General features: G+C 35.1%; 203 protein-coding genes, 17 pseudogenes, 5 riboswitches and 1 other annotated feature (2 of these 226 running past the window's edge). Of the genes and pseudogenes, 59 read left to right on the forward strand and 161 right to left on the reverse strand.

Features of this window, described 5'->3' with window-relative positions:
- Positions 1-156 precede the first annotated feature (156 nt).
- Positions 157-687 (reverse strand): hypothetical protein, encoded by a 531-nt coding sequence (locus JFL43_RS01925; RefSeq protein WP_100797249.1) that lies wholly within the window; start codon positions 685-687, stop codon positions 157-159.
- Positions 688-1,045: 358 nt separating this feature from the next.
- Between JFL43_RS01925 and JFL43_RS01930 the strand changes: the two are divergent.
- A pseudogene (locus tag JFL43_RS01930) lies at positions 1,046-1,588 on the forward strand (Tn3 family transposase); the annotation flags it as partial.
- A 291-nt stretch (positions 1,589-1,879) separates the two neighbouring features.
- Here the strand turns inward: JFL43_RS01930 and JFL43_RS01935 are convergent.
- The 12 genes from JFL43_RS01935 to JFL43_RS01990 all read right to left on the reverse strand — a co-directional run bounded on the left by JFL43_RS01935 (position 1,880) and on the right by JFL43_RS01990 (position 14,152).
- Positions 1,880-2,470 carry a DUF4097 family beta strand repeat-containing protein gene (locus JFL43_RS01935; protein ID WP_200747702.1) on the reverse strand — a complete coding sequence of 197 codons (591 nt, stop codon included), beginning with the start codon at positions 2,468-2,470 and terminating at the stop codon, positions 1,880-1,882.
- Between the two features lie 131 nt (positions 2,471-2,601).
- Positions 2,602-3,330, reverse strand: a complete 729-nt coding sequence (locus JFL43_RS01940; RefSeq protein WP_200747703.1) for an ECF transporter S component — start codon at positions 3,328-3,330, stop codon at positions 2,602-2,604.
- Positions 3,279-4,979, reverse strand: coding sequence for an ABC transporter ATP-binding protein (locus JFL43_RS01945; protein WP_200747704.1), 1,701 nt, complete (start codon positions 4,977-4,979; stop codon positions 3,279-3,281). The genes JFL43_RS01940 and JFL43_RS01945 overlap by 52 nt, the downstream gene beginning before the upstream one ends.
- Entirely contained in the window at positions 4,952-5,833 is an 882-nt protein-coding gene (locus tag JFL43_RS01950) for an energy-coupling factor transporter transmembrane component T (protein WP_200747705.1), read from the reverse strand. The genes JFL43_RS01945 and JFL43_RS01950 overlap by 28 nt, the downstream gene beginning before the upstream one ends.
- Positions 5,834-5,852: 19 nt before the next feature.
- The gene (locus JFL43_RS01955) at positions 5,853-6,761 is read right to left on the reverse strand and encodes a DUF4430 domain-containing protein (RefSeq protein ID WP_200747706.1); all 909 of its coding nucleotides are present in this window, start codon (positions 6,759-6,761) and stop codon (positions 5,853-5,855) included.
- A gap of 75 nt (positions 6,762-6,836) precedes the next feature.
- On the reverse strand, positions 6,837-8,408 hold the full coding sequence (locus tag JFL43_RS01960) for an Ig-like domain-containing protein (protein WP_200747707.1): 1,572 nt from the start codon (positions 8,406-8,408) through the stop codon (positions 6,837-6,839).
- A 193-nt stretch (positions 8,409-8,601) separates the two neighbouring features.
- Positions 8,602-8,794: riboswitch (cobalamin riboswitch) on the reverse strand.
- Positions 8,795-8,927: 133 nt separating this feature from the next.
- Complete coding sequence (locus JFL43_RS01965; RefSeq protein WP_200747708.1) at positions 8,928-9,086, reverse strand: transcriptional regulator; 159 nt, start codon at positions 9,084-9,086, stop codon at positions 8,928-8,930.
- A gap of 156 nt (positions 9,087-9,242) precedes the next feature.
- Positions 9,243-10,688, reverse strand: a complete 1,446-nt coding sequence (gene panF / locus JFL43_RS01970; protein WP_200747980.1) for a sodium/pantothenate symporter — start codon at positions 10,686-10,688, stop codon at positions 9,243-9,245.
- Positions 10,688-10,954, reverse strand: a complete 267-nt coding sequence (locus JFL43_RS01975; RefSeq protein WP_200747709.1) for a YhdT family protein — start codon at positions 10,952-10,954, stop codon at positions 10,688-10,690. The genes panF and JFL43_RS01975 overlap by 1 nt, the downstream gene beginning before the upstream one ends.
- A 388-nt stretch (positions 10,955-11,342) precedes the next feature.
- Positions 11,343-12,134 (reverse strand): putative hydro-lyase, encoded by a 792-nt coding sequence (locus JFL43_RS01980; protein ID WP_200747981.1) that lies wholly within the window; start codon positions 12,132-12,134, stop codon positions 11,343-11,345.
- Between the two features lie 18 nt (positions 12,135-12,152).
- A complete protein-coding gene (locus JFL43_RS01985; RefSeq protein ID WP_200747710.1) occupies positions 12,153-13,376 on the reverse strand; it encodes an NRAMP family divalent metal transporter in 1,224 nt (407 codons plus the stop codon).
- A gap of 14 nt (positions 13,377-13,390) precedes the next feature.
- Positions 13,391-14,152 (reverse strand): LamB/YcsF family protein, encoded by a 762-nt coding sequence (locus tag JFL43_RS01990; protein WP_200747711.1) that lies wholly within the window; start codon positions 14,150-14,152, stop codon positions 13,391-13,393.
- Positions 14,153-14,339: 187 nt separating this feature from the next.
- Here JFL43_RS01990 and pxpB point away from each other — a divergent pair, with 187 nt between their 5' ends.
- Positions 14,340-15,089, forward strand: a complete 750-nt coding sequence (gene pxpB / locus JFL43_RS01995; RefSeq protein ID WP_200747982.1) for a 5-oxoprolinase subunit PxpB — start codon at positions 14,340-14,342, stop codon at positions 15,087-15,089.
- The gene (locus JFL43_RS02000; protein ID WP_200747712.1) at positions 15,086-16,084 is read left to right on the forward strand and encodes a 5-oxoprolinase subunit C family protein; all 999 of its coding nucleotides are present in this window, start codon (positions 15,086-15,088) and stop codon (positions 16,082-16,084) included. Before pxpB ends, JFL43_RS02000 begins: the two co-directional genes overlap by 4 nt.
- Before the next feature lie 543 nt (positions 16,085-16,627).
- On the opposite strand, the gene JFL43_RS02005 is transcribed toward JFL43_RS02000, so the two are convergent.
- Together JFL43_RS02005 and JFL43_RS02010 are read right to left on the reverse strand one after the other, a co-directional pair.
- Positions 16,628-17,365, reverse strand: a complete 738-nt coding sequence (locus JFL43_RS02005; protein ID WP_200747713.1) for a cyclase family protein — start codon at positions 17,363-17,365, stop codon at positions 16,628-16,630.
- 78 nt (positions 17,366-17,443) lie between these two features.
- Positions 17,444-17,539, reverse strand: a riboswitch (SAM riboswitch).
- A gap of 91 nt (positions 17,540-17,630) precedes the next feature.
- Positions 17,631-18,248 carry an AAA family ATPase gene (locus tag JFL43_RS02010; RefSeq protein ID WP_200747714.1) on the reverse strand — a complete coding sequence of 206 codons (618 nt, stop codon included), beginning with the start codon at positions 18,246-18,248 and terminating at the stop codon, positions 17,631-17,633.
- Positions 18,249-18,756: 508 nt separating this feature from the next.
- Between JFL43_RS02010 and JFL43_RS02015 the strand changes: the two genes are divergently transcribed.
- Positions 18,757-19,794, forward strand: coding sequence for a PTS transporter subunit IIC (locus tag JFL43_RS02015; protein WP_200747715.1), 1,038 nt, complete (start codon positions 18,757-18,759; stop codon positions 19,792-19,794).
- Between the two features lie 42 nt (positions 19,795-19,836).
- On the opposite strand, the gene JFL43_RS02020 is transcribed toward JFL43_RS02015, so the two are convergent.
- The 8 genes from JFL43_RS02020 to JFL43_RS02055 all read right to left on the reverse strand — a co-directional run bounded on the left by JFL43_RS02020 (position 19,837) and on the right by JFL43_RS02055 (position 28,303).
- Complete coding sequence (locus JFL43_RS02020; RefSeq protein WP_200747716.1) at positions 19,837-21,567, reverse strand: putative bifunctional diguanylate cyclase/phosphodiesterase; 1,731 nt, start codon at positions 21,565-21,567, stop codon at positions 19,837-19,839.
- 537 nt (positions 21,568-22,104) lie between these two features.
- Positions 22,105-22,647 carry a GNAT family N-acetyltransferase gene (locus tag JFL43_RS02025; protein WP_200747717.1) on the reverse strand — a complete coding sequence of 181 codons (543 nt, stop codon included), beginning with the start codon at positions 22,645-22,647 and terminating at the stop codon, positions 22,105-22,107.
- A 122-nt stretch (positions 22,648-22,769) separates the two neighbouring features.
- Entirely contained in the window at positions 22,770-23,726 is a 957-nt protein-coding gene (locus JFL43_RS02030) for a tyrosine recombinase XerC (RefSeq protein WP_325166623.1), read from the reverse strand.
- A 689-nt stretch (positions 23,727-24,415) separates the two neighbouring features.
- A complete protein-coding gene (locus JFL43_RS02035) occupies positions 24,416-25,393 on the reverse strand; it encodes an MBL fold metallo-hydrolase (protein ID WP_200747718.1) in 978 nt (325 codons plus the stop codon).
- A gap of 164 nt (positions 25,394-25,557) precedes the next feature.
- Entirely contained in the window at positions 25,558-25,911 is a 354-nt protein-coding gene (locus JFL43_RS02040; protein WP_234447559.1) for a GNAT family N-acetyltransferase, read from the reverse strand.
- A gap of 155 nt (positions 25,912-26,066) precedes the next feature.
- Positions 26,067-26,543 carry a hypothetical protein gene (locus JFL43_RS02045; RefSeq protein ID WP_200747719.1) on the reverse strand — a complete coding sequence of 159 codons (477 nt, stop codon included), beginning with the start codon at positions 26,541-26,543 and terminating at the stop codon, positions 26,067-26,069.
- 28 nt (positions 26,544-26,571) lie between these two features.
- Complete coding sequence (locus JFL43_RS02050; RefSeq protein ID WP_200747720.1) at positions 26,572-27,444, reverse strand: hypothetical protein; 873 nt, start codon at positions 27,442-27,444, stop codon at positions 26,572-26,574.
- A 31-nt stretch (positions 27,445-27,475) separates the two neighbouring features.
- Complete coding sequence (locus JFL43_RS02055) at positions 27,476-28,303, reverse strand: MerR family transcriptional regulator (RefSeq protein ID WP_200747721.1); 828 nt, start codon at positions 28,301-28,303, stop codon at positions 27,476-27,478.
- A 108-nt stretch (positions 28,304-28,411) separates the two neighbouring features.
- On the opposite strand from JFL43_RS02055, the gene JFL43_RS02060 reads away from it, so the two are divergent.
- The 6 genes from JFL43_RS02060 to JFL43_RS02085 all read left to right on the forward strand — a co-directional run bounded on the left by JFL43_RS02060 (position 28,412) and on the right by JFL43_RS02085 (position 34,891).
- Positions 28,412-28,858: a GNAT family N-acetyltransferase gene (locus JFL43_RS02060; RefSeq protein WP_200747722.1), complete on the forward strand. Its 447-nt coding sequence runs from the start codon at positions 28,412-28,414 to the stop codon at positions 28,856-28,858.
- 56 nt (positions 28,859-28,914) lie between these two features.
- On the forward strand, positions 28,915-30,288 hold the full coding sequence (locus tag JFL43_RS02065; RefSeq protein WP_200747723.1) for an MATE family efflux transporter: 1,374 nt from the start codon (positions 28,915-28,917) through the stop codon (positions 30,286-30,288).
- A gap of 326 nt (positions 30,289-30,614) precedes the next feature.
- Positions 30,615-31,007, forward strand: coding sequence for a DUF485 domain-containing protein (locus JFL43_RS02070; protein WP_200747724.1), 393 nt, complete (start codon positions 30,615-30,617; stop codon positions 31,005-31,007).
- 5 nt (positions 31,008-31,012) lie between these two features.
- On the forward strand, positions 31,013-32,536 hold the full coding sequence (locus JFL43_RS02075) for a solute symporter family protein (RefSeq protein WP_200747983.1): 1,524 nt from the start codon (positions 31,013-31,015) through the stop codon (positions 32,534-32,536).
- A 335-nt stretch (positions 32,537-32,871) separates the two neighbouring features.
- Positions 32,872-33,942, forward strand: coding sequence for an AbrB family transcriptional regulator (locus JFL43_RS02080; protein WP_200747725.1), 1,071 nt, complete (start codon positions 32,872-32,874; stop codon positions 33,940-33,942).
- Positions 33,943-34,075: 133 nt separating this feature from the next.
- Positions 34,076-34,891, forward strand: coding sequence for a carbonic anhydrase (locus JFL43_RS02085; protein WP_200747726.1), 816 nt, complete (start codon positions 34,076-34,078; stop codon positions 34,889-34,891).
- A gap of 577 nt (positions 34,892-35,468) precedes the next feature.
- Here the strand turns inward: JFL43_RS02085 and JFL43_RS23625 are convergent.
- From JFL43_RS23625 to JFL43_RS02105, 4 genes and pseudogenes are all read right to left on the reverse strand, one after another.
- Positions 35,469-36,115, reverse strand: a pseudogene (locus JFL43_RS23625) (IS30 family transposase); the annotation flags it as partial.
- Positions 36,116-36,184: 69 nt separating this feature from the next.
- Positions 36,185-36,330, reverse strand: a pseudogene (locus JFL43_RS02095) (DUF4372 domain-containing protein); the annotation flags it as partial.
- A 224-nt stretch (positions 36,331-36,554) separates the two neighbouring features.
- A pseudogene (locus tag JFL43_RS02100) lies at positions 36,555-36,752 on the reverse strand (invasion protein); the annotation flags it as partial.
- 299 nt (positions 36,753-37,051) lie between these two features.
- Positions 37,052-37,885: a polysaccharide deacetylase family protein gene (locus tag JFL43_RS02105; RefSeq protein ID WP_200747727.1), complete on the reverse strand. Its 834-nt coding sequence runs from the start codon at positions 37,883-37,885 to the stop codon at positions 37,052-37,054.
- Between the two features lie 745 nt (positions 37,886-38,630).
- On the opposite strand from JFL43_RS02105, the gene JFL43_RS02110 reads away from it, so the two are divergent.
- Positions 38,631-39,203, forward strand: coding sequence for a DeoR family transcriptional regulator (locus JFL43_RS02110; protein WP_200747728.1), 573 nt, complete (start codon positions 38,631-38,633; stop codon positions 39,201-39,203).
- A gap of 538 nt (positions 39,204-39,741) precedes the next feature.
- Here the strand turns inward: JFL43_RS02110 and JFL43_RS22290 are convergent.
- The 3 genes and pseudogenes from JFL43_RS22290 to JFL43_RS02120 form a co-directional block, all read right to left on the reverse strand.
- A pseudogene (locus JFL43_RS22290) lies at positions 39,742-39,864 on the reverse strand (GNAT family N-acetyltransferase); the annotation flags it as partial.
- A gap of 6 nt (positions 39,865-39,870) precedes the next feature.
- A complete protein-coding gene (locus JFL43_RS02115) occupies positions 39,871-40,197 on the reverse strand; it encodes a nucleoside triphosphate pyrophosphohydrolase (protein ID WP_200747729.1) in 327 nt (108 codons plus the stop codon).
- A 1,265-nt stretch (positions 40,198-41,462) separates the two neighbouring features.
- Positions 41,463-42,107 (reverse strand): hypothetical protein, encoded by a 645-nt coding sequence (locus tag JFL43_RS02120; protein ID WP_200747730.1) that lies wholly within the window; start codon positions 42,105-42,107, stop codon positions 41,463-41,465.
- A 185-nt stretch (positions 42,108-42,292) separates the two neighbouring features.
- Between JFL43_RS02120 and JFL43_RS02125 the strand changes: the two genes are divergently transcribed.
- The 4 genes from JFL43_RS02125 (at position 42,293) to JFL43_RS02140 (ending at position 46,168) form a co-directional block, all read left to right on the forward strand.
- A complete protein-coding gene (locus JFL43_RS02125) occupies positions 42,293-42,400 on the forward strand; it encodes a YjcZ family sporulation protein (RefSeq protein ID WP_100797282.1) in 108 nt (35 codons plus the stop codon).
- A 901-nt stretch (positions 42,401-43,301) separates the two neighbouring features.
- Positions 43,302-44,519, forward strand: a complete 1,218-nt coding sequence (locus JFL43_RS02130) for an ATP-grasp domain-containing protein (protein ID WP_200747731.1) — start codon at positions 43,302-43,304, stop codon at positions 44,517-44,519.
- Positions 44,520-44,534: 15 nt separating this feature from the next.
- The gene (locus JFL43_RS02135) at positions 44,535-44,975 is read left to right on the forward strand and encodes a CotY/CotZ family spore coat protein (RefSeq protein ID WP_200747732.1); all 441 of its coding nucleotides are present in this window, start codon (positions 44,535-44,537) and stop codon (positions 44,973-44,975) included.
- A gap of 152 nt (positions 44,976-45,127) precedes the next feature.
- The gene (locus JFL43_RS02140; protein WP_200747733.1) at positions 45,128-46,168 is read left to right on the forward strand and encodes a YheC/YheD family endospore coat-associated protein; all 1,041 of its coding nucleotides are present in this window, start codon (positions 45,128-45,130) and stop codon (positions 46,166-46,168) included.
- Between the two features lie 669 nt (positions 46,169-46,837).
- On the opposite strand, the gene JFL43_RS02145 is transcribed toward JFL43_RS02140, so the two are convergent.
- Positions 46,838-47,743 (reverse strand): DMT family transporter, encoded by a 906-nt coding sequence (locus tag JFL43_RS02145; protein ID WP_200747734.1) that lies wholly within the window; start codon positions 47,741-47,743, stop codon positions 46,838-46,840.
- A gap of 267 nt (positions 47,744-48,010) precedes the next feature.
- Here JFL43_RS02145 and JFL43_RS23310 point away from each other — a divergent pair.
- Positions 48,011-48,180 (forward strand): annotated as a pseudogene (locus JFL43_RS23310) (transposase); the annotation flags it as partial.
- Between the two features lie 122 nt (positions 48,181-48,302).
- Here JFL43_RS23310 and JFL43_RS02160 read toward each other — a convergent pair.
- The 7 genes from JFL43_RS02160 to JFL43_RS02190 form a co-directional block, all read right to left on the reverse strand.
- Positions 48,303-55,904, reverse strand: a complete 7,602-nt coding sequence (locus JFL43_RS02160) for a non-ribosomal peptide synthetase (RefSeq protein WP_200747735.1) — start codon at positions 55,902-55,904, stop codon at positions 48,303-48,305.
- An 801-nt stretch (positions 55,905-56,705) separates the two neighbouring features.
- Complete coding sequence (gene trpA / locus JFL43_RS02165; protein ID WP_407701933.1) at positions 56,706-57,482, reverse strand: tryptophan synthase subunit alpha; 777 nt, start codon at positions 57,480-57,482, stop codon at positions 56,706-56,708.
- Positions 57,472-58,680 (reverse strand): tryptophan synthase subunit beta, encoded by a 1,209-nt coding sequence (gene trpB / locus JFL43_RS02170; RefSeq protein WP_200747737.1) that lies wholly within the window; start codon positions 58,678-58,680, stop codon positions 57,472-57,474. Before trpB ends, trpA begins: the two co-directional genes overlap by 11 nt.
- On the reverse strand, positions 58,680-59,297 hold the full coding sequence (locus JFL43_RS02175; protein WP_200747738.1) for a phosphoribosylanthranilate isomerase: 618 nt from the start codon (positions 59,295-59,297) through the stop codon (positions 58,680-58,682). The genes trpB and JFL43_RS02175 overlap by 1 nt, the downstream gene beginning before the upstream one ends.
- A complete protein-coding gene (trpC, locus tag JFL43_RS02180; RefSeq protein WP_200747739.1) occupies positions 59,294-60,082 on the reverse strand; it encodes an indole-3-glycerol phosphate synthase TrpC in 789 nt (262 codons plus the stop codon). Before trpC ends, JFL43_RS02175 begins: the two co-directional genes overlap by 4 nt.
- On the reverse strand, positions 60,079-61,110 hold the full coding sequence (trpD, locus tag JFL43_RS02185; protein ID WP_200747740.1) for an anthranilate phosphoribosyltransferase: 1,032 nt from the start codon (positions 61,108-61,110) through the stop codon (positions 60,079-60,081). Before trpD ends, trpC begins: the two co-directional genes overlap by 4 nt.
- Before the next feature lie 22 nt (positions 61,111-61,132).
- The gene (locus JFL43_RS02190; protein ID WP_234447561.1) at positions 61,133-62,506 is read right to left on the reverse strand and encodes an anthranilate synthase component I family protein; all 1,374 of its coding nucleotides are present in this window, start codon (positions 62,504-62,506) and stop codon (positions 61,133-61,135) included.
- Positions 62,507-62,598: 92 nt separating this feature from the next.
- Positions 62,599-62,837: a binding site (T-box leader), on the reverse strand.
- A 206-nt stretch (positions 62,838-63,043) separates the two neighbouring features.
- On the opposite strand from JFL43_RS02190, the gene JFL43_RS02195 reads away from it, so the two are divergent.
- Complete coding sequence (locus JFL43_RS02195; RefSeq protein ID WP_200747741.1) at positions 63,044-63,358, forward strand: hypothetical protein; 315 nt, start codon at positions 63,044-63,046, stop codon at positions 63,356-63,358.
- Entirely contained in the window at positions 63,336-63,548 is a 213-nt protein-coding gene (locus JFL43_RS02200; protein ID WP_100797295.1) for a helix-turn-helix transcriptional regulator, read from the forward strand. Before JFL43_RS02195 ends, JFL43_RS02200 begins: the two co-directional genes overlap by 23 nt.
- Positions 63,549-64,043: 495 nt before the next feature.
- On the opposite strand, the gene JFL43_RS02205 is transcribed toward JFL43_RS02200, so the two are convergent.
- Together JFL43_RS02205 and JFL43_RS02210 are read right to left on the reverse strand one after the other, a co-directional pair.
- Positions 64,044-65,117, reverse strand: coding sequence for a helix-turn-helix transcriptional regulator (locus JFL43_RS02205; RefSeq protein ID WP_234447562.1), 1,074 nt, complete (start codon positions 65,115-65,117; stop codon positions 64,044-64,046).
- Positions 65,118-65,466: 349 nt separating this feature from the next.
- Positions 65,467-66,855 (reverse strand): MATE family efflux transporter, encoded by a 1,389-nt coding sequence (locus JFL43_RS02210; protein WP_407701927.1) that lies wholly within the window; start codon positions 66,853-66,855, stop codon positions 65,467-65,469.
- A gap of 1,236 nt (positions 66,856-68,091) precedes the next feature.
- On the opposite strand from JFL43_RS02210, the pseudogene JFL43_RS23315 reads away from it, so the two are divergent.
- Positions 68,092-68,238, forward strand: a pseudogene (locus tag JFL43_RS23315) (tyrosine-type recombinase/integrase); the annotation flags it as partial.
- A gap of 246 nt (positions 68,239-68,484) precedes the next feature.
- On the opposite strand, the gene JFL43_RS02220 reads toward JFL43_RS23315, so the two are convergent.
- The 5 genes from JFL43_RS02220 to JFL43_RS23320 form a co-directional block, all read right to left on the reverse strand.
- Complete coding sequence (locus JFL43_RS02220; protein ID WP_200747745.1) at positions 68,485-68,766, reverse strand: iron chaperone; 282 nt, start codon at positions 68,764-68,766, stop codon at positions 68,485-68,487.
- Positions 68,767-69,251: 485 nt separating this feature from the next.
- Positions 69,252-72,422, reverse strand: a complete 3,171-nt coding sequence (locus tag JFL43_RS02225) for an ATP-binding cassette domain-containing protein (RefSeq protein ID WP_200747746.1) — start codon at positions 72,420-72,422, stop codon at positions 69,252-69,254.
- A 660-nt stretch (positions 72,423-73,082) separates the two neighbouring features.
- Positions 73,083-73,493 (reverse strand): SRPBCC family protein, encoded by a 411-nt coding sequence (locus JFL43_RS02230; RefSeq protein WP_100797298.1) that lies wholly within the window; start codon positions 73,491-73,493, stop codon positions 73,083-73,085.
- Positions 73,490-73,816 carry an ArsR/SmtB family transcription factor gene (locus JFL43_RS02235; RefSeq protein WP_100797299.1) on the reverse strand — a complete coding sequence of 109 codons (327 nt, stop codon included), beginning with the start codon at positions 73,814-73,816 and terminating at the stop codon, positions 73,490-73,492. The genes JFL43_RS02230 and JFL43_RS02235 overlap by 4 nt, the downstream gene beginning before the upstream one ends.
- Before the next feature lie 186 nt (positions 73,817-74,002).
- The gene (locus JFL43_RS23320; protein WP_407701934.1) at positions 74,003-74,086 is read right to left on the reverse strand and encodes a helix-turn-helix domain-containing protein; all 84 of its coding nucleotides are present in this window, start codon (positions 74,084-74,086) and stop codon (positions 74,003-74,005) included.
- Between JFL43_RS23320 and JFL43_RS23325 the strand changes: the two are divergent.
- A pseudogene (locus tag JFL43_RS23325) lies at positions 74,068-74,262 on the forward strand (Tn3 family transposase); the annotation flags it as partial. The gene JFL43_RS23320 and the pseudogene JFL43_RS23325 sit on opposite strands and share 19 nt — an antisense overlap.
- A 27-nt stretch (positions 74,263-74,289) precedes the next feature.
- Here JFL43_RS23325 and JFL43_RS23330 read toward each other — a convergent pair.
- Positions 74,290-74,361 (reverse strand): annotated as a pseudogene (locus JFL43_RS23330) (Tn3 family transposase); the annotation flags it as partial.
- A 3-nt stretch (positions 74,362-74,364) separates the two neighbouring features.
- Here JFL43_RS23330 and JFL43_RS23335 point away from each other — a divergent pair.
- Positions 74,365-74,907: pseudogene (locus tag JFL43_RS23335) on the forward strand (Tn3 family transposase); the annotation flags it as partial.
- Between the two features lie 190 nt (positions 74,908-75,097).
- On the opposite strand, the pseudogene JFL43_RS02250 reads toward JFL43_RS23335, so the two are convergent.
- From JFL43_RS02250 to JFL43_RS02270, 5 genes and pseudogenes are all read right to left on the reverse strand, one after another.
- A pseudogene (locus JFL43_RS02250) lies at positions 75,098-75,972 on the reverse strand (IS4 family transposase); the annotation flags it as partial.
- Between the two features lie 134 nt (positions 75,973-76,106).
- The gene (locus tag JFL43_RS23340; RefSeq protein WP_200747747.1) at positions 76,107-76,517 is read right to left on the reverse strand and encodes an S-layer homology domain-containing protein; all 411 of its coding nucleotides are present in this window, start codon (positions 76,515-76,517) and stop codon (positions 76,107-76,109) included.
- Between the two features lie 12 nt (positions 76,518-76,529).
- Positions 76,530-78,614: a serine hydrolase domain-containing protein gene (locus tag JFL43_RS02260; protein WP_200747748.1), complete on the reverse strand. Its 2,085-nt coding sequence runs from the start codon at positions 78,612-78,614 to the stop codon at positions 76,530-76,532.
- A gap of 93 nt (positions 78,615-78,707) precedes the next feature.
- Positions 78,708-79,877: a serine hydrolase domain-containing protein gene (locus JFL43_RS02265; protein WP_100797302.1), complete on the reverse strand. Its 1,170-nt coding sequence runs from the start codon at positions 79,875-79,877 to the stop codon at positions 78,708-78,710.
- Between the two features lie 730 nt (positions 79,878-80,607).
- Positions 80,608-81,771 (reverse strand): MFS transporter, encoded by a 1,164-nt coding sequence (locus JFL43_RS02270; RefSeq protein WP_200747749.1) that lies wholly within the window; start codon positions 81,769-81,771, stop codon positions 80,608-80,610.
- Positions 81,772-82,405: 634 nt separating this feature from the next.
- On the opposite strand from JFL43_RS02270, the gene JFL43_RS02275 reads away from it, so the two are divergent.
- The 4 genes from JFL43_RS02275 (at position 82,406) to JFL43_RS23345 (ending at position 84,863) form a co-directional block, all read left to right on the forward strand.
- Positions 82,406-82,549, forward strand: coding sequence for a hypothetical protein (locus JFL43_RS02275; RefSeq protein ID WP_200747750.1), 144 nt, complete (start codon positions 82,406-82,408; stop codon positions 82,547-82,549).
- Positions 82,550-83,167: 618 nt separating this feature from the next.
- Positions 83,168-83,821: a hypothetical protein gene (locus JFL43_RS02280; protein ID WP_100797304.1), complete on the forward strand. Its 654-nt coding sequence runs from the start codon at positions 83,168-83,170 to the stop codon at positions 83,819-83,821.
- Positions 83,822-84,210: 389 nt separating this feature from the next.
- Complete coding sequence (locus JFL43_RS22950; protein ID WP_200747985.1) at positions 84,211-84,564, forward strand: transposase; 354 nt, start codon at positions 84,211-84,213, stop codon at positions 84,562-84,564.
- 59 nt (positions 84,565-84,623) lie between these two features.
- Positions 84,624-84,863, forward strand: coding sequence for a transposase (locus tag JFL43_RS23345; RefSeq protein WP_407701935.1), 240 nt, complete (start codon positions 84,624-84,626; stop codon positions 84,861-84,863).
- A gap of 162 nt (positions 84,864-85,025) precedes the next feature.
- Here JFL43_RS23345 and JFL43_RS22300 read toward each other — a convergent pair whose 3' ends face one another.
- From JFL43_RS22300 to JFL43_RS02375, 18 genes are all read right to left on the reverse strand, one after another.
- On the reverse strand, positions 85,026-85,121 hold the full coding sequence (locus tag JFL43_RS22300; protein ID WP_234447563.1) for a putative holin-like toxin: 96 nt from the start codon (positions 85,119-85,121) through the stop codon (positions 85,026-85,028).
- Positions 85,122-85,287: 166 nt separating this feature from the next.
- Positions 85,288-86,061 (reverse strand): APH(3') family aminoglycoside O-phosphotransferase, encoded by a 774-nt coding sequence (locus JFL43_RS02295; RefSeq protein ID WP_200747752.1) that lies wholly within the window; start codon positions 86,059-86,061, stop codon positions 85,288-85,290.
- A gap of 537 nt (positions 86,062-86,598) precedes the next feature.
- Positions 86,599-88,110 carry a cobyric acid synthase gene (locus JFL43_RS02300; RefSeq protein ID WP_200747753.1) on the reverse strand — a complete coding sequence of 504 codons (1,512 nt, stop codon included), beginning with the start codon at positions 88,108-88,110 and terminating at the stop codon, positions 86,599-86,601.
- A 17-nt stretch (positions 88,111-88,127) separates the two neighbouring features.
- Positions 88,128-88,664: a cob(I)yrinic acid a,c-diamide adenosyltransferase gene (locus JFL43_RS02305; protein WP_100797310.1), complete on the reverse strand. Its 537-nt coding sequence runs from the start codon at positions 88,662-88,664 to the stop codon at positions 88,128-88,130.
- A gap of 69 nt (positions 88,665-88,733) precedes the next feature.
- Complete coding sequence (locus JFL43_RS02310) at positions 88,734-89,297, reverse strand: nitroreductase family protein (RefSeq protein WP_200747754.1); 564 nt, start codon at positions 89,295-89,297, stop codon at positions 88,734-88,736.
- Between the two features lie 103 nt (positions 89,298-89,400).
- Positions 89,401-90,171, reverse strand: a complete 771-nt coding sequence (gene cobA, locus JFL43_RS02315) for a uroporphyrinogen-III C-methyltransferase (RefSeq protein WP_100797312.1) — start codon at positions 90,169-90,171, stop codon at positions 89,401-89,403.
- A complete protein-coding gene (locus JFL43_RS02320) occupies positions 90,162-90,809 on the reverse strand; it encodes a precorrin-2 dehydrogenase/sirohydrochlorin ferrochelatase family protein (protein ID WP_200747755.1) in 648 nt (215 codons plus the stop codon). Before JFL43_RS02320 ends, cobA begins: the two co-directional genes overlap by 10 nt.
- Complete coding sequence (locus tag JFL43_RS02325) at positions 90,806-92,179, reverse strand: cobyrinate a,c-diamide synthase (RefSeq protein WP_407701928.1); 1,374 nt, start codon at positions 92,177-92,179, stop codon at positions 90,806-90,808. The genes JFL43_RS02320 and JFL43_RS02325 overlap by 4 nt, the downstream gene beginning before the upstream one ends.
- 62 nt (positions 92,180-92,241) lie before the next feature.
- Entirely contained in the window at positions 92,242-93,366 is a 1,125-nt protein-coding gene (locus JFL43_RS02330) for a cobalt-precorrin 5A hydrolase (protein WP_200747756.1), read from the reverse strand.
- Positions 93,363-94,145 (reverse strand): precorrin-4 C(11)-methyltransferase, encoded by a 783-nt coding sequence (gene cobM, locus JFL43_RS02335; RefSeq protein WP_100797316.1) that lies wholly within the window; start codon positions 94,143-94,145, stop codon positions 93,363-93,365. Before cobM ends, JFL43_RS02330 begins: the two co-directional genes overlap by 4 nt.
- Positions 94,145-94,852, reverse strand: a complete 708-nt coding sequence (gene cobI, locus JFL43_RS02340; protein ID WP_200747757.1) for a precorrin-2 C(20)-methyltransferase — start codon at positions 94,850-94,852, stop codon at positions 94,145-94,147. Before cobI ends, cobM begins: the two co-directional genes overlap by 1 nt.
- Complete coding sequence (gene cbiE / locus JFL43_RS02345; RefSeq protein WP_200747758.1) at positions 94,845-96,065, reverse strand: precorrin-6y C5,15-methyltransferase (decarboxylating) subunit CbiE; 1,221 nt, start codon at positions 96,063-96,065, stop codon at positions 94,845-94,847. The genes cobI and cbiE overlap by 8 nt, the downstream gene beginning before the upstream one ends.
- Positions 96,043-97,155 (reverse strand): cobalt-precorrin-5B (C(1))-methyltransferase, encoded by a 1,113-nt coding sequence (locus JFL43_RS02350; protein ID WP_200747759.1) that lies wholly within the window; start codon positions 97,153-97,155, stop codon positions 96,043-96,045. The genes cbiE and JFL43_RS02350 overlap by 23 nt, the downstream gene beginning before the upstream one ends.
- 2 nt (positions 97,156-97,157) lie before the next feature.
- Entirely contained in the window at positions 97,158-97,808 is a 651-nt protein-coding gene (locus tag JFL43_RS02355) for a precorrin-8X methylmutase (RefSeq protein WP_100797320.1), read from the reverse strand.
- A gap of 12 nt (positions 97,809-97,820) precedes the next feature.
- Positions 97,821-98,591, reverse strand: coding sequence for a precorrin-6A reductase (gene cobK / locus JFL43_RS02360; protein WP_200747760.1), 771 nt, complete (start codon positions 98,589-98,591; stop codon positions 97,821-97,823).
- Positions 98,588-99,511 (reverse strand): sirohydrochlorin chelatase, encoded by a 924-nt coding sequence (locus JFL43_RS02365; protein ID WP_200747761.1) that lies wholly within the window; start codon positions 99,509-99,511, stop codon positions 98,588-98,590. Before JFL43_RS02365 ends, cobK begins: the two co-directional genes overlap by 4 nt.
- A 24-nt stretch (positions 99,512-99,535) precedes the next feature.
- On the reverse strand, positions 99,536-101,209 hold the full coding sequence (gene cobJ / locus JFL43_RS02370) for a precorrin-3B C(17)-methyltransferase (RefSeq protein ID WP_100797323.1): 1,674 nt from the start codon (positions 101,207-101,209) through the stop codon (positions 99,536-99,538).
- Positions 101,210-101,237: 28 nt separating this feature from the next.
- The gene (locus JFL43_RS02375) at positions 101,238-101,603 is read right to left on the reverse strand and encodes a (2Fe-2S) ferredoxin domain-containing protein (protein WP_200747762.1); all 366 of its coding nucleotides are present in this window, start codon (positions 101,601-101,603) and stop codon (positions 101,238-101,240) included.
- Positions 101,604-101,805: 202 nt separating this feature from the next.
- Positions 101,806-102,002, reverse strand: a riboswitch (cobalamin riboswitch).
- A gap of 237 nt (positions 102,003-102,239) precedes the next feature.
- Positions 102,240-102,423, forward strand: a riboswitch (cobalamin riboswitch).
- 212 nt (positions 102,424-102,635) lie between these two features.
- Between JFL43_RS02375 and JFL43_RS02380 the strand changes: the two genes are divergently transcribed.
- From JFL43_RS02380 to JFL43_RS02395, 4 genes are read left to right on the forward strand one after another with little or no spacing between them, the layout of a single operon-like run.
- Positions 102,636-103,397, forward strand: coding sequence for an energy-coupling factor ABC transporter permease (locus JFL43_RS02380; protein ID WP_200747763.1), 762 nt, complete (start codon positions 102,636-102,638; stop codon positions 103,395-103,397).
- Positions 103,394-103,696, forward strand: coding sequence for an energy-coupling factor ABC transporter substrate-binding protein (locus tag JFL43_RS02385; RefSeq protein ID WP_100797326.1), 303 nt, complete (start codon positions 103,394-103,396; stop codon positions 103,694-103,696). Before JFL43_RS02380 ends, JFL43_RS02385 begins: the two co-directional genes overlap by 4 nt.
- Position 103,697: 1 nt before the next feature.
- Positions 103,698-104,492 carry a cobalt ECF transporter T component CbiQ gene (gene cbiQ / locus JFL43_RS02390; protein ID WP_200747764.1) on the forward strand — a complete coding sequence of 265 codons (795 nt, stop codon included), beginning with the start codon at positions 103,698-103,700 and terminating at the stop codon, positions 104,490-104,492.
- Positions 104,485-105,330, forward strand: coding sequence for an energy-coupling factor ABC transporter ATP-binding protein (locus JFL43_RS02395; RefSeq protein ID WP_200747765.1), 846 nt, complete (start codon positions 104,485-104,487; stop codon positions 105,328-105,330). The genes cbiQ and JFL43_RS02395 overlap by 8 nt, the downstream gene beginning before the upstream one ends.
- A 212-nt stretch (positions 105,331-105,542) precedes the next feature.
- Here the strand turns inward: JFL43_RS02395 and JFL43_RS02400 are convergent, their stop codons facing one another.
- The 6 genes from JFL43_RS02400 to JFL43_RS02425 form a co-directional block, all read right to left on the reverse strand.
- Positions 105,543-106,184: an alpha/beta hydrolase gene (locus tag JFL43_RS02400; RefSeq protein WP_200747766.1), complete on the reverse strand. Its 642-nt coding sequence runs from the start codon at positions 106,182-106,184 to the stop codon at positions 105,543-105,545.
- Between the two features lie 162 nt (positions 106,185-106,346).
- The gene (gene metA, locus JFL43_RS02405) at positions 106,347-107,255 is read right to left on the reverse strand and encodes a homoserine O-acetyltransferase MetA (protein WP_200747767.1); all 909 of its coding nucleotides are present in this window, start codon (positions 107,253-107,255) and stop codon (positions 106,347-106,349) included.
- Positions 107,256-107,352: 97 nt separating this feature from the next.
- Positions 107,353-107,460, reverse strand: a riboswitch (SAM riboswitch).
- A gap of 203 nt (positions 107,461-107,663) precedes the next feature.
- Complete coding sequence (galE, locus tag JFL43_RS02410; RefSeq protein WP_200747768.1) at positions 107,664-108,698, reverse strand: UDP-glucose 4-epimerase GalE; 1,035 nt, start codon at positions 108,696-108,698, stop codon at positions 107,664-107,666.
- A 188-nt stretch (positions 108,699-108,886) separates the two neighbouring features.
- Positions 108,887-110,023, reverse strand: coding sequence for a glycosyltransferase family 4 protein (locus tag JFL43_RS02415; RefSeq protein ID WP_200747769.1), 1,137 nt, complete (start codon positions 110,021-110,023; stop codon positions 108,887-108,889).
- Positions 110,024-111,142: 1,119 nt separating this feature from the next.
- Positions 111,143-111,778 (reverse strand): sugar transferase, encoded by a 636-nt coding sequence (locus JFL43_RS02420; protein ID WP_234447564.1) that lies wholly within the window; start codon positions 111,776-111,778, stop codon positions 111,143-111,145.
- Between the two features lie 446 nt (positions 111,779-112,224).
- A complete protein-coding gene (locus JFL43_RS02425; RefSeq protein WP_200747770.1) occupies positions 112,225-114,231 on the reverse strand; it encodes a methyl-accepting chemotaxis protein in 2,007 nt (668 codons plus the stop codon).
- A 438-nt stretch (positions 114,232-114,669) separates the two neighbouring features.
- On the opposite strand from JFL43_RS02425, the gene JFL43_RS02430 reads away from it, so the two are divergent.
- Positions 114,670-115,845, forward strand: a complete 1,176-nt coding sequence (locus JFL43_RS02430; RefSeq protein ID WP_200747771.1) for an aminotransferase class I/II-fold pyridoxal phosphate-dependent enzyme — start codon at positions 114,670-114,672, stop codon at positions 115,843-115,845.
- Between the two features lie 84 nt (positions 115,846-115,929).
- On the opposite strand, the gene JFL43_RS02435 is transcribed toward JFL43_RS02430, so the two are convergent.
- The 8 genes and pseudogenes from JFL43_RS02435 to JFL43_RS02470 all read right to left on the reverse strand — a co-directional run.
- A complete protein-coding gene (locus tag JFL43_RS02435; protein ID WP_200747772.1) occupies positions 115,930-116,418 on the reverse strand; it encodes a hypothetical protein in 489 nt (162 codons plus the stop codon).
- A 4-nt stretch (positions 116,419-116,422) separates the two neighbouring features.
- Complete coding sequence (locus tag JFL43_RS02440; RefSeq protein ID WP_200747773.1) at positions 116,423-117,361, reverse strand: nuclease-related domain-containing protein; 939 nt, start codon at positions 117,359-117,361, stop codon at positions 116,423-116,425.
- 148 nt (positions 117,362-117,509) lie between these two features.
- A complete protein-coding gene (locus JFL43_RS02445; RefSeq protein WP_200747774.1) occupies positions 117,510-118,013 on the reverse strand; it encodes a hypothetical protein in 504 nt (167 codons plus the stop codon).
- 239 nt (positions 118,014-118,252) lie between these two features.
- Entirely contained in the window at positions 118,253-119,386 is a 1,134-nt protein-coding gene (locus JFL43_RS02450; protein WP_200747775.1) for an acetylornithine transaminase, read from the reverse strand.
- Entirely contained in the window at positions 119,383-120,162 is a 780-nt protein-coding gene (gene argB, locus JFL43_RS02455; protein WP_200747776.1) for an acetylglutamate kinase, read from the reverse strand. The genes JFL43_RS02450 and argB overlap by 4 nt, the downstream gene beginning before the upstream one ends.
- Complete coding sequence (argJ, locus tag JFL43_RS02460) at positions 120,125-121,351, reverse strand: bifunctional glutamate N-acetyltransferase/amino-acid acetyltransferase ArgJ (RefSeq protein WP_200747777.1); 1,227 nt, start codon at positions 121,349-121,351, stop codon at positions 120,125-120,127. Before argJ ends, argB begins: the two co-directional genes overlap by 38 nt.
- Before the next feature lie 15 nt (positions 121,352-121,366).
- The gene (argC, locus tag JFL43_RS02465; RefSeq protein ID WP_200747778.1) at positions 121,367-122,401 is read right to left on the reverse strand and encodes an N-acetyl-gamma-glutamyl-phosphate reductase; all 1,035 of its coding nucleotides are present in this window, start codon (positions 122,399-122,401) and stop codon (positions 121,367-121,369) included.
- A 476-nt stretch (positions 122,402-122,877) separates the two neighbouring features.
- Positions 122,878-123,009 (reverse strand): annotated as a pseudogene (locus tag JFL43_RS02470) (Tn3 family transposase); the annotation flags it as partial.
- A 199-nt stretch (positions 123,010-123,208) separates the two neighbouring features.
- On the opposite strand from JFL43_RS02470, the gene JFL43_RS02475 reads away from it, so the two are divergent.
- Entirely contained in the window at positions 123,209-123,643 is a 435-nt protein-coding gene (locus JFL43_RS02475; protein WP_200747780.1) for a hypothetical protein, read from the forward strand.
- Between the two features lie 190 nt (positions 123,644-123,833).
- Here the strand turns inward: JFL43_RS02475 and JFL43_RS02480 are convergent, their stop codons facing one another.
- The 3 genes from JFL43_RS02480 to JFL43_RS02490 form a co-directional block, all read right to left on the reverse strand.
- Positions 123,834-124,016 carry a hypothetical protein gene (locus JFL43_RS02480; protein WP_200747781.1) on the reverse strand — a complete coding sequence of 61 codons (183 nt, stop codon included), beginning with the start codon at positions 124,014-124,016 and terminating at the stop codon, positions 123,834-123,836.
- A gap of 90 nt (positions 124,017-124,106) precedes the next feature.
- Complete coding sequence (locus JFL43_RS02485) at positions 124,107-125,312, reverse strand: AI-2E family transporter (protein ID WP_200747782.1); 1,206 nt, start codon at positions 125,310-125,312, stop codon at positions 124,107-124,109.
- An 88-nt stretch (positions 125,313-125,400) separates the two neighbouring features.
- Positions 125,401-126,345, reverse strand: coding sequence for an LCP family protein (locus tag JFL43_RS02490; RefSeq protein ID WP_200747783.1), 945 nt, complete (start codon positions 126,343-126,345; stop codon positions 125,401-125,403).
- Positions 126,346-126,461: 116 nt separating this feature from the next.
- On the opposite strand from JFL43_RS02490, the gene msrA reads away from it, so the two are divergent.
- The 3 genes from msrA to JFL43_RS02505 all read left to right on the forward strand — a co-directional run bounded on the left by msrA (position 126,462) and on the right by JFL43_RS02505 (position 128,860).
- Complete coding sequence (msrA, locus tag JFL43_RS02495) at positions 126,462-126,989, forward strand: peptide-methionine (S)-S-oxide reductase MsrA (RefSeq protein ID WP_200747784.1); 528 nt, start codon at positions 126,462-126,464, stop codon at positions 126,987-126,989.
- Between the two features lie 75 nt (positions 126,990-127,064).
- Entirely contained in the window at positions 127,065-127,970 is a 906-nt protein-coding gene (locus JFL43_RS02500; protein ID WP_200747785.1) for an AEC family transporter, read from the forward strand.
- 434 nt (positions 127,971-128,404) lie between these two features.
- On the forward strand, positions 128,405-128,860 hold the full coding sequence (locus JFL43_RS02505; RefSeq protein ID WP_200747786.1) for a hypothetical protein: 456 nt from the start codon (positions 128,405-128,407) through the stop codon (positions 128,858-128,860).
- A 931-nt stretch (positions 128,861-129,791) separates the two neighbouring features.
- Here JFL43_RS02505 and JFL43_RS02510 read toward each other — a convergent pair.
- From JFL43_RS02510 to JFL43_RS02530, 5 genes are all read right to left on the reverse strand, one after another.
- On the reverse strand, positions 129,792-130,175 hold the full coding sequence (locus JFL43_RS02510) for a DUF2283 domain-containing protein (RefSeq protein WP_200747787.1): 384 nt from the start codon (positions 130,173-130,175) through the stop codon (positions 129,792-129,794).
- A gap of 664 nt (positions 130,176-130,839) precedes the next feature.
- Complete coding sequence (locus JFL43_RS02515; RefSeq protein WP_200747788.1) at positions 130,840-131,406, reverse strand: hypothetical protein; 567 nt, start codon at positions 131,404-131,406, stop codon at positions 130,840-130,842.
- A gap of 160 nt (positions 131,407-131,566) precedes the next feature.
- Positions 131,567-131,872: a hypothetical protein gene (locus JFL43_RS02520; protein WP_200747789.1), complete on the reverse strand. Its 306-nt coding sequence runs from the start codon at positions 131,870-131,872 to the stop codon at positions 131,567-131,569.
- A 268-nt stretch (positions 131,873-132,140) separates the two neighbouring features.
- Positions 132,141-132,914, reverse strand: a complete 774-nt coding sequence (locus JFL43_RS02525) for an SDR family oxidoreductase (RefSeq protein ID WP_200747790.1) — start codon at positions 132,912-132,914, stop codon at positions 132,141-132,143.
- Positions 132,915-133,040: 126 nt separating this feature from the next.
- Positions 133,041-133,970: a helix-turn-helix transcriptional regulator gene (locus JFL43_RS02530; protein WP_200747791.1), complete on the reverse strand. Its 930-nt coding sequence runs from the start codon at positions 133,968-133,970 to the stop codon at positions 133,041-133,043.
- A gap of 109 nt (positions 133,971-134,079) precedes the next feature.
- On the opposite strand from JFL43_RS02530, the gene JFL43_RS02535 reads away from it, so the two are divergent.
- Positions 134,080-134,685, forward strand: a complete 606-nt coding sequence (locus JFL43_RS02535; RefSeq protein WP_200747792.1) for a DJ-1/PfpI family protein — start codon at positions 134,080-134,082, stop codon at positions 134,683-134,685.
- A 119-nt stretch (positions 134,686-134,804) separates the two neighbouring features.
- On the opposite strand, the pseudogene JFL43_RS23350 reads toward JFL43_RS02535, so the two are convergent.
- The 23 genes and pseudogenes from JFL43_RS23350 to JFL43_RS02640 form a co-directional block, all read right to left on the reverse strand.
- A pseudogene (locus tag JFL43_RS23350) lies at positions 134,805-135,039 on the reverse strand (IS1595 family transposase); the annotation flags it as partial.
- 159 nt (positions 135,040-135,198) lie between these two features.
- Positions 135,199-136,896: a M3 family oligoendopeptidase gene (locus JFL43_RS02540; RefSeq protein ID WP_234447565.1), complete on the reverse strand. Its 1,698-nt coding sequence runs from the start codon at positions 136,894-136,896 to the stop codon at positions 135,199-135,201.
- Positions 136,897-137,769: 873 nt separating this feature from the next.
- Positions 137,770-138,651 carry a metal ABC transporter permease gene (locus tag JFL43_RS02545; protein ID WP_234447566.1) on the reverse strand — a complete coding sequence of 294 codons (882 nt, stop codon included), beginning with the start codon at positions 138,649-138,651 and terminating at the stop codon, positions 137,770-137,772.
- Positions 138,648-139,538 carry a metal ABC transporter permease gene (locus JFL43_RS02550; protein ID WP_200747793.1) on the reverse strand — a complete coding sequence of 297 codons (891 nt, stop codon included), beginning with the start codon at positions 139,536-139,538 and terminating at the stop codon, positions 138,648-138,650. The genes JFL43_RS02545 and JFL43_RS02550 overlap by 4 nt, the downstream gene beginning before the upstream one ends.
- Complete coding sequence (locus JFL43_RS02555) at positions 139,525-140,298, reverse strand: metal ABC transporter ATP-binding protein (protein ID WP_100797360.1); 774 nt, start codon at positions 140,296-140,298, stop codon at positions 139,525-139,527. Before JFL43_RS02555 ends, JFL43_RS02550 begins: the two co-directional genes overlap by 14 nt.
- A 12-nt stretch (positions 140,299-140,310) precedes the next feature.
- Positions 140,311-141,225 (reverse strand): metal ABC transporter solute-binding protein, Zn/Mn family, encoded by a 915-nt coding sequence (locus JFL43_RS02560; RefSeq protein ID WP_200747794.1) that lies wholly within the window; start codon positions 141,223-141,225, stop codon positions 140,311-140,313.
- 450 nt (positions 141,226-141,675) lie between these two features.
- Entirely contained in the window at positions 141,676-142,770 is a 1,095-nt protein-coding gene (locus tag JFL43_RS02565; protein WP_200747795.1) for a GerAB/ArcD/ProY family transporter, read from the reverse strand.
- A gap of 68 nt (positions 142,771-142,838) precedes the next feature.
- On the reverse strand, positions 142,839-143,072 hold the full coding sequence (locus JFL43_RS02570; protein WP_200747796.1) for a hypothetical protein: 234 nt from the start codon (positions 143,070-143,072) through the stop codon (positions 142,839-142,841).
- Positions 143,073-143,078: 6 nt separating this feature from the next.
- Complete coding sequence (locus tag JFL43_RS02575; protein ID WP_200747797.1) at positions 143,079-144,275, reverse strand: Ger(x)C family spore germination protein; 1,197 nt, start codon at positions 144,273-144,275, stop codon at positions 143,079-143,081.
- 41 nt (positions 144,276-144,316) lie between these two features.
- On the reverse strand, positions 144,317-145,873 hold the full coding sequence (locus JFL43_RS02580) for a spore germination protein (RefSeq protein ID WP_200747798.1): 1,557 nt from the start codon (positions 145,871-145,873) through the stop codon (positions 144,317-144,319).
- Between the two features lie 160 nt (positions 145,874-146,033).
- Complete coding sequence (locus tag JFL43_RS02585) at positions 146,034-146,336, reverse strand: DUF3784 domain-containing protein (protein WP_100797366.1); 303 nt, start codon at positions 146,334-146,336, stop codon at positions 146,034-146,036.
- 302 nt (positions 146,337-146,638) lie between these two features.
- Positions 146,639-147,676 carry a hypothetical protein gene (locus JFL43_RS02590; protein WP_200747799.1) on the reverse strand — a complete coding sequence of 346 codons (1,038 nt, stop codon included), beginning with the start codon at positions 147,674-147,676 and terminating at the stop codon, positions 146,639-146,641.
- Positions 147,677-148,585: 909 nt separating this feature from the next.
- Complete coding sequence (locus tag JFL43_RS02595) at positions 148,586-149,179, reverse strand: histidine phosphatase family protein (protein WP_200747800.1); 594 nt, start codon at positions 149,177-149,179, stop codon at positions 148,586-148,588.
- Between the two features lie 383 nt (positions 149,180-149,562).
- Positions 149,563-150,234, reverse strand: coding sequence for a hypothetical protein (locus JFL43_RS02600; RefSeq protein ID WP_200747801.1), 672 nt, complete (start codon positions 150,232-150,234; stop codon positions 149,563-149,565).
- Positions 150,235-150,898: 664 nt separating this feature from the next.
- Positions 150,899-151,057: pseudogene (locus JFL43_RS22305) on the reverse strand (UDP-N-acetylglucosamine 2-epimerase (non-hydrolyzing)); the annotation flags it as partial.
- 417 nt (positions 151,058-151,474) lie between these two features.
- Positions 151,475-151,621, reverse strand: a pseudogene (locus tag JFL43_RS02605) (UDP-N-acetylglucosamine 2-epimerase (non-hydrolyzing)); the annotation flags it as partial.
- A 329-nt stretch (positions 151,622-151,950) separates the two neighbouring features.
- Positions 151,951-152,871: an ABC transporter ATP-binding protein gene (locus tag JFL43_RS02610; RefSeq protein WP_200747802.1), complete on the reverse strand. Its 921-nt coding sequence runs from the start codon at positions 152,869-152,871 to the stop codon at positions 151,951-151,953.
- A 14-nt stretch (positions 152,872-152,885) separates the two neighbouring features.
- Complete coding sequence (locus tag JFL43_RS02615) at positions 152,886-153,689, reverse strand: ABC transporter permease (RefSeq protein ID WP_200747803.1); 804 nt, start codon at positions 153,687-153,689, stop codon at positions 152,886-152,888.
- A complete protein-coding gene (locus tag JFL43_RS02620) occupies positions 153,686-154,963 on the reverse strand; it encodes a nucleotide sugar dehydrogenase (RefSeq protein ID WP_200747990.1) in 1,278 nt (425 codons plus the stop codon). Before JFL43_RS02620 ends, JFL43_RS02615 begins: the two co-directional genes overlap by 4 nt.
- A 172-nt stretch (positions 154,964-155,135) precedes the next feature.
- A complete protein-coding gene (locus JFL43_RS02625; RefSeq protein WP_200747804.1) occupies positions 155,136-157,853 on the reverse strand; it encodes a glycosyltransferase in 2,718 nt (905 codons plus the stop codon).
- A complete protein-coding gene (locus JFL43_RS02630; protein ID WP_200747805.1) occupies positions 157,840-158,097 on the reverse strand; it encodes a hypothetical protein in 258 nt (85 codons plus the stop codon). The genes JFL43_RS02625 and JFL43_RS02630 overlap by 14 nt, the downstream gene beginning before the upstream one ends.
- 18 nt (positions 158,098-158,115) lie before the next feature.
- Entirely contained in the window at positions 158,116-159,441 is a 1,326-nt protein-coding gene (locus JFL43_RS02635) for a glycosyltransferase family 4 protein (protein ID WP_200747806.1), read from the reverse strand.
- Positions 159,438-160,694: a glycosyltransferase family 4 protein gene (locus JFL43_RS02640; RefSeq protein ID WP_200747807.1), complete on the reverse strand. Its 1,257-nt coding sequence runs from the start codon at positions 160,692-160,694 to the stop codon at positions 159,438-159,440. Before JFL43_RS02640 ends, JFL43_RS02635 begins: the two co-directional genes overlap by 4 nt.
- Before the next feature lie 342 nt (positions 160,695-161,036).
- Between JFL43_RS02640 and JFL43_RS02645 the strand changes: the two genes are divergently transcribed.
- Complete coding sequence (locus JFL43_RS02645; protein ID WP_200747808.1) at positions 161,037-161,981, forward strand: LCP family glycopolymer transferase; 945 nt, start codon at positions 161,037-161,039, stop codon at positions 161,979-161,981.
- A gap of 377 nt (positions 161,982-162,358) precedes the next feature.
- Here JFL43_RS02645 and JFL43_RS22955 read toward each other — a convergent pair whose 3' ends face one another.
- The 4 genes from JFL43_RS22955 to JFL43_RS02665 all read right to left on the reverse strand — a co-directional run bounded on the left by JFL43_RS22955 (position 162,359) and on the right by JFL43_RS02665 (position 166,567).
- Positions 162,359-162,487: a response regulator transcription factor gene (locus tag JFL43_RS22955; protein ID WP_200747809.1), complete on the reverse strand. Its 129-nt coding sequence runs from the start codon at positions 162,485-162,487 to the stop codon at positions 162,359-162,361.
- A gap of 784 nt (positions 162,488-163,271) precedes the next feature.
- On the reverse strand, positions 163,272-164,759 hold the full coding sequence (gene mqo, locus JFL43_RS02655) for a malate dehydrogenase (quinone) (protein ID WP_200747810.1): 1,488 nt from the start codon (positions 164,757-164,759) through the stop codon (positions 163,272-163,274).
- A gap of 574 nt (positions 164,760-165,333) precedes the next feature.
- Entirely contained in the window at positions 165,334-165,825 is a 492-nt protein-coding gene (locus JFL43_RS02660) for a M15 family metallopeptidase (protein ID WP_200747991.1), read from the reverse strand.
- 262 nt (positions 165,826-166,087) lie between these two features.
- The gene (locus tag JFL43_RS02665; protein WP_200747811.1) at positions 166,088-166,567 is read right to left on the reverse strand and encodes a metal-dependent hydrolase; all 480 of its coding nucleotides are present in this window, start codon (positions 166,565-166,567) and stop codon (positions 166,088-166,090) included.
- A 401-nt stretch (positions 166,568-166,968) separates the two neighbouring features.
- Here JFL43_RS02665 and mutT point away from each other — a divergent pair, with 401 nt between their 5' ends.
- Complete coding sequence (gene mutT / locus JFL43_RS02670; protein ID WP_200747812.1) at positions 166,969-167,364, forward strand: 8-oxo-dGTP diphosphatase MutT; 396 nt, start codon at positions 166,969-166,971, stop codon at positions 167,362-167,364.
- A gap of 21 nt (positions 167,365-167,385) precedes the next feature.
- The gene (locus tag JFL43_RS02675) at positions 167,386-170,265 is read left to right on the forward strand and encodes a DUF3427 domain-containing protein (protein WP_200747813.1); all 2,880 of its coding nucleotides are present in this window, start codon (positions 167,386-167,388) and stop codon (positions 170,263-170,265) included.
- A gap of 126 nt (positions 170,266-170,391) precedes the next feature.
- On the opposite strand, the gene JFL43_RS02680 is transcribed toward JFL43_RS02675, so the two are convergent.
- On the reverse strand, positions 170,392-171,297 hold the full coding sequence (locus JFL43_RS02680; RefSeq protein WP_200747814.1) for an HNH endonuclease: 906 nt from the start codon (positions 171,295-171,297) through the stop codon (positions 170,392-170,394).
- A 708-nt stretch (positions 171,298-172,005) separates the two neighbouring features.
- On the opposite strand from JFL43_RS02680, the gene JFL43_RS02685 reads away from it, so the two are divergent.
- Together JFL43_RS02685 and JFL43_RS02690 are read left to right on the forward strand one after the other, a co-directional pair.
- Positions 172,006-173,394, forward strand: a complete 1,389-nt coding sequence (locus tag JFL43_RS02685) for a TldD/PmbA family protein (protein WP_200747815.1) — start codon at positions 172,006-172,008, stop codon at positions 173,392-173,394.
- A gap of 3 nt (positions 173,395-173,397) precedes the next feature.
- Positions 173,398-174,741 (forward strand): TldD/PmbA family protein, encoded by a 1,344-nt coding sequence (locus JFL43_RS02690; protein ID WP_200747816.1) that lies wholly within the window; start codon positions 173,398-173,400, stop codon positions 174,739-174,741.
- 297 nt (positions 174,742-175,038) lie between these two features.
- Here JFL43_RS02690 and JFL43_RS02695 read toward each other — a convergent pair whose 3' ends face one another.
- The 3 genes from JFL43_RS02695 to JFL43_RS02705 form a co-directional block, all read right to left on the reverse strand.
- A complete protein-coding gene (locus JFL43_RS02695) occupies positions 175,039-175,449 on the reverse strand; it encodes a GNAT family N-acetyltransferase (RefSeq protein WP_200747817.1) in 411 nt (136 codons plus the stop codon).
- A 142-nt stretch (positions 175,450-175,591) separates the two neighbouring features.
- The gene (gene resA / locus JFL43_RS02700) at positions 175,592-176,113 is read right to left on the reverse strand and encodes a thiol-disulfide oxidoreductase ResA (RefSeq protein ID WP_200747818.1); all 522 of its coding nucleotides are present in this window, start codon (positions 176,111-176,113) and stop codon (positions 175,592-175,594) included.
- A gap of 64 nt (positions 176,114-176,177) precedes the next feature.
- On the reverse strand, positions 176,178-179,192 hold the full coding sequence (locus JFL43_RS02705; RefSeq protein ID WP_200747819.1) for an efflux RND transporter permease subunit: 3,015 nt from the start codon (positions 179,190-179,192) through the stop codon (positions 176,178-176,180).
- Between the two features lie 374 nt (positions 179,193-179,566).
- Between JFL43_RS02705 and JFL43_RS23355 the strand changes: the two genes are divergently transcribed.
- Positions 179,567-179,935 (forward strand): putative glycolipid-binding domain-containing protein, encoded by a 369-nt coding sequence (locus tag JFL43_RS23355; RefSeq protein ID WP_407701936.1) that lies wholly within the window; start codon positions 179,567-179,569, stop codon positions 179,933-179,935.
- Between the two features lie 591 nt (positions 179,936-180,526).
- On the forward strand, positions 180,527-181,240 hold the full coding sequence (locus JFL43_RS02720) for a 4'-phosphopantetheinyl transferase family protein (protein ID WP_200747820.1): 714 nt from the start codon (positions 180,527-180,529) through the stop codon (positions 181,238-181,240).
- A gap of 145 nt (positions 181,241-181,385) precedes the next feature.
- Here JFL43_RS02720 and JFL43_RS02725 read toward each other — a convergent pair whose 3' ends face one another.
- The 8 genes from JFL43_RS02725 to JFL43_RS02760 all read right to left on the reverse strand — a co-directional run bounded on the left by JFL43_RS02725 (position 181,386) and on the right by JFL43_RS02760 (position 188,736).
- A complete protein-coding gene (locus tag JFL43_RS02725) occupies positions 181,386-182,681 on the reverse strand; it encodes an MFS transporter (RefSeq protein ID WP_200747821.1) in 1,296 nt (431 codons plus the stop codon).
- 805 nt (positions 182,682-183,486) lie between these two features.
- Complete coding sequence (locus JFL43_RS23360; RefSeq protein WP_200747822.1) at positions 183,487-183,657, reverse strand: hypothetical protein; 171 nt, start codon at positions 183,655-183,657, stop codon at positions 183,487-183,489.
- Positions 183,658-184,184: 527 nt separating this feature from the next.
- A complete protein-coding gene (locus JFL43_RS02735; RefSeq protein WP_200747823.1) occupies positions 184,185-185,060 on the reverse strand; it encodes a helix-turn-helix domain-containing protein in 876 nt (291 codons plus the stop codon).
- A gap of 328 nt (positions 185,061-185,388) precedes the next feature.
- The gene (locus tag JFL43_RS02740) at positions 185,389-185,814 is read right to left on the reverse strand and encodes an OsmC family protein (RefSeq protein WP_100797393.1); all 426 of its coding nucleotides are present in this window, start codon (positions 185,812-185,814) and stop codon (positions 185,389-185,391) included.
- A gap of 20 nt (positions 185,815-185,834) precedes the next feature.
- Positions 185,835-186,581, reverse strand: coding sequence for an amino acid ABC transporter ATP-binding protein (locus JFL43_RS02745; RefSeq protein WP_100797394.1), 747 nt, complete (start codon positions 186,579-186,581; stop codon positions 185,835-185,837).
- A gap of 14 nt (positions 186,582-186,595) precedes the next feature.
- A complete protein-coding gene (locus JFL43_RS02750; protein WP_100797395.1) occupies positions 186,596-187,237 on the reverse strand; it encodes an amino acid ABC transporter permease in 642 nt (213 codons plus the stop codon).
- An 18-nt stretch (positions 187,238-187,255) separates the two neighbouring features.
- Positions 187,256-188,071, reverse strand: coding sequence for a substrate-binding periplasmic protein (locus JFL43_RS02755; protein WP_100797396.1), 816 nt, complete (start codon positions 188,069-188,071; stop codon positions 187,256-187,258).
- A 17-nt stretch (positions 188,072-188,088) separates the two neighbouring features.
- A complete protein-coding gene (locus JFL43_RS02760; RefSeq protein WP_200747824.1) occupies positions 188,089-188,736 on the reverse strand; it encodes a TetR/AcrR family transcriptional regulator in 648 nt (215 codons plus the stop codon).
- A gap of 254 nt (positions 188,737-188,990) precedes the next feature.
- On the opposite strand from JFL43_RS02760, the gene JFL43_RS02765 reads away from it, so the two are divergent.
- Positions 188,991-189,392 carry a group-specific protein gene (locus JFL43_RS02765; RefSeq protein ID WP_200747825.1) on the forward strand — a complete coding sequence of 134 codons (402 nt, stop codon included), beginning with the start codon at positions 188,991-188,993 and terminating at the stop codon, positions 189,390-189,392.
- Positions 189,393-189,420: 28 nt separating this feature from the next.
- Here the strand turns inward: JFL43_RS02765 and JFL43_RS22960 are convergent, their stop codons facing one another.
- Both JFL43_RS22960 and JFL43_RS02770 read right to left on the reverse strand, forming a co-directional pair.
- Complete coding sequence (locus JFL43_RS22960; protein ID WP_267907742.1) at positions 189,421-189,543, reverse strand: hypothetical protein; 123 nt, start codon at positions 189,541-189,543, stop codon at positions 189,421-189,423.
- Positions 189,544-189,795: 252 nt separating this feature from the next.
- Positions 189,796-190,450 (reverse strand): annotated as a pseudogene (locus tag JFL43_RS02770) (transposase); the annotation flags it as partial.
- Positions 190,451-190,796: 346 nt separating this feature from the next.
- Here JFL43_RS02770 and lepB point away from each other — a divergent pair.
- Positions 190,797-191,366, forward strand: coding sequence for a signal peptidase I (gene lepB, locus JFL43_RS02775; RefSeq protein WP_200747826.1), 570 nt, complete (start codon positions 190,797-190,799; stop codon positions 191,364-191,366).
- 217 nt (positions 191,367-191,583) lie between these two features.
- Positions 191,584-192,096: a GNAT family N-acetyltransferase gene (locus tag JFL43_RS02780; protein WP_200747827.1), complete on the forward strand. Its 513-nt coding sequence runs from the start codon at positions 191,584-191,586 to the stop codon at positions 192,094-192,096.
- A gap of 192 nt (positions 192,097-192,288) precedes the next feature.
- Here the strand turns inward: JFL43_RS02780 and JFL43_RS02785 are convergent, their stop codons facing one another.
- From JFL43_RS02785 to JFL43_RS02795, 3 genes are all read right to left on the reverse strand, one after another.
- Positions 192,289-192,945: a GAP family protein gene (locus JFL43_RS02785; protein WP_200747828.1), complete on the reverse strand. Its 657-nt coding sequence runs from the start codon at positions 192,943-192,945 to the stop codon at positions 192,289-192,291.
- Between the two features lie 12 nt (positions 192,946-192,957).
- Positions 192,958-193,716: a MerR family transcriptional regulator gene (locus JFL43_RS02790; RefSeq protein ID WP_200747829.1), complete on the reverse strand. Its 759-nt coding sequence runs from the start codon at positions 193,714-193,716 to the stop codon at positions 192,958-192,960.
- 111 nt (positions 193,717-193,827) lie between these two features.
- Entirely contained in the window at positions 193,828-193,971 is a 144-nt protein-coding gene (locus JFL43_RS02795) for a hypothetical protein (protein ID WP_200747830.1), read from the reverse strand.
- A 199-nt stretch (positions 193,972-194,170) separates the two neighbouring features.
- On the opposite strand from JFL43_RS02795, the gene JFL43_RS02800 reads away from it, so the two are divergent.
- Together JFL43_RS02800 and JFL43_RS02805 are read left to right on the forward strand one after the other, a co-directional pair.
- Positions 194,171-194,839: a DUF4097 family beta strand repeat-containing protein gene (locus JFL43_RS02800; protein WP_200747831.1), complete on the forward strand. Its 669-nt coding sequence runs from the start codon at positions 194,171-194,173 to the stop codon at positions 194,837-194,839.
- Positions 194,840-195,662: 823 nt separating this feature from the next.
- Positions 195,663-195,821, forward strand: coding sequence for a DUF1540 domain-containing protein (locus tag JFL43_RS02805; protein ID WP_100797402.1), 159 nt, complete (start codon positions 195,663-195,665; stop codon positions 195,819-195,821).
- Between the two features lie 45 nt (positions 195,822-195,866).
- Here the strand turns inward: JFL43_RS02805 and JFL43_RS02810 are convergent, their stop codons facing one another.
- From JFL43_RS02810 to JFL43_RS02830, 7 genes are all read right to left on the reverse strand, one after another.
- A complete protein-coding gene (locus tag JFL43_RS02810) occupies positions 195,867-196,112 on the reverse strand; it encodes a hypothetical protein (RefSeq protein ID WP_100797403.1) in 246 nt (81 codons plus the stop codon).
- 689 nt (positions 196,113-196,801) lie between these two features.
- Complete coding sequence (locus JFL43_RS22965) at positions 196,802-196,924, reverse strand: hypothetical protein (RefSeq protein WP_267907743.1); 123 nt, start codon at positions 196,922-196,924, stop codon at positions 196,802-196,804.
- 394 nt (positions 196,925-197,318) lie between these two features.
- Positions 197,319-198,197: a patatin-like phospholipase family protein gene (locus JFL43_RS02815; protein WP_100797404.1), complete on the reverse strand. Its 879-nt coding sequence runs from the start codon at positions 198,195-198,197 to the stop codon at positions 197,319-197,321.
- A 373-nt stretch (positions 198,198-198,570) separates the two neighbouring features.
- Positions 198,571-198,747 (reverse strand): hypothetical protein, encoded by a 177-nt coding sequence (locus JFL43_RS22315; RefSeq protein WP_234447567.1) that lies wholly within the window; start codon positions 198,745-198,747, stop codon positions 198,571-198,573.
- Positions 198,748-198,771: 24 nt separating this feature from the next.
- On the reverse strand, positions 198,772-199,359 hold the full coding sequence (locus JFL43_RS02820) for a Maf family protein (RefSeq protein WP_200747832.1): 588 nt from the start codon (positions 199,357-199,359) through the stop codon (positions 198,772-198,774).
- 458 nt (positions 199,360-199,817) lie between these two features.
- Positions 199,818-201,050, reverse strand: coding sequence for a sensor histidine kinase (locus JFL43_RS02825; RefSeq protein ID WP_200747833.1), 1,233 nt, complete (start codon positions 201,048-201,050; stop codon positions 199,818-199,820).
- Between the two features lie 477 nt (positions 201,051-201,527).
- Positions 201,528-204,692: a DEAD/DEAH box helicase gene (locus JFL43_RS02830; RefSeq protein WP_200747834.1), complete on the reverse strand. Its 3,165-nt coding sequence runs from the start codon at positions 204,690-204,692 to the stop codon at positions 201,528-201,530.
- A gap of 856 nt (positions 204,693-205,548) precedes the next feature.
- On the opposite strand from JFL43_RS02830, the gene JFL43_RS02835 reads away from it, so the two are divergent.
- Positions 205,549-206,940 (forward strand): amino acid permease, encoded by a 1,392-nt coding sequence (locus tag JFL43_RS02835; RefSeq protein ID WP_200747835.1) that lies wholly within the window; start codon positions 205,549-205,551, stop codon positions 206,938-206,940.
- A gap of 125 nt (positions 206,941-207,065) precedes the next feature.
- A complete protein-coding gene (gene pgeF / locus JFL43_RS02840; RefSeq protein WP_200747836.1) occupies positions 207,066-207,827 on the forward strand; it encodes a peptidoglycan editing factor PgeF in 762 nt (253 codons plus the stop codon).
- A 340-nt stretch (positions 207,828-208,167) separates the two neighbouring features.
- Here the strand turns inward: pgeF and JFL43_RS02845 are convergent, their stop codons facing one another.
- A complete protein-coding gene (locus tag JFL43_RS02845) occupies positions 208,168-208,320 on the reverse strand; it encodes a hypothetical protein (protein ID WP_157813020.1) in 153 nt (50 codons plus the stop codon).
- A gap of 269 nt (positions 208,321-208,589) precedes the next feature.
- Here JFL43_RS02845 and JFL43_RS02850 point away from each other — a divergent pair, with 269 nt between their 5' ends.
- Both JFL43_RS02850 and JFL43_RS02855 read left to right on the forward strand, forming a co-directional pair.
- Positions 208,590-209,015, forward strand: coding sequence for a ferritin-like domain-containing protein (locus JFL43_RS02850; RefSeq protein WP_200747837.1), 426 nt, complete (start codon positions 208,590-208,592; stop codon positions 209,013-209,015).
- A gap of 124 nt (positions 209,016-209,139) precedes the next feature.
- A complete protein-coding gene (locus JFL43_RS02855; RefSeq protein WP_200747838.1) occupies positions 209,140-209,391 on the forward strand; it encodes a hypothetical protein in 252 nt (83 codons plus the stop codon).
- 621 nt (positions 209,392-210,012) lie between these two features.
- Here the strand turns inward: JFL43_RS02855 and JFL43_RS02860 are convergent.
- The 4 genes from JFL43_RS02860 to JFL43_RS02875 all read right to left on the reverse strand — a co-directional run bounded on the left by JFL43_RS02860 (position 210,013) and on the right by JFL43_RS02875 (position 213,483).
- A complete protein-coding gene (locus tag JFL43_RS02860; protein ID WP_200747839.1) occupies positions 210,013-210,219 on the reverse strand; it encodes a hypothetical protein in 207 nt (68 codons plus the stop codon).
- A gap of 329 nt (positions 210,220-210,548) precedes the next feature.
- Positions 210,549-210,695 carry a hypothetical protein gene (locus JFL43_RS02865; protein ID WP_200747840.1) on the reverse strand — a complete coding sequence of 49 codons (147 nt, stop codon included), beginning with the start codon at positions 210,693-210,695 and terminating at the stop codon, positions 210,549-210,551.
- A gap of 452 nt (positions 210,696-211,147) precedes the next feature.
- Positions 211,148-212,611, reverse strand: a complete 1,464-nt coding sequence (locus tag JFL43_RS02870) for a protein adenylyltransferase SelO (protein WP_200747841.1) — start codon at positions 212,609-212,611, stop codon at positions 211,148-211,150.
- A gap of 440 nt (positions 212,612-213,051) precedes the next feature.
- Positions 213,052-213,483: a hypothetical protein gene (locus JFL43_RS02875; protein WP_200747842.1), complete on the reverse strand. Its 432-nt coding sequence runs from the start codon at positions 213,481-213,483 to the stop codon at positions 213,052-213,054.
- A gap of 489 nt (positions 213,484-213,972) precedes the next feature.
- On the opposite strand from JFL43_RS02875, the gene JFL43_RS02880 reads away from it, so the two are divergent.
- From JFL43_RS02880 to JFL43_RS02890, 3 genes are read left to right on the forward strand one after another with little or no spacing between them, the layout of a single operon-like run.
- Positions 213,973-214,302, forward strand: coding sequence for a PadR family transcriptional regulator (locus JFL43_RS02880; protein WP_200747843.1), 330 nt, complete (start codon positions 213,973-213,975; stop codon positions 214,300-214,302).
- Positions 214,299-214,697 carry a permease prefix domain 1-containing protein gene (locus JFL43_RS02885; protein ID WP_200747844.1) on the forward strand — a complete coding sequence of 133 codons (399 nt, stop codon included), beginning with the start codon at positions 214,299-214,301 and terminating at the stop codon, positions 214,695-214,697. The genes JFL43_RS02880 and JFL43_RS02885 overlap by 4 nt, the downstream gene beginning before the upstream one ends.
- Positions 214,698-214,714: 17 nt before the next feature.
- Complete coding sequence (locus tag JFL43_RS02890) at positions 214,715-215,356, forward strand: hypothetical protein (RefSeq protein WP_200747845.1); 642 nt, start codon at positions 214,715-214,717, stop codon at positions 215,354-215,356.
- Positions 215,357-215,921: 565 nt separating this feature from the next.
- Here JFL43_RS02890 and JFL43_RS02895 read toward each other — a convergent pair.
- Both JFL43_RS02895 and JFL43_RS02900 read right to left on the reverse strand, forming a co-directional pair.
- Entirely contained in the window at positions 215,922-216,656 is a 735-nt protein-coding gene (locus JFL43_RS02895) for a hypothetical protein (protein ID WP_200747846.1), read from the reverse strand.
- Positions 216,656-217,171, reverse strand: coding sequence for an RNA polymerase sigma factor (locus tag JFL43_RS02900; RefSeq protein WP_200747847.1), 516 nt, complete (start codon positions 217,169-217,171; stop codon positions 216,656-216,658). Before JFL43_RS02900 ends, JFL43_RS02895 begins: the two co-directional genes overlap by 1 nt.
- A gap of 1,446 nt (positions 217,172-218,617) precedes the next feature.
- On the opposite strand from JFL43_RS02900, the gene JFL43_RS02905 reads away from it, so the two are divergent.
- The gene (locus JFL43_RS02905) at positions 218,618-218,962 is read left to right on the forward strand and encodes a hypothetical protein (RefSeq protein WP_200747848.1); all 345 of its coding nucleotides are present in this window, start codon (positions 218,618-218,620) and stop codon (positions 218,960-218,962) included.
- A 213-nt stretch (positions 218,963-219,175) separates the two neighbouring features.
- Here JFL43_RS02905 and JFL43_RS02910 read toward each other — a convergent pair whose 3' ends face one another.
- The 3 genes from JFL43_RS02910 to JFL43_RS02920 all read right to left on the reverse strand — a co-directional run bounded on the left by JFL43_RS02910 (position 219,176) and on the right by JFL43_RS02920 (position 220,869).
- Positions 219,176-219,685: a QueT transporter family protein gene (locus JFL43_RS02910; protein ID WP_200747849.1), complete on the reverse strand. Its 510-nt coding sequence runs from the start codon at positions 219,683-219,685 to the stop codon at positions 219,176-219,178.
- Positions 219,686-219,840: 155 nt separating this feature from the next.
- Positions 219,841-220,596: a 3-oxoacyl-ACP reductase gene (locus JFL43_RS02915; protein ID WP_200747850.1), complete on the reverse strand. Its 756-nt coding sequence runs from the start codon at positions 220,594-220,596 to the stop codon at positions 219,841-219,843.
- Positions 220,597-220,647: 51 nt separating this feature from the next.
- Entirely contained in the window at positions 220,648-220,869 is a 222-nt protein-coding gene (locus JFL43_RS02920; protein WP_200747851.1) for a DUF2829 domain-containing protein, read from the reverse strand.
- A gap of 472 nt (positions 220,870-221,341) precedes the next feature.
- Between JFL43_RS02920 and JFL43_RS02925 the strand changes: the two genes are divergently transcribed.
- Together JFL43_RS02925 and JFL43_RS02930 are read left to right on the forward strand one after the other, a co-directional pair.
- Positions 221,342-221,500: a YfhD family protein gene (locus JFL43_RS02925; RefSeq protein ID WP_200747852.1), complete on the forward strand. Its 159-nt coding sequence runs from the start codon at positions 221,342-221,344 to the stop codon at positions 221,498-221,500.
- Positions 221,501-221,511: 11 nt separating this feature from the next.
- Entirely contained in the window at positions 221,512-221,703 is a 192-nt protein-coding gene (locus JFL43_RS02930; RefSeq protein WP_200747853.1) for an H-type small acid-soluble spore protein, read from the forward strand.
- Between the two features lie 221 nt (positions 221,704-221,924).
- On the opposite strand, the gene JFL43_RS02935 is transcribed toward JFL43_RS02930, so the two are convergent.
- The 4 genes from JFL43_RS02935 to JFL43_RS02950 all read right to left on the reverse strand — a co-directional run bounded on the left by JFL43_RS02935 (position 221,925) and on the right by JFL43_RS02950 (position 225,607).
- A complete protein-coding gene (locus JFL43_RS02935; protein ID WP_200747854.1) occupies positions 221,925-222,758 on the reverse strand; it encodes an aspartyl protease family protein in 834 nt (277 codons plus the stop codon).
- A 100-nt stretch (positions 222,759-222,858) separates the two neighbouring features.
- On the reverse strand, positions 222,859-223,512 hold the full coding sequence (locus JFL43_RS02940; RefSeq protein WP_325166628.1) for a LytTR family DNA-binding domain-containing protein: 654 nt from the start codon (positions 223,510-223,512) through the stop codon (positions 222,859-222,861).
- Positions 223,513-224,268: 756 nt separating this feature from the next.
- Positions 224,269-224,724, reverse strand: a complete 456-nt coding sequence (locus tag JFL43_RS02945) for a hypothetical protein (protein ID WP_200747856.1) — start codon at positions 224,722-224,724, stop codon at positions 224,269-224,271.
- Between the two features lie 298 nt (positions 224,725-225,022).
- On the reverse strand, positions 225,023-225,607 hold the full coding sequence (locus JFL43_RS02950; RefSeq protein ID WP_200747857.1) for a DJ-1/PfpI family protein: 585 nt from the start codon (positions 225,605-225,607) through the stop codon (positions 225,023-225,025).
- Positions 225,608-225,748: 141 nt separating this feature from the next.
- Here JFL43_RS02950 and JFL43_RS02955 point away from each other — a divergent pair, with 141 nt between their 5' ends.
- Complete coding sequence (locus JFL43_RS02955; protein ID WP_200747858.1) at positions 225,749-226,186, forward strand: Lrp/AsnC family transcriptional regulator; 438 nt, start codon at positions 225,749-225,751, stop codon at positions 226,184-226,186.
- A 211-nt stretch (positions 226,187-226,397) separates the two neighbouring features.
- On the opposite strand, the gene JFL43_RS02960 is transcribed toward JFL43_RS02955, so the two are convergent.
- From JFL43_RS02960 to JFL43_RS02970, 3 genes are all read right to left on the reverse strand, one after another.
- The gene (locus JFL43_RS02960) at positions 226,398-226,607 is read right to left on the reverse strand and encodes a helix-turn-helix domain-containing protein (protein WP_200747859.1); all 210 of its coding nucleotides are present in this window, start codon (positions 226,605-226,607) and stop codon (positions 226,398-226,400) included.
- A gap of 9 nt (positions 226,608-226,616) precedes the next feature.
- Positions 226,617-227,093 carry a DUF2975 domain-containing protein gene (locus JFL43_RS02965; protein WP_200747860.1) on the reverse strand — a complete coding sequence of 159 codons (477 nt, stop codon included), beginning with the start codon at positions 227,091-227,093 and terminating at the stop codon, positions 226,617-226,619.
- A gap of 667 nt (positions 227,094-227,760) precedes the next feature.
- Positions 227,761-228,603 (reverse strand): hypothetical protein, encoded by an 843-nt coding sequence (locus JFL43_RS02970; protein ID WP_200747861.1) that lies wholly within the window; start codon positions 228,601-228,603, stop codon positions 227,761-227,763.
- 358 nt (positions 228,604-228,961) lie between these two features.
- On the opposite strand from JFL43_RS02970, the gene JFL43_RS02975 reads away from it, so the two are divergent.
- Complete coding sequence (locus JFL43_RS02975) at positions 228,962-229,918, forward strand: alpha/beta hydrolase (RefSeq protein ID WP_200747862.1); 957 nt, start codon at positions 228,962-228,964, stop codon at positions 229,916-229,918.
- Between the two features lie 244 nt (positions 229,919-230,162).
- Here JFL43_RS02975 and JFL43_RS02980 read toward each other — a convergent pair whose 3' ends face one another.
- On the reverse strand, positions 230,163-230,686 hold the 3' portion of the coding sequence (locus JFL43_RS02980) for a DinB family protein (RefSeq protein ID WP_234447579.1). It continues 10 nt past the right edge of the window; 524 of the gene's 534 nt are visible here — the last part of the coding sequence; the start codon falls outside the window, past its right edge — the gene reads right to left on this strand; the stop codon is at positions 230,163-230,165.
- A pseudogene (locus JFL43_RS02985) lies at positions 230,676-230,686 on the reverse strand (AraC family transcriptional regulator); its annotated part runs 457 nt beyond the window's last position; the annotation flags it as partial. The gene JFL43_RS02980 and the pseudogene JFL43_RS02985, both read right to left, overlap by 21 nt.

Consider the following 230,686-nt stretch of genomic DNA (forward strand, 5'->3'; position numbering starts at 1 on the left):
TGGCTGCAAAATAAGGTGTTTTCTTATTGTCTCAAAAACTCCCCATTTCTAGGGGTTTTCTATATTTATTAAGGTTTCTTAAATTGACCTTTTAAAAGCTTGTGGAAAACGAAAGTTTATTGTTGTTTTCGGCTTTTATAGTTTTTTAAAGCTCAATTAAACTGACACATCAATGGAACCGCTGGATGTACTGATATGACTTTGATTATTTTGACTTGCTGCTTTAAATGAGCGCCACGCTTCTATATAAGTCGCATCAAATTCACTTTCACGAAGATGTTCTTCTCGTGTACCAATTGCATGCCATCCATTATGGGGCGAATAGGTAGAAGTAATATTCCCCCTCGCATCCTTTACCTCTAAATAGCTCACATTTCCACGCTGCATGAATGGTAATTGTCTTAATATTTGTGCTATCGAACCTTTACGGTCAGGTGATACTACAGATACAAAGCTGTTCTTTAATGTCATATAGGACGAATTTTTATGACCACCACACTTACCATTTTCAAAATCTTTTTTAGCCTGTGCGATAATCGCGTCCTTATATTTTTCTTCACTCATCGCTGGAGCTGATTTTGTCGGCATCGCATTTATTCCTGAAAAACTTGGCATTGAAATAGGTGTTAATTTATTTTCAACACCTAACAATTTTAACGCATCGCTACTAATATTCGAAAATCTCATCTTTGTACCTCCTATTTATGAGAGAACAAATAAACTAGTTACACTATTTTTTACTAACTAATAGCTATCCTCATTGTATCCCTAGAAGTAAACGTTTTTGAAGATGATGCAGCAAGTGTTGTAGATGTTGTGAAAGAAAACATCATTACTACCACAAGCAAAAAACTAAATAGTTTCGTAAATTTCATTTCAATTATCCTCCTATATTTAAATAATTAGGGTTTCTCAAAAAATACCTTAACATTGTTATTATTAGTATTTTTTTACAACAAGTCCTTTTTTATATCGGATGTACAACCAATATTTTTAGTTATAAATTATAGAACGCTCATTAAGCCTGTGAAATAGATGTTCTTTACAAGCATTAATCAAAGCAAAAGAGGAAAAATTAAATGTTTTTGAGGTTTTAGAATCCGTGATTGAATGGAATTCCTTTGTCTTTTCAGTGGAAGAAGCTCAGGACCTTGCACGCCCTGCTGACTATGATTATTTAGACTTACTGCAAAAACGATTTTATTCACTTAGAAAATATACACCGACTCTATTAAGGGTATTGAAATTTCATTCTACAAAGGCAAATGAACCCCTTTTACATGCAGTAGAGATTATCCGAGGAATGAACGAATCTGGTAAGCGAAAAGTACCTGATGAATCACCTGTGGATTTTATTTCAAAGCGTTGGAAAAAGCACTTATATGAGAATGATGGTACAATCAACCGTCATTATTATGAAATGGCCGTCTTAACCGAACTAAGAGAACATGTACGTGCTAGTGATGTATCCATTGACGGCAGTAGACAATATAGGGATTTTGAGGAATATTTGTTTTCAAAAAATATATGGAATCAAACGAAGGGAAATATGAGGTTATCAGTTAGTTTATCAAATGAAGAGTTATTACATCATATATTACCTTTAGGCTGGGAGCATTTTAATTTACTAGGAGAATATCATTTTAATTCGGAGCAAGTGGTATCATTAGATTCTTTAAGACCACTAAAACTTTCTTAACGTTGTTAAAAATGGAGGAATCGTCAGGAAAATGGGCTTAGCGTTGTAAATCCGCATTTTCCTGACGGTACCCCTATTAGAACTATTCTCTACCGACAATTAGAGAGCATTTTAGATAGGACTTTTGAACCTATAAAAAACAAAAAACAGCAATTCCATAAGGCTATTGCTGTTCCAAAATCATCTTAATATAAAATCACCTGAAGAGGTTCTTACTTTTAGCTTAGTCTTACCAGAGCCAATTTCCCCTACAAGTAGATGCTCTGATTTTTCCGTATAAGTAACTCCTGAAGCACTGATAATGCCATCTCCGGATCCGCCTTTATAATCAATTGCAAATGGAATTGACTGTTTTGCCTTAATTTGAACTTCACCGCTCGTTGTTTCAATGTCCATATCATCAATTTGTTCAACAGAAGCTGAATTGATTTCTAATTGCTGAATTTCCTGTCCACTTACAGGCTTTTTCTCTTCCCATTCGGTTAGTTTAAACAAAGATCCTTTCGTAAAATAGAGTGTTGATGCTACTCCAACGATACCTATAAACAAAAGAATAAATGCTCCGACCACCATTTTTTTCATCTTAACTCCCCCATTAATAACTTTTACATTGAACTTAATATAACTAAGAATAATCGCATAATAGAATTCCCCTACATATATCATCGCAACACTGACTAATAATCCAATTGCACATGTAATAATCGAAACAAAAAATTGCAGCATAAAGTCATCAAATCCTATAAAAAAAGAACCTAATACAGCGATCAAGGGGAGACCCTACATTTATTGCATTTGTACACAGTATTGGTGTCATCATCGACTTATACATTGAAAATGAAACGGACTGGTAAGGCGAGGAATGATACTGTGTGTGAAACTATAAAGTGAATTCTACAACTCTAGTTATTTAACATGCCATATTTCACTTTAATCCGTTCTAATTTTTCACCAATTGGTTTCGCTAAAATAAGAAGGAATATGACATTGGATACAGCATAGACAATCGTGAATGGGATAGCTGTTGAGATGGCAATTAAATATCTCTTCCAAGAAAATAATCCGTCATAAGATATAACCGTCCAAATGTCCATACAGAAGGAATATAGGACCCCTGCTACAGTGCCAAATACAATCAATGCTATTTTACTTTTCATCCATCCTTTTTGCCCGAGTAAACCAGCAATATAACCAAGGATACCCCATGTGAACATTTGGAATGGTGTCCATGGACCTTGTCCAAAAAAAATATTCGATGCGATGGCAGATGTAGCACCCGTTAGGAAACCTGCTTCAGCTCCGAATGCGAACCCTGTAATTGCAGTAATTGCAGTTACTGGCTTAAATGCGGGAATCCAGATGAATGCTGCACGCCCCGCAACTGAGATAGCTGACATGACAGCAATCGTTAAAATTTCCCTTGGCTGAGGCTTACGTCTTTCAAACGAAATGAAGAATGGTACACATGCTAATAGAACGATGATCATTGAGATAAGATTGTATTTACGATCATTGAACATTGTCACGCCAACAATCATGACGATTGGAATGATAACGAAAATGATGATGCTCGAAAAAATTAAACGTTTACGGGCGAAGTTGTTGGCTCTAGCTGCTGATTGTGCTTGCATAACGAAATCACGTCCTCACTTGTCACTGCATGATCAAAAAAATGCCGTGACATTCGATGCGATGCAGTTGTATAAAAGTTATTGCCACTATAAAAAAGTTTCGGTTCATCCTCTGAAACGATATCACCGTCAAAGAACATCGCACAACGGTCAGAATACTGAGCCGAAAACTCAATATCATGTGTGACCATTACAACAGCAACATGACGCGTTTTAAGCGTTTGTAGAACTTCCGCGAAGATTTTCTTGGAATACGCATCAATGCCTTTTGTAGGCTCATCTAACAGGATTATTTTCGGGTGTAATAATAACACTTTGGCTAAAGCAACCTTTTGCTGCTCTCCACCGCTCAAATCATACGGATGACTGTCTAACAAATGTCCGATACCAAGTGTTGCTATAATCTCATCTAACTGTTCTTTGGCTGCCTCTTTTGAAATCTTCAAGACACTAATAATACTGTCAAATTCAAGATGTACTTTCTTCTCTACAAGCAAAGTAAGGGGATCTTGAGGTAAGACCGCTAAATTATTGCGATACAATTCCCCATTTGAAAACTTTTTAATCGATTTGCCATTGATGAAGATGTTACCGCGATACGGTTTAAATAAGCCGGACAACACACCAAGTGCCGTTGTCTTCCCTGTACCGTTCCCCCCTAGAATACTAACAATTTCCCCTGCGTGTACTTGTAAAGAGAAACCTCTTAATACATCAGGTAAATTCTTTTCGTAACGGAACCAAGCTTCTTTTACTTCCAAGACGATATCACAGGCCTTCTCACTAAGTCCGCTTTTCAAAGCTCTTACGTCATTCGAAAAATGCTTCGACAGCCATTTACGACCGTCGCGAATCGTTAACGGTACGACATCATTAACTTTCAGCGCATTATTAATACGTACGGGCGTAGGTAACCCAAGCATCATCGGGTGATTGTAATCGTATTCCTTTAACTGTTTGGCAACATTTTGAGGCGAATCATTACATATGATACGTCCCTTTTCCATGACAACTACACGATCTGCGATAGGAAATACCTCTTCTAGTCGGTGTTCTACAAGAATAATCGTTAAGCCAAGCTCTTTATTAAGCTTTTGCAACGTGCCGATAAACTCAGTTGCAGCAATTGGATCGAGTTGAGAGGTTGGTTCATCTAAAATCAGCAACTTTGGTTGCATCGCCATAATCGCTGCTAAATTGAGTAACTGCTTCTGACCACCTGATAACTCCATTGTACTTTTTCTAAACCATTGTTGAATGCCGAAGAAATTCGCCATTTCTGCCACTCTGCGTCGAATCGCCATCGTTTCAAGTCCTAAATTTTCAAGACCAAATGATAGCTCATGCCACACTTTATCTGTGACAATTTGATTTTCCGGATTTTGCATAACAAAGCCAATTTCAGAAGCAGCAACACGATCTGGTAAATCCTCTAAAGCCGTTCCAGCGTAATAAATAGTCCCTGATTTCTCGCCGTGGGGGGCTATTTCTCTTTTTAATTGTTTTAATAGCGTACTTTTACCGCAGCCAGATGTGCCACAAATAACCGCAAATTCGCCTTCTTCAATTGTTAAATTTATATCATCTAATACCCGCTCCTGTTTTTCTGGATATTGGAAATTCACATGTTGTATTTCAATGAGCGCCATTTAATTGCCTCCTGAATTTCAATCACAATAGGTATAATGAGTAAGCTAGCATAAGAAATGTACAATCCTATACTAATTGGCGTTACGGTTAATTCAGTGAACGTTGGATAAAAATAATACGTCGTTACACCAAAATAACTACCAAGTATATTCGTAAAAAGTAATGTTAGTATAATGCCAAGCATGAACCCATCCCTTTTTTCAAAGATGAATAATGAAAATGTTGAGCGGTTTTTTAATCCATAACCACGAGCTTTCATCGAATCGGCCGTCTCAATCGCATTTTCAAGTGCCCATGTAATAAGAATTGAGAGTATCCGAATCCCACTTTTCCCACGCTGCCAAGGGCTTCCAGCAGAAATATCCATACCAATGGTCTTCTGTGCATGAGCAATAACAGTGATTTGGTACTTAAAGCGTGGAACAAGACGTAGCGTTAATGAAATAACCAGCGCTAAAGCAGGAGAAAGCTTACTGAATAAATACAGAAATTTATCCGACGTCATAACGGCGTTATAACAGCCAAACCAGAAAATAACGGAGCAAATCATAATAGACATCGCAAATCCGTAAACAATAGCCTCTAAAGTAATGGCATTATAATCTATGTAGAATAGAATGATTTCTCCGTTATGGCTAATGAGTGGATTAATAATCGCGGCTATCAAAAACATTGGTACAAAAAATTTTAAGCCACTTAGAAACGACTTTCTATTCAGCAATAAGCTTAATGTGATGGCTGCGGTACAAGTTATGATTAAATAAACAGGATGCATATAAAACATGGAAAGTCCGATGACGGATGCAAAATATGCGAAAAGGACAATGGGGTGATACATTTCAAATGCTTTCATGATGCATAATACTCCTTTGCTATCTTTTTGTACCTAAGTCGCGACCTAGATCAACCGTATATTGCCACTGGATATTGTCACCATTCTTCACTGTGATTGAACTACCCCCATAATCAGGAAATACCCCGTTCACAGCAAACATCCAGCCACTAGACGAACCCGCATCTCTTTCATATAGATGATTCATCCCTTGTATATAAACAGAGCCATATTTATTGTCTCCGGCCCCTTGATATTCAAGGTGTATACCATGCTCTCTCGTTGCTCGTTTTAAAATGCTCCAAACCGTTTCATCTTCACTTAAAATTTCGTACATAGTTGACTTTAAAATAACACCATTTTTTGGCACATACTTCTCGTTTTGTAATGCCGGCTTTAACATATCCCAGTGCTTTATCAAAGTAGCTGCACTAATTGAGATGGTGACATACTCTTTTTTCTTTACTGGTTCTTCTTTTATCGCTGCACTTGGCTTTTGCGTGTTGTTATGATTAATAGGTTGTTTTGTGGTTGGTACCTTATCTTTGGCTGTTGTTGTTTCTTTATTTGAACTAGTTGACGGGTTTTTACTAGTTGTTTTCTCAGTTGATGTTGAGTTCGTTTTAGGCGTGCTAGTTGATGGTTGCTTAGTTGGTTGTTCATTTTTAGTTACTGTTTTATCTACTGCTTCATTTTGAGGTGTTTTCCTCTTTTCAACTAGTTCGTTTTTAGTCACCTTAGAATCTTTAGTTGAATCCTTTTTTACTTCATCCTTTGTTGTTCCATCTTCTTTCTTTTCTTTGACGACTACTTTTGCATCGTTTGTGTCACGGATACTTTTCTCTTGCTCAGTTTGATTGTTGTATTCTTCAACTGATTGAATTTTACAGCCAGTCATGACAAATAGTGCGAGGATCATCATGAGCCATAAAGACATACATTTCTTCATAAAGCGCACCCCTTCATATAGATGGGAATAGGGTGCTAGAGAATAGACTCTAACACCCTTCCAATGTCGTTCAAATTATTTTGTTTTAACGGTTACTGTTGTTGATTTACTGTTGTTACCGGCTTTATCTTTTGCGTAAACTGATACTTTTGTATTGGCTTTTTGTTTTTGGATTTTCACAGTAAATTGGCCTTTACTATTAACAGTTCCTTTACCGATTGAAGTTTTCCCTTTTAATACATATACTTTTGCGCCTTTTTCTGCTTTACCAGTCACTTTGCTAGATGATTTTGTTACTTTGTTAACTGATGGCGCTTTTGGAGCTGTAATATCTTTGACGATTGTTGAGCCATTGTTACTTCTTACACCGTCGCCACTTTCTGCAACTGCAATAATATTGCTACCAGCTGCCTGTTTTTTAACCGTTACAGAGAAATTACCTTTATCATCTGCTTTAGCTTGATTTAATAAATTATTGTTATTGTAAATATAAACCGTGTCACCTGCTGCAGCTTTCCCTTTTACAATAGTTGCGCTATCACTAACAACTTCCATCACTGGTGTAGCGATATTAACTGTGTAGAATTTAATAGACTTTGCAGCATCAGACATATTGTAAATACGATTTTTGCCATTTTCAAAGCGGTCATAAGCACCTAATGCGCGTAAGCCTTGTTCGGATGACATTAAATTCGGTGTTTTTTGAGATAAGCCACTTTTTAAACCGCCAGTAGTTTTATCTACAAAACTCACTAAATTTGAAACGGCCCAATTGCCATCCCCTTTAATGAAACGAGGATCTGTTTTTGCATTCGTTTGATTAGCCGCTAAATTGATAATGAATTGAGAAACCGTTTCAGAGCTGTCCCCTTTTGCCCATTCAGAGAAGAAGCCGCCTTGCTTCCCTAGTTCTTTTCCTAAATAATCATTTGCTTTTTCGACAGCTGCTTTTACCGCATCTTCCTTTGTATAAGGTGCTAATGCAGTAGCAGTCATAGACGTTGTATCTTTATCAGAACCCCATTTAAGATCCCAGGCAAAGGAACCATCCTTAAGTTGATCTTTTACTAAATCATTCACTAATTGCGTTCTTGTAATTTTTGCATATTTCGCTTCTGTTGATAAATCATAGTTTTTTGTATCAATCGCGTATAAGAAATAGAATTTGTTTCCGTTTGTTAACTTTCCTGCTTGTTCAGTAGCTAAATATGTATCATACATAAATTTAACTAAATCATAGCCCCCAACATTACGTGGATCTTTGTTAATTGCTGTTAATGCAATAATAACTTTTGAATATTTACCAACATCTTCTGAGATTTTGCCATTTTTACTTTTGACTTCTTTGACAAGATTGTTGAAGTACGTTACATAGTATTTAGATGGAACTGGAATGCCGGCACGCGCGAAATCTGTCACATAGTCTTCATCACCAAACGACGGATTCGGCACTTGTTCTAGTAAAAATGATGCAGTTGACTTTAAAACGTTTTTATAGCTGACATCTTTCGCTGGTACTTGGACTGGCGCTATCGTATTTTCTGCAGCGTTTACTGTCGACGGTTGTCCTGGTAGTTGTGATAATACTAATAAACCAGCCATAGAGATTGGTGCTACCCATTTTCTTACCCATTTACTTGTGTACATGAAAACATCTCCCATATCTTTTTAGTTTATTACTTGTAGTTTTTTCTTCGATAGATTGAAAGTTTTCTCGAAAAAGACCAAAAAAATATCCCTTTACACAATGTAAAGAGAGTTTGGACGGCGGAATGCCTGAAACTATGTATACTAATATACAAAAAGGCCTTCGATGCTCCAGATCTCCCCCTCGAAGAATTGAAACTACATTATAAAAGCAGGTATCCTGGCTCGTGTTTCCATTTACTCTTGTCCCTTCCCAATCCATTTAACATGAATCAGTGGTTCGCAACAATTTCATCCACACATACAGTAGCGGGGCTGCATCGGATTTGCACCGATTTCCCTATTAACTTATGTTTTTCATAAGCACTTTTATAAGAATATATTTAATTGTCTTTTCATCTAAAGTATTCCATAAATGAAATGGAAAGTAAATTGCTTTTTCATGTTTTTATATAAAACACAATAAAACCCTACCCGTTTTTAGTAAACTGGTAGGGTTTTTATAAAATTGTGGCGGCATCAGACTTCGTAATCATCGCACACCTGCGTATTTTGATTAAATGCGTTTAATTGCTCTACGGTTAAGTTCTTTACGTATAGATAAAAATTCATCGACTCCATACCATAATTTTCACAAGCTAGACAATACGTTTCATAACCTTCTCTATACATTTCCATATAAACAACCTCCTGTTATATAACAAATATTTTATTTTTAATTAATATATAACAGATTAAGTTATCTGTCAATTAAATCGACTGAAAATATGGGAGCAAAGTTTTCCATCCAAAATAAAACACCAAACTCCCCATTTGAAGGTTTGGTGTTTCATATTAAATAATCGATGTATTTGTCTTCACTTTATGTTTCGTAGCAAGACTTACAACAATAAATGTGATTAAGGATAAGGTAATCGGCAATGTAACAGTATGCATACCGAACACGTTTGGCATTTTTTGATCAATGATTATATATGAAGAAATACCAATAATCATTGAACTGATTGCACCGTATTTATTCCCCGTTTTCCAATAAAGACCAAATACTACCGGCCATAAGAAAACAGATTCTAATCCACCAAAGGCAAATAAGTTCAACCAAACAAGTAAATCTGGCGGACGTAGAGCAACTAGTACAACTGCAATCCCAATAATAGTTGTTACATAGAAGCTCGCCTTTTTAATCTGTGCATCTGTTGCAGTTGGCTTAATATAATTTAAATAAATATCTTTCACAACAGTTGAACTAACTAAAATGAGTAAAGCATTAACAGTTGACATAATGGCTGCCATTGGTGCAGCAAGAACAATGCCAGCTAAAAATGGTGGCAAAACTTTTAAAGTAAGTAAAGGCATCACTTTATCGCCGATTTCAACACCAGGTAATACGGGACGTGCTAATACACCGATTAAATGCATGCCAAACATAACTGTAGCAAGTGCAACCGTTCCGATGATAATAGCAGAATGCATACCTTTTGAGTTTTTATACGACATCGCACGTACCGCAATTTGTGGTAAACCAATAACACCAATTCCTATTAAAATCCAAAATGTCGAGACATATAATGGCGTTAAACTACGATCTGCTCCATATGGTGAGACAAGGTTCGGATTTTCTGCCACCAGATCACTCATAATATTAGAAATACCACCACCCGCTATAACCGTTGCAACGAGTAAAATGATTGTCCCAATGACCATTACAGAGCCTTGTACAGCATCCGTTAATGCAACTGCACGGAAACCGCCAATAATAACATAAATTAAAACCGCTCCCGCAAAGATAAATAGTGCAGATGAATAACTTAAGCCCGTTAATGATTCAATTAAACGCGCACCACCTATCCACTGAGCAGCCATTGAGGCAAAAAGGAATGCAATTATACTAATAGCGGATACAATGACAACCGTTTTACTTTGATAACGCTCACGTAAAAAGTCAATTAATGTAATAGCTTGATATTTTCTTGCAATAATCGCAAACTTCTTACCGAGAATCATTAGGACAAAATAACCTGCAGGCAACTGAGCCATCGCAAGTAGCACCCAGCCAAGTCCTGTGTTATAAGCAACACCAGGTCCCCCGATAAAACTTCCGGCACTACCATAAGTCGCCATCATCGTCATTGCCAGCAAGAAGCCGCCCATTTCACGACCACCAAGGAAATACTCTTGCAAAAACGAATTCGATTGCATGACATGACGGTTTGCCCAAATACCAATCGAGAAAATAATAATAAGAAAAATAGCTAATGGAATAATGACTTGCCAATGCATCATGATTGGTCGCCCTCCTCATCGTCAAAAGGTACATCTGTGAACAAGAATTTTATGACGAATACAATGAGGATGACCATAAAAATGGTACCTGCAATACAGCTATAGAAAAACCAAGCTGGAAATCCAAACACATATGTATATGATAACGGGTCGCCTGAACCCATGCCATATGCAAAGCCAAACCAAATACTAAAATTGATGATGACAAGAATGACGCCAATGATAGCTTCGCGATGTGCAATTTTAAAACGCTTATCACTCATATAACAATCTCCTTTATAATGAATCACATCTTATTTAAAATAAGTTGCTTTTACTATAATACTTTTTCGTACAGAAAAATGAAAGCATCGCATTTAGTTTACATAATAATATTATGTAAACTAAACTTATAGGAAGGGGTATAAAATTAATTATTACGCATAGAATTACAGCTTACCGGCAACTTTACTGGTTTTACTGGCAACTTTTCATAAATTACTAGCAACTTTGACCGTTTTACTGGCAACTCTTTGTACTTTACTGGCAACTTCGAAATAATCTACACACAAATACATATAGGGGTATACAAAAAATCCCCTATCCAAATTTCTCAAAATGAAAAAGCTGCCTCCAAGCCGACAAATCGACTCTAGAGACAGCCTTTAACACTTACAGTACGCTTAATTTTTCATCTTTTAAATCACTGATGAACATGCAGCCTGGTGCGTGTGTAATCATAATGGCTGGCTTACTTTCCATCGCTACGGCTTGCGGTGTTACCCCACAAGCCCAAAATACCGGAACCTCATCTGCTTTAATCGTTACAGCATCACCGAAATCCGGTTTCGTAACATCTAAAATCCCAATTTGACTAGGATCTCCAATATGAATCGGTGCACCGTGTACACCTGGGAAGCGAGAAGTAATCTGTACAGCACGAATGGCATCAGCGTGCTTCATTGGACGCATACTTACTACCATTGGACCTTCGAAAATACCTGCTTTTTCACAAGGGATATTCGTTTTGTACATCGGTACATTACAACCTTCTTCAATATGTCTTATTGGAATGCCACTGGCAAGTAGAGGTGTTTCAAAAGTAAAACTACAGCCTAATAGGAAGCACACCATATCATCTTCCCAATAATCCGTAATATCTGTCACTTCCTCGGTATACACACCGTCGCGATAGATGCGATATTTTGGAATATCTTTTCGAATATCCGCCCCGTCAGCAATGGTGCTCGGTGTAAATGATCCGATATCTGATACATCTACTAACGGACATGGCTTAGGATTACGTTGGCAAAATAATAAGAAATCGTACGCATATTCTTTTTTTAAGATGACTAAATTAGCTTGTGTATAGCCTTTAGCCATGCCTGCAGTTGGACCAGTCAATTCGCCAGTTCGTATTAATTCGCGAATAGTAGCTGGTGCCATTGTATCGAATTGTGTCATCATATGTCGTCTCCTTCTTTAATAGTTAAATAGTTTAGGTAACTCCACAATGAGTGTACGAACACTTAGTGCACTCATAACGACGACAACAAAAATACCTGGTATTGTTAACCACATGGGGTGTCTGTAACTGCCGACAACGTTCTTTTTATAAGCGGCAATTAATAGAGTACCAAGAGCTAGTGGTAAGATTAGAGCATTAATCGCCCCTACTAAAACTAAAATTTTAACTGGTTTACCAATGAACGCAAATGTAATAGTCGATACAATGATAAAGCCAATAATGACCCAATTATGATATTTTTCAATCACAGGGTGGAATGAGCGAATAAATGAAACAGATGTATATGCAGCACCTACAACAGAAGTAATCGCAGCAGCCCACATAATAACACCAAACATACGATAACCGATTTCACCTGCAGCTAATTTAAAGACCGAAGCTGGTGGGTTGACAGAATCAATTGTTAAACCTTGATGTACCACTCCTAGCACAGCTAAAAACAGAGCGACACGCATAACACCTGTAGCGGCAATACCTGTTACAGAACTTTTCGTTACATCAGGTAACGATTCTATACCTTTAACGCCTGCATCAAGCAAGCGATGTCCACCAGCGAAAACGATATATCCACCAACTGTACCACCAACTAATGTTACGATAGATAGAATATCAATTTTTTCCGGCGTAAATGTATTTGCAAGTGCCGCTCCTACTGGTGGAGAAGTCGTAAATGCTACATACATCATCAGTAAAATCATCACTAAACCAGCTACTTGTGCGACCTTGTCCATCGCTTTACCTGCTTCTTTTACGAGAAAAATAAATATTGCAAAAATGGCACTTATAACTGCTCCGACAATCGGATCTAAACCGAGCATAGCATTTAAGCCAAGACCTGCCCCGGCGACGTTCCCAATATTAAATGCAAGACCGCCAATGACGATCATGATAGCTAATACTAGACCTAAACCAGGCAGTACTTTGTTGGCAATCTCTTGTCCACGTAAGCCTGATACTGCGATGATACGCCAGACATTCATTTGAGCAAAGACATCTAAAATAAGTGATACTAAAATTACAAAGGCAAAACTAGCACCTAATTGTTGTGTGAAAACTGTTGTTTGTGTTAAAAATCCAGGTCCGATTGATGAAGTTGCCATTAGAAAGGCAGCACCTAATAAGACGCTACGTGTAACTTTCTTCTTTCCTTGACCTTGCTCTAAGCTGACTTTTGACATATATAAACCCCTTTTTATTCGTAAAATGCTTGAACGTTAATGTGATTATTCTCCAATGTATTGCGAATATATTTCGCAAATGCCAGAGCATGTATACCATCCCCATGAATACATACTGAATCTGCTCGCAATGCTACTTTTGTGTGTTGTTGAGACAGAATATAGCCTTCTTTGACCATTGTTACGACTTGTTTAACAGCTTGTTCTTCATCGGTCACTAATGCATCTGCTTGTGAACGTGAAGTGAGTGAACCATCGGCTTGGTATGTACGATCAGCAAAAACTTCATGTGCTGTTTGTAATCCTAGTTTTTCTCCAGCCTTCGTTAATTCACTATCAGCTAAACCGAATAATACAAGGTCTGGTGACACATCATAGACTGCTTGTGCAATGGCTTCAGCTAATGCCGGGTCCTTTGCAGCCATATTATATAATGCCCCGTGAGGTTTTACATGCTGCATTTTCTCCCCAAATGTAGCTAAAAACCCTTGTAGTGCACCGATTTGATAAACGACCATATCATAACCCTCTTGTGGCGTAATCTGCATCGGGCGGCGTCCAAAGCCATTCAAATCTGGTAAACCGGGATGAGCGCCAATTTTAACACCTTTGGCAACGGCCATTTTGACCGTTTCTCTCATAACAGAAGGATCTCCCGCATGAAAACCACATGCTATATTCGCAGATGTAACATAATTTAAAATCTCTTCTTGCTCCCCTAGCTTGTATCGACCAAAACTTTCTCCTAGGTCGCAATTCAAGTCTACACGAAACATTTTCTCAGCCCCTGACTAATTTTAAATAGAATTAAATGTAAGTTTTTCTAACACAAAACATATATTATCATTAAATTAACGTCATGAAAACCACTTTTTTAAATTTTTTCCACTATAATGAATTATCAAATGCAAATAACTTACTTGTCATATCATATAGTTTTTCTATATGATAATACTATTTATAATGCAAAATGAGAGGTTGATCGAATTGGGAGAAGCATTTAAGCATGTAAAATTCAAATCATTAGGAGATTCGGCAGTGATGGTTCAAATCGGAGATTCAATTGATCCCACAAACTGTGCGATTTTACAAAATTTATTAGCATTACTAGAAGATCATCCATTTGATGGTTTTGCAGAAGCTGTTCCAGCATATACTAATATAACTATTTACTACCATCCGTATACCGTTTTCAGAATGACAGGAAATATTACATCATACGACTTCGTATGTCAGTATGTGAAACAGCTAATGACTAAAATGACATCGAATAAACAAACTACACAAAGAGTCGTTGAAATCCCAGTTGTATATGGTGGAGAATACGGACCAGATTTAGAATATGTCGCTAAAAGAAATGGCTTAACAACAGAAGAAGTTATTCAATTACATAGTGCAAACGAGTGCCTTGTCTATATGCTTGGTTTTGCTCCTGGCTTTGCCTTTATGGGTGGTATGAATGAAGCAATAGCAACATCTCGAAAAGATACACCTAGACTAGCCATTCCAGCTCGTTCAGTCGGGATTGCTGGCAAACAAACAGGCATTTATCCGTTCGAAACACCCGGTGGTTGGCAAATTATTGGTCGCACGCCACTCGATTTATTTTTGCCAAAAGAAACGCCTCCTTCCCTTTTGCAGGCTGGTGATTGTATTCGCTTCAAACCAATATCCGACGAAGAATACAAACAATTAAAGGAGACAAGATCATGACAGTTACAGTATTAAAGCCAGGCTTATTAACAACTATTCAAGATACAGGCCGCTTCGGATCACAAAAATTCGGAGTAATCGTAAGCGGAGCCATGGATGCTTATTCACTTAGAATCGCAAACATCCTAGTTGGAAATGTTGAAAGTGAAGCGGCTCTTGAAGTGTCATTATTTGGGACAGTTTTACAATTTAATAATGATCATCTCATCGCACTTACAGGAGCTGATTTAACAGCTACCATTAATGGTGAATCTGCTCCGCTTTGGCGCCCTTTTATCGCGAAAAAAGGCGACATCTTAAAGTTTAAACGGGCACATAAGGGTTGTCGTGCATATGTTAGCTTTGCAGGTGGGATTCACGTACCTACTGTTATGAATAGTAAAAGCACATATTTGAAAGCTGGTATGGGTGGTTTTGAAGGTAGAGCATTACAAAAAAAGGATGAACTAAATATCGGACCTTATACTAAAACAAATCAAGAATTAAGCCAATATGCAAAAAACTTGGACGCTCCTGCTACTTGGTCTGTTAATTACCATGAATTAATATCATTAAATCAACAACAAACAATACGAGTAATCCATGGTACAGAGTGGGATTGTTTTACCGCTGAAAGCCAGCTTCGCTTAACAAATAATCAATATACTCTTTCTACAGAAGCTGATCGAATGGGCTATCGCTTTGAAGGACCAGAGTTATCTTTGATTGAGAAATTTGAGTTGTTATCAGAAGCAGTGACATTTGGAACAGTACAAATTCCACCAAGTGGTAAACCAATTATTTTAATGGCAGACCGTCAAACTACCGGTGGTTATCCAAAAATGGTCCAAGTCATCACAGCTGATTTAGCTAGTCTTGCGCAGTTACAATCAGGGGCTAAGATCCAATTTAAACTAGTATCATTAGAGGAAGCTCAACAAGCGTTAATTGCTAAAGAGCAAAATATAAAAAACATTGCCACAGCGATTCGCTTATCTGCAAAACTTTCATCATAAATAAAGAATTTCGCTGTAGCTTGAACAAATTAATACTATAAACCTCAATATATAGGCAAATAGAAAGAGCATGTATTGATATAAGTTTAATCAATACATGCTCTTATTGTATTTTATTAGTTCTTTCTTTTATTAAAATGATCAACTTTTTTACTACTAGCATTCATAATTCTTTTATCTTAAATACACTGTTTGGGACCTCATTGTAATTCGAAAATGGCTTGCATTTTAGAAATCCAATACTTGCATAAAGTCTCTTATCTTCCCGTTCCCATACACTCCAGAATGTATTTTTTTTTCGATTCCTCAAGATTTAGGGCATGTATACTTTCTGCCGATGAATGTTGCTTCATAATATGAAGATGTTCCTTCAATTACTTAGCCACTATAGATCCAAATAAATCATCAATTTTAATCTCCAGAAAATCACCTCTTAGTCTTTCCCATTTTAGTCACTCCCCTACTGAATTGTTGAAGACGAGCATTAGAATCTATAATAAATTATTAACCACTACCCAAATCAGACAGGTAAGCATTTTCTGTTTAAGGTAAAATGGCGAATGAGCGAACTGGGAAGCCAGACGCCTTCTCAGGTTTTGGTACGATGTTAAAGATAACCGCCCCTTTTGGCGGTAACTGATCTAAATTGGTTAGTAGTTCTACTTGATAAGTATCTTGTTCCAATACATATAGTTCACCAAGTAAAGCATTGTTTTGACGATATAATACGCTAGAATCCGTATCCAATGTTTCATGCCCTACCGCTTTAATATGACGCTCCTCAAATAAGAATTTCAGTGCATCCACTGACCATCCTGGTGCATGTGGGTGACCGTCTGCATCAAAGTTATTAAATGCTTCAATATCAGGCCAACGTTTGCTCCAATCCGTACGAAGAGCTACAAATGTACCTGCCTCGATTTTACCGTGTTCCGCCTCAAATTTAAAAATATCGTCCACTGAAATTGTGAAATCGTTATTTTCTGCTGCATCCTTTGAGTGGTCAATAACAACCAGTGGCAAGGCAAGCTCTTTTAACTCTAATTCTTCTAAATAACGGGCATCACGTACAAAGTGTATAGGTGCATCTAAATGTGTTCCATATTGACCTACAAATGCAAAATTATGTGTTAAAAAGCCGTCTTCATGTGAAAATAAAGTTGTTTTTTCTAACCCTTTAAATGCATTAAAACGTGGTGTTTCCTCCCCGAAAGTATGTGTTAAATCGATCCATTTCTTTTCTTTTAATGTTTGTAGTGCACTGATTAATTCAGTTGACATATCAATCACCTCATCTTTTTATTGAACAAAAAAACCTCTCCATTGATAAGAAGAGGTTGACGATACGTCCATGCACTCTTCTTATCATCAAGCATACGCTTCTGGAATTAGCACGGTACAATGTCCGTTGCTGAGGTTTCAAAGGGCCAGTCCCTCCACCTCTCTGGATAAGAAAAAAGTTATTTTGTTGTTTCTTAATTTACATCTATATGAAGCAAATGTCAATGAATTCCAGAAAATTGTTTTTATACATGTAAAATCCCTATTAATATAGGACTTTTATGAATTGATCAAACCATTTTATTAAACTCTTCACTTGAATATCATACAGAATGGGTAATGCATCACTATTATCAAAAGTATATTCATCATATGCATGCTTATTCCAAGCAACATTTAAGTCTGCCATACTTGCAATATATGTATCCCAGTTACTTAACTTCCATGAATCACGTAATTCATTACGGCTGATGAGACGGTTTAACATCGTTTGCTTATCCACGTGAACACGGATTATTTTAAGATTTGCTTTTTCTAAAATTTTCGCCATTAAGCCTTCATTAATCCAATTCTCATCGTTTAATTCCTTTTCAAATGGAGCAGATAACACAACATCATTGCCAAGCTCAATATTTTCTAGAGCAATACGTAGCATTGTTTGGTATTCAATTGGTCTCACATTGTCCATATAGAAGTCAGATTCGCGGTCATATGGATCATTTGTTGGTGAGCATTCTTTTAAATACAGCTCAGTAAAGGGGCAAGTTACTGTCTCTTTATCGACGTATACGAAATTTTTGTGGTTCGCAATTAACTTCCCAACTGCACTTTTCCCTACCCCTGCAGCGCCTATAACGAATACGATATTTACATGCTTTGCCATTGTCATTACCACCTTAAATGTATGCTTGAACGAGCACATCGAATGCCTATGTTCATATTAAATTTATTGTAATAGAACTGGCAATAAAAGTATATGAAGCGTTAGTAATGAAAAGGGCAAATTGAATCTATAAACAGCTTAATAAATGCAATTTAAAGTGACTATAGACTCAATTAATTTATTGAAAGAACATCTTACTTCCATTATTCATATAAAGCGTTTGATATTGATTCACCGCTTTGGCAAGTTGTTACTACTGCTGTCGAAAAATCATACAAACGACTTCTTGCAGCGGCAAATACCTATAATAGCTTCTAAAATTACTTAAATGACATAAATATTTAAAATATTAAATAAGCGTATTTTTCATAAATATACTAGTTGAAGTAGCATATTTACGTCTTTATGCATTTCTTCGATAAAATCCTAAAATATGCGCGTTGACTGTTATCTGAATTGTTCATATAATTTAGAACATTAACTCACTTGAGATTGGGGATTTTGTCGAATGAAAGATTTTTTTAACAAGTTATTAACTGGTATGAGTATTGGGATTATCGTATCCCTCATTCCAAACGCATTAGTGGGTGAAATATTAAAATTGATTATTCCGCATGTTCCGATATTACAACATATTTTAGATATATCTGTACTCGTCATGAGTATGTTACCTGTCATTATTGGGGTAACTGTGGGTTTAACTTTTAAATTAACTCCGATTCAAACCGCAAGTGTCGGGCTTGCCGCTATGGTAGGTAGCGGTGTCGTACAAATTTCGACTGAAGGTGCTATGATGCTAAGTGGTATTGGTGTCGTTATTAATACAGGTGTTACAGCGGGTTTAGCTGTCCTTTTCGTAAAATACATTGGTGCACGCTTAAAAGATTATACGATTCTACTACTGCCAGCATTAACAATTTTCGTTCCAGGTTTGATAGGGTTTATGTTATTACCATATGTTCGCACTGGATCGGGCTATGTTGGTGTTGTGATCGATCAAATTACGCTTTTACAACCTATTATTATGGGCGCAACAATCGCAGTGATCTTCTGTATTTTGATTTTGTCCCCACTTTCTACTATTGGTGTTGCGACTGTTATTATGCTATCTGGTATTGGAGCAGGCGCTGCTAATTTAGGTGTCGTTGCATCAGGTGTGGGTATGTGTATTGCAAGTTATAAAGCAAATTCTCTCGGCACTGCACTAGCACATGTATTGGGTTCTCCTAAAATTCAAATGCGTAACTTCTTTATGAAACCTAGTATTGCCTTACCGATGATGATTACAGCTGCTATACTTGGTGCTCTTGCTGGGGTTGTAGAAGTCACAGGAACTCCAATTAGTGCAGGATTTGGACTAGCTGGCTTAGTTGGCCCACTGAACTATATCAATTTAGCAGAGGGTGGCTGGAATCTACACAATATTACTGTGATGTTGGGCATGTTTTTCGTACTACCAATCATCTTAAATATCATGTTGCTTCGCCTATTTGAACGTAAATTTAAATTAATTACAGCTGAAGACTATAAAGTTCACATTGAATAAAAAAAATATAAAGGTCGCCCAAAACTTCGGGGTGACCTTTTTTTACAAATTCCCCCATATTTTAGGAAGGTGAAAATCCTGCAATCTTGCTGAGAATTCCTCGGTAGACAACGGTTTACTGAAGTAAAATCCTTGTACAAAGTCACAATTATTATCAAGAATAATAGATAACTCTTCCTTCGTTTCAACGCCTTCTGCAACAACAAGCATATTGAGTGCATGTGCTAATTTGATAATTGCAGTAACCATTGCCACATCACTAAGTCCCGGTTTTAGGCCTCGAATAAAGGACTGATCAATTTTTAATATATCAATTGGAAATTTTTTTAAATAGCTGAGTGATGAATAACCTGTCCCAAAGTCATCTATAGCGATCATGACACCTAAATCCTTTATTTGATTGAAGGTTTCAATCAATTGCTCAGTTTGATGCATTAAGCTCATTTCTGTAATCTCTAACTCTAAATTTTTAGCAGGTAAACCTGTTTCTTGTAACACTCCATGTAGTCGTTGTACAAATGTTCTTTCCTTTAAATGAATGGGAGAGATGTTCACCGACACACGAATATCAATGCCAAATTCATCGAGCCACATCTTCATCTGCGTACAGGCCCTCTTTAAAGCCCACTCTCCAATGACACTTATCAAACCACACTCCTCTGCAAATGGTATAAACTTCTCCGGTGAAATAAAGCCATAATCTGCATCATACCAGCGAATTAAACCTTCCATACCCATTAACCGATTCGTTTTCAAATCGAATTTCGGTTGATAATATAGCTCAATTTGGTTTTGTTTAATGGCATATCTCAGCTTTGTTTCTAGTATTAGCAATTGATCATGGGCGATATTCATCGAATGTTCATATTGTACATAGCCACTGCCTTTTTCTTTCTTCGCCTCAAGCAAAGCAACATTGGCGAATTTCACTAAATCCTCCGGCGTTTGTGCGTCAATTGGGCATGAACTAATTCCAATACTAATAGAAGAATATAATTCATATTGCTCAATTAAGAAACTATCTTCAAAAACAGCCATTATTTGATGTGCTTTCCATAGCGCTTGCTCCTCATTCTTCATAATAATGGCGAATCTATCGCCACTATATCGAAACAATGATTTCTCATCAACGCCAAGTCTTTTTAAGCGAGTGGCTACTTCTATTAGAAATAAATCACCTGTTAAATGACCAAAACCATCATTAATTTGCTTGAAGCGGTTAACATCCATCATTAAAAGAGTCAATGAAAGGCCATCTTTATTTGTATCTTTAAACGAATCTGCTAAATAAATATGCATCATACGGCTATTTAGTAACCCTGTTAATTCGTCATGATAGGCTAAGAACTTAAATTTTTTAATATTTTTTTGTTCTGTGACATCTGTGCGAATGGCTACATATTGATATGGAACTCCTTTAGCATTTAGGAATGGAATTATTGTCGTTTGAACCCAATATAAACTGCCATCCTTTGCACGGTTGCAAATATCGCCACACCACATTTCGCCATTGCCAATCGTTCGCCACATTTCTTTGAAATATGCTTTAGAATGGTGGCCTGAATTTAATAAACGATGATCCTGACCAATCAATTCACCTTTTGTATATTTAGATATAGCACAAAAGTGATCATTCACAAATGTAATGACACCGCGATTATCGGTAATTGCAACGATAATAGATCGATCTAATGCATGCTTGATATCTATTAATTGCTGGACTGTATATGTATCAGCAGATTGATTCTTTTGTGTCGCTTGAATATGGTTCATATAATCCTCACTCCTAATCGATTCCGCATTATTCGAGCATTTTCTCTTATAATTACATTTTACCATAACCAATATAAGGGTATTATTCAATATAAAACAAAAGGTCAAAGTGCCTATTTGGGAAAAAAATCAGTAAAATTGTTAATGAATAATTAAAATGTAACAATCAAATTTTTACATCATTAACATAGTATTTATATTATTATCAGTGTATTTCAGCCTATAAAAATACAGGTTAATTACTATAAATTAATTCAAATTCATCAATATTCAACTATATTAAAGGTACTAATTATAGATAGTTTATTTGAATTGGTCTTAAAAAAAGTATTCAGAGAATAATTGGATAATATTGCGAATTTTATAAACAAATTTAATATATGAAATTCTTTTTTATAAAGGAGCCAAATTTTATTAAACGGATATTTAGGTACTATTAACTACTCTATTGATTGTTCTATCATCTCACAATTAGTTTACATAATTATATTATGTAAACTAATCAAAAAGAAAGACCATCAATGATGGTCTTTCCTGCTATTTATGCCATTCCTCTGAAAGAATGCTATAAACAGTATGGTCTACATAATGATCATATAGCCATTCAGATTGACGACTAATACCTTCTACAGTGAATCCTAGTCGTTCTGGTATGGCTCTACTCCTCTTATTTTCAACGGCAGCACGAATTTCTATTCGATTTAACTGTAGATCAAGAAAGGCATGATTGATAAGTGCACGGACGGATTTCGTCATTATGCCTAAACCTTCATAGTCCTTTGAAAGCCAATATCCGAGACTAGTCGACTTATTTTGCCAGTTAATTTGATGAAATCCAATAACTCCAACTATTTTTTCTTTAAAAACAATAGCTGCTTGGAAGCCGTCATTATTACTAAACTGCTTCAATGAGACCCGAATAAATTGCTGTGTATCCGCAATACTTTCATTAGAATCTATGAAAGGTAACCATTCTCTCAAACTTACTGCTGAGCTCTTCGTAACGGCAAATAGTTCAGCTGCATCATATTCCTGTAGTAATTTTAGCTTTAGATCGTCATCAACTTTTACTGTAAACATTAATCCCCCTTCTAAGTAATTTGAATTATACTATTTTTAGAATAATGTGCAAATAGTTGTAAAAAGAAAGGAAATACCTCTATTTATTCCATAATAATTATAATTTCTTTAATAGAATGAATCTAAATAAGCTGATTAAACGGATTGTTTTCGATTACTTGTTGGATTTCTTTATCTTCCACATGCGTGTAGATTTGCGTTGTAGAGACGCTGGAGTGACCTAGTATCTGCTGGAGGCTTCGTATATCAGCACCGCTTTTATACATCATCGTAGCAGAAGTATGGCGTAACTTATGTGGTGTTAGCTTTGTTTTATTCAATCCGGATTGCTCGTTAATCTCTTTCACGATCTTGGCTACACGTTGTCTAGTAAGGCGTGTTCCTTTTTGAGAAAGGAATAACGATTCGTTCATATCAGCACCTTTAATAGCATAGCGCTCTTTTTTGATATAGCGAGACAATGCATTTTGGCAGGATTCATTTAAATAGACCGTTCTTTCTTTATCTCCTTTGCCCGTTACAGTTAAATAATCCCCTTGAATAGAATCTAAGTCCAATTTACACAGTTCCGTTACCCGGATGCCTAGATTTAAAAAGAAAGTAATCATGCAAAAATTACGATAATAATGTGTGGATTCTTTAATCCCTCCTATGAAAACCTTCGCTTCATCCATCGTCATATAAATAGGCTGACGCTTACCAACTTTCGGTGATTCGAGTTCATCAGCTGGATTTTCTTCTATTAAATGACGTTTCGATTTCAAGTATTTAAAAAAGGATTTTAAGGTAGCACCTTTCCGCGCTCTTGCATGTGCGCTATTTTTCCGTTGTTCCTCACAATATTCTAAAAACAAATACATATCTTCTAATGATATTTCACGGATAAAATCGATTGTTAAATCTGATATATCTATTTGATTGATCAACTTAATATTAATATCTTGCTGCACTGCTTTTAAAAAGCGGAAAAACAACGTTAAGTCATATTCGTATTCTTCACGCGTTCTTTTTGATTTTCCTTTGATTGTTGTTAAGTAAACGAGGAAATCTCTCATTACTTTTGGGTATGTAGTTTGCAAATTCAGCACCTCTTATACTGCTATTTTAACATAAATAAGGTTCCCAAATGTGTATTTGGGAACCTTATTTAAAAAACAAATATTTTCATATAATTTGCGGCTTAAATTGCTCGCCTTTTTTACATAAATTAGGATGCTTCAGATTCGCTCTCAGACGATTCGAGATGTATCAATACGCATAGTTGTATCTCTCGATTCGTTAAAAATTTATACGTTTTCTCCACCTAGTTTTATGTAAAAAAATACAAAAAAAAGACAAACTACTCAATATTAGTTAATAACTATTTTATTTTCTATATATATATCGTAAAATAAAATATTGTTATAGTTGTAAAATTTTATAAATATTAGCTTTGATATGGTTGGATAACTGCAAAATGAGGATGAAGCAGAAATTACATAGTACCTTAAAAGAGGAAGAAGATTTTAGAGCGTGATTAAATAGGGAAGCCTAGTGCAGATAAAACGATTAATAGGGGTATATTTCTATATCGGCGATTACGACTCTACAATTGAGTTAGTCTCGGAGTATGAGACTAACTCATACAACAGAGAGGAATCTTTCAAGATTAGCATTCTCTGTTCATGATATTCATAGTGATGATGCAGCTGCCAATCACCTATTATTAAAAGCTATTTAATTAGCAATGAAGTTGAAGTAGGAACGCTCCATATGTAATTGTTTTAAATTACAAAACAGTATAATGCCAAACACCATCCTGAATTGTTTTCAATAAATGCCCCTTCTCTTCTAAATAATCTAAGTAGCCAATCACTTCTGACATCACAAGAGAAAATTCTGTATTGAACTTATTACGATATAGTTTCTGTGCGATTTGTTTAGGTCGCTCTATTCCCTCTTCAATAACATGATATAAGCGCTCCGCTTTACGATGCATCTTCTCAAGCTTTTGCGCAATAACTGTTTGATGGTCCTCAATTATTTCTTGATGGCCAGGAAACAATAAATCTATATCAAGTTGCTGAATCCGTTCTAGTGATTTTTTATATTGTCTTACAGTGTGCAGGCGATTGCCCTTTACATTTGGATCTACAATAGCATTTGTTGCAGTTGTTTGTAAAACAACATCCCCTGCAAATAACCACTTTCTCTCCATGTCATAAAAACTAATGGAATCAGCGGAATGCCCCGCTGTTTCTACTACTGTCATACCGAGAATTTCATCACCTTCTATTAGTGGCCGAATAGTGGTCTGGATAGCATATTCTTTTTGCTGTTCAATTGTACGCTGTAATTTTTTAAGGCGTGGTTTAGCATCATCAATGCAGCCCATTTCAATGTAAAGTTCAGTAAAGAAATTTTTCCGCATCGTCAAAAATTCCGAATCTACCATTAGACGTGGAATAGCTTCCGGATGTGCATATACTGGTATATCTTTTTGTTGTAAAATCCAATTGACTAGTCCTATATGATCTTCATGATGATGTGTTAATAGAATTCGAGATAGATCGGATATGAGAAAACCATTTTCCGCTAATGTTACGATTAACGCCTGTTTATATTCCTCCGTATGTATTCCAGCATCTATTAACGATAGTGAATCTCCATCCTGCAGTAAAAAGCTATTAATCGTGCCCATGTTACCGTAACTTGTAGGCATTAGTATTGGATACACAGTACGCCCTTTTTTCGTAATTTTAGCCAAAGTTATCACTTCCTATTTCGAATTAGTGTCAGTATCTTCTATATTATAGGACTATCATACATTTGAAAACGATCTTCTGTTGCAAAATTCAACTATGTCTCAAACCACAATTGGTAGATGAAAAATGACAAAGGAGCAGCTACTGTTAAGTAAGCTGCCCCTTTTTATAGTCCGTAACGATAAAATTTCTTATCTACCTCTAACAATGGAAATGCTGGCGGAAGTTCGGATGCAGTTATTTCCATAAAGCCGTTTTTTTCATAAAAGCGATGTGCTGCTAGAAATTGTGGTGTTGTTCCTAAAAAGATTTCTATTGCATTGTGGTATTTAGCCCAAGAAATAGCTGTTTCTAGTAACAATTGTGCTGTTCTATAACCTTGACCACGGAATTGTTTTGCAACGAACATTTTCTTTAATGCGAGCTGATTATTTCCTATATCATACAAACTAATTGTACCAATCACTTTATCATTTACTGTCGAAATCCAAAAATTCCCCTTACCTACTTGATATTCCATCTCTATTTGCAGTAAATCAGGTTACTCTTCAATGGTAATTGGTACATTGTACTCGTTTTGTTGGATATTTAATATTAGCTCGATGACTTGTCTTTGAAATGGAGCTGAGTATGGCTGAATAATAGGTGATCCGTGCATTTTTAATTCCCCTCACTTTAATTTCCTTTTTTCAAAATATATAAAGTGCCTAAATGCTCATTAAAAATCGCTATTGTATATTCATACGTATCGCTTTTCATAATTTCTGCAATAGTATCGTCATTTTTATCATTTTTAAAGAAGTAGTTTCCCGTTAGTTCATCTACAGGTAGAGTATGTTTAATCTGTTTCGCTACTAGTTGCCGCAAGTCTTCATTAGCAGGTAATGTCTTCCAACTCTCATGTTCTGCAATCGATTCTTTAAATTTCTTCACCTGTTTCGGTTTCAAATGATATTCCACATAAAATTCCCCATTGTTTTTGAAGAGCTTATGTCTATCATTTTTCGATACTAATACCGCTCCCTTTGGAATTTTCGCTTCAATCATTCGTTCTGCATGCCTTGTAATATCAAAATGCGCAACTAAAAAATAATAACCGATAAGCACGAAAATCAATAATGATCCTGATAATAAAATTATCTTTTTTGACAATAAAACCGCCCCATTTTAAACTGACATATTAAGTTGTTTTTTTATATTGATAGTATATCATTTCATCGCCCACTTGAAACCCAGCATCTGTAAATACATCCAATTGTTCAGCTTTGTCCAGATACATCTCTGTTTGCGTAAACTGAGGATATGAGAAAATGTGCTGCAACGATTCATAGATTAACTGTGCACGCTTTTCATTTGGTAAGTCAAGAAATGTATAATGATGTATTTCACCTAAAAAATACATCGCTTCAACCCTCACATATACATACCCCAAAATATCTTCTATTTCATTTATGTAGAAAAGTAATTTTTGGTCCTCATTTAGAGTAGCCGCAAATTGAAACCATTGCTCCTCATCAATTTGTAGCAACTGGCAAAAAGATTTATGAAACGGATGAACATTTGAATGAATCTTAGTGGAATGATCTCTATTAAATGTACTTACAAAATTTTTTAGTGCTTTTATCATAATCATTCGTTTCACTTCAATGGCCTGTAACTTTAATAAGAATTTCCGAATACTGTAGTTGTTTGTATTTACTAGGAATTCAAATGATTGCAGTGATGCTGGAACGTTCCTATTTAGTGCAAACCACATTTCCTCGACTAACTGTGGATATTTGTCAGGATATTTGACAAAAGGGCCACATACTTTCGCTTTGTTTAATGTTGAATAGATATCAAAGCCAAGTGCACCAATGATCTCTCCTTCATCATAAGCGACAATAAAAGACTCCTCTAAAGTTAAATCGGAGAAAAAGTATGTTAGCTTCGAGTGAATGGTATGCCGTTCTAAACTACAAAAGCCAATATGATGCTCTTGTTGATTATTCATCATTTCTAAAAAAACTGTTAATAATGGAATATCCTTTGGTTGTTGTATTTGTACCGTCATATGATTTAATCTCCCAGAGCGCCAATGGATATCAACCTTTTACAACCTCAATCATAATTTTAGTGACGTAGTTTTCTAAGTCATTTACAGATACTGCATCTAAAATATATTCCTCGTATGAATAGCCATTTAATTGTAAATGTTGTTCTTTACTATACGCAATCATTCGATCATAAGTTTCAAAAATATTCATTTCATCTCCGATATGATATCCGACGATATATAGACCCTTTGGTTTCTTCCATAGGTTTTCTCCTTGCCAGCTGTTTTTCATTTTCGTATATAGAAATGAATAATTTTCAAAATCGCGCTCCATCATTTTATCTCTATGAAGCATACCACCAATTGGATGACCAGTATATAGTTCGTAATTATCGCTATAGTTGATAAAGTTTGAAACCGTTTTGAGAAATACCTTATCCGATGTATCTAAAGTACTTTCGCTTATTAATAGATTTTCTTCTTCTGAATGGACTACCGTGATATTCTCAAAGTCTGTTTGAAGTGCATTTTTTGTTATGGCTATTTTCGTATCAAGGATTTTCCTTAGATGCGCAAGGTTATGAATTTTTTGCTCGATGAGCTGAGATTGCTGTTCTAATAATTCAATCGATTCAATTGGCGTTTTATTTTGTAAAAAAGCTCTTATCTCTTTTAACGGCATTTTCAGCTCTTTTAAAAGCTCAATAACAGCAAAAACTTCATATTGTTGGTAAGAATAATAACGATACCCTTTTGCTGTTTTAATCTCTGGTGTTAATAGGCCAATTTCATCATAGTGAAAGAGAGTTTGTTTTTTTACACGACAAATCTTTGCGAATTCGCCTGTTGTAAAATATTTACGTAAATTATCACTCATTTTAGTTCACCTCCTTGACTATACGGTTACCATATACCTTATGATGTTACTATACCATAAAAAATGGTTAGTAAAAAGACTTGTCTAGACTGAAAGGAACTGATAGTCATGAGTATAGAGATTCATGACGTAACAAAAGAAAATGAAAAGGCCGTCTCGCAATTATGTGTGGCGAAAGAACAAAAAAGATTTATTGAAACACCTGAAGAATGCTTACAAGAAGCTAAAGATGATTTACATTATCACCCTGTAGGATTGTATGCTGATCAGCAGTTAGTTGGATTTGCGATGTATGGATTTTTCCCACATGAAGACGAAGGTCGTGTATGGATTGATCGCTTCCTCATTGATGCCAAGTTCCAAGGTCATGGATTTGGCAAAAATATGCTACAAGCGTTAATCACAAAGCTCACTGAAGAATATAAATGTAGAAAAATTTACTTAAGCGTCTACGAGGATAATCCTAAGGCGATTTACTTATATCAAAAGTTCGGATTTCAATTTAATGGTGAACTTGATGTTCACAACGAGAAGATTATGGTTAAAGCAGTATAGCTTAACCCCACATTATAAACGGATATGTGTGCTTCTCGATTTTAAGGAGTATTAAGATGTCAGAGTCAACTTTCAATTTGCAAAATAGACCGGTGCCAAAGGTTTTTGCATCTTATTTAGTCCCTTCTCTTTTAGGGATGCTGTTAATGGCTATAAATATTTTGGTGGATGGTATATTTGTTAGTAATGGTATTGGACCTGAGGCATTAGCAGGCGTTAATATTGCGGTACCCATTTTCTCTATTCTATTGTCGATTTCTTTGTGGATTGGGATGGGTGGTGCAACCTTGTATTCTATCTCACTCGGTCAAGGAGATACCAAAAAAGCGCGTTCGATTTTCACGCAGTCATTCGTTTTAGCCGTATCAATTGTCGGTATTTTAGTGGCTCTAAGCTTATGGAAACAAGAAGAGATTGCTTATCTATTCGGAGCAAGTGACGTAATATTCCCTTATGTAAAAGATTATTTGCATATCATATTATTATTTGGGATTGTTTATGTGCTGGAGAATATTCTTAGTATCTTCATTCGTAATGATGGTAATCCAACACTTGCTATGATTGGTTTAGTTACAACTTCAATATTAAATATCGTTTTCAACTATATTTTTATTTTCATGATGAATATGGGTGTTGAAGGAGCTGCTTATGCAACCGCGTTCTCAACGATAATTGGACTATTTGTGTTACTGTATCATTTCGTACGTAAAGAGAGTGTCCTACGTTTTGTGAAGTTCTCACCTGATCGTAAAATAGTAAGTGAAATTTTGAAAATCGGCTCACCAAGCTTTGTCGTAGAAGGATCTGCTGCTATTATTGTCGTTGCTTATAACATTACATTTAGTCATTTTGTTGGTGAAATAGGGGTAACAGCCTATGCCGTAGTAAACTATTTACACGTTGTTTTTTTAATGATTTTCATTGGAATTGGTGCTGCCCTACAGCCAATCGTAAGCTTTCATTTTGGTGCCAAATTATTTGACCGTTTACAAGCATTTCTGAAACTAGGTTTGATAACTGGTGTTGGCTTCGGTGTTGTCATATTACTCATGGGCTGGTTTTTAGCCGATCCAATGATTGCATTATTTGGAGTGACAGACCCTGAAGTTACTGCTTTTACGAAAGAAGGAATTTCATACTTCTTCATCGGTTATTTATTTTTAAGCTTTAATTTGATTATGGCTGAATATTATCAATCAATCAAACGGATTCGATTGTCGATGATCATTATCATTTTGAGAAGCTTAGTATTGTTTTTACCGTTATTATGGATTTTACCTACGTATTTTGGACCTGAATATATTTGGTTGGCATTTACTTTAGCCGAAGGAGTAACAGGAATTGGATTATTTATTGGAAAAAAAGTGTTTCGTAATATCTCCCCAGAGAGAAATTTAAATGAAAATAGCGCTCATTCCGTTATTTCATAATAAAATCTATCAAATTGCTCGCTAAAACTTATATTTACTAATTAATAAAACTATTTACCTATAAAACAACAGAATATAGTGGTTTTTTTACATTAGTTAAATGTTCAAGAGCCTTTCCCATCATTTATATCCTAATTTCCGCCATCTTAATCAGGTGTTGAAATTAGGATATTTTTGATTTATACAGAAAAAAAACAACATAATATAGAAATATTTTATTTTTCTAATAGAAAAGCATTGCTATTTTAAAGAGATTTGAATATGATTATCTAAAGGGTTTTTGATAATCACTACTAACTCTTATTTTTCAAAAAGGGGGATTTATAATGGATCATAAGCTTGAAAGCGTTCTCAACTCAGCCAAAAATTCAGATTTTTCTGAAAAAACAAGTAAAAAACGTGACAAAAAGATTACTGCTGATGACTATGTAGCAATTGCAGGTAGTCCAGAATTCAAGTCGTTGGTGAAAAAGAAAAATTCATTTCTCGTTCCGGTTTCGATCTTTTTCTTACTTTTCTATTTCACTTTACCGATTTTAACGTCATTCACAGATGTGTTAAGTGTCAAAGTAATTGGTGACATCACATTAGTATGGATATTTGCATTAGCACAATTCATCATGACATGGACTTTATGTATGATTTATGTGAACAAAGCAAACAAATTCGACAAAGAAGCAGAATCAATTATTGAGAAGGTAAAGGGTGGTGATTTCTAATGGGTATGAGTATTGTCGGTATTTCTTTCTTCGTTGCAATAGTAGGTTTAACACTATTCGTTACATACTTAGCATCGAAGCAAACAAACTCAGCTAGTGAATTCTATACAGCAGGTGGTGGTTTAACAGGCTGGCAAAATGGTATTGCAATCGCTGGTGACTACTTATCAGCAGCATCATTCCTAGGGATTGCAGGTGCAATTGCCCTATTCGGATTTGACGGTTTCTTCTATAGTATTGGTTATTTAGTAGCTTACTTAGTTGTATTATATATCGTAGCAGAGCCATTACGAAACCTTGGTCGCTATACTCTAGCGGATATGATTACTGCTCGCTTTGATCAAAAGAAAGTTCGCGGAGCTGCCGCGGTAAGTACAATTACTATTGTATTATTTTACATGATTGCACAGCTAGTTGGTGCAGGCGGACTTATTCAATTATTATTAGGCATTGATTATTGGGTTGCTGTACTTCTTGTAGGTGTTATGATGACGATCTACGTTCTTTGGGGCGGGATGGCTGCAACAAGTTGGGTACAAATTATTAAAGCCGTATTACTAATGATTGGTACAGTGATTATTTCAGTTATGGTCTTATGGAAATTCAACTTCAACATTATTGAAATGTTCAACACGATGAAAACAGCAACACCACATGGTGAAGGTTACTTAAATGCTGGTGCAAAATATTCAAACGGCATTGATACAATGTCAATGATGATTGCCCTAGTTCTAGGTACTGCTGGTTTACCACATATTTTAATGCGTTTCTTCACTGTAAAAGATGCAAAAACTGCACGTAGCTCAGTTGTTTATGCTACTTGGATCGTTGGTATTTTCTATATCTTAACTATTTTCCTAGGCTTCGGTGCTGCTGCATTCGTTGGTTCTGAGAAAATTATTGATGCAAACGCTGCTGGTAATATGGCTGCACCACTTCTAGCGCAAGCTCTTGGTGGCGACATGTTAATGTCATTCATCTGTGCAGTTGCATTCGCAACAATCTTAGCGGTAGTAGCAGGTCTTGTATTATCTGGTGCATCTGCATTTGCTCATGATATTTATGGACAAATCATCAAAAAAGGTAAAGTAACAGAGAAAGAGCAAATGAAAGCAGCGCGCCTTGCTTCAATTGGCGTATCTGTATTCTCTATCATCTTAGCTTTAGGTGCTCAAACAATGAACGTTGCGTTCTTAGTATCTTTAGCGTTTTGTATTGCGGCAAGTGCTAACTTACCGGTTATCATTTACACAATCTACTACAAAAAATTCAACACAACTGGTGCATTAGCAGCTATGATCACAGGTCTGGTTTCTGCTCTTGTTCTTGTAGTATTAAGTCCAAACCTTTGGAACCCAGATGGTTCAGCTATTTTCACGGGAACTGCATTATTCCCACTGACTAACCCTGCTATCATTTCTGTTCCACTTGGCTTCCTTGCAGGATGGATTGGCTCACTAGTTGGTGCTAAATCTGACGCTCGTAAATACGCTGAAGTTACAGTTAAAGCGAACACTGGCTTAAAATAATCTATCTTTCAACTTACGGAAAACTGCTTACTAGCTTAGCTAGTAGCAGTTTTTTGTTGTATACACTTAATCTTAGTTGACAGCTCATCCGAGGATTATTTACGAGTTTCATTTCATCATGACACTACTACGACAAATGTAATTTCCAATTTTTATAGGAACATTAACATTAGAAAATGAGATGTTTTTATCCTACATAAACTACATTCTCTACTTCCCTTTTATAGTTCTCTTCTCACTACTTGCAATACCCATTATTCAATTGAAAATTTATCATAATCACTTATATCTGTCATAATAAAAGAAAACACATCAATCGATAAAGGATTTTGCTCATGAAAAATACAACAGGACAAGTAATACTGACTGCAGTAATTGCGATTTGTGGCGTATTATTATTTCAACTGATTCATGCACCGATTCCCTATTTACTTGGTCCGATGACTTCGGTATTAATCGCTACTAAGGTATTTCATCTACAACTTAAATGGCCCAAGACTTTCCGTGACGCAGGTTTACTAGTTATTGGTTATTCACTTGGAAGTACTTTTACAGCAAAGATTTTATTTGAAATGGCACTGCATGTTCCAGTGATGTTTGGTATTACTACTTTTACATTTGTTATAAGTATTGTTTTTGCATTTATTGTCTCTAAAGTTGGTCATATGGATTATCCTACTGCTTTGACAAGTAGTGTACCTGGTGGACTATCTCAAATTCTTATTTTTGCAGAAGAGATGGATGGTATTGATATGACAACTGTCACTTTTTTTCATACCATTCGAGTTATAATGGTCGTTTTTTTAGTACCAATGGTATTGTACTTACCATGGATTCAATCTGGATCCTCTAATAATATTGTTACAGAAGCAGTTAATCCTATTAACTATGGTACATTAGCTATTTTCGCCCTTCTTTGCATTTTAGGAATGAAAGTTTCAAAAAAGCTACATATCCCTGCCCCATATATACTTGGTCCGATTATTGTTACACTCATTTCTAACTTAACATTTATACAAGCCTCACCATTGCCTATTGGAGTATTAAGTCTCTGTCAATTGCTTATTGGTACACATATTGGCTTATTGTTAAAACCCGAGAATTTATATTACAAGAAGCAGATATTTACATTAGCCTTTGCTAGCAGTCTATTACTAATTGGGGTTACTTTTTTATTAAGTATTTTTGTGATGGTGCGTTTAGAGAATACATCTATATTGACAGGATTCTTAAGTTTAGCACCAGGTGGCATGGATCAGATGGGTATCATAGCGCATGAAGTCGGAGCAGATGTCTCTACGATAACCATTTATCAAGTGTTTCGCATGCTTTATATCTATATACTCATTCCACCGTTTTTGACTTTTGTATTGAAGCGTTATCGAAACAAAAATGCACACAGTTAATAACACCGTCCATTTATTCGGACGGTGTTTAAAAATAATTTTTAAATTTTATCAAATACTCAAATAATAACAACACTTTATGGTTACCTTATTTGTATGAAGTAACAGCTTCAGCAAAAAAGGAGAGAAATTCATGAAAATTAAGAAATTTATTGGATTATTCGCAGCAACTGCTTGTCTCTCGATAGCCGCATACGCTTCCCTGGCCCAAGCACCACAAAAAATGCCCGAAAACAAACTGGTAGCAACAACAGCAAAGCCTATTCAATGGTCTTATGAAGGAGAGACCGGTCCGAATAAATGGGCAAATTTAGATCCATCATTTTCAATGTGCGCCAATGGAAAAGAGCAATCTCCTATCGACATTGAACTTGAAGATGTGAAGTTGGATAAAAGCATAGGAGATATCAAAATAAATTATCAGCCTACAATATTTACGATCATGAATAATGGACACACCATACAAGCCAATGATGTTTCCAGAAAAAACTCAATATTAATAGACGGTGATGAATACACATTGTTACAAATGCACTTCCATACGCCAAGTGAGCATAAAATTAACGAACAACATTATGCTATGGAAGGGCATTTTATTCATGAAAATAGCGAAGGAAAGCGAGCTGTTCTCGCGGTTCTTATCGAAGCCGGTAATGAAAATAGGGCATTGGCTGAAATGTGGTCAAAGCTGCCACCTAAAGTAACAGAAGCAGATATTCCTTTAAACAATGCCATAGACCTCGCTAACTTATTACCTGATGATAAGAAAGTATTTCGATATAGTGGTTCCTTAACTACTCCGCCTTGTTCAGAAGGTATTAAATGGTCCGTTTTGGAACAAAATATTGAAATGTCGCAAGAACAAATTGACGCATTTAGCGCCATATTCCCACATAACAACAGACCTATTCAACCTCTCAATAACAGAGAAGTTTTAAAAATGCCGTAATAAGATAAAGATTTGTAACTGAAACAACTTTCTTCTGAAGAAAACATTTACATCTCATGATAAGTGATTAAACTGTGCACGTATCATGAAAAAAATGAAAACACCTCCAAGTTGAAATTCAGGTATATGTACACCAAATCAACTTGGAGGTGTTTTTATACATGCCTCATTTTAATAGTTTCAAGTACTATCAAGTGTGTTGATTAGGGATCAGAAGAAATCATTAATCAGTTATGTATAGGTAAGTCTCCTGGTTTAACTCCATTCTTTGACTCCCTTCATGTACATATGTTTTTGCATTTGAAGTGTCAATACTATTATTAGGACAATAATCAATTAAACAATCACCTAAATTGCAATATTAAATGCAACAAACGATAAATCTTGATAAACCGGTATTTTCTATACATATGGCATGAGAGTTTGGACATAGAGATACTAACTCGCTACTTTACTTGGAGTGGCGGGCATGATAGCCTTTGCAGGCCCAAGTCAGTATCATTGAGCTGGCTTCATGGCTTGGAACTTATGCCCGCAGAGGCTCCATGTCAAGTAGCTGAAGATGGTACCCTGCCTATCAACCAATCAAGAGAGAGAGTTCCTCATGGAAACATTCTTCAGGTGTTCGGTATCCAAGAATTTTACGTGGCAGTTGGTTACACCATTTTTCAACGTGTGAAATGGTCTCCTCGGCAATTGCCTTTCCTTTGGGAATGAAACGTCGAATTAACCCGTTATGGCGCTCATTTGTCCCTCGCTCACAGGACGTATAGGGGTGGGTAAAGTAGATGTCCGTATCTTCTTTTTTAGTGTAGAGTCCAGGTCCATTGTCGGCAGTAATTGTTTTGAACGCTTTTGAAAAGTTCGGACCACATTCTTTTTGAATGAATTGATAGCCTTACTTACAGCTTCACTTGCTTTACCTGCAATCTTCATAATAATTTCTTGGCGTGTTTTGCGTTCTGTAAGCGTTAAGAGTACAGAATCTTTACTTTTCTTACCAATCACTGTATCAATCTCCCAACGTCCGAAATCTTCACGTTTATTTATTCCAGCTGGACGGTCTTCAATACTACGGCCGAGTACACGTTTATTTTTACGAGAACGTTTTTTCTTGGTGTTCAGTCGAGTTTTCATCGGCAAATCTATGTTTCTAATGTTCATGAAGCCTTGTTCGATATAATTATATAATGTCTTGGAGCATAAGGTAGGTCCTTCAAATAGTTGATGTAATAGATATTCGTCGAAAAGACAATCACTCAGCGCTTGCAGACTTTCTGTTTCCTGTAGCTAAGAAAAAAGCAGTAATTTTAAGAATGAATCCGTCGTAAATTTTTTCGTATAAGCATCTAATTTCATCGTTTTCACGTTTTCTTCAAAAAGTTGAAGATTTATGGGTAAAACCATTGTCCATATGTAGTTCCTTTATTAGTGGATATGGACGGGTTACCACCTGATTTTATCCGTTATAAAGGACTTTTTTTATACACAAAACAAGATTATTGAACATTTTGAGTATTTTTAAAACTAAAGTTATTTTAATGCAACGCTAGTGTGTTAACAATTAGTATTATGTTGAAAGAGTTAAATGTTGATTTTTTAGCAATAGGTCACCTTTCCTCTTGCTGTTTTGATTAAAATAAAAATGCCCTCCTAGATTTTCTTTGGAGAGCATTGTAATTAATTTGTTTTCTAATCCCTTGTTATAGCCTGTCTGTTTCTCTGTCCATTGAACACCCTTATTTCCAGGCCAACCTGAAGTATTAGCAACATGTTTTAATAGCTCTAGTCCTTTTAATTTTTGCTATAAACCACGGTTGTATGCATTTGTCGTATTAGATATTGCAATTCGTGTATTGGTTTACGTTGGTCATATGCATATTTTACAAGATATATCCATACTATTAAAACCAAAATAAATACTCCAATTATTATTAATGATCCTCTCATCCATGTCACCTCACTTGTCCGTATCAAAGATTGTTACTAATAATCATATTCGTGGGGAATGTACTCGTAATCGTTTATCATTTGATTATTCTCTTTTTCATTAATTACTGATACCCCTTCAGCCGGTTTTACATTACTATTTGTTGTGACTTCTCTTCATCAAATAAAAAGAGAATCCTGTTAGCACAGAGCTTCTGTATTATTGTCAGCCTACAAGCGTGCGTCTTTTTGGAAATTCAGGTGAAAATGGTCAACATCCTGATAAACACCAAACTCATATCCTTTTTCTTTATAATATTTGATGATTTCTGGAAGTGCTTGTAATGTTTGTGGCTTTTCATGTACAAGAATGACCTCCACGTCATCTGTTGTTCCCTTTTTAATATTTTCTACAATTTGATTAGGATTATCTTTTAGCTCCCAATCACGAGAATCAATTGTCCAATCCCAAACTTTAATACCAGCTTCTACAATTTGGTCCCGAATTTGTTGGTCTTTCAATCCCGGTGCTGAACCATATGGAGAACGAACCAACGTAGGATTTGTGCCTGTAATATTACGGATAAGCTCTAATGCTTCTTTCATCTCTGGTACAAATTGCCCATCAGTGTATAACCTCTTACTATCATGTGTCATACTATGTCCACCGATATAATGACCTTCTTTTATCGCTCGTTTAACATTTTCTTGGAACCCCGCATTTTGTAGGTTTTTTCCTATCATAAAAAATGTTGCTTTGACTTTTTGCTCTTTTAATACATCTAAAAATTGACCTGTCAATGTACTCGGCCCATCATCGAATGTTAAATACACTACTTTCCCTTCTGGCTTTCCATCAGGTTTTTTCTTTTTTTCATGCTCTATTTTTTCTTTCTCTTTTGGTTGTTCCAGAGCTCCTTCACTATTTTCTTTAACTCCCTCTTTTGCAGAAGTAGAATTGAATTTGCTTATTGAAAAATACACTAAAAATGCTGTTGTTAGAAGAATTCCTAATGATAGTACGGTCTTAAATATTCTCTTTTTATTATTTCTTGATAGTTTCATTATTTATCTCTCTCAATCGGTTGTATATGCAGTATATATAAATTGAACTTTACAAAGGTGGCAATGAAGAAATGCCGTTGTTATTACATTATGTAGCGGTTTTTAATTGTAATTACCACATCCGCTTTTATCACTTTCGGCACAGTTACTGTTGTAAGGGAGCGAGTTTTCTATGGTACATCCATTAAAACCACACCTTTTTCTCGAATACCTAGCTTTCTTTTATTCGATTGAAAATAAAGAATAACTGTATACATAAGGATAAACGCCTTTAAAAAACTCATTTTCTAGCCTCCATTTCTTTATAAAATTACTTTAAAACAAAAAATTTAAAAGTAAGTAAAGAAAAAATAAAGATTTTATAAAGATTGATAATAGAAAAGGTATACTGCTCCTTTAGTTGAACAAGATAGTCCGGCTCAACTTCTTGCCAATGCTTCATTAAGTTAAAAGGGCTATCTCATATGACTACGAGATACTCCTTTACATTTCTAATAGCTAGATCAAATTAAAATAAGATTGATACTTGAAAACAAGCTTTCCATAAACACCTCAATATGGAATATATTCATCATTTGTGCTTTAACATTGCACAATATAGTAACCTTTGAGTAATGATTTTACAATCCTTAGAGGAGTGTTCATAACAATGTAACAAAATGATACGTGACTCATATTGATTATTTTATTCGCTGTAATAAAATGATGTTATATCTTGTTAAGTTATAACATCAAGGAGGAGACTATGCTTTCAGAACGGCAACAACTTATTCGTGACATGATTTTATATAGACATAATTTAAAAATCTCAGAGTTAAGTCAGACTCTTGGCGTATCAGAGATGACAGTACACCGAGATATTAAACCTCTAGTAGAGGAAGGATTTATTATGAAGACATATGGTGGGATTACTCTCGTAAGAGATCAGTCTCCTCAACATGTTGAAGACGATGATTGCGTGTATTGTCATCGTAAGTGTGATGAGCGATTAGTATATAGAATAATTCTTTCGAATGGAAAACGTGAAAATGCTTGCTGTAGTCATTGTGGTATACTGCGGCATCTACAGTTAGGAGATGAGGTTACACAAGCAATCTGTACCGATTTTTTAACAGGTACAACGATCAGTGCCCACTTAGCTTGGTTTGTTATAGACACTACTGTTCATATCCGTTGTTGTCAGCCACAAGTGTTAGTATTTGAAACTGAAGGATTTGCGCAGAACTTTGTGAAGGGATTTGGAGGAAAAGTTAATACATTTTCCGAAATAATGAAATCATTTCCTCAACACCTTCGATTGTCCTGTCGGAATAGTTGAAGAAGGAAATTATCTAATGAGTGAGGCACTTCTTCAAATACATGTATGGTTAAGTCAGTTAGCAAATACAGTAGCAGACCAATATATACTATGGCACTTAAACTAGATGGATGGAGTATATAAGCATTCTTGTTAGGATTAATTGGGGCAATGTCAACTTACGTCCAATTCAACTGACATAGCTTGGATTACATATGAGACTGAAAAAAATAAAAGGTGGCTAAAGGTATGTAAGTATATCACAGGCAAATCTCTTGTTTACATCTTGTTAGGAATGATGTCTGTATTCATTGGTAGAACAGTGGCAGACATTCCTGTCATTGGAACAATGGTGTACTTGGTTTTACTAACAATTAGTTCTCAGTTGTTAAACCTGTCTAAGAAGACATTGTATTCTTTTTTGGTTTAGGTGGTAGGGGTACCCCTACCACCTAAACCAAAATCATCTATTCCAATAAAATTCTTTCAAAAGGTACTTGACTGGAGGTAAGAAAAAGAGCTGTCTGCACAGCTCAAGGGTGTTTATCATTTGAATGGCTTATTTCCATTCATTAAACAAAAGCCCATAAATAACGTGGTCTACATAATGGTCATATAACCACTCTGCTTGTCTTATTTCCCCTTCCTTCTTGAAACCGAATCTTTCAGGAAGCGCTCTACTTGTAACTTATTCACTCTCAACCTCTATTAAATAAATCCCTTCTTCAAATCCACCGCGTTTTTGTTTCTTTGCAATGCGAATTTTCTCCAGATCCTCATATGTTGCTTCATGTATAGGAAGAGCAGCATGAATTAGCTCCAAAATGTCGGCTAGTTCCTCTAGTGCATCTTGGTGGTTCATCGTTTCTCGAAATTCCTGTACTTCCTCATATAGTTTTTTCTTTATTTCGGTTAAGTGTTCGGAAAGATCTAGGGTGCGTGTAGTGAATTTGCTACCTGAGTTTTCAATGACTTGTGGTATTAGGTCGCGTACTAGTTTGTTGTAAACTGGCATTGGAGATCCTCCCTTTTCTATTATTATAGAGAAAATTAGAATTATTTGAAAAGAGGGTTCAATTGTAGCCTTCTTTTATGTACCCAAGTTTCTGCTCTTTGTGTACTTAAATAATAGTTTCATTAAAGTCTAATTCCAAACAGCATACTGCCATATATTATAGATAGGTTACTCTGTTAGGAGGTGAGTATATGCAACTTTTTTCACCAGTTCCAAGAAGATCCTTTTCCCAAAGAGATAGACAAGTATTTGGCCCTCCTTATCAGGGACAACAATTTGGAGCCCCTTACCAAGGACGACAGTTTGGCCAAACTAACGACAAAAGATGGAACCCATCTTTCATGTCCCCTAACAATTCATCTCCAGGTATTTTAGGAAACCTGCCGAACCATCTCAACACACTTATGGGTCACGCCGGTACCATAAAGAACGGATATAATATGATGAGACAATTAAGATCTTTTATGGGTTTGTTTAGATAGTGAAAAGCCGATGTTCTCTTACATATGGGACATCGGCTTTTTCTAATAATGCTCCTAACAATACAGCCCACATCATATCAACTCGTCCAATACTATTAGAATACTCCTCGAACCCCTGAAATCTTCCTCTTCTGCTAATACATTAACGTTCTTCCTGAAAAAAATCCTATTTATCAGAAAAATTACACATTATAAACATTTTCCTTATTAAACTAAACTTCCCTTTTAGTTGAATAAGAAAAGAGCTGTCTGGACAGCTCAACAATCTTGTACTAAAGCACCTCTTTACTTTAAGAAGGTGAATAAATCCTATGTATCATTTAAAGGCAGCCAATCCAATTATGTCCTTCTGGGAATTGTTTTTTTAAAGATAGTTTAAGCCATTCCTTTTCTTTTGGTAATAGCAATGGGAGGATAGTTTGAAAGTCCTTAAAATCCTTTTCTCTGACTTGTTTTGAGCCAGCCCTTATAAAGAAGCTGGACTTCTGGTTTTAGATAAGGTGTACCATTATTTGTCCATTGGAATATTTCGTTCTTTCCTTTTTTAATAGACTTTTCTCTTCTATATTGCACCTATTTCATAGGCAATGCGTGAGAACGCTAAGTTGACATGCGTCGCTCTATTAAAGTAATTATGTAGCCCTATTGAAGCGCAAGGCATTATGAACCGTTGGCGAAGCTCAGTATGTTCAGAGGCGTGTGTTTCGGATGATAATTTGAAAATAAATACAAAGCAAGAAAGTATGGAGATAAACGCATTTTTTTTCATGAATACAACCCCTTTTAGTTTTTATATTGTTCTCTTTCAAAATCATCTTCTAGCTCTCCTGTTACTGCGTTGAACATTAAATAGATCATATTTTTCTTGGCCTGATCCCAACCGATAACCTTCACAATTGGAACGTTTTTTTGCAGGTGTTTAGTGAAACCAAAATTATATCCCTTAGCAAAAGTATCTCCTGGATATATTTTGGTGGTTTTTTGTGCCACTTTTAGTAATTCAGGTGTATCATACTTAAAATCTTCAACTTTAGAAATAAATTGACTTTTAGGCATAGCGTCGTCCATTCCATTGGGCACATGCACTTTATCTAGTACCTTTCCGTCTCGGATAGTAACTAGATAAAAGTCTGTTTTACCCGGTATACCAAATTCGATGTTCCAATGTTTTCTTCTGCCGTCCATTCCTGTTGGAGCTTTATCCTTGTCAACACTAGTTCCACTATATAACATTGCTTCTTTATTCCATTTAAGTGCTTCTTTATGGGCGATTCCAAGTGCTTCTTTTAATGTTAAGCCCATTTCTATGTCAGGGAAAAAAGCAACTTCAGATTCTATGTTCGAATCCATCGTAGTATTTTGGTCTGTACTTTGTTGACAACCAACTAAAAATACACAAATGAAAAGAAATAAAAATACTTTCTTCATTAATTCCTCCCTCCCCTAGAAAATCAAATTTAGATGTTATAAGAATATTCTATAATAGTGTAAAAATTCCTCCTATTTTAAAAATTTCCACTCTCTTTCTAATAATAGAAAATATTTATTAGATTAATGTCACCTCTCATTTTTATAACTATACATATTATAGATTGTAGAAAGGAGTGATTATTATGGAATACGGCGGAGAATTTCGTGAACGTAACAATGGTTCAGCATTCGCTCTACTCGTTGTACTATTCATTCTTCTAATTATTGTCGGCACTGCTTTCATATGTTAACAAAAACATCTTTTGCAGCTAAGATAATTAATTAACCATAGTATCTTGGAACCTCCATATATGATTTTTTTGTTTAGGGTCACTTTCCACCGAGTGACCCTTTTAATAGTTTCTTTCCTCATATACATATTTAGTTCACACTTCATTTACTGCACATTTTCTTTCAGATATTCATTCAATATAGTGATGAAATTTAACATCCAACTTTGATAAAGGTTTTATACCATAATAGGAGTTCCGTCTATCGCATCTAATCCTTTATCTTAATTGGATTTTATATAACTTATGTACTACTTTCAGTTAATGCTTAAAATAAAGCTAGGTTAAATAACTCTGTTGATATTTAATAAATCGTACATTCGATCTCTTATAAGGATAACCAATGGAGAACGGCGTTAAAGAACTAAATTCAATATCTCATATTGGCTCTTATGAAATTAAAATATTGGATACCAATGGGAAAGTAGTAAATTAGTCAATTTATAAGGTTAAACAATATTGGCATCCCTTCTTATTAAGCTAACAGGGGCAGCAATTCCTTTTTAAAGGACGCTCGAGGTATTAGAGCCCTCTAGAGTATCAACGATCATAGACTCATCATCAAACAAGGAGGATTCCCTTATGCATTCTAAATGGAATGATAAAATTAATCATGTCGCTGAAAATACACTCGTTGTCGGTATGGACATTGCCAAGCGCGTCTATGGAGGAAGAAGTACAAACTAATAAAATTTCCTAAGGGTTACTTGTCGATTTCGCTCTGTAATAGTAGAGTTTCAATTAAATTATATTATTAATTTATAGTTAAATTGACCTAAACAAATCAAGTCTTCATTGAATAAACTATATTCACAGACTAAAAATGCCAACAAAGGCAATAGAAAGGTTGATAAGCTAATTTATGAAAACGATTATTTTTATAGGTAGTAATAAATCCGGTTCAAGTAGAGAGGCAATAAAGGCTGCTGAAAGGCTAGGTTTTTTTACTATTTTATTAACCGATAGGAAACGGTTCCTTGAAAACAGGCTCGATTACCCTGATGTTCACCAAATGGTTCTTACTGAATTGAGGGATCATGATTTGTTAAAAGAAAATATAAGAGCAATACAAGCACAAGGAAAAAAAATAGAAGCTATATTGAGTTTTATTGATCCTTATGTTCATGTAGCTGCAAAACTGTCAAAAGAATTAGATTTGACTGCAGTGTCCCCTGAACCTTTAGAGAAAATGGAAGATAAGCTTTCAACACGTGAACTTTTAAAAGATCTTCCGGTATCTCCCTATTTTGCAAAGTTTGAAAAAGATGATTCCTTAGAAGACTTTATCGATAATCAAAAAGGCTTATTTCCTCTCATTGTAAAAACACCCGTTTCAACTGGTTCTAAAGATGTGTTATTGGTCAAAGATGACAAGCAATTAGAACAATCCATTAATACGTTATTAAATAAAGGGAACAGAGAGGTATTAATTGAGGAATATTTAGAGGGTCCTCAATATTTGATTGAAGCTTGTGTGTACAAAGGAAAAGTTCATATTATTGCAGTCCTTGAACAGGAAATAACGTTTTTCGACCGTTTTATTGTTACTGGTTATTGTTTATTGGGAGATATGGACATAGTCCTTTACAATAAAACCTATGAAACCGTTTGTTTGGTACTGGAACGGTTTAATTTGAATAATGGATCTTGCCATTTAGAAATGCGATTAATTAATGGTGAATGGAAACTAATTGAAATAAACCCTCGGATATCAGGAGGCGCAATGAATCGAATAATTGAAACAGCCTATGGAATTAATTTAGTTGAAGAAACCATAAAGATATTTTTAGGACAAGAGCCTAATTTCGAAAAAAAATGTAAAAGATTTGTATATGCACAATATTTAACAAGTGAATCTACGGGTACTTTAATAAAGGTGACAGGAAAAAACCGCTGTTCTCGGATAGATGGGGTAGAGGAAGTATTTATTAAGCCTAAAAAAGGGAAGATATTACATCCGCCTTTATCCATGGGCGATCGCTATGGATATGTATTGGCTTCTTCAGAAAATAAAGAAGAAGCAATCAGGACTGCTAAGGAAGCCGCAAAGGAAATCCGTTTTTATATTGAACCTATCTAATTGGAGTGAAAAAAAATGAGAGATGGCCGACATGAAAAAACAAAAGAAGACGAGTCCGTTTGTAATGTAAAATCTACTTTGAAAACGATTTATGAAACTCAGAACAAGGCAAAATTACCAATCTTTCAAGGTATACTTCAGGAAACCATCCCATTTATTTTATATTCCTCAGCAACTTCTGAACCTTATTTTACTTTTGGTACTACCCAAACCTCACAATCCCCATTTAGAACTTGCTTTTTCCGTGTCGAAGATTTAATTGACTCGGTTGTCTCCCTATCATTATTACGTCCAATTGATATAGAAGGAAATTGTTTAGACACCATACACATTCCTTATCGATTAGAAAAAACGAATATTAAAGTGATTGTATCCATACAAGAATTTTCCAGTATTCAGTGTATCAGCCCTAAATTAATAGATCGTAAAAGTATCATTGTTGGACAAAAGTGGTAGGAACAAAAGACGAATTGTATCTTTGTCATTGTAAAGAGAAAATCATAAATTAATAATATAGGATCTAGGTGTTCATAAAAAGAGGAATACTGGATAGTCTTTTCTAATAATTTTCTTAGAAGGGTATCTTTTATAAGGAGAGATGGAGAAATATGGTCTTAATTGGAATGCTGCATCATAGAGCAGAACCTGAAAAAGTAATGAAGGCCTATGCCTATTCTGTTGTGGCTAAAGCTGAAGGTGTGGAGTTTTTTTACTTTACACCTGGTAAAGTTGATATTGAAAACCAAAAAATTACCGGGAAATATTATGAAAATGGTGCGTGGATTGACAAGGAATATCCATTTCCAGATGTCATTTATAATGCAAGTTATCCCTTGGGTGAAAAAGCAGAGCGAATCTTCGACTATTTATCTGAGAGGATTACATTTACTAGTCATTCAATCGGAGATAAATTGAGTGTCCATAAAAGGATAAAGGAAGGTGAAGATTTCAAACAATACCTGATTCCAACACTCGAACTAACTAATGTCAAAGATTTACTTGACATGATTAATCTATATCCAAAAATCATTATGAAACCTATTTCTGGCCACCAAGGTGAGAGCATCCTTTTCATTGAAAAAGAAGATGATGAATTCAAAATTAATGACGCAGGCAAAATCTCAATTTATACGAAAGAAGAGTTGTTAGACTTGGTGTTACTTAAAATTCAGGAACAAGAATATATAGTTCAAAGGTTTATATCATGTCAGATAAAATCAGGCCATGTATCCGATTTCCGTTTGCATGTACAAAAAAACGGAGAAGGCAAATGGGTTATAACATCAATATTCCCCCGTATAGGACCTTTGGGCAGTATTACATCTAATTTAGGTAGTGGCGGTTATACTGCTTTTCTTGATTGTTTTTTACAAAAAGAGTTTAATGATGACTGGTTCAATGTCAAAAGAACACTTGAGCATTTTTCATTAAGCTTTTCTAACCATTTTGATTCATTATACGATGATTTCCCACTCGATGAATTAGGAATCGACGTTGGAATCGATGAAAACCAAAGATTGTGGTTATTTGAAGTAAATTGGCGGCCAGGAATCCCAGTAATATTTAATAGTGAATTAGACGTAGCAAGAAACACGATTCATTACGCCAAATATTTAGCCCTTAATAAGAAGAACTTGCCCTCGAATTGAGGTTTAGAGAAATGTAACTGCCCTTACTATTTGAGAAGGTCGTTTTTTAAAAGAAATTTTGTACTGGACTGCATACAACATTAGGTTAATAAATAAATTTGTTATTGAACTAACGATGGTTTTAGTTGAAGATGTATGGGGAACCTTATACCTACGGTTCCCCATTAAATTTGATTTAAAATCAACAATATCATCTACCATAGCTAAAATAAAAAGCTATTCGGGGTAGAGTCACGAACACTCGTATTTAACCGTTTAGGAATTTCTCAATTTAAAAGCTCGATTTTTCTTTATGGTAGGCTATGTTAATATTTAATACTGTTTTTCTCAAAATTAAGAAGCGTATTCGACTTTTATATCGAATACGCTTCTTGTTTCGTGGGCGAATAATTCAAAATAGCCCCCAATTACGATTTAAATACTTATCCTAAATTTTTTCACTTCATTAATGATGTCACAAAGTTTCATTGTGCAACCTCCTAATCATTATTACTTTATAGTAATCAAATGCCGAAAGTTTAAAATATTCAAATTATCAATAATGAGTTTTAACATAGCCCCTTATGGTAAAGGGAAGTACCGAACCTTTTTCTAGTCCAGTACTTCCCTAGTTCAACAGACAGCTAACAACGAAGTACTAATAAAAGATTGTCTATCTTTTAACATCATTTAATTTACACTTTTTAAAGGCAACTCCTCATTTCGCTTTCGTGTGCCAAATCCTAAAGCAATTGCAGCTCCCATACAACTGAATAGACAACCTACAAACAAGTATAATGATGGATCTGATTCACCAATTAATACAGAAGCTATTCCCCCAATTACGGGGAATAGAGCAACCATGTAACCACTTTTGGATCCCCCAATCCTTTCTACAAGTTTTAAATAAAATAGCCACGCAGCGAAAGAAGCAACCAATGTCAAATAGAGCAGTGCTGATAAGTAGGAGATTGATGTAGGAAGTGCAATTTCTTCCCCTTTAATCAATACAATGACTCCCATCAATAGACTTCCGACTGTAAATCCAATCGCATTTGCATAAATCGGGTCGATCCTCTGTTTAGCATTTCTTGCAGAGCTGGCGTCACCTACTGCTGTAAGTAGCGCTCCTAAGAAAGCAATCAGGATCCCTTTTATGTCGTTAAAATCATGAAAATTGTTCAGAGTGGGATAGATGAGAATACAGACACCTAATACGCCCAGAATTCCTCCTATTAAAATGCGTGAATGTAATTTTTCTTTTAAAAAAATTCGAAGGGCAATTGGCGTTAAAATAACTTTAAGTGAAAAAATTAACGTGACGATAGCTGCCGAACTCCAAATTGTTCCGTAATAAAGACACAGATAACTTAATGCAAAGTTACATATACCAAAGATCACAACAAATGGGATGTCTTTCCTTGTCGGTCTTCCTGTGGGACGAAGAAACCAAACCAGAATTAAAAACAATACTGCTGTGACAACTAAACGATATGTTAATGATAGCTCTAAGCTGACTGGAGTCCCTTGAATTTTTACGGCAATAAAATTAAGACCCCACACAAGCAAACAAAATATGTACATAAATTTTGTCATTCGTTTTCCTTCTTCCTGCTGTTTAACTGTAGATCCGTAACTAAAATGATAAAGCTGAAGTAGTTCATAGTAATAAGATAGTAAGCTACAATTTTACTTCTGATAATGTACTATTATGCTCTAGAGACTTTTGTGATTTCATAAAATTGATTGACAGTCATATTCCTTTCTCGGTATATCTTGACTGTATAATTCATTCCAGCATGATATTTCTTTAAATTCCTCTTCCTACTTACCTAGCTCGATTCCCTCTCGTTGACATGCCGTTCCACAATTGAACGGAGCTTTGCCGATGCCAAAGAACTACATGGCTATCGATCCGCTTGGTTTCGGGGGCGGAAGTCTGTTCAAATGTAGGTCTATCTCACAACAGCTTTCCTAAATATGAAAAAATCACCCTTCATCTAACCAAAATGGGACAGATGAAGGGTGATTTTCTTTGTTTTCTATCCTTATTTTATAATTTATCCACAAAATTCAATTTAAGAACCATACACTCACTAGGTTTTTCCAAATCTAATAAAAATGTTCATAATTTATCTAAACATAATACAACTACCTATAACATTATAGGTTCCTTAGCTTCCGGAAGGAAGCCTATATCCATAGCATAATTTAATAATAAATCTATATATTCTTGAGTTGGTTCTAAACAATGTATACTTATATTATTTAAATACCTTTGCGTATATTCACAAGATGGAATCGACACTGACTTCTCTTCTACTGATTCAAGCAAAGGCATTATCAATTCTAATGCTTTCTGGTCTAGTATAGTCAAATTCGCATTAAAGAATTTATCCATATACTCTTGTTCATTCATTAGCAATATATCATAGCCAACACATTTTAGATTATTAATAAATTGCTCCCAATCGAGTTGAACTGGATTACAAATATGCATGGTTTGGCCTATGGTGTTGCCTATATAAGATAATTCAGTTATAGCTAAGCTACAATAATCCACAGGAGTTAAATCTATATACGTATGAATTTTGGGAGCTGCTTTTGACAAGCATATCCCTTTCAATAACCTATAAAAAGCATTTTCATTTATATTATATTGAAATTTCCCTGTACGAGAGTGTCCTACTAAATTTCCAACTCGATAAATAGTAGCACGCGCTCCTTTCTTTATTGCGTCCCGAACCAGTTTTTCCGCCTGAAACTTACTTTCAAGATACACATTATCTAAAACTTGTCCTCTCTCAAAGTCTGATTCAAAAAATAGAAATTTATTTGGATCACTTTCAGCGTGACCAACCACACTTAAAGTAGATACATAATGAAAACGTGCGTCTGCATTTTTGGCTAAGTGTAATAAATATTTTGTGGACTGAACATTTACTTTTTGAAAATGTTCACGTTCTCCATAGTGTCTAACATCTCCACCACAATGAATAATAGAATCTACTGTATCCTTTAGGTACTTACTGCTTTGTGGATTGAGACCAAGATCTATCAAAGATAAATCTCCTTCTAAAAATTCAACTCTCCCTTTCATCTTTTGAAGAATCTCAATACCAAAGTAAAATACCATTTTCTCTTTTAATTTTGCATCAAGCACTTGATCCTTATCTTTTCGTACCAAACAGTAAATAACCGTTGAGGGCAAATTTAATAACCTTTCTAAAAAATGAGCTCCTAAATATCCAGTTGCCCCTGTAAGAAGTACGGTCTTTGGATGATTTACTACATCTATTTGAAATTCTTCTAATTTAGTTTGGTTATATACATTGGTATCTCTTATTTCTTTCTCAATAAATGGGGTATTATATTCTTTCTCATCCTTTATTGGTAAGTTATTCATACCTTCAATATGATGGGCTAATTTTTCTAGTGTTCTATACTTAAAGAAATCTTGAATTTTCAGGTTGGGATATAGCGGTTTTAGTTTTACTAAAACCGGCATAATTTTTAAAGAATGTCCACCCAAATCAAAGAAATCATCCTTAAGGCTTATAGATTTGATGTTTAACACTTCAGACCATACTTGTGCAATATTTTTTTGCACTGTGGTTTGAGGATGAATTATAGAACCATTTTTATTTTCGCTATCAAAATCTATTTCTGGTAGTTCCTTGAAATCAATTTTCCCATTTGCAGTGATTGGTATTTCTAACAAATGAAAATACTTTTTAGGCAACATATATTCAGGTAATAAATCCGATAAATATAAAGATAATTGATTGCTTTTTATCTCTTTACCGTCCACTGTTTTATAATACGCTTGCAATAACATCCCGTCTTTTGTTGGTGTTACAACGGCTTGTATTATCTCCTGAAATTGTAACATTGCATCTTCTATTTCTCCCAATTCAATTCGATGCCCTCTTATTTTAACCTGTTTATCTCGTCTCCCCATAAATTCTACATTTCCATTTGGTAACCATTGCGCTAAATCCCCTGTTCGATATAGTCTCCTGTTAGTTTCCAATGAAAATGGATTTGATATAAATGCATGTTTTGTTTTTTCTTCCTGCTTCCAATACCCTTTCGCTAGTCCAATACTATCAATATATAATTCACCTAGAACACCGATTGGGCAAGGTTGCATATGCGAATTTAATATATGAATTTTTGTATTAGAAATAGGTACTCCAATCGGAACATTCTTAGAATAGTCGCTCATACGTTTTGGTACCTGATAATACATTGCAGAAACAGTAGATTCTGTGGGACCGTATTCATTTACAATTTGCACCTCATCTTGAAAAGTATTCTGCCAGCCTCTAATAGCACTTGCTGATGCAGCCTCCCCTCCCATAATCATAACCCTTAAAGACTGTATCTTCTTACGATCCAACTTAGTCAGTGATATAGACAATTCATTAAAAAACACCGTTGGTACATCAGATATAGTGGCTTTTATCTCTTGAACAGCCTCAGTGTACGCAGCAGTTGAATAACGCTGTTCATCACTTAATAGATACAATTGTGCCCCATTTAGTAAAGTAGAGAAAATCTCTGATACCGAAGAGTCAAAACTATGTGAATAGAATTGAGTCACTTTATCTAGTTCAGATATATGAAACACTTCTTTTCTCCATTCAACTAAATTTAAAACCCCTTTATGGGTTAACAATGTACCTTTCGGCTTTCCTGTCGATCCTGAAGTATAGATGACATAGGCTACATCATCTGGTTCATTTATAACTTCAATATCATGCTCTGCCGTAGCGCTATATATATCTTCAACTATAGAAACCTCTCGATCACCTAAATTCAAATGGTTTCTATATGCATGTTTTGTAATAATCCTACAAGCTTCACTATCACTTACTATATATTCAATTCGGTCTTTAGGATATTTTACATCTATTGGTATATAAGCCCCACCAGCTTTTAATATTCCGATCATCGCAATAATACTATCAACACTTCTATCTAAACATATTGCGACTTTATCTCCTCTTTTGACCCCTTGCTCTAACAGATGCTTAGCTACTTGATTGGAGCGCACATTTAACCGTTTATATGTCATGGATTCCCTATTAGTTTCTATTGCAATTTGATTTGGATGTAGATTTACTTGCTTATAGAACTGCTCCTGTATGTTTTTAAAATAATATGATTTTTCTGTAAGATTTACCTTAGTAAATAGAGCTTCTTCTTTTTCTGATAAAAACGTCAAATTTTCATATGGCACCTCACGCTGTTTAATAAATGCTTGAAGGATATTTGAAAAATTTTGAGTAAATCTTATTATCGTTTCTTTCTTAAAAAGATCAGTATCATACTCAAATGATACGTCCATGTAATCTAAACCGTCTTCGACAGACACAGAAAGATCAAATTTACTAATCGCCTGGTTCATAGGTAATAATTCAAGGCTATATTGATCATTACTTTGCAATATTTCCTTCTGATAACTAAACATTGTAGAGAAAACTGGATTATTGCTAAGACCTCTATCTGGATTTATTGCCTCAATTACTTTATCAAATGGATAAGATTGATTTTGAAAAGCGTTTAAACATTTTTCTTTAACCACTTGTAATAAATGCTGTAGATTTTTTATATCATGAAATTGAGTTCTTATTGCTAAAGTATTCACAAAAAATCCTTGTATTTGTTCAAACACCTCATGATTTCTTCCTGCAACGGGTGTACCTACTATAATATCTTTTTGATCAGTTAAGTAATGTAACAGCTGTATATAACTAGCGAAAAATAACATATACATTGAAACATTCTCTTGTTCACATACTGTTTTTAAAGATTCCTTTATTTCATCATTTAATTTTATTCGGAAAACGTCTCCATTATTTGTTTTTTCATTCGGACGATTAAAATCCAACGGAAGATTTAATATAGGGAGAGGTGTCTTCATTTCAGAAATCCAATAGAATTTCTCTTTATCCCAATGCCCTGTATTTAACTGATTCTGTTCCCACTCAACATAGTCCATATAACGATTTGGAATTACAGATAACTTTGGAGTTTCTCCCTTACAGAAAGCTTGATACACTTTCATTAATTCATCTAATAAATATTTCACACTCCATTCATCTGTAATAATATGATGTAAATTTATATATAAATATGAACTCTCCGCATCAATATTAAACACTTGAATACGAAATAATGGCCCTTTTTCCAAATCAAATGGCGTATTATCAATTCCCTTTATTTTTCTATTTATATATGCTTTTTGTTCTTCTTGAGTAATGTACTGGATATTTTCATAATGAAAATCAGTAGACATTGATTTTAATATTCTTTGCTTTGGTTCCCCATTCTTTTCAATGAAAACAGTACGTAGCATCTCATGTCTTTGAACTAGAAAATCTAAAGTATCTTGCAAAATATTTTTCTGTAAGCTTGGCTGTATACATATGTGTAGTGGTGTATCGTACACTCTATTTATAGAACTTAATTTATTCAAAAACCATAGTCGTTTCTGAGCATTCGAAAGCTTATAACATTGTTTATCTTTTGTCTTCAAGACTTTTACATCATAACCACTATTTCCATCCTTTTTCTTCTTTAACTTATCAATGTAAGCAGAAAATCTAGAAATTGTTCTGTACTTAAAGATATCTTTAATTTCTAATTTCAATTGAAATGTTTTTTGGATTTGATTTAGCACTTGTACAGCAATTAATGAATGCCCACCCAGTCCAAAAAAGTCATCCTCTCTACCAATTGTATGTTTTTCTAGTTTTAAAATATTTGACCAAATTTCGACTAATTTTTCCTCAGTAATACTTGTAGGAGGTACATATTGATTAGCTTTTTTTTCGAATAAGTATGGGATTTGTAGCTCTAATTGCTTTCTATCAATTTTCCCACTTGGTGATAATGGGAATTTTTCAAGCTGAAATAAATAATTTGGCAACATAAAATTAGGTAATTGTTTATTCAGGAATGCTTTTAACTCATTCTCTTTTATAACTGTATTGCCCTCTGATAAATAAAAAGTAACAATCTCATCGTTTTTATTTTTATAAATAAGGGCTACAGCATCTTTTATTTCTGAATGTTTTAATAACACTTCTTCGATTTCATCGAGTTCAATTCGATATCCTCGTAATTTCACTTGGTTGTCTTTTCTTCCCCAAAACTCTAGATTTCCATTGGGCAACAGGCGTACCAAATCACCAGTACGATAAGTTCTTTTATAGGAATTTACAGATATATCTGTAGAAATAAACGCTGTTGTCGTTTTTTCATCTTGGTTTATATACTCTTTCGCAACGCCCTCTCCTCCAATGTATAATTCCCCAATCACATTAGGTGGACATAAAGTATTAGATGGGCTAACAACAAACACTTCACTATTATCAATTGGTTTCCCAATAGGAATAATAGACTGTTCTTCTACTATCTCCTGTTTAACTTCATGAAGTGTCGTGCATACAGTTGCTTCTGTAGGTCCATAGGCATTAATTATTGGGATATTTAACCCCGTTTTTCTTTGCCACTTACGAACTGATTCAGCAGGCAGTGTTTCTCCTCCTACAAAAATATGTTTTAAAGAACTCAATTCAACTAACATTTCTTTCGGCATATTAGCTAACAGTTTAAAAAACACCGTCGGTAAAAGACAATACTTTATATCATTTATTTTAATTACATTAATAAACTCTTCAGCAGAACGCTTTTGAGTTTCAGAAATGATATGCGTTCTCCCTCCAAACAATAGCATCGGAAATATTTCCATTATAGATGCATCAAAAATAATAGATGCAAATTGTAAAAACACATCATTTTTTGAGAATGAATATCTATTTTTTAATGAATATGATAAATTGATTACCCCTTTATGTGTTATTACTACTCCTTTTGGTAAACCTGTTGAACCAGAAGTATAAATAATATAAGCAGCATCTTCTATGGTATGTTGTTGCTTGATAAGTTCCGAAGAACCGGAATAACTAAATTCATCAAGACAAAGAGTATGAATTTTAAAATTCGATATTAAGTCTCGATATTGTATTCTTGTAATAACAATACGACACTCACTATCCTGTAACATGTAATGTATTCTAGAGTCAGGAAAATTCGGATCGATTGGAACATACACTCCACCTGATTTTAATACACCAAGGATAGATACAATTGTGTCTATCTCTCTTTCCATAATAATACCAACGCGCTGTCCTTTTTTAATATTATTTTGATGCAAATAATTGGCAATTTGATTAGAGCGCTGTTGTAACTCATTATAAGTAATTTGTTTATTTTCCATTGATATTGCTATTTGATTTGGTGACTCAAGCGCTTGGATATCAATTAATTGGTCTAGTGTTTTAGAATTAGGATATTTCTGAGCGTTTGAATTCATGTTACTATACAAATTATGATCCATTTCTAAAAGTAAATCCAATGAATGGATAGGCTCATTCACATGTAAAATAAGCTTTTGTAGTAAATGTTCAAACCTTTCAATTAAATTATATATAGTTTCAGATTTATATAAATCTGAATTATAGTCAACTTCAATTTTATATTCGTTTTTTTCTGCATATCTTATAATTCTCCACACCATATCGAAGACGTTCACTCTTTTACTGTCTGTTAATACCTTTACCTCGACATCAGGCAAGCTCATTTCTGGTAGTTTTACCATATTAAATGCTGTTGAATATAAAAAGTTTTGATTTATATTTCCATTTGAATTTAAACTTTCTACTAAATCAGAGATAGGATAATTTTGATACTTAATAGCTTCATTAACACGTTCATTCACCTTGCTAAGTAATCCCTGAAAGGTATCCCCTTCTGAAATTGATACAAGTATCGGTAATGTATTAACAAAATAACCAAAAGTATCCGCTTCTTTAGATCTTGGTCTCGTATTAATTGGTACACCAACAATCATTTCTTTTGCGTTTGTCATTTGATGAAGTAAACTAAAATAAGCACTTAGCATGACTCGATATATACTTACTTTATTTTTTTCAGCAAAAGATTTTATTTGAAGATATATCTTTGGCTCTATGCTTTTACTTATACAATCTCCAGAATATTTTCTTTCATTATTTCTATTAAAATCAGAAGGGAATTCCGTATACGGTAATTCATGTTGCAAGGATTGTTTCCAATACAATTCTCCATCTTTATATAGGGTACTATGGTTGTATTTATTTTCATATTCGATAAGACTTTTATAGGATACTTCTTGGTCGATGCTTGTTTTTTCAGAGACTAGTTCTGAGTAGTTTTCAGAGAGCTGCCGAATCAATATCCCCAAGCTCCATCCATCATAAATAATATGATGAATAACCATATGTAAAATATATTCGTTTTGATTTAATTTAGCGATCTGGAATCTAAATAAAGGTCCCTTTTCCAAATTAAACTTTTTATATAACGCCGCTTCCAGATATTCTTTTAAAACTGTTTCTTTCTCCTCTTCCATATAGGCTGTTAAATCCTGGATGGGAATATCAAATTCTATATTCTTTCGAATGAGTTGTTTTATCTTTGAATCCCTTTTTATAAATACGGCACGTAACGCTGGATGAGATTGCATCACCTTACTAAGGGATTCTTTTAAAATTTCTATTTTAAGATCTCCTTTTAACTTCATTACAAGAGGTTCATTGTAGATGCCTTCCCTTAAATCCATTTGATGTGCTAACCATAATGATCTTTGACCCACAGTTAAATCAAGTTCATCGACTATTTCATAATGTGCTTTTATTTCTTTCATATAAATTCCTCCTTTTCGTTTTATACACACATCCATAATTAGATAATATTTACATCCCAACTATATATGCAAACCGAATGTTTTGTAAATATATAAATTCCTCTTCTAAATTCTGTGTTTTTCATTTATTGCATAATTATTAATGTTATGGATAACCCCTTTATTTACAACGTTATTTTCGATATATTTCATTCACTGTAAGCATAAAAAACCAATTTACTGATAATTTTAATTATTTTTTTGAAATATTAACTCTGCTTAATAGTGCTTCATTAGAAAAATTGTTTAGCGTATCATTAATATTTTTCACCCAATGTATTAAATTTTCTAACAATTTTGTATGGAACCTATATATTCCTAATAATTCCTATTCAAAAGGAAGACTCATTTTATTATGGAATACAAATTATTAGCCAACATTGGATTAATTATTTCAGAAATAGGATTTGGTTCTTAGGCAATTGGGGGTGACGAATGGGGGCTGTAAAAGATAATGAACCACTTGAAGCTATAAATTGTAACATAAATGATATTTACAGTTAAATACACATTTAGGTTACTGCAGCGATCAAGTTAAGAGATTTATTGTTCTCTAAAACGAGCTGAATTTCTTATAAATAACCGTGGAGAGATAAAATTTCCACCTCGGGGGCACTTCAAAAAATTAGATTTATGACTATATGGCGTTACCCCTATATAATCATCCTGGCATATTCATCGCAGCTTAAATCAATAAAATCTTCTTTTATATATAAGAAAGCCTCTAACCCTCTATATTACAAGACGATTAGAGACCCTTTTTTACACTGGCTGTTTATTTAACAATTCATTGATTTTTTCTTTATGCCCTTCGTGGAAAGCTTGAACTATAGCACTGCCTACTATAACTCCGTCCACCATAGCGCTAATTTCTTCAACTTGCTGTGCATTTGAAATACCAAATCCTGCAAGGACGGGTATTTGACTCACTTTTTTCAAATTGGATAAATGTTGTTCCAATTGTTCTGTAAAACCTTGTCTCACACCCGTGATACCATTTACAGTTACTGCATAAATAAATCCTTCGGCTGCTTTGGCAATTTTCTCGATACGTTGTTGCGGACTTGTTAATGATACGAGCTGAACAAGTGCAATATCTGTACCTTGTAATTCATCTGAAATAAGGGTAGCTTCTTCTAAAGGTAAATCAGGGATTATTAGTCCACTTATGCCACTTTGTTCACAAGCTTGTACGAAATCTTCTATACCAAATGCAATGATCGGGTTTAAGTACGTCATCACAACTAGTGGAATCTGGATCTCTTCTTTAAAGGATGAAATTGTTTTTAAAATAGCACGTAAATTTGCACCTGTTGCAAGTGCGCGAAGACCAGCTTCTTGAATGACAGGTCCATCTGCTACTGGATCTGTAAAAGGAATACCAAGCTCAATCGCTGTCACACCAGCCTCTTGTAAAAATAGAATCTGTTCACGAAGAGCATCTAGGCCACCGTCCCCTGCCATAATATAAGCAACAAATGCTTTTTCACCTTGAGCTACTTTTGCTTCCATCACATTTTGTAATGTTTTATTTGCCATCATAATTTCCTCCTAATGCATCCCGAACAGTTTGCACGTCTTTATCTCCGCGCCCTGATAAGCAGATGACTAAAATTTCGTCTTCACTCATTTCCTTTGCAAGGTTAGCTGCATAATAAATGGCATGCGAACTTTCAAGTGCTGGAATTATCCCCTCTGCTCGGGATAATAGTTGTAATCCATCTAATGCCTCTTGATCTGTCACAGCTTCGTATTTTACTCTACCAATATCATGTAAATAACAATGCTCTGGTCCAACAGCTGGATAATCTAACCCTGCTGAAATAGAATGAGCTTCTTGGATAAATCCATTGTCATCTTGCAGTACATACATATAGGCTCCGTGTAAGACCCCTTCTTTTTCATCTGCAATCGCAGCAGCATGTAAACCTGTGTCAATTCCACTCCCAGCGGCTTCTACACCATATAGTTTGACGTCCTCATCATCGATAAATGGATGGAACATACCAATTGCATTGCTTCCTCCCCCTATACAAGCGACAATGGCATCTGGTAGTCTGCCTTCTTTTTCTATAATTTGTTTACGTGTTTCGATTCCTATAATACGTTGGAAGTCACGTACGATTTGCGGGAACGGGTGTGGTCCAAGTGCTGAACCTAAAATATAATGTGTATCCTCTACATTGGAGACCCAGTAACGAAGTGCTTCGTTTACGGCATCTTTTAAAGTACCTGATCCTTGGTCAACAGAAACGACGGTTGCTCCAAGTAACTCCATACGGAAAACATTCAATGCTTGTCGTCTGACATCCTCTTTACCCATGAATATGATACATTCTAAATCAAAAAGTGCACATACCGTTGCAGTCGCCACACCGTGTTGTCCTGCCCCTGTTTCCGCAACAACTTTCTTTTTGCCCATACGCATTGCTAGTAATGCCTGGCCTAATGCATTATTAATTTTATGAGCACCTGTATGATTCAGATCTTCTCGTTTTAAATAGATTTTCGCACCACCAAGTTTCTTTGTTAGGCGTTTAGCGAAATAAAGTGGATTTTCTCGTCCGACATAGTCTTTTAAGTAGTAATTTAGTTCTTCATAAAATGCCGGGTCTTGCTGTGCTTCCTTATAGGCATCTTCTAATTCTATTAATGCAGTCATTAATGTTTCTGGTACGTATTGACCGCCAAATTTACCGTAGCGTCCTGCTTGATTTTGTTCAGTTGCTTTTACCATTATAATCTCTCCTCATCTTTTACTGCTTGGATGAATGCTTTGATTAACTCATTACTTTTACGTCCATTTTTCTCTACGCCACTTGATACGTCTACCATATACGGTTTGACACGGATAATTGCTTCTCCAACATTTGTTGGATTAAGACCACCCGCTAAAATGAGGCGATTTTCTAAAATGCCATGGCCCTGTAGTAATTGCCAGTCAAAGGGTATACCGCTACCACCTTGAAAATCAGTTCCTGGTGCATCAAATAATAAATAGTCAGTATTGAACTTGGAGCCACTTTCTACATCACCAATCGATTTAACTGCTAATGCTTTAATAGATGGAAAATGACATGTCGCTATATAATCCGGTGTTTCATGACCGTGAAACTGTACATAGTCTAGTGGCACTGTGTGGACAGTTTCTTCTAGCTCCTCATACGTCGGATTTACAAAAACACCGATTTTCAGCACACCTTCTGGAACGAAATGAGCGAGCTCTTTTGCTTGGTCGATTGAAATTTGACGTTTACTAGGTGCAAACACAAAGCCAATGGCATCGGCCCCTGCTGCAACAGCTGCTCTAACATGTTCTGGCTCTTGTAAACCACAAATTTTAACCTTAGTCATCGCGGTTCCACACCTTTCTTCACTTTGAAATCAGCAATTGTTTGTGCTACTTCCCCACTACGCATCAATGTTTCACCGACTAAAATGGCACTGGCACCAAACTTTGTCACAACTTCTGCATCCTCAACTGTTTGCATGCCACTTTCACTTATTAAGACGCGTTCTTCATGAAACGGGAAGTTAGCTGAGATTTCAGCAGTGCGTGCTAAATCCACTTCGAATGTTTTTAAATCGCGATTATTAACACCGATTAATTTGGCATCTAGCTTTAGGGCCTGTTGAAGCTCATCAACATTATGTACTTCAACAAGTATCTCTAGCTTTGACTCTATTGCATATTTGTACAGCACTTGTAATCTCTCTCCTGGTAAAGCAGCAACGATTAATAAAATGACAGATGCGCCTGATGCTTTTGCTTGATCAATTTGCACTTCATGAATCATAAAGTCTTTACATAAAAGTGGAATTTGAACGGCTTCTGCCACTGCTTTCAAATCGGCAAACGTACCTTTAAAAAATGGTGTGTCAGTTAAGACAGATATACAGGCTGCACCTGCTTTTTCGTAAATGCTTGCTTGCACCACTGGATTTGCGCCTTCATTGATTAAACCTTTTGAAGGAGAGGCACGCTTCATTTCCGCAATGATTTGTAGACGCTCATTTTGGTAGAGTGCATCAAACAGAGAAGGTCTTATTTTCAATCCTTCGTTACTTGCAGGTGTATTTTGTAGTAATTGTTGGACTTCATTTTCTTTTTCTTTTAAAATCCGAGCTAAAATTGTCATTCCATAACCCCCTGTTTTTCACGTGCTTCACTGAACGCAACAACTGCTTCCAATTTCCCAAGTGCCTTGCCTGATAAAATCGTGTCAATTGCGAGTTTTACTCCATCTTTAATTCGATCTACTTTGCCGTAAGCGAATAGACCGATTGCTGCATTGAATACGACAGTATCAAAATAAGCACCTCGTTTACCGTTTAGTAATGCACGTATAATAACTGCATTCTCATCCGCATTGCCTCCTCGAATGGCTTCAAGTGGAGCGGATTTCAAGCCAATATCTTCAGGTGTTAAGGAGAATGGAATTAAATCCTGTTGATCAACTAACACGAATTCATTTTGACCTGCAAGTGATGCTTCATCCATACCACCAGCTCCTGATACAACAATGCCCCGCTCACGACCGAGCATTTTCATGACAGCTGCATATTCCATCGTGAATTCAGGACGGTTAATGCCTGTAAACTGGGTATCTAAAGTTATCGGATTCGTTAATGGGCCCACTAAATTGAAAATCGTTGGTTTGCCAATTTGTCGTCTCACTTGGCCAATTCTTTTTAGCTTTGGATGAATATTAGGTGCGTATAGAAAAGCAATGCCATGCTCGTTTAGAAGCTCCACTGTTTCATCAATTGTTAAATCCGTATGAATACCCAGTGCCTCTAGTACATCAGAGCTTCCAGAGGAACTGGAAATTTTCCGATTGCCGTGCTTTGCTATTTTCACACCCGCACCTGCCATCACAAATGCGGTAGTTGTACTAATGTTAAAACTGTTCACGCCGTCCCCGCCAGTTCCGCAATTGTCCATATATCGAGCAGCTTTTACAGGTACTTCTAAGGCAAATGATTTCATAACCGTTGCAAGCGCTGCAACCTCATGAGCAGTCTCACCTTTTTTCGCTAATGCGATTAAAAACGACTCAATTTCATTTAATGGCGTTGCTTCATGAAACATCAGTTTAGAAGCTTCACGCATTTCATCAAATAATAAATGCTGACCATTTTGTACCATCGTTATAAACTTTTTCATCGTCCACACTCCTTTTATAAGTTCATTTCCCTTGGAAAGATAATAATGACTTCGCCTTAGCTTCCGTTTCTGCATATTCCTTAGAAGGGATAGAATCTTTTACGATTCCTGCACGCGCTTGAATATAGGCTTTGTCATTTATAAGTAGCATGGAGCGAATTGTAATAGCAAAATCGATATTGCCATTAAAGCCGATATAACCAATGGCTCCTCCGTAAGTACTTCGATGTGTCGTTTCAAGTTCATCAATTATGGACATTGCTTTTTGCTTCGGCTTACCTGTCACTGTACCAGTTGGGAAAGTGGTTGCTAATACATCTAGCGCATGCAGTACAGGTAATAATTCCCCTTCAATATTGGACATTAGATGCATAACATGTTCAAAGTGCGCGACTTGCAAATATTTCTTCACTTTTACAGTAGCTGGTACAGAAACTCGGTTTAATTCTTGTCTTGCCTCTTCAAGGAGCATATTATGCTCGGCAATTTCCTTTGGGTCTTTTATTAATGTTGCCTCTAGAATCTCGTCTTCTTCAATTGTTTGCCCACGATGAATTGTTCCGGCAATTAGATTGGCTTTTACAATGCCTTCCGTCACACTGACCACACTTTCAGGTGAAGCACCGATTACGATATGATGATCAAATTCCATATAGTACATATATGGTGACGGGTTCTGTTCACGCAATCTTCTGTAAATTAAAAATGGATTACCAGTAAAACCAGTGACTAGTTTACGTGATAGAACAACTTGCTCTATTTCTCCCGCATGTATTTGCTGTAAAGCCTTTTCAACTTGGTTTTCAAACTGGGCTTTTGTCACATTACTTTGGAAATCACTGAAATGAAAGTCTTCTGCCATCATTTCGTTTTCTGCTGTGATTGTAGCAGCAATCGCTTCTAAATCTGGTCTCTCTAGTTCCGCATTTACAGCCGTGTGCATAATAGTGATTTCATCTTCTATATGATCGAAAATAATGATCGTTTCATAAATTTGAAAGTTAACATCTGGAAGCTCCAGCTCATCTAGTAAAAGCGAATCTATTTTTGCAGCGCCGTAACCGATATAACCAACAGCACCGCCAGTAAAAGGAAACGCCGATTGCTCCGTAATTCTTGGCATTAATCTTTTTAATTGTGTTAATAAATCTCCTGTATATTCATAGCGTTTACCCGTTGTATATTGCTGTTCGATTAATGTTTGCCCACTACCGCTATATGATTTTAATGGATTAGCACCAATAAACGAATAGCGGCCAGACTCTTCCAATTTTGCCGAGCTTTCAAGTAAAAATTTTCGCTTACCCTTTAATCGATTGAATATGTCGATCGGTGTTATTGTATCACCAGTTAATTTCTTGATCGTCGTTCTATAGCTCAATTTTTCTATGCTCATATAAATTCTCTCCTCTACTCATCTCGTCTAACAATTCTATGCTTAGCTGATTTTTTACATAAAAAAAGCCCTCTCGAAAGGAAAATTCCTTTCAAGAGGACGATATAGACCGCGTTGCCACCTCAAGTTGAAGCATAGCTGCTCCCACTTATCGTATCAAAAAGATACTACCTATAACGTAGGTTAAACGTCTATTAATAATAAGAAGTAATTACTTCTGTTCTTAACAGCTCTCATAAGTCCATTCATATAGGGGATAGATCAGTTTTCACCAGCCACTGATTCTCTACACTAACACACCTATACTACTACTCTTACTCTTCAATTTCTCTGCTATGCTTGACTAAACTGTTCTCAAGGTGGTCTCGCTCCCGAAACCTGCTACCTATACCCGAACAAAATTGTTATTTTCCATATTAAACTTTGATTTCTAAATTGTCAAATGATATTTGTAAATGTAAAAGATGTTTGATAAAAAGGTGGGCGTAATTATATATTAAATGTACAAGGTTTTTTACATTATTAGGAGGTGCTTTTATGGATTTGTTTTTAATAATATTTTTGGGAATTATTCTGTGTCTATTAATAACAATCGGATTATTGTTACTATCATTAGCTAAACAAGGAGATGAAAGGAAAAGTTTTATCAAAGAAAAGTCAATGTGTCAAACGTTTCTAATCATGGTCTGTTTTTTAATATTCAAAATTGGTGAATCTTTGTATTTAACATTTGTAAGAGCAGGCGAAGTGGTGGGAATCAACCCATTGATTTTTTTAACGGAAATATCTATCGTATTCCTCATTTCTTTAATACTCAATAAAAAGAGATATGGTGATTGGAGTGCAGAATAGAATTCAAGAACTAAGAAAGGTAAAAAAGTTAACTCAAGACGAAATTGCTAAACTATGCAATGTTTCAAGACAGACAATTAATGCGATAGAAAATAATAAATATGATCCTTCGTTATCTCTTGCATTTGATTTAGCGAAAAGTTTAGAAACAACTGTTGATGAACTATTCAATGAAAGAAAAACGCGATAATAGGTTGATAATGATTAACGGCTCTCAGTATTGGAGTCGTTTTTTATGTACTTCTTAGCACTTCCACTGTTGTTTTATTCGATTTTCGTCAGGAAAAAATATGCATTTGCTCTACGTATTTATCAGCTACAAGCTTTCCCCTTATTTCAACCTAATGGAACTAGTATTTGTAGTTATCAAAAGTAATTCCAAAAACGTCCAAATGAAAAACTACAGTTTTTAAAAATCCCCCTATACTTTTTCTTTTTATCCAAAGAAAAGAATACTTAAAACAATAAGTATAACAAAGGCCCCAATAGCACTAGGGATCATTCCAAACATTGTGTGTAAAAATTTATAGGTGTATGGAGTTACCACGATAGAAACGATTGACAGGAATGCTGACCACCCTCTTTCTTTGTCTTACACTTTGGGGTCTGCAGACTAGGAAGACTGGTGTTACTACTTAAAATATGTAATAAATTCACTCTATTATAAAAAAGCATAGTAAAAACGCTATTCTTCTATTATTTTTATCATTTTTAAATATTGCACATCTCCCAGTCCGTAATTTGGAAACAAATGAAATAAGTTTTTCAGTAAATCTTTATGGGACTTATCAAGATGTTTTTTTATGTAAGCAGTGATTTCATTTTCATCTTTTAAATACTCTAAATACAGGTTAATTCCTTGATACATGACAGGCAATACTTGAGCTTGGGGAAGTTGATGTTGGATCAATACTTGTTGATAGATTTCTTTAAAGCCTTCTGGAATCACTTCAATTTCTTCTACATCATAGGTCTTTTCATTAATCATATTGAAAAATACTTTTCCTTTGTACTCCTCTTGTTCCAGATACGCCAACATTGTTAGTAAATTCATCTGACAGAACATATCCTCACCAAACCATAAAACAATACATTTATATTGTTTTTCAAATAGTGGTTTTAAAGAGTTAATGGTAATATTCTCATAATCTTTTAAAGACACTTCATGTCCTGCAGACCTTAACTTATTAAATTCATCGCTGAATATGGTAAAACATGTATCATTTGAACACATGGCTTCATTAAAAGGAACATAATCACTTTTCCCCATTAACTGGTGTATTTGAAATTCTTCATACATAATCCGTCCATTTAAGATATTCAAAATACCTTGATCAAATTGTTCATTCATAATGTTCTGTAAAGATTCAATCTTTAACTTCTGTGAAATATCCATCATAAAACTCTCCTTTATACCATTCATATTTAGTTTCACATATGATTGCAGGGGTTGAGGATTTTTTCTAAAGGCATTTGGACTAATACCAAATGTATTTTTAAAAGCTCTTGAAAAAGTCTCCTGAGATAAAAATCCATATTTAAATGCAAGATCAATAGTTCTATGGTCTGTATTTTCAAGTTCAATGCTAGCTAGAAATATCTTTCTAAGTGCCCTATATCTTTTAATACTGATTCCTGCCATTTGATGAAACTTAAATGAACAGTAATATGGTGAATAGCCCATATCATTTCCTAGGCTTTTTAATGAAAAATCATCAAATAAATGATCTTCAATCCAGTCTATCATTTCCTGCATCATGGTGGTCACCCCTAACTCATGCATTTATTATAATCGAAATAGAATTTGATGTTTTGATATAAGTTTTGGTTGCTACATAAAAAATTATAAAGGCTTTAAATTCTGTTTGTTGTATCTCTAGCGTCAAATTTCAATAATAAGCTTTCACTTTCTTTTATTTAGCTCTTTATTTCTCTTAGTGGCTGGGTTTTGATCTTATTATATAGACTAGCGAGGTTTATAATTAATAAAATTATTGTCATATAAAATCATCAAGTTAAAGAAACTTCTATTATTAATATAGAAATAAAAAAGACCAAGAGCGATTTTATGCTCCTAGTTCTTAAGTAGATTTGATTATTTTGCTAATTTATTGTAATAGAGCTTTTAATGCTTTCTTTTTCCAGAAAAAATGTTGATACATAGATTGAGCTGTGAAATTGGCGATGAAGGCCATAGGGTATGCTATCCATATACCATTAATTCCAAGTGTTGTGAAATGTGAAAGGAAATAAGCTACAGGCACTTCAGCAAGCCATATACTAGAGATTGTAAAAATAGTTGGCCATAATACAGTGCCTGTTGCCCTCATTGTTGCTGAGATTGCCTGAGTGTGACCCAAAATAACATAACTCCAAAATGAGATAAGAATTAGACTATGTGCAATTTGAATCGTTTCGTCATTATTTAAAAACATCCCTAATATTGGATTTGAAAGCAAGTAAATCATTAATACTAGAGCTCCTCCAAGGATATAATTCAGTTTAATTCCTATTTTTTTGATATGTCTTATTTTAGTTATATCCTCTGCTCCAACAGATTGTGCTACGAATACTGAAATCGCAATTGAAATACTCATTGCAGGTATTTGAACATAGCTTGCAATTTGATTGGCAACTCCGTAAGCTGCAGTTGCATTTGAACCATAACTATTCACAAACGTTATAACCGCAATTTCTGACATGGCCATCGCAACTAAACTAATACTTGATGGTATCGCTAATTTTAGCAATGTTTTTAATACGGCACCTCTTAAGTGAAAGTGGCTAAAAATAGTGCGGTCTAATTTAAGGATGTGATTGCTTTTGTGTAGGTAACCTAATAGAAGCGCTAAACTGATTAGACTAGCTAATACAGCAGCATAAGCGGCACCATTTAATCCGAATTCAGGTAAACCAGCCAAGCCAAAAATAAGGATCGGTAGCAAGATAATATTTAAAATGACACTAATGATTAAAAAATAAAAAGGTGTTTTGGAATCGCCTACCCCTCTCAAAAACGTTGTATACACCATATTTAAAAAAGTAATAGGTAATGTAATAAATAGAATTCGAGCATATTCTACACTTTCTTCAAGGATATTCTTAGGAGTTCCCATCCATTTAAGAATATTATCAGTAAATATGCTTCCAAAAATGGCGCACACAACAGAAATAAGAATCGTAAAAGCAAGTGTAACTCCAACGACTTCCTTCATTTTCGTGATATTTCCTCCACCGTAAGATTGCCCAATTAATATCGAGCTTCCAGAGCCAATGCCAATCGCAAAGGTAATAAGTAAAAATAAGAGTGGAAAGAACGCAGATAGCGCAGCGAGAGAATCCAGTCCAAGTGATTGGCCAACGACAATAATCCCAAAAACTTGACCTAATGATTGTATGACACTAGCAAAAATCACCGGAATCAGAAAAGTAATCATAGACTTAGATATTGTTTTATTTTCATTCCTAAGTTTATTCATTGAAACACAACTCCCCATTTAGATAGAACGCTTTTGATGAAATTCTTTTATAAGAAAGTTGAAAAGTTCAAATCTTTTCCACCAAAATATTCTTCTATAATCTTATTAAATCTTTTAATACCAGGTGTGTTGATTAGGGAAATATTAGGTTGTTAATCACCTTTAAAATGGGTTTTTTATGTTCAATATTAACGTATGTTACTAGATTTTTTAATTGATTGTAGCGGAGGGTGCTTGCTCGCGGAAAGCTAGCATCCCGTAGCGGAAATCAACCTACCACTTTAATAGTAATGGTTAAAATTGGCTAATCAACACGCCTGTTTTAACACTTCAAACTCAAAGACTTCCTCTCAAAAATTGAATTCCTTTACTAGAGTTCCAACCAGATACAGTAATTTTTATTGTTTGATAATTTTATATTTAAGCCCTCCTTTTGATCTTCCATAAATAAATCGAAATATCATTTCCCTAAACACTTTATAATAACGCTAGATTATTAACAAACTAAAATTAAATTTGTTTGTTTTATTACAAACATAATAATATAAAGTTTGTAGTTAGTCAATATTACTTAGTGACCTTTTCTGAATTTTCCTTTTCTAGACTAGTGAGCTTTATCACCAATCTTTAATTACAAAGGAGATGTTTGAGTTATCATTTAAATAGAAATAATTAAGACCAAGAGCGATGTAAAGCTCTTGGTCTTTAAGTATTTCTGTTTTTACAATATAGATTTTTACTAAATGAAGGAAGACCACTTTCTTATTTCCTTCATTCTGCTGAACATCTTGACTCGACATATCTTCTAATCAAAAAACATCTCCTAATATAAATAGAAGAAACTCGTCCAGAAAATACGCAAACGCGTCTTCAAGTAAGAGAATTAAATCAGAAAGATGCGGAATATCTAATCTCTTTCTTTCCTAAAATTGTGAAGCCAAACAGGAATCGAGAGCAGGTAGAAAATGTAATTTATTGATCAGATTTCTTCTATATACTACGGGGCTACGAGCCAATGAGCTCTTAAGTTTTAATTAGGAAAGTTTTAGGTACAATCGTAAAGGTTATCTATATACAGATTTAATTGGAAAATGGAAAAAGCCGAGAACTATTCCCATAAAAGAAGAGACAATAGAGTTACTATTTGATTATCGAAAAAGCCTTGGAGAGTCTATTGAGAAAAATCCAGAAGATACCAGCCCGCTTTTCTTCGCTCTATATAGTAAGTAAGAACCATAAGAACATAAAAAACGGTTAACCTATCCGAGCATTTATAAGATTATGAAGGAAGCCGTTCATTTGGCCGAAAAACATTCAAAAGTTTCTCCGCACTGGTTTCGGCACAGCTTTGTCACCATGTTTTTGGAAAATAATGTCCCACTTGCAGTAGTGAAGGACTGAGCCGGTCATTCGGATATCTCGACCACAAATATGAACTTAGAACGTGTGAATCAAGATAACACACATACAAAAAGTGAACTTTGATTTTTTTCTCAGGGGGATTATTTCTTCTAGGATAGAATCAGGAATTATGGAATCACAAGGATAAGAGGTTTATCATAAAAACCCTGATTTTATCTATTCAATAACAAGATAAAATCGAGGTTTGTTTTTTACTACATAAGCAGCTACTTAATTTTAATGAAATTATTTCTTCTGTTGTAATTTATCTTCTGCTTTCTGTATATTCTCATTGACTCTAAATTTTACTATCTTACTTATTAATTCATACGGCATCGGCTTTTCTATAGGAAACTGTATTGCCCCTTTTGGACTTTTGTATTCCGATTTGAAACTAATCTTTTCAACTGCATCTGGTGCCGCCTCTTTTATAACTTTTCTTATCATTTTTAGTTTTTCCTGAACATCAATAGGAATTTGTAGAATGTATTCATCAATTGATTTAAACGCAATTTTGTTACTTTCCATGATTTCTCCTTTCAAAATTACAAAGCCTTAGATCTAGATGTTATCATGCTTAATTTTACTACTACTATTAGGGGTAGTATCAGGAAAATGCGGATTTACAACGTAAAGGAAACTCAAATATAAAAAGACTAGTTTCTCGGTGTTGTAAGTGAGAAATTAGGCTTTAGTTACTTCATTAAAGCGCCCGATTGTTGAATAATACTTTTATATGTTTGGGATTTCCTATCCTTCTATTAATACTTTTATACGATAGATTGAAAGCATGACTAAAGATTTTTGCTTTGATTAGCATGCTTAGATAATAAGTAGATTTTCTCCGTACTTTTGTCTATCTAGATTGACACTTTTAATATTCTTTTAAGCCAACAAGCTCCTCTCCAGAATAGCATAAAAACTCATTTGCAATTTATTATTGCAAATGAGTTTTCTTCACTGACTGACATCTAGCTCTGTATTAAAATATCGCTTGTTTTAATAATTCTATTTTAATTATTTTGCTCAAGGAATTGGTATACCGCCATCATTTCTCTTTTATTCAACTCACGAATACGATTGAAAATTGGAATATATGCAACAGCCTCAAGATTTAGGCTTTCAGCAACAACATCACTTACTTTGCCAGTTAGCCATGTTTGCACGTCTATGCCATCGATGATTTCCTTACGCCCTTCATCATTGATGCCACTTTCATAACAACTAACGCATGGTACCGATAATTTATACACGCCATCATGGAGTCCATCTTCTGAAATTACTTTCTTCCCTTTACAGAAAGGACATTGATGACTTTTTTTAATCTTATTAATTTGGGTGACAATTTTTTTATAACCAAACGCTTCATAGACATAGGTAAGCTTTTTGTATTTTCCATTGGTGAAATACTTATCAATGATCGTTTCTCTCGTTTCGGTAATATTGTCAAAATCACAGATGGTGATCCGATTATTCATGCTGATGGATTCGATATTACCGCTAATACTACCCCAGAATGGTAGGACATTTTGTAAAACCATTTCATAATGGGCAAAGCTTCCCTGCTCCAGTTCAAACATTTTCAGGGCGACCTGTGTTTCCCTAGGTAATAGAGAGACATCTTCAGTCAAAGTCATATTGCCACCGACTATAGCCTTTAGTTTTTCTAGTATTTGTAACTTACCTACTGTTTTCATCACTTGATCAACAGGCTGCTGAATAATCTCACGAATATCTGTGTCGCCAAATTCCAGCTTTTTATGATGGTTTAGCACGGTTCCTTGACAGATTGGACAGGTAATCATCTCTTTGGATGCTTTCATTTGCTCTTTAATAATCGATTTCGATACAACTATATAGCGTCCAATGATGAAATTAAAGCCTTCCCAAGTCCTCGACGCCTTGCCTGCTTTATCATAGAATGATTTTTCCCAATACCCATATAAAAAGGTATGTTTTTCAGCTTCAGTCATGTCATTATAACTTTTACTTATATCCTGACCGAGCTCATTCTTAATTTCATCAAAGAGGAATTGCAATTTTGGATATTGATAAAATTTTAAAACCTTCATCACGTCTGGATGGAATAGGCCATCCCAAAATGGTACGATTTTGTCCTGAATAACAATATCAATATCAAATTTCTCAATTACTTGGCGTCCCGAGCAGGATGGACAATGGTTTTCTTGATTATAGAAATCGAAGTTATTCGTATTTTTATTGATCGGATGAGCTGCCACAATATGGTTGATCAAGCCGCCCATTTCATAGAGAAAACTATATTGACTATACAAATGCCGCTCTAAATCAATAGCGATGACGGGTGCAATTGTTTCGGATTCGTATTCACCATAAATCAAACGTGCCATTGATGATAAGCTTTTTAAGATACCACCCTTATAGACGTTTTCTGCATTTTTAAAATAGGCAATATGATTTTCTTTTAAGTAGTTAACGTCATTTTGTTGATTGAGTGTTGAAGAAATTTGTAATGGAGCAATTCGATCTTCACTGTTTTTTTGACAATAATAGTCTTCATGACTGACAACATCCAGATGCTCCACAGGTGCAAGCTGTCTTTTACCAAAATCAACGATAAAATCAGAGTTTTCTAGCATATACGCATTATGTTCAATCATTATTATTGAGACAGATTCATCTTGCAAAATGCTTCTGAGACTATCGATGAATTGATTTAAAATATTTTGTGATAAACCTTTTGAAGGCTCGTCAAAAATAAAAAGCGTATGTGGGTTTCTAGAGTTCGCAAACAGCTCAGAAACTAAATGGACACATTGAAATTCACCAGTCGATAAGGACTGTGTTTTTCTTTCTAATGTCAAATAACCAAGTCCAAGTTTGATCAATAAGCTCAAGCGTTTATGAGCGATGTCTCCTTCTGGTAGTTCATCAATAATATCTTCAATCGAGCGCTGAAAAATATCATCGATATCTTCACTATATTTTGTGAGCTTCTTTTTAATATCAAGAAACGTCGCAACTGTTGACCGACTCGTAATCGATTGGTTTCGTTCTTGCCCAACCATGACAATTTTATCTTTTGGATATCGCTTCAGAAAGTCTTTGGCCATACACTCGTTAACAAGTGTAGATTTACCACATCCTGACTCACCCGTAAACGTTACAAGTCTGTTTTGGGGAATCTGAATTTCTGCCATTTGAATATTACGACAGTAAAGCTCTTTGAATTGATAGAATTCTGTTGGCATTGCCTCATTTCGTTCCCAAATGATTGGTTTTGGACGTGGTGATTCTTCAACAATTTTCCCGCCGTATTTACCACTACCCGGACCAAAGAACAATTGCTCATCCGTTGTGTCGAGCACTGTGTCTGAATGATCAATGAGCCAAATTTGATTCTTATAGCCTAATTGTTTAATCTGTTCTAAAATTTTCAATAGTGTTTGGTGATCAAGACCCACGGAGATTTCATCAATAATAATAACGGTATTTTCACTTGATGCCATGAATTCTGCCAAGTACAGTCGTGTTAATTCTCCACCTGACAATGTACCCATAATGCGATTTAATGTTAAGTAACCAATATTCATATTGATCATATTCTTGAGAATATGTTGTTTACCTTCACTAATATTTAAAACTTCTGCAAGTGAAATAATGGATTCAATGCTTAAGTCGTTGATATCGGAGATATTATGGGGTTTATCAAATAATTCAATCATATATTGCTTAACTTCTTGATTATAGCGCTTCCCCTTACACTTAGGACATTCGACATTTTTAGTAGTTCCGCGACCTTTACAACCTGGACACCATCCTAACTCATTATTAAATGAAAAAACTTCTGGAGACAGATCGAATTTTTCAGCAAGAGTAACACGAATGTCTTTAAATACGCCTGTATGTGTACCAATTGTAGAACGTGGATTGGAAGAGATTGATGATTTTCCGAGAAAAAGGACTAAAGGCATTTTTTCCATCTTGATGGCACTAAAATTAGTTTCCATAATAGTTGGAAATAAATACTGATATTCAGCTTTTGGCAATAAAGAAACGAGACGCTTCTTGGATTCTTCACCAATTGTTTGACAAAAAGTTGTTTTACCAGATCCAGACAAACCAGCGATTCCTAACGATTTATCTACTGGTAGTACCGCATCTAATTTGTTAATATTGTTCGCAATTAATTGATTTATTTTCATAGTGATGCCCTCTCGATTCTCAAAATTTAAGATTGCCATAATTGTAAAACTTCAATTGAATTTGTTGTGTTTTTTTCGAATCGACAAATTCATACTAATTGTAGACGAAGATTTCTAAATTTCTTGTTATATATTCACTTATACCGTTTTAAGAAACAATTTCATGGCTCAAATCCAGCAATTAGTGGTCCTTTTTTCAACGCAATCCCACAAAGTATTTACTTAAACTCTCAGATATATTATAAAAGCTTCTACAACTGTCCTACCTCGTTTGCTAAATTGCAATTATTACAAAATTTGTTATTTAACTCAATCCTTTATTCCATTAAAAATGACGCTTTCCGTGGTCCGGAAAAGCGCCCAATTGTAGAAGATCGTTTAATGAATACTGGCTACACTTATATTCCAGATAATTGTTCGTTTATTTTTAATTTCTGTTATCCCATAAGGTGAGAAATAAGAAGGACGCCTTTCTTGCTTCAGAAATGCGCCCTTCTCATAGAGAAAGAGCACAATTCTAGCTACGGAATTGCGCCCTATTGTTGAAGAATGGTTTAATTATATAAAACGATTAATAATTATCAATTTCGATTTGATTGATATATTCAAGTACTCACTCAAAAGGGCCCTGAAAAGCAGGCATCATAGAGGATGATACAGTTATGCTAACACTTTTCCGAGCTGGTCACCCATGTTCGTCCAAGCATATTTAGCTCCCTCGATAGCTCCCTCGCGGGCTTTTGTTTCTTCACTAAATCCAGTTTGATCGAGATGTAGATGGATAGTGCCATCTGAACCTTTTTTCAAAGTCCATGTAACAGTAGTGCTTTCTCCGGCACTTTGCCAAGTGTAAGATAATATATGAGGCTCGTCCACTTCGAGTACCTCGCAATCTACAATTCCATCCCACCATTCATTTGGCTCAGCTCGGAATTGAAACTTATGTCCTACGATTGGTTTAAAGTCATTTTTCCATATCCATTTCGCAAGAGTATCCGAATCTGTTAAAGCGTTCCACACCTGCTCGATTGAACTTGTAAATTGAAAATCTAATGATACATCTGATTTCATTTTTTTTCCTCCAATAAAAGATTTAATTTAACAATTCTTTCTTTCCAGAATCCTTCGTAAAAAGATACCCAATCTTGAATTTGTTTCAACGGAGTGGCATTCAACCGATATCTCGTTTCTCTACCAACCCTTCGAGCAATTACGAGATCAGCATCTTTAAGGATAGCCAAATGCTTAGAAACTGCTGTACGACCCATTTCAAAATGAACCGTCATCTCATGTAGGGGTAATTCTTCAACATCTGCCAACATTTGAAGTAATTTTCGCCTGGTTGGATCGGCAACAGCGTCATAAACATCCTTCACTTGACTTTTTCCGTTCAAAATCACCCCCACCTTTTCATTATTATTTCCTGTAATGTCACCGGTTAAACTTCATAATAACCCAATAAGACACCTTTTGTTGTCTTATTGATTATAGGACACCAAAAGGTGACATGTCAACTTCTCTTACTATTCCATTATCTGGCGCTTTAATGGAATAAGGAACGATTATATGTTCCCTTCCGATCACTTTCTATATAATGAAGCTCTAGATGCATTTGTAATTTCACAAATTTGATTTACAGTTTTACCTTTATCAGATGCTCCCAAGAATAAAATTAATCGATTTACTCATGGATGTTGCTTATATAACAGGATTTCATGAGCAATTCACTCATACTCCCAATAATCGAAAGCCAAATAAAGAAGAAACGATCATTATCATGGCTGCCCTTTTAGGTATGGGAAGGAATATGATGGCTAAAGCAACACCCGGACTTACATATTAGCAACTAGCCTATGTGTCTCAATGTAAATACTAATAAATGAGTCAATCCGAAAATTTGGTCCGTGTAACCGGCTGTGTCTGTATAATGTTCTTCTATGTAAGTGAGTATCCAAAACTAGAAGCTATTTTACGTGGACAAATAAATACAAAAGTCATTCAATAAGAGAAGGAACAGTCTCAATATCCTTGATTATGGGGAAATTAGACTGTTATTCAAGACAAAACAGCTTAGCTACAGCCTTACGTGAAATGGGACGAATAGAAAAAACAATCTTTTTTACATTACATTTAGGATGAATCTTTAAGAAGAAAAATACAAAAAAGGATTGAATAAAGGAGAAGCCATGAATGGACTGGTAAGAGCTATTTTCTTCGGAAAACAAGGAGAGCTTCGGGAGCGAACCATACAGCACTAATTGCAAAGAGCCAGTGCTTTAAACATAATTATCAATGCCATAAGTATCTGGAATACTCTACATCTAACAAAAGCAGTAGAATATAAAAAACGGACAGGTAGTTTTAATGAAGACTTATTGCACTATATGTCGCCTTTAGGTTGGGAACTTATTAATTTACTAGGAGAATACCATTTTAATTCGGAGAAAGTGGTCTAGATGCTTTAAGACCACTAAAACTTACTTAACGTTGTTAAAAACGAGGGAATCGTCAGGAAAATAGGCTTAGAGTTGTAAATCCGCATTTTCCTGACGGTACCCCATGCCCATCAAGCTAACAACGTAAATGACTAGATATGAAATGATCCTTGTTTCAAAACTAGCGAGTGATGGAATAGTAGGCATGCCAAAGAAGCCTATTAAAACGCGATTTTTTCGCTAGGCAGCTTGTCTATGATTCACCGTCGTTTCATACACGACCCCTAGAATATCAAAGACGGTCATCTTCTTATACCGATGACATTTACGACCGTTCTTTTTTAGCAGCTGATAAAGGCGATGCAGAATGTTCAAAAGTTCTTCTGTGCCAACTGCTATCGCTTGAAACAGTAACGGAAAGTAATCTTTAATCTATAAATCGCTTTGTATTCACTCAACTCCTGCTTTTTCTTTTCAAGCAGAAGCTGTCGCATTTGAAACATCGTAGAAGAACAGAGGAGAATGCCAATGAGTTGTCCATATAAATGGCACTCTAGGCGTTCTTTTTTGATCGTTTTGCATTCATGGATTTCAAAGAATGACTTCCATGTTTTAAATAATATCTCAATCTGCCAACGTAGGGAATAGAGGGAATGGACATAATCAGCGGGGACTTCTTCTGGCGATGTGTTCGTGATATAGACGTTCATTCCCATCAAGCGCTTACTTTTCTCCTTCATGGCAATGCCTTTCTTCTTTTCACGTATCGCTTGGTTTTTCAGGCGTGTTTGCGTTTGGTCGTCGGTTAAACGATGAATCATGACACGTGCTGGAAGCTTCTGATTTTGGCCAATGTATGCCTCGGGGATTTCTATCGTTTCACCAGGGGGTAGACCAGACATCATTTGTGTCATATCAAGCTGGATGTATTCGGTTTGCTTTTTTAACGTGCCATTGTTGAAGTATTCGGGCTCAGGGTTCTTGATATAAATGCGTGTATTCAGCTTCAACCGCGAGATAAAGTAAGCCTCTTTATCATGAATCGCTTGTAAGTCTCCTAAATCGAAGTAACCAAGATCACGCAAACATAAATCGCCTGCCTCTACGGTTTCAAGCTGGAGATAATAGGATTCATAAAAAAACACCATCCTTTCTCGTAAACTTCTTACAATAAGAATAGCGTTTTTTCATTCTTGACGGTATTGTTTAAACTTAGCTTGATGGGCATGTGGTTTTACCCTTAGTTGAATTAATATAGAATCTTAACTTTATCTATTTTTTCATCATGGCGTTCCACCAACATTTCGCGCGAAACGTTTTCCGTTTTGCTGGTATGACCCAATTCTAGTGTTCGTACTAACATAAGTGCAGCCTGTTGACGTGTGAGTGTGCCATACGGGTTAAACTTAGTAGCTGAAACACCTCGGATAATTCCTGCATCGTATAGGGCTTGTACATCATAATACCGGCTGCGAACGTATTTACACCGAGAAAATGAGTGGAGCAAAAGATGATCGCCCAGAACTGGTATGCTAGCTGTTCTTGCAGAGTTTGAGCGTGATATTATTCGTGGAAAGCCTCTTTGTAAAGATAATGCGTAAATACAAACAAAACCAGCAAAACACCTTTTCTGTGTCGTACTGGTTTTGTTGAAGTCCATCTTGAATTGTAGCTAGTTCAACGTGATTGCAAATTCCGAGTTCGGCGCTCCAGCAAATACAACCGTTCCGTTCTTCGGCAGTTTTACTTTGTTATTGCCGCTCACAATGGTAAAATCGACGCATACTCCCTTCTCATCATACACCGCGAACGAACCCTTCGATGGCAACGTCACGTTCATCGTTTTCTCGGCTGCCGATTGCGGGATCGTAAACCATTTCGCATGCCCATTTGCTTGCAGCGTAACTTTAGATGATTGCCCTACATCAAGTGGTTTTACGTTAGTTCCACTTACGTATAACAACCCGGCCATCTCCATAAATTCATTGCCACCTTCTGTATAGAAATGGGTTTTCGTCGTATCACGACCATTCATCACGGGGATCTGGAGCTGATGCGCCGCGGTGTCCGGACCTGTAATTTTTCTGCCATCCCAATAGCCTTCCAGGCCTTCCTTGCGAGTAATCTGTGTGGTAATAAGTTTCGGTTGTACGAGATATTCAATAGAACTAAATTTCTCGTTCACAAGATAGAACTTGACGCCTTCCCGCTTTGCCCATGCAGCAGCGGTTTTCTTCGATAGCACGTTTTCTTCTAGTTTCTCAGCTAAATAGTGAGTCATCACACTTTGCCCTAAGCTTGGCTGCGATTTATATGTGCTCTCCCTCAAATAAGTTCTTCCATTCTTCTCGGTCACGAAGTTGAGCTTGGAAGTACCCTTCTCATTAATAAAGCTTCCATCCGCAGTATATACATATTTTTCTTCTCGATTAGATGGTAAGAACAGTTCTCCATTCTTCGTAATTTCAATTTTGAAATGAGTTTCGCTATTGCCATAAAAGCCCGCTTTCTTTGTCACATCTTGAGGCATCTTGACCTTGACCGGCTTGCCAAAGGATTTGTTCGGCTTGATGTCCTTAATAGTACCGTTCTCTTTAAGCACGGCGAGCAGCAATTCAGTCGCCATCAGTTGATTTGTAGAACTCCGTCCACCGGATGACAACACAACTGCTGCCATTTTCTGTTCCGGAAGCACGACCAGTATAGCATGTTGCAGTGCCGTGTCGCCGCCCTTAGCCAAAGCTTTTATCCCATATTCACTGAATGGGTATAGTTTCACACTATCCCAGCCAAGACCATAGTTAAAAATATTATCTCCATCCCCCGGCCACATCCCTTTTTTATATTCCTCTTGCTCCATTGCCTTGACTACTTTATCAGAGAGGATCCCTTTTCCCTGTCCCATAAATAGTTGTGAGAATCTTACCATATCTTCTGCCGTGGAAGAGATCCCTCCCGTACCAATCACATTCACTGCTTCAATTGGAAGCTGCCCTTGGTACGCCGGAAAATAAAGTTCAGCCCGCTTCTCGTCTCTCCATTTGTCCTGCGGCGTTTTTGTATGATTCATCTTTAAAGGTTCTGTAAGCCGTTGATGTAGAAATTCTGTAAAGCTCATACCGCTGACTCTTTCCACTAAAATTTCGGCCAGTGTAAAGCCATCGTTGCAGTATACCGAGAACGAGCCTGGGTCCGCTTTCAGGCTCTGGTTCGACAATTGCTGCAACAAGGTATCATGGGCATAGGTATCATTATCGTTAAATAAAAATGCATTACTTAACGTGGAACCTTGCAAGCCAGAGGAGTGATTCAACAACATACGCGGCGTAATGCGTTTGTACCGCTCATCTTTCATCTTAAAATCAGGAACATAGTTGACGACAGGAGCATCCAAATCGACTTTTCCTTCGTCGACTAATTTCATTACGGCCGCTGCTGCATACATTTTACTGACTGAACCAATCCCGTATAGAGTATCTTTGGTTAACGGCTGTTCCCCTTCCATATCGTTCTTGCCAGCCTGCCCTGACAAAATAAGTTTGCCATTATCAATTAGCGCATACTGCACGCTAGTCGCCCCATGGGACTTCGTGAGTAGCGCAGCCTTCTCTGCTGCAATCTTCTTCAGTTCTTGGCTAGCTACTTCTTCGATAGTTACAACTGTAGTCTTACTGTCAGAAAATGCTTTCGCCCCTGTTGGTAGGATCATAGTTAGCGCTAATATAGCGGCTAACACACCAGTTAGCTTATTTTTCATGAGGAAATTGCCTCCTTAGATAAGTGATCGATTTCATCATTTATTTGTTTAGCTATGAGAATATGATAAAATTTATCCGTTCTTCCTTTTGACCTACTTGCTAAATTCAGCAAGTAAAATATTTTTAAAAGGATTAGGACTGTCAGCGCTACCCAAACTGTTCCAATTGACAGCCAACGTATGCTTGCCTCCAAGTGTACCCCCAACAAGAGTAGTAAACCCTAGAATGCCACCTGTGTGTCCCCATATCGAGACACCGTTCGGAAGCTTAGTTTCATAGATTCCAAGACCATATCCATCGATTCCTTCTTTTCCTGTAGGGACTGTAGTAAGCATTTGTTTTAGTTGTTGTTCTTTCAGTAATTTGCCACCGAGCAAGTAAGAGAAGAATTTGTTTAAGTCGTCAGCAGTAGAAATCATATCTCCAGCAGAGCTACCTGCACTTGGGTTATAATAAGTAACGTCTTTTAGCTCACTTGTTCCGTCTAGTTGGACATATCCACGGGCATGGTTGGTGCCTGGAATAACGCTTGAATTGCCAGGTAGGAATGTATTCGACAATTCAAGTGGTTCAATAATCCGATTTTCAATCTCTTCCGCATAGCTGTTTCTAGTTACTTTTTCAATAAGAATACCCAGTAATACGTATCCTGTGTTTGAATAAGACCACCCCTCTCCTGGGTCAAAGTCTGGAGGCAGAGAAACCCCCATCTTCACTAACTCTTCAGCCGTATACGATTTTTTTGTATCCGTAAAATCAGCGTCTTTTGACCTTGAGTATTCAGCGATACCACTTGTATGGTTCAATATCTGCCGGATGGTAATCTGGTTACCATCATATCCATTTCCTTGAATGGCACCAGGCAACCATTTTTCAATGGAGTCGTCTAGATTCAGGCGGTTCTCTCCAGCTAGTTGAAGTACAACTGTTGCGGTGAACGTCTTCGTCACACTACCAATGCGAAAGCGAAAATCTGTTTTCATTGGTTTTTTGGTTCTCAGATCCGCTATCCCAGCGGCATAACCCCACGTTTTTCCACGCTCAGAAGTTTTAGCAAGTATCCCCGGGTATCCAAATTGCAATGTATCCCGCATTGCTTCCTTGACGGAATTACGATCTCGTTGGTTGCTTGTTTGTAATGAACTAGATACATTTTGAGTGGGCTCTGCTTTTACAATTGAGGTTGGCGTTGTATATAACAGGGAACTTCCAGCTATTAAAAGGGCCAGACTTGCAAATGTAATTTGACTACGTATTTTCATAAGGCATTCCTCTCTTCTATTAATATTGTATAGGTGGTTGCTTACTGTTCCTTACCTCCTGACAAGGCTTAGGGAAAAGGCCCTCACTCATATAGATTAAAGCCCCAGTACAAAGGTATCTATCAATATCAACAATTTGAGCCATTTAAATCTACACCCCTTCTATAACAAAATTATTTAAAGGTATGAAAGCATATTATGTATCCTTAGTTATTGCTAGATTAACGCAACATGAGACATACCCCCAACCTATATTTTACCTTATTTATCCATAATATGCATTAAGAAAGAATGTAAATCCGAATCATTTCCGTACCCAAACTATTGATCGTCTTTTTCACCAATTATAATTAGATATTTAGAATTTCATTATAAAAAACTGTAAAAAAAATAACCAATCCCTTAACATATAGGAAGCGGTTGAAAAATGTGTCTAAACGTACAATTTTCTTTTTTTGATATGGTGACCCTATCGCCAGCAAGCTAAGGTTTTGAAGTACCCCCTAAATGAAAATTTTCTTTCTCTACAGTTAGTTATTTTGAGAAGTAAGCTCATTTTTTTGTTTTGGGGGTGTTTACTTTTCTTAAGTTGATGGGCATGTGACGGTACCCCTTCTTGAACAAAAAAACATTTACATCTCATTTCACGATTGAACTGCCTCAGGTATCATGAAAAAAAATGCCTCATTTTAATAGTTTGAAGTACTATAATAAAATAAATAGCTTCTACTTACGCACTCTTAGCGGATTCCTTTAATGTATATGTGCTTTTCATACTATAAAATTGAAGACATAAGGAAATAATCATAGACAGAATTGCAAAGTAGACTAGTGATATGCTACCTATTTGTAAAGTTAATACTACTCCACCTAAGGTAGCTCCAATTGAACTTCCTAAATAATTGATTGAGCTATTTAAAGCAACTGCTGTACTCCCCTGTTTTGGTTGATATGATAACAGGATATGTTGTTGTGGCGCTTGACTAGCCCATCCCATAGCCCCCCAAATAAAGAATGGTAAATACTTTATTACTGGGAATTCAATCAGAATTGGGATGCACACAACTGATAGAGTTAATGTACTTAAGATAATAGTGACTAGGGTTTTAGGTTTTTTAAAGTAGTCAATTAAATACCCGACTAGAACACTGCCGAATAAACCACCTAATCCCCAAGCCCATAGAAAAGTTGTTAGACTGTTCCCTGGAGCTAGTTCTCCTAATAGCGGTGACAAGTAGGTGTATAAACCCAAACTGGCTATACTTGCAAAAAAAGTTATGGAAACAGTTATAGCTACTCTCTTATCTAAGAACATTTTAAATCTCTCTTTTAGTGCAGGAGGAGCAGAGGCTGGAAAATGTGGTAAAAGTTTAAAGACACCTAATGCAGCTATTAAACTAAGAATAACAACTAACCACATAGCAGATTTCCAATTAGAAAAGTCAGCAATATAGAGCCCAATAGGAACGCCCAATACTGTTCCCATGCTCATACCTCCTATAGTTAATCCTAATGCTCTTCCTTTTTTCGCATCTGGAACCAATTGAGTTGAGGCTGCTACAGCCAATGGTGAAAATAAACCAGCTCCAGCTCCGGCAATTGCCCTAGATAATAAGAAAATAGAGAAGTTAGGAGCTAACGCCGTTATGGCATTCGCTAATGTAAAAACTAACATGGCAGCTAACAACACTTTTTTAATAGGTTTTCCAGCAAGCAGAGATGAAAACAGTGGAGCAGATATAGCATAGAATAAAGTGAATATGCTAACAGCTTGACCTACTTGTGAAGCATCTTTGTGATATGTATCAGTAATCCCTGGAATTAAACCTGCAATTACGTAGGCATCGAATCCTAGAGCAAACATCCCAAATGACAACAACAGAACTTTTCTCACGAGTAACTTATCCTCCTTATTAGAAATAAAAGTTCTTTTATAAGAGTTTCAATAATTGGATTGAAACCTATAGAAAAAAGAGGGATGCTTCTTGTAAAATGTAAGTTGCCATACCAACATTTACGAAAAGTGGGATCTCTCATGCATAGGAATATTACATGCTATATATTATTTCAAAAATTCGAGTTACAACAGATTTTAAAGCCATTCATTACAACACACACATATAAACTGATCTTTGTTAAGTATTATATGTTCATCAAAAGAATCATCTTCTAAATGGATATTAATAACACTCTCCCAGTATATTGGTTGATTATGTAAAAGTAAATACTTGATTCTAATTTTTACCAATTTATTATAATTGGAGTATTTAGCTATATGATCAAAAATGGATTTTATATAACTTATGTACTATTTGCAGTCATTGCTTAAAATAAAGCTATGTTAAATAACTCTGTTGATATTTGATAGAACCAACGTTACATACCGGTACATCTCGGTGGTAGTGATAAGTTCCAAAACTTACGCATTCTCCATAAAGAAGTACACAATAGAAATGCTAATTTAAATATGTACACTCATGCATGAATAACTATTAACTGATGTTATATTTTTATCGACAAGTGGAGAAATGCCAACGATTTATGAGGGATTTGTAGCTTCTAACGCCTTATCACATGTACAGGTACAACTTGAAAAGACATGGACAACAAGAGCTATTGAAGTAAATGGTGAGCTCATTGGCTTTACTGGATTTGGCCATCAAATTGTGTAGCCAATCGTCATTAATATAATACAAATACCTACATTTTAATGCATACATGATGTCGCTTGACATGGAGCCTCTAGCGATATAATTTAGGCTAAGAACCCTCAGTAACAAGCTTAGCGGCAAACCATCCTATCATATCGCCCACTCCATGTAAATCGTCGGTATACGTGAGTTTATGCATACTCTTAATGGCCATAACCATTTATAATGTATGGCGATTCGAATGAACTGAATTACTATGAAATTTGCCGAATTATGATTGATAAAAAGTGGCAAGGAAAAGGCTAAGGTAGAAAAGCAATGACGCTTGTAATAGAAGTAATACAAGCAATTGAAGGCTGCAATGAAATTTATTTATCAACAGACCCAGAAAATAGAATTGGAAAAAGTTGATACGAATCTTTGGGCTTCAAGTTTACGAATCGATATGTAGATGAAGAAGAATTGTATTGTTATGAACTCAAATAGTACAGTCAAAATAGGGCGTTGATCCAAGTAGGATTAATGCTTTTTATTTTGAACTTATTGTAGTAACGGGGAGGTTACTTAAAGAAGAGGACATTGTGTTTTTGTGGAATTCTTTAGGGATATAGGTCATACCTTCTTAACGGGAGGGATTATATGTTACAAAGGATATTGATTATTGCTGGAATACTTATAGTGGGGATAGCCTCATTTAGCCTGTTAAATAAGCCTTTAGAAGTTGATACTCCTGTTGCAAATAAAGAGGAACAAGAACCTTTAGTTACTAAAGGAGAATTACTAAATATATCTACATTGAAAAGGGTATCTGAAAAACTTCATGAGAAATACGTGGGGGTTGGTGTAAAAACGACTTCAAAGAAAGAATTGGTGTTACAAGTTGTAGGGGATGAAGAATATTTCAATTCCGTAAAAAAGGATATAGAGTCTATTGCAAAAAGTGTAATTAAAACCTCCACTTTAAAAGAATATACAGTTGTTTTTGAGAGATGGGAATTTTCTTCTATTACCGATGAAAATAAAAATATACACAAAGAACTTCACCATTTAACATCCACTTTAATGGAAGGTCTTGTAGTTTACGACGTAATCGGAGATATAAATACTGATTATCAAAAATCCATTACCATTCAAACATCAATAAAAGGTTCAGATAAAGATGCACCTAAGTTAGCAATGGCAATTGAAGAGACAGTAAATGAAATCTTACATTCTAAAGAACTAGATTCAGTATCTCATATTGCCTCTTATGAAATTAAAATATTGAATACTGACGGTAAAGTAGTAAATTAGTCAACTTATAAGGCTAAACAATTTTGGCATCCCTTCTTATTAAGCTAACGGGAGCTTTCGTATTATAAGGTTAACCAGTTTTTACTGGTTGACCTTTTTTTAATAGAATCTATTATATCAGTAGCCAGGTTAGGACGTACGGGTGCGTGGGGCACTGATCCCGTCAACTAAACTGTCCATCCTCTACTTGTAGAAACATGTTTGAGGCTGGTTGGGACGTAGATCTCGTATAACAAGCGAAACAAATTTGGTCGCATAGTTGTGCCCTTCTCAAAGGCCAAAACTATGCGACGAGTGTGCTAAACGCTGATACAGGAAGAATTCTCGCCATTGTTCCACATCGGGACCAAGAGGCCATTGCGTCTGTTTAACAGAAAGTAAACGGGACAATTCAGGCAGTTGCTAGTGATTTCGCCCGGCGGATTCAAACGGTATTTCCGTCTGCGATTCATGTACTGGATCGCTTCCACATGGTTCAATTTTTTACGGATGCCCTTCAGAGACGTCTCCGTTATTTAGGCGAGGCCAAAAAGCATCACAAGTCACGTTTTATCGACCGCTGCTTAGCACGTTGTCCGCCTGATTTAACAGAGGAAGAGCGCGGTTTTGTCGCACAGTGGCACCAAGAAGATGATCATACGAAACACATTTATCAAGCCCTGCAGCACATTCGTGATGTATTCAAAGCGACGACGATGACACAGGCAAAACGTCGATTAAAAGAGTGGTTCAGACAGTATTAAGTTCATGTTTGTGGTACTGTTTCTAAGATTGCCAAGACTTGATTGTACGTGAAAAAGCGTTGGTAGATACCGTCATTTCACCGCTTTCAAATGGCATCATGGAAGGCACAAATAATAAAATTAAGTTCATCAAAAGACGGGGTTTTTGGTATCGAAACGACGCCCATTTCTTCCTTCGACTTCGCCTGGAAACCGGGCGTTATTTTTGTCATCCCCGACTTTTGGTGATGAACCATATTTTTTCCATGCATTTAAGATTCCTTGAAATTAGTATCACGAAATCACACAATTCTTGTTAATTTTCGAATACTTCGGTATACTTACAGTAGAAATGAAATATATTAAAAAAGACCGCTTGGTGAGCAAACACCAAACGGTCTTGCAATAGAAAGGTTCCCTTCAAAGGGGATCAGCGTCATATGAAGTAATAGTCCACCTGAGCGCCTAGACTCAAGGGTGGGCTATTTCTTTTGCGACATTTTAAACGACAATGCAATTATAGAAACAATTAGTGTAGAAAGACTAATTGCAATTACAAGCGCCTCAAATACAGTCACTAGCAGCACCCCCCTTCCGCCCTGGAGTTACCTTGACAGGAACGATTGACAGGAATGCTGACCACCCTTGAATTCCTATTCTATTACTAGATTCATTATATCACACACTTGTTCGCCAATCTCTTTTAAAGTTATAATTATCCAATTTTACTTTAGTAATATTTCCTCAAAAAAACTCATCCATCAATGTATAAAATGATAGTTTTTGTTTATCAATTCGTGTAAGACCATATGTGTTTAGGAAAACAGCTACCTCAGATTGACCATAATATTTTTTTACATCTCGAACTGCAATTGATAAATCCTGGTACTTATCACCAACACCGCTCCTTCCCCAGTCAACGACCCCAGTTACTTGAACAGAAGAAGCAATAACATTTTTTAAATTATAGTCACCATGGACTACAACAAATTCTTCATGAGTAGGACGTTGTTCTAAAAGCTCCAGAAACAATTCTTCTAATGATTTCCCCTGATTTTCTTCTTCTAAATCATCTGCGTTTATTAAATTATGCGCAATTCTCTTCTGAATTATTTCAATTTTGGAATCAAGTTTCATGTCAAAAGGGCAATTTTCAATCGATAGTTCATGAATTTCTCGAAGTGTTGTAGCGAATAACTTAATATTATCCTCTCTTTTTACCTCAACGATATTCTTCCCTTCAAGTGCTGTCGTTAGTAAGTATTCTTTCTCATTACACTGTTCGTAATGGATAACGAATGGGGCTATACTTGTACCTTCTAGCCACACTAATCTCTCTTTTTCTACTAACAACTGATCTTCCTGCATTGTTGGAAAATCTTGTGTTTTTAAATAATAAACAGGGCATAGTTCATCCTTAATACATTTATAAACGCCCGCATTTGATTTTCCAAAAACTATAGGGAGTAATTTGTAACCTTTAAGTAACTCAGCAAGTACTTCAGATAATTTGATCATTTACTATCAACCTACTTTCTATTTAGTGGCTTACTTTCTATTGCATGTTGAATTTCTTTATCCTCAATAGCTGCATAGCAATTCATTAAAAATATAGGACATAGGGGACTCAATTCTTCCTATATTTATAGCACTCTTCACATCTCTATCCGCTAATATAAAAGCTACTTCTTACTTCACCATTTATCTCCGCCAAATTGCCCTGAATTGCTCTTAGTTATCTAGTAAAGTATACCATTTCCTCATGGTTGAACCTTGTGTCCTTATCGGGACTATAATGTTCACTTCGCAAGACACTTCATTTCTTTAATACATCAAATTACGGGTTATGTATGTTTTAACAAACTGTGTATTCACTAAGATTTACTTCATAAACTGGGTCATCTCTTTTGTATAAAGCAATTTTTTATGGAACTTGGCTAGATTATCTTTAAGTATTTTCAAGCTTATATGACCTTAATTGCGGGCGACTGACACCTTCCATATAGAAAAAATGCCAGCACCCCCTAATAAAAAAGAAGCTGTTGGCATTTTAAACTAAATGTTAGAAGTGTTTTCAAACTGCATTATTTCATATACTTTATCCATATCGATATGTTTCTTAACATGCTCCGCAAGTAACTGATAGGCATCTTCACGGCGCTCTGCATCTGATTTAACGGAATCAGAGATAGCAGGTAGTCCCTTTTCTTGTCTCAATACATTTACTAGCTCGCGTGTATATTCTCTATTATTAAAAATGCCATGGAAGTACGTTCCGATGACATGTCCATCAGATGATACAGCACCATCCATACGCCCATCACTAAGACTTAAAAAAGCCTTTGTTTTAGCATCTTGAATTTCCGTTCGTCCGAGATGAATTTCAAAACCTGTTAGCTCCTTACCATTTGATAGTAAATGACCTGTCATCTGTTTTGTTTTCTTCTCAGCATTGAAAATGGTTGTGACAGGTAGTAACCCCAAACCTTCCGAGCTACGGCCGTCACCTTCCACTGCTTCAGGATCTAACAATAAATCGCCAAGGATTTGGAAGCCACCACAAATACCAAAAATTCGCGTACCTTTTGCGCGGAGCTTTTGAATGGCTTGTACAAAACCTTCTTCTCGAAGCCATTGTAAATCATCCACAGTGTTTTTTGTACCAGGTAAAATAACTAAATCAGGCGTACCAAGTTCACTTAATGAGCGCACTAGTCTAACGCCTACTTCAGGTTCATCAAAAAATGGATCTACATCTGTGAAATTTGAAATTCTTGGTAAACGAATCATTGCTACATCAATTGCAAACTCTTGCTGCTTTGGTTTTTTAAAGCGTAGTGATGATAATGCCAATGAATCTTCCGCCTCAATATTAATTTCTATGTAAGGTACAACTGCTAATACTGGAATACCTGTTGCCTTTTCTACCCATTCAATCCCATCATCTAATAGTTCTCGCATTCCTCTGAATTTATTAATAATTAGACCTTTTACACGTTTTCGCTCATCCTCATCTAATAAAGCGAGTGTACCTATAATGGAAGCAAAAACTCCACCACGATCAATATCGGCAACTAGAATGACAGCCGCATCTGCTAGATGGGCCATCCGCATATTAGCGATATCACGATCCTTTAAATTTATTTCAGCTGGACTACCCGCCCCTTCTAAAACGATAATATCATTTTCGTTTTGGAGCTTTCGGACAGATTTTTCAACGATAGGCATTGCTTGGTGAACAAAATCGTTGCGATATGCTGTGGCAGTCATGTCAAGAAAATGCTTACCATGCACAATAACTTCAGATACCATATCTTGCTTTGGCTTTAATAAAATCGGATTCATATCCGTCGTAGCAATTACTCTTGCAGCCTCTGCTTGTACTCCTTGTGCACGACCAATTTCTCCTCCATCAACTGTGACAAAAGAATTAAGCGCCATATTTTGAGATTTAAATGGTACAACTTTGAATCCTTCATCCGAAAAAATGCGACAAAAAGCAGTGCAAATCATACTTTTCCCAACATCGGAAGCTGTTCCTTGTATCATTAACGCCTTTGCGGTCAAAATCATTCCTTCTTTCCTTAGAATTCTAAACCTTTTACAGCAGGGATACCTTGTTCATAATAATGTTTTGTTGCATCGATTGTTGAAACAAGATCTGCTAGATTGATCAATTGTTCTTGTGCACTGCGTCCCGTTACAACTAGATGCATCGTTTTTGGACGTTTTTGAATCGCTTCAACTACTTCTTGAAGAGGCAGGACGTCATCGATTGGAAATTTTGAAATTGCTAATGCATTGTTTAGTTCATCTAATACAAGAAGATCAATTTTAGGATCAGCGAGCGCTACCTTGGCTTTAGCCCAAGCTAATTGCAACGCTTCTCTATGCTCTTCAGGTGTTTTTGTCCAAGTAAAGCCAATGCCCATTTGCTCCATTTCGACACCTAATTTCCGAAGTGCAAGCGCCTCCCCGTAAGTTCGTTCTGGAGATTTTATAAATTGCATATATCGAACATTTAAACCACGGCCGACCGCTCGTAGCGTAACTCCTAGTGATGCGGTTGTTTTCCCTTTGCCGTCACCTGTATACATCAAAAATAAACCTTGGCGTGCCATTTCAATCCCCCCTTTTCATTTTTAACCCTATTAATTGGATGAAAAAATTCTACTAAGAACGTTACTATTTTATAACCACGTAGTTTTTTCTTGGAAAGAAGTACGTTTTGTCGGTGGAACTTCGCGACCTTCTTCTGGATAACCAATGAATACAGTACCAATAACTTTCTCATTTTCAGGTGAACCGATAAATTTCATCATACGCTCATCATGCACTAAACCGACACCACGTGTACGCCAAACAAAACCTAGTCCTAATTCTTTTGCAGCTAACCACATAGAATGTATCGCACAGCATACGGCAAAAATATTGTCTTCTGAATCATCCGGTTTATCAGGATTTTGATCTGCTGTTACAACAATCGCAACTGGGGTTGTTTTCACTACTTGCAAAGAACTTTCTACTAAATGGGGTTTCGTTGGGAACCGCTCTTGTAAATAATCCTCTGCCATTTCTTCATAGCGAATCATTGCTTCATCTTGAATGACATAGAAATGCCATGGCTCACGTAAGCGATCATTTGGAGCATATGTTGCCGCTTGTAGTAATTGTTCAATCTTCTCTTTTTCAACTGGCTTATCCTCATAGTTGCGGACAGCTCGTCGGTCTTTTAATACTTCTAAAATAGACATTTTTTCTCTCCTTTTATTCATATTTAACGGCAGAAAGATCCTCTATTAAAAGACTACCTACTCTAACGTTCAAGTTGCTATCAATGAAAGCCGCTTCACCAGCCTATTGCAAAACGGATGTAAGTTGTTTTTCATACCATTTGATTTTGTCACGCATACGAACGACCTCTCCAACTAACACCATTGATGGGTTATGGTAGCCTTCACTAATTACTAAATCATGTATATTTTCTAATGTACCTGTTAACGTTCTTTGCTGTTCAGTCGTACCCCATTCAATAACTGCAACGGGTGTTTTCACATCTCTGCCATGAGCGATCAATTGGGCGCTAATATATGCTAAATTACCTACACTCATATAAAAGGCAATGGTATCGATGCCATTTGCCAAGGCGTCCCAGTTTAAATGATCTTGCCCTTTTCCTTCTCGTCCATGACCTGTGACAATGGCAAAGCTAGAAGCATATTCACGATGTGTAACCGGAATCCCTGCATAGGCCGGTGCTGCAATACCCGCAGTTATTCCCGGAATAATTTCATATTCAATGCCGTTTTCCGCAAGCACTTCCGCTTCTTCCGCTCCTCGACCAAAAACGCATGGATCCCCGCCCTTTAGTCTCGTAACTGTTTTTCCATCTAAAGCTTTCGAAACTAATAAGTCATGGATTTGATCTTGAATAAGATGATGCTTACCAGGAGATTTTCCACAGAAAATCAGTTCAGCATCCTTTTTTGCATGCTCAAGTAATTTTGGATTAACGAGTCTATCATATGCAATAACATCCGATGTTTGAATACATTCCAATCCATAGACTGTTAGAAGCCTAGGATCTCCTGGTCCTGCACCAACTATATACACTTTTCCTACTGCCATGGCGCAATCCCCCTTTTTAAATAGTGTTGAAATAGCTCATCACGTTCGGCCATTTTTCCATCCTTCGTTAAGGTTAAGAATTCCGGCTGTAATAAAGCATCTAATAATTGTTTCTTTCTTACTTCATTTCTCTCATTAGCTAAAATATCCATGCGAGCGCTTTGTAAAAATGCCACGTAATCGCCGTAGTAATCATCGAATTGTAGAGATAAATCCTCTTTCACTTTCTTTGCTAAACCAGGATTGGCACCAGCTGTTGACACTGCAATCGTTAAATCTCCTCGTCGCACTGTTGCAGGTACTATAAAATTACTAGCTGTTGCATCATCAACAATATTCAATAACTGATGTGGCAATACATTTTCTTTCACTTTGGCATTAATGGATGGTTGATCAGTTGCGGCAATAATACAAAAAGCATCTTGTATATCTGCTGCTTCAAAAGACTTTTCAACCCATGTGAGTAGTTGTTTTCGCCATTTTTCTTGTAATTTTTCATGAAGTGTTGGGCTAATAACGGTGACAAGGGCACCTGCTGCTAATAGCGAATTTACCTTTCGATTGGCAACTTGGCCCCCACCGATTACGACACAAAGTTTATCTTTTATTTGAAGCATGATTGGATAATAAACTGTCATTTTTGCTGAAAACCTACACAAGCATTAATCCACTGCTCTACTACAGCTGGATTTGATACGAAGTGGAAATGCGTATAACCCGCAACTAAATTCCCTTTTAAATACCCTTCAGCTTTTTTGCCAAAACGTCCTATTGTTTCATACGCAGGTTGAATTTCCTCTGAAGCTGTAAAAGTAGAATAATGGAACTCATGTCCTTTTGCTAATTGGTTGTCACCTATTAAAAAGTTGTTTGGTGTTCCGAAAATTTCTCGATAGCCAAGAGCCGCTAGCTTTTGTTGCATTTGAACAGTTCCTGGAATGAGACCTGCCATTGAATAGGTCTCCCCCGCTGTATTTGTAATGGATTCAGTTAAATACATAAAGCCACCACATTCAGCTAATGTTGGCATACCACTTTGCACTGCATGACGAATGGAATTTTTAACCGCTTCTTTTGTTGAAAGCTGTGCTGCAAATTCCTCTGGGAAGCCTCCACCTATGTATAGACCGTCAACATTTTCAGGCACTGTTTCTCCATTTAAAGGTGAAAAGAATACTAAAGAAGCACCGTGCGCTCTTAATAACTCTAAATTTTCTTCATAATAAAAATTAAATGCCGCATCCTTTGCTACTGCAATCGTTACTCCGCGATCTGGTCGTTGATCAAATAACTCACTAGAAATATATGGAATATCTGATGTTTTTGCTAAGTCATACAGTTTGTCAATATCAACCGTTTCCGAAATGAGCGATGCGAGTTGATCAAAAAATGTATTCAATTCACCACGTTCAATAGCAGGTATTAAACCTAATTGACGACTAGGAATATCAATGCCATTTTCTCGTTTTAAATAGCCAAGTACAGGTATGCCACATTCTTGCTCGATCGCTGCTTGCACAATTTTATAATGGTTGATACTACCAACTTGATTGGCAATGACACCGATAATATTTGGTTTACTAGAAAGTGTTTGAAATCCTTTAACGATTGCTGCTACACTACGAGCCATGCTAGCACAATTAACGATGAGTAATACTGGACTATCCGTAATAACACTAATTTCTGCAGTTGAACCTGCGTCATTTAGTGGACTCTTTCCATCATAAAAGCCCATTACACCTTCAATTATAGAAATGTCAGCACCCTCACTTGCACGTGCCATCAATTCTTTTACCGTTTCATGCTCAAACATCCAGCTATCTAGGTTACGAGAAATACGTCCCGTTACCGCTGTGTGATAAGATGGATCAATATAGTCAGGACCACATTTGAACCCTTGCACTTGAAAACCTTTCTTTTGCAAAGCTGCCATAATACCGATCGTAAAAGTCGTTTTACCAACTCCACTCCCTGTTCCCGCAATGACCAGTCTTCTTGAACTCATCATTTATCCCCCTTATAGTAGTAAAACCGGCATAAACAGCCGGCTTTACTTGCCATTTGAAACTATTAATCATGTGAAATAACAGCTACAGAAATTGTTGTGTTACCTGATTTTTTCTTAACTAATACTAGATCACCTGATCCGGTGTATAAACGAACAGCTGGCTCACTTACACCGTAAGCACCTGTATATTTGAATACCGTATCTGAGGGCGCTTCTATTGTTGTAGCATTTAGTTCTGTCGGTGAATAATATTTAAAATCCCACCCATATTTTGCAACTGTTTGAAGGAAACCTTGTTCGTCTTTTTTTAAATCGATTGTACAAAGCGCTTTGACACTTTTAATTGAAATTTGGAGTTCTTGTAACGTATCATGAATGACTTGTTCAATTTCCTCTGCAGATGTACCACGATTACAGCCCATGCCAATGACGACATTTTGCGGACGATAAACAACACCATTCTCTACTATTGCTTCTTCAGCTTTCGTTAACAGGCGATGCGTAATGATTAACGCCCCTTTTGGCTTTGCCTTTAGAGCTGCAGAGATACTAGCATATTGTGTGATATTTTCTGGAAGTGGCGTTTGTAGATGCCACCAGTTTTTCTCACCAGATTCTTGCACAATCGCAACAGGTTCTTCATTTACTACAGATGCACTAACAGGTGTTAACTTATCATCAGCATCCCAAATCCAGCCAAAGCGAGAACCAAAAAGGTCTACAGGAATTGTTTTTTGAACATCTGATGCAGTTGTAATAATCGCATGGGCATTAATAGCAGAAGCTACTTCATGCGTTAATTCATTTGCACCACCTAAGTGGCCTGAAAGCACACTGATGACATTTTCTCCGCGATCATCAATGACAACAACACCTGGATCTGTTTTTTTATCAATTAAAATAGGGGCAATCATACGTACAACAGCACCCAGTGAAATAATCATGATAATGCCTTTATATTGTTTAAAAAGGGTCGGCAATAGCATGCGAACACTGCCTGTAAACAGTTGAATATGCTTTTGCTGTTCATCCCCTTGTTCAAATTTACTCATATAGTAAACATCTGAGTGTACAAATGAACTATGTAAATTACGTGCTATTTGTACACCGTGCTTTGTAATGGCAACAATAGCATATTGGTTATGCTGGTCAACAACAGGCGTTGTGCCTTCTTGAAGCTCAATCATTGTGGTTTCACACCTTTTCGGAATCCGTGTGTGAACGTTGCATCATATAATTTTGAGCGGTATTCATCTTTGTCATGAATATTAGGGTCAAGTGCCCAGCCTGCTAAAATCATTGCATGTTTACGGATACCATTTTTACGCATATCCTCATCTAAATTAATAAGTGTTGTACGGACGATTTTTTGATCAGGCCAAGATGCTCTTTGGATCACAGCAATTGGCGTATCATCGCTCCACCCTGCAGATTGTAGCTCTTTAACGATTTTTTTCGTTAATGTAGCGCTTAGAAATAATGCGATTGTACAATGATGACTTGCTAAATCACGGAGTTTTTCAAATTCTGGTACAGGTGTACGTCCTTCTGCACGAGTTAAAATAAGTGTTTGTGTTAAATCTGGAATTGTTAGCTCCGCACCAATTGCAGCAGCAGAAGCAAATACCGAACTCACACCCGGTATTACTTCAGCATGAATTTCTTCTTTTTTCAGTAAAGCTAATTGTTCCATTGTCGCACCGTACATTGCAGGGTCGCCTGTATGAATACGTGCGACCGTTTTACCGGCATTCACGCGGTCCACAATCACTCCTACCATTTCTTCTAAATGCATACCTGCTGTTTTAATCACTTCAGCTTCTGGCTTTGCTTTTGCAATAAGCTCATCATTTACTAGTGAATCTGTATACATAACAACATCAGCTGTTTGTAATATATTTAACCCTTTTACTGTTATTAAGTCTGGATCTCCAGGACCTGCCCCAACTATGTATATTTTCTTCATTATTTGCGCACCACCATTAATGTTAAATATTCTAATTCTACATCTTCTAATTCATCCATTGACCAAATGACTTCTTCATCAGAAGTAACCTTTGTCACCACAGACGCTTTATCAAATAGATTTAAATCTTTTAATACGCGAATCATTAAGTCCATAACTTTTGCGACTTTAATGAACACAACAGCATCATGATCTTCAATTGCCTTTTTCATTGCCCCGTAATCGTCAGTAGCTGGAATGATGGCAACATGGTCATCTCCGTCAGCAAGTGCAATACCTAAGCGTGAGGCTGAACCATTGAAAGATGAAATACCAGGAACGGTTTTAATCTCTACTTCCGGGTGCAATTCTTGCATTAGCTTCATCATATGAATGAATGTACTATAAAGCAGGGGGTCTCCTTCTGTAACGAAAGCAACGTCTTTACCCTCTTGAATTTTTTCGTAGACAAGTTCTACTGCTATATTCCACTTTTTATCAAGAATTTCTTGATTTTTCGTCATTGGGAAAACAAGTCCAAGCATTTCTTTTTCACCTGGGCGGATATATACATCGACAATGCGTTGTGCATAGCTTTTACTACCTTTACGTTTACGTGGATAGGCAATGACTGGTGATTCTTGAATCACGCGGAATGCTTTAACTGTAATAAGTTCAGGATCTCCAGGACCTACTCCTAGACCGTATAATGTTCCGTAATTACTCATGGATGTCTTCCTTTCGTTTAGCCGTAATAATATAAATTGGATTCAATGGAACAAATCGCTTCATGCCAAGAATCGGTTTACTTCGAGAAATTTGAGCGTGCATAATAGATGTTTCAAAACCAAATTCATCAAACGCTTCATTTGCACGGTATAGATTTTCTATCGTCGCTGCATTTAAAACAATTCGCCCCCCATCATTTATACGCTCACAGCACACTTTTAGAAGATCCTTCATATTACCGCCTGTACCACCGATGAAAATAGCATCTGGGTTAGGGAATGTATCAAGCCCTTCTGGCGCTTTGCCGTGTATCGCTGTTAAATCTGTTCGAAACTTACGTTGATTTTGTAAGCAATTCTCGAGATCACCTTCATTTTTTTCAATCGCAAATACTTGACCTTCTGGTGCTAGCTTTGCGGATTCAATAGCCATTGAACCTGTACAAGTACCGATATCCCATACCGTACTCGTTCTCGTTAATTTCATTGCATATAAACTTAAGACACGAATTTCCTTTTTCGTAATAAGCCCTTTATCTGGTTTACGCTGCGAAAATTCTTCATCATCAATACCTAATGTCCAGCTCGGGCTACTTTCAACTTTTTTAAGAATGACAACATTTAATGGACAGAACTCTTGATTTTGCATATCCTCTAATTCATACCAGCCGAATTTTTCGCCTTCGCCTTGCAAGTTTTCTGCAACAAATGCACGGTATTCTGTCATACCGAAAGATATTAAATAAGCTGCAATTTTACTTGGGCTATTATCAGCATCTGTTAATAATGCGATTTTGGATTTGCCATCGATTTTCTGTGCTAAACCTTTCATACTGCGGCCATGAACACTTACTAAATAGGCATCTTGCCAGCTTTCGCCCATTTTTGAAAAAGCCAATTGAATTGAGCTGAAATAGGGATATACTTCGATAGTCATTTTACTAGCTAAATAACCACCTAATCCGTAAAACAATGGATCACCTGATGCTAAAATGACAGTTTTACGTGTTTCTTTTTGTAATTTCTCAACTAAAGGTTTTAAACCGCCTTTTACAACAACTTTTTCTCCTGTGTAATGAGGGAAGAATTCAAGTAGTCTTTCTCCACCTACTAATACTTCACTATCTTCTATCCAAGATATATATTGAGGTAATAAACTATCTCGTCCGTTATCCCCAATACCTATTAATTTAATCGATTGTGTCAATGCCATCAGCCCTCCCTAATAATTGTCCCTTCATGGAATAAATCGCAGTGTCCATGATGAGACCTCCACGTACATGATTGAGAGACGATGTACAACAGGCTTCACATAAATGATTAAAAAACTGATCATAGCCTGCTTCCATCATGATTTCACCGACTTGCGAAGCTGTATTCGCTTGTGCCACTTCTTGCACCATTTCATCCGGAGCCCCAACATCTTTTGCTAGCTGGGCCATAAATTCAAAATTGACAGCGGCGCTTTTCGAGTGCACCATCATGACCCCTTGGGCAACCTTAGAAAATTTTCCCATCATGCCAACTAATGACACTCTTTTAATACCTAGACGTTTACAATGTTTTAGGGAAAAACCAACGAAGTCACCCATCTCAATAAAAGCTTCCTCTGAAAGTGCTTCATATTGTTGTATGCCATATTTTTCACTACGACCACCTGTTGTTAAAACGACATGTTCACAGCCCATTGCGACTGCTACACTAATTGCCTGTACAATACTTGCCATATAAGCGGAACTAGAAAATGGTACAACCGTTCCTCTTGTCCCTAAAATCGAAATACCTCCGATAATTCCTAACCGACCATTTAGCGTTTTTTTTGCAATTTCCTCCCCTTCTGGAACAGAAATGACAACTTTCACACCACGGACAATTTGAAATTCAGCTAACGTTTCTTGTACAGTAGCGTTCAACATTTTTCTTGGGACGGGATTAATGGCAGCTTCACCAACAGGAACAGGAAGACCCGGCTTGGTCACTCGTCCCACGCCGACTCCTCCATCTAAAATAATTCCTGGTTGATCTCCCCAACTGACAGTTGAAATAATTAATGCTTTATGTGTGGCATCTGGATCATCTCCAGCATCTTTAATCGTTTCACAACTGACAGAATTTGCTGCAAAGACATTTTTTTCGATTGTAAAAGTCGCATCGCGGCCCACCGGCAAATGTATCGTTGCTGTTTCTTGCGCTTCACCAGTAATAAGAGCCGTTAAAGCCGCTTTCGTTACGGCTGTAGCACAAGCGCCTGTTGTATAGCCATGACGCATTTGCGATGGATCTTTTTTCTCTTTCTTTTGCATAGTTAAGCCTGATCGGCTAATAGTGAGATGGCATTAAGTGCCGCAACTGTTACGGTACTTCCACCTTTACGTCCTAAATTTGTAATAAACGGAATTTCAGTTAATTTAACAAGCTCATCTTTCGATTCAGCTGCTGAAACGAAGCCAACAGGCATACCGATTATTAAATCCGGCTTCGCTACTCCTTCTTTAATTAAACGAATTAACTCTAGTAACGCGGTTGGTGCATTACCAATCGCATAAATGCCTCCTTCATGTAGATGAACGGCTTTTTGCATTGACATAATAGCACGTGTAGCGCCTGCTTCTTTTGCTGCTTTAGACACATCTTCGTCAGAGATATAGCAATAAACATCTCCACCATGCTTTTGGAAGCGTTTATGCCCTGTTCCACTTTCAATCATCTGTACATCCGCGATCACAGGCTTACCTGAACGAATTGCTTTAATGCCCGCTGCAATTGCATCTGGGTGAATTATGACTGAGCGCCCTAAATCAAAATCAGCTGAAGCATGAATAATACGGCGAATGATTTTCCATTCATCCTCTGTAAATTCGTGAGGACCATATTCTTCTAAAATAGTAGCAAAGCTATGTTCATAAATTTTATCTGGGTCAACTGTTAATGGTTTAAAATCTGTTCTGAAATCCATAATGATTGCCTCCTAATTTTTCGAAAGATTGATTTGTAATGAATGAATGATTGCTTCAAAAGTAGAATGCACATTTTCATAAGCTACTTTTGGTCTTGCGATCATAATTGTTTCTATACCACATTCAAGTGCTGCTGTAATTTTTTCATCAACTGAACCGACTTTGCCACTTTCTTTTGTAATCATTAAAGTGACACCATACTGCTTATAAAGCGCAATATTCAACTCCTTTGAAAAAGGTCCTTGTATTGCGACAATATTCTTTTGTTCTACCCCAAGATCTGCACATTTTTCCATATTGTCTAACCGTGGCAGCATGCGGGCTATGACTCTTGTATCCTCTAATCCTAGTAGCTTCTCAGTAAATGTACCAAGTGTCTTACTACCCGTTGTTAGCATAACAACTCCACGTTTTTTTGCTGCTAAGTTCGCAGCTTCCTCGTAGTCTTTTACTGTGATTAACTTATCATCTACAAATTGCTGGCTTTCACGTTCATAGCGAATATATGGAACATTTGCTAATTTAGCTCCTGCTAGTGCATTTTTTGAAGCTTCTTCAGCAAATGGATGACTTGCATCAACGACAGCCTTAAAGTTTTTAGTTTGAATGAAGGAAGCCATATCGTCAGCTGTTAATCGACCAATATGTGTTTCTATGCCCGCTTCTACTAAGCTTTTCGCAGCCGAATCCGTTACAACTGTTGCAAGAACAGGGTAACTCGCTTGTTGCATTTCAATTGCTAATTCTCGTGCATCACTTGTACCTGCTAAAAACAAAATCATTTTGCAGTACCCGCATGTTCATGTTCATGATGATGGTCGTGGTCGTGGTCGTGATCATGATCGTGGTGGTGATGCTCATGGTCGTGGTCGTGATCATGATGGTGATGATGCTCAACAAACTCCATTGCATTTATACGGTATTGGCAAGTATCACAGTTCATTTTCACATCACCTTGTAGTGATTCTTCCACTCGATCTGCTAAAACTGTTTTTAGTTCAGGGTGGTACCCAAAGTAAGCGGCTAATTTTACGTCTAAATTAGGGTATGTTGTTTGATAATTTTCGACCATTTTTTCCATACGTTCCATTAAAATACCAGTGAATAAGAAGTAAGGAAGCATAATGACTTTTTTAGCTCCAAGCTGCTGGCATCTTTCAATACCTTCTTCAACAGTTGGATATGTAACACCCATAAAGGCACATTCTACTGTACGCACATTTAATTGCTCCCAAAGCATACGTGCAATTTTATAAAAATCACTATTGGCATCTGCATCACTACCACCACGTGCAATTAATAAAATAGCTGTATCATTATTGTCAACTTCTTGATTAAAACCAGCTTCTGTTAAACGTTCTTTTAAAATCGTAAAGATAGACTCATGAACGCCTAATGGGCGACCATATGTAATTTGCACAGTAGGATATTTCGCTTTGCCTTCATCAATTGCTGCTGGAATATGAATTTTCGAATGCCCTGCTTGTAATAAAATAATCGGAATGACATGAATATCTGTGGCACCTTTAGCAACACAGTTATCAATCCCTTCGGCAATATTTGGTGATGCAAACTCTAAAAAACAAGACTCCACTAACAGTTGATCATTTAATGTTGGCTTTAATTGTTCAACAAATTTATTAACTTCTGCATTACCTTCTGCTAAACGACTACCATGACCTACAAATAAAATTGCTTTCATAAAATTATTTCCCCCTCTTAATAATTAATCTCCACAAGGTGCTGGTTCAATCTCAATTTTTGGCGACATATCTTGATATGTATAACCTTGAATCTTCTTGGCACGCTTGAAATACTTGAACAAACGCTCATTTGGATGTGCGTTTTGACGATACTCTTCAACTATTTTACTAACCGCTTCTACTATTTTTTCTGGCTCAATACCTTCTGCCACTGGCTGTCCTGGATGAGCAGTTCTACCGACTGGTTTCGCACCAACAAATAGATCGAATTTACCTTTTCTATAGACGATTCCTACATCCTCCATAACTGCCTTGTAACAAGCCATACCACAGCCATTAAAACCGATATTAAATTCTTTTGGCATTTGCAGACCACCTAATTTCTCTTGAAGTTCCTCTGCATAAGGAATGCCACCCGTTTTTTCACCATCACAGAAATCGCATGCCTTAATCGTCACAACATCTCCAACTGGTGACAGAATAAAGTTTGCGTCCTGTAATTTTGCCGTAATCATATCAGGTGTAGTCGTTGGGATTTTCAATAGAATATTATGATTCGGTGTATATTCCATCGTTCCTTTTTCTCCAACTACTTCAGCTAATGTCATCATTTGCTTTGGCGTAAATCTTTTATTTGCCACACCTGGACTTACTGCCAACTCAAAAATAGATTCCATTTCTTGATGAACGTACGTTGTTGCCGATGATTCTTGCTCACCTATGACACGAGATAATGCTTCCAGCGCTAGTTGATACGAGCCCATCGTTGGTTTTGCAGCTGCTTTTACAACTGTCTCTTGCTCTACCTTTTTAAAAACCGATACTTGATCAATATTTTGAGAACGTTGAATGCCTGTTTCCTGGTCCATTGCCCATGGTTCAGCTTCTTCTTTCAAACGCTGATGTGGTTTTAGCGGCTGTTTATCAGCATTTAAAGTATATTTTCTTTGATAACCACGAGGGGTAATCATTTTATTGTCATATAAAAATGTCGATGAATTCCCTATAACAACCGTCGTTAACATACCAATATCGTGATTCAACATATCTTTTAAATTGGTAATAATAATATTTTGTCGATCACGATAGGCGCTTTTCACAAGTCCAACCGGTGTTTCCGGAGAACGGTATTGCAGTAAAATCCGCTGTGTTTCAACAATTTGACGTGTGCGTCGGCCACTTCGAGGATTGTAAAGGGCGATTACGAAATCCGCCATTGCTGCAGCTTCAACACGTTTAGCTATTAAATCCCACGGTGTTAAATGGTCACTTAAGCTGATCGTACATGAATCATGCATAACAGGTGCACCAAGTAACGATGCACAAGAATTAATCGCCGAGATACCAGGAATGACTTCAATTTCCACACCTGTTGCTTCTGTCCAACCCTTTTCTATTAGTACTTCATAGACAAGACCTGCCATACCATAAACACCAGAATCTCCACTTGAGATGACAGCTACTTTTTTTCCGTTCTCAGCTTGTCTAACAGCTTCTTGAGCGCGAGATACTTCTTCAGTCATCCCAGTACTAATGACAGCAGTATTACTATCAATCAAATCTTGAATGAGTTCAACATACGTTTTATAACCGATGATGAAATCACTTTCTTGCAGCGCTTCAACAGCTCTTGTTGTTATATGTTTAAAATCCCCTGGACCAAAACCAACTACATAGAGTTTGCCAAGTTGTGACATTCAAACATCTCCTTTCCGCAACAGCGTTCTATTTATTTTTTGAAATGCCTTTAAATGCTCCTGATGTCGGATTTTTCGTCATACTGCCATTAATCGTTTGATAGACGACATGTGGTGCAACTTGCTGAGTGATACAGTCGCGTACGATTTGACGCCCTATTTCAGGAGATTCTGCCTTATACCAAGTTCCTTGTGGATACGCAATAACGACACAGGCATCTTTGCATCGTCCATTACAACGAGTTCGCGTTGTATGTATTTGTTCATCAATACCTAGTAGAGCAATCTCATCACGGACTGCAAGTGTCACTTCTTCACCGCCCTTTTTCAAGCAGCTACTGCCGTTACAAATGAGCAAATGGCTTTTCATGCCTTCTAAATTCCAAGTTGTCATAGTGATCCTCCCATATGGTGTTCATCATTGTACTTATGAAAAATCTATGGAAATAGGGTAAAAAGGCAACCAGTTATCTATTTTGGCAAATAAAAAAACCTTAATCCAAAGAATTAAGGTTTAAAAACTAGATTTTTCAGACAGCATATCAAAATGAATACACGTCATCCTCTGTAGCCTTCACCTTTCCCTCCGAAAAGTATCGTTCATAATTTTAAAAGCAGGTTTCCTGGCTTACGCTTCATTTTACTTTGAACTCTTCCCAGTATTTTACCAGTGAGTATTATCATTTCATCAGCGTTACAGTAGCGGGGGCTGCATCGGATTCGAACCGATTTCCCTATTATCCTTCACGTTAAAAAATACTTAACATGTCGGCACTTTTAAATTTGCTATTCAATTGTATTATTCAGTAAATTCTAAAACTGTTCTTATCATATACTATATTTAGTAAGATTTAAATAGATTTTAGAAAAGAATAATATAGCGAAATAATTACAAATTAATAAATTCCTAAAATTCCCTTGTAAAACAATTTTTTCTACATTTCTATTCAATTTCAATAAAATAGGTGCTTTTATAAAATTATTCTAGTAGTTAGGAATTTCCCATGATACACTATATTCTGAAATCAAACAATTCAATAAACTTTATGGTGTTAAATTTGCTTTTAACTGAAAAGGGAAGTCGGTGTTAATCCGACGCGGTCCCGCCACTGTGTTGAGGAGTTTTGTTACAAAATGTCACTGTCAAATGACGGGAAGACTGTAGCAAAATGATGATTCTAAGCCAGGAGACCTGCCATAAAGTGTGGAACTGTTTCAACCTACGAGGATGGGTGTGAAAGTGAGTACATCTTATTTTCTGATGACTATTCCTTCACGCACTTCTTTCTTAGAAAGAGGTGCTTTTTTTATTGAAAAATTGGCTGTATGCCCAATCCAGAGAGGTATTTCCTAGGAGGTGTTGTTTGTACAAGCATTAAAGAAATAAAAAAAATCAGACCAATACATAAATAAAAGGGAGAATTTTATGAATAAGTTAAAATCAATCTTTAACTGGAAAATGATTTACTTTTTAGCATTTGTCATGATTATTCCAAAGCAAGCATTTGCAATGCACATTATGGAAGGCTTTTTACCTATTGAATGGGCCATTTTCTGGTGGGCAGTGACGATTCCGTTTTTAATCCTTGGATTCCGCTCTATACGTAAAACTATAAAGGAAAATCCAGATACAAAAATGATGCTTGGCCTATCAGGCGCATTTGCATTTGTATTATCTGCTTTGAAAATTCCATCTGTAACAGGTAGCTGTTCTCACCCTACTGGTGTAGGTTTAGGGACTGTATTATTCGGACCATTCGCTATGAGTATTGTCGGTTTTATCGTTCTTTTATTCCAATCATTATTATTAGCACATGGTGGATTAACCACGCTTGGTGCCAATGCATTTTCAATGGCTGTAGTAGGTCCAATAATCGCTTACGGCGTTTATAAAGGGGCTACTAAAGCTGGATTATCTTTTGCATTTGCTGTATTTTTAGCTGCTGCTTTAGGCGATCTTGGTACTTACCTTGTCACTTCAGTTCAATTAGCACTAGCTTTCCCTTCTGAAGTCGGTGGATTCTTTGCATCATTCACTAAATTCAGCGGAATTTTCGCTTTAACACAAATTCCTTTAGCTATTTCAGAAGGTATTTTAACTGTCGTAATTATGAATTTCTTGAAAAAATACAATGTAGCCGAGTTAAAAGCGCTTCGCGTCTTTTCGAAAGGAGCTGAACAACGATGAAAAAGAATTTATTATTAATTGGCATCGTTATTATTCTTGCCATCTTCCCTTTATTCATTCAAAAAGGGGCTGAATTTGGTGGGGCTGATGGTGAAGCTGAAGCTGCCATTGGTGAAATTAATGCTTCATATGAGCCTTGGTTCTCAAGTATTTGGGAGCCGCCAAGTGGTGAAATTGAAAGTCTATTATTCTGTCTTCAAGCTGCCATTGGTGCTGGATTTATCGGTTACTTTGTTGGTTTAACTCGGGGCAAACACAAACGCAAAGATAATGGTAATAAAAAAGAAGGGCAAATTTAAAATGCTTCTTATTGATAAATATGCTTATATGAATCGTTGGCAGCATATTCATCCTATAGAAAAAATAGTTTTAGCTTTTTTTCTATTATTATTTTCTTTAACTGTGAAAGACACACTTGTATCACTCATCACTTTTATTGTGATGAGTGCTTTTACAATTTTGGGAGCAAAAATACCCTTTAAATATTATTTCAAGCTATTATTAGTGCCTGGATTTTTCCTTTTATCGAGTATGATGACCATTTTGATTTCATTTACAAGCAACACTATCTTAATTCCCTCCTCACTTTGGACGACTGAATTTTTAGGATTACATATTTTTATTACGAAACATAGTGTAGAGACGGCGACCCAATTATTTTTCACAGTGCTTAGTAGTATTAGTTGCTTATACTTCTTAACATTGACAACACCTGTACATGATATTATGCATGTATTACGTAAGTTGAAAGTTCCCGCATTATTGATCGAGTTAACTGAAATCACATACCGCTTCATTTTCGTTTTTTTAGAAACATCGCTAAAAATGCATCAAGCACAAAATGCACGTCTTGGTTATCTGACCGTGAAGCAAAGTATTCATTCATTAGGTTTACTAGTTTCTTCATTATTCATCCATGTATTTCAACGTTCTAAAGAATTGATCATTGCGATGAATTCACGCTGCTATATGGAAGATATAAAATTATTAGAGGATGATTACTCATTTTCACAACGAAATTGGCTAGGCATTGTAGTCATTTCTATTAGCATAGTCGCTGTTTATATTCAGTTTGGAGGAAGTCTAAATGGATGAGCTATTTTTTGATATACAACATCTGACACATTGTTATGCAGATGGCACGGTCGCACTTGAAGACCTTTCTCTTTCCATAAAAAAGGGCAAAAAAATTGCGCTACTCGGTAATAATGGTGCTGGCAAGTCTACATTATTTCAGCATTTAAATGGCATTTTAGAGCCTACTTCAGGAACAATTCATTTCAAAGGTAAGCAGATGAAATATGGACGAAAAGCATTACTTGAATTACGTCAGCAAGTAGGAATTGTTTTTCAGGATCCGGATTCACAATTATTTTCGGGTACAGTGAGACAGGATATATCCTTTGGTCCTATGAATCTAGGTTGGTCTAAAGAAAAGGTGGTTAAGCAAGTAGAGTGGGCTATGCAAGAAACCGAAGTCACTTCCCTGCAACAAAAGCCGATTCACTTTTTAAGTTTAGGTCAGAAAAAACGTGTTGCCATTGCTGGTGTATTAGCGATGAAGCCTGATGTCTTTATATTGGATGAGCCTTCTGCAGGTCTCGATCCGTATTATTCTAAGCAAATATTGGCCCTACTAAATACGATTCATGAAGAGTATAAAACGATTATATTATCGACACACGATGTGCATTTTGCTTATGAATGGTCTGATGAAATTATCGTTATGAGCGATGGGAAAATACTCTACCATGGTGATCCAATTTCAATTTTTAAACGACCGGAATTACTAAAGCAAGCCCACCTTGAGAAACCATGGATATTTGAAACTGCTGAGCAATTACAACAAAATGGTTTACTAGCATCAGATGCTCCCATGCCACGTAATAAAGAACAATTATTTTTGCAATTGAAGCAAGGCGTCACAATTTAATATCTATATTATTTATTCACCGTACTTGCTTTTTGCTAGTACGGTTTTATTTTTCTCTTAGAGGCTTGGTTTTGATCTTTTATATATAGACTAGCAAGGTTTATTATTTATTTATTTTTAGTTATACTTATGTAAAATTACAACGGTTTACTATTAATATAGAGATAAAAAAAGCCACGAGCGACAATATGCTCGTGACTTCCAAGTGAAATTCATGAAATCTGTTCTTTTAAAAAAGTGATTAAGTCTAGTTGATTAGCTGGTGTGACACCGTGTCCATCTGGATAGCTCTTAAATGTTACGTCCGCCCCCAACGATTCAAAGAATTCCTTACTTTCAACGCCCCATTGATGTGGTAAAACATAATCATATTCACCATGTGAGATGAAGATTGGCATATGTTCAACTGACATTTTGTGATACTCTGTTTTGACGAATTCTGGAATATAGCCACTTAAAGCGATAACTGCTGTTAATTTATCGCCTAAAACAAGTGCTAATGACTGCGCTAAAATAGCACCTTGGCTAAAGCCCATTAACGCAACCTTGGTTGGATCGATTTTATAAATGAACATCGCTTCATCTATAAATTCTCGTATAAAGTGAACTACTTTATCAAATACTGGACGATCTGGTTTGCCGAATTCTTCAATAGTGAAGAACGCATAACCCGGTGCATGTTTAATTGGACCGCGTAAACTAAAAACATGGCAATTATCTTGAAAATCGGCCACTAATCCAGGTAAATCTTGTTCATTACTACCCATTCCGTGTAATAAGAAAATCGCTGGGTATTGTTTCGTTGCATCCATATTTTTTGGTTCTGTATGAATAAATGTAAATGGTGAGTTCATAAATTGTCTTCCCTTCGAGATAAATTACTTTTATCATAGCATAAAGTTTGCTTAGAAAGTGCTTATCCCCCTTACTTTTATTAGAAAATTGGATTTCTCAAATTAGAATATAAATGAAGACGCCTTAGCTCTTGTAACAACTAGAGCTAAGGCGTTTTTTAATTATTCCCATTCGAAAGGTGTTTCTTGGTATACGTAGTAGTTCAACCAGTTGGAGAACAATAAATGCGTATGCGAACGCCAAGTATTATTTGGCTGCTTTGATGTATCATCATTTGGGAAGTAGTTTTCCGGGATGTCGATCGTTAAACCTTTTGCCAAATCACGGGAATATTCCTCCGCTAATGTGTGTGCATCGTATTCTAAATGCCCGGTAATCATAATATGCTTTTCATCTTCTGACATTACTATAAATACACCTGCATCACTAGAAGCTGATAGTAATTTTAATTTTGGATGTGCTTCCACTTCCTCCCTAGACACCGATGTATTGCGTGAGTGTGGTGCGGTGAAAATATCATTGAATCCGCGAACAAGTTTAACTGTTGGGTCTGTAATAGTATGATCGTAAATACCTGAGCATTTCTTAGCTAACGGGAATTTACCAATACCGTAGTGATGGTAAAGTGCTGCTTGAGCTCCCCAACAAATGTGTAAGACCGATGTAACACTTGTTTTCGACCAATCCATAATGCTAACGATCTCATTCCAATAATTAACGTCTTCAAATTCCATAAGCTCAATTGGTGCACCTGTTATAATCATACCGTCAAAACGTCGATGTTTCACATGCTCAAACGTCGTATAAAACGATTCTAAATGTGTTTTACTCACATTTTTTGAAACATGTGTAGCCGTATTTAAAAAAGTAACATTTACTTGCAGTGGTGTGTTACCTAGTAGACGTAATAATTGTAGTTCCGTCTTCTCTTTTTCAGGCATCAAATTGAAAATCAGAATATTAAGTGGACGGATATTTTGACTTTTAGAGCGATCCTCTTCCATGACGAAGATTTTTTCCTCTTTCAATAATTCCGTTGCCGGAAGATTTTTCGGTATATTAATTGGCATTGTTTCTTCTCTCCCTTTTATCTATTTCTATTATGTAATACATACAAAAAAGCCCTCCTTCTCATGATAAGAAGGAGGGCTAAATTTATACGCTCGTTTCTTATCTTCCAAGACATTTGTCTTGTAGGACTTAGCACCTTTCTGATTAAATCAGAGGTTGCTGAAGCTTCATAGGGCCTTTTCCCTCAGCTTCTCTTGATAAGAATATGTAATTAAGTTAATAGTATCATGTACAATTCATACATGCAAACATTTCTGATAATTAACAATAGCAAATAAGCCCGTATAGATTTTCTATAGGGCTTATTTGCACTGTATCATAAAACCAAGTAATTAAGTATGTTTAATATATTATAATGGCTATTTTGTTTTTTTGCAACATACCGCTGCCCTTTTATTGAATTATTTCTACATTTTGTCTTTCGAATTTATTGTCGTATAGCCATTCGGATTATTCTGTTGCCATCGCCATGCATCGCGACACATATCCTCTAACCCTCGTTCTGCTACCCAATTCAGTTGCTTCTCTGCCTTTGTCGTATCAGCGTAGCAAATCGCAACGTCACCAGCGCGTCGATCAACCATTTTATAAGGAATTGTAATCCCTGTTACACGTTCAAACGTTGTGACGAGCTGTAATACACTATAGCCCTCACCCGTACCTAAGTTAAATACTTGCCAACCGTATTTTCCAGAAATGTTATCTAACGCTTTCACATGGCCCTTTGCTAAGTCCACTACATGAATAAAATCTCTTACGCCCGTTCCATCTATCGTTGGATAATCATTTCCATAAATGCTCAAATAATTACGTTTTCCTGTTGCCACTTGTGTAATATAAGGCATTAGATTATTTGGAACACTTAAAGGGTCTTCACCAATCAAACCACTTTCATGTGCACCAACGGGATTAAAATAGCGTAATAATACAATTGAAAAGTGCGCATTTGATTGAGCAAAGTCATATAAAAAGTTTTCTATAACTAACTTCGTTGTACCATAAGGGTTAACAGTTTTTAAATTTGCTGTTTCTGGGATTGGGCATTGCTCTGGAATACCATAAACAGTTGCAGATGAACTGAAAACAAAATGATGCACTTTATACTTTTCCATTAGTTTGACTAATTGAATCGTGGCAACTAAATTGTTTATATAATACTTGAGTGGATTTTGTATAGATTCAGGAACTGATTTATAGCCTGCTAAATGGATAACACTGTCAATTTCATATTTTTTAAAAACCTTTTCTAGTTCTACCGTTTGACAAATATCTACATTATGACATATTACACTTTTTTTCGTGATCAATTGCACGCGATTCAATACTTCTTTATGACTATTTGAAAAGTTATCTACAATAATAACCTGGTGCCCTGCTTCTAATAATTCAATACAAACATGTGAACCAATATATCCGGCACCACCTGTTACGAGAATGTTCACAATTTCTCTCCATTCTTTAACCTTTTTATTTTCTTGCATTGTTTCCAGTTGGTTTACAATTTTTTCACATTGACTGTTAAAGTTAAGGCATAATGAATGATGTACTTGGGATTTCCATGTATTGCTATCAGCGTAAAATTTATATTCTTGATAACTAAGTCGCACCGCCTTGGTTCTACAATAGCTGTTCAAGCTCGGTTGTGATCAAGTTGTTGTACTTCTTTTTCCACCTTCTGTTCCCTTTGTATTTCTTGATAAAGATTTACGGTTTTCTCATACATCTTTTGGAACAAAAAATTTTCTTCAAAATAGCGGCGACCTGTATACCCCAGCTGCATTCGAAGTGATTGACTTTCTAGTACCCTGATTAAATATTCCCTTATAGTTGTAATGTTTCCATCTACAACATAGCCGCTTTTACCATGATTGACGAGCTCTGAAGTGCCGCCAACATTGGATGCTATAACGGGTAAACCTGCCCTCATCGCCTCTAATATAGCAATCGGAAGCCCTTCAAAATTTGACAGCAGTACAAAGAGATCCGCATAACTAAGTTGTACTTCGATATCATCACGTGATCCTAAAAATGTTACGCGGTGTGCAATATCACGCTGTTTTGTTAACTCTTTTACTGCCTCTATTTCTCTTCCGTCTCCTATGAAAACAAGCTCCCATTCCATTTCCTTCATCGTCGACAATACTTCGACCAATAAATCTTGACGCTTAGGATGTTCAAACCGTGCAACCATGACGATTTTCGGTACCTTATTTTGAAAATATGACGGCTCTTCGATACTTTGAATGCCATTATGAATCGTCGTTATTTTGGTTTTCTTCACCACTTTTTTTTGTATAGCCAGCTCACAGTCATAATTTGAAACCGCAATTATTCTGCTCGTTTTTCGTGCGAGGACCTTCTCAATATATTGAAACAATAACCGTTTCAAGGGCTTTACACCTTCTGTAAATGCCCAACCATGCGCCGTAAATACAGTCGGGATTTTTAATGAAAAGGCTGCTAATCGTCCGACTACACCTGCCTTTGAAGAATGAAGAGCAACTACATCAGGCTTTATACGACGTAAATTGGCACGAATCTCCATAAATGCACGGCTATCATCTATAATATGAATAGACCATTTTAAATATTTCAGCTGAATAATTTTTATGTTTTTTTCTTCTAAAGCCTGCTCAATTAGATCTCCTTTTGAAGTCAATATCGTCACTTCATGGCCATCTAATGAAAGCTGTTTTGTGAGGGCAAGTACATGCGATTGTGCGCCTCCAACCGTATCTAACTTTGTAATTATTTGAACAATCTTCATTCATTCATCCCTTCTTTTGCCTTACCAGAATGCAAGTCATCTTTAAAATAAGCCACAAATGACGTCAATGAAGACTATCAATAAAGAAGCTGTTTGCCGAATGACCAATAATTACGGCTCCTAGCAACATTTAATGGAGCTATAGTGACTGATCGCCGAGAGTTCTGAAAACTTCCTATAACAGACGCAACATTCATATCTTTAATAATGAACATTAACAAGTTGAAATACTGGTAAACACATTATGCTAAACTAATGAGTATGGGTAAAACGCTATATAACCTAACAAATAGCCAACACAATAACGATGCCAATCAACACATCTGTCAGTGTAGGTTCCCACTATGTTAATATTAATAAATAGCCCTGCAAAAAAATGACTAATCGATAACAACGTGGCTAAAAGTCCTTGCACGTTTAGCCACGTTGCTATAGGTAATAAGTACAGTAGGATACAAACTTACGTACTAAAAAATAATAATAGGCACCTATGCTTCCTCTTCTTTCTGAAGCATAAGTGTGCTCTCATAACGAAGCGATACAATCCGCATGCATATGCTGTGAAAACGGATATTACGTCAATGGGAGTATACATACTTGTTTATATAAGTGTTGCCAAGCGAGTACATACTTCTAAATAGTTTCCAATCACTCATTCAATCCGAACATAAAATAGCTGTTGGTTTATTCAACTTTTGCCACGCTCAATAATATGTATTTTTTTAACAATTTAAATCAAACTATTTTTACCACCATTCTATTTAATGAGAGATATAGTGGTAACCTTTTAGATTATGGAGCTTTATTTAATCTTTTCCTTTTCTTGTCTCACTTTGGTATCACTATAGATTGTTTCATTAACATCTTTCACTAAATATTTTGCCAACTCAGTCGTCACAAGTGTCTCCCATTTTTCCAATACTTATCACAGCAAGTATTTTTTGTTTCTTACGAATGAAAAGTATCGAGCAGTTTGCTCTTCTCCAAAAGCCGATGGATTTTCTCATTCACCCCCTTTATGGAGGGGATCAATACTCTTGCCAATTAATAGTCTAATGAGTACATATATCAATACTTTGTATTCTGTTGATTCTGAACGCATAGCCTCCTCCCACCAGCTTAATATGCTCCTTCTCTACTCAAAACAACGCGAATAGTGCGCATTAATATTTTTAGATCTAGTGCAAATGAACAACTTTCTACATAATCAATATCATAAAATATTTTCCTACCATGAGGTATATTGGAACGTCCATTTATTTGTGCTAGTCCTGTTATGCCTGGCTTCACATATAATCGTCTAGCCTGTTCTGTATTATAAAAGGTTGTAATTTCTGGTACTTCAGGTCTTGGTCCTACTAAACTCATGTCTCCTTTTAAGACATTAATAATTTGTGGCAATTCGTCTAAGCTCAGCTTCCTAAGTAGCTTACCAATCCCTGTCATCCGTAAGTCTTGAGATTGCTTAAAGACAAATTGCTCGGGTACTCCACCTTTCCAACTCTTTACTTTACCTTGCTGCGCTTTATCGCATTTCATCGTCCGAAACTTCCAAATTTGAAAGTTGTTATTATTCAATCCGGTCCGCTCCTGCGTAAAGAAAACAGGCCTTCCTGAGACAATCAGTAATAGGAAAGCGATTAGAAGAATGGTCGTTACGAAAACCGGTAGCAGAATACTTGCTATGATTAAATCTAATAATCTCTTTCCATATTTACCATAAAACGTAGACCTCTCCATTACATTAATTTGCATTTTCGTCCTCCTATTTCTTTTTTCTTGCTTCTCTTATATGCGAATATGTTTTAGAAAAACTACTTTAAAGATGATGGAGGTTTAGATTTCTTAACGTAAATGTTATTTCAACAAAATAATAAAATCCACCAAAAACATCATAACCATAGTAGAAACCTTATTTATTAGGCCTATTTTATACAGCATTTCTATACGAAATATATGAACTTATATCAACGATTATGATGAAATCTTTGTAGTGCCTTCTATTTTTTCTAGAAATCAAGCCAGAAAGCTAGTAAAAATAAAAAAGCCTAAGGAATAATAGTCCTTTGGTAATTTCACTAAAGTCTTGATCATCTATTCTAGAAATACCGTCTAAATCCACCTTATAAACAAATGGATTTACTCAACTTTTTCACAAAAAAACCAAATGTCTAATGGAGACATTTGGCTTTATTACATCATTAAATTTTAAATCGAGTAACCGAATCAGCTAAATGGTCACTTAAGTTTGTTAAGTTTTCAGATGCTGTAGTGACCGCTTCAATGGCATTTAATTGTTCTATTGTTGAGGCACTCACTTCTTCACAAGAAGCTGCTGTTTCTTGTGAAGTGGAAGTCATTGTTTGAATGACTTCAATGACTTCTTCTTTATATGCAGTGACCGCGAGTATTTCTTCCGACACATCGTGGATGGATCGTTGCATCTCATTCATTAAGGATGAAATCGTTTCGAAAATAGTTTCGGTTCCTCTTACAACTGTTCCTTGCTGTTGGAACTTACTCATCGTTGTAAGCATTTGTCCGGAAACTTGTTTAGATTCTAATTGTAACTGTTGCACCGTTTCCTTCACTTCTTCTGTTGCACTCGCAGATTGTTCAGCCAGTTTTCGAACTTCCTCAGCTACGACCGCAAATCCTTTGCCATGCTCACCAGCTCTTGCCGCTTCAATGCTCGCATTTAACGCTAGTAAATTCGTTTGATTCGACACTTCTTTAATAGTTTGCATTACGTGCTCAATGGAACCTACTTTATTTTCAAGTGCATCTATCACAGTCGACATACTTTGCAAATTCGTTTCCCATTCGTGGAATGCAGATTTTAATTGCTCCACTTGCACTTGTCCTGCCTGATTGTTCTCTGTAGCTTCTTTTGCAATACTAGCCATTGTAATGGATTTCTGGCGAATTAAGTTTATTTGCTCACTTAATGCCGCTGCATTTTCACTAGCTTGCTCTGCACTTTCTGCTGATTTTAAAGCACCTTCTGCAATCTCTCCAACCGCTGCAGTTACTTCTTCACCAGTGGCATTCGTTTCTTCCGCAAGTCCACTTAGACCTTGTGAGCTTACTTGTACTTCAGTCGATGAATCTTTTACAACACGAATAATTTGTTGCATATTATCCGTCATTATATTGAAATCAGCACCTAGTTGACCAATTTCATCATCTGCTTTAAAACGGGCTCTTACCGTTAAATCACCCGCTGCTACACGATCCATCAACTTGCGTAAAATAGCGATTGGTTTCGTAATTTTTGCTATAATTGCTATAAGTGCTAAAAATAGAGTGATGAGAAGTGCAACTGAAATGCCACCTATAATATTGCGAATTTCATTTGCTGTTTGCTGAATATTCTTCTCCTCAAAAACGGCTGCTAATTTCCAATCTAAGCCTGGAATTGTACGGTAAATTGTTACAAAATCGGTCCCGTTTTCAACATCTTTAATGACACCTTGTTCTTTATTTTCATCTAACATTTTTTTCACGTATGAGAAATCGGATAGATTTTCTCCGGGTTTTGTTGGGTGAACAATAGCCGTACCCTCATTGCCAATAATAATTGGATAACCCTTAAATCCTAATTCTTTTTTCGAAATCTCATCCGTTAAATTGGATAGTAATATATCCATCCCTACGACACCTATAACTTTACCATCTTTTAAGACGGCTTTAGACCCCGAAATTGTTAATTCCTTTGTTGCTTGGTCTATATATGGTTTTGTCCAGGAAATCTGATCTGTATTGTTAATTGCACTCTTAAACCATCCACGTGTAGTCGGATCAAAGTCATCACCTAAGTCGGCTTCAGGCATAATTTCTACATGCGTATTTACCAAACCGTAGTAAACGGATGTTGTGGCATCAAATAAAGAAATATATTGCTGAAACTGTGTATCTAGATTCTTTTCGAGTAAAGCTGCTTTATTATTGTCTTTTTCCATCATCTTATCTTTATATTCTACTACTTCATATGCTGTTGACATTTGAAGTAAGCCTTTTTCATAGGCACTTAAGTAGTGTTGTATCGAGGAGGACATCTCTGAAACGAGTACCTGGTTTTGTTCTACTAAACTTTCTTCTGTTTTTTTATTAACCATATATGTACTAACTACGTTTAATAAAATTAATCCCACAGTTAACAACATGACAACAGTACTAATAATTTTCCACTTTATCGTTTTCCCCATTTACCTTACCTCTCATCCCTTTGGCTACATTTATAAAAGAGTTATAAACTCCTAAGTAACGCATAAATTACTGATTCATTATAACTAATTTCCACTGTGCTACTACAGTATATCAAACAATCATAAAAATATTAACACTATTTCATTTTTCTTATAAAATAGTATATTATCTCTGTTTTGCCTAATTCTATTTTTAAAATATTCTTTATTTTATAATAATTGAGAACAATACTTTTCGAATATAATATTACTTTCACATACAAACTAGTCTATATGAACTATTATTAGATTTTTAATTTGTAATAACGTTTAATTATTGAACATTCTGAGAAATTTTAATAAATAATATTTTTTTAGTAAAAAATATCTGTTACTTTATAGCTTTAGTGTGATAAAATATTTCATAAAATTACTTTTGCAACTAAGGAGTGCTTGCACGTGAAAATCGAAAAATCAAAAAAAATGGCTATGTTTCCAAAAGCAATATTCGGTGATTTGAAAGCGGCAGCGAATGCGAAAGCAGCTGAGGGAGTTAAATTAATCGATTTAAGCTTAGGAAGCCCGGATCTTCCACCAGACGAAAAAGTCCGTAAAGTATTGTCCGAGCAAAGTGCTTTAGCTAGTTCATATGGCTATACACTTGGCGGTACGAAACGATTCTACGAAGCAGTGGCCCGCTATTACAAACGTCGCAGCAATGTAGATTTAGATCCAAATACTGAAATTATTCAAACAATGGGTTCTCAAGAAGGTCTTGTCCATTTACCGATGGCTTTCTGTAACGAAGGTGACTATGTATTAACGACGAACCCCGCATACGTAGCCTTTGATGCCGGTATTCATCTCGCAGGAGCCGTTCCTTATTATATGCCTCTATTAGAAGAAAATAATTTCTTACCAGACTTCGATGCAATACCTGCAGACGTTGCAAAAAAAGCGAAACTAATGATTCTAAATTTGCCAGGTAACCCCGTTCCTGCAATGCCTAACGACGCATTTTTTGCGAAAGCAATTGAATTTGCACATCTAAACAATGTTATCATTTTACATGATGCTGCTTATTCTGAATTCTATTTTGAAGGGGATCGCCCATCAAGCTTCCTAGCAACACCTGGTGCAAAAGAAGTCGGTATGGAAATCAACTCCCTATCAAAAAGTTTCAGCTTAGCTGGTGCACGAATCGCATACATCGCCGGTAACGCTGAAATGATCTCAATCATCCAAGAGTTAAAATCAAATTTAGATTACGGAACATTTGGACCTATCCAAGAGGCTGGCATTGTAGCTCTTGACAATGCGGAGGAAATAACAGACCGCCTACGCGCTACTTTCTCAAAACGCCACCATATCTTAATGAACGGGCTAACTAAAATTGGATGGAAAGTAACTCCATCTAAAGGCGGCATGTTTGTTTGGGCTAAATATACGAACCAAAAAATGAACGACATCGACTTCGTTTACCACGTCATCAAAGAAACTGGCGTAGTCATGGTACCAGGCAGTATCTTCGGTGAAGCTGGTGCAGGCTATATTCGTGTAGCACTCGTTCAAAAAGAGGAATTACTAGTAGAAGCTGTGGAAAGATTAGCTACACTATGTGTAGTGCATGCTTAATAGATTTAAACCGCAAGAGGATTAATTCTCTTGCGGTTTTTTTATGCATGAGGTGCTTTTAAATCATTAGAGTGCTCTTATAACTTACTCACTCTTTTTCGGGACGCCATTGGCTCTATTCGGAGGTTCATTTAACTCACTCGGCTCTCCATTTAACTCACTCAAGGGCTCTTTTAACCTACTCACTCTTTTTGAGGCGCCATTTGCTCTATTCGGAGGTTCATTTAACTCACTCAGCTCTCCATTTAACTCACTCAAGGGCTCTTTTAACCTACTCACTCTTTTTGAGACACCATTTGCTCTATTCGGAGGTTCATTTAACTCACTCAGCTCTCCATTTAACTCACTCAAGGGCTCTTTTAACCTACTCACTCTTTTTGAGACACCATTTGCTCTATTCGGAGGTTCATTTAACTCACTCGGCTCTCCATTTAACTCACTCAGGGGCTCTTTTAACCTACTCGCTCTTTTTGAGACGCCATTTGCTCTATTCGGAGGTCCATTTAACTCACTCGGCTCTCCATTTAACTCAAAAAGCCTAGAAACTCCATATAATAAGAAGTTTCTAGGCAATATTTTATTTATTAAAAATGGGCACTCTATGATTATATAGAAATCTTCTGGATTTGGTATTCCCTAGAGCTATAAGATTACTATTATTCAATGTCCTTGCTACTAGATTTCTACTATTACACTGTAGAAAATCCATGAATTCTTTTATTGTAACCACCTCTCCACAAATCCAAAACCAGTCCTGTATGGTTTGTTCAATGGCATTTGGGATTGCGCATTTGCATGTTGGGCAATGCCATGTCCTCTCTGAAATGCGGATACCGCTCGCACCACAATGGCAAATGACTCCATTTTTTATATGCTCTTTTGGTATATGATATTTTTCGCATAATGATTTTTGCTTGAATGGTTTATTACCTGTTATAATGGCATCGCTCAACTCTAGAAATTGATTTTCATTTATCACGGCTGGGAGTTTGTTTAGTTTTTGGATGTACAGGGCGACTTGTTTTGACATGATGAGTGGCACTTTTGTTGGTGCTGTTTTAATAATGGTTCGGCTGTTTGGCATGACAATGATTTTGTATATCGGTAGCTTTGGTAGCTCCATACAATTTAGCCAGTGCTCAACAGTGTCAGCCGCTCGTAAAAGTTGCATTTGAGGACAATGATAGGCTCCTTTCTTCCCTTCAATATCTTGAATAAGCTGATATGGCTGCTCATTAAAATGCAGCTCACCTCGCATATTTTTTATTTCGATTAATAATAAATAGCGGTTAGTTAATAGGACGGAATCTAGTTGAGAAAAACGTGTTGGAGAGAGTTCACATTCGAAATTAGGGAAGTAGAAAAAGGGGATGTCAAACTGGATTTCTTGCATGATTTGATCGACTCGAGTTTCACCGTTGAAACCTGCAGAAATAGTTTCAAGCTGTGTTCTTATGTCTATAATTTTTAGATGCGATAGGGGGAGTCGCTGTAAAAGTCGCTCGAGTGCTTTCATTTCATAAGGGGTTTGTCTTTTGAAGAAAATAGTAAAGCCTCCTTTTCTACCACTATTCTATATTTATCATAATTTAGGAAAATAATCAAAATAAAGAACATTGGTAAGTAGTCGTTTTACTTACCAATGGCATCTTCTCGTAAAAATTCTAATCATCCAACAAAATAATCATATTCGGCGTTGTTCGTGGTGGAATGCTACGTGTACTCATTTTGAAAAACACGGCTATATCATGTCCATCAAGTTGCTCTGCTTCTATATTCTGCCCTGCTTCAGCTAGCATCTTAGTATTAGGACCAATATTAAGACGTAAATCTGTTTCAATTAGTGATGTCGCTGCATTGTATGTCCCAACTTTTACACCATAGAATAGGTCTTTTTCATTCGCAACAACAAGTGTTGGCGAAATTTGCGGTGGAAAAATGCGTGTTGCTGGTTGATGCTTATGGACATAAGCATGGATGAAAAAGCCTGGCTTCAGATCACTTGCCTGAAGTGACTCATATGTAGTGCTATTGAAAAGTAAAGTTTCCTTCGCTATATTTAAAATAATTATGTCGTCGTGATCTTGTTTTTGGCAAGTTAAGGCGAAATAAGTTGGTGTTTCGTGGAGTTCAGTTAAAACGCCTTGAAAATGTAAAAAAGCTGACATAGTGTTACCCCCTAGATTTACTTATGATCTATTATGGGTATTCATAAAAGATAGGTCAATCAATAGCGCTCCACGCAAAAAATGCAGAGGAATGTCATCCCCTGCAGAAATATATTTTAATAAGCTTGTTCTATAATATGCGAAATGGTCCCTAAACCCGTTCGCTTATTAATAAGACACTGTTTAGAGAAATTGTATTTAATGAATTGCGATTCACTGAGCGCATTAATTCAGGATGATTAATTGATTAGAATTCCTGCTAAAATAACGATAGCTGCATCAATTTCTTCATATGTAACCGTTAATGGTGGTAACAGGCGAATGACATCTTCACCAGCACCGACTAGTAATAAGCCTGCTTCTTCAGCTTTTGTTATTAATGGTGCTACTGCTTCGCCACAGCCTAAACCTAAGAGTAGACCCCTTCCTTTTACGGAAAATTTGTCGGCTGGTAGCGCTTTTGCTAATTGTTCTTTAAAGTAATCCGACTTTTTCATTACTTCCCTTAAAAATGATTTTTCAAACACATGATTCAGAACAGTTTGTGCAACTGCTACTGCAAGTGGATTGCCGCCGAATGTTGTGCCGTGTGTACCTGGACTAAATGTGTCATACATTTCAGCTGTCCCAAGCATCGCACCAATTGGAAAGCCTCCACCAAGTCCTTTAGCTAATGTGACAATATTAGGCTTCAAGGCTATTTGTTCATATGCATAGCGTGTGCCCGTACGCGCAATACCTGTTTGCACTTCATCGACTATAAGTAAAATACCTTGTTCCTCGCAAATTTTAGCGATTGCTTTGCCAAATTCATCGGAAACAACATTTACTCCGCCTTCACCTTGAATCACTTCTAACATAATAGCTGCAACTTCATCGTCGACCGCTGCTTCAAGTGCTGTTACATCGTTAAAAGGTACATGGATGAATTTTTCGACTAAAGGACCAAATCCTTGTTGTACTTTCGTTTGGCCAGTCGCTGACATTGCGCCAAATGTACGGCCATGGAATGATTGCTGAAAAGTGATAATTGTATGTTTTCCAGTGTGTTTACGAGCAAGTTTTATAGCTGCTTCATTGGCTTCTGCGCCACTATTACAGAAAAATCCGTGAGCAAGGTGCGTGTCTTTCACAAGAGTTGCTGCTAGTTGCTCTTGTTCTGGACTGTCAAAAAGATTTGAAATATGCCACAGTTTTTCACTTTGTTCTTTGATAGCATTTACTAAAATAGGATTTGCATGACCTAGACTTAGCACTGCGATGCCACTTGTAAAATCTAAATATTCTTTTCCTGCTTCGTCGTAAACTTTTGTTCCTTGCCCTTTTACTAAATGGACAGGGCGTCTACCGTAGTTGCCAAATAATGCACTCATGCGATAACTTCCTTTCTTTGAATCGTCGTACCAGCTAGCTGATCACTGACTATCTGGACAGATGGTATACCTTCATTTAAACAAGCAATGGCAGCCTGAACTTTCGGGATCATGCCACCATAAATATCGCCAGAATCAATCCACTTTTCAATTTGTTCTGGGTATACATGATTTTGGATTACATCCGCGATTTTGATCCCTGGTGTATCAGTCACAAGTAGAAGGCTATCCGCTGCCATCGCTAGAGCTATTTTGCTGGCAACAGTATCGCCATTAATATTAAGTGGGGTGCCATCGACTGTTGCACCAAAGCAGGATACTACTGGAATAATGCCCGCAGAGAGAACTGTCTTCAATAATGTCGTATTGACCTCTTCAATATTGCCCACAAAGCCGTATTCTTTTTTATTTAAAAATGAACATGTCAATAAATTGCCGTCATAACCACTTAATCCGATAGCTTGAATACCTGCCCCATTCAATTGATGGGTTAAGGCAGGATTAACTTTACCGATTAATGTTTTTTGAACGATTTCAATGGCTTCACTTGATGTAACACGAATACCATTTTTCGTTGTTGTCTCAACATTTGCATTTGCTAATGCTTTATTAATAGCAGGTCCGCCACCATGAACGATAATAATGGTATAACCTGCTTCTTGCATCTTTTTGAAGTTGTCAAAAAAGCTTTCGTTTAAACCTTCTAGCATACTGCCGCCTAGTTTAATAACAATACATTTATGATCTGTAACTTGCGTTGATCTGCACATAGTCATATGTTAAGTCACATCCCCAAGCAGTACCTTGTCCCTCGCCTTGGTTTAAGGCCACTGCAACTTTCACTTCATTTTGTTTTAAATAAACGATTAGATCTTCCTCTGAAAATGGTACTGGTTCACCATTCTCAACGACCATTGTTGTACCAATTTGGATTTTCACTGCTGTCGGATCCACTGTTGCACCGCTATAGCCTACAGCACAAATAATACGTCCCCAGTTTGCATCACAGCCAAAGACTGCTGTTTTCACTAATGGAGAACCTACTACTGTTTTAGCGATTTTACGAGCCTCTTCATCACTAGTTGCACCTTCAACCTTCACTTCAATTAACTTTGTCGCACCTTCACCGTCTTTTGCAATCATTTTCGAAAGATCTTGAGATACCGCGTGGAAAGCTGCTTTAAATGTATCCCATTCCGGGTGTGCTGGTGTTAATGTCTGATTACCTGCTACACCATTTGCGAACACTAAAACCGTATCATTTGTAGACGTATCGCCATCCACTGTAATGGCATTGAATGTCACGTCTGTTACTTCTTTTAGAAGCTGTTGTAATGATTGTTGGTCTACATCTGCATCAGTCGTCACATAAGCAAGCATCGTCGCCATATTTGGTTCAATCATACCTGAGCCTTTTGCTACACCTGCTATCATGATTTCTTTACCATCAATTTCTACGCTATAGGTTGTATTTTTCGTTACAGTATCTGTCGTTAAAATCGCTTGAGCGAAATCGATTGCTCCTTCTAATGTTGCTGTTGGTGTTATTTTAGCGATGCCCTTCTCAATCGGCTCCATTTTCATAATTTCACCTATCACGCCTGTAGATGAAACCCCAACAAGTTCTTTTGCAATGCCTAATTTTTCAGCTGTTAATTGTTGCATCATTTCAGCATCTTTGTAGCCTTGTGTTCCGGTACATGCGTTGGCATTTCCTGAATTCACAATGATCGCTTGCATTTTACCGCACTCTTTAACAATTTGTTTTGTTAAAACAAGTGGTGCTGCTTTAATCGCGTTTGTTGTAAAAACACCAGCTACATTTGCTGGCACTTCACTCACTAAAATCGCTAAATCCTTTTTCTTATGTTTAATTCCACAATGTATACCTGTTGCTGTAAAGCCCTTTGGTGAAACAATATTTTTATCTGAAATTCTTTTTAAGCTCTCAAACGTTACTGTCATAAAAACACTCCCTTGTTAAATGAATAATGGCACTTCGGTAAGCCCAGTCGTTTCATCAAAACCAAACTGGATATTCATATTCTGAATCGCCTGCCCCGCTGCCCCTTTAACTAAATTATCAATTACAGCAACAATAGCTGCTCTCCCGGTCCTTGAATCGACTTTCACATGGATATCACAGAAATTCGAGCCGTACACTTGGTTTGTTCCAAACTTAGCTGTTTCTCTCACAATTCGAACAAATGGATTGTTTTTATATTGTTCTACTAAACAATTATAAAGCTGTTCTTCGGTTGTACCGTTCGTAAGAGTTGCGTAACTTGTCGCTAAAATGCCCCGTGTCATCGGTACTAATGTTGTTGTAAATGTAATCGGTGAATCACTATTTGCGAACATTTTCATAGCCTGCTCAATTTCAGGTATATGTTGATGCTCATGTATTTTATAAATCGCCGTGTTTTCATTCGTCTCACTATAGTGGGTCATCAAACTTGGCTTGTTACCCGCACCAGAAACCCCACTTTTTGCATCAATAATAAGGCCACTTGCATGAATCAGTTTTTCTTTTAACAATGGCAGTAAAGATAGTAAAACCGCCGTTGGATAACAACCTGGGTTGGCAATCAATATTGCTTCTTTAATCGCTTCTTTATTCCATTCAGATAGACCGTAAATACTTTGCGCGATAACTTCACTAGGAGCCGCCTCTTTTTTATACCATTTTTCATAATCTTCTAAATTCTTAAGGCGGAAATCACCTGATAAATCGATGAATTTTGTCGTACCATTTAAAAGTGGTGGTAATAGCTTACTCGATACACCTGATGGAGTACTCGTAAAAACAATATCTAATTGCGCTAATGTCGCAGCTTCAATTTTTTGTAATGGTTGATCATATAATTTCTTTAGATGAGCGTATTTTTGTGAAAAAATGGCTCCTTCATCTGAAGAAGTGAATAATTCGATTTTTTCGACTTTTTGATGATTATGTAATAGTCGTATAAGTTCTAACCCACCATATCCTGTTGCTCCAACAATTCCGACTTTCAACTGAATCACCTCACGTGTAAGTTAAAAATATTATAATAATGTATAATTATAAAGTCAAATGTATTTTTATTTAAAATCACTCTTATTCCAAATGTATACGCTTCCATTACTAATGCTAAAGCATTCGAAATAATATAATTTTTTTGAATTTATTCATTGCTACTCTACAGATTGATGTATAAAAAAACAGCCACTCCTTCAGTACTTGCTGGAGGTAGCCGCTGTTTTTGTTATAAGATTACAGATTATTGTATTGAAATTCATCTTCGTCAGATTGATCTTGTTGACCATTCAAATGCAAGGTTGTTTTCAGGAATAATATAACCGAAGCTCTCGCCATTTCCTCCCGTTTTAAGTGTTTTTTTGCATATCTAACTAAAAAACAGCTACCTTCACATGAGAAAATTAGCTGGGTTTCTTAATTATTTTCATTCAGTAGGGGATCACTAGAAAAATCGCATTTCTGCCGTTACCCCAGCTTCAGCTAAATCACGAAGTCTTGGTGCAAAACGGAATCCTAATATATGACTCAAACCAAAAACTTGATCGGTATAAAGCTGGGTATCAGTGTAATCCTCCCCAATATTCAATTCTGTTTCATGATGAAGCGACATTGTGTAGCAACATCAGCCGGACTATAAACTTTCCCCTTTATTCCAACGCCTTATAACATCATCATAACGATTTACGTAAATAATTGACATAATTTCATGTAATAGATATAAACTATATTTTAAATAGCCAATTCGTATTAGCGTTTCCGTTTTGAATATATTTAAGAGATAAACTAAAAGGGGATAATATACATTGACTATAAAGAAAATAATTATTTTCTTGGTTGGATTTTTTCTCTGCCTCAGTGGATGGCAATCCGTTAAATCATATCAACAAAGGAGTATAGAAAAAAGTTATTATAACTTAGGCTACAAACCTGTTTCAGATGCAATACAGGACACCGAATCTTATTATAAAACAATCTTAGATTTACCAATAAAATTACCACCATTAGATTTTACCCACTCTTTCGGAAGATTTGACCAAGGAAATGAGAATCTTGAGATCGAATATTTAAATGAGGAAAAACATTTTAATTACATTATAAATGTCTTCCCTTCTAGAATAGGGAATAATTTACTTTCGCGTACAAATCATTCTAAAATAATATCTCTAAAAGATGGAACACAAGCTTATTATTCAACAATAGGAATAGATAAAAAAATTTCAAGTATTCTTATGTTTTAAAAAAATAAATGGACTTATATGTTAAGTATTGAGGAAAGTCTATTAGACAATCCTGTTACAACATTGGTAGAAATTGCAAATTCGTTATGAATTTAATGCAATATAAATAAAAAGTCCCCAATAAGCTGTTCATTTTAACTCAAACAACTCATTGAGGATATTAAGTTAAATTACGTATTAATTTCCATATTTATTTTATCCGAGAAAATAGAGTCGAACTAGAATCTCCGTGAAGTTGGTACCAGCCTTCAGTATCATTATTTGTCATTGCCTTCCAGATGACGTCATATGTCCCACCTGGCTTTTTAAAGTCACTAAATATCAATGTAGCATTAGCATAGAAATCTCCATTCACATCTCTTGCATGTTCCAACTTATTCAGCCTTTTCACTTCTAATTACACTATGTATCACTTTTTTAGTTTCGTCCATCTTGCAAAAAAATCGGTAGCAATTGCTACCGATTACTCATCTTTCCAATCTTCTACTTTATATGCCAAAGCAGGATCTGGTTCATGTCGATTATATCGTTTCTTATATAAATAGAATAAGTGACTGACTAATACTTTAATTACAGCATAACCTGGGATACCTAATACAACCCCTGGTACACCGAATAATGAACCTGCTGTTAAAAGTACGAAAATAATTGTAATGGGGTGTACATGTAGTGATTTACCCATTACTTGTGGTGAGATAAATTTACCTTCTATTAATTGAACAACTGTCCAAACAACTGCTAGTTTAACTAGCATAAATGGTGAAGTTACGATTGCAATAATCGCTGCTGGTGTAATTGCAATAATTGGTCCTAGATACGGTACAACACTAGTGACCATTGCTAATACCCCAAGCACTAATGCATAATCCATACCGATGATTAAGAAGCCAATTGTGATCATAACACCGATACAAAATGACACAATAATTTGCCCTTGAATATAAGAACTTATTTGTCGATCTGCTTGTTTAAATAGATGAGCAACATCGTCTCTCATACGTGGAGGGAACATTCCTAATACAAATTTAGGTAATTTTTCGCCATCTTTTAATAAGTAAAATAAGATGAATGGCACCGTTACTAATGCCAGAAGAATACCTGTTAACGTTGAAATAAGTCCTGTAATACCTGTTGCAATACCACTACTTAATTTTCCGACTGTATTTTTTACTGTTTCACTTAAGTCTTTTGTTAAATCTCCAATAGCTTTATCCAAATTAAAATCGAATTTAGTTAAGTAACTATTGAAAGTCGACCCTTGCACGAAGGTTTGTATTGAATGAAGCATTTCCATAAAGTATTGTGGGAATTCGTTGATTAAATTCGTAAACTGACCTTTTAAGAATGGGAATACTAGAATAACTAACAAAGTAATTAAACCGGCTAACCCTAGATAGATAATTAGAATTCCCCAAACGCGTGGAATTTTCCACTTCTCAAGAATGCGTAGGATAGGTCTTAATAGATAATATGCAATCGTGGCTAAAATAACCGGAAGTACAACTGTTTGTAAAAAAACAATAATGGGATAAAAAATAAACGATACTTTTTGATATATGAATAATATACACCCTAAAAATAATAAGGTAACTAATCCGAAAAGTAAGTTTTTACCTCCTAAAAATCGAATAAATCTTGTTGAAAAAAATGATGGCTTTTCAGGTTCCATCCAATCCCCCCTTTTCGGTAAAAAATGCTATATCTTTAGTTTACAGCAAGCATCTGTTTTTCGCTAATAATATTATTATACCCCTATATTACTGTTGAAAATCAAGAAACACATCTAAAGCTTTTTTATTTACTTCTTTATTGATTTCAATAACAGATCCTGCATGTGGATAGCTAGCAAATGTAAAGCTATTCTCAACCGGTATAGTAAGCTTTTCAATATTAACATCTCCACCTTTAATGATGGATGTCATGAAAGCTAATTCTTCCTTGGATGTGATATCAGTTTGAACGTAACCTTGCAGTGCCCCTAATAATTTAGGATAGTTTTTATAATTCGTTGGTGACACAACTTCTTTTTTCAATGCTTCTAGAGTCTTTTGCTGACGGTCTACACGTCCAAAGTCTCCTTGTGCATCTTTACGGAAGCGTGCATAACCAAGTAATTCTTTACCGTTTAGCTGTTGCGTTCCCTTTTTCAAATGAACGCCAATATTTTTCGACATATTTTTTTCCACATTTACTTCTACCCCGTTAGGCGCAACAACGTCTACCAACGATTCAAAGTTTTTAAAGTCAATTAATGCATAGTGGTTAATTTCTATGTCAAACATATTGCTAAGCGTATCTTTCAATAATTGAACACCATCTAAATAATAAGCCGTATTCAATTTATAAGATTGGTAGTTAGGAATATCTGCATAAATATCTCGCATAAACGAAACCATCTTAATATCATTTGTATCTTTGTTCCATGAAACAAGAATCATAGAATCTGTTCGAGATTTTTCCTCACCGCGAGAATCGACACCTAATAGTAAAATATTATCTATATTTTTGGCTGATTTTTCGTCTCCAATAAAGTTTTCTTTCTTCTGTTTTTGCCCATTTGCAAGATCAACACCTGCTTTATATTGAGTGTATGCATATACTCCAACTACTGTTAAGAAAAGTAGTAGAAAAGTAATGAACACACGTCCTTTACGAATTTTGCGTCGTTTATTACGCATTCTTGTTTTTTCATTTTCTGCCATGATGTATGCTCCTTTCAAGTGGGTATGTTTTTCTAATAGTCAATGTTGTACACTAGAAGAAGTCCAAGACGCCACTTGTTTATTGACGTCATTATACTACAGGAGGTTACAACATAATGGAACAAATTTTTAATAAAGCTACATTTGCTGGCGGATGCTTTTGGTGCATGGTCAAACCATTTGTCGAATATGATGGTATACACAAAGTAACATCGGGCTATATGGGGGGCCATTTAGAAAATCCTACATACGAAGATGTAAAGAGCGGCCAATCAGGTCATTTAGAAGTCGTTCAAATCGAATTTGATCCTACTATCTTTTCATATGAAAAATTACTAGACATTTACTGGCCCCAAGTTGACCCTACTGATGATGGAGGTCAATTCCAAGACCGCGGTGAATCTTACAAAGCGGTAATCTTTTATCATGATGAACAGCAACACCAGTTAGCCCAAGCTTCTAAAGATGCATTAGCCACAAGTGGTCGATTCAAAAAGCCAATTGTCACTGGGATTCAAGAGGCAAAAGTATTTTACCCTGCTGAAGATTATCATCAAGACTATTATAAAAAAAGTGCGACTCATTATAAAGAAGATCGTGCGCAATCTGGACGTGATGAATTTATCGAGAAAAATTGGCAATAGCCTTTTTTAAACACGTAGTTTTATAGCTACGTGTTTCTTTGAGGATTATATTAATTTTTCAATGGAGATGATTTTTTGTCCTTATTTCTTATTATTTTACCTGTTTTAATAGTGTTTGCCATAGGCTTCATTGGCCAAAAGTATATTGGTTTTGATATTAAATCAATTTCAACAGTAGCACTCTACTTAATGTCACCTTTTCTTGCATTTCGTACATTTTATACGACACCACTAACGATGGATTATTTGTACATAGCTATTTTCGCCATTATGTTAACTATTTTCTTGTTTCTATGTACTTGGGGTTGTTCATTTTTACTTAAAGCTTCTCGCTCCGAATTTTCTGCCATGATTCTTGGTGCTGTGTTCATGAATAGTGGTAATTATGGTGCGCCAGTTGTATTGTTTGCTTTAGGTGCTGCGGGATTTGATGTCGCCGTTATTATTATGGTCATACATGCACTACTGATGAATAGTTTGGGAATTTTCTTTGCTTCGATCGGTGGATCCCAAAAAGCCACGATAAAGCAATCTATCAAAAAAGTACTACGTATGCCACTTATTTACGCAGCACTAGCGGGTATCACTTTAGAATTTTACCATATAACTGTGCCAGAAACCGTCATGGCAGGCGTTAGTTTAGTAGCAGAAGCTTCTATTCCGACGGTTATGCTCGTTTTAGGAATGCAATTAGCCGTAATTTCCGCTAAAAAGGTAAATTATCGCTTCGTATCTGCTGTGACAATTATCCGAATGATTTTATCACCAATTTTAGCAGCAACCATATTATTATTTATGCCACTTAGTACGCTGATTAAATCCGTTTTAATCATTCAAGCTGCTATGCCAGCTGCTGCAAATACAACGATGCTAGCCTTACAATTCGATACCGAGCCAGATTTAGTGTCTTTTACAACATTTGTCACAACAATTATTAGTATTGTATCTATTCCAGTCGTACTCTACTTCCTAGGTATTTAAGTTATCATTGTCTACATTATTCAAAAAACTAGGAAAACAGGAAAAATGTATCGAGGAGGTAAATCATTGGACGTGCAATTGCCAATGATTTACCTCCCTTCAACCTAGCATTTTTACGTTGGTGCACAACATTAATTGTTTTCTTAACCACTACTTTTATCGCAATAAAACGGGATTTCAAGTAAACACTCGAGCATTGGACAATTGTTTTGTTCTTAGCATTACAGGAGTGGCATGCTTTAACACATTCGTTTACATTGCGTTACATTATATAACTTCTATTAATGTATCATTGATGCATATGTTAATAGAAATTGTCATCTATATCTTGTCGTTTCTTTCCCTTCTTATTCATATTTTGAACCACCTTGAATTATAATAGTAAGATAAGTATGCGTGCACAAAATTAAACTATTAAAAATGGAGGTAGCGTGATGGATCACAACTGGTCAAAATTTACTTTAAAGCTAATATGGGTTGTAGGTTTATTCGGATTGATCCTTGGCAGTTATCATTTGAAACAGATGGTAGAGCAACAAGTTAGCCAAAATTATATAATAGGACCTAGATTTTGGTTAGACGCAACTATGCCCTTTTTGTTTGGCCTATACATTTCTCTACTTTTCATAAAAAGATGGACATTTAAGATCAATATACCATTATTTCTATGCGTGACCGTTCCTTGTCTAATCATTTCATTTTATACTCCTGTTGTTTACACAATCACCTCTAATTCAACATCTGATCTTGTCTTAAGTATACCGATGCCATTCTGGTTATTTAAACTGAATTCTTATGGTATTGCTCCAATTACGGCTGGTTTAACTTTTCTTATTAGTCTATGCGGAGCTAGTCAACATCAAAGCACTGAATCTAAAATTGCGAAATAGGGTGCTGTAGCTGGAGAAAATCATAATAGAACTCAAACTTATTCATAAAGTTTAGACCATCTAAATATGATAAGAGCATGTTTTGAACTATTCTTTTTTATTAAATGTCAAGATATTTTATGAAACACTCGTATATATGAAAATAAAAAATGCAAAAAAAGAAGAAAATAGATTATGAAATGGTAGAAGTAATTAGGATATTTGGACCTATCTAAATAAATAATTCAAACGAAACAATCGAAAAATTAGAAATAGAGAATCAAAAGTTAATAAAAACGATTAATATACTTGATGTTGATTTACTTAATACAAAAACAAAATTATCACAAATACAACATACACTAGAAAAAATCGTAGAAACCTCTTTCTCTAATAATTTTAAATATGATTTAGAATACATCTCATTAACATTATGCTTAGTAGCGATGAATCTGATCATGCTAAGTTTCTGCCATTTAACATTGAAAGTGAATATCGAGAAACTAAAAAAGCTCCAACTTTAAGTGATTATCACAATCAATTACTCGATCGCTTAAAAGTAGAAGAATATAATAAAAAAAATTATCCTATAGAAATATCTATAAAAATGTTAAATGAATTAAAAGATCCAATATACATGAATAAATTCAGTTTCCTTAACGAAACTCTAATGGGAGAAAATAACTAACCAGAAAAAGACCTTTCATTTTTACTCTTAAGGATCTTTTTCTGGTTTGCGTTGAGGAAAACTTTTTTTAATAGACACAGTATTTACTATTACTATAACAAAAAATGTAGCCAAAAAAGACTCGGTTACTTATCACCGATCGTCTTTCTGACTACGTTTATTAAATGTACTTAATATACAAAAAGCTTAGTGTCCATTTTGTGAGGGTGACCTACCAGTACCTATTAATTTTGTCTTCTTTTCCTAACTAAACTAAGAGGATTTCTAAAAATGGAGATATCTTTTTGGATATTTTTCTGCATCTATAATTGTTAAACCTACAAAATTAGTATGATCTTGATTTAGGAAATGCAATTTAATTCCCTGGTATATTAGGTCAAATGTTGATTGAGGTTTTTTTTTGCCCCAATAATACCCCTCATCTACTAGTATATATTTATTGATATCCACCATGCTTTTTAACAACTCATAAGTTTCACCAAAAACCTCCAATCCTTTCACTCTATTTTCTCCATCTAAATCTATTTCGAAATCTGAATTTCCCTCCAGTTCTTCCGTAATTATTATTCTACTATTAAATGAAGAAGAAAATATTTCTATATACGCAATTTCTACTTCCTTATCTATTTTTAAAATATTAGTATTCATTTCTTTTTAACCCACCGTTTCTTTTTGCCTTTTTGTATATACGTAGTTGTTAGTGTATTATTTTTTTGTAGCTACAGCAATGCCTTTATAATGGGAAACTATAGAATTATATTTTGGGTCATAATATTTCACCCCATGGATTGATTCCCCCTAAATTGATTCCATTTTTAACTTCCCGGAACGAAAAATCACCACGATATGAGTCTCTTACTGCTCGTAGCGTGGTGTCCTATTATTCTGTCCTACAAAACTATTTGGATGTTCTAAAAGTGTCGGACGAACAGAATATATTTCTAGATGTTCAAAATAGATTTTTTTATCTGCCTATAAGTAATTGATAGTCATATTTTAACGAGTATTCGTGCTATACAAAGAGATTACGTCCCGTAAACTACCCCCAAACATAGCCTTTAATAATTTAAATATAAGTTATTATTAATTGAATTCTTTAGAATTTTGGCTTTAAACTATAGAGATGTATATTTAAATAGATCACTTACTAACCAATCATGCCCGCCACTCCAAGTAAAGTAGCGAGTTAGTATCTCTATATCCAAACTCTCATGCCATATGTATAGAAAACACCGGTTTATCAAGGTTTATCGTTTGTTGCATTTAATATTGCAATTTAGGAATATAAATTATGTTCATTACATACAAGAATTCACTCTGGAAATTCTTGGCGTAATGCTTCCAAGAATATCTCGGCTATTCCATTAGGGTTTCCATTTTTCGTTGCTTCCTCTGAAAACCAAGAATATTCCAAATCATGAATAATTATGGGTATTTCTCTTTTGAAAGTATTAATAATAACTTTATTGTCGTGTAATTTTTTTGCTACATTAGAAACTATCTGTAATAGCTCATAATATCCGTTTGGTCCTTTTCCTATATAATTATAATACTCATCATACATTAATGTTTCGTCCTCGTACCCAATATCTTTTATGCCATTTTCCTTAAACCATTGTAATAAAATGTTTGTTGATTCTTCATCGCCAATAATTTCATTTTCATCTTGTCTCCAAAAGGCGTAATTCCATCTCTGCTCACTGAGCTGTGAACTATACTCACAATCTTCCTCGGTATTATAACTGATTACAAAAATAGGGGTATTATCTGAATCTTCATTTGTATATGCAAAAAAAGATAATGCATATATTCCTTCCTCATTCCAACTTTCAATAATCGGTTTTATCTTTTTGTACAGATATTCTGTTAAGTTTACCATAGTAGTCCTCCTACGAAAGTAGTTAATCTATAATCCATAGTATATTATATAGTTGTTCATTTGTCTTATTCTTGACTTTTTTACTAAACACACCCGTTAGTTGAATAAGGATTTACTGTTAAGAAACGAACAGTACATTGGACAACTTCTCTATAAGATATTACTCAACTAATTCTACAGTAAGAGTAGTAATACCAATTGGTGCTGTATCTCGTATTGTCCCATCGTAACCGACTTTTACCTTATCACCAACCTGAAATGTTTCGTCAGGATTCTTTGCAAGATATACAGCAATTATTCCTGAAACTGCATTATCTTCATCTTCAGTTACATAAACTACGGCACCCTGTTCATTTATCTCTTCAATCACTCCTGTAAAAGTTGCTTTTACTTCACTCTCCGACAAAATAAATAATAAACCGCCGCATAGTAGAAATGTAAATATCAAAATAAATTTCTTTTTCAAAATACAGTCATCCTTTAAAATAATATTTATTTCATTCTTCACTGATTAATTCTACAAATAGAATAAAAAATCTCTCCTACATAAAATATATTCATTTTTATCTGTTTCTTCAACTAGCCTACCCCGTTAGTTGAAGACGAAAATGATGCTTAACCCCTAATTGAAGTAGAGCACCCGTTACTTTAAGTGCAATTCCTCACAAATTGATATATACATTGAAATTAAATACAGCAATAAGTTTCAAGAAATATAGCCTTCTTAGTTTAATTTATCTTTTAAATCCACCTTCTGAATGAATAATCTGACCTGTAATCCAATCTGCTTCATCACTCACTAGAAATTTAATCGTTTTTGCAACATCTTTCGGTTCACCTATTCTACCGAAAGGAAACATCGGCGTTAATTCACTTTTTATTTCCTCTGACATCCAGCCTGTATCAGTTGGACCTGGATTTATTGCATTGACCGTTATTCCTAAAGGGGCTAGTTCAGCCGACAATGTGATAGTTAAAGCATCGACTGCTCCCTTTGTTGTTGCATATGCTAATTCGCCAAGCATCGGCCCTTGAAATTGACCTGAAGTAATATTGACTATCCTTCCACCAGATTTCTTATCAAACTTTTGAGCAAATTTACTACTTAATAGTGTCGTTGCACGAACATTTACCATGTAATGTTTATCTAATTCTTCGGCAGTTAAATTAGAAAAATTGTTGTTAGTTGAGTATGCTGCGTTATTTATCAAGATATCAGGATAACCAAGTTGTTCAGAAACTCTACTTAAAAGTTGTTCAGGTGCATCATATTGAGTTAAATCCAACTCCATACATGATACCTTAACACCTCTTTTTATTAATTCTTCTTTTAATTTCATTGGCTCATCTAAATCAATACTCCAAGGCATTTTTTTATCATATTCCGTCCAATAGGTAAAAAATATATGATAACCTGTTTCAGCTAACTCCTTACAAATAGCCGCTCCAATCCCTTTCAGACGGCTTACACCCGTAATAATAGCAATTTTCCCTTTTAATAGGTTCATTAAAACATTCCTCCATTACAAAAGTAAATTTAAGTCTTAATTCTCCACTAACCAGCCAAGTTAGTTCAATAAGTTCAACAAAAAGGAGTGTAGAAGAATGATTTTATTATTGTTTCCTATACCAAATCACTGGTATAAAACACTCAATACTAAAATTTTCTTTTTTATTTCAGCTCTTAACTCTATGGGTTGAACTACTTTTGCATTCTTTCCCATTTGTATGAAATAATCAGCCAAAAAGTCAATTTCTGTTTCACTTATTGAACCCTTAATGACTCCATGACCTTTACTGTCTATTGACATTCGATAGTATGAACAAACATTAGATTTATATTTTTCTACTCCTTCTGGTGTTAACTCCACAATAAGCTCATATTCTTTTTTTGTTGATAAAAGGTTAATAATATCATTTAGGTTGGTTTCATTTAGATTCATCTTGTCTTTTCTTGCACTTAATCCGATTTCTGATATTCGATCGCAACGAAAGAGTCTAAATTCCTTCCTAAGATAACAATACGAAGGGCAATACCATCTTCCATATTGAGAAAATAATCCAATTGGTTGAATATCTCTTTTAACCCCCAAGTAAGAAATCCAAAGTGGCTCATTTCCTACTGCCGCCATAAATAGCTCTTTTAAAAGGGGACTTTCTTTACTCTGATTATCTATTTTGAAATCAATCTTATTTTTGATTAAATCAATTTCATCTTTCATCTTTCCATTTAAGTTCAGGTAGAATTTTTTGATGATTGAATTATATTCCGATTCAAAAGGTAGGCTAATAAAATGTTTTAAAGATAAAAGAGCAAAAAAGATAGAGAAAGTTTCCTCTTTTGTAAAAGAGGCAGAAAGTAGATTTTTTTCTTCCAAAACTTGATATCCTCCATTAGCTCCTACCTCTGAAATTAATGGAACCCCTAAAATACTTAGTTCTTCTAAATCCCTAAGAATCGTTCTTCTTGAAACATTAAATTCTTTTGCTAAATCATCTACCTTAAACTTTTTGACTCGATTAATATACAACCTTAACTCATTTAATCTAATTGCCTTACTCAAAATTTTTCCCCTTTTACCAATTGTGTCATCATTTGTCACTATTACATTATATACTGAAGGCAGTATCAAATTAATAGAATTTTTGTAATTTATTTAGGAGGGATTAAGATTGAACCAAAGTGAGAAAAAAGAGATTTTATTTGTAGTGTTGGAGGATTTCGCTGATTGGGAAATGTCTTATTTAGCAGCTTTTTTAAATGATACAGACAAGTACATCACTAAGATAGTTAGTGTAAGCGAGGGTATTATAAAGTCAATTGGCGGATTAAGTGTCCTTCCAGATTATACTTTTAGAAGTATACCTGAAATCTTTTACGGTTTAATACTGATTGGGGGAAAATCATGGCGTAAGCCACTAAACAATAACATCATTCCAATTATGGAAAGGGCACTTACTATGGATATTCCAGTAGGGGCAATATGTGATGCAACAGTTTTTATGGGAGCCAATGGATGGTTAAATGGAATAAAGCATACAAGCAATGATCTTAATGATTTGAAAACTTATGCAAAAGATAACTATCGAAATGAAATAAATTATGTACTAGAGCAAGCAGTTACTGATGGAAAAATTGTGACCGCAAATGGAACAGCTTCTTTAGAATTTGCAAAAGAAATTCTTGAATTATTAGAAGCATACCCTAAGGAGCATATTAATCAGCTTTATAATTTTCATAAACTAGGGTATTATGAGGCAGCAAAGACAAATTCTTAAATATCAAATATTCATAATGCACATAACCCTTAAGATAGGTAGTTATGTGCATTTTACCTTTTCAAGATTTCCTCTCAAGCACCTTTAACACGCTCTTTACCATCTCAGTGAATCCTTTAATGCTCTAATCCATTTTCTATTGCATATGTCATAAAGGTTCTCCAAGCATCCGTACAAAGAACATTTGAACCACCATTCAAAACCAATTGCTTTCTCAAGTAATTATTTAACAATTCTACCATGTTCTACTTTTTTTGAGTAAGTACCTTTTTATCGAGCTCTTGCCACAAAAACGTATACTTGCTCTTTGCTAAGAACACGCTTTTTAGAAACTCCGCCTCGTTTTCTGACTTTTAACATAGCTAAAAAAATAAGAGAACACATATTGTAATGGCTTATATGTGTTCTCTTTCATTAAATTATAAACGCCCGATTGTTGAAGATCATAGCTGATATTTTATTGAAGAAAAGCTACCCTATAGTTCAATTTTAGCTTTACGTGACTATATACTTTTAATTTAAATCTTCAATTATATTAATAATGAACTCAGAAATGTCTTTTATTGTTTGTTCAGAGAAGTCAAAATTAACACCTGTATTTCGATAAATGTCCGCAATCGGTAAATTCCAATCCATACTTGCGCCTTCTTTATATAAATTAATAGCTTTCTCAGGATTCTCGCGATAGATTTGAAACAGTTGTAACGCTCCTAATTGTGATATTGCATATTCTATTTTATAGAAAGGATATTGAAAATAGTGGAAAGACTCAATCCAGCTTGCTCCAATTTCTGTCTCGAAACCTGTAATATCCACTGATGAATATTGGAACCTTTTGCTGATTTCTAGATATTTTGCATCCCGTTCCTCGGGCGAATGGTTGGGATTAGTATAGAGCCAATGTTGGAATAGGTCTCCTGCCAGTGGAGAGATTAGCATAGAAAATGCACGATGCATTTGTTCACGCTGAGCTTTCTTAAATTCATTCTTTTCAGGGTAAAAAATTTCAAGTTTGTCCACCAACATTAGTTCTAAACTATGGGAGTAAAGTTCAGCTACTTCTTCACGAAGATATTGTTCTTGTACACCACTCTCATTAGCAAACTGCTTATAAAAATGGATTGCATGACCCAATTCATGGATAAGAGCATTAATAGCATTAAACGATGGGCTAAAGTTCGAATAAATGAATACATTTCTTGTTTTTGGTAAGGTGAAACAAACAGCTCCTGGTGCTTTATTCTTTCGCTCCTCCACATCAATTAATCCTTGCTTACGAATGTACTGAAATCTCTCCTTGAAATATAGGTCAGTCTTACCAAGCATTTTTTCTACTCCATCCAATAAATCAATCACATTATTGAATGGGGCTTTCTGTAATGTACAAGGACTAATATCCCAAGGACGATACTTTTCTATACCAAGCTCTATTTCAAAGACCCTCGCCAAACGTTTCCATACTGGGATAGCATATCTTTCAACAGATTCATGAAAAGTATAACAATCTTGAATACTGTGTTCTCTATTTTTCAGTTTAAATACATAGTCACGATAATTGCTAAATCCAGCATTAAGTGCCATTTGATGACGTAATTTTACAAGTTCATTCATAATACCGTCTACATCAGGTTTTACAATCATATGCGACTCAGATAAAGCGCGCCATGCTCGTTCCCGAATTTGTCTATTTGGACTATCTAACTTTGCTTTTATGTAAGAATAGGATTTTGTTTCTCCATCCCATTCAATCGTTATTCCAGCCAAAATTTCTCTGTATTTGGTTATTAATTCATTTTCTCTCACATTAAGAGGGATGTTTTTTTCATTAAACATCTTACTCTTTTCTAACCTTACTTTACGCATATAACCATACTTTTCTTCTTCCAACAGTTTTGAGAACGGACAATTGCTAAATTTCTTATCAAATTCTGCATTATATTTTGTAAGAAGTGGCTGAATATTGGTTTGGAAATACAAATACACGTCACGTTTATTTGTGTTTTTAATATCCCTATAAAAATTGATTTGATGACTAGTTATTAGTTCTTCAACTTCAGCAAATAATAAACGTTCCTCAGCTAGCCAACTATCTAATTCAGAAACAGAACAAATATCTTGTTGAAGAAGTATTTGAAGTTTATCCTCCAATTTTTTTGTATCATAATAATTATTTATCCTACTGCGCTTTGGAAATCCTGAAATATCAGACATTAACATCCCCCTAAACTAAATTCCCTTATTCTTAGATAATTTGACACGTCTGTTGATTATCTAATTCCCCCAATAAAATGAGAGATTTCTCATGTAAAATGTAAGTTACCACACAGACATTACGACACGAGGAATCTCTCATGAACAAGCATACCACGCCCTATATGATGATTCAAAACTTTCATTCAGAAGATGAGCTCAAGTATTTTTAGCGGAATTTCATCATTTATATACAGCTAAAAAATATACAGTACCTTCGCTCATTTCTTATTTAATTGGCGCTGCGACAAATAAGTTTACGTCACTTAGCCAATGTTGGAGCTAGCACAGGACTTGTTATTGTTGATTGTTAAAAAAAACAATATTTTGTTTAGCGCTTAAAAGTTAAAGTTCGAAAAATTTCCAACATGTATTGATTTCGTTTGGCAATTGAATCATTTTTCCGCTGGGTCAAGCAAAACCTAAATATGCACATTGTTATTTGGCAGGACGAAAAATGCGGTAATCCATCAGCTATTCGCAGCACTGATTGAATGCGTTTTACTGAAATTTCTTCATGTGCAAGGAAGGAAGAAAGAAAAGGAACATCAAACCTTTATCATTCGCAGGTGTTAGCCACCTTTTTTTGTGCTGGACCATTTGAATGGCAACTTGGTGTGAAGGACATCCTTGTATTTTATCGGCAAATGAATCAAATGGCGACTGTATAATTTTGGTTAATCAACACTCGTACTATTTTATTAAATAATTACTGTTATCCTCACATATTACAAACACTTAAGTTTTACATAATTTAAAAATAACCCCGAATTCAAACAGTTTTTGCTGTCCGTTATTCGAGGTTATTGGTTTTAAAGGTACTTACTCAATTTATCATTTCACAACAATTTCATGTATATTCGTTAATTTCCTCTTTTTTACTAACAGCCCTTCATATGGTCTAAATAAGAAGACTAGCATGAAGATAAGACCTGCTGTTGTAGCCATCATCCCCGCAATAGATGTATCAAAAAGTTTCGCAAAATAATAGCCACCAATTGCAGACATAATCCCAACTGCCATACTTGAAATGAGCATAACTTTAATGGATTTACTTAGTAAATAACCTGTTGAAGCTGGTACGATTAACATGGCAACAACTAATACCGCTCCTACACTGTCAAATGCAGCTACTGTAGTAAACGATACCAACGTCATAAATGCATAGTGAAGAAAAACTAATGGTAAACCGAGTGACATCGCAAAAACCGGATCAAACGTAGAAATCTTTAATTCCTTATAAAATACTACCAGGAATAAGATATTTAATAACAACACAAAAAGCAACATCCATACAGCTTTTGGCATTGTGATACCCACGAATGTCCATGTATTCCAAGGAACAAAGGCAATTTCCCCCATCAATACATGCTCTACATCTAAATGTACGTTACCTGCAAAAAGTGTGATGAGTAATACTCCTGCTGCAAATAATGTTGTAAACACAACGCCAATTGAAGCATCTTCCTGCAGACCATTTGATTGGAGGACTTGCACTAAATAAGCTGTTAAAATTCCTGCTATACCTGCACCGATCATCATCCAAACCCCATTTAATGTCTGTGTAACAATGAAGGCCATAACAATACCAAATAGAACCGTATGACTAATCGCATCTGCAATCATAGCCATTTTACGTAAAATTAAAAAGACACCAGTTAAACCACAAGTAATCCCGACTAAAGAGCCTGTCACTAATACCCAAATTTCATTCAAGATCCTTGCACCTCCTGTTCCAATGCCTGCTTCTCGAGTTGGCGTCTTTGTCGTATTTTTACTAATAGCCCTTGTTTTGGTGAGAAGAAATAGGAAACTAAAAATAAGGAAGATGCCGTTAAGACAATGATGGGACCAGTTGATAAACCTGTTTTCAATGAGCTAATCAAAGTTCCACATGCTCCAGAAAAAGCACCGAATAAGGCACTCATGATTATCATAATGTTTAATTTATCAGACCACATTCTAGCAGTAGCCGCTGGTATGATTAACATGGCCGACATCAATATAACACCGACTGCCTGGATACCTGTTACAATCGTTAAAACAGTCATTGCTGTTAGTAATAATCTTAACCGTTCTACTGGTAAGCCTATACCTTTTGCAAATGTCGCATCAAATATCATCAATTTCCATTCTTTATAAAAAACTAAGCAAGTTGTAATGATTAACGTTACGCTTCCTGATAACCAAACTAAATCACTTCTTGCCATTGTTGCTGCTTTACCAAAGATAAAATCATTTAAGCCACTTTGATTGCCTGAACTACTTTGATTTACAATTGTTAGTAATACAATTCCAATTCCAAAAAATACAGATAGTACTATACCTATGGCGGCATCGGACTTCAACTTTGAACGATTAATAATTCCTTGAATCAAGTAAACAGACAAAGTAGCGGTTATAATTGCACCGAGCATTAAAAGCGGTAAATCTTTCTGTTGAAAAATTAAAAAGGCAATCGCAATTCCTGGGAGTGCTGAATGGGCAGCTGCATCCCCTACAAGACTTTGCTTTTGAAGAAAAGCAAACGCCCCGTTTAATCCTGATGCAATTCCTAATAATGATGCACCAACTAATACCCATAACAGATTACCTGATAGCACTCAATGATCCCCTTTCAGTAACGGCTTTATTATTTTTTTCATTCATGAAAAATAGCTTTCCACCATAAGTTTGTTGTAATTTCTCTTCTGTAAAAGTAATATTAGTTGGGCCTGAAGAAATAATTGTTTTATTTAATAAAACAGTCCAGTCGAAATAATCTCTCACCGTTTGTAAATCATGATGCACGACCAATACTGTTTTCCCTTTTTCTTTTAATTGTTTTAATATATTGATAATCGTACGTTCAGTTGCTGCATCTACCCCTACAAATGGTTCATCCATAAAATAAACTTCTGCTTCTTGCGCAAGTGCTCGGGCTAAAAAAACACGTTGTTGTTGACCACCCGATAATTGACCGATGGAACGGTTTGCAAATTCCTCCATACCAACGCTTTTAAGACAATTCAATGCCTTTTCACGATCTTTGGCAGAGGGTCTATGGAATAACCCTATATGGCCAAAACGCCCCATTAATACAACATCTAATGCATTTGTTGGAAAATCCCAATCCACTGCATTTCGTTGTGGAACATAACCAACAAGATTATTTTTAGGATTTAAAGCTTGCCCTAGAATTTCCACTTTACCTGTTTTATTTGGAAGCTGATTTAATATTGCTTTGATTAACGTAGACTTACCGGCACCATTTGGTCCGATAATCCCCGTTAATTTACCAACTGGTACATGTAAATTAATATCATGTAAAACAGTAGTATTTTCATATGCCACAGTTAATTGACTTACTTCAATTGCATTCATTTCATACGCCTCCTATTTCAATGCATTCACAATTGTATCTACATTGTGTTTGTACATTCCGATATATGTTCCTTCTTTCGTGCCTTCTTTTCCCATAGCATCTGAAAATATTTCCCCTCCTATTTTCACATCTTGGTCTTTTTCTTTAGCTCCATCAATTACTGCTTTCATTGCTTTATCAGACACGCTTGATTCAATGAATACTGCTTTAATATTGTTCCCCACTAAAAAGTCAACAACCTCTTGCACATCTTTTAACCCATATTCAGACTCCGTACTTAACCCTTGTAAACCACGCACCTCTATGTTCAAACTGCGTCCAAAATAGTTAAATGCATCATGTGCCGTTACCAATACACGCCCACTTGCTGGAATTTCTCCTATTCGTTGTTGTGCATAAGCAGATAGATCATCTAATTCTTTAAAATAGATGGCTTCATTCTTGTTAAATTCTTTCTTATTTTCCGGATATTTATCACTTAACGTTTCAGTGATTTGATGAACAGCAGTTTTCCAAATATTGATATCAAACCATACGTGCGGGTCATATAAATTTGCATCCATTTCATTACCTAACAACTCACTTTCATCAATGGATTCACTAATTGCTGCAACAGATTTACCGCTTTCTTTCATTTTCTCGAAAACATCAAGCATCTTCCCCTCAAGGTGAAGCCCACTATAAAAAATAACATCTGCACTTTCTAATTTACTTAAATCCCCTTGTGTCGCCTTATATAAATGTGGATCGACTCCTGGTCCCATCAATGCCTTTACTTCCACATAATCTCCAGCAATGGCAGAAACCGCATCTGCAATTTGACCGATTGTTGTCACAACAACTGGTTTATCATTTTCACTCTTCTGTTTGACAGTACAACCTGCTAGAAGCATAATTGCAACCATAAAAACAACTAACTTTTTCATCCACTTCTCTCCTTTTTCACCAATCCAAATTTATTTCACAAAGGAAACTTTTGACGCAAAAAAATTTTTTATTCCATTTATAAATTTTTATTCTATTCATGAATTTTCTTTCCTTAAGGAAACTTTACTATAGTCTATAGATATTCTATTTTTCTGTCAACAAATAATTGGAAAAATTTTTAATTTTTTTTTTATAAAAGCGTGAACAAACTTGCAAATAGTACAGTGAATCGCGTTGAAAGGAATAAATAAAAACCACAAGCAAATTTTATAAGCTGCTTGTGGTTTTCTTATTATTGTTAGTCAATTGTATTGATGCTAGGTAAAATAAATTCAACTAAAATACTCCTTCATACAAATATATTGCATATTCTCCAAATGATTTTTGATGTTTGTTGGGAACTTCTACTCCAACTATTTTTTTATATAAATCTCTGTGCAATCGTCCAATCACTCACTCTTTATCTTCCGGAATTTTGCAACAACTACTAATAATAGTGGAAGTAAGATTGCAAAAACAGATGAATATGGTAACCAAATCTCATTATTAAATGTATTTGAATGAATTATGTTAGGATGTACAATTAGAGAAATGGCAATTAAAATCATCCCCATTGGTAAGACAAGAGGTCGATAATCTTTAATCTTGAGTATTTGAGATAAACCCAGAACTGATGCATAAAAATACATGAACGTTCTAATGTAAATTGTAGTAATCCATAAAAAGGCCATTATGATCTCAATACGCTCAAGAATATTCCCTATAGAAATTCTCTGAGCCATTGCATAGCTGGGGTAGGACATTTGTGAGGCATTCGGGGCTCCGAGGACTAAGATAGCTAAAGTAATCATTGAAACTAATACAATCCCCCCAGCTATTATACCTATATAGATTCCTTTTGATGCTGATTTATGAATATTTACGGAAGCAGGAAAAATCATCAACATAACAACTAAAGGGAAGGAAAATATACTTGTAAAAAGCAATATGCTATGTATCAATGGTTTAGTTCTACTTTCTAATATAGGTTGTATATTTTTTATGTCTATTTGAGGAGATATGAAAATGACAAATAGAACAAATATTAGAACAAATATAGGGAACAGTATTTCTGCAGAACGTGCAAATGTTTCTATCCCTAAATAAACGCCATAACAAATAACGAGCATAAACATTATTCCAAAAGCGACTATAGGTGTTTCAGGCATAACAGCAGACTGCATGAAATCCCCTAAATAATAAAGTAGTTCTCCAGCAGCAAAAAAGGTAAATAATACGAAGGCAATAGAAATAAGTTTACCCACATATTTGCCTAAAATATTTTCAAAGGCTTCCACTAAAGTTAGGTTAGTCGTAATATTCCCTACTATGATAAATAGTTTCACAACTAATAAGCTTAATATTACACCTAAAAAAGTGGCTATCCATGCATCTTGTTTAATCTCTTGTGAAATACTTGCTGGCACAATTAATATAGCTGTACCTATAGAAAAAAACATGACAATTATAGTTAATTGGCGTACACTAATCATTTGTTTATCCACAGTTTTCTTGCCTCTTTTACTGTTGAATTATTTTTTAACATTTCGAAGATGTCGTCAAAATTGCTGTTCTACTTTAATGTTGTCATAATAAAATCACTAAATGGTTTAAAAATAAAGGTTATCCAATCCAGTGGATTAGGCAGATTAACTTTTAAACATAATGCTATACTCAAGCTTGTACCAATAAGTAGTAATATTATAAAAACCCATAATTCCTTTGTTTTATTATTTTTCAATAAATTTGGCATTTCAAATAGCGAAATGGCCGTAGAAATAACTAATATCCCTATTGTTGGAAGCATATGAGATTACTCCTTTGTCTTATATAGCAATGAGTTTTGCACAGTACCTAATCCACGTGTATTGACATTTACTTTTACATTAACCTTCAACTCAGGAAATAGTGATTCCCAGTTCCCCTTTATCTTCTTCCATTCTTTTGGATCAGCACGATGAATAGCTTCACCAAATCCTACCACGTCAGCTTGATATTTCTTTTGAATGCTATCAAGTGATTTTTTTATTTTGTCCTTAATTAATTTACTTGTACTTTTATTTATCATATGAATCGTCTTGATTTTAGATAAATCGATATCGCATTCAACTTCACCAACATTTTGATCTACATTGATAGTGACATCAATTGAAGGGGTCCCATTTATTATTTTTCCTTTTACTTTTGTTTTTGATTTAATTATTTCTGTTGATAAATTCCCACCTTTTGGGCAAGACATGATTTCTATTGTACTTTTTAGCTCATCCTGTATGAAATTATAACCTTGGCTTTCTTCTTCATTTAATTGCCCTACTAACTTATCCTCTTTGAATACTGATAATCCTGTATATACCAGTATCACGGGTGTTTCAATTCTTTCTACATTTGTTGGGTCAATACCTAATTTTTTGTCGCCCACTATTTCAATTGTTGACAATACTGTACTCTTTCCATCACTACTAAGATTGTTTATTAATTTATCTAATTGAATGGTTGAAGTAGATGCCCATGATTTTTGAGAACCTTCATTAGAATTCTTCAACTTGTTAGCAGGTACCTTTTCTATAGGTGTTAAAACATTCAATACCTCTTTTGCAGTTGATTGATCGGCTACGACAATGTAAAAGTCATTTCGAACTTCATGATCTCTTGCTAGGAAATCCAAAGATTGATTAATCCCATCAGCTGCCAATTCTTCTCCTATTACTAGCATTTGAAGATGGGAGAAATAGGGTTTCCTAGGCGTTAATGCAGTCGTTCTCCGTAGAGCTTCGAATAATGATTTACCCTTTGCATGGTAAGAGACAACAGGAGAATTCTTACCACTCGGTTGTTTTGAAGATATTTCACTAGGGTTAACAATTTGCATTGTTACCTCAAATTCATCGTCTGTTTTATCAATTCCCAATGCCATAACAATAGCTAATTCATTTAATTCACGTTTGCTCCAACAGCCATTCAATAATAGAGTGAGCGAGAGAAGGAATATAATTATTGTTATTCTTTTCATGTCGGTCACCTCCATCATTACTATTTTACATACTAATATTGTTAATTATTTGCATCATTCTTTGAAGGATTACTTCCTCTTTTAGTATTAATTTGATTGATTAAACGAGGTCGAGTTAATAAGGAACTCCGTGGAAACAGTAAAATCGCATCCTTTTGATCCTCTGGGACTAATGGTGCAAAAGGAGTCATATAAGGTACTCCAAAAGAGCGAAGACTACATAAATGAAGGATTATGGCCATCGTACCCATAAAGACTCCAAATAGACCAAACGCAGCAGATAATACCATTAAAGGAAATCGCAATACACGAATTGTGCTGGACATTTCATATGCTGGAAAAAGGAAGCTACATATAGCTGTTATTGACACAATAATAACCATTACCGCTGACACAACCCCCGCTTCTACCGCTGCTTGTCCGATAACTAATGTACCTACAATCGACACTGCTGGTCCTATCGTCCTTGGCATTCGGAGCCCAGCTTCTCTTAATATTTCAAAGGCAACCTCCATAATAATAGCTTCAACAAATGCTGGAAACGGTACCCCTTCTCGTTGGGAAGCAATACTAATTAGCATAGGTGTCGGCAGCATTTCTTGGTGAAAGGTAGTTATTGCAATAAAAAGCGAAGGAGCTATTAAAGCAGCACTTATTCCCCCAAGCCTTAAAATACGTATAAGACTGCTAACAATTGAGCGTTGATAATAATCCTCTGCAGATTGTAAAAAAGATGTAAGTATTGCAGGCACAATAAGAACAAACGGAGTGCCATCTACTAGGATAGCTATTTTCCCCTCTAATAGCTCTGCTGCAATGACATCTGGACGCTCTGAGTTATAAACGGTAGGGAAAAGTGTGTATTTTGAATCTTGAATCAACTCTTCTATATAACCACTCTCAAGAATTCCATCGATGTCAATACGATCTAAACGAGTAAATACCTCTTTAACTATTTTATCGTTTGCAATTCCATTTATATACATTACAGCAACATCTGTTTGTGTTACTTTTCCAATAACCCTTGATTTTAGCCAAAGATTTGGACTTTTAATTTTGCGGCGAATCAAAGCCGTATTCGTACGAAGAGTTTCTGTAAATGACTCCTGAGGTCCTTTGACAACTGATTCTGTAGTAGGCTGAGATACCGCTCGATCCTTTGCACTTTTAGTACTTGCGGAAATACCTTTAGGTTGACCATCTAGCAGTATGACTGTTTCTCCATTTAGGATAGAACGAAATAATGTTTGAAAATCAGCAATATCATTAACATCACCCACTGTAAGACAAAAATCCTTTAGATATTGGATAACATCTTCCGAGTGAGTGTCGAGAGTAGCATCTAAGTCAAGCATTAGAGATTCCATTATAAAATCTGTAATAGCCGTTTTATCAGCTAGTCCGTCAGTATAAATAATTGCAATACGTTGCTTTTTAGATTTCCCAATTCCAACCTCACGTATAATGATATCAGTGCTATTTCCAAGGACTTCTTTTATCTTTTTGATATTTTCTGAAAGTCGTGTAAGGATTAGTTTTTGAGAATCCTTATTTTCTGAATCAGGAGAATTAGTAGTATTTTTTTCTGAAAAGCTCATAGTGAATTCCCCTCCTCCGATTAGACTTTTATCTTAGCAAAAGTATGTACTTGCTTAGCAGTCCTTTATACATAATGTGCTATAAAATTAAAGATTTGTTACAAAAAACAAAAACCCATTTTATTCCTAACTTCTAGGGCGAAAATGGGTTTTATCCTATTTACTTGTGCTGTTTACTCGTATACAAAACTAAAATGATGAATAACATAATCATTATTAGCGTAATTGAATTAACAAAGACCATTTGTAAATGTTTCAAAAATGGCGTTAGAAAAAGCAGAATTGCTAAAGCTATACAAAATAGTCCATTATTTTTTGCAAACTTCGCTTTATCACCTTTGAATTTTTGTTCGTTGTAACCGGCAACTAATTCAACGTCTTCCGTTTTGTAAATAAAGATACCCAAGGCCGCAATACTAAGACTGATCAAACTTGTAATCAATATGTCGATTAACAGTACCAAGTTTTCTCCTCCTTAGTGCATATTTTATTTCATTATTCAAAATCTATGCATGTAAATTGTCTAATTTACAATAATAAATTATGAATTTACGAAATCGGAAAATGCTGTATCGTATTCCTCCTATTCACCACCTTCTTTTTACTTTTAGTGTATTATGAGTTTCACAGTGATAGCCCAGTAAAAACCCAATCTTAATAAAATCTCAACAATCCAAGCATTAAGAAAGACAAAAAATAAAACCACAAGCAACTTTTTACAAGCTGCTTGTGGTTTTATGATAATTAGCCATCTAACATATTCATTTAAAATTCGATTTCATACAAATGACTATCGTTTACATATTGAATTTTTCTAGTTTCCATATTCACCTGATGAATGTAGGCAACTGCATCTGTTTTTTTAATCAATATCGTTTTTTTCGTTTTTCCATCGTATATTTTTAAGCCTTTTTTGTCCGTATAGATAATACTTCGAGATGGATAGTCAATATATTGATTTCCCTCATAAAAATTGATGCTTGGGAACTTATAGCTCTTACCGCTCATCGTATCTAAATAATAATAACTTCCTTTTCTACTATTATAATGAATGAGGACACCATTTATGGTGACACCGAAACTTTTCGCCTCAAAACCTAAGGCATTGTATAAGTAATTAATGGATTTGAATTGTTTAACATCCCCGCCATCTTGATTCATTGAATAAAGCATCCCATCACTTGTGAAATATATCAAATCCTCTTGAAGCCAAAAGCTATCTACTGATTTCTGTAATGTCTTTTGCTCTTTTGACTGCAAATCATATACTTTAAAATCATATTCGCTCATCGACTGTTTATTATAAGAAACATAAAATAAGTTAGAACCTATTATAGTAAACGGTGTGACAGTATTGGATGGAATATAATCGTTCATAACTAACTTTTTGTCCCCGTTTTCTGTCATTTCATATAAGTTTAAAGCGTATCCTTCTGCTGGTCCAAAGAAACTTTCAGTACGAAAGACGGGCAATGTAAAGTATACAGTAGATTCCACATTTTGAAGTGTAAAGATTGAACTATTATAATCATGTATAGGGTTTCCAACATTTGAAGCTATTTTATACTGAGCCGTAAGATCCTTCAATCTAAGTGTTTTCTTCACTTTATTATTAGTGTTAAAAAGATTGAACGTAACAAGCGGATTTGCTTGCTCATTAGGGTCGGCGAAGTAGATACCACTCGATACATGATCACTATCTTTTGCAATATAAAATTCCTTAGTCGCTGCTGAAATTTCCGTTGGTGCAAAAATTATAAGTGATACGATAAATAGTACGATGATGAGCATGGCCTTTTTCAAATAACTACCCCCTATTAATTTTTAATTCTACAATCTACAGTCAACAGGACAGCTTTTACTGATATTGAAATAATAATAGTTTTATTCTCTAACAGATGTGTTTATTAGGAAAATATTGGGTTATTAATTACCGTTGAAATGGTTTTTATGTTCGATATTAACGTATGTTACTACACATTTTTTAGTTGATTGTAGCGGAGGGTGCTCGACTCCTGCGGGAAATGCAAGCGAACCGAGACCCTGCACGGAGCGTAGCGAAGGAAGCGGCTCGGTGCTTGCCCGCGGAAAGCGAGCATCCCGTAGCGGAAATCAACCTAACACTTTATTGGTAATGGTTAAAGTTAATATTGGTTAATCAACACGCCTGATTTTCTAAAGAAATAATTGCCTAAACCATGACGCATCTTACTAAATTTAGAGTCCCATATTAATGAAGAAAGTGTATGGACATTAATATGTACCCTAGACTTAATTGATATGCCATATACAGCTTGAAAATGACTATTATGTATTTTTAATTGTTTCAAAGTTTTAAAAATTCAGTGATGTCAAGCGGAGTTACTTATCTTATAATAGAAATATAGGTACGTTTACTTTTATTTGTCTTGAAACCCCTAGTATTATTCATATGAAATCTATTTGACTAACATCATAAGCAGGAATAGCTTTCTTCACTTTATTATTCTATTCCCGCCATATCGGGTATATCGTTATTTAGCAATGCTACTTGAATTTGTATCATATATTAAGCGATTTCATATTACTTCAAAGCTTTCACTAAATGAAGCAAAGATCCGAGTTATGCCGAAAAGTTTGGACACTTGTTACACAAACATTTATTTAAATATCTAAAAAAACTGACGATATCTCGCCAGCACTACACATTACTAATTGATTTAAATCTTCCTCTTATAAATGATCTAAGCGATTCGAAAATAATATATGTCTATAATTATCTTCTATGAACCATTCATGTATGCTAGTATCTCCACTATGAATGATCACATCCGTATCGTATGGTAGCTTTAAAAATGCTTGATATAATTGGTTAATCATTCCACCATGGCTTACAATAGCAATGGTAGCTTCATCCGTATTTTCAGAAACGATTTTAGAAAGTATCCTTTCCGCTCTAAATCTAAAATCTAGTACAGACTCTTGTTCATAAGCAGCTTCATGAGGTGCTAGACCATCAATCTTTGGATACTGATTTGCTGCTGCTTCTCTTGTCATTCCAGCAATCAATCCATTATTCCATTCCATTAAATCATCCTCATAAACGATTTCAATTTGCTGTTTATTACCTAATAATAAGGCTGTTTGAACTGCCCTTTTCAATGAGCTACTATATATTTTATCTAAATTATAATGATTATTTATCCATTCTGATAACAATATTGCCTGTTGTTGTCCTGCTTCAGTTAGTTCAAAATCTGTTCTTCCTTCATGGACTCCAAGAAGATCTGCTTGAGATTCTCCATGTCTAATTATCAATAGTTTCATATATTATTCCCCCTATAAAATAGATTTAAGTCAATAGATCCGACGAAAAGGGTAGGTTACATTGGGATGTTACTTTGTTTGGTTTTGGAACAAATACCTTCCCTCACAAGTAAAAGGTAGTAAGATGGCTAATAGCCCATGAAAACAAAGGGATTTTAAAAGTATTATAGATCATACTTACTAATCAGCCTCGCGAATTCTACTATCATATCAACACATGAATAACCTTTAATTTTGTGTGTTGTTACTATGACATCTATCCTTTTATTCACATCATTCATTAACCACTTCGATTCCATTTAACGCCTGCGTTTCTGGACAATTCCATATCAGTTAATGGATGGCTATCTGGAATTCTCTAATGAAACAAACAGGCAAATCACTTAATTCCACCGATTAATTGGTACCGTTTCTTTTTCATAACGTTTAATGATTATACTGATCTTTTGATACCATTGTTTGCATAACTTAGAGATTTCCTTATATTGATCCGTTTCTTTAGATAGATGCGTACTGTTTTCCATAAATACAAATTCTAAAATGGGATTTGTTAAATCATTTACTACCATTTTTATACTCAGTTTAGAGACTACTTCTTCAGAATCATCATCTGGATCATCTTCTGCATCTCTTGAACTTGCTCCCCCACCAAGTAATGATCCCCCTCCTGTAGAACTGAAAGATAAAATATCTTCATCTTCTACAATGGCTGCTTCGAAAATTTCACTGAATTGATATTCTTTCCGCTCAAATCCAGAGTCTAACTCTTCTCTATAGGCAACATAGACGGTATTTGTTCTCTCATCTAATAACAATGCACTTAAATAATCAGGAGCTAGTGTAAATTGAGTATGTGGAATTGCTTGTAACAACTCTTCACTTTTCCTTTTCATTTCAGCATTAATTCGCTCCTTCTCCATCTTCCTCTCAATAGAACTCCATACAAATAGAGTAATTGATAAGACTAGACAAAGTCCCTTCGTTTCAAAAGTTACCATTGAAAATGATAAGAAGAAACTGACAACACTGAATACAAATAGAAGTACTATTTTCATTAGCTTCCCACCTTATAAAAGTTATTTGTTCAAGACAACGATTTTATTAGTTATTAGAAATACTATTCAGCATATTGGGTTTTCATTCTCTTTTTGGCTAATTTTTAATAGAAAAGAAAAAAGAGAATCCATTGTAAGATTCTCTACGGGGTACATTAGTAAGTATATTAGGGGTAATTTTCAAGCAAGAATAAAAGTCAAAATTGAAAAAAGCAGCTCATAAACACGGGGATAATTGAATGCAAATCTAATGTTATTAATTAGGCCTAACCAGAGAATTTAAGTAAAGAAGATTTGCTGTTATACACCTCATTAAACATAGTCTACGGATAAAAAAATCGCTCACTCTTTGGATTTACTGACTATCCATTAATTAAAGTCAATTCTATAAATTTCATCCTAAAACAAATAGACCATCTGCAAAAGTTAACTTTTAAGATGGTCTATTATTATTTTTAAATTATTTCACCATGTTTCTTTGACCAATCTAATTTTGCCTTACAAACAATTGGTATTCGATCTCTTAAGAATTATCATCAATATCATTTTCTTTGACAGTTAATCACCAATACCTATTACTTATTCAACTGTACCTATCAATATATGCACTATTTATTGATGACATTTCCATCTCTATAGAGTTTTCAATAAAATCATTACTATATATCTGGTTATAAAATGCTGCGAGACTTGCAACAAAAGTTGTTGAAGTATCCCGGAGTACTAGAACTACATCTAGTTTTTTTTCTTCCTTCCATACGTCATTTGATCCATCAAGTGCACGAGTCGTAACAACTACTAATATTTGGCGATTCTTCATGATGCAAATTGTGGATGTATGCAGCTAGCACTTGATCCTCCATTAATGTATGATTGTATTAATAGGAGGGGAGATTCTTGATAGCTTACAAGAGAATAATTGTACTATTTGCTTTTATTAACTTTCTTAGTTTTTTTATTGCTACACAGATGAACAGTATATTGACTGGTTTGTTGGTTCTTGCTTTTTTATATTGGTCGTTTATTGGCCTTCCTTATATATTCCAAAAAAAGGTGAGGTTTTTTGGAATATGTTGGACTTGGTTAACAAAGGGTGGAAGAATAGGTCCTAAATACTAAGGATTTGAATATGCACTAAGTTTGCTAAATTCTTTAAATCTATTTAATTATTATTGTGAAAAACACCCAATGTCATCAGGTGTTTTTTTATGTTGGTTTCACACCAATACTCCTCAAGTCTAACACTTCTATGCTGAGCCGTTACTGTTACAATTGACTCAATTTCATCTTCATGTCTTACCAATTCAAGCACTAATGTTGCCATCTTAATAGCTTCCTTACTATCCCCAAATATAGTCATTACTTTCAATTCACTTAGATTAGCCATCTAACACCCTCACCTTTGTTAAAATATCAGGTATGTTGATTAACTAATTTTAACCAGTACTATTAAAGTGGTAGGTTGATTTCCACTACGAGATGCTCGCTTTCCGTGGGCAAGCAACTAGAAAATGTATTAACATACGTTAATATCGAATATAAAAAACCATTTTAACGGTAAATATCAACCTAATATTTCCCTAATCAATACGCCTGTTAAAATATAAGTATTGTACTCTGTTTTAATAATTGCAACCTAAGAATGTTACAGTCCAAATTATGATACTAGTCATTCATTGTCTAATATCTCTATCAATTCCTCTTACATTGGGGAAATCACAATAACATATAGGATGCACTTAAAATGACTACAAATAATAACACCAAAATCTGTATGCCAAATGCAACGTTCGATTTTTTACTTTTCCTCTTTATCTGTTGTATGTGGCTATTTGAAGGGATCAATTCCACTTTATATTGTTCATCCAACATTTCTTTTCTACTGTTTTTCTTTTCTTTTTCACTTAATAAATTAAACCAGTTAATAAACTTTTTATAATCACTAATCACTTTTTTTGCTTCATCAAACATTTTAATTTGTCCAAAATGAATCCACATCACTCGCTCACAGAACGCTTCTATTTGGGACAATGAATGACTGACAAAAATAATCGTTTTGCCTTGGCTTTTAAATACATTGATCTTATCAAGACATTTTTTGTAGAACGTTTGATCTCCAACAGATAATGCTTCATCTACAATTAATATATCAGGATTCGTATGAATAGATATTGCAAAACCTAAACGGGATTTCATACCACTAGAATAATTTTTCACAGGTTGGTTAATAAAATTCCCTATGTCGGCAAACTCTATGATATCTGATTTTATTTGATCGATTTCAGCATTATTTAAACCATGCATTAAACATTTCAACTTAATGTTTTCTAAACCTGTTAATGAATTATTTAATCCAACAGAAATAGCAATTAATGATGTTTCTCCCTTAATTTCTATCATTCCTGAACTTGGAGGAATTACTTGTGCTAGAAGATTTGAAAGAGTAGATTTGCCAGATCCATTTAGTCCAATAAGACCAATGGCTTCTCCTTCATTCACTTCAAAACTGATATTTCTTAGTGCAAAAAACTGATCTCTATCTTTTTTTAGAGAAATAATATCAAATAACTTTTCAGATTGCTTTCTATATAGACTGAAACTTTTCGATACATTCATAAATCGAATTTTCGGATTCATTTCTTTTCCTCCGATTATAGGTAGTCAACGAATTTATCACGGAATTTTATATGCAAAAATGAACCAATTGTAAGTACTAAGATGGTTATACTCCAAAAATAAATAGTATACGGAAGGTCTTCGAAAAACCAATGTCCTCCTAACAGAGAATGCCTAAATCCTTCGATAATATAAAATAATGGATTTAATTTCAAAATGCCGACAAATAGTTCAGGGAAATTTTGAACATTCCAGACAATTGGTAAGAAAAACATCATTAATCGAACAATTGACTGTACCATAATCTGAATATCTCGAATGATCGTTGTGAGTGTTGATAACAACAATGTTAATGCAAAGAGAAAGAAATATAAGCAAAATAAATAATATAGTATTTGTACTAAATAAATACCTGAGAAAATACCATATATTAAAGCTATAACAAATGAAATGATAATCATGGGAATTAAAGAGATTGAATTTCCCACGATTATAATGGTAGGCAATACACTTACCGGGAAGTGCATTTTAGATACTAAATTTACTTTTGCATAAATACTATTTGAACCTTGCGTAATAGTACGACTGATATATAGCCAAGGTACGAGGCCAATAATTAACCATAGAAAAAATGGGGTTCCCTCAACAGGAGAACCCTTTCTTATTCCTAGACCAAAAATGAGCCAATAAACGCCTATTTGAATAAATGGGTTTAATATTTGCCATAAAGCACCTAAGTAGTGCATTGCGTATTTTCCTTTTTCTTCATATATACTCAATCGAAATATCAAATTTAAATGTAGGAATTGTTCTTTCAAAACTTGCCAAACAAAGTTCATACAGCAGTAGCTTCCTTTTTAGTATATTTATAAAGATTGCCATAGTTAATATATTCAACATCATTCGGAACATTTTTCACTACATTTTTTGTATCAAAAATTCTTTTATTTGACATGGAGATAAAATCAGCAGCTCCAAACTCCTTAAACTCATGATGATCCGATAATACGACGATGAGGTCTGAACCTTTCACTGCTTGTTCCAAATCTTGAATAACCCAGTCTAATTTAATATGTGGATCGTATGCACGTATCTCATATTCACTTTGTGCGTGTAATTGTTCAAAAATTTCGATTGCTGGACTCTCACGAATATCATCAATATTTCCTTTGTATGTTAGACCAAAAACAGTTACCACTTTTCCATCGACATTTTTCATTAATTTATTGATATTTTCTACTACAATTTGCGGCATAGAGGTATTAATCGTACGAGATAAATTTATTAATTGTGCAATTTCTGGCGCTTTCGCAACGATAAAATATGGGTCAACAGCTAAACAGTGTCCGCCTACGCCTGGCCCTGGTGTGTGTAAATTGACACGTGGGTGTTTATTGGCCATTTCGATAACTTCTAGTGCATTAATTTCTAACTCATTACATATATTTGCCAATTCATTAGCAAGTGCTATATTGACATCTCTAAATGTATTTTCCATAAGCTTAGACATTTCAGCTGTTTTAGCATCTGTTTTTATAATTTCTCCTTTTACGAAAGTGTTATATACGATGGCCCCTGCTTCTGCACATGCAGGAGTAATTCCACCTACAATACGATTATTGAATACTAACTCATGAAGTATTTGACCAGGTAATACTCTTTCTGGACAGTGAACAAGGAAAATGTCCTTTCCAACGACAAAGCCGGCTTCTTCTACTAATGGTTTGATGACATCATCCATACTACGAGGAGCAATGGTAGATTCAACAATCATAATATTACCTTGCTCTACATATGGTAATACCGATTTTACTGCACTAATCACATAGGTTAAATTACAAGATTTAAATTGATCATTATTATTAGGTGTTGGTACAGAAATAATAAATGCATCTGCCTTTTCAGGTGTAATTGATGCTCTAAAAGTACCCATTGAAATGACTTCGTCTAACGCTTCTTGTAATCTTGGCTCTTGAATATGGATTTTCCCGTTATTCAATGAATCTATTACTTCCTTCTTAACATCTACTCCTACTACTTCTACATTGTGTTTTGCGAACATGATAGATGTTGGTAAGCCAATATAACCTAGACCGATCGTGCATAATCTCATCATTATTTTCCTCCAATATTCAACGTAGTAATTTTAATTAGGTATTCGATGTATCATTTTGACATTGAAATTGCTCGATTTAAACGAATCGATTAGACTAACGTTTCTTCTTTGCCGAGAGGATTATGTCCTTATTTCGTATTCACTTCCTTTCAAAATGATTCTTCGCATTTTAGTTAATGCTAGAAAAATACTTTATAATTTGTTTATATTTCCCTTTCTCATATAGAGCAGAAAATTTTTCTACCTCCATAGATTTTTTCAATACTGAATCTTGATATAATGCGTAAATCTTATAGAGAGTATCAATTGCTTCTTTTTGATCTTCGTGATTGATTTTTTTAATTCTAACGAGATACCAATTTCTAAAGTAGAAGTTAAACCTTTTCTCCATATACAAATCTAACATGTCGTTTTTGATCAAAAACGACAGTCTTTCTTTTTCTAATGTATAATATTTATCAAAAAACTTTTTAGTAACCGTATTCGTTACAGATCCTGACACAGCTGCGTAATAAATATGGATATCTCTATCAACTACAGCTCCTTTACTCGAATTCAACAGTAATTCTTGGAAAAATAACGTATCTTGTCCACCTGCATTTTCAACCATTTTCAAGTTGTTGCTTATTATGATTTCCCTTTTTACTACTAATGCCTGTATGCTTTGTGTCCTCAAGTTAGTATCCATTAATAATTGTTTTGGATGATTTATAATATTACTATGGCATGCATCCATTACCGTTTTATAATATTTAAAATTACTAATTTTCGTATTATCCAGTTTAATCATGTTACCAATTGCTATATCTAGTTCTTTATTACTTTGTAATACATTTAATAATTGGGCATACCCATCATTAACGGCTTCATTGTCTGGATCTAAATAAGTTACAAATTTGGTAGTAGCAAGTTCCACTCCCCTATTTCTTGACCTTGAAGCACTTCCACTTCCACCCTCAGGAAAGAAATTAGAAATGACATTAGGATGTTCCCTTGCTATTCTATTAATAGCTACGAGAGTCTCTTTGTCTGAAGAACCATCATCTATCATGATGATTTCCATCTTTTCGAAAATGCTACTTCTTTTGAGACTATTAAAGCATTTGTTTAACAAATATTGCCCATTATTATAAACTGGGATTATGACAGATAATTCATAAGCACAATTATTCTCTTTCAGTACTTGATTATTAGATGCTGTATTTAATTCAAAGTGATCAATACAATAGCCATTTGCTCTCTTATGATTTTGTTTCATATTTAGCAATTCATTTGCATGAAAAGAAGCAGCCCAGAAGACAGTTTTATATTTATCTTTCATTTCATTTATATAATTATGTTCTATGCCTTCAATAAGCTCGCTACCATTATAGTAACTACTCTTCGAAATATAGTCAGAATCTGTATATTTAAACCCATTTACCATATCCTCTAGATAATATTCTTGATACTTATATTTTGATTTAAAAAAGGCAATGCAATCATACTGTGTTTTTATTTGTTCATTTAAATCTGCCTCGCCTATTAAATGCTTCTCGGTATATGTTTGATTTTCAAAACCCCTTAATACATCTGCATTCATAATATCTGCCACAACCAGTACTTTTTTCGAATGTAGCTGCCTACTAAACCCTATACAAGCTAATAAATCATCAAATCTTTCAAACGTAGTGTGCGAAGACATGGTATTTCGAATGCCTATTACTTGGTGTTTATATACCTCTTCACAAGTAAATCCGTTCATAATATCTTTAATCTCGTTCTTTTCATTCACTAGAAATACGTTCGGAAACTTATCATTCACCCCTACACTATAATTAGATATAATAATATTTCCAATTGCTTGTAGTTCATAAATCCTGTTCGCAAACATTGTCTCACTATATTTTATAGAATTTAAATTGATAGCCCAATTGTATAATTTATGAACTTTTTGAAGATATTGATGTTCGATAGCAGGTGAAATATATTGTACGTACTTCGTTGGAAAAAAGTAGTTTAGCTTATTTAAATGAAAATTCCGATCAATTATCTTCAATTTTCTCTTTGCTTGAATTACGCCATCAAATATTTCTATTGTTTCCTTTTGTCTTTCAGGATATTTCGTTAACCAAGATCCAGCAAAGAGAACATCGTCACTTTTTTGAATATTTTTTATACCAATTGGATTATGATAAAGTGGATTTACACCAAACTCTAATACAAAGATTCTGTCATGATGACAATCTTTTTTATAACTTTCAATTTTTTCTTTTGCTGTAGTAAATACATACTCACATTTTTTTGCTAATCCTATGAATTCCTCATAATTAACAGGATCCTCCTTAGAGTAAAACACCGTTTTAACTTTATTCTTTTTAAAGAAATGTATAATCTTATATGCTTCTTTTCTCTTATTGGAAGAAGGATTTCCTAAACCAACCCATGTTTTATCCAATCCCTTCCAAGTACTTACAACTAATAAGATATCTAATTGATTTTTATAATCTTTATAGTTGGTTAATGTAATTGGATAAAAGTTAGCTACATCTTTGTAGGATTGATATAAAAATTCATCAGCTATGATACCGACATTTATTTTAAATCTTTGGTAATACCGACTTCCATTACTATCAGGTATCTTTTGGAGTAAAGGTTTTACTCGATTGAAATACTCTAAATCGGCTACTTCTTCTCTATACTTTAAATATTCCTCTTTATTCATATTATTTGATGCGTCTACCATATCTTCGAATAAAATAAATGATTCATTTAAGATACTCCTGGGTAATCCACCATTCTCTAATAAATAATCAATTTCATATTTTTCTTTTTTAATGGCATTTTCAATCATTTCTTTTCTTGATTTTAAATGGTTGATTTGCTCATCCAGATTAGCTATTTTCATATTTGTTGCCTCGCTTAATTCTTTTTAAAAATTTCCAATAAGCATATGTTAATTTACCAAGTTTCGAATGACTAATTGCATAATATTGCGACGATAATTGTTTGTACGATGTTAACAGCTTTTCTTCATTTTCGTACATTCTTAACAGCTCTTCAAAAACGCTTATTTTAGACTGCTTTTCGCATATTAATTGTTTTTTTAGTTGATCCAATTCTTCAGATGTGTCATTTGTTTTCAACTCCAAAGTTAACACTCCTAGTATTTAATTAGACATGGTAGGTTCAATTGTTTCTAAATCACTTAAAATACTTTTTGTATAAACATTCATGAACATTTCCTTTTCTCTTTCCCAGTTAAATATCACACTTGCTTTTAAACTATTATCACTTAATTGATTGCGTAATTTTCTATCCTCTAATAATCTGTTCACAGCATCAGCAATTGCTTTAGGGTCATGAGAATCTATACAGATTCCCGTATTTTCTCCTTCGACTACTCTTTTAATTTCAGGAAAATCGCAAGCGACAACCGGCACCTCTGCCATCATATATTCAAATAATTTATTTGATGAAGCTGAGTAATGATTAAAGTTTGTGTTGTTTAACACTTGAAATCCTAGATAAGCATTTCTTGTATATCTTGGTAATTCACTAAGTGGTACTTTCGGAATAAACCTTACTTTCTCCTGAAAATCCATTTCCTTAACCATTTTCACCAAGTCGGGTTTAATTCTGCCATCACCAATTAGTACAAGCGTCCCTTCCTTAAATTTTGGAACCGCATGTATTAATTGCTCCAATCCTCTTCCTGCTTGAATACCCCCTTGGTAAAGAAGTATCTTTTCATCTGTAGGTAAATGAAGCATTTCATGAAGATTTACTTTTTCATTTGAAATAACGCTCTCCAGAAACGGATAATTATGCACTACATTTGGATAAAAGCCATATAAATCTTCATTATATTTAGCTCTTGTATGGTTTTCTACTATCATAGAATCAATTCTTTTAATGAAGAAACGCTCCATCTTGCCATAAATTGGACTATCGTAACCTGTTCTGCTTGTTTGGACTTCATGAGAATCATAGATAAGTGGTTTCCTTTTTAATCTCCATTTTGAGCATATATAACCTTGGGGTAATGTATTTAAATCATTCGAATGATACAGATCATATTTTTTCTTTCTGCCCTTTATGATCATTCGTGTTATTATACTGCCTCTAACAAACACTGTTTTTGCCTTTGTCTTTAGAATGAGCAGTCCCATTATTGTTAATGGTAGAATTACTACAGGAAAATAATAGGCTAAAAACAACCAAATTATAAAAGAAATTCCCCCTGCTATTTTATAATCCAAACAATATCTGTAGGACGTTTGAATTATTGAAAATAAAACAGGGTATCTCCTAACCCTATATATATTAAAATTTTCATTTCTTTTCTCTACATATTTCATCTCTTCATCATTTGGATCATGAATACAAATAAGGTCTACTTTATACCCTTCCTCTGATAAAGCAGTGCATTCCCTTAGCACTCTCGCATCATTTGTGAAATTATTCCAAACAAACATACATACGTTTTTACTCATAATGTTATATCCCTATCTACTTTGTTATTTAATGGTGCTGCTTCTGCGAATCGAAAATCTTCTTCAAATAAACTTGTTAATTTTTTAATATTTTTTTCCCATAGAAAATGATCTCTTATTAAATTAGAACTGTTATTTGCCGTTTCTTCTCTTAATTTAGGATTATTTTTTAACATCAAAATATATTCTACTATTTCATCTGCATCTCGATTTTCAGAAACGAAGCCTGTTTTATTTTTTTCAATAAGTTGTCTTGAATAACCTGAAACAGCAGCCACAACAGGCAGTCCAGATGACATATAGTCAATTAATTTACCAGGTAAAACAGTATCAAATACATCCTTATTATTTAAAGCAAGTACACCCACATCATGTCTTGCATTTAACTTTAAACACTCATTTCTTGTAGTAGGATTCTTAATCGTTACATTTTGCAAATTGTTTTCTTTTATAAAACTCAAAAGTTCATTTTTCTTTTGTCCATAACCCACTATAGTGATCCTAATATGATTTTTGGCCAAGTTATGAACTAATTTTTTAAGGAAATTTACATCCTGAGCAAGTCCGATATTACCCGTGTAAATGACTCTAAACTGTTCATGATTTTTATTTACCGGATTTAATTCATATTCTCTTGCAGCATTCGGAATAAATATGATTTTGTTGCTATCTACTTTTGCCTTTTTTACTATATAATCCAGGAAGCCAACACTATTAATGACGATATGGTTTGCTTTTCTATATAAATAAACCTCTAATATGGAAAAAAACTTAATAATAAAATTATTATTGAATACTCCTACACCTTTTAATGATTCTGGCCAAAGATCTCTAATGTCTAAAACGAATTTTGCTTTATACCTAAATTTTGCTATGACGCCAACAAAAGCGGTAAAGATAGCCGGTGATGTAACGAATACAGCATCATATTTTTGTTTATCAAATAGAACATAAAATAACATTTTCAACGAAATTTCAATATAATAGATCAGTCTGTTTAACATACTAAAAGCATATTTCCTATTTTTAACATGAACCCTGTGGATATTGCTACTATTATTTAACGAACTATTATCCCAAAATTTTCTATCTTCATATAGGTGTTTGTTAGGATAGGATGGTTCTGTTGTCAAGACAGAAACCTCGTAACCTTCCATCTGTAATAATTGAAAAATATTATTTATTCTATTTGCATGGCTACCAATTTCAGGATGGAAATTTTGTGTTAGGATCAATATTTTAGGTTTTGACATTTAGAGCATCCTCCTAAATAAAATAGCTTTACTGAAAAAAATATGAATGTTGTTTTTTCACCTCAAGGCATTAAGAATAGTATTATTTTTCAAAATATTTGGCAACGAGTTTATTCTAGCATAACACTTTACATAATTTGTTAATGTAATGATTCTTTATCATTAACGTTATGTAAATTATGTAAATTTTCTTGCAATAAATAGGTTTCTTATATTGTAAATTGATGTTATAACGTATAATGTTTTCACAGCGAAGGAAATATTAGTACTATTTTCAGGAGGGCATCCAAATTGATTTTGACAAAAGCGAAGGATTTTACAAATTAGTAACGGAGGCTTGAAATGGCAGGAGAACAAAGCGGAAAATACCATAAAAAGGGAAACAAATGGAGATGGTTTGTCGGCATTGTAGTCGTACTTGTACTTAGCATTAGTGGCTTTGCTTATAGTATGTACCATAGCTTCACTGCTAATATAAAAGAGACATATGTCGCTATTGATCGTGCTAAATCAGAACAGCGTACAGAGCAAGTAGATTTTGATAGAAAAGACCCGTTTTCGATTTTATTACTAGGTGTTGACAATCGTGAAGATGATAGTGTTGGTCGATCGGATACAATCATCGTCTTAACAGTGAACCCAAATACAAGAGATACTAAAATGCTCAGTATCCCACGCGATACATACACAGCCATTGTAGGAAATAATACGAATGATAAGTTAAACCATGCCTATGCTTTTGGTGGCATTACAATGTCCATGGATTCTGTTGAAGATTTATTGAATATTCCAATCGACTACGTGGTTGAAATCAATATGGATGGCTTCGCTAATATGATTGATGCTGTTGATGGGATTACGGTCGAAAATACTCGGGCTTTTGAGCAAAATGGTTATAATTTCTCTGTAGGTACGATTACTTTAGAAGGTAAAGGCGCACTTGCCTATGTTCGTAACCGTCACAATGACCCTGAAGGGGATTTTGGTCGTCAAAATCGTCAAAGACAATTGATTTCGGGAATATTAAAAAAAGCTGTATCTGTTAATAGTCTATTAAATTATGAGGATATTTTTAATTCTCTAGGGGAAAACGTACAGACCAACTTAACATTTTCCGAAATGATAGATCTTCAAAAAAATTATAAAGACTCTATCACCAATATTGATCAATTACACTTTGATAAAGGTGCTGGCGAAATTATTGATGCGGTTTGGTATTATAAGATGGATGAGGTTGAGTTGAAAAAAGTTTCTAGTTCATTACGTGATCATCTGGAATTATCATAGTATAGGAGCTGACTATAAGCCGTGATTTTGGCTTATAATCGGCTTTTTTTAGGAGATAAAAACCCCTCTGGCTTTTAACTGAACCAGAGGGGGATTAATTATTATTTAACATGTTACTTACTGTTTACTAACTTCTATTGGCAATGAATTTTCTGTTTTCTTATTAAACTGACGAGTAAATAGACAATAGGAGTAGTCGATATTGATGCAAAAAAAAATAAAGATATATTGAGTTACCCAGAGATCCTCACAGGCCGTCCAAAATAGCCGGTAGCATATACAAGAACTACCCTCTCTCACCAATATATAGGTGTTAGCACTACATGGCGTGCAGTGTTTCGCATTATAATACTTGCTTGCAGCCCTTGCTCTACTCTTCAGCTGAGCTCGGGATATGCTTCAGTTCCATTTGTATACCATTCCACTGAATATCCTTCTTTGCTTTTTAGCATATGTTCTAACATCTTACCTAAACGATGGTCGTCTTCCGCTAATAGAATTTTCATGAGTGCCCTCCCATTCATAGATTCGTATATTTCAAAGTAAAATATAAAACGTCTATGCTGTCTCAATTTTAAAAACAACAATTCTTTTATTTAAGAACAGGCGTGTTCATTAACCAATTTTAACCGTTACTATTAAAGTGGTAGGTTGATTTCCGCTACGGGATGCTCGCTTTCTGTGGGTAAGAAACCTCCGCTACAATCAACTAAAAATGTAGTAACATACGTAAATATTGAACATAAAAAAACATTTCAACGGTAAATAACAACCTAATATTTCCCTAATCAATACACCAGATTTAAGAAATACATAATGTTCTTGATTTTATTTTCATTATAACTTAAAATACATTTCCCATTTGTACACCAAAATATCAGATCCATCTCTACGTATGCTCTTTCTAAATTTTGCCCAGGAATCCCCTTGATTTTTTGTTATTTTTCTAAAAATCCTATTAGCATTTCTAATGGAATACATTAAAAACCCTTAAATAATTACTAAAAGCCGATTTTCTATTTATCTAGATTATCGGCATTAGTTTTTTATATAATTTTTAGAAACCTCCCTTACTTATATAGCTAAGGGAGGTTTAAATATGTAACAATAAATCTCTAACAAAGCAAAATATTATAATTTTTAGAAGGTCGTATCTGAATGTCATATACAAAAATTCAATTTTAAAAAAACATTCTAATACCGCAACAAGAAATTCGAGCAAAAACAATTGAAAATGGTTTATCTTCTATGAATACCTTTGTTTCTACATCCAGAGAATTAACTATATGACTAGTCTTTGTTTAGACCTAGCGCTTCCGCTGTTGCAGTATGAACTTCTTGTAGAAGCTCTGGGTTTTCCACTAGTGACATGCCATAAGAAGGAATCATTTCTTTTAATTTTGGTTCCCACTCTTTTGCATGTTCCGGGAAGCATTTTCCGATTACTTCAAGCATAACATGAACGGCTGTAGAAGCACCTGGAGAAGCACCTAGCAATGCAGCGATTGAGCCATCAGCAGCATTTACAACTTCCGTACCAAATTGAAGCGTTCCTTTACCACCCGCTTCAGTATCTTTAATAACTTGTACACGTTGGCCAGCAACTACAATATCCCAATCATCGCTCTTAGCGTTCGGGATAAACTCACGTAACTCTTCCATACGCTGTTCTTTCGATAACATAAGTTGTTGGATCAAATATTTTGTCAATCCCATCTCTTTAACACCTGCCGCCAATAACGTTGTGATATTATGCGGTTTTACAGAAGCGATTAAATCCATATTAGAACCTGTTTTTAAGAACTTAGGTGAGAAGCCTGCAAACGGTCCAAATAGTAGCGATTTTTTATTATCGATAAATCTTGTGTCAAGATGAGGAACAGACATTGGAGGAGCACCAACCGCAGCTTTGCCGTATACTTTTGCATGATGTTGCTCTACGATCTCTTGATTTTTACATACCATGAATAATCCGCTAATCGGGAATCCACCAATGTGTTTCCCTTCAGGTATACCTGTTTTTTGTAGTAACTCAAGGCTTCCTCCACCAGCTCCAAGGAAGACGAATTTTGCAGTATGGTATTCCATTTTAATGCCATCGGTATCGTGCACTTTTACTTCCCATAAGCCGTCTTTAGTACGTTTAATGCCTTCGACACTATGATTGTAGTTGATATCGACGTTTTGTGTTTTTAACTGGTCAAATAACATACGCGTTAAAGCACCAAAGTTGACGTCTGTGCCAGTGTCCATTTTTGTTGCCGCGATAGCTTCATTCGTAGGACGGTCTTGCATAATAAGCGGAATCCATTCCATTAGCTTTTCTGGATTATCGGAAAATTCCATTCCTTTGAACAGCGGATTGTTTGACATCGTTTCAAAACGTTTTTTCAAATACTCTACATTTTTTTCGCCTTGTACTAAACTCATATGAGGCAATGGCATGATAAAGTCCTGAGGATTACGTATCAGATTGTTGTTTACAAGATAAGACCAAAACTGCATTGAAAGCTGAAACTGTTCATTTACTTTTATAGCTTTGCTAATATCTATGGATCCATCCGTTTTTTCGGAAGTGTAGTTAAGCTCGCACAGTGCCGCATGCCCTGTTCCCGCATTATTCCATTCGTTTGAGCTTTCCTCTCCTGCGTCTGCAAGTTTCTCAAACACTGTAATGTTCCAGTCTGGTGCCAATTCTTTGAGCATTGTCCCCAAAGTCGCACTCATGATTCCGGCACCAATTAAGATAACATCTGTTTTATTTTGTCTGTTACTCATTCTTACCATCCTTCTACCTTAAGATTTGCAAAAAGGATATAGGCCGTTCTTGCTTAGACATCACAGCAAGCCAAGACGAAACCTAGGAACATACCTTTTCAATATTAATTATACTCCTCTATAGGCCCAAAATCGACTCAAATCCACATGATTTTTCAACATCCCCAAATTACATCAAACTAAATTTGGCCGTTATTTATGGTAAGGCTCACCACTTTTAATTATAAAGTAAAATATTTCCAAATAATTTTATTTAATCGATAGCAATTTCCCCTACAATCTGGACCGATTGCTAAACAGGAAACAATCCTGCATATCAACATAGGATTTTTGATCAACCCTTTATAAATTATCATTCTTAATCTAAAGTTCATATATAAATAGTTCATCTTTTTATAACCGGAATAATTTTTTTCAAAACGGTGCAACTTTATTAAAAAAGGTTAAACTTTATTTCAAAGCCACAGTTCCGTTGGGATTGGTGCATTATTTACATTATACAAGGAGCACAATAAAAGAGAATCCATTGGAGGATTCTCTTAAGAAAAAATTTATACGTTAAGATTGGATAATCTCAACTTTCTTGCCTCTCTTCATAAGGTACACGATGCCCTTTTTGAAGCATGGGAATACTCAATCCAAATGTCATTTGTAAGTGTGGGTAATCTTTGAAATTTCTCCAATCTCCACCCCATTCAAAACCAAGTTCCTTAGCTAGTTCAGCTACTTCAAACCAATCGGATTCTCCATTATTATTACCATCAAATTGGACATCCCATTCTATAGCGCCATTAGCATTTTTTATGGCATAATCAAAGGCTAATCCATAATTATGATAAGATTCTCCACCTTTTGAATAAGTGACGATATTTCCTTCAGTAGATCTACCTTGTTCGTACAACTCATCCTGTTTTTCAAATGATCTAATACCTGCTGTAATCATGACATCTATATTTTTTTCTGCTGCTTTTTCTAATAGAATATTTTTATTTCCCTCCACAATCGGATGCAGTTCCGTTGGGATTGGAGCATCATCCCCTAAGTAAAGATATTTGTCTTCTTTCATGTGGTTATAGGCAAAAAATAAAATAACAACAAAAAGAAGAATAATGATCCACGCTATTAAATGATAATCAACGATGCTTTTCAAGTTTAACTGTTCTCCTTTAAAAACGATTCATCTATAGTATGAATCATTCATTTTTCCTCATACATTTTAATTGAATATGAAACAAACAGGTTCTTAGTTAGTAATCATAAAAATACATATTCTATGTAGACTAAAAAATCCCCTTATGTCTATAAAGACGTAAGAGGAAAAGCTTGTTTCAAAGTAGATGCATGATGGTTTGGTAGGCAAGATACACGCTACAAATTGTTAATACAGTAGCGACTACATTTTCCACCTTACTACCTGTGCGTGTTGTAAGTGGCAAGCGCACTGTGATTTTAAGTGGAAACAATAACTTAATGCCATTTTTTGTAGCCATATCCAGCACATAATGGCTGACCATTCCTATTAATACACCTGCTGTTATGGATTCATTCGAAATATATGTATTCATGACAATGGCCATAAGGAATAAAAACAGCAAACTATGGGTGAACGATCGATGACCAAATACCTTATTGACGATTTTGGATGTGATACGAAACGTCCGTCCAATTTTACTGCCACCGTGGCAAATATCCGGAAGCAATGCCCCTGCAATACTAGAGCCAACCAGTACTATTGGATCGTAATTTGAAACTTGTGCAAAAGCAAGACCTGCTGCAATGCCACCTATGATGTGAGTATTTCCTGTCATGCTTTCATTCTCCTTAATTCTATTAAATTGTATGCATTCTTACATTACACTATTTCGATTCATATTTGTATGTGAAATGATGATTATGTGATAAATAGATTAAAGAAGTTAGTAAATATTGCTTAAATAGTCTATTTATATTTTTGACTTCGTTTTAGGGTATGAAAGAAGTGGCGCCGTTCTCCCTTAAGGTTGATTCCATTTTATAGTTCAGGTAGTGACTCGAGTCGTTAAATCCTAAGCGCAGAGTAAAAACTCCAGCTTTCTAACCACATAGATAAATTTCACTCCCCCACCTTAAAACTCACATTTTAATTGATCTTAATTTAAACAACTAATGACGTTACCCCTCAAAGTACTGTAAAATTAAAATTAAGTTCTCATTAAAGGAGTTATATAATATGAAAAAATCTGTTCACGTTGTTGGTGCAATAATTGAAAATGAAAAAAAAGAAATTTTTTGTGCGTTAAGAAGTCCTGATATGTCACTTGCAAATTACTGGGAATTTCCTGGTGGAAAAATTGAAGCTGGTGAGACACCACAACAGGCTTTAAAACGCGAAATTAATGAGGAGCTTAGCTGTAAAATTGAAGTTGGCCAAAAAGTTGAAGATACAACATACGAATATGAAAAGGTCATTGTCCGTTTAGAAACATACATGGCCAAAATCGTACAAGGTGTACCTACCATTAGTGAGCACGCTGAAGCACAATGGGTGCAACGTCAAAATCTTTCACAACTAGATTTCGCTCCTGCAGATATTCCTGCGGTAAGTAAACTAGCTATTCAAAAATAATATAATATGGGCGTGAATTAAATGGAGCATTTAATACGTAAAATTGAAAGTTCATTACATAAGGGCTTTATCGATCAAAGCAAGCCTGTATCAGCACAATTCAAACCAAAACTACTTACAAATAAAGCACATGAAAATGTTCTATCTACTTTATTACAAGAGCTAAAAACATGTAAGGCTTTTACTTTTTCAGTTGCTTTTATCACTGAAGGTGGATTGGCTACTTTAAAAACGATGCTCTATGATTTAGATAAAAAAGGGATTAAGGGCCGAATTTTAACATCAACATTCCTAAGCTTTAACCAACCTAAAATGTTTAAAGAGCTTTTAAAACTTACAAATGTTGAAGTCCGTTTAACTAGCGTTAAAGGATTCCACTCAAAGGGATATATTTTCGAGCATGAAGATTATTATTCACTAATAGTTGGCAGCTCAAACTTAACAGATAGCGCTTTAAAGATAAATTTCGAATGGAATGTGTTTGTAACCTCACTAGAAGAAGGAGAAGTTATTCACCATTTTAAAAATCAGTTTGATGATGCCTGGCATGAAGGAACTCCATTAACAAACGATTGGATTGCAGCTTATGAACAAAATTATATAGCGGCACCTTTCATTAAAAGTGATTCTTCAAATATTATTGAAATGAGAACAGAATATCTTACAAACACATTAGCAGAGAGTCTTTCTATTAAACCTAACAAAATGCAAAATGATGCACTTCAGCAAATTAAAGCATTACGTTCAACCGGTGCAAAAAAAGGACTTATCATTTCTGCAACAGGAACTGGTAAAACATTTTTATCCGCTTTCGATGTTCGAAATTTCCAGCCTAAAAAAATGCTTTTCATTGTACATCGCGAGCAAATCTTAAAAAAAGCGATGTCAGATTATCGTAAAATTTTAGGTGGTAACGAAGAGGATTATGGTATTCTATCGGGTAACTTCAAAGAAGTGAAAGCTCGTTATCTATTTGCAACGATTCAAACCATCTCATCTGAACGCTATCTACAACAATTTGAACGCAACGAGTTTGATTATGTATTAATTGATGAAGTGCATCGTGCTGGAGCGAAATCTTATCAAACGATCTTTAATTATTTTGAACCTGAATTTTTACTAGGTATGACAGCTACACCTGAGAGAACTGATAACTTTAATATATATGAACTTTTTGATTACAATATTGCGTATGAAATTCGCCTACAGGCAGCACTTGAAGAAGATATGCTTTGCCCCTTCCATTACTTTGGTGTTACAGAGTTTGAAAAAGACGGTGTCAGTGTTGATGAAGTTACTGAGCTACAAAAGCTTGTATCACATGAGCGCGTACAGCATATTATTGAAAAGATTAACTACTATGGTTTTTCCGGAGATAAAGTTCGTGGCCTAATGTTTTGCAGTTCTAAGGAAGAAGCTCGCCAATTATCAGATACATTAAATGATCAAGGATTGAAAACATGTGCTTTAACCGGTGATCATTCACAAAATGAACGTGAAGAAGCCATAAAAAAACTGAACTCCGGTGGGATTGAATATATTCTAACTGTCGATATTTTTAATGAAGGTATTGATATTCCCTTCCTAAATCAAATCGTGATGCTACGTCAAACACAATCGAGCATAATCTTTATCCAACAATTAGGACGAGGGTTGCGTAAACATGATTCAAAGGATTATGTTACGATTATCGACTTTATAGGTAACTATAAAAATAACTATCTAATCCCTATTGCTCTTTCAGGTGATCGGTCAATGAATAAAGATAACGTACGCCGAAGAACTGTTAATACAGATTATATTCAAGGTGTTTCAACGATAAACTTTGAAGAAATTGCGAAGAAACGTATTTTTGAAGCGATAAATAATACAAATCTATCTACTATTAAAATATTAAAAGAGACATATAGTGAGCTAAAAAATCGCTTAGGAAAAATCCCTTTAATGCTAGATTTCATACATCAAGAATCTCTTGATCCAGAAGTAATAGTTAATTACTCTGATAACTATTATTCATTTCTAATAAAAATGAAAGAAGAACTCCCTTCATTAACGGACTATGAATTAAAAACTTTATCCATGTTTTCAATTGAACTTTTAAATGGAAAAAGAATTCATGAAGTTTTGTTAATTGACACCTTGCTACAAAACGATTCGATTACTAAATCTGAGTTTATTAAGCTATTAAAAGATTTCGGTACATATGTTGATGAAGAGACAATTCATTCAGTTGAAAACATCTTATCTTTAAACTTCTTTGTCACAGTTGCCCGTGAAAAATATGGAAATAAACCAATAATAATATTGGATAACGATTACTATAAGTTTAATGACGATATAGTTCAAAGTTTAAAAAATGAAAATTATAAGAGATTCATTGAAGATATCATTGGATGCGCCATAGAAAAAAATAAACAATTTAATTCGACTCAGCCATTCACTATATATAAAAAATATTCAAGAAAAGATGTTTGTCGCCTTCTAAATTGGGAGATCAATGAAGAAGGGACCCTGAATGGTGGACATGTAAAATCAAATACATGCCCAATATTTGTGAATTATCATAAAGTAGAAGATGATGCAACAGTACATTATATGGATGAATTTCTATCAAATGAAGTGTTCAAATGGTGTTCAACTAAAAATCGGAAAATTACTGCAAAAGATATTGCACCAATTGTTAAATCTTATTCAGAAAATACCACAGTACATTTATTCGTTAAAAAGCATAATGGCGAAGGCAAAGACTTTTATTACTTAGGAAACGTAAAAGTTGATGAATCTAGTGCCATAAACGATCAATTAGTTGATAAAGGCAAAGCTTACAATGTTGTTACAATGAACATGATTTTAGAGCATCCAGTAGACTACAATATGTATCATTATTTAGTAGAAGAATAATAAAAAACTCGAAGCAAATTCTTGCTTCGAGTTTTTTTTCACCTATTTATAAAGTAAATAAATCAAGAATTATTACATTTAAACTACCTTTTATTCTCAAATAAAGCTTTAAAAAGAGGAATATATCTACTTAAATACATTCTTCTTATGCCACTTAAAATACTTCTTATTTAGTTCACTTCTATTTACACGCATTTTGGAATTAATACCATACTTTTCATAATCGCTTTCATTTAGTCTGTCTGATATATGAATTTTGCCAGTACCATCAAATGCTATATAGCCTTTATCATATAAAGCATCATGATTACAGCATAGTAACAAACCGTTGTATGGATCTAACCGCTCTTCATTCGTGCTATCTTTCCAAGGTTTTGAATGGCTCGCACGTAGCATGGCTGGTAAATCAATTCCACACAATGCACATTGATGTATCCATAATGGAGCCAAAGCTTCTTTATACTTTTGATTACCTTTACGGATTTTTACTTTCGCTTCTGCTTCTGTTTCTGCAATTATCGGAATTATACTGTTACGCTCTTTACTTACAATTGGCCCGATCGCAAATTCTAGCTGTTCCTGATCTTCCTCATAAATATTTAAATCGCCAATAAGTTCCAGAAATTTAATCGCTAATAGATCATTACAAGGAAATAGATAGCCCTGATTTCCATCGCCATTTTCCTGGAATGCAGAATACTTTAAAGGAAGGAGCGGCTGAATCTCTTCAAAATGCAATTTAATATTAAGCGGCTTCTCTAATTCTTCATAAACTGTCTCAACTGAATAACCATCAACACTATTTTCACTTTTATATGGATTTACCGATTCACTAAAATCTGTTTTAGTAATACTTACTGCTACAATATCTCCTTTTACATAGTGAAAAATACAGTCCCCTGTTTCCACTTCTTTCATTCGTCCCCAGAAATGCGGGGTTTGACCACTCTTGTCTACTTGTTGTGACCAAATAATATTATGTTCTTTCTCTTCTTCATACGTTTGTCCTTGCATAACAATATAAAAATTCACGCGAATACACCTCTTACATTATTCTAATACAATCATACCATTAATAAGGCTGTAGACTGTAAATTGATGCTTTTATCTACATTATCAATTCTAAAATGATTGTCTCTCTATCATTAGCAGTGGATAAATTATTAACTTAATATTCCGGTTATTTCATCAATAGATAACGGAGCTTCATAATCCATCTACAACTTACTCGAAGCGAATCCTCGGTTCGAGTTCATCCCCCATTATACGATGTTAATGAATTACGATCTTTTACAGTAAATAAATCAAACGAAGTAGGAGCAATGGATTCAAAATGTACTAACTCACCAAAGCAAGTTGAAACATTACATGAAGTCTTCTACAAATAGCGCCAAAAAAAGATTCACAACGTCCACCGTCAACTGCTACATTAAGAAATCTACGAGATAGAAACAGAGCAGGTTCAACGCTTTAAAGAAATATTGGAGCAGATAGTGTAATTTCTTTGTTGTGTGGGGGAGGTGGGGGTTGGTGTACCATTCATACTCATAATCTTCTCCCCTACTGCTTATGTACCTTCGATTACACCTAAATTACCATGGAGATTTGATATAGCTTGGGCCTGTCACCATTAATTTTTGACCACAGTTTTCACAATTACCAAATTAAAAACAAAATTTTCAATTTAATATAAAAATTCCCTTATCCTTGCGTTATAATTTAGAAAAGGGGGAAAGAACTATGATCAAACAATCTATCATTGAACACGTACTTGAAGCCGCTCTTTCTACAGGTGGTGATTTTTCTGAATTATTCATTGAAGATAAGTATGTGAATTCAATGGAATTACAAAGTGGAAAAATAGAGAAAAGTATATCCGGTCGTGATTTTGGAATAGGTATACGTATTTTCTCGGGTCTTCAAAGCATTTACACATACACGAATGATATTTCAGAAGAAGGCTTGCTATTAGCCGCAAAACGAGCAGCACTTGCTATCAAAGGAGGAGTCACGGGTACCGTTCACCCACTCCAAAAAGAGACATTTAACCCGATTCACAAAATCTCACAAATGCCACAGACTGTGGAGCATGCAAGAAAAGCTGCTATCATGAGACAGGCAAATGAGATTGCGAGAAATTATGATGAACGTATTAAACAGGTTGGTTTACGCTATTTGGACGAAGAGCAAAATATACTTATTGCTAACTCAGAAGGTAAATTTGTTGAAGATACACGTGTCTATAGCAGACTCTCCATTCAAGCGACTGCTTCTGAGGGCAATGAACTGCAAACTGGTTTCTACGGGCCAGGCGCTCATGCCGGATTTGAATTTATGGAAAACTTAGATCTGGGTCACTATGCAGGTGAAGCCGCTCGCATTGCGGTTACAATGCTTCAAGCAGATGAATGCCCAAGCGGGAAATTCCCAGTCATCATTGACAATGAATTTGGTGGTGTTATTTTCCATGAAGCTTGTGGACACGGGCTTGAAGCAACAGCTGTTGCAAAAAACAATTCAGTTTTCGCAAACCGAATTGGGGAAAAAGTTGCACCGGATATCGTTACTTACATTGATGACGGTACATTACCGAACGAATGGGGTTCCCTTAATATTGATGATGAGGGTGAGAAAACACGGAAAAATGTTTTAATTGAAAATGGCATTTTGAAAGGTTATCTAATTGATAAATTTAATGCACGTCGTATGAATGCTGAACCAACAGGCTCTTCACGTCGTCAGTCATACCGCTTCAATCCAACATCACGTATGACTAATACGTATATCGCACCGGGTACCTCAACACCAGAAGATATTATCGCTTCAACAGAATATGGTATTTACACAAAATATATGGGTGGTGGCCAAGTCAATCCGGCTACTGGTGATTATAACTTCGCAGTTGCTGAAGCATACATCGTAAAAGATGGCAAAATTGACCGCCCAGTACGCGGTGCAACACTTATTGGCAATGGCGCAAAGACATTACAGCTTGTCGATCGTGTCGGCAATAACCTTGCACACGGTGCGGGAATGTGTGGATCATTGAGTGGCAGTCTTCCAGTAAATGTAGGCCAGCCGATGATTCGCGTTAGTGAAATTACGGTCGGTGGGACAAAGGGGGAATAAACAATGGAAATCACTGAATTCCAAGAAAAATTGCTTCAAAAAGCAATGAATGCTGGTTTCAAAGAAGCTGAAGTATATTATGAACATGCTGAATCATTTCAATGTATGATTTATGATGGTGAAATTGATAGCTACGAAACATCTGAAGATGGAGGCCTTAGTCTACGAGGGCTTTATAACGGAAAAATGGGCTATTCTTATACAGAAAAACTAGACGACGATTCGATTCCATTTTTAATTGACAGTGCCAAAGCAAATGCAGATGTGCTTGATGAGGATGATGGCACTGATATTTACGAAGGAAGTAACGAATATGATGATCATAAGTTTTACAGCGAAGAACTTTCAAATGTTCATATCCCTAATAAGATTGAGCTGATTCGATCTATTGAAGAGAAAATACGTGCATACGATCCACGTATTGTCACCCTTGACTATTGCTTACTGCAAGATTTTTCAGGAGAGCGATCAATGGCGAACAGTAAAGGTCTTTCATTAACAGAAAAAAAGAATGGCATTATCATCTTCATTTCAACAGTCGTTAAAGACGGCGAAGAAATGAAAACAGGTAGCTACATTAATATGACGCGCGATTTTAGCTCTCTCGATGCCGATGAAATTGCAAAAGAAGCGGCTGAAGAAGCACTGTCCCATCTCGGGGAAAAATCCATTCCATCTAGAAAATACCCTATTATTATGCGACATGATGCAGCAGCGTCCTTACTTGCTATATTTGCACCGATCTTCTCCGCTGAAAAAGCGCAAAAAGATCAGTCGCTTCTAAAAGGAAAAGTTGGAATGCAAGTGGCGTCGAATTTCTTCACACTGCTCAATGATCCGTTCCATCCGGATGCTATGTCAGGCTCAAATTTTGACGGAGAAGGTGTTGCGACAAAAAAACAATCTATTATATCAAATGGTACTCTCGAAACACTTCTCCATAACAGGAAAACAGCAAAATTAGAAGGTTGCGAAACAACAGGACATGCACATAAAGCATCTTACAAGAGCACGCTCAGTATCGCAGCCCAAAACATGTACATTGCACCGGGTGAAAGAACTAAAGTAGACTTAATTGCTTCTGTAACTGAAGGTATCCTAATTACGGACTTGTCCGGCCTTCATTCAGGTACGAATGCAATTTCTGGAGACTTCTCCGTTGAGGCAACGGGTTTCCATATTAAAGATGGTAAGATTGCCTCGCCAATTAAACAAATGACAATCGCTGGGAACTTCTTTGACTATATGAAGGATATTGAGGAAACCTGTTCAGATCTTCACTTCCTTCCAGATGGTTACGGTTCACCATCACTACTAGTTAAAGAACTTTCCGTTACCGTTGATTAAAATGCATATTTATAGAATTAGAAAACGTAGTCAATCAGGCTCTTCACACGAATGTTGGTAAATTACCTGTTAAAATATTATCGGATATCCCTGTTCAGCTAAACGATATGACAGTGTAATCCACATTTCTTTTAGATGACAGGATGGCTATTGTCATTTCAAGTTCTCAGAAGTATCAAACGCAATGACATTTTCTGATGTATAACTAAGAAATCCAAAAGCAAAAACCTGCTACGGAGATCCGCAGCAGGTTTTTTTATAATAGTTTTTCATCTTACTTACTCAACTAAAGACCCCTTAATTTATCTTAGCAAAAGCTACTAGAGAGCCTTTATCACAAGATTGGAAACCGTTTTTTTCATAAAAGTGCCTTACATTAGACGCTTCTTCCGTCAAGAGAACTTTTTGTCGAACACTATCATACTTCTCCAAAGTACGTTGCATTAATTGAGAAGCAATACCTTGATTTTGATATACATTCAATACAAGTATATCTTGAATGTAAATAATTGTTAAACCATCACCAATGATACGAATTAATCCGACTAATCGTTCTCCATCCCAAGCAGATATAACTTCTAAAGATTGTATTAACGCTTGTTGAAGGATATCTAAATCTTTCGTATAAGCAGTCCATTGCACATCGTTATATAAACTTTCTAATTGCTCTTTATCAATCGCTTTACTGTTTTTAAATGTTATTGTCATTTCTTTTCCTCCTCAATATTTTACTTTGAAGAGTTATTGCGTAATTTAACCACTGTCTTATACCTCCTTTTAATTAACTTCCCTTTATTTTAAATGCAATTTTATCTAAAATAATCTTGATTTATAAAATACATCCTAATGATTATTTATTAGGTAAAATCAATTCTATATTTTTCTGAATTGCTTTATTGCCCATTTCACCTGCTGATATTTTTTTAACTGTACCCTCGGAGTCGATGAATACCGACGTAGGTAAGAACTCTACATTATAACTTTTAAAAACAACTGTTGATTGATCTATTAGTATCGGAAAACTAATGTTTTTAGTGAAATTTTTAACTTCAAAAGGTTTTTGTGCATTATTTATTGCAAGGATTTCCACTCCTTTTGATTTATACTTACTATAGTTTTCTTCTAAATCAGGCATTTCCTCTTTGCAATAATCACAATAAGTCGCCCAAAAATTTAGTACAACTCCCTTACCTTTATAATCTGATAATTTATGCTTCTCTCCATTTAAATCCTCAAGAATAAAATCAGGTGCAACATCTCCTACTTTTACCAACTCATATGTTTCTTTTGTGAGGTTACTATAGACGGTATAAGCAATGGTACTAAAGATAATTACTAAAATAACTGTTCGCATAATCGTTCTTTTATTCATCTATTGTTCTCCTTAAAATCCAATGATACCCCAAAAATCGGTACTAAAATTCTGTTGAAAATGTTCATATCTTTTTTGGTGGATTAAATAAACTGTATAGTATTGGTACAATAAAAAGCGTTAAGAAAGTAGATGTTGATAGTCCGCCAATGACGACAACAGAGAGTGATTTTGACACCATTCCAGATTCATTTGAAATAGCCATTGGGATTAAAGCTCCAATTGTTGCAATAGCTGTCATCAAGATCGGCCGAATACGTATGACGCCCGCTTCAATTAAGGCTTCATGTTTGGACATGCCGCTTCTTTCGTTTTGCTTCACCTTATCAACTAAAACGATAGCATTCGTAACGACAATACCATTCAGCATGAGTAACCCAATCATTGTAGGCATACCAATTGGTTCATTCACAATATAAAGTCCAATCAGTGCTCCAATAACGGAAAATGGGATGGCAAACAAGATAACAAATGGAGCCTTGCCTTCTCTAAAGGCAATTACCATGACTAAATATACTAAGAAGATACTGATTGCGATGGCAATGGATAGATTTTTGAAGCCATCTGACATCGATGCGGATGCACCTTCCTTGTAGTAGGCAACATTTTCTGGCAACTGCAAATTATTGATAATCTCATCTGCTTTCGCTGTCACATCACCTACTTTTTCATCAGTGATTGTCCCATAAACCATGATATATTCATTTCCATTCAAATGAGAAACAGCGGTTATATTATTGACTCTTTTCAGTTTTCCTATCTCATTAAGAGAAACTGGCATACCGATTACATTGTTAATTTGTTGATTGCCCAGTTCTTGGATGGATGTGATCTCATCCATCTTTAATCCAAGGTTTACTTCTCTTATTTCGCCTTTCACCCTCATGGTTGTTACTACATCACCGTTAATTAGTGTACGAAGACTTTGTGCTACCATGGCTGGCATTAGTCCATTTTCAGCAAGCTTACCTTCGTCCAAATCAATGACTATTTCAGGTTCTTCCCCTTCTAAAGATGTTTTAACATCTGTCATTCCTTCCATTTCTTTTAAACCAGCTGTAATTAGTTCACTTGCTTTTTTTATATCTTCAGAATTTGACCCATTTACAACAAGAGTATACCTGCCTTCTGAACCACCAATAATTCCACCTACACCCGATACAGTAATTTCCTCCGGCTCAGTAATGGTTGTAAACTGGGATCGTAAACCTTTAACAAATTCATTAACATTTTCAACAGAATCTTTTACAACAAATGAAATCGTCGCCCTTTCCGATCCACCATCAATATTTGTATTTACCAGACTGATTTCCTTTTGATCCAATAAGATATTTTCCACTTTACTTGTGGCTTCAACTGTTTTCTCTGGAGCAGTTCCTTTTTTCATCGTAACTTCGACATCGAAATCATTAACTTTCTCTTGCGGCAGGAAGGTTGTTCCTAGTCTAGGTGCGATTAAGGCAACAGAACCAACGAGAATCACTAATGCTGCAGTTAAAGTAACGAATCGATGTTTTAACACCCAAGTCAAACTTTTGCGATACCCAATTTGAAGTCCATTTTCTTGCGATTCCTTTGGTGTAATTTTTAATAAGAAAATTCTCGACAAGAGCGGAACAATCGTTATGGCAACAATTAATGAAATTAATAATGAGATAACGATAGTCCATGCAAGTGGTTTAAAAAATCCCCCTACAATTCCCGGTACAAAAGCCAATGGTAAGAAAACAGCAACGGTTGTGATTGTGGAAGAAGTGATAGCAGATGCTACTTCCCTTGTAGCTTGTTCTATGAGCTTATCATTTCTTTCCTTTGAAGCACTTACCCTTCTAAATATATTTTCAATGACTACAATCGAGTCATCCACAACCCGTCCGGCAGCTACGGCAATTCCTGCAAGTGTCATAATATTTAATGTATAACCTATCGTTTTCATCAGAAGAAAAGATGCAAATATGGATACTGGGATGGATATAACAGCAATAATGGTCGAACGGATATTTCTTAAAAACAACAAGGTTACGACAACGGCCATTAATGCACCTAAAAATGCCTCACGTAGCATCGAATAGACTGATTGCTTAATTTCAATGGATTGATCACGTAATGTTTCTACTTGATACCCTTCAGGAAGATCCAGATTTTTGATTTCTTCCTTCACTTGGTCAACAATAGCTACTACATTAGCTCCGCCTTCAGCCGTAATACCGAAACTTACGCCTTGTTCTCCGTTTATTCGTGTAATATTGTTTGTGTATTCACTTTCATATGTAACTTCAGCAATTTTACCTAAAGTAGTCGTTCCAGGTACCTTTTTAGCGGTTTGTGAATTTGAATTTTGTGTGAAAAGCTTTATTTGTTTAACATCAGCAACTGATTTCAGTTCTTTATTTACTCGCACCGGTAATACTTCGTTTGATACAGTAATATCTCCGGTCGGCATCGAAAGATTATTTGCTGAAATAGCTGTTTTAACATCAGCAATTGTAATTCCTCTTGCCTCTAATTGTTCAGGTAATAGTCGAATAAGCACTAACTTATCTGCAACCCCGCCGACCTCGACTTCGCTTACTCCTTCAATAACTTCAAGGCGTGGAATAATATTTTCCTTCACAAACATTTGAACTTCTTCATAATTTTCATCGGCATAAATTCCCATCGAGAAGACAATTGGATTGTCATCCGGACTAGATAATTCAAACTTCGGTTCTCCTGCTAATTCTGGCAGTTGCATCTTATCGACACTTGTCCTCACTATCTGCTCAGCTTCCTCCATATCAATCGACATATCAAATTCTATCGTTGAATATGCGGCATTAGCAACACCACCTGTATAGACATTCTTTCCCCCTTCAAGCTTCATGAATTCTCTTTCCATTTGCTCCCCGATATCATTCATCGATTGTTCCGGTGAAGCACCTGGATAAGGTATAGTAACTGTCAAATATGGAATATCTACGTTCGGATACTTCTCAAGATGTAACTCTTTAAGAGAATAAATTCCTCCCGTAATAATAAGAAATACTACTAAAAACAGAGCTAAACCATTTTTCATACTAAACTGAATGATTGATTTCATCTTGCACCTACCTGTATAAATTTTGATTTATCAATGGTTTACACCATTGTAGGCATGTCATTTTTTTATGAAACACCTCTATAATATGATTTTGATAATTAAAAAATCGTAAGTAACACGACTAATTAACTACCTTGATTTTACAAATATACCATAGTAAAAGGACCCTTTATACACTTTTTATGGTATATTTGTAGAGAAATTTTAATAATAAGGAAGAATTGTGTTGCATTAGGTATAAATATACAAAAATTAGTACCATTAATATAGTCTCTCTGTTTCAACAGAGATTAACATCGGTTAAGGAAGATGAGATGCAAAAAGATAATAGATATTTCATTAGATACTAACTGGGTAAACAATTACATATAGAAATTAGAAATTTCAATAAATCTCTCAATATTTCATCTAACGGGAAAGGCCGATGGTTCGATGTAAAAGGGAATGAAATACACGAGTTAAATGGCGCTCTTGATATTGATATATCATGCACTCCTTTCACCAATTCCCTGCCAATTAACCGATTCGAATGGGATCAAAATAAATCTAAGAATTTTAAAATTGTCTTTATTTCTATTCCAGATATGACCTATAAAGAAGTGAAACAAAGCTATACATTAATCAAAGACACAATTGATAGTAGAGAGTTTCAATACAAAAGTGGTATATATGAAACCAAAATTGAAGTTGATATTAATGGACTAGTTATAGCTTATCCCGGGATATTCACGCGACACTTTTAATGCGCTTTCTTTATTTGATTGATCGTTTAATTGCAAGAATCTTCATTCAACTAAAGGGCAAGAAATTTTGAGAATGTGATTTACAACCAAGTATTCATTGCCCTCATTTTATTTTGCTTGAATGTTTTAGCTCAAGTTGAAAACAAGAGTAAACGAAAAATCCTGCAAATCATCCGATATTTAAGGGCTTCTTTATGGAAACCAGCCTACATCTGGCTTCGAAAAATCGAAGGCAAAGCCGTTCCGTAAAACGTAAAATGTTGTTGTCGCACACGTATAATTGTTAAAAAAAACAAATAGACAGACCCACCTTTATTGAAGTGTTTCCTTTTTTAGCTCTGAACCCCAAGTTTAAATAGACATAATTTTCTGTCGTTTTTTATTCAACACCAGTGATATTTTTCAAGAAAGAAATCATTATATTATTGTTAGGTTGTCTGTATAATATACTGTATATGCGAAAAAGAAACGGATAAAAAATGAACAGCTAGATGTTACTTCTTAGTCATTAAAATACAAAGAAGCTTTTAAATAATTCCTAAAGTAGAAGCTGCCAAAAATAAGCTTTGTGAGGAAAAGGAGAAACTTGAAATGGAAATTTACGCTGTTAATATTGCCGGCTTAAATGAATTTAATTTTGACTATGAAACATATAATCAGGTCGTATCAGAACAAACTTTAGAGAAAGCAAAGAATTATAAGCATTTTAAGGATAGTGTTAGGACAATAATTGGTGAATTATTAGTTTATTATGTTTATCACCAGAACCACATGGAAAAGGAAATAAATATCCCCCTTGTAATACTACGAAATGAATATGGCAAACCATACTGTAATGAGGTAAATTTCCATTTTAATGTCTCACATGCTGGTAGTTGGGTTGTCTGTATAGTTGATACTAAACAAGTTGGTATAGATATTGAACTAATGACAAATATAGACTATGAAGCTCTAATTTCACTTTTTCACTCTTTTGAAAGCCAACAAATGAAGGCAACAACTAGTAAAAAGGATTATTTTTACAACCTCTGGACGATAAAAGAAAGTGTCATAAAAAATATTGGAAAAGGTTTAAGTATCCCATTAGACAGCTTTTACGTCCGTTTAAACCAAGAAGTAACGTCGATCCATTTTGAAGGAAGCAAATTGGATGACACCAAATTTCATGTACAAATGTTTGAGTTTCAAGAGAATTATAAGCTAGCAGCTTGTGCCCTTCATGACAAATTTCCTGACTCTATCAATCTCTTAGATGCAACTAACCTTTTTTCTTTTCTCGCGAGCGACGGTAGACTTCTAAAATGAATTAATGCCTGATACGATGAGCTGGCTAACTAACGAACCCAGACAGTTATTCATTGAACATTAGCATTTTAGAAAAGCACACAATAAAAACACATGACTCAGTTAGCTAACTCAGTCATGTGTTAACGTGCAAAATATTCAGTTTTTATACTTCTGTACTTACTTCTACGTTATTTTGCTTTTCAATATTTCTTGTGATTACCATAAACGGAATGTGAACAACTAATTTCATTAAAGCACCGATTGCTAAAAATATTACAGGGTAAATTAACGAATCCATAGCGAACAACATCCCTACAACTTTAAACCCTGCAACTTTACCTATCCCATTCATAACAATTACGCTAGCAATAAATCTACCATAAGATTCACGGGGTACTTTAGACTGATAATATGAAGCAAAATAAACCACATAGAAGCTAAAGGAAAGAAATAATATAAAATTGATGATACTAAAATAACCAACAGTATAAAATGAATTTCCTGCTAATAGCTCAATAAAGTTGGGATTGCCAAGGAAAATTAATAATCCGACCGGTACCAGCATTCCTAATAATCCTAGACCAATATTATTGGCAACTCCCAGATGTTTTGTTAGAGGTACCACAAAAATAGCCATAATTGAACCAACAGTAGCAACTGATTCTACAATACCATAATCCGTATTTTGACCACCTAGAATATTTACAATGACATAAGGTATACCAACAAATAAAAATGGGTATAGGAATGTATGGGTCAAAAAGGCATTGGATACTACTGACATCAAGCGTTTATCAGCATATATAACTCTAAAACCTTCCGAAATATCCTTAATAAAGGTCAGTTTCTTTCGAGTAGATGGCGCCTTTACAGGAAATTTCATTAAATAGATTGTTATGGCAGAGATAAAAAAACTCAGTCCATTTACTAAAAATACGGTACCTAATCCAACCATTGTATAAACCAAAGTTCCTAGTAGTGGAGCTAGTATTTTCATAGTCTCATTAAGCGTTCGACTAATTGAATTTGCATCTACTAATTTTTCTTGAGGTACTATCGTTGGTAAAATCGACATAAACATTGGCGCGAACAAAATATCGCAACTTGCTATGAAAAGCACCGTAAAATAAATTATTGGAATACTTATTGTTCCATTTAAGCTATATAAGAATAAACCTAGGCACAGACCCCCTCTGAGGATATCAAATGTGATTACCCAAACCTTTTTATTAAACTTATCAGCTAAAATACCAGAAATAGATCCCAATACAATGTGTGGAAAAATCCCTAATGCCAAGACAGAAGCAAATTTTTCAGGCGATCCTGTCAGCTTTAAAACATATAAAGATAATGCAATATTCAGAAACAGCGTTCCGAACAAAGAAGTAGATTCAGATGTAATTAAAAGAGAAAAGGTTTTATTTTTTAGAATTCCAAAACTTGATAGCATATTCGCCATATTCGCCCTCACCTTATATGAAATTTACTTTCTCCCAATGATCCAACATACTATGAATTTGATCGTTAGAAGGCTTCTTCCATTCAATCCCTAGCTCATTTAATAACATCTCTGTTTTATCAGATACAATAGAATAATGAGTTGTACACAATCATGCTGAACTTTTCGTTTTCTAGAAATCCATTTTTGAATATATTGATTTAAATTTAATTTAGTTTTCCGTAAAATTATCTATATATTTATATTTCTGTTTTATAATACAATATATTTTATGTATTATAAAGTAATAAATATAAAATCAATAAAATTTTGTAATAAATATCCGTAATTGATATATATCTAGATTTTAATAGTAGATTACAAAAAGGTTAATAGATAAAATACTCTTAATTTTCTACTGACAAAAATACTTTCTATACAAAACCCATTTGTTTTATATTTATTAATTCCTCAATAAATATTTAAAGTAGAAAAAACACTGTTTTAAGCAGAAGATTCACCTCTTTTACTCCTCCAATTCTTCAATATATTAAATTTTTCTAATACGACGCTCAATTGCCTGACGAGACCTTACTTCAGTAGATGCCTGTTTCCAACGATAGGACAATCTCTAAGTGTGCACATACATCCTTCACACCCATCATTTCTTCCATTACCTCCACTAGTCCAACCACATCCTCTCCAATTCTGCGTACTTTTTTAAGACCTCATTCTGTTGCTTTAAATAACGATTGTCCACTTCTAATTTTGTTTGTTCATTCGCATATTCAGGACCTTTACCAAAGGAATATTGTTTGCCTACAGGTCATTCAAACCGATGTATTTCTCCGTTTTTATACCAGAGCATCCACGTTTCCACTTGTGTTTTATGCCGTATATTTACTTCATTTAAAACGTATTTCATTGGTTTACCAGCTAATCGCATCTCAATCGTTTTCATTTTCACTTCATACGGATAACTCACTCTTTTTCCCATAGAAAAAGCACCTCCTAATTAAATTTTAGGTAACTTTACCCTAATTCAATCAAAGATGCTTTTTTTATTTGTCTATACTTTTGTGGTCAGTCCCCCCACCTGCTTACTTAAATACTAAAAAATGATCAGAACTTCGAAATAGAAAGTTTCCGCTTTTAGTGAAACATTATGCGATTCAATAGGTTCAGTTAGATTTCAAGTGAACTAGTGGAAAAGTGTACGATGAATCAGAAGATGCTTTTTTTAATCTGCACATTTTTTAAGTAAGTATCTACTAAATAAGTATTTATTAGTAGATTATTAAGGTTGAGTTGGTAAATCTGGAAGATTAAGATTTTGGACTTTAAACTCTGTATCAGTATTTTCTGTTTGAATTGAAGTAACTTCAACCGAAGTCTGAAGTAGCTTTTAAAATTGTCGACCGTGTAAAGAAAGATATTAAAATTAACAACGCCATAAACAATTTAATAAAAAATTTCTTCATTAAGAGTAAAATAGAATTATTAAAATATTAATATTGAAATATTTTATTCTTTATATAATTGAATTTTTAGTTGTTCTATAATGTTAAGGTAATCTTTATTATTTTGAATTTGAAAAATTAACTCAGCTTTATTTAAATATTGTGTCGATTTATCTGCTTTATCCATAATAATCAAATTTCTTGCTATTTGAAAATATAATTCCCCTAACAAATATAATGATTCTATAGTTACACAAATATCAATAGCTTTTTTACATTCTAAAATTGCTTCATCGAATCTCTCTAATGCTGCCATATTTCTAGATAAGCCATACATTAATTTAATTTGTAAAAGTTTATCTGTAATTTTATGTTTTTTGTAATTATTAACTGCTTTATAAGTATAATCTAATGATTTTTCATATTCTTTAATTTCAAAATATATGAGAGCAATACTATTCATAATATTAATATCTTGTTCTGTGCAAATATCTTTATTTAGACTCAATGCACTTCCGAGCTTCAATAAAGCCATACTAATATCTTTATGTAAATAAAAATCACATAATGCTTCATTCCATAATAAAAATTGTTGATCCTTTAAATCAGTAAAATTTTCTTTCTCTTTTTCTATTTCAATGATATATGCTAACGCCTCATAATCTCTATTTCTAATAAGATTTTTGATAATATTTCTAGTATTATTAATACTTTCATTCGTATTATTTTTAGTACTTTTATAATCTTCATTAAAAAATATATTTATATCTACATCTAATTTCTTAGAAATTTCATATAAAACTATACTTGAGGGGCTGCTTTCTCCTTTTTCAAAATTACTAATCATAGCTTGTGTGCAAATTCCATGTGCTAACTCAGCTTGAGTCAATTTCTTTTTCTTACGGAGTTCTTTTAAAATTTTTGAAATAGTATTTATCATATTTCTCCTTTCGTAATTTAATATTATAATAATTTTTCTTTTAAATTTGATTTAGAAACATTAAATATATACAAATCGTATTTCAGTGTATATTACCACACACACTATTCATAGAGAAGATTCTTATTCAAAAAAAAACCACGAAATAAAAAGGCTTTTGAAATCCGAGCTCATTTCGTGGTTTTGCTTTTCAATTTTCACATTGATCTCGGCAGATGAAGCTGAGATATAAAATGATAAAGTATCATAATCGAAAAACGGGCAGACTACTCCCTTGTATCTATCCAAATTAAACTGCCCCTATCTAGAGCAGCTCCAAAAATCATTCTTATTCAGTTATCTCAACTTCCTCACCGTTCAACATTAAACGATAAGTAACATCTGCTTTCAAAGAGGCAGAAACTGCACAATACTTCTCTTCTCCAAGCTTAATTGCACGTAAAACTTTTTTTGCATCTATGTCACCTTTTACATCAAACAATAACGTTGCTGCTGTGAAGGCCGTTGGGAGTTCTTCACGGCGTTCACCGTCTACTGTAATTTCGATAGAATCTATTTTATCTAGATGTGGTTTTAAGATCATAGTGACATCAATTCCGATACATCCTGCTAAAGCACTGAGTAGCATTTCTGTTGGTGTTGGGGCTTGGCCTTCTCCTCCGTAGTTAGCAGTTGCATCCATTGCCATTGGGTATCCTGTTGGACCTACTGCTTCAAAGGCACGTCCACCTTGCCATTTTGCTTTCACTTGCATTATGATCAACCTTTCTTCTTTTAAAATTCGTTTACTTTTTCTAAAAATTTCTGAGCACGTTCTGTAGATGGTTGTGTGAAAAATACTTTTGGTTCTGCATCTTCGACAATTTGTCCATCTGCCATAAATAATATACGATCTGCTACATCTCTTGCGAATTTCATTTCATGTGTGACAATGACCATCGTCATGCCCTCTTCAGCCAGTTCTTTCATTACCTGTAAAACTTCACCAACTAGTTCCGGATCTAATGCAGATGTAGGTTCATCAAATAACATGATTTTTGGTTCCATTGCAAGTGCTCTTGCAATAGCTACACGTTGTTGCTGACCGCCTGATAATTTTGAAGGATAAGCATCTTCCTTCTCTTCTAGACCAACACGCTTTAATAATCGAGAAGCCAATACTCTTGCATTTTCTTTGGATTGTTTTTTCACGACAATTAAGGCTTCCAGTACATTTTCAATAACCGTTTTATGCGGATACAAATTGAACTGTTGGAATACCATACCTGTATCTTGTCGTATGGCGTGAATTGTTCTTTGACGAATCTTTTTCGAATCTGTTGCTTGTAATAGATGATTATTAACAGTAACACTACCACCTGTGATTGTTTCAAGTCCGTTTAAACAGCGCAAAAAAGTACTTTTACCTGAGCCACTTGGTCCAATGACAGCAACAACTTGATGGGCAGGAATCGTCAATGAAATATGTTTTAAGACTTCATTTTGATCGAAGCTTTTTGACAAGTCTTTTGCTTGTAACATCACGGTTTTCCCCCTTAATAGACCGATAATCTTTTTTCGACTTTATTTAATATAAATGTAAAGACTGTACTCATAATCCAATACATCACGCCAATTGCTAAGTAAAAAGGCATATACACATAATACTGTGCGACCAAAAGCTGTGCAGAACGCATAAGCTCGGTTACAGCAATAACGGATACAAGTGATGTTTCTTTAAGCATACCTACAAATGTATTACCTAGTGGTGGAATGGCATAACGAATCGCTTGTGGTATGACAACACGGCGCATCGCTTGTGCTTCTGTCATACCAGTAGCAAGAGCCGCTTCCGTTTGACCGGCTGGTACGGATTGAATGGCACCACGGAATGCCTCTGATACATAGGCACCAATATTAATACTTAAAGCAATATATGCAGCTGTAAAAGCATCTAATTCGACACCATAGTCAACAAGTCCGTAATAGACAATGACAATTTGAACAAGTGGCGGTGTTCCACGGATAATCGATACATATACTCTCGCTATTGTACGAAAGAAGCGATTACCCTTAATGCGAGCAATCGCTGTTACTAAACCGATAATAAGTCCGAAGAACATAGACACTACAGTAATTAATAACGTATAATAAGCTCCTTTAAGTAAAAAAGGTAAATTATCAATGACTATATCCATCTAAAATTCCTTCTTTCCTTAATCAGCTTGTGGTTCTTCATCAAACCATTTTACGAAGATTTCTTTATATGTTCCATCTTTTTTCATGTCAGCTAAAGCGTTGTTCATAGCTTCAACTAATTCTTTATTTCCTTTTTTCACTGCAACTGCTGCTTTATCAGATTTAACAGGCTCACCGACAGCCTTTACTTTAAAACCGTTTTCTTCAATAATTGGTTTTAATGCATATACATTGTTTATCGTTGCATCTACACGACCTACATCTAAATCTTTTAATGATGTAATGACATCATCGTATGTGTTGATTTGGAATTTCCCTACTTTCTCCATTAATTCATTGCGTAGGAAGGCTTCATCATTTGTTCCTAAACCAACTGCAATTTTCTTACCTTTAAAGTCATCTACTGATTTGACAGAAGTATTATCTTCTTTGACAATAACCTTTACATCATTTGTAATATAAGGCTCTGTAAAATCTAATTGTTTTTGACGATCTTCTGTAATTGTTACTTGGCTTACTAATACATCGAACTTGCCTTTTTGTAACCCTGGGATTAATCCTGAGAAATCTTGCGCCACAAATTTAGCTTTTACATCTAAACGTTTTGCTAGTTCTTTAGCAATATCAACGTCAAAACCATCATATTCTTTATTTTTATTCATGTAATTATAAGGAGCGTATGTCCCCATAATCCCTACTGTCATTTCACCTTTTTCTTGAATTGCGCTTAAAGTGTTTTTATCGCTTTCTTTTTTAGTATCACTATTACCACAAGCACCTAAAATTAGGGCAGCTGTTGCAGCTAAAGCGAATAAAATTTTACCTTTTTTCATTATGTTTCCTCCTTTAATTACATACCAAACAGGCCAAAAAATTCAAATTGAACGGTTTTCTCAACAAGCTGTTCCAACTCCAATTGTTGCCATTCCTCATCTGCAGATTGAAATAACCACCTTGACAATACGCCTTCCAATAAGCTCATAACAAAAACAGAATGTAATACTGGATCTACTGGGCGTGGTAACATTTTCAAGGCAGAAGCTCTTCGAATATTATTTGCAAAAGCTTCTTGCATCTCAGATTTAATCTTGTCCACTTGTTGTTGTAAAACCGGTTGAGAATGGATTCCTTTAAGTAGGATTCCCATAAAATATTGATTTTCGCCTGCAAAATGAAAAAGTTGTTCAAAAAGGTCTCTAGACGATATGTACGAGTCTTGTATGGAAGCCTTTTCTGATCGATAGCCCATTGAAATTGTATCTAATATTGCTAAACGACCTTCGTTCAGCATCTGGTTAGCAATCATTTCTTTACTTTTGAAGTACCAATAAAATGTTCCCTGAGATACATTAGCTTTTGCTACTATGTCGGAAATCTTCGTATTATCATACCCTTGTGTTGCAAACATTTCTAAAGCGATAGAAAGTAGCTGTTGTTGACGTTCTTTTTTGCGCTTATCTTGTGTTTGAATGATAGTCAACTCCCTCGACTGATTCATCAGTCAATTAAATCCTATAAGGTTACTCTAGTTTAGTCAACTATTATTACTCAAATTAATTATTTTTTATGCAAGTTAATTATCATTTGATGATTAAAACACTTAAATGTTTTACATTTTTTTGAATACCAATTAAATTACCCCTTATAATATAATTTTAAAAAGTGGAGGAAGTGAAAACAAAGAACCAGTATGCAGCATTTGATTTAATATGTTAATATAAAAGAAATTTTTGCATTCTTAGGGGTATCGATATGAAATATTATGTAGCTTCAAGCTTTGGGAACATACACACAGTAAGGTTAGTCGCGTCTTCATTAAACGAAAAAGGGTTTGTTCAAACATATGATTGGACAAAGAATCAACGAGCGAATACATTGAAAGATTTGATGGAAATTGGGGAAAAGGAAAAACAAGCCGTTCTAGATTCCGATTTTCTCATTGTTCTGAATCCAGCAGGTAAAGGAAGCCACATAGAATTCGGTATTGCTCTAGGGGTAGGAAAACCAATTTACTTGTACTCTGAACATACCGATATCCTTGACTTTGAAACGACTAGTACCTTTTATCATGTGAATGAAGTAAAAACCTTTGTCGGTGAATTATCGTCATTTATCGATTTCATATTATCAGATCAGAACACTATCAATCGTTGAATCAAAGAGATGGTCTTTTCCATCTCTATTATGCAATTCTTCTCATTTTCTCTTCTGTTATACCTAATGCATGTCTGAATCCCTCTAAGAACATTTTCCTTTCCTCCTGTACAAGAATTGTTGCCAGAGTTAGTTCATCTAACGACCACATGCAACCAATCTTCACCTTTTGGAATATCCGCTGCTGCAGTTAGAAGCATGGACTTCATTTTTTTAACCTACTTCCATCTTTTTTCTTTGTAGTTTTGATTATTTCTCCTATTGATCACTAGTGTTGTAAATATATTTGCAGAAAATTCATTCTTTAATCATTACGGTTAAGAGCCAAAAAAGTAAATAAAGGCGGCTCTATCTATTTAATTTTTTTTACAATTACACGTGTGCGACAAAGACGGTTTGCGTTTTACGGAACGGCTTCGCCTTCTATTTTTCGAAGCCAGATATGTGCTGATTTCCATAAAGAAGCCCTTAAATAACGGCTAATTTGAAGGGTTGTCCGTTTACTCTTGGTTTCAATTTGAGCTAAAACATTCAAATAAAATACAATGAGGGCAATGAATACTTGGTTGTAAATCGCATTCTCACATGACCATAGAACTTTTTAATGTTGAGATGCTGCTTGATCCATTTGAAAAAAAGCTCAATTGCGCAGCGTGAATTGTACATGTCTGAGGTTTCATTGGGTGCTAAATCAAATCGATTTCATTTCCTTTAGAATCGACGACTCTTAGTAAACGAAAGTAATTTTCAGCACGATTTTGCGTAGTACCGATTAACATCATTTGAACCGATAAATCAGCGGAATCTTCCGGTAGTTTGAAACTTTCAATTTCACGAATGACCGCATTTTTACGCAGTCTCGAAAGGAAAAAGTAGCCATCATCTGTCATGCGGTCAAAACGTACATAATCCAAATAGCCAGGGTCAAAAACGTACATGCACTCCTTGTCATCTACCCTGACCCCCAGCTGATTACGATCATGTTCTTTCTCTGTGGTGAGCACCGCTTTTTCAGGATAAGACATGCCTTTTTCTCGCTTCTTCAACTTAACGAATAACACAAATGCAGTTAGCTGGCCGTTTTAGTGATAGGCTACACCCCTTCTCATATATGTGAAAATAAAATGCCCTCCTGCAAAATAAACTTTAGAGCATCCTTCCTCTTCTAACTCCCCGCCAAATAATTTACCCTCTCTAGCAATAATTTAAGTACGCTAATTTCATCTCCAATAATCGTGACTGAATTTGCATATTCTTTTTTCTTTATTACCATTAACACTAACTCTTTAGGTAGATGTCTAACTGTGGATTTAAAATAGATAATCACATGCTGTTTTTATTTACCAATTCATGTACAATAAACGAGGAAGGGTAATTATATAAATGTGATTGGGGCTGTTAATTTTGGGGGAAACGAAAGAAAAAAATGAGTTTTTGGAATGGGTGAAAGCAATTGGTGTCGCAATTTTATTTGTATGGGGAGTTCGATTCTTCCTACTAACACCCATTGTCGTTGATGGTGCTTCGATGATGCCTACCTTTGAAGATGGTGACAGAGTAGTGGTCAATAAAATTGTACCAAGATTGACTGAGTATCACCGATTTGATGTGATTGTGTTCGAAGCGAAAAAGGATACAAACTATATTAAGCGTATTATTGGTGTTCCTGGTGATCATATTGCCTATGAAAATGATGAATTATTTATTAACGGCAAGAAATATAAAGAAACATACTTAGAAGATTTTAAAAGTGCTCTTAAAGATACCGGCACACTTACCGAGGACTTTACACTAGAAGAATATACAGGTGAAATGACTGTGCCAGAGGATCACTTTTTTGTCCTAGGAGATAATCGTCAACATAGCATAGATAGTAGAGACTCACGTGTAGGATTTGTTTCGATAAATCAAGTATTGGGAACTGCTAAAATGGTTTTTTGGCCTTTAGATAATTTAGGGATGATAAATGACTAATAGGGGCTTTCCTTGAATATTCGATAGTACGCGAATTAAAAGTGTCAAATGTGTGCTTAAAACAAAGTTGAACCGTTTTGAAAAAAGTTTAGCCGAAATCATAGCTTGATTTCATTTTTTCTTATTGGACTAAAAGGACAGATATCTGAAAAGGATTTTTTGTTTAAATATCCAAACAAGGTATAGAGGGATTAGTATTTTTGATGGGGGTTAGGTAATGTACATAAAAACACAGAGGTTATTAATACGTAAATTTGAAGTCAAAGATTGGCAAGATGTACATGAATATACATCAGATATTAATGTTATGAAATATATACCCGAAGGAATTTTTACTAAAGAAAATGCAAAAGAGTTTGTTAATAAAAACATTGGTGATAATGCTGAGAAATTTCCTGTAGTACTATTAGACGAAAATATTCTTATTGGGCACATTGTTTTTGAAAAGTATTTTGGTGAGCATACTTATGAGATTGGATGGGTGTTTAATCCGAAATATCAAAATAGAGGGTATGCTTCTGAAGCAGCACAAGCTATTTTAGAATTTGGTTTTGAAAAAATGAAGTTACATAGAATTATAGCTACGTGTCAACCCCAGAATATTCCATCCTATCGAGTTATGGAGAAGATTGGTATGAGAAGAGAAGGCTATTTTAAAAAATGCATTCCACAGGGAAATGAATGGTGGGATGAGTATTATTACGCGATTTTAGAAGAAGAGTGGAAATGAGCTTTAGTTAATTTTCAAGTCTTCTCTTGTTCAACTATCGGGTGAGTTGTTGAACAAGAAAACTGTTCCCTTAAAAATAGATGAGCCTGTTTTGAAACAAGATTGATCAAAACAGGCTCTAATTATTTTATGTGACAATACTTTTTTATAAACAAAATCGGATCATTTTCTTTAATACTCTGGTCACACACCCTACAAGTAATCCAAGCTATTAAAAATCAGGATTATTCCAACAATACACATTATCCACGAAAGAGCCGACCCTGAATTATTAGCGATCTTCAAGTGAAGCTTCTCAAGCGGTTTTTGCATCCACCTACCAAACATTGGATAGAAGAGAAACAGTACGAGGGAAGGCAACACCATGATAAAGTTGTATCCGGCTAAGATAGAAGTCCATTCTATCCATGATAAATTTGAAGTAGTCATTATTCCGATTACTGCAAAATAAGGAAATGCTGTACCTACTTCAATTAATGAAGTAGTAAATCCTAGAGCAACCATTGAAAGAATGCTTTTGGATTTTGGTGCAGGTAGTTCTGAACTTTTCTTTGTTGGAACATAAAAACTTGCGATGAACAATATTCCTCCAATTATAAAGATTGTCCAGCTTACGACTCGATTTTGAAATACACCAGAAATAATCTCCAACAAAAAACCTATTCCTAACATGAGGGCAACTCCAACAGCAAAATAAAATCCTGCTACCGTCAATAGATAAACCGTCAAACGTGTGGTAAGCCTCTCTTTATCTGATAAAAGTAGATACACTGTTACCCCTATTGTGGCCGGACTTAGTGTATCCAATAGAGCCATTCCCCCTATCAGGAGAAGCAGTTCTGTATTCATCCTACTTCCTCCCTATTCCGGTTGAGTATTATTCTTTTCAGCCAAAAAAACGGCATATGCCTGGTCCATAAACTCAAGCACATCTTGATCAATCGGATATAATCCCAGTTTCTCTGATTGCTTTGGCGACATCCTCAGTTCCCATAACTTATCCAGAAGCTCATCCTCACCCTCAAATTCTTCTAAACGTTTTTCATCCATTCTTCTAATGATATTCTGGACTTTGCTTGTTTTTGGACCGTCTTTCATATAACGCTTCAACTGACCTATTAAAGCAATCCATTCAAGTGAGTCAGAGCTGTCACTTGTCATATTAGGTACCTTTTTCCATAGTTCTATTTCTCTGTCTTTAAATATAGATTCGCGATAATACTGCTGTATTTCTTTATCTTTGGTGGATAATTGCATGATTTTCTGAATCGCCAGCCAATTTTCTTCTCCTTCAATCGCAATTCCATGTATGAGCTCACGTAAGGCTAACTCTATTTTCTTCAAGTTTTCCTGTTCCTTTAGTACAAATGATAATTGATTCTTTAAACTATTGGACCAATCCCACTCACTGGAAGCGAGCATATTTTTAATCTCCTGTAATGTAAATCCAATCCTTTTTAAAAATTGAATTTGCTGCAGTTTTTTTATTTCTTCATTCGTATATAAACGATGGCCGCCCTCTGTTTGGGATGCTGGTTTTATTAAGCCAATTTTATCGTAATAACGCAGTGTTCTAACGGTAACACCTGTCAGCTCCCCAACCTTGTTAATATGTATCAACTGCTTAACCTACCTTCCTGTTTCTTGTACGTTATAAACCTCTCATGAACAACTTCATATTTATTCTACCTTATCATCTTGTTTTTTCATTTGTTCTTACTTCTTATTCATTTATTCTTCTTTACGAAAAAAATATTGAAGTAAGTATCCTGCACCTAAGCCAATCAGTACACCAGGAAATGCATTATCAAGCATCAGTCCAATACCTGCACCGATAATGACACACCCATAAATGATCATATCTCCCCGTTTCATCTAAAAACCTCCCAATTATTTATTTTCATTTTCTCGAGAACGCTATAAAGTACTCACTAAACAGTATATAAAATGACGCTACGTAAGCTTCAAGCTTTTTATCTTTTTATCTTTTTTATTAATGAATCTATATAATACTTGTAATTGACCCAACGACACCTTCTATAATGGTATCCAACGAGATAAGGAGTGGTGAAAAATGAAGAGATTCTCTATGTTCATGTGGGTTATTGTTACTTTAATATTATTAGGTGCCTGTACAGAAGGGGCAGAAAGTGAAGACTTTCAAACTGCTTCCCTTAAAGATATCGATACCATTCACATAGATTATGGAAGTACAAAGGTAAATTTAGTATCTGCAGATATAGATGAATTGGAAGCGTCCTTACTTTTATACGATAAGGGCCCGGGAGTTGTAATGGATAAGGGGAAACAAAAAATAACGATCAGCTTAAAAAATGATACAACCCGTCTGTTTAAAATCGGGTGCATGCCCCAATTGGAAGTTAGAATTCCCACTGAGTTCAAAGGGGAAATCATAGCCGATGGTTCTTCTGGCAGTGTTGTAGGTAGGGATCTGCAAACACACAACCTGCAAGTGAATAGCAGCAGTGGTAATATAAAACTTGACTTCCTTAACTTTCATAGTGATGTCTACGTTACTACATCAAGTGGAAATGTGGACGTTTTCTTAAATGAGGACGAACCAGATGCCACGCTGCTCCTCAAATCTAACAGTGGGCGAAGATCCGTCGGCATTACTTTGGATAATCAGTCACAAAGCAAAAAAGAAACAAAAGGGACTTCAGGGAGCAGAGATTATGAAGTGCAACTGGAAACCTCATCAGGAAATATATCATTGAAATAATACAGGTTCTATTTCAACACTCAGTGTTATCACATAATTCCTTTCCAGAGATATGATAGATCTACCTACGTTTTTCTTCTCTTATGATGAAAATATCTTGTGAAGAGAGCTGTTTAGTTACTGGATATAAAAGGATAAATAGTAGCATAGCTGCGCATCTGATATGTCAAACCAACAAGCTACTTTAGAGGTTTTCTTTTCAATGATTTCTAGTAACTACGAATCGTTGTACAATATAGAAATAATAAAGTCATTTAATTTTGTTATGAAAACATAAAAGAGGTACTACTTTTGATTGTAGTACCTCCATTTAAAGTTCTATAAAATATTCATTTCAGCATAATTCAAGTCCGTATAACGGTTAATAAAGTTGTTTAATTCATTTGTCGGATTTTCAAGAAAAGCCTCTTTTAGTTTAATAGGTAATTCTTTCTACCTCGAATGTAATACACGTCACGAATATTCAACTGTGAATTGTTCTCCTATTATTCTTTCTGCATCCAGTTCCGTCTCTGCCTTATTTTTAAAGCAGGAAAGGTTGAAATCATATAATCCTCTCCTGTAACCTATGTTTCATTATCATATAATTTTCCACTTTCAATTCGCTCACCTTTATCCTATTTATTTCGAATAATCTTCCCACTCTAAAAGGAATTACAAGGTCGATTTTATAAACCGAACAATTCATTTTAAAATACAGTGGTTTACATCTCGTATAAGCATCAAAATCGCTGAGAAATTGATTTCTGTTATATGCTTTTTCTGATTATAGTATTAATTACCTCAAATTTGTTCATGATAACAAAAGAGGAGGTGTGATACTATGGCTCAAGAGATTCTATGCGAAGTCAATAATTGTACGTATTGGGGATCGGGAGACAAATGTACTGCAGAAGCTATTTATGTCGTTAGTCATATGGGTAAACAAGCATCCAATAGTGAAGAAACGGATTGTAAAACATTTTCTCCAGAGGAAGATTAACTATCTTAGGGTAACCATTATAATGGTTACCCTTTCCTAATTTCATCACTGATAAAAACCACCGTTTTCGGCCTTAAATAACAGGTGATGGGCATTGCTCACTTTTTCTTCTATATAGTCTAGCGAATAATTACCTAATGGATCTGTTAAATCACCGATTGCCCGTGATAGATTATCAATCACAGGACTCAATGTATCTAACTGTTTCAGATCTTTACTTGCATTCATCTCATCCATGATTTCAAAAGCAAGATGTTGGATCTTCCGTAAGCGCATTTTTTTTGTTTGCATAATAGACTCATTCTCCTCTATACACCAATTTATTTTGTTTAAATATATGGCTAAAAACTGGAATTCATGAGTCCATACCATCGCTTCTTTTAACAAAAGTTACTAAGGGGAACCAAAATGATTTATTGTTAAATCCAGTTCATTTTTCCAAAGAGCAGATTTTATTAACTCGGCTTGTATTGAGTCATTATTAGATTCAACCTCAGTAACTGGTGCAACCATTCTTGAAGCAATTCAATTACAGGCATAGGAACAGTAGGTCTCACAGCAACTAGAATCGTTATTATTTCACAAGATGCTCATGGTTATATTGATAAAGCTTGTAAGTTAATTGCTAAAAAGAAAGATATAAACCTTATGAGAATTCTAGATAATTAAGATGAGTTACAAATCGAAACTATTAAAGCCTACAGCAGTATTCTATCCGAGCCTTAGCGTTTTCTGGAACAAAATGAATAGATGAGAAATACATAGGAATTGCGTATATTTGAAATATTGTTTTAATATCGCTAAAATAATTCTAATAATACTAAATAAACATGGAGAAATCGATATGTAAGAGGATATATAGTTATTTCTTCAAATTTTTTAAAAATACCCTCCAGCTGTTTAAAATAAGTGATATTACTACAACTCTTAATTTAACAACAGGAGGGATTTTATATCTAAATAAGGCAATCTACTATCTATTAACTCAAAATTATATACAAAGTTGCCACAGCAGCTGCAAACCCTACAATACCATTGATTACTTTTATTATAATCAGCAACCAATTCATTCTTTTCTTCCATTTTTTTATCCATTTCAACATTTCCATCCCTCCATTATTTTGATTTTAAAAGAAAAGCTAATATATTGATTTTTTATAATCGATATTAAAATTCAACATTGTTAAGCACCTCCTTTAATGTCCATCCGGCATTAGTAATGTCATAGACTAATAAGTCTTTATAATTTAATTTTCCCCTTAATTGTCATTTCTATACCTGATTTCCATTGACAAAAATTTTTAATTTTATTCATCTTCCAAAAACTTTTATTTTTTATGACTTCATCTACTGTATAGCCTATCTACAATATCGAAATTCGTGAACTACACACTTCACTTTTTGATTCTTGAAAATAGAAAAAGGTGGTTGCTGTAGAATAGCAACCACCTTTAACAAGACAAGTATTAAATTGTAATATAACTCCAGAATGTTCGCTCACCACATTTTTAAAAATTGAATCGTGCTCTTTCTTCCAGTTTCGATTAAAATTTCTTTTGTTTCTTCATCTAAATCAAATTGTGTCGCACTATAATTTTCAACAGGTATAAAAATAATATCCTTTTCATGTCTGCGTGAAATATATCGCTCATCATGTGCATCTTTCATCGTTGTAAATAGTGCTTCAAATAAATTGAGACCATTATCAATTTTTTGCGGAGCCATGTCTTCTCGCGGATGACTTAGCTTCAATCCAATAACTGGACGTTTCTTTCCACTATTATCATCATCAAATATCCATATCGGAAAATTACTGAGTACGCCTCCATCAACTACTATCGATTTTCCTTTTGCAATCTTCAGTTTGACTGGCTCAAAGAAAAAAGGAATACCGCAGCTCATTCGCAAAGCGCGAGCAATCGAAAATGATTCCGCATCTATCCCGTAGTTGTTCAAGTCATCTGGTAGTACAATCATTCTGCCATTTGTTAAATCAGAGGCGATAAGCTTTAAAGAACCTCTTGGTAAATCAGCAAACGTATAAATATCTTTAATTGCAAGTTTTTTATAAAACCATTTTTCTAGCGCTTTTCCTTGGTATAGTCCCATTCGAAAATAAAGATTGAGCCATTTCATAAATGGTAATGCGAACAATGTTCTAGGCGGATCAAGTAGTGAAGTAACATCTAGTTCATCTAACATCTTTTCTATTTCATTCGCCGTAAATCCAGCAGCGATGAAACTTGCGAAAATAGCGCCTGCACTCGTTCCAGCTACTCGATTAAAATGAATGTCCCTATCCTCAAGCACTTGATATGCCCCTACAAATGCAAATCCTTTTATTCCTCCACCTGAAAATACCCCATCGACAATCAACCCTTTTCCCCCTTCATCTGTACTAGTAACTGAGTAAGAAATGAGAGTGTTATTTAGAACTTATGTCGAAAATGCTTTAAACATGTTTCTCTTTTTAATGTTGTTTAGATTGATCATAGGAGTGAACCAAAAAACTGATTCCTTAAAACAGCAAACTGTCTTATGTCAATAAAGCGACATGAAAAATCGAGACATGTTGCGACTCGAGAGCTATTTATTGCTATTCAGGGACAATCTTTCGCAACTCAGGGCAGCTATTATTCTTGGAATATTTTAATAATAACTGTGGGGTTCTCTAAACAAGGGGGAATTACGCACAAAAATATAGCGCTACATTCATTCCAACATACCCATACATTCCCCTTAATTGAGGCTAGTATAGATATTGTGGTAATCCAGCAGCGCCTATATCCTGTCCATAATATATAAAACAAGTCATGTTATCCGTTAATTCTACTTTTTCGTGTTCAGCTAGTTGTAATGAACAATCTATTACGCGATATGAAATATTGGATTGGTCTTTCTCGCGCGCGGTCCGTTGCGTTGACATCTCGAATCATGATGTTCGGAAAACTTATAGAGAAATAAGTTTGCGAGAAATGAGTTGCTCACATAACGATGCTAACGGTAACCCTACGACGTTTAAATAGTCTCCTTCGATACGGTCAACTAAAAAGACGCCTTCTGTTTGAATACCATAGCCACCCGCTTTATCAAATGGGTCTCCTGTTGCTACATATGCTTCTAATAACGCATCGGACACATTTTTAAAGATGACAGTTGTTTTCTCGACTAAGCTTGTCTCTGTCCCGTCCTCCTCAATAATTGCCACAGCCGTTAATACTTCATGTGCTGTACTACGTAATGTGCGAAGATGTGACATCGCTTCGTCACTACTTTTTGGCTTATGTAGTAATTGATTGTCTTTTGCAACAATTGTATCTGCGCCAATAACTACATAACCTTGTGTTTTTTTAGCAACAGCACGGGCTTTTAATAATGCGACCTCTGTGACATATTGTGCGACTTCTGACGCTTGTACACTCGTTTCTTCTACATCGGACGTAACGATGTCAAATGGTATATTTAAACGACTGAAAAGCTCCTTACGACGTGGTGATGCAGATGCTAAAATAAATGATCTTGTTGTTTGAAATTGCATAGTTTTCACTCCTCGTAAGTATCATACAAAAAATGACGGTATTTGCAAAATGGAATCCTAGTAACTTCGAAGCAATCCCATCCTAATTAAACCCTTCTCTAAAAAGATAGGATAAAAAACGCTCTGATCCATAACCAACCAGAGCGCAATCTGACTGACTTTTACATTATGTTTGAAAGGATAAATGTTCGACTACAAAAGTAACGTATTCAAGCGGAACGTTCAGCAATATGTTAATTGTCTTCACACCAACCGCTCGACCAGTCATGATTATACAATCCGCTAATTGGCTATGTAAAAGTCCAACATCTAACTCCCCTTACATGATGTAGCCTTAAATCATTGGAAACGTTAATAACGTCGCTTCCGGTGAAAATAGCAACAGCCATGAACAAGTGATTCGCTATATTTGTTTGATTTCTTCTAACTAGCATTCCCATAAAGTATAGAAAGTGAATTTAAACCGGAATCATGATTGTAAAAACAGTGCCTTTTCCTTTCTCACTTTCTACTTTAATCAACCCTTTCACTTTATGTATGGTGCTATAAACCATGAGCATTCCTAGCCCTGTTCCTTCCTTTTTCGTTGAATAATATGGCTTCCCTAGAAAAGAAATTTCCTCATCTGTCATGCCAATTCCTTGGTCTTTAATTTTTATGATAATGTTCTTTTTTTGCTCTGAAATATCAATCATTAAGGTACCACCAGTATCTTTCATGGCCTCTATCCCATTTTTATACAAGTTAATGAAGCATTGATGCATTTGATTTTTATCGAAAGCTTTATGCAAAGAATTATGAAAGCTCACATGTAGATTAACATTATACATATTTGCGTATGGAATAAGTATATTTTTGGCATATTCCGTTTCTTCTTTCAGATTGGAGTCCACCATATTTTCGCTTAATGGCTTGGAGAAAGTTAAAAAATCACCTACGATTTTTTCAGCCCGTTTTAATTCTTGTAGTGAATATTCAACATAATCTTTATCTTTCAATGAGATCGACTCTGAATGGCTTAATAACTGCAAAAAGCCGCTCGTAATGGTAAGCGGATTTCGGATTTCATGTGCCACACTAGCCGATAACTCACTTATTACTTGTAATCTATCTGATTGTATAATCACTTCACGAGCTTTCATATTTGAGATGATACGCTCGATTAGAATCAGTAAAATGATCATCAAGACTACATGCGTAGTAATGGCATTGATAGATAATATCCAGAACTCTCGATTAATTGGCATTTGAAAGCTTAGCGTTGCAAGATAAAAAAACATCGTAAAAAAAGAGATCATTGTAGCAAAAGAAATTCGATACTGACTATCTAAAGATTTAAACTTATTACTGCACATTGACACAGCCACTAAAACGATAGTTGAAAATAACAATGACTGTATGACCCCATCGCCTCCAATGATAAATCGGTAGGTATTAAGTACGATATAAAGGAGTATTGTATTTTTATATCCCCAGTAAAGTGAAACAATTATACAAGGAATATATCTTAAATCAAAAATAAATCCACTATCTAAATGAAAAGGTAACGTCATACATAAGACCATAGTTATTGCTACGGTAATGTTAAGAATAGATTTTATTTTATAAAGGTTTCCATTTTCAAAAAATATGAGATATGCTAAAAATGGAATCAGTAAAAACAAGAAATTTAATAGTAATGTTTCAAACAAAAATTGTACTTCCTTCCGAGATAGATTTAACTTCTATCTTATTTTCACATAGCTAACATCATAAAGATAGATAGAATCTAATTTCCGCGGAAAATGCCAATCTCTAATAAGTAGATATTCTTTTCAGGTGTGTTGATTAACCAATTTAAACCATTACTATTAAAGTGGGTAGGTTGATTTCCACTACGGAATGCTCGCTTCCCGCAGGAGTCGAGCACCCTCCGCTACAATCAACTAAAAAATGTAGTAACCTACGAACATAAAAAACATTTTAACGGTAAATAACAACCTAATATTCCCCTAATCAACACACCTGTATACTTTTAGTTTTCTCATAATGATGTAGTTTATAGTAGCGTTATTAGAGGTACACGTAGAACCAGCTCTCCCACGTTTAAAAGGAAAGGGCGCTGCACAATGACAGCCCCCTATCCCCTTATACTTTTTTCTATAATTACATAAGATACATCCCATCACCTATTCAATCATCAAAATATCCCGTATATCTTGCTCTGTCATGGTGGTCAATGAATCTTGGCCCGAATGAATCACTTCGTCAATGAGGTGCTTTTTTTTCTGTTGGAGCTCATTTATTTTTTCTTCAATCGTTCCTTTTGCTACTAATCGGATGACGTGCACCTCATTTTTCTGCCCCATCCGGTGCGCACGGTCTGCCGCTTGTTGCTCTACAGCTGGATTCCACCATAAATCATAAAGTACTACCGTATCTGCACCCGTCAGATTTAAGCCGGTGCCTCCAGCTTTTAAAGAAATAAGAAATAAATTCCCTTCGCCGTTATTAAAACGGTCACATAATTCAACACGGTCTGCAGGAGGCGTTTGGCCATCCAAATAAAAATAAGGTACTCCTTCACGTACAAGTTGTCGGCCTATAATGCTAAGCATTTGAGTGAACTGTGAAAAGACCAGTACACGTCTACCAGAAATGCGACATTCTTCTATAATCCCCATTAGCTGTTCGAACTTTGCCGAACTTCCGGCATAGTCATCAATGTATAAGGCGGGATGGCAACATACTTGTCGAAGCCGGGTCAAAGCCGCTAAAATTTTAATGCGATTTTGTTGAAAACTTCCATTTCTTAAATGCTTCAAGGCGTCATGTTTCAATTCGGCCAAATAAGCGGCATATAATGTTTTCTGTTCCAATTGCAACTCCGAGTAGTGGATCGTTTCAATTTTATTTGGCAACTCTTTCAAAACTTCACTTTTCAGGCGTCGTAATATAAACGGACGTACACGTTTTGCCACATCTTCACGACGTAGTTCGCTAAAAGTTCTTCTATCCGGTAGCAATTCGGGAAACACGACGTGGAATATCGACCAAAGTTCATCTATTGAGTTCTCTATTGGGGTTCCCGTAAGTGCAAACCGGTAATCTGCCTGAATCTTTTTTACCGATTTAGCGGTCTTGGTAGTTGGATTTTTAAACGCTTGGGCCTCGTCCAAGAATAGTGTATGGAATGCTCGCTTACGATAAAAGGCTATATCCATCCGTAGTGACGGATAAGAAGTGATGATGACATCCGCTCCGGAAGACGACTTCCACAGGGCAGTTCTTGTCACTTTGTTGCCGTCAACTATTTGCACATTCATATGGGGAGTAAATTTTTCCAACTCATTCTTCCAATTATAGACGAGCGACGAAGGGGCTATGATTAATATTGACCGTTTTTGCGCCCTGACATCTGGCAGCACGGACTCGATGAAAGCAATACTTTGTAACGTCTTGCCAAGCCCCATATCGTCTGCAAGAATTCCGCCGAATTTATACTTGGCCAGTAACTTGAACCAACTGAATCCGATTTTTTGGTAATCACGAAGCACTGAATTTAATGTGTCAGGTACTGCAGCATCCTGTTTTTCTGGATCCTTTAAATTTTTCATGAGCTTTGCGAAGTTTTCTCCTGGATCCATCAAATCGCCTTGTTCGAGTGAATCGATTAATTGCATGCCGCGAATTAACGGCACTCGAATCTCTTCTCCATTGATGTCTCCGGTAGATATCCCCAAATCATTTAGGAATTCATGTAACATCAAGAATTCTGGTGTTTCCAACGATACTAAAGTGCCATTTGGAACTCGGTAATACTTTCTTTTTTCCTCAAGCGACGTTAGCACCTTTTGTATTTCCGATTCTGAGATTCCCTTAAGGTCGAAGCGGAATGCGAGCCACTCTGTTCGTTCACCCACCTCAACTTTTATCCTCGGACCTGTATATCCTTTATGGATACGCATTTTCACAGCAGTTGTGGCATAAATTTGGACCCATTTTTCCAACTTCGTAATGTTGTGATACAAAAATTGATATTCTGCTTCTTCATCGTATAAGTAAAAACCGCCTGGTGTCTGGGTAAATGAATTTTCCAATAGTAGTTTGATGATTTGCTGTTCTTTATTGCGCTGACGCCTGATTCCTGGATAATGCGGAAAAGATTGCTCCGTTTCTTCACATGGATTGATAACGAGATGATCATAATGGAACTCCAGACCTGCAAGTATCCGATGCTTTACCCGGTCCAAAAACAATTTGGCGCGAAGTGGGGTTTCCCCCATTCTTTTTGAAACGGATTCGGCAATATTCACATGTCCTAATTTCATCAGGCCCGGTATGACATTCTCCATAAAGTGATCGATTTGATTTTCCGAGATGACGAGCTGATGTTCTCCAGATTGGTCCAACATTTCCTTCAACTCTGCCAATCGATTGCAGTCTTCCTGAGGCAGCTTGTATAATTTACCTTCTGAAAAGGCGTAGCCATACACCCTTAAAATGGTTATTTTATTAAGTCCTTTAACATCCAGTCGGTAACTATCCAAATTGGATTCATCAAATTCAAAACTTAAAGGAAGTTCTTCCCCCACCTGGACCCTGTCATAAATTTTACCCTCTTGCATAAATTTCACTTCTGGTGTCGCAGTCAATAAAGGAAGCAATTGCTCCCAGTCAGTAGCAGAAATAAGTAACCTCTCTTCTTGCGGGTCAATTTTACTTTTTACACGCTGACTTTTCATTAAAAATTGAAGGACTTCATCCGTTTCTCTAAGAAAGCTGTGGCGTTCCGGTGCGTAAATGAAACCGGGCGCATATTCGAACGGTTCTCTACGTTCGATTTCATCGAGAAACTTCGTTATATTCGGGATGTCATATAATGCTTTGGAACCCATCTTCAACTGCATTCCAAACACATACTCCGAGGCACTAAGAAGTATAGGGAGGCACGTAATTTCCACATTTAGCGTCTGCCTACTGTCAAAATGCACTTGCTTGCGACTAGTTTGCATAGACCTATTTCCAAATAAGCCAAGCATTTTGGTAGCCAATGGATTTTCAACTTGCTGCACTTCTTCAATAGCCAGCATGACCGCTGCAATATGTTGGCAGTAAGTCTGCACAGACCCTATTGGCGGACAGCTACACTCAGCCACGATTTCCCCATCTGGATCTGCTTTCACTGTAACATCAAAATCAGCTCCCGCTTTCACACTTGCTTTGATTATTGAATCACCTTGTAGAAAGGGTTGAACATTTACTTTTCCCGCTTGGTAATAAGCTTTACCCTTTTTAAAAGCGATAACGCCGCATAATTTCTTTACCTTTGTTTCGTTCACTGAAAAATTCATCTTTCGTCCTTTCTCGGTCGCTTTACCACACCACATATATACATATACATATCGACTAATAAAATCATTACCTCTTTTTGAAGGTAAGCCGCTTAGTTAAAAATGTCCCGTAACTCGATTTCTCTTTGAACATCATTACTATTTAACACTTTATCGGTACTCCAATTTTTTTTGAAATAATTTCAACACAATTACTCGTCCTTATTCGAGCAGCATTTACTCTCTCTTTTCCAATCTCTTTACAAGTCGTGAAATCTTACTCTGGCTTATAACAAAGTGTTGCCAATTTATCACCGTTTGCCTCTTTCAAATTGCATCGTAATTACTCAATATTTACTTGCTAACAACCCGGATCAAGTCTGCAAAATCTCTTTAGCCGATTATTCATTTTCTCATACAATTCAATTATGGCAAAACGCGTTTGTATTTCGTTCACTTGCATTTGTCCCAATATATAGTTTTTGAATAAAGTTTAATTAATAGTTCTCTCACCCTCATATTAGTGTAAATAAAAAATGACCTACCATACGAGGCAAGTCATTTGCTTTGAATGCGATTTTCTATGACGATAAATTTCTTCGTATTAAAACCATAACATTTCACATACTTTCTTTTAAACGATTCTAGTACAGTATTGCATCTTTCATTATTATGACTAATATGAAATCTATTAGTTATATCAAAAATAACTATATCTTACTTATTTTCTACAAAATCTTAATATACAAAAGAACCATTCCATACTAATAGTACTTTTAATTCGACAAAAAAACTGTAATATCGACAATTTCGTTTGACATTCAATGTATAAAAGTTTAGAATTTTTATATTATTCAAATAGAATCGAGTGTATCTAATGAAAAATACTATTTTCCGAAAAAAATCTGTAAATCAGCTTCTACAGCAACAGAGTAAAGTTCAACTGAACAAGACACTTGGCGCATTTGACTTAATGCTACTTGGTGTTGGTGCCATTGTTGGTACAGGGATTTTCATCCTACCAGGGACTGTCGCAGCCGAACATGCTGGTCCTGGGATTGTGTTCTCATTTATCATTGCCGCTATTGTGTGTGCATTCGCTGCGATGTGTTATTCTGAGTTTTCATCAGCCGTTCCAGTAACAGGGAGTGCATACACGTATGGCTACATCGTCTTCGGTGAAGTCGTTGCATGGCTAGTGGGCTGGTCATTGTTACTAGAATACGGCTTAGCAGTTGCAGCAGTTGCAACAGGCTGGTCATCTTATTTAAGCTCATTGCTAGCAGGTTTTAATATTTCAATTCCACAGGCTGTATCAGGGGCATTTGATCCTGCAAACGGCACATATATTAATTTACCAGCTATATTTATCATCCTCGTTATTGCTTTCTTATTAACATTAGGCATTAAAGAATCTACAAAATTAAATGCAATCATGGTAGTTGTGAAAGTGGCCGTAATTTTACTATTTATCTTTGTTGGAGCATTCTACGTCGAACCAGCAAACTGGGAGCCGTTTACACCATTTGGTACAGGTGGTATTCTAACAGGCGCCGCATTAGTGTTCTTTGCATACCTTGGCTTTGATGCAGTATCATCTGCAGCGGAAGAAGTAAAAAATCCTCAGCGCAACATGCCAATCGGTATTATCGGTTCATTGTTCATCTGTACATTATTGTACGTTGCTGTATCACTTGTCTTAACAGGTATGGTTCCTTTTACAGACTTAAATGTTAGTGACCCTGTAAGCTTCGCCATGCAATTGGTACACCAAGATTGGGTTGCCGGTATTATCTCACTTGGCGCTGTTGTTGGCATGATGACGGTTATCCTTGTAATGCTTTACGGCGGTACTCGTCTTGTTTACGCATTTGGTCGCGATGGCTTACTTCCGAAAATATTATGTGAAGTACATCCCAAACGTAAAACACCAGTGAAAAACACTTGGATTTTTGCAATCCTTATTGCCTTCTGCGCGGGATTCGTACCGCTAGACAAACTAACTGAGCTCGTTAACATGGGTACATTACTAGCTTTCGCTGTTGTATCAATCGGCGTCATCTACTTACGTAAAAACAAAAATATTCCGACTGGCGGCTTCAAAGTACCATTCTTCCCAGTCATTCCGATTATCTCATCGATCTTATGCATTTTCTTAATAACCCAGTTATCTGCACATACGTGGATTGCCTGTGGCATTTGGATAATTATTGGCTTAATCATTTACTTTATTTATGGTAAAAAACATAGCGAATTAAATAAAAAATAAAAACCGTTTTGATACAGTTCCGCATCTCTTTCGTGAATGCTACTATTTCGTCTTACACTAAGGTCCCTTTTATACTGCCCTATACATCAGTAAACCGTTCATGTATATTAAAATTAGGTGATGAGATGAAAACAAACATTTATTTAGACAATGAGAAATTCATTGCAGGGATAACCCTTAAAGATGAAACCGAGCTTGAAAGCAACAACATGGCTCTTCATGCCTGCGTTAACCCAAATCATGTGATGGGAAATCGCAAGAAATTAGCTACTTCCTTGCATTGTGAGCTGGAGAATTTCGTTTGTGCCAATCAAACACATAGCTCTAATTTCCACAGGGTAACGCTGGCAGACAAAGGCCGAGGCGCTGACCGTACTGATACCGCCATTACGGATACCGACGCCCTATATACTTATGAGCCGAATCTGTTATTATGTTCCTTTACTGCCGATTGTGTCCCAGTAACTTTTTATAATGAAGAGACTGGCCTCATTGGCGTGATTCATTCCGGCTGGCAAGGTACAGTAAAAGAAATCTCCTTGAACGTTTTTAAGCATTTAATTCAAGTTGAACATTGTAATCCCAGTGATTTGCATATTCAGATTGGTGCGGCTCTTAGCCAAGAGAAGTTTGAAGTCGATGCAGATGTGTACTTAAAATTCAAAGACCTCGGCTACGCAGATGATTTTATCTATTACAATAAAGAAACTCACAAGTATCACATTGACAATCAGCAAACCGTGAAAAAGCAATGTGAGCTAGCAGGAATCCCGGCTGATCTAATTACAATTGATCCGACTTGTACGTATTTGAACCCTGAAGGCTTCTCTTATCGTCAAGACAAACAAGCCGGAAGACATCTGAGTTTTTTTATGAAAAAAGCGTAAATTGAAAAAAATTTACAAGCGAAATATATTCTAAAAGCACATCAACTTTATTCAAGAGAGCTGTGAACTGTCACACCTTTAAAACCATTGATTTTATGGTATTTTGTAGAATGTAAAGTACTTTTATTTATTACTTACTATTTTTAAATCGACCAAAATATTAATTGTTGGTCACCTTACGTCACTCTAAAACAATGGATTTAGACCGTTCATTTGAGCGGTCTTTTTTATTTACCCAGCACAAAGTAAATCACTTCGTATATTTATGGAGTGATCGCTTTCAAAAAGCGGCTAGAGATTGCCCTTTTTTGTATTTTTCCGTTATATATGCTTTATTAGCCTACTCAGCATCGTATTCTTCTTGACTAACTTTTTTAGCATGATAGCCCTCGTCAATAAACAGAGTAGCTAATCGAGTAGTATCTTCGTCCATAACTCTATACTTCATTTTTGCTGCGACATCATCTCCGTCGTACCAAATAAGATAATTCATCTTTCTCCCCCTAACTTTCCTCCGCATGGTGAAAAATCTCGTAATCTAACAATTCGATGGGCTGTCCATCTATCTCACAAATGCTAAATTCCTTTAGTCTTAATAAAATATGCTGGCTTTGGATTTTTTCATAGTCAAGCCACCCACTCTCTTATTTTCCCGAAATCTATTTTTCACTTCGATTTATTCAGCTCATTTTCACAAATCAGTCTTGGACAAGTTTCGTCTTCTTGCTACAAAACATAAAATATAAACGAGGTGAATGGTTAATGAATTATAATTCGTTACAACAACAAGTACCTAACAAGTTAATAACTGATATTGCTAAAGCAATTGATGGAGAATTCACAGCAATTCAGTGCTATGACGTATTGTCAAAACAGGCCCCAAACAAAGAAATCAGAGATAGAATACTGGAAATTAGAAGCGATGAAATGAGACATTTTCAGATTTTTTCACAAATCTATTTTTCGCTAACAAGGACAAAGTACACGCCTAAAATGAATGCAAATTGTCCTACTAATTATCGAAGTGGCATACTACATGCGTTTAAAGATGAACAAGAAACTGTTGATTTTTACCACGATATTGCTAGAGAGGCTAATAACCCCTTTATACAACAGCAATTTATGCAAGTATCACTTGATGAACAAAACCATGCTGTTTGGTTTTTGTATTTTATGAATCAAAATTAAGTTTACATTCCTCTTAAATTTGATTCTTTTTTCTTAAATAAATTTTATTGAACAAAATCGAACAGAATACTATCCACTAACTATTAAATTACAATCTATTCTACAAATCTTAAGGAGGATTAAAATGAACCAATTTAACCAGAACCCCGAATTACCAGAAAATCAGGCTGCTAGACTTGCATTAATTGGAGCTGCAATTACAACACTAGGCGATGGAATATCGGCTGTTGCTGCAGCGCTCGCACTACAAGAGTTAGAAAATGCAAATAATCAAAGTTCTCGAAGCCAGTCGGATCAATCTAAACAACTGGAACGAATGCAAAGGCAAATTGATCGATTATCAAATCAAATATCCAAAATGGACCGTAAAAAATAGTAAAGTATTAAATATGGGTTAACGCCTTTTTAGTTGAGATACACCAAGACTAAATGCTTCTCTTGTATTGCTCACTTTCTAAGTTACATCTCAGAAAGTAGAGTTTTTATTTTAGGCTGTTTTCGTAAACATTGTTGCTTTTTTTGAGTAAAAGTTTTATGTTACACTATAAAAATGTAATATTCTGAATTATTAAATATTTTTTTACAAAGAGGGATGAAGATACTTTGAGGGGAAAATACGGTGGGTTATCTTTTTGACTAATTTTTTTAAAGCATGTTTGTATCGTTGAAAGAAAACGATATGAATATGCTTGTTTTGTTCCCCAAAAGGAGAATGTAAACATTAACGGTATATCACGAACAAATAAAATTGCAGTTACAACAAATACAAAAATTTTAGTACGTACCGAATGATTTGATTCAAATTTAAAAGATGAATCATTGAAAATATATAAATCCTATAACTGCGGCAATAGCGATCTACTTTGAAACTACTTGAAAGATCAATTAAAAGATATTGTACTTCGAACACGGTTTGCCAATTGGAGATTTAAAAAAATGAAAAGGCAATCCATTTCTAGGTTACCTTTTCATCTTGAGCCCAAAAAATTATATACTCTTAGTCTTTATTAAATTTCAATACAACTCGGTCAAAGATTCGGTTTAAGGATTTTATTGTTACAAATCCAATTGGAATCAATATTAATAAATATACAGGAGAATACATCATGCTTTTAAAATCGCTTGTTGCAGGTAACTTTATAAACGCTATAGCAATTGTAAAAGCAATAATAAAAATGAAAAAATTATTATCCAAAAGTTTCATAATTTAAAACCCCCATTTTTTCTTATTTAAGCCATCCACTTATTTTTCAAAATTTGTAAATAAATAATAGTCAAAATCTAAATTTTACACGCCTTGATAATACCATACGTAACCACATGATAAACAATTGCAGCACCCACTGATCCTATTAAAAATTTTGCAATAAGTATCAATATTATAGGAATAAAAGCTGGCTGTATTTCATTATCATTTTGTATATTCACTTTTATCAAAACCAAACTCTTCATTCATTTCTACTACTTCTGTTGGTGACAAACTTTCAAAAAATAATTCAGTATTACTCACTTCTTCTTGTGTCAACCCATTTTCTAAAGCATGTCCACTATCAAATACATATTTCTCTGATGATACATTGTAATAAACCGACTCTGCAATAATTCCCCATTTTGTTCACCCTCATCATAAGCCGATGCAGTTGGTGCAAATTTAACACTTGAATTCTTCACCAATTTCAAAATAAATTCCTCTTTTTTTATAACACACACGCACATTTATAATCTTAACACTAATCTCAACCATTAAAAATTATAATACACATTTTATGTAAATATTGTAAATATAATTATAGGGAAAATAACACAATTAAATTACAATTATTTAACGAGCTGCAGCGCCTTTATTTCACTGCAGACCATTAAACACTTATAGTCATTTATCGGAAAAAGATAAAGCAAGTGACCTTTTATAATGACATTCTAGAGTTGGTCACTTTTTAGTCACTTGCCCTATTTTCCAGCTTATACTTTTCCAAAAACTGCAACCTATCCTTACTAAAAAGAGAAAAATCATAAACTAAAATAATGCTCCCTCGAGAAAATAGGTAGCATTATTTTGTGCTAATACTATTATTTCAAAAATTATCAAATTGATTCAAAAATGCAGAAAAAATTTCTCTAATGCTTATATATCAAGTACCGCAATAGGTTTGGTAAGGGATTGTTGCCGTAGGAAGTGTGGAGTATTCAGCCTGTTTAGTTGAGTGTGCGTAAGGTTTTAAAAGAACATCCAAAAGCCGTTTCATCACACTGTAGTCTCCTTGTTCCACTGCGGCTTCTAATGCAGCTTCTACCCGGTGGTTCCGTGGGATTACCGCCGGATTACTGTTCCGCATCAACTGATTTGAGTAGGCTTTCGATTCCTGCTGCCTGCCTAGTCTCGCCTGCCAGAGCTCATTCCACTGAGCGAAATCTGGGGTGTCGAACAGGACAGTATCCTCCGGCGTGTCAAAAGTTAATGCGCGGAAGGTATTGGTATAGTCTGCACGATGCTTCTTCATCATATTGAGGAGTCCATTAATAAGAGTTTCATCCTCTGTCTCTTCGTTAAATATCCCCAGTTTTGCCCTCATTCCCGTGATCCAATTAGAATGATACAACTCAGTAAAACCTGAAACCTTTTCCTGGGCCAGTTTGACAGCCTGCTCCTGATTTTCATGTAATAGCGGCAATAGGGTTTCAGCAAATCGCGCAAGATTCCATCCAGCAATAAACGGCTGATTGACATAGGCATAGCGACCTTGAGCGTCAATAGAACTGAATACCGTTTCCGGATCATAGACATCCATAAAGGCACAAGGACCATAATCGATGGTTTCTCCGCTTATGGTCATGTTGTCGGTGTTCATAACCCCATGAATAAAGCCAACGAGTTGCCATTTGGCAATGAGCTCAGCCTGACGCTTGATCACTTCCTGAAGTAGCGAAAGATATCGGCTCTCATCAACTTCAATTTCCGGAAAATGACGCTTTAGTGTATAGTCGGCCAGAATCTGGAGTTCCTCAATTGTTCCCCATTTTGCAACATATTGAAAGGTACCAACTCGCAGATGACTAGCAGCCACACGGGTCAGAATTGCACCAGGTAGTTCGGTTTCGCGAAATACAGACTCACCAGTTGTCACCACTGCCAGACTTCGGGTGGTAGGAATTCCAAGCGCATACATGGCTTCACTGATGATGTATTCACGTAGCATCGGTCCAAGTGCTGCTCGACCATCGCCCCCGCGAGAATATGGCGTCCTACCTGAGCCCTTAAGCTGAATATCAGTCCTCTCACCTTGGGGCGAGCTGTGCTCGCCTAGCAGCACAGCTCGGCCGTCCCCTAACATGTTAAAATGACCGAATTGATGCCCCGCGTAAGCTTGAGCAAGTGGCGAAGCACCTTTCGGAATCTGGTTTCCTGCAAAAATCTCTACGCTATCTGAACTTTGTAGCACCTGAACTTTTAAACCCAAGGATGTTGCCAACTCATTATTGAGAATTATCAACTTCGGTGCACTTACAGGAGTTGGTTCGATTCTGGAAAATAATGATTTTGGCAGACAGGCATAACTGTTATCTAAATTCCATCCTATTTCTTTGCTCTTTGTCATAGTTTCTCCTTTTTTTCGTTTGTCTTTTTGTATAATTGTTTTTTTAGTGATCTACATTCTATAAAAACACGATGCAGCTTCTTTTTAATATCTACTTCTGCCAATTTATTATACCGTTTACAAACAAAAGTAGCTCCTTATAAAATACTTCTTTATCGATTCTGATTTTTTCCAAATAAGTACGTGGCGTTTCAGAAGTTTCTTGTTTTTAGTTGGTATGGTTCATGACAGGATTATCGAATTTTCAAGATGTGAAGGAAATCTATTAAACGATTTGCTCACAAAGTAGAATTTGGTGTAGGAGTCTTAACTAAGTTTTATTATGAAGAAAAGGGATTAACCGCATGGAAATAAAGTTAAAGTTGATTTTATAAGCTAGATTAACAGATAAAGTCACATCAAAAAGGAGCAAAATCTGCTCCTTTTCTAATGCACTTCGCCTATTTTAATTCAGACAGTTTATTTCCTGTTATAATCTCAAACAAAATCGCTGAATTTTCTTTTGTTAATTGAGCGTACTGATTACCTCCTCGGGCGATTTCTACTTTATCATTATTAGGACTTATCCAAAGATTGTACACAACAGCTTTTGCCTGAATATTTGGGTTTTTATACTGAAAAATAAATTCGTAATCAGGTGGATGAGCCATATCCACTTTTGCATTTTCCCAATCAGTATCCTTTAGTATTTTTTTTACTTTTTGTACTTGTATATTATCAGTAACTACCTTAAAGTCTTCATATTTATTTTCATCGCCGACACGTTCTTGAACTTCGATCCTTTGTTCTACGTTTTCTATTCTATTTGAACAACCTGTTACTATAAATAAAAAGATTGCAATGAACACAAAAAACAAATTTCTAATTCTCATATCTCTCCTCTCTCCCCCCTTTTCAAAAGTTGGTTTTGCGAATATTTTGATTATAACTATTAATTTTACATTATATAACATATCATTACAAAGATTATATTATCCACGATAATTTATCTTCAATATTAAAAAGCTTATCTGTAATCCCTAAACGTTTTTCTGATGTAAGTTTGTACTTGTCTACCGATTTATGAAATTATAATACGTTCTAAGAATAATTAGAGTCATTTGAACATATTTAGGATTGAAGTTGGGGTAGATGCAAATTTTTTCATCACCACTTGCTGTAGCTAACGGCCGTTCTAAAATAGACAGCTTTCTTCTCATTTGCTGTATGAAAAAGTTAAGCAATGTTCACTTTAACTAACCAAATATCAAATTTACCTCTCTAAAAGGAGAATTATTATTTTTTAATTACTTTGACAGACAGAGTAATATTTGCTAAAATTACTCTATCAGATAGAACAATAATATCTAAGTAGGTGACTTATGGTTAGAAGTGATATCATTCGTGGACACTTGGATTCAATTATTTTACGACTGTTTTTGGAGAAAGATCGATATGGATATGAAATATCTCAGGAAATTAGTTTACGTACAGATAATCGTTTTCAAATCAAAGAAGCAACTTTATACGCTGTGTTTCAACGATTAGAGAAGAGAGAACTAATTGAAGCATATTATGGGGATGTCTCTCATGGTGGAAAAAGAAAGTATTACCGCATTACCACATTAGGAAAAGCATATTTAAAAGAACTAGTAAGTGAATGGACTGAAGTGAAGGAAATTATCAACTTGTTTATGGAGGGTTTAGAATGATGAAAATGAAAAATCATATTGATGAATTATTTAAGGACATTCCTAGTAATAACGAAACCGAAATGGTTAAACAAGAGATTATGCAAAATCTTGAAGAGAAAGTGTTCTATTTAATGGAGCATGGAAAAGAAGAAGATGATGCCATTAATAAAGCCATTGTTGAATTTGGAGATATTGAAGAGTTAAAAAAAGAATTAGGAGTGAAACAACCAGAGAAGAAAAACATGGCTAAATTAAATTTAGAGTTTTCTATTTGGGGAAGTAGCTTAATAATTGTATTTTTTATATTTATCAACTTCTACTATACCCCAGATACAATTTGGGCTATATATCCAATATTCACTATATTATGGTGGCCACTTTCAATGTATTTCGTATGGTCACGTAAGCAATGAAGAAAGGAGAATAGATAATGAAAAATTATTTTAGTTTTGCCGTAGCTGGTAGCTTTATGACCATGTTATTTTTAGGAATTACTAATTATATAACATCACCGAATGATATTTGGTTTATTTATCCATGTTTTCTGCTTTTACTATGGCCTATTACCCTTTATTTTATGTTTAAGAAACTTTATAAACAATACTCTATTATTTGTAGTTTCATGTTAATCTCTTTCCTTTTGATTGAAAATTATTTATATTCACCAAACCATTTATGGTTTATATACGCTGTTTATCCAATCATATGGTGGCCTATTCTCATGTTTTTAGAGGAAAAAGCTAAATCTATAACAGTTGCACTTATAGGTAGTTCAATTACCATCATCTATTATTCAATATTAAATATTACACTTTCTCCCCAATATCCTTGGGCGATTTACCCTGCATTCTTAATAATGTGGTGGCCATTAGCTTTATATCATGCTAAGAAAAAAACATCCGTTGCATTCTCTATTAATGCAAGCATACTAATTAGTATCTTTTTTATTACTGTAAATGTTGTTTCTTCACCAGGAACAATATGGGCGATTTATCCAATCTTTTTAGTGATGTGGTGGCCTCTTAGTATGTACTTTTATGTTTATAAAAAGAAAAATATACAAAGTTATTAAAGAAAAATGAGTATACCTATTTTTCTTTAATAGTAGACATTTATCACAAAAAGAATATAGGTTATAATCTTATTAAGAAAATGCTACAGCAAACCCCAACATAGAGAAAATCAATATTGGGGTTTGCATTATACTTCATTTACCTATGATACGGTTCCCCGTAATGTATCTACCTGAAATTAATAACACCTCTTCTAATCGATTAGGAGGAGGCGACTACCCTCCTACCTCTCACCCCTTCATACATACGGATGTGTATACAGAGGATTCAATTAGGATAATTGACGCAGGATTTCATAACGAGCATTAATATTCGTTTGGCCCCTTTAAGTGTACCTCATAGAATTCACCACTTCCTCCACCAAGTATGTCCTTCAAATTTTCAGTATTCAACATAGAGAACTGCATGCCAAATGTAGTTCTGACATAAAGTTTGATAAAAACAAGTTGTTAAAGTTAAATCACAAGCTGCTTTTCTTTGGCACTAAACCATAGGGCCTTTTTATCTATTACTTAAAACCTATGGCTAATAATATTCATTAGCGAAGATAGAAACAAAAGTACATTACCAGTTATTAACACTTTGTACTAAGTCAATTATTTCTTCTTCAGTTACATCAGAGACACCCTCGATATTACTTTCTCGGTCAAAGCAAGAGATTACCAATTGCCACTCATTATTATTCAGGTAAATCAAATAACCATCCTGATTATTTGATTTCATTAATTGAACGGACGTATCATCAATTAATAGCTCCTTTTCAATAGCCGTTCCATCTATTGTTTTTGCTGAAAAAGTAATTTTTGCTTCAGGACTATTGGTTGCAAATACCCGGTAAGTTCTATCTGTGGTAGCTATTCGGTAATTTAAATTAGCAAATTGATTATTTTCATTTGTTCCGATGATATACTCTACTTCCTCTGCACTTGGTTCCTCTAATGCCATAATTTCAGGAAGGGGTATAGAAATATTGTAGTTCTCTTTCACTTGAGTGAAGGATGTATAAACTTTACTTTGTGACGATCCTGCATTTGTCACTTGGTAACCAATTGATGGTTCTTCGTTATTTTTACTTTTTTCGAACTGTGTCACCTCAAAGAAACGATCCACCATTGCTTCACCTATTGGGGAATACATAATCCCAAGTCCTAATACAGCAGCAGAAGCAACGGCAATCGAACCTCTTCTAAAACGTTTTTGAGGCTGTTCAACGCTTGCTTTTTTAGCACCTAGCTTTGTTCTCTCGTGGACCTCCTTTGGCACTGTGATTTTTTGGATTTCATCTTTAATATTATTCATCAATAAAAATCCTCCTTTTTCAGTTGCTTTCTCAATTTATTTAACGCTCGATACAAAATTGATTTTGTAGTACCCAGCGGTATATTCAACAGCTGTGCAATTTCTTGAAAAGTATAGCCTTCATAAAATTTTAAAAGTACAATACTTTTTTCATCTTCATCTAAATATTCTAGAATTTCATGAATCGTAACGGTTAATGAAAAATCCTCCTCCTGATCTTGAAGATTCTTCTCGATTCCTTGTTCCAAATGGATTACTTGCCGATTTTTCTTCACTAAATTAATCGAATGTGTCATTGCAATTTTAATAATCCATGTTTTAAAATATTGGGGATTATTTAGTGTTTTGATGTTTTTAAATGCTCTATAAGCTACTTCTTGTAAAACATCTAAAGCATCACTTTCATTTTTAACGTAGACATATGCGATGCGATAAATATCATCTTCATACTGTTGAAATAATTTTAAAAATGCCCTTTCACTTCCTTTTTGAGCTTTATGTACTAGCTTAACCAAATTGAATTCACCTTCCTTCTTAGTTCTACATGTATTAGACAAATGAATGCTATATTTGGCTTAAATTATTTTATATTTTGAAGACTTTATAAATTGAAATGAGCTACTTTACGGCATGGCGCTATAATTTTAGCTCAAATCCTATGATTAGGAAATCTATGGGGTTTCAGATTTAAATAATAAGGGGCATTAATGGAATATTACGCTTCAGAAATAATCAAACTGCATATTAAAATGCACTTTCCAGAATAAAAGAAACGATTGAACTGTTGAAAAAAAAGAAATTCCAGTCGCTTTTTCGAACATTGCTCAAAGGTCTAATGAAATTGATATCGATGGTAGAGGGATTCACCAAAATACAATACGGATTGATAATCTTCATAGGAAGTATATGAAACTATCCAAGCAAGAGCTTGTCCAAAAACTAATCCTTGCTGAAGAATATATTTCTGAGAATGAAACTTAATGGGTTACAAATCACTTTGAAAGATTTAAATAGTGATATAAGAAAAAACGATTCTTCAACTAAGAAGAATCGCAATTTCTTAAGCTATCATCTGTATTTTGGTGATATGATACAATTAAGTGTGTTGTTACCAATTATTGTGTGAAACATATAATAAAACTGTGTGAGGGATAAAATATGAAAAACTATTTAACAACTATAAATCACGATTTACAAGGATTAAAAAACTAATATTAGAAGGACATTCTTCTCCTAATTTTAATTTGTCCCCTGTACTTTCTCTCTCCCACGATATTTGTATAACTCTTTATGAAACTAACAAAGTATTAAAAGAAGATGGAGTCATACATTCTGATTTGCCACATATGGATGTAATTAAAGAAGTACGTAATAAAGTAAAGACTAATCAAGGCATTAAAAATAGAGAAATCTTTAATAATCTTATAAAAATATGGGTGACTTTGAAAAGATAACACGGCGCATTAACCGAGTTTAGTGCAACAACATTCATTATTTTTGTTGTAGTAAATGCGGTCTTTTTTATTACAAAGGCTCTGTTTAACTTAATTATTGATTCTCTTCAAATTAATAAGCGTATTCGAGATAAAACAATAGTAAACAATAGACTTCTAAAAAATACCGATTAATACTAACTTACATTTTTTAGAAATAAGTGTTAATATCAGGTGTGTTGATTAAGGGAATATTAGGTTGCTATTTACCGTTAAAATGGTTTTTATGTTCAATATTAACGTATTTTACTACATTTTTTAGTTGAATGTAGCGGAGGGTGCTCGACTCCTGCGGGAAATGCAAGCGAACCGAGACCCTGCACGGAGCGTAGCGAAGGAAGCGGCTCGGTGCTTGCCCGCGGAAAGCGAGCATCCCGTAGCGGAAATCAACCTAACACTTTAATAGTTATGGTTAAAATTGGTTAATCGACACGCCTGTGTTAATATATTATTAAGAGGGGTGATACTTTGTCAGACTTCTTTAGCAAATATACGCCATATGTAGTGCTACTCATTTTTATATTTGAATTAATTTATTTCGGTATTCCAGATTATATAAAACCCGTGTTTATTTATGAGTATCTTATATTAATCGGATTGGGTTATTTGCTTGGTACTCTTCACCATTTTTTTAATCCAAGTAAAAAAACAGATACGTTACTACGTGTAGGCATTATCATTAGTTCTCTCGCCTTATTGATTACATCAATCTTCTATAAAGCCACGCTTTCGGTTATTTTTTCTGCGATAATGTTCGTTGCGGTTAGTTTTTCATTATATTTAGAAATCAAGCCAAACAAGAAAAAGGATTAATATCCCTTTCCGTCTTCGAACAAGTCAAATATCAACTGTATAATTAAACAGAGCCATTACAAAAAGGATAGATAGAGCAAATATTAATTCTGCTCTATCTATCCTTTAAATTAATGACTATATAATATGTGACATTATATAAATTCTTATTATTTTAAATAGTCGCAATAGATATCTTGACTTTTAATAAAACTAATGCGAATGTGTTATATATTATTTCGATAAATCGATTTTTTTATTTAATAAGTGAATAATGATACCACCAACAGTCATAGACAATAACTCACCAATCCCTACAGTTAACCAAGTCGCCCAAAACGGATAATCAAAAAGAATTGTTAATTGCCCTGCAACTGTGAACATTGATATAGCAAAAATCAATGCGGTAACAACCATTTTCAAAATATCATTTGTTATCTTTTTAGTCACTGAACGGCAAAGAATTAATACTAGAAATGTTGAAATACCACCGATTGGTACATCTAGTATCCAAGTTGGTGACATGAAGTTTGCGAGTATTACGCCAATTGTCACTGCCATTATATAACGCTTGTTGTACAATGCCAGATAGTTGAACATCTCCGACAAACGTAGTTGTATTGCCCCAAAACTAATGACCGACAATAAAACAGTCACTGCCACATATAAGCCTGCAACAAGTGAAGTCTTTGTAAGCTCACTTACAGTAATACGTGGTGATGCATTTAAAATAGACTTATTCAATTTATATTCTCCTTTATAAAATAGCACTTCCGCTATTTTAGTAATAACTACGACCAAAGGAAGAAAGAGCCTATCGCCCTATCTGAAGTGCCGTAGTGCAAGCTATATTTTGCTTACTTGCATATTATATCAGAAGAATTTAACATTGAACAATACTATTTTGCAATCCAACCGCCATCTATCGGTACGACAGTCCCATGAATATAATCAGATGCTTGACTAGCCAAATAAAGTGTTAAATCCGCCACTTCACTTGGTTGTGCCCAACGGCCCGCTGGTGTCTCTTTAGCAACCCATTTTGCTATTTCGCCATCTCCTTCAAAATCAGCCTTGTTCATCGGTGTTTGAATTGCTCCAGGTGCAATCGCATTCGCACGAATTCCTTCACGACAATAATCTTGATCTAACTGCTTCGTATAGCCAACAATGGCATGCTTAGAAGCAGTATAAGCTGCACCTCCGCCGCCTGCAACGAGACCTGCAATTGATGCCATATTAACGATTACGCCTGATTTTCGTTTTAACATATGAGGTAAAATTGCATTCGTCACAAAATAAGTACCCTTTACATTTGTGTTCATAATTTTATCCCAAAGAGCCTCATCCGTATCGAGCGTTTTCGCAAATCCATCTAAAACTCCAGCAGTATTCAGTAAAATATCAACTTGCTTGAATGTCGCCACCGCTTTTTCAAACGCTTGCCCTACATCCCCCTTATTACATACATTACCTATTGCATAAGCAAAGCGTGCCTTATATTTTTGTTTCATATTTAATAACCCCTGCTCATCCAAATCAAAAGCGAATACATTCGCCCCATTCTCTAAAAAAGCGATTGCTTGAGCCTGCCCAATACCGGATGAAGCACCCGTCACAAATACCGTCTTACCTGCATACTCATCAAACTTCATAGCTTCTCTCCTCATAACAAAAAGCTCATGATTTCTCATGAGCTTTTTATATTAATCAATAATTATCCAATCTTCCGCTAACAAATCACATACTGTTGGAGTGAACATTGTATAGCCCTCACCTCGTACATTAATTAAAAAATATGGGTTCAAATTCTCGCCATCATGTTCGCTTTGTCCAACAAGCTTCACATACAATTCGGCACCGCCCCAACCTTCACGAATCACTTTCTCGCCCGCTTTTAAACGTGGTAATACTTCTTCAAAAGTCATCAATACTCATCCTTTAACTCATTAATATCAAGCTTTCTATACTGAAAAAAGTATACTGGATTGTTGAAATGTTTACAACTGAAGTTTTTTTGCTATAAGTTTATTAACGATCGATGATGCATTTCTTAGTTAAGTGGAGCAAGTATAAAAGTATGGTCCACATTCAGTATACTCGACAATCATTTTTACTGTCTGTAACTATCGAAACAAAGGATTGGACTCTTCTCTTCGTAAAAAAGCTAAACCTCATTTATTTATATACGATTCGACCTGATCTATCTAAAAGAGGTGATTATTAAAAATTACCCGAGATTATCAAAAATAAAAAAATGTTCAACTTAGTATTGCTCAAATAAAGAATATTAAATACACAGCACTGAGAATCCTTTTTCAATGCTGTGTATTTTTCTGTGATAAAAAACCGTTTCAATGCCATATTAAGAAGGAAACAAAAAGAAAGGAGAGCTCAAATATGGGAAGAGACAATAAACAAGGTAAAAGTCAAAACAAAAGTACACTACCTCAAACACCTAAAAATCAAAAAATAGCTCCAAACAAAGTGCAAGAGGAGTTTTCTCAAGAGTTAGCTGATCTTGAAAAATTAGCTACTAAGAAGAAACAAAAAAAATAGGGGATCTTCATTTGGAATATCAACGTGTACAAGAAATTGTTGCCTCACCATCAGAATTTGAAGTGACCTATAACGGCGTTTCTGTATGGATTGACAAGTTACACGATGATGGTAATACAGCAACCGTCCATTTAAGACATTCATTAGAAGAAAGATCCGAAGTGGCTATATCAGAATTGAAAGAAGAATACCCAGTACAATAATAAAATCATCCCACTGGATTAGTATCCAGTGGGATTTTCTCACGGTATAAGCTGATGTTTTAAATCTAGAGACCCCTTGCCTGACTTTCTCTTTGGTTTAGGCAAAATAATTCCGTTCTATTCATTTATTGATAAAACCTCACTTATTTGTAATAGGATTCATCATTTCATCTTAAATAATTTACTGTATCACCTTTTAAATTATTTGTTACCGATACACCTTATCTAAGAACATATAATTTATGCCTAGTGAAACCTATGATAACACGTTGTTTATATAAAAGTTCATATCCTAAAATACCTTGTATTTTAATGGACGAATTTTGATTCAAGTTTGACACATCAGCAAAGACAGTGTTCATTTCTGTAAAGTTACCTAGACCTTCAACCTCAAGATTCTTCATACTGCCAGTCTTATAAGTCGACATAGTTGAATCATCATTAGCACCAATGATATTTGATTCCTCTTCTACAAAATTAATACTTTTGTTGAGTGAGCTCTGCAATTTTATGTCTACTAAATTAGTATTAGCACCTGTTTCTAATGCCATTTGACAAAGCGTTCTTCCTATCTTACATTCTATAATTGGCAAATGTTTCTCCATACGGAAATTATAGAATTGGTAGGTGTTTTTTGAAAGAAATTCTTCGCACTGCACATCATTCCAAAAGCCTAACTTTAAATTCGGATAGTCAAGATAAACGTTGTATTCGCTGAAAAAATCATAACCAATTAATCCATAGACTTCATCCTGGATTGCCTCTTCCAGTTGAGATAACTCCATTACAAGTGATTCTATATCACGTTTCTCAACATTTCCGCAGCATAAGCGATCAATTTTCTTTTGCACAATTTGAGAAATAACTCCTGTTGCACCTTTTAACTCTCTACCTTCATATTTCTCATAATTCATTCTTTCTTGATATTTGCTATTTAAAATAACTTTTGGCGCACCAGAATCCAAGATAAATGTCCGGTTTACATCGTTTATATTGCATTTCAAAACAATTAATTTGTTTTTGATTTCGAAATCAAGTGTTGTAAACTGCTTCATTTCATACCCCCATATAGATGTTAAGCTATTATTTATATCTACGAAGTATAGTATCAAAAGCATTGCCTATAGGATAGAGCTTGTGTCAATTAGACAAGAATTAATACAAAGAAGACAAAAATGCACTAAATGCTTTTCTAAAAGTATGCGCTTTTTTCTGAGAAAGGGGAATTACATTACCATTTTTCATCACGATTTCTTTACTCCCGATACATTCTACCCAATTTAAATTAACAACAAAGCTGACATAAGGGGGTTCAAAATAAAAATTCTCCACATTTAACCTAACGTCTCTCATTTTTAATTTTGTTTCATAATAGTTTAAAGTCGTTTTTACATATACTTTACGATTTGAATATTCAAAGTAAACTATATCACTTATTTTCTCATGTTTCATTCCGTTATGTATTGGAATAGCAAGTACTTTTTCGATTAGGCCTAACTCATCAAACCATTTCTGAATTGTACTTTCGTCCAGTGGGAACTTTAGATTAGTTATTACTATTCTCCTTTCTCTTATTAAAGCTTGTGATTGTTCTATTAATACTTCTTGCAATCTTGGTAGCTCTATTTTAAACACATCATCACTAACAGCGACTATGTCAAAGTTCAAAATCTGTTCCATCAGACTCTTTGTCTCATGAAAACAAAATGTATTGATTTTATTCGTCTGATTTTGTAATGACTTAACTTTATGCCCCGCATCCTCTATGACAGAATCTTTAGGACCTAATAATGCTACGTTTATAATCACCAAATACTCATCTCCCTAAACTCAGTACTAAGTTCAACACTTAAATGCATAGTTCATCACCATAAATTTGCAGGTCTTATATTTGTATCACACTTCTTTTCTGAATCTACCACCATTAGGGAATTCTAATAAACCTATCCTAATTTTAATAAACCCTTTTACGTTCCATAACCAATCTTTATTATGTTTGCTTATTCTTTGAAAAAAGCTCCTACTAGTTTTTCCTATGTAAATAAACGTTTCTTTTTTATCGTATACTCTTTGAATCGTATAAATGCCTGAATTTATAGTTATATCCTTATTATAAAAACTATCGAGATTATATGATCCATACCATCTTATATGTACAATTATCATTAACTTATCCATACTTTTAAGGATAATTATACTATACAATAAATGAGTGTTTCTCTTATTTAGATGAATTCCTTCTTCATAAAAATGAACCCGTTAAAACCCAATAATAAAAAGAAGCCAAAAGCTCCTTTTTATATTATGCTTTTATTTCCCCCTTTCTAGTAAGCCCAGACCTCTTCAAATCCTTGCAAACCGCTCATAAACATTATTTAACGTTTGACATCCTAATTGCCTATCTTTCGCTACATATAGGCTACATAATTCTGCTGTTAACTTCGCATAACCTAATGTATGATGACTGTTCATCACTGATATACCGTGGTGATCACATAAATCTTCTAGTTTCACTATGTTTGATTTTTGTTCTACAATTTTATATAGAAAGGAAGTATCCACAATTCAATGCTTAAAAGGTATGAGAAATAATTTTGAGCTTTCATATTGCATGACATTTCGTTCATGGTTGGCGGGATATGCTACAAGTGTACAGTCTTGCTTTAATGGAAGGAACTTAATGAGGACATCAGATAGATTTGGTGCTTCTTTCATTTGATTGTTTGTTATACACGTTAGTTGAACAATTTCCTGGGGAATATGTACAAGTGAGTTAAAAATAACATCCGCTTGAATGGTATTCTCACACATTTTAATTGTATCAATTGAAAGTATGCCATCCCCTTTCTCTGGGAAAAAGGCCGAGTATTTCAGATTCATGCTTTCTTGATACATGCCATGTTGTTCCACTAAAAAATTACCTAGTGAACCAATGACCGTTTTTATATGCATGACATTCGCCATAAAACGTTCTATGAGTGCCGGATGGTTTAATTGATATTGGTAAATAAACGGTTTCAATTCTTCAACATATGAATTTCTCCCTATTAAAACCTTTGCATCTTAAAAAATTTGTAAGTAACGAATGGATTCCCAGCTTTCACTTTCCATCCAGACTAGAAGCTGCCCTTTCCAAACATGCTTGGACTTACACCAAAGTGGTTTTGAACTCATCACCTTTCAGGTCAAATCCGCCGCCGTAGAATAAGCCCGGTTTACCAACTAGAGCTAGTTCTGGAGTAAAAGAATCCATTTTGAACAAAGTTTGATCAAAATGAATTCTATATTAATAATAATTTAGTACGTCATTTTCTTATCCTTAAACAAATCCCATATGGTCTTTCACATGATTGACGTTCTCTTTAGAAGTCAACATTTCAAGTAGTACAAAGGCAACGTCAAAAGCCGTACCTGGATTTGATGATGTGATAATATGTCCATCTCGAACAATTCGCTCATCTTTTACATTTGCACCAAAGTTCTTTAGTTGCTCTTTTCTGATACTTGTTGGATGGTTGTAGGTAGTAGCATTTCTACCTTCAAGAATGCCACTCTTACCAAGAGTAAGCGATGCAACACAGATACTTGCAATTGGTTTTTGTTTTTCATGAAAATACCTTATCACATTTAAAAAAGGCTCACTAAATGCATCGTCATAAAAACCAGCTTCTTCAAATCCTCCAGGAATCGCAAGTGCATCATATTCCTCTAATAGAATTTCATCGATTGTTTTTTCAGGTACAACAGTGAAATTCCATGTACAAGTTAATTTTTCTCGAAGGCCTACTGTCACGACCTCCGTCGAACCATCACCTTCCCATTTATTCCAACCCAACACATCTGTAAAAACACTTGCTTCTACTGCTTCAAAACCATCAGCTAACAGTAATAATACTTTTTTCATTTCACCAATCGCCTCCTTATGTTTAATTTTATTAAAGTAAAGAGAATTGTTATATAGTATTAGAAAGAACATTCGTTTATTTAACTTTAAATTATAAAGAATTTAGGTTAATCTAACTAATAAAAAAAGGTGCTGATGATTATGGATCATATAGACAAAGAAATTGTAAAAGAATTGCAACTGAATGCCAAAATTTCAATGAAAGAATTGGCAGAGGTCGTTCACTTATCTTCTCCGGCCGTAATTGAACGAGTTCGTAAGCTTGAAGAGCAACAAGTAATCGTTGGCTATCATGCTCATATTGATTTCAAAAAAATAGATCGTCATATTAGTGCTATTATTTTGTTTGAGTCAAAAGACTGTAAAGCATTAACAAATTTTTGTCATAACCACCCAGATGTATTGGAATGTTACCGAGTAGCAGGAGAAATAAGCTATATTGTAAAACTAGCAACGCATTCCGTTGAAAGTTTAGAAAAATTTATCGATGCATCAATGCCTTATGGTACCCCCTCCACTAATATCGTGTTATCTTCACACGAAAAAAATGTAATTGAACCATTTCCAGTGGAAGATTAACAAAAGAAAAACGACATACTTAATATCCTTTCATACAACAAAACAAAGCCCCCTTGCATACATCATGCAAGGGAACATAAATTATCATTCTTAATGGATTTTGATAACAGTACGTAGCACAGAATCTAAAATAGACTTGTTAATAACCCTTAACAAGTCTATCTCAAATTTCTTATTAAACTAAAGCCATCGATAGTTGAACAAGATTTATTCATACGTCACTTCTGTATTCTAGAATATCACCAGGTTGACAGTCTAAAGCCTTACATATTGCCTCTAAAGTTGAAAACCTAATGGCTTTTGCCTTTCCATTTTTCAATATAGAAAGGTTAGCCATCGTTATTCCAACTCGCTCTGAAAGTTCTGTTACGCTCATTTTTCTTTTCGCTAACATCACATCAATATTGATTATTATAGCCATTTTATCACCTCAGACTGTCAAATCATTCTCAGATTTTAATTCCAGTGCACTTTTTAACAGTCCCTGAAGAACAGCAGTGAAGAGTAAAATAACTAGAGTTGCAAAAATGATTACAACACCAATGACACCTATTCCTGGATGCAAAGCGTTTTTTGATACAAGTAAAAATAGCCCTATTACATATAAGATAATGATTGTAATTGCGCAGTATTTTATATATTTTAATGAAATTACAGCTAAATCAGAAAAAGCATTTTTACTTTCAATATATTTTAAAAGTTCCAATGTTTCATACAAAGCAAGAAAAAACGGTATTGCTGTTGCATATAAACCTAAAAGAACAGGAAATCTCAAAGAAGCATATTCTGGAAACGCTTCTGCTGTATCTCTTGCCAATCCCGGTAACCAAAATACACACAATGCAAGGATTATAATCCCAATACTAAAAATAGCTACCTTTAAAAAAGTTATTGTTCCTTGTTTCATAAAGCACCTCACTTTTTTATCGTTATTTTTATTATAACCTCAAATTTATCGTTTTCTAACAAATTTTTATCGTTTTAATTATCATTTGATTATAAATAAAGATTATAACAGCTTATACAAAACGCTCCCGTTAAATTCAATTCATTAAATTTAACTATGTTTTTATAAATGACGCCTGAAGTAACCTGTCCGTTACTTTTATAACAATTGAGCAAATTCGTTACTCTATACATAAGCATTCCCAAACTCATCTTTAATCGTAAATAAAAGCTGAACTAATATGAAATAATTAGTTCAGCCTTAAATTCTCATTTAAAATGTTACACATTAAAAATAATATGTTGTTACAGGTGTGTAAATTAGGAAAATATTAGGTTGTTATTTGCCGTTGAAATGGGTTTTTTATGTGCAATACTAACGTATGTTACTACATTTTTTAATTGATTGTCGACTCCTGCGGGAAATGCAAGCGTACCGAGACCTTGTACGGAGCGTAGCGAAGGAAGCGGCTCGGTGCTTGCCCGTGGAAAGCGAGCATCCCGTAGCGGAAATCAACCTACCACTTCATCAATAATGGTTAAAATTGGTTAATTAACATACCTGATGTTGTTAGGTACTTTCTTTTTTATAGGTTCAAGTTGTCACCTTCTATTTTGAAGAGGCATACTCAATGATCAAAAGAAGTCGCAATCTCTAGAGCGACCATTGGATCTTTTACTTGGTCAATTGTATAAACGATATTTTCTTTTTGCCAAATAATTCTGTTACCTAATTTTTCTACGTCAATATGAACCAGACCATTTGGTTTCGGAATAGGGAGAGTATGGGTTTCCAAAAATTCTGTCGCTTCATGAGCCAACTTCTCCCCTTCCTTCACATCCGTTGTTCGTGCACGGGCAGTAAGTGCCCAACGACCTTCGTTCCAACTAGTAAATATTGAGCCTGCACCAGCATCCTGGTAACCTTTAATACCATATCCCAGATCAACTGCTTCTCCGCCTAACTTGCTAAAATCTTCAAACCCAACTTGTTCACTTGCCTCAGTCAAACTGTCGTACTTTTTAACACTTATTCGAGCGATCACTGTTACCGCTTTATTCTTTTTCAACAATTTATTATTAATTGATATCGACTCATTACTTTTGAAAAAAACAACTTCATAATGATTAGCAGCTGATTTAGTCGTTGCTGTTAAATGTTTACCTTTCTCTAAAGGTAGTTGGCTTGGCAGTATTTTAGATAAATTGGTTTTCAATTGTGTTTTTATAACCTTTAATACTTCATCTTGTGTCAGTATATGATTGGTTCGCTCACTCTCATTTTTAGAAGTACCCTTTTGATCATTGTTCTCTATGTTATCTTTATTAACATTACTTGTTTGGTTCATTTCGGCTTGAGTATTGTTCTCACTTGTCTGTTCATTCTGCTTTACTTCTCCGCTGTCACTAGAACAGGCACTTAGTAAACTTAAAGCAAGAAGTGGAGATAGAACTCGTACAACTGTTTTCATTTAAATCTTCCTTTCTTTACTGGCGTTACTACCCTTATTATATATGGTTTTTCCTTCATTCTAAAAACTAAAAAATTTGAAGATGAATTAAAAATCTCTACTTTCCATTATTAGACCAGCTGCAAATTCACTATTGTAACACAATAGTTATCATGCTTTTCTAAACTTATTGATATTACAGTACTTGAAATCTTGAATCGCTCCTCATCCAGAAGTTGTTTGGTCCTTTTCAAAGTTTCAAATACCTCTATTATAAATGGAATATTCTAAATATTATAAATATAACTATCAGAAGAATAAAATAATCATAATGTTCATATTAATCTATATCTCTCATTAGTGAAAGGAGCATATTAAGATGGCATTAACGCCAAAAGTAAAGTTACTTCTAGAGCAGTTGGAAAAATCAGGTACTCCAGAGATTCATGAATTAAGTCCAGTGGAGGCAAGAAGCTATTTTACTATTGAGGACTTAGCGGGTAAACGCGTAGAATTGGAGAGCGTGATCAATCAGACACTTCATACGAATGTAGGTGAAGTGCCTGTTCGAATATATACGCCAATTAAAAGTAGTGAGGCACTACCTGTTTTTGTTTATTATCATGGTGGGGGTTGGGTTATAGGTAATCTAGACACTGCAGATATTCCTTGCCGTCAGATTGCTGCCGAGTCGAAGAGTGTAGTCGTCTCAGTTGACTATCGATTAGCGCCAGAAAGTAAATTCCCTGCAGCAATTGATGATAGCTACGCTGTTATCGAATGGTTAATAGACAATGCAGAAAAATTAAATATCGATGCAACTAGAATCGCAGTTGGTGGTGATAGTGCTGGTGGCAATATCGCGGCCGTTGTATCTTTGAAGGCACGAAATCATGGCGTAAACTCCATCATTCAGCAAGTCTTGTTATATCCAGTGACAGATTATAATTTAAATACGGATTCTTACTTGGACTTTGCTGAAGGTTACTTCCTAACCAAAGAGACGATGCAATGGTTTTGGAATCATTATTTAAGAGATGAAAGCGATGGGGAAAATCCTGACGTATCCCCCCTTAAAGCTACAGATTTAACTAATTTACCTCCTGCATTAATCATTACAGCTGAGTATGATCCTTTAAGAGATGAAGGTGAAGCCTATGCAAAGAAATTACAAGAAGCGAACATCCCTGTTCAGTTAAAACGATACGATGGTGTCATCCACGGATTCTTTTCGATGGCAGGACTGCTAGAAGAAGGTGCGGACGCCATTAAGCTCGTATCTACTACGTTGAGTAAAGCATTCCACAACACCTCAAAAGATAGCCTAATCAAATAAGAGTCATATGATGTTTAATAGATTAAAACCTTAAAAGAAGCTTTTTTACCGGTTCACACATCCTGCATGCTGTGAACCTTTTTTCGCTGAATCAAAGGTTTTGAACTTAGAAAGTGAGATTACATGCCCTTTTTTGAATCTATTGTTATTATAAAATCTTATTTCAAATAAAATTCGTATCTAATTATTAAACATATTTAAAAAGACAGGGGTTAAGCATGTTAGCACAGCTTAACCCCTGTTCTTATTTGACCTGATAATCTTGAGCATATTTACTATTGAAAAATTCAACGATTTGATTTTTATGATGGTGATCGTGCCATATAAAACTACTTATATAACTATAGATTGAAAAAGGTGATCCTGCATAAGGATCAATTTCCTCTCCATTTATTTTAAATTGCACAAAAAATTCGGCATCTGATTTGTTATTTAACTTCGCTACTAACTCTTTTCTTCCATTGATAAATTCATCTATTAAGCTTACTTCAGACACGCCCGATAAAGCATATTCAGATGCCTGATCATTTAATTTTTGAAATTCTATACTCTTAATATCTGCATCCTGTTTTATTCTTGGGAGTATTTCTTCTAGTACATAGCTATCCCAATATGCTAAGTGTGCAATAATTTCAGAGACGGACCATTTACCCTTTACAGTTGGTTCAAAAAAGTCCTTCTCAGGATAATCTTTCAAGCTTTCGACCCAATCTACTGCTAGTCCAAATTCAATGATCAATTCATCTTTTGATAACTGTTTCTTAATGG

Origin of the sequence: Viridibacillus soli (assembly GCF_016612995.1) — a bacterium.
GTDB classification, from domain to species: Bacteria; Bacillota; Bacilli; order Bacillales_A; family Planococcaceae; genus Viridibacillus; species Viridibacillus soli.

Bases quoted from the DNA above. Each gene is read 5' to 3' on its own strand.
- JFL43_RS02275 (WP_200747750.1), top strand. From the start codon at position 82,406: ATGCCAACGATTTATGAGGGATTTGTAGCTTCTAACGCCTTATCACAT.
- JFL43_RS02795 (WP_200747830.1), bottom strand. From the start codon at position 193,971: ATGAAACGGGGAGATATGATCATTTATGGGTGTGTCATTATCGGTGCA.
- JFL43_RS02845 (WP_157813020.1), bottom strand. From the start codon at position 208,320: ATGAATTATCTTATTTGGTACGACGGAGATGATGTCGCAGCAAAAATG.
- trpB (WP_200747737.1), bottom strand. From the start codon at position 58,680: ATGGTAAAAGCAACTGAACAAAATCAAGCAGGACGCTACGGTAAATTT.
- JFL43_RS02955 (WP_200747858.1), top strand. From the start codon at position 225,749: ATGGATCATATAGACAAAGAAATTGTAAAAGAATTGCAACTGAATGCC.
- JFL43_RS02540 (WP_234447565.1), bottom strand. From the start codon at position 136,896: ATGTCTGATATTTCAGGATTTCCAAAGCGCAGTAGGATAAATAATTAT.
- JFL43_RS02690 (WP_200747816.1), top strand. From the start codon at position 173,398: ATGGAAATCACTGAATTCCAAGAAAAATTGCTTCAAAAAGCAATGAAT.
- JFL43_RS02260 (WP_200747748.1), bottom strand. From the start codon at position 78,614: ATGAAAAATAAGCTAACTGGTGTGTTAGCCGCTATATTAGCGCTAACT.
- JFL43_RS02635 (WP_200747806.1), bottom strand. From the start codon at position 159,441: ATGAGTAAAAACGTATGTATGTTTGTTTGGAATAATTTCACAAATGAT.
- JFL43_RS02080 (WP_200747725.1), top strand. From the start codon at position 32,872: ATGAAAAATACAACAGGACAAGTAATACTGACTGCAGTAATTGCGATT.
- JFL43_RS23360 (WP_200747822.1), bottom strand. From the start codon at position 183,657: ATGGGAAAAAGAGTGAGTTATCCGTATGAAGTGAAAATGAAAACGATT.
- JFL43_RS02820 (WP_200747832.1), bottom strand. From the start codon at position 199,359: ATGCAATTTCAAACAACAAGATCATTTATTTTAGCATCTGCATCACCA.
- cbiQ (WP_200747764.1), top strand. From the start codon at position 103,698: ATGCTTCTTATTGATAAATATGCTTATATGAATCGTTGGCAGCATATT.
- JFL43_RS02010 (WP_200747714.1), bottom strand. From the start codon at position 18,248: ATGGCAAAGCATGTAAATATCGTATTCGTTATAGGCGCTGCAGGGGTA.
- trpC (WP_200747739.1), bottom strand. From the start codon at position 60,082: ATGACAATTTTAGCTCGGATTTTAAAAGAAAAAGAAAATGAAGTCCAA.
- panF (WP_200747980.1), bottom strand. From the start codon at position 10,688: ATGCATTGGCAAGTCATTATTCCATTAGCTATTTTTCTTATTATTATT.
- JFL43_RS02350 (WP_200747759.1), bottom strand. From the start codon at position 97,155: ATGCAAAAGAAAGAGAAAAAAGATCCATCGCAAATGCGTCATGGCTAT.
- JFL43_RS02040 (WP_234447559.1), bottom strand. From the start codon at position 25,911: ATGGAATATCAAGTAGGTAAGGGGAATTTTTGGATTTCGACAGTAAAT.
- JFL43_RS02325 (WP_407701928.1), bottom strand. From the start codon at position 92,179: ATGATGAGTTCAAGAAGACTGGTCATTGCGGGAACAGGGAGTGGAGTT.
- JFL43_RS02555 (WP_100797360.1), bottom strand. From the start codon at position 140,298: ATGAATGCAATTGAAGTAAGTCAATTAACTGTGGCATATGAAAATACT.
- JFL43_RS02330 (WP_200747756.1), bottom strand. From the start codon at position 93,366: ATGATTGAGCTTCAAGAAGGCACAACGCCTGTTGTTGACCAGCATAAC.
- cobI (WP_200747757.1), bottom strand. From the start codon at position 94,852: ATGAGTAATTACGGAACATTATACGGTCTAGGAGTAGGTCCTGGAGAT.
- JFL43_RS02490 (WP_200747783.1), bottom strand. From the start codon at position 126,345: ATGGCAGAAAATGAAAAAACAAGAATGCGTAATAAACGACGCAAAATT.
- JFL43_RS02420 (WP_234447564.1), bottom strand. From the start codon at position 111,778: ATGCAAATTAATGTAATGGAGAGGTCTACGTTTTATGGTAAATATGGA.
- JFL43_RS02870 (WP_200747841.1), bottom strand. From the start codon at position 212,611: ATGACAAAGAGCAAAGAAATAGGATGGAATTTAGATAACAGTTATGCC.
- JFL43_RS02640 (WP_200747807.1), bottom strand. From the start codon at position 160,694: ATGTCAAAACCTAAAATATTGATCCTAACACAAAATTTCCATCCTGAA.
- JFL43_RS02510 (WP_200747787.1), bottom strand. From the start codon at position 130,175: ATGAATACTAATATTTTAAAAATAGATAAGGAAGTAGAAATTGCGTAT.
- JFL43_RS02880 (WP_200747843.1), top strand. From the start codon at position 213,973: ATGGTTAGAAGTGATATCATTCGTGGACACTTGGATTCAATTATTTTA.
- JFL43_RS02760 (WP_200747824.1), bottom strand. From the start codon at position 188,736: ATGAATCAGTCGAGGGAGTTGACTATCATTCAAACACAAGATAAGCGC.
- JFL43_RS02355 (WP_100797320.1), bottom strand. From the start codon at position 97,808: ATGGATTTCAGAACAGATTTTAAACCATTAACAGTTGACCCAGATAAA.
- JFL43_RS02970 (WP_200747861.1), bottom strand. From the start codon at position 228,603: ATGAAAACAGTTGTACGAGTTCTATCTCCACTTCTTGCTTTAAGTTTA.
- JFL43_RS02365 (WP_200747761.1), bottom strand. From the start codon at position 99,511: ATGAAAGCAATTTTATTTGTAGGTCATGGTAGTCGTTTAGCAGAAGGT.
- JFL43_RS02720 (WP_200747820.1), top strand. From the start codon at position 180,527: ATGGAAATTTACGCTGTTAATATTGCCGGCTTAAATGAATTTAATTTT.
- cobM (WP_100797316.1), bottom strand. From the start codon at position 94,145: ATGAAGAAAATATACATAGTTGGGGCAGGTCCTGGAGATCCAGACTTA.
- JFL43_RS23340 (WP_200747747.1), bottom strand. From the start codon at position 76,517: ATGGACTTCAACAAAACCAGTACGACACAGAAAAGGTGTTTTGCTGGT.
- JFL43_RS02395 (WP_200747765.1), top strand. From the start codon at position 104,485: ATGGATGAGCTATTTTTTGATATACAACATCTGACACATTGTTATGCA.
- JFL43_RS02160 (WP_200747735.1), bottom strand. From the start codon at position 55,904: ATGAAAGAAATAAAAGCACATTATGAAATAGTCGATGAACTTGATTTA.
- JFL43_RS02065 (WP_200747723.1), top strand. From the start codon at position 28,915: ATGTCAGAGTCAACTTTCAATTTGCAAAATAGACCGGTGCCAAAGGTT.
- JFL43_RS02135 (WP_200747732.1), top strand. From the start codon at position 44,535: ATGAGAGATGGCCGACATGAAAAAACAAAAGAAGACGAGTCCGTTTGT.
- JFL43_RS01955 (WP_200747706.1), bottom strand. From the start codon at position 6,761: ATGAAGAAATGTATGTCTTTATGGCTCATGATGATCCTCGCACTATTT.
- JFL43_RS02125 (WP_100797282.1), top strand. From the start codon at position 42,293: ATGGAATACGGCGGAGAATTTCGTGAACGTAACAATGGTTCAGCATTC.
- JFL43_RS02085 (WP_200747726.1), top strand. From the start codon at position 34,076: ATGAAAATTAAGAAATTTATTGGATTATTCGCAGCAACTGCTTGTCTC.
- JFL43_RS22960 (WP_267907742.1), bottom strand. From the start codon at position 189,543: ATGTGGTCGTTAGATGAACTAACTCTGGCAACAATTCTTGTACAGGAG.
- JFL43_RS02890 (WP_200747845.1), top strand. From the start codon at position 214,715: ATGAAAAATTATTTTAGTTTTGCCGTAGCTGGTAGCTTTATGACCATG.
- JFL43_RS02800 (WP_200747831.1), top strand. From the start codon at position 194,171: ATGAAGAGATTCTCTATGTTCATGTGGGTTATTGTTACTTTAATATTA.
- JFL43_RS02440 (WP_200747773.1), bottom strand. From the start codon at position 117,361: ATGAAAGCACTCGAGCGACTTTTACAGCGACTCCCCCTATCGCATCTA.
- JFL43_RS02595 (WP_200747800.1), bottom strand. From the start codon at position 149,179: ATGAAACTATTGATAATTAGACATGGAGAATCTCAAGCAGATCTTCTT.
- cbiE (WP_200747758.1), bottom strand. From the start codon at position 96,065: ATGGCATTGACACAATCGATTAAATTAATAGGTATTGGGGATAACGGA.
- JFL43_RS02610 (WP_200747802.1), bottom strand. From the start codon at position 152,871: ATGAATCCGAAAATTCGATTTATGAATGTATCGAAAAGTTTCAGTCTA.
- JFL43_RS01965 (WP_200747708.1), bottom strand. From the start codon at position 9,086: ATGGAAATGTATAGAGAAGGTTATGAAACGTATTGTCTAGCTTGTGAA.
- JFL43_RS02485 (WP_200747782.1), bottom strand. From the start codon at position 125,312: ATGGAACCTGAAAAGCCATCATTTTTTTCAACAAGATTTATTCGATTT.
- argB (WP_200747776.1), bottom strand. From the start codon at position 120,162: ATGACTATGTGCAGATCAACGCAAGTTACAGATCATAAATGTATTGTT.
- JFL43_RS02615 (WP_200747803.1), bottom strand. From the start codon at position 153,689: ATGAACTTTGTTTGGCAAGTTTTGAAAGAACAATTCCTACATTTAAAT.
- JFL43_RS02850 (WP_200747837.1), top strand. From the start codon at position 208,590: ATGAATTATAATTCGTTACAACAACAAGTACCTAACAAGTTAATAACT.
- JFL43_RS02525 (WP_200747790.1), bottom strand. From the start codon at position 132,914: ATGAACCTATTAAAAGGGAAAATTGCTATTATTACGGGTGTAAGCCGT.
- JFL43_RS02860 (WP_200747839.1), bottom strand. From the start codon at position 210,219: ATGAAACTTTTGGATAATAATTTTTTCATTTTTATTATTGCTTTTACA.
- argJ (WP_200747777.1), bottom strand. From the start codon at position 121,351: ATGACAGTAACGTTTGAGAGCTTAAAAAGAATTTCAGATAAAAATATT.
- JFL43_RS02015 (WP_200747715.1), top strand. From the start codon at position 18,757: ATGAAAGATTTTTTTAACAAGTTATTAACTGGTATGAGTATTGGGATT.
- JFL43_RS02675 (WP_200747813.1), top strand. From the start codon at position 167,386: ATGGAGCATTTAATACGTAAAATTGAAAGTTCATTACATAAGGGCTTT.
- JFL43_RS02105 (WP_200747727.1), bottom strand. From the start codon at position 37,885: ATGAAACTATCAAGAAATAATAAAAAGAGAATATTTAAGACCGTACTA.
- JFL43_RS01925 (WP_100797249.1), bottom strand. From the start codon at position 687: ATGAGATTTTCGAATATTAGTAGCGATGCGTTAAAATTGTTAGGTGTT.
- JFL43_RS02695 (WP_200747817.1), bottom strand. From the start codon at position 175,449: ATGACAATAACATTTAAAAACAGTAAAGCGATTGATAAAGAGCAATTA.
- JFL43_RS02060 (WP_200747722.1), top strand. From the start codon at position 28,412: ATGAGTATAGAGATTCATGACGTAACAAAAGAAAATGAAAAGGCCGTC.
- JFL43_RS02740 (WP_100797393.1), bottom strand. From the start codon at position 185,814: ATGCAAGTGAAAGCAAAATGGCAAGGTGGACGTGCCTTTGAAGCAGTA.
- JFL43_RS02875 (WP_200747842.1), bottom strand. From the start codon at position 213,483: ATGAGAATTAGAAATTTGTTTTTTGTGTTCATTGCAATCTTTTTATTT.
- JFL43_RS02560 (WP_200747794.1), bottom strand. From the start codon at position 141,225: ATGAAAAAGTTAGTTGTTTTTATGGTTGCAATTATGCTTCTAGCAGGT.
- JFL43_RS02310 (WP_200747754.1), bottom strand. From the start codon at position 89,297: ATGTCTATTTTAGAAGTATTAAAAGACCGACGAGCTGTCCGCAACTAT.
- JFL43_RS01990 (WP_200747711.1), bottom strand. From the start codon at position 14,152: ATGTTTCGTGTAGACTTGAATTGCGACCTAGGAGAAAGTTTTGGTCGA.
- JFL43_RS02210 (WP_407701927.1), bottom strand. From the start codon at position 66,855: ATGGGGAGTTGTGTTTCAATGAATAAACTTAGGAATGAAAATAAAACA.
- JFL43_RS22955 (WP_200747809.1), bottom strand. From the start codon at position 162,487: ATGAAAATTCTATTAGCGGAAGACGACCATCGTTTAGGTAAGATGTTA.
- JFL43_RS22315 (WP_234447567.1), bottom strand. From the start codon at position 198,747: ATGTCAACGCAACGGACCGCGCGCGAGAAAGACCAATCCAATATTTCA.
- JFL43_RS02920 (WP_200747851.1), bottom strand. From the start codon at position 220,869: ATGACTTTTGAAGAAGTATTACCACGTTTAAAAGCGGGCGAGAAAGTG.
- JFL43_RS02580 (WP_200747798.1), bottom strand. From the start codon at position 145,873: ATGAGCTTTTCAGAAAAAAATACTACTAATTCTCCTGATTCAGAAAAT.
- JFL43_RS02965 (WP_200747860.1), bottom strand. From the start codon at position 227,093: ATGAAACAAGGAACAATAACTTTTTTAAAGGTAGCTATTTTTAGTATT.
- trpA (WP_407701933.1), bottom strand. From the start codon at position 57,482: ATGGCAAATAAAACATTACAAAATGTGATGGAAGCAAAAGTAGCTCAA.
- JFL43_RS02765 (WP_200747825.1), top strand. From the start codon at position 188,991: ATGAAATATTATGTAGCTTCAAGCTTTGGGAACATACACACAGTAAGG.
- JFL43_RS01975 (WP_200747709.1), bottom strand. From the start codon at position 10,954: ATGAGTGATAAGCGTTTTAAAATTGCACATCGCGAAGCTATCATTGGC.
- JFL43_RS01960 (WP_200747707.1), bottom strand. From the start codon at position 8,408: ATGTACACAAGTAAATGGGTAAGAAAATGGGTAGCACCAATCTCTATG.
- JFL43_RS01980 (WP_200747981.1), bottom strand. From the start codon at position 12,134: ATGACACAATTCGATACAATGGCACCAGCTACTATTCGCGAATTAATA.
- JFL43_RS02295 (WP_200747752.1), bottom strand. From the start codon at position 86,061: ATGATCAAATTATCTGAAGTACTTGCTGAGTTACTTAAAGGTTACAAA.
- JFL43_RS01985 (WP_200747710.1), bottom strand. From the start codon at position 13,376: ATGTCAAAAGTCAGCTTAGAGCAAGGTCAAGGAAAGAAGAAAGTTACA.
- JFL43_RS01950 (WP_200747705.1), bottom strand. From the start codon at position 5,833: ATGAAAGCATTTGAAATGTATCACCCCATTGTCCTTTTCGCATATTTT.
- JFL43_RS02195 (WP_200747741.1), top strand. From the start codon at position 63,044: ATGGATTTGTTTTTAATAATATTTTTGGGAATTATTCTGTGTCTATTA.
- JFL43_RS02020 (WP_200747716.1), bottom strand. From the start codon at position 21,567: ATGAACCATATTCAAGCGACACAAAAGAATCAATCTGCTGATACATAT.
- JFL43_RS02120 (WP_200747730.1), bottom strand. From the start codon at position 42,107: ATGAAGAAAGTATTTTTATTTCTTTTCATTTGTGTATTTTTAGTTGGT.
- JFL43_RS02140 (WP_200747733.1), top strand. From the start codon at position 45,128: ATGGTCTTAATTGGAATGCTGCATCATAGAGCAGAACCTGAAAAAGTA.
- JFL43_RS02075 (WP_200747983.1), top strand. From the start codon at position 31,013: ATGAGTATTGTCGGTATTTCTTTCTTCGTTGCAATAGTAGGTTTAACA.
- JFL43_RS02705 (WP_200747819.1), bottom strand. From the start codon at position 179,192: ATGAAATCAATCATTCAGTTTAGTATGAAAAATGGTTTAGCTCTGTTT.
- JFL43_RS02280 (WP_100797304.1), top strand. From the start codon at position 83,168: ATGTTACAAAGGATATTGATTATTGCTGGAATACTTATAGTGGGGATA.
- JFL43_RS02320 (WP_200747755.1), bottom strand. From the start codon at position 90,809: ATGACAGTTTATTATCCAATCATGCTTCAAATAAAAGATAAACTTTGT.
- JFL43_RS02130 (WP_200747731.1), top strand. From the start codon at position 43,302: ATGAAAACGATTATTTTTATAGGTAGTAATAAATCCGGTTCAAGTAGA.
- JFL43_RS02230 (WP_100797298.1), bottom strand. From the start codon at position 73,493: ATGAAATCAGATGTATCATTAGATTTTCAATTTACAAGTTCAATCGAG.
- JFL43_RS02515 (WP_200747788.1), bottom strand. From the start codon at position 131,406: ATGGTAAACTTAACAGAATATCTGTACAAAAAGATAAAACCGATTATT.
- JFL43_RS02745 (WP_100797394.1), bottom strand. From the start codon at position 186,581: ATGTTACAAGCAAAAGACTTGTCAAAAAGCTTCGATCAAAATGAAGTC.
- JFL43_RS02950 (WP_200747857.1), bottom strand. From the start codon at position 225,607: ATGAAAAAAGTATTATTACTGTTAGCTGATGGTTTTGAAGCAGTAGAA.
- mqo (WP_200747810.1), bottom strand. From the start codon at position 164,759: ATGAGTAACAGACAAAATAAAACAGATGTTATCTTAATTGGTGCCGGA.
- JFL43_RS02190 (WP_234447561.1), bottom strand. From the start codon at position 62,506: ATGAGCATAGAAAAATTGAGCTATAGAACGACGATCAAGAAATTAACT.
- JFL43_RS02665 (WP_200747811.1), bottom strand. From the start codon at position 166,567: ATGACAGGAAATACTCACATCATAGGTGGCATTGCAGCAGGTCTTGCT.
- JFL43_RS02725 (WP_200747821.1), bottom strand. From the start codon at position 182,681: ATGGCGAATATGCTATCAAGTTTTGGAATTCTAAAAAATAAAACCTTT.
- JFL43_RS02780 (WP_200747827.1), top strand. From the start codon at position 191,584: ATGTACATAAAAACACAGAGGTTATTAATACGTAAATTTGAAGTCAAA.
- JFL43_RS02145 (WP_200747734.1), bottom strand. From the start codon at position 47,743: ATGACAAAATTTATGTACATATTTTGTTTGCTTGTGTGGGGTCTTAAT.
- pxpB (WP_200747982.1), top strand. From the start codon at position 14,340: ATGCAAAATGAGAGGTTGATCGAATTGGGAGAAGCATTTAAGCATGTA.
- JFL43_RS02925 (WP_200747852.1), top strand. From the start codon at position 221,342: ATGGGAAGAGACAATAAACAAGGTAAAAGTCAAAACAAAAGTACACTA.
- JFL43_RS02685 (WP_200747815.1), top strand. From the start codon at position 172,006: ATGATCAAACAATCTATCATTGAACACGTACTTGAAGCCGCTCTTTCT.
- JFL43_RS02400 (WP_200747766.1), bottom strand. From the start codon at position 106,184: ATGAACTCACCATTTACATTTATTCATACAGAACCAAAAAATATGGAT.
- JFL43_RS02265 (WP_100797302.1), bottom strand. From the start codon at position 79,877: ATGAAAATACGTAGTCAAATTACATTTGCAAGTCTGGCCCTTTTAATA.
- JFL43_RS02885 (WP_200747844.1), top strand. From the start codon at position 214,299: ATGATGAAAATGAAAAATCATATTGATGAATTATTTAAGGACATTCCT.
- cobA (WP_100797312.1), bottom strand. From the start codon at position 90,171: ATGGCAGTAGGAAAAGTGTATATAGTTGGTGCAGGACCAGGAGATCCT.
- JFL43_RS02375 (WP_200747762.1), bottom strand. From the start codon at position 101,603: ATGACAACTTGGAATTTAGAAGGCATGAAAAGCCATTTGCTCATTTGT.
- cobK (WP_200747760.1), bottom strand. From the start codon at position 98,591: ATGATTTTGTTTTTAGCAGGTACAAGTGATGCACGAGAATTAGCAATT.
- JFL43_RS02445 (WP_200747774.1), bottom strand. From the start codon at position 118,013: ATGTCAGCTTTTTTACATTTTCAAGGCGTTTTAACTGAACTCCACGAA.
- JFL43_RS02380 (WP_200747763.1), top strand. From the start codon at position 102,636: ATGAATAAGTTAAAATCAATCTTTAACTGGAAAATGATTTACTTTTTA.
- JFL43_RS02200 (WP_100797295.1), top strand. From the start codon at position 63,336: ATGGTGATTGGAGTGCAGAATAGAATTCAAGAACTAAGAAAGGTAAAA.
- JFL43_RS02305 (WP_100797310.1), bottom strand. From the start codon at position 88,664: ATGGCACGCCAAGGTTTATTTTTGATGTATACAGGTGACGGCAAAGGG.
- metA (WP_200747767.1), bottom strand. From the start codon at position 107,255: ATGCCAATTAATATACCGAAAAATCTTCCGGCAACGGAATTATTGAAA.
- JFL43_RS02735 (WP_200747823.1), bottom strand. From the start codon at position 185,060: ATGATAAATACTATTTCAAAAATTTTAAAAGAACTCCGTAAGAAAAAG.
- trpD (WP_200747740.1), bottom strand. From the start codon at position 61,110: ATGAAAAAGTTTATAACGATGGTACAAAATGGTCAGCATTTATTATTT.
- JFL43_RS02830 (WP_200747834.1), bottom strand. From the start codon at position 204,692: ATGAATTTTTCAGTGAACGAAACAAAGGTAAAGAAATTATGCGGCGTT.
- JFL43_RS02810 (WP_100797403.1), bottom strand. From the start codon at position 196,112: ATGCAAACAAAAAAAATGCGCTTACGGAAGATCCAACATCTTGCTTTT.
- JFL43_RS02050 (WP_200747720.1), bottom strand. From the start codon at position 27,444: ATGACGGTACAAATACAACAACCAAAGGATATTCCATTATTAACAGTT.
- JFL43_RS02620 (WP_200747990.1), bottom strand. From the start codon at position 154,963: ATGAGATTATGCACGATCGGTCTAGGTTATATTGGCTTACCAACATCT.
- JFL43_RS01940 (WP_200747703.1), bottom strand. From the start codon at position 3,330: ATGCAAGCACAATCAGCAGCTAGAGCCAACAACTTCGCCCGTAAACGT.
- JFL43_RS02025 (WP_200747717.1), bottom strand. From the start codon at position 22,647: ATGTTTACAGTAAAAGTTGATGACGATCTAAAGCTAAAATTACTACAG.
- JFL43_RS02175 (WP_200747738.1), bottom strand. From the start codon at position 59,297: ATGACTAAGGTTAAAATTTGTGGTTTACAAGAGCCAGAACATGTTAGA.
- JFL43_RS22965 (WP_267907743.1), bottom strand. From the start codon at position 196,924: ATGTTGAAATGGATAAAAAAATGGAAGAAAAGAATGAATTGGTTGCTG.
- JFL43_RS02055 (WP_200747721.1), bottom strand. From the start codon at position 28,303: ATGAGTGATAATTTACGTAAATATTTTACAACAGGCGAATTCGCAAAG.
- JFL43_RS02115 (WP_200747729.1), bottom strand. From the start codon at position 40,197: ATGCCAGTTTACAACAAACTAGTACGCGACCTAATACCACAAGTCATT.
- JFL43_RS01945 (WP_200747704.1), bottom strand. From the start codon at position 4,979: ATGGCGCTCATTGAAATACAACATGTGAATTTCCAATATCCAGAAAAA.
- JFL43_RS02570 (WP_200747796.1), bottom strand. From the start codon at position 143,072: ATGCTTCCAACAATAGGGATATTAGTTATTTCTACGGCCATTTCGCTA.
- JFL43_RS02855 (WP_200747838.1), top strand. From the start codon at position 209,140: ATGAACCAATTTAACCAGAACCCCGAATTACCAGAAAATCAGGCTGCT.
- JFL43_RS02805 (WP_100797402.1), top strand. From the start codon at position 195,663: ATGGCTCAAGAGATTCTATGCGAAGTCAATAATTGTACGTATTGGGGA.
- JFL43_RS02415 (WP_200747769.1), bottom strand. From the start codon at position 110,023: ATGAAGATTGTTCAAATAATTACAAAGTTAGATACGGTTGGAGGCGCA.
- JFL43_RS02645 (WP_200747808.1), top strand. From the start codon at position 161,037: ATGGCAGGAGAACAAAGCGGAAAATACCATAAAAAGGGAAACAAATGG.
- pgeF (WP_200747836.1), top strand. From the start codon at position 207,066: ATGAAAACAAACATTTATTTAGACAATGAGAAATTCATTGCAGGGATA.
- JFL43_RS02750 (WP_100797395.1), bottom strand. From the start codon at position 187,237: ATGGATATAGTCATTGATAATTTACCTTTTTTACTTAAAGGAGCTTAT.
- JFL43_RS02975 (WP_200747862.1), top strand. From the start codon at position 228,962: ATGGCATTAACGCCAAAAGTAAAGTTACTTCTAGAGCAGTTGGAAAAA.
- msrA (WP_200747784.1), top strand. From the start codon at position 126,462: ATGGAACAAATTTTTAATAAAGCTACATTTGCTGGCGGATGCTTTTGG.
- JFL43_RS02785 (WP_200747828.1), bottom strand. From the start codon at position 192,945: ATGAATACAGAACTGCTTCTCCTGATAGGGGGAATGGCTCTATTGGAT.
- JFL43_RS02000 (WP_200747712.1), top strand. From the start codon at position 15,086: ATGACAGTTACAGTATTAAAGCCAGGCTTATTAACAACTATTCAAGAT.
- JFL43_RS02660 (WP_200747991.1), bottom strand. From the start codon at position 165,825: ATGAAAGAAGACAAATATCTTTACTTAGGGGATGATGCTCCAATCCCA.
- JFL43_RS02625 (WP_200747804.1), bottom strand. From the start codon at position 157,853: ATGAAAATAGCTAATCTGGATGAGCAAATCAACCATTTAAAATCAAGA.
- JFL43_RS02220 (WP_200747745.1), bottom strand. From the start codon at position 68,766: ATGGAAAGTAACAAAATTGCGTTTAAATCAATTGATGAATACATTCTA.
- JFL43_RS02960 (WP_200747859.1), bottom strand. From the start codon at position 226,607: ATGGCTATAATAATCAATATTGATGTGATGTTAGCGAAAAGAAAAATG.
- JFL43_RS02755 (WP_100797396.1), bottom strand. From the start codon at position 188,071: ATGAAAAAAGGTAAAATTTTATTCGCTTTAGCTGCAACAGCTGCCCTA.
- JFL43_RS02600 (WP_200747801.1), bottom strand. From the start codon at position 150,234: ATGAAAATAGTACTTCTATTTGTATTCAGTGTTGTCAGTTTCTTCTTA.
- JFL43_RS02505 (WP_200747786.1), top strand. From the start codon at position 128,405: ATGGATCACAACTGGTCAAAATTTACTTTAAAGCTAATATGGGTTGTA.
- JFL43_RS02005 (WP_200747713.1), bottom strand. From the start codon at position 17,365: ATGTCAACTGAATTAATCAGTGCACTACAAACATTAAAAGAAAAGAAA.
- JFL43_RS02575 (WP_200747797.1), bottom strand. From the start codon at position 144,275: ATGAAAAGAATAACAATAATTATATTCCTTCTCTCGCTCACTCTATTA.
- JFL43_RS02935 (WP_200747854.1), bottom strand. From the start codon at position 222,758: ATGAAGCAGTTTACAACACTTGATTTCGAAATCAAAAACAAATTAATT.
- JFL43_RS02070 (WP_200747724.1), top strand. From the start codon at position 30,615: ATGGATCATAAGCTTGAAAGCGTTCTCAACTCAGCCAAAAATTCAGAT.
- JFL43_RS02205 (WP_234447562.1), bottom strand. From the start codon at position 65,117: ATGATGCAGGAAATGATAGACTGGATTGAAGATCATTTATTTGATGAT.
- JFL43_RS02915 (WP_200747850.1), bottom strand. From the start codon at position 220,596: ATGAAGTTTGATGAGTATGCAGGTAAGACGGTATTTGTGACGGGTGCT.
- JFL43_RS02110 (WP_200747728.1), top strand. From the start codon at position 38,631: ATGCTTTCAGAACGGCAACAACTTATTCGTGACATGATTTTATATAGA.
- JFL43_RS02895 (WP_200747846.1), bottom strand. From the start codon at position 216,656: ATGAATAATATTAAAGATGAAATCCAAAAAATCACAGTGCCAAAGGAG.
- cobJ (WP_100797323.1), bottom strand. From the start codon at position 101,209: ATGTCACAACTTGGCAAACTCTATGTAGTTGGTTTTGGTCCAGGGGAT.
- JFL43_RS02385 (WP_100797326.1), top strand. From the start codon at position 103,394: ATGAAAAAGAATTTATTATTAATTGGCATCGTTATTATTCTTGCCATC.
- JFL43_RS02225 (WP_200747746.1), bottom strand. From the start codon at position 72,422: ATGAAAATAAATCAATTAATTGCGAACAATATTAACAAATTAGATGCG.
- JFL43_RS02835 (WP_200747835.1), top strand. From the start codon at position 205,549: ATGAAAAATACTATTTTCCGAAAAAAATCTGTAAATCAGCTTCTACAG.
- JFL43_RS02425 (WP_200747770.1), bottom strand. From the start codon at position 114,231: ATGGGGAAAACGATAAAGTGGAAAATTATTAGTACTGTTGTCATGTTG.
- JFL43_RS02450 (WP_200747775.1), bottom strand. From the start codon at position 119,386: ATGAGTGCATTATTTGGCAACTACGGTAGACGCCCTGTCCATTTAGTA.
- resA (WP_200747818.1), bottom strand. From the start codon at position 176,113: ATGAATAAAAGAACGATTATGCGAACAGTTATTTTAGTAATTATCTTT.
- mutT (WP_200747812.1), top strand. From the start codon at position 166,969: ATGAAAAAATCTGTTCACGTTGTTGGTGCAATAATTGAAAATGAAAAA.